At 55.3% G+C, this 228,257-nt stretch carries 214 protein-coding genes, 3 tRNA genes and 6 pseudogenes (1 of these 223 cut by a window edge); 119 read left to right on the top strand and 104 right to left on the bottom strand.

Translation table 11 applies throughout. The features are described from left to right. The 6 genes from EGK14_RS04375 to EGK14_RS04350 all read right to left on the bottom strand — a co-directional run. Positions 1–9, bottom strand: partial view of a TraR/DksA family transcriptional regulator gene (locus EGK14_RS04375; RefSeq protein ID WP_125287842.1) — the 5' portion only. 219 nt of this gene lie to the left of the window's left edge; the window shows 9 of its 228 coding nt (coding positions 1–9); the start codon lies at positions 7–9; its stop codon lies beyond the left edge, outside the window. Next, positions 9–239 carry a DUF2732 family protein gene (locus EGK14_RS04370; protein ID WP_125287841.1) on the bottom strand — a complete coding sequence of 77 codons (231 nt, stop codon included), beginning with the start codon at positions 237–239 and terminating at the stop codon, positions 9–11. The genes EGK14_RS04375 and EGK14_RS04370 overlap by 1 nt, the downstream gene beginning before the upstream one ends. Before the next feature lie 67 nt (positions 240–306). Further along, positions 307–648: a DUF5347 domain-containing protein gene (locus EGK14_RS04365; protein ID WP_125287839.1), complete on the bottom strand. Its 342-nt coding sequence runs from the start codon at positions 646–648 to the stop codon at positions 307–309. Further along, positions 632–754, bottom strand: coding sequence for a phage filamentation protein Fil family protein (locus tag EGK14_RS21825; protein WP_370255991.1), 123 nt, complete (start codon positions 752–754; stop codon positions 632–634). The genes EGK14_RS04365 and EGK14_RS21825 overlap by 17 nt, the downstream gene beginning before the upstream one ends. A gap of 52 nt (positions 755–806) precedes the next feature. Continuing rightward, positions 807–1,316: a phage regulatory CII family protein gene (locus EGK14_RS04355; RefSeq protein ID WP_125287835.1), complete on the bottom strand. Its 510-nt coding sequence runs from the start codon at positions 1,314–1,316 to the stop codon at positions 807–809. Positions 1,317–1,347: 31 nt separating this feature from the next. Next, entirely contained in the window at positions 1,348–1,749 is a 402-nt protein-coding gene (locus tag EGK14_RS04350) for a hypothetical protein (protein WP_125287833.1), read from the bottom strand. 114 nt (positions 1,750–1,863) lie between these two features. Here EGK14_RS04350 and EGK14_RS04345 point away from each other — a divergent pair, with 114 nt between their 5' ends. The 3 genes from EGK14_RS04345 to EGK14_RS04335 all read left to right on the top strand — a co-directional run bounded on the left by EGK14_RS04345 (position 1,864) and on the right by EGK14_RS04335 (position 3,908). Then, positions 1,864–2,703 (top strand): phage repressor protein CI, encoded by an 840-nt coding sequence (locus tag EGK14_RS04345; protein WP_125287832.1) that lies wholly within the window; start codon positions 1,864–1,866, stop codon positions 2,701–2,703. Positions 2,704–2,715: 12 nt separating this feature from the next. Further along, a complete protein-coding gene (locus EGK14_RS21405; protein ID WP_199746365.1) occupies positions 2,716–3,294 on the top strand; it encodes a hypothetical protein in 579 nt (192 codons plus the stop codon). Between the two features lie 89 nt (positions 3,295–3,383). After that, positions 3,384–3,908, top strand: a complete 525-nt coding sequence (locus tag EGK14_RS04335; protein ID WP_125287830.1) for a hypothetical protein — start codon at positions 3,384–3,386, stop codon at positions 3,906–3,908. Positions 3,909–4,149: 241 nt separating this feature from the next. On the opposite strand, the gene EGK14_RS04330 is transcribed toward EGK14_RS04335, so the two are convergent. The 3 genes and pseudogenes from EGK14_RS04330 to EGK14_RS21520 all read right to left on the bottom strand — a co-directional run. Next, positions 4,150–5,184, bottom strand: coding sequence for a tyrosine-type recombinase/integrase (locus tag EGK14_RS04330; RefSeq protein WP_125287829.1), 1,035 nt, complete (start codon positions 5,182–5,184; stop codon positions 4,150–4,152). A gap of 170 nt (positions 5,185–5,354) precedes the next feature. Continuing rightward, entirely contained in the window at positions 5,355–5,519 is a 165-nt protein-coding gene (locus EGK14_RS21525; RefSeq protein ID WP_233598445.1) for an ogr/Delta-like zinc finger family protein, read from the bottom strand. Between the two features lie 23 nt (positions 5,520–5,542). After that, a pseudogene (locus EGK14_RS21520) lies at positions 5,543–5,980 on the bottom strand (phage tail sheath subtilisin-like domain-containing protein); the annotation flags it as partial. Positions 5,981–6,757: 777 nt separating this feature from the next. Here EGK14_RS21520 and EGK14_RS04315 point away from each other — a divergent pair. Next, a complete protein-coding gene (locus EGK14_RS04315; RefSeq protein WP_125287826.1) occupies positions 6,758–7,219 on the top strand; it encodes a hypothetical protein in 462 nt (153 codons plus the stop codon). A gap of 277 nt (positions 7,220–7,496) precedes the next feature. On the opposite strand, the gene EGK14_RS21400 is transcribed toward EGK14_RS04315, so the two are convergent. After that, positions 7,497–7,667 (bottom strand): hypothetical protein, encoded by a 171-nt coding sequence (locus EGK14_RS21400; protein WP_199746363.1) that lies wholly within the window; start codon positions 7,665–7,667, stop codon positions 7,497–7,499. 174 nt (positions 7,668–7,841) lie between these two features. Here EGK14_RS21400 and EGK14_RS04310 point away from each other — a divergent pair, with 174 nt between their 5' ends. From EGK14_RS04310 to EGK14_RS04300, 3 genes are all read left to right on the top strand, one after another. Next, the gene (locus EGK14_RS04310) at positions 7,842–8,042 is read left to right on the top strand and encodes a hypothetical protein (RefSeq protein ID WP_125287825.1); all 201 of its coding nucleotides are present in this window, start codon (positions 7,842–7,844) and stop codon (positions 8,040–8,042) included. Positions 8,043–8,484: 442 nt separating this feature from the next. After that, positions 8,485–8,784, top strand: a complete 300-nt coding sequence (yjbD, locus tag EGK14_RS04305) for a DUF3811 domain-containing protein (RefSeq protein WP_125287823.1) — start codon at positions 8,485–8,487, stop codon at positions 8,782–8,784. 202 nt (positions 8,785–8,986) lie between these two features. Continuing rightward, complete coding sequence (locus EGK14_RS04300; protein WP_125287821.1) at positions 8,987–9,634, top strand: metallophosphoesterase; 648 nt, start codon at positions 8,987–8,989, stop codon at positions 9,632–9,634. Positions 9,635–9,637: 3 nt separating this feature from the next. On the opposite strand, the gene rsmF is transcribed toward EGK14_RS04300, so the two are convergent. From rsmF to yebS, 3 genes are all read right to left on the bottom strand, one after another. Further along, a complete protein-coding gene (rsmF, locus tag EGK14_RS04295) occupies positions 9,638–11,071 on the bottom strand; it encodes a 16S rRNA (cytosine(1407)-C(5))-methyltransferase RsmF (protein WP_199746361.1) in 1,434 nt (477 codons plus the stop codon). An 87-nt stretch (positions 11,072–11,158) separates the two neighbouring features. Then, positions 11,159–13,795 (bottom strand): PqiB family protein, encoded by a 2,637-nt coding sequence (locus tag EGK14_RS04290; RefSeq protein ID WP_125287819.1) that lies wholly within the window; start codon positions 13,793–13,795, stop codon positions 11,159–11,161. Continuing rightward, positions 13,764–15,008, bottom strand: coding sequence for a membrane integrity lipid transport subunit YebS (yebS, locus tag EGK14_RS04285; protein WP_125287818.1), 1,245 nt, complete (start codon positions 15,006–15,008; stop codon positions 13,764–13,766). The genes EGK14_RS04290 and yebS overlap by 32 nt, the downstream gene beginning before the upstream one ends. Positions 15,009–15,205: 197 nt before the next feature. On the opposite strand from yebS, the gene EGK14_RS04280 reads away from it, so the two are divergent. The 4 genes from EGK14_RS04280 to htpX all read left to right on the top strand — a co-directional run bounded on the left by EGK14_RS04280 (position 15,206) and on the right by htpX (position 19,645). Next, complete coding sequence (locus EGK14_RS04280) at positions 15,206–15,706, top strand: GAF domain-containing protein (protein WP_125287817.1); 501 nt, start codon at positions 15,206–15,208, stop codon at positions 15,704–15,706. A 96-nt stretch (positions 15,707–15,802) separates the two neighbouring features. Further along, a complete protein-coding gene (gene proQ / locus EGK14_RS04275; protein WP_125287814.1) occupies positions 15,803–16,483 on the top strand; it encodes an RNA chaperone ProQ in 681 nt (226 codons plus the stop codon). Between the two features lie 19 nt (positions 16,484–16,502). Further along, a complete protein-coding gene (gene prc / locus EGK14_RS04270; protein WP_125287813.1) occupies positions 16,503–18,530 on the top strand; it encodes a carboxy terminal-processing peptidase in 2,028 nt (675 codons plus the stop codon). Positions 18,531–18,763: 233 nt separating this feature from the next. Beyond that, entirely contained in the window at positions 18,764–19,645 is an 882-nt protein-coding gene (gene htpX, locus EGK14_RS04265) for a protease HtpX (RefSeq protein ID WP_125287812.1), read from the top strand. Positions 19,646–19,696: 51 nt separating this feature from the next. Here the strand turns inward: htpX and EGK14_RS04260 are convergent, their stop codons facing one another. Beyond that, complete coding sequence (locus EGK14_RS04260) at positions 19,697–21,082, bottom strand: MFS transporter (protein WP_125287988.1); 1,386 nt, start codon at positions 21,080–21,082, stop codon at positions 19,697–19,699. Between the two features lie 191 nt (positions 21,083–21,273). On the opposite strand from EGK14_RS04260, the gene kdgR reads away from it, so the two are divergent. Next, a complete protein-coding gene (kdgR, locus tag EGK14_RS04255) occupies positions 21,274–22,065 on the top strand; it encodes a DNA-binding transcriptional regulator KdgR (RefSeq protein WP_125287811.1) in 792 nt (263 codons plus the stop codon). Between the two features lie 35 nt (positions 22,066–22,100). Here kdgR and EGK14_RS04250 read toward each other — a convergent pair whose 3' ends face one another. Then, entirely contained in the window at positions 22,101–22,337 is a 237-nt protein-coding gene (locus EGK14_RS04250) for a YobH family protein (protein ID WP_125287810.1), read from the bottom strand. 205 nt (positions 22,338–22,542) lie between these two features. Between EGK14_RS04250 and EGK14_RS04245 the strand changes: the two genes are divergently transcribed. The 6 genes from EGK14_RS04245 (at position 22,543) to EGK14_RS04220 (ending at position 27,592) form a co-directional block, all read left to right on the top strand. Beyond that, on the top strand, positions 22,543–22,794 hold the full coding sequence (locus tag EGK14_RS04245) for a YebO family protein (protein ID WP_370255971.1): 252 nt from the start codon (positions 22,543–22,545) through the stop codon (positions 22,792–22,794). Between the two features lie 24 nt (positions 22,795–22,818). Then, complete coding sequence (locus EGK14_RS04240; protein ID WP_125287808.1) at positions 22,819–23,817, top strand: MBL fold metallo-hydrolase; 999 nt, start codon at positions 22,819–22,821, stop codon at positions 23,815–23,817. Between the two features lie 543 nt (positions 23,818–24,360). Beyond that, positions 24,361–24,462, top strand: coding sequence for a DUF2627 domain-containing protein (locus EGK14_RS21820; protein WP_253461303.1), 102 nt, complete (start codon positions 24,361–24,363; stop codon positions 24,460–24,462). A gap of 53 nt (positions 24,463–24,515) precedes the next feature. After that, positions 24,516–24,725, top strand: coding sequence for a transcription antiterminator/RNA stability regulator CspE (gene cspE, locus EGK14_RS04230; protein WP_001062678.1), 210 nt, complete (start codon positions 24,516–24,518; stop codon positions 24,723–24,725). A gap of 160 nt (positions 24,726–24,885) precedes the next feature. Continuing rightward, complete coding sequence (rlmA, locus tag EGK14_RS04225) at positions 24,886–25,743, top strand: 23S rRNA (guanine(745)-N(1))-methyltransferase (protein ID WP_125287807.1); 858 nt, start codon at positions 24,886–24,888, stop codon at positions 25,741–25,743. 289 nt (positions 25,744–26,032) lie between these two features. Next, the gene (locus EGK14_RS04220) at positions 26,033–27,592 is read left to right on the top strand and encodes a TerC family protein (RefSeq protein ID WP_125287806.1); all 1,560 of its coding nucleotides are present in this window, start codon (positions 26,033–26,035) and stop codon (positions 27,590–27,592) included. Positions 27,593–27,605: 13 nt separating this feature from the next. Here the strand turns inward: EGK14_RS04220 and EGK14_RS04215 are convergent, their stop codons facing one another. The 4 genes from EGK14_RS04215 to pabB form a co-directional block, all read right to left on the bottom strand. Then, positions 27,606–29,168, bottom strand: a complete 1,563-nt coding sequence (locus tag EGK14_RS04215; protein ID WP_125287805.1) for a cyclic diguanylate phosphodiesterase — start codon at positions 29,166–29,168, stop codon at positions 27,606–27,608. 163 nt (positions 29,169–29,331) lie between these two features. Next, a complete protein-coding gene (gene sdaA / locus EGK14_RS04210) occupies positions 29,332–30,696 on the bottom strand; it encodes an L-serine ammonia-lyase (protein WP_125287804.1) in 1,365 nt (454 codons plus the stop codon). A gap of 333 nt (positions 30,697–31,029) precedes the next feature. After that, entirely contained in the window at positions 31,030–31,602 is a 573-nt protein-coding gene (locus EGK14_RS04205) for a CoA pyrophosphatase (protein WP_125287803.1), read from the bottom strand. Beyond that, entirely contained in the window at positions 31,595–32,956 is a 1,362-nt protein-coding gene (gene pabB / locus EGK14_RS04200; protein WP_125287802.1) for an aminodeoxychorismate synthase component 1, read from the bottom strand. Before pabB ends, EGK14_RS04205 begins: the two co-directional genes overlap by 8 nt. 110 nt (positions 32,957–33,066) lie before the next feature. Between pabB and EGK14_RS04195 the strand changes: the two genes are divergently transcribed. Next, complete coding sequence (locus EGK14_RS04195) at positions 33,067–33,324, top strand: YoaH family protein (protein WP_125287801.1); 258 nt, start codon at positions 33,067–33,069, stop codon at positions 33,322–33,324. A gap of 32 nt (positions 33,325–33,356) precedes the next feature. Here the strand turns inward: EGK14_RS04195 and EGK14_RS04190 are convergent, their stop codons facing one another. Beyond that, entirely contained in the window at positions 33,357–33,707 is a 351-nt protein-coding gene (locus EGK14_RS04190; protein WP_125287800.1) for a RidA family protein, read from the bottom strand. A 595-nt stretch (positions 33,708–34,302) separates the two neighbouring features. Further along, the gene (locus tag EGK14_RS04180) at positions 34,303–34,644 is read right to left on the bottom strand and encodes a hypothetical protein (protein ID WP_125287799.1); all 342 of its coding nucleotides are present in this window, start codon (positions 34,642–34,644) and stop codon (positions 34,303–34,305) included. Between the two features lie 967 nt (positions 34,645–35,611). Here EGK14_RS04180 and EGK14_RS21510 point away from each other — a divergent pair. Then, positions 35,612–35,802 (top strand): annotated as a pseudogene (locus EGK14_RS21510) (terminase large subunit); the annotation flags it as partial. A gap of 192 nt (positions 35,803–35,994) precedes the next feature. On the opposite strand, the gene EGK14_RS04165 reads toward EGK14_RS21510, so the two are convergent. Continuing rightward, the gene (locus EGK14_RS04165) at positions 35,995–36,207 is read right to left on the bottom strand and encodes a hypothetical protein (RefSeq protein WP_125287798.1); all 213 of its coding nucleotides are present in this window, start codon (positions 36,205–36,207) and stop codon (positions 35,995–35,997) included. Positions 36,208–36,378: 171 nt separating this feature from the next. On the opposite strand from EGK14_RS04165, the gene EGK14_RS04160 reads away from it, so the two are divergent. The 6 genes from EGK14_RS04160 (at position 36,379) to rnd (ending at position 43,768) form a co-directional block, all read left to right on the top strand. Continuing rightward, entirely contained in the window at positions 36,379–36,798 is a 420-nt protein-coding gene (locus tag EGK14_RS04160) for a DUF4186 domain-containing protein (protein WP_125287797.1), read from the top strand. Positions 36,799–37,296: 498 nt separating this feature from the next. Beyond that, on the top strand, positions 37,297–39,198 hold the full coding sequence (locus EGK14_RS04155) for an ATP-dependent DNA helicase (protein ID WP_125287796.1): 1,902 nt from the start codon (positions 37,297–37,299) through the stop codon (positions 39,196–39,198). Between the two features lie 61 nt (positions 39,199–39,259). After that, positions 39,260–39,955 carry a tRNA (adenosine(37)-N6)-threonylcarbamoyltransferase complex dimerization subunit type 1 TsaB gene (tsaB, locus tag EGK14_RS04150; RefSeq protein WP_125287795.1) on the top strand — a complete coding sequence of 232 codons (696 nt, stop codon included), beginning with the start codon at positions 39,260–39,262 and terminating at the stop codon, positions 39,953–39,955. Between the two features lie 110 nt (positions 39,956–40,065). Further along, positions 40,066–40,665 carry a Slp family lipoprotein gene (locus EGK14_RS04145; RefSeq protein ID WP_125287794.1) on the top strand — a complete coding sequence of 200 codons (600 nt, stop codon included), beginning with the start codon at positions 40,066–40,068 and terminating at the stop codon, positions 40,663–40,665. A gap of 210 nt (positions 40,666–40,875) precedes the next feature. Beyond that, entirely contained in the window at positions 40,876–42,552 is a 1,677-nt protein-coding gene (gene fadD, locus EGK14_RS04140) for a long-chain-fatty-acid--CoA ligase FadD (protein ID WP_125287793.1), read from the top strand. Between the two features lie 109 nt (positions 42,553–42,661). Continuing rightward, positions 42,662–43,768: a ribonuclease D gene (gene rnd / locus EGK14_RS04135; RefSeq protein ID WP_125287986.1), complete on the top strand. Its 1,107-nt coding sequence runs from the start codon at positions 42,662–42,664 to the stop codon at positions 43,766–43,768. 67 nt (positions 43,769–43,835) lie between these two features. Here rnd and minE read toward each other — a convergent pair whose 3' ends face one another. The 3 genes from minE to minC are packed head-to-tail and all read right to left on the bottom strand — an operon-like array spanning position 43,836 to position 45,656. Continuing rightward, positions 43,836–44,105 (bottom strand): cell division topological specificity factor MinE, encoded by a 270-nt coding sequence (gene minE / locus EGK14_RS04130; RefSeq protein ID WP_125287792.1) that lies wholly within the window; start codon positions 44,103–44,105, stop codon positions 43,836–43,838. A gap of 3 nt (positions 44,106–44,108) precedes the next feature. Continuing rightward, entirely contained in the window at positions 44,109–44,921 is an 813-nt protein-coding gene (gene minD / locus EGK14_RS04125; protein WP_125287791.1) for a septum site-determining protein MinD, read from the bottom strand. Positions 44,922–44,963: 42 nt separating this feature from the next. After that, positions 44,964–45,656, bottom strand: coding sequence for a septum site-determining protein MinC (minC, locus tag EGK14_RS04120; RefSeq protein ID WP_125287790.1), 693 nt, complete (start codon positions 45,654–45,656; stop codon positions 44,964–44,966). 155 nt (positions 45,657–45,811) lie between these two features. Here minC and EGK14_RS04115 point away from each other — a divergent pair, with 155 nt between their 5' ends. From EGK14_RS04115 to EGK14_RS21395, 6 genes and pseudogenes are all read left to right on the top strand, one after another. Further along, the gene (locus EGK14_RS04115; protein WP_125287789.1) at positions 45,812–46,087 is read left to right on the top strand and encodes a YcgL domain-containing protein; all 276 of its coding nucleotides are present in this window, start codon (positions 45,812–45,814) and stop codon (positions 46,085–46,087) included. Between the two features lie 88 nt (positions 46,088–46,175). Continuing rightward, positions 46,176–47,234: a lytic transglycosylase domain-containing protein gene (locus tag EGK14_RS04110; protein ID WP_125287788.1), complete on the top strand. Its 1,059-nt coding sequence runs from the start codon at positions 46,176–46,178 to the stop codon at positions 47,232–47,234. 29 nt (positions 47,235–47,263) lie between these two features. Beyond that, complete coding sequence (locus tag EGK14_RS04105; RefSeq protein ID WP_125287787.1) at positions 47,264–47,923, top strand: fumarylacetoacetate hydrolase family protein; 660 nt, start codon at positions 47,264–47,266, stop codon at positions 47,921–47,923. A gap of 63 nt (positions 47,924–47,986) precedes the next feature. Next, positions 47,987–48,436 (top strand): YcgN family cysteine cluster protein, encoded by a 450-nt coding sequence (locus EGK14_RS04100; protein ID WP_125287786.1) that lies wholly within the window; start codon positions 47,987–47,989, stop codon positions 48,434–48,436. A 304-nt stretch (positions 48,437–48,740) separates the two neighbouring features. Next, on the top strand, positions 48,741–49,019 hold the full coding sequence (locus tag EGK14_RS04095) for a hypothetical protein (RefSeq protein ID WP_125287785.1): 279 nt from the start codon (positions 48,741–48,743) through the stop codon (positions 49,017–49,019). Positions 49,020–49,863: 844 nt separating this feature from the next. Continuing rightward, positions 49,864–50,040, top strand: a pseudogene (locus EGK14_RS21395) (general stress protein). Positions 50,041–50,150: 110 nt separating this feature from the next. Here the strand turns inward: EGK14_RS21395 and EGK14_RS04090 are convergent. Then, positions 50,151–50,717: a diguanylate cyclase gene (locus EGK14_RS04090; protein ID WP_125287784.1), complete on the bottom strand. Its 567-nt coding sequence runs from the start codon at positions 50,715–50,717 to the stop codon at positions 50,151–50,153. A gap of 235 nt (positions 50,718–50,952) precedes the next feature. Between EGK14_RS04090 and EGK14_RS04085 the strand changes: the two genes are divergently transcribed. Together EGK14_RS04085 and aroD are read left to right on the top strand one after the other, a co-directional pair. Continuing rightward, entirely contained in the window at positions 50,953–51,345 is a 393-nt protein-coding gene (locus EGK14_RS04085; RefSeq protein WP_125287783.1) for a hypothetical protein, read from the top strand. A gap of 90 nt (positions 51,346–51,435) precedes the next feature. Next, the gene (gene aroD / locus EGK14_RS04080) at positions 51,436–52,317 is read left to right on the top strand and encodes a type I 3-dehydroquinate dehydratase (RefSeq protein WP_125287782.1); all 882 of its coding nucleotides are present in this window, start codon (positions 51,436–51,438) and stop codon (positions 52,315–52,317) included. Positions 52,318–52,414: 97 nt separating this feature from the next. Here the strand turns inward: aroD and EGK14_RS04075 are convergent, their stop codons facing one another. The 3 genes from EGK14_RS04075 to dsbB form a co-directional block, all read right to left on the bottom strand. Beyond that, positions 52,415–54,649, bottom strand: coding sequence for an immunoglobulin domain-containing protein (locus EGK14_RS04075; protein ID WP_125287781.1), 2,235 nt, complete (start codon positions 54,647–54,649; stop codon positions 52,415–52,417). Positions 54,650–54,952: 303 nt separating this feature from the next. Next, on the bottom strand, positions 54,953–55,123 hold the full coding sequence (locus tag EGK14_RS21230; RefSeq protein ID WP_158616024.1) for a hypothetical protein: 171 nt from the start codon (positions 55,121–55,123) through the stop codon (positions 54,953–54,955). 131 nt (positions 55,124–55,254) lie between these two features. Continuing rightward, complete coding sequence (gene dsbB, locus EGK14_RS04070) at positions 55,255–55,785, bottom strand: disulfide bond formation protein DsbB (protein ID WP_125287780.1); 531 nt, start codon at positions 55,783–55,785, stop codon at positions 55,255–55,257. Between the two features lie 302 nt (positions 55,786–56,087). Between dsbB and fadR the strand changes: the two genes are divergently transcribed. Then, positions 56,088–56,804, top strand: coding sequence for a fatty acid metabolism transcriptional regulator FadR (fadR, locus tag EGK14_RS04065; protein WP_125287779.1), 717 nt, complete (start codon positions 56,088–56,090; stop codon positions 56,802–56,804). Between the two features lie 64 nt (positions 56,805–56,868). On the opposite strand, the gene EGK14_RS04060 is transcribed toward fadR, so the two are convergent. After that, the gene (locus EGK14_RS04060) at positions 56,869–58,404 is read right to left on the bottom strand and encodes a SpoVR family protein (protein ID WP_125287778.1); all 1,536 of its coding nucleotides are present in this window, start codon (positions 58,402–58,404) and stop codon (positions 56,869–56,871) included. Between the two features lie 524 nt (positions 58,405–58,928). Here EGK14_RS04060 and EGK14_RS04055 point away from each other — a divergent pair. Together EGK14_RS04055 and dadX are read left to right on the top strand one after the other, a co-directional pair. After that, positions 58,929–60,224, top strand: coding sequence for a D-amino acid dehydrogenase (locus EGK14_RS04055; protein WP_125287777.1), 1,296 nt, complete (start codon positions 58,929–58,931; stop codon positions 60,222–60,224). Between the two features lie 24 nt (positions 60,225–60,248). Then, on the top strand, positions 60,249–61,319 hold the full coding sequence (gene dadX / locus EGK14_RS04050; protein WP_125287776.1) for a catabolic alanine racemase DadX: 1,071 nt from the start codon (positions 60,249–60,251) through the stop codon (positions 61,317–61,319). A 2-nt stretch (positions 61,320–61,321) separates the two neighbouring features. On the opposite strand, the gene EGK14_RS04045 is transcribed toward dadX, so the two are convergent. The 7 genes from EGK14_RS04045 to EGK14_RS04015 all read right to left on the bottom strand — a co-directional run bounded on the left by EGK14_RS04045 (position 61,322) and on the right by EGK14_RS04015 (position 70,744). Further along, positions 61,322–62,512, bottom strand: coding sequence for a multidrug effflux MFS transporter (locus EGK14_RS04045; protein ID WP_125287775.1), 1,191 nt, complete (start codon positions 62,510–62,512; stop codon positions 61,322–61,324). A 105-nt stretch (positions 62,513–62,617) separates the two neighbouring features. Then, the gene (gene wbaP / locus EGK14_RS04040; RefSeq protein WP_125287774.1) at positions 62,618–64,084 is read right to left on the bottom strand and encodes an undecaprenyl-phosphate galactose phosphotransferase WbaP; all 1,467 of its coding nucleotides are present in this window, start codon (positions 64,082–64,084) and stop codon (positions 62,618–62,620) included. Between the two features lie 380 nt (positions 64,085–64,464). Further along, the gene (locus EGK14_RS04035; RefSeq protein ID WP_125287773.1) at positions 64,465–64,698 is read right to left on the bottom strand and encodes a DUF1480 family protein; all 234 of its coding nucleotides are present in this window, start codon (positions 64,696–64,698) and stop codon (positions 64,465–64,467) included. A 67-nt stretch (positions 64,699–64,765) separates the two neighbouring features. Beyond that, positions 64,766–66,493 (bottom strand): potassium/proton antiporter, encoded by a 1,728-nt coding sequence (locus tag EGK14_RS04030; RefSeq protein ID WP_125287772.1) that lies wholly within the window; start codon positions 66,491–66,493, stop codon positions 64,766–64,768. Positions 66,494–67,077: 584 nt separating this feature from the next. Continuing rightward, complete coding sequence (locus EGK14_RS04025) at positions 67,078–68,355, bottom strand: YeaH/YhbH family protein (RefSeq protein WP_125287771.1); 1,278 nt, start codon at positions 68,353–68,355, stop codon at positions 67,078–67,080. Between the two features lie 70 nt (positions 68,356–68,425). Further along, entirely contained in the window at positions 68,426–70,360 is a 1,935-nt protein-coding gene (gene yeaG / locus EGK14_RS04020) for a protein kinase YeaG (RefSeq protein ID WP_125287770.1), read from the bottom strand. A gap of 171 nt (positions 70,361–70,531) precedes the next feature. Then, positions 70,532–70,744 carry a hypothetical protein gene (locus tag EGK14_RS04015; protein WP_125287769.1) on the bottom strand — a complete coding sequence of 71 codons (213 nt, stop codon included), beginning with the start codon at positions 70,742–70,744 and terminating at the stop codon, positions 70,532–70,534. Positions 70,745–70,791: 47 nt separating this feature from the next. On the opposite strand from EGK14_RS04015, the gene EGK14_RS04010 reads away from it, so the two are divergent. Continuing rightward, entirely contained in the window at positions 70,792–71,541 is a 750-nt protein-coding gene (locus EGK14_RS04010) for a MipA/OmpV family protein (protein WP_125287768.1), read from the top strand. Positions 71,542–71,618: 77 nt separating this feature from the next. Continuing rightward, complete coding sequence (locus EGK14_RS04005; RefSeq protein WP_125287767.1) at positions 71,619–72,467, top strand: aldo/keto reductase; 849 nt, start codon at positions 71,619–71,621, stop codon at positions 72,465–72,467. Positions 72,468–72,500: 33 nt separating this feature from the next. Here EGK14_RS04005 and EGK14_RS04000 read toward each other — a convergent pair whose 3' ends face one another. Further along, positions 72,501–73,379, bottom strand: a complete 879-nt coding sequence (locus EGK14_RS04000) for a D-hexose-6-phosphate mutarotase (RefSeq protein WP_125287766.1) — start codon at positions 73,377–73,379, stop codon at positions 72,501–72,503. Positions 73,380–73,446: 67 nt separating this feature from the next. After that, entirely contained in the window at positions 73,447–74,442 is a 996-nt protein-coding gene (gene gapA / locus EGK14_RS03995; RefSeq protein ID WP_199746355.1) for a glyceraldehyde-3-phosphate dehydrogenase, read from the bottom strand. Between the two features lie 335 nt (positions 74,443–74,777). Here gapA and msrB point away from each other — a divergent pair, with 335 nt between their 5' ends. Together msrB and EGK14_RS03985 are read left to right on the top strand one after the other, a co-directional pair. Next, positions 74,778–75,182 carry a peptide-methionine (R)-S-oxide reductase MsrB gene (gene msrB, locus EGK14_RS03990; protein WP_125287764.1) on the top strand — a complete coding sequence of 135 codons (405 nt, stop codon included), beginning with the start codon at positions 74,778–74,780 and terminating at the stop codon, positions 75,180–75,182. Positions 75,183–75,187: 5 nt separating this feature from the next. Then, the gene (locus tag EGK14_RS03985; RefSeq protein ID WP_125287763.1) at positions 75,188–75,463 is read left to right on the top strand and encodes a YeaC family protein; all 276 of its coding nucleotides are present in this window, start codon (positions 75,188–75,190) and stop codon (positions 75,461–75,463) included. 123 nt (positions 75,464–75,586) lie between these two features. Here EGK14_RS03985 and pncA read toward each other — a convergent pair whose 3' ends face one another. The 3 genes from pncA to sppA all read right to left on the bottom strand — a co-directional run bounded on the left by pncA (position 75,587) and on the right by sppA (position 79,160). Then, positions 75,587–76,195, bottom strand: a complete 609-nt coding sequence (gene pncA, locus EGK14_RS03980; protein WP_125287762.1) for a bifunctional nicotinamidase/pyrazinamidase — start codon at positions 76,193–76,195, stop codon at positions 75,587–75,589. A 7-nt stretch (positions 76,196–76,202) separates the two neighbouring features. Beyond that, entirely contained in the window at positions 76,203–77,222 is a 1,020-nt protein-coding gene (ansA, locus tag EGK14_RS03975) for an asparaginase (protein WP_125287761.1), read from the bottom strand. A gap of 81 nt (positions 77,223–77,303) precedes the next feature. Further along, complete coding sequence (gene sppA / locus EGK14_RS03970) at positions 77,304–79,160, bottom strand: signal peptide peptidase SppA (RefSeq protein ID WP_125287760.1); 1,857 nt, start codon at positions 79,158–79,160, stop codon at positions 77,304–77,306. A 181-nt stretch (positions 79,161–79,341) separates the two neighbouring features. Between sppA and EGK14_RS03965 the strand changes: the two genes are divergently transcribed. From EGK14_RS03965 to EGK14_RS03955, 3 genes are all read left to right on the top strand, one after another. Then, positions 79,342–79,893 (top strand): NAD(P)H nitroreductase, encoded by a 552-nt coding sequence (locus tag EGK14_RS03965; RefSeq protein ID WP_125287759.1) that lies wholly within the window; start codon positions 79,342–79,344, stop codon positions 79,891–79,893. Between the two features lie 148 nt (positions 79,894–80,041). Further along, complete coding sequence (locus EGK14_RS03960) at positions 80,042–81,958, top strand: DNA topoisomerase III (protein WP_125287758.1); 1,917 nt, start codon at positions 80,042–80,044, stop codon at positions 81,956–81,958. 66 nt (positions 81,959–82,024) lie between these two features. Further along, positions 82,025–82,285 (top strand): YnjH family protein, encoded by a 261-nt coding sequence (locus EGK14_RS03955; RefSeq protein WP_370255990.1) that lies wholly within the window; start codon positions 82,025–82,027, stop codon positions 82,283–82,285. Here EGK14_RS03955 and EGK14_RS03950 read toward each other — a convergent pair. The 6 genes from EGK14_RS03950 to EGK14_RS03925 form a co-directional block, all read right to left on the bottom strand. Then, positions 82,278–82,676 carry a pyrimidine (deoxy)nucleoside triphosphate diphosphatase gene (locus EGK14_RS03950; protein ID WP_125287756.1) on the bottom strand — a complete coding sequence of 133 codons (399 nt, stop codon included), beginning with the start codon at positions 82,674–82,676 and terminating at the stop codon, positions 82,278–82,280. The two genes, EGK14_RS03955 and EGK14_RS03950, sit on opposite strands and share 8 nt — an antisense overlap. Then, complete coding sequence (gene xthA / locus EGK14_RS03945; RefSeq protein WP_125287755.1) at positions 82,676–83,482, bottom strand: exodeoxyribonuclease III; 807 nt, start codon at positions 83,480–83,482, stop codon at positions 82,676–82,678. Before xthA ends, EGK14_RS03950 begins: the two co-directional genes overlap by 1 nt. Positions 83,483–83,812: 330 nt before the next feature. After that, a tRNA-Tyr gene (locus EGK14_RS03940) sits at positions 83,813–83,897 on the bottom strand. A 365-nt stretch (positions 83,898–84,262) separates the two neighbouring features. Next, positions 84,263–84,347, bottom strand: a tRNA-Tyr gene (locus EGK14_RS03935). A gap of 146 nt (positions 84,348–84,493) precedes the next feature. Then, positions 84,494–85,342: a formyltetrahydrofolate deformylase gene (gene purU / locus EGK14_RS03930; RefSeq protein WP_125287754.1), complete on the bottom strand. Its 849-nt coding sequence runs from the start codon at positions 85,340–85,342 to the stop codon at positions 84,494–84,496. Between the two features lie 48 nt (positions 85,343–85,390). Next, a complete protein-coding gene (locus tag EGK14_RS03925; protein ID WP_125287753.1) occupies positions 85,391–85,849 on the bottom strand; it encodes a YchJ family protein in 459 nt (152 codons plus the stop codon). 104 nt (positions 85,850–85,953) lie between these two features. On the opposite strand from EGK14_RS03925, the gene rssA reads away from it, so the two are divergent. The 5 genes from rssA (at position 85,954) to EGK14_RS03900 (ending at position 91,457) form a co-directional block, all read left to right on the top strand. After that, entirely contained in the window at positions 85,954–86,871 is a 918-nt protein-coding gene (gene rssA, locus EGK14_RS03920) for a patatin-like phospholipase RssA (RefSeq protein WP_125287752.1), read from the top strand. Positions 86,872–86,950: 79 nt separating this feature from the next. After that, positions 86,951–87,964 (top strand): two-component system response regulator RssB, encoded by a 1,014-nt coding sequence (gene rssB, locus EGK14_RS03915; protein WP_125287751.1) that lies wholly within the window; start codon positions 86,951–86,953, stop codon positions 87,962–87,964. Positions 87,965–88,158: 194 nt separating this feature from the next. Beyond that, positions 88,159–89,067: a UTP--glucose-1-phosphate uridylyltransferase GalU gene (galU, locus tag EGK14_RS03910; RefSeq protein ID WP_125287750.1), complete on the top strand. Its 909-nt coding sequence runs from the start codon at positions 88,159–88,161 to the stop codon at positions 89,065–89,067. Positions 89,068–89,094: 27 nt separating this feature from the next. After that, on the top strand, positions 89,095–90,435 hold the full coding sequence (locus tag EGK14_RS03905) for a UDP-glucose/GDP-mannose dehydrogenase family protein (RefSeq protein WP_125287749.1): 1,341 nt from the start codon (positions 89,095–89,097) through the stop codon (positions 90,433–90,435). Positions 90,436–90,449: 14 nt separating this feature from the next. Further along, positions 90,450–91,457, top strand: coding sequence for an NAD-dependent epimerase (locus EGK14_RS03900; protein WP_125287748.1), 1,008 nt, complete (start codon positions 90,450–90,452; stop codon positions 91,455–91,457). Between the two features lie 73 nt (positions 91,458–91,530). Here EGK14_RS03900 and hns read toward each other — a convergent pair whose 3' ends face one another. Then, positions 91,531–91,938 carry a histone-like nucleoid-structuring protein H-NS gene (hns, locus tag EGK14_RS03895; protein ID WP_125287747.1) on the bottom strand — a complete coding sequence of 136 codons (408 nt, stop codon included), beginning with the start codon at positions 91,936–91,938 and terminating at the stop codon, positions 91,531–91,533. A gap of 514 nt (positions 91,939–92,452) precedes the next feature. Here hns and tdk point away from each other — a divergent pair. Beyond that, on the top strand, positions 92,453–93,076 hold the full coding sequence (tdk, locus tag EGK14_RS03890; protein ID WP_125287746.1) for a thymidine kinase: 624 nt from the start codon (positions 92,453–92,455) through the stop codon (positions 93,074–93,076). A 119-nt stretch (positions 93,077–93,195) separates the two neighbouring features. Here tdk and adhE read toward each other — a convergent pair whose 3' ends face one another. Continuing rightward, entirely contained in the window at positions 93,196–95,871 is a 2,676-nt protein-coding gene (gene adhE, locus EGK14_RS03885; protein ID WP_125287745.1) for a bifunctional acetaldehyde-CoA/alcohol dehydrogenase, read from the bottom strand. Between the two features lie 457 nt (positions 95,872–96,328). Here adhE and EGK14_RS03880 point away from each other — a divergent pair, with 457 nt between their 5' ends. The 7 genes from EGK14_RS03880 to oppF all read left to right on the top strand — a co-directional run bounded on the left by EGK14_RS03880 (position 96,329) and on the right by oppF (position 104,905). After that, positions 96,329–96,976 carry a YchE family NAAT transporter gene (locus EGK14_RS03880; protein ID WP_125287744.1) on the top strand — a complete coding sequence of 216 codons (648 nt, stop codon included), beginning with the start codon at positions 96,329–96,331 and terminating at the stop codon, positions 96,974–96,976. Positions 96,977–97,571: 595 nt separating this feature from the next. Further along, entirely contained in the window at positions 97,572–99,191 is a 1,620-nt protein-coding gene (locus EGK14_RS03875) for an ABC transporter substrate-binding protein (RefSeq protein WP_125287743.1), read from the top strand. 146 nt (positions 99,192–99,337) lie between these two features. Continuing rightward, entirely contained in the window at positions 99,338–100,966 is a 1,629-nt protein-coding gene (gene oppA / locus EGK14_RS03870; RefSeq protein WP_125287742.1) for an oligopeptide ABC transporter substrate-binding protein OppA, read from the top strand. Positions 100,967–101,041: 75 nt separating this feature from the next. Beyond that, positions 101,042–101,962 (top strand): oligopeptide ABC transporter permease OppB, encoded by a 921-nt coding sequence (gene oppB / locus EGK14_RS03865; RefSeq protein ID WP_125287741.1) that lies wholly within the window; start codon positions 101,042–101,044, stop codon positions 101,960–101,962. Positions 101,963–101,976: 14 nt separating this feature from the next. Continuing rightward, entirely contained in the window at positions 101,977–102,885 is a 909-nt protein-coding gene (gene oppC, locus EGK14_RS03860) for an oligopeptide ABC transporter permease OppC (protein ID WP_125287740.1), read from the top strand. Between the two features lie 11 nt (positions 102,886–102,896). Further along, positions 102,897–103,910 (top strand): ABC transporter ATP-binding protein, encoded by a 1,014-nt coding sequence (locus EGK14_RS03855; protein ID WP_125287739.1) that lies wholly within the window; start codon positions 102,897–102,899, stop codon positions 103,908–103,910. Continuing rightward, complete coding sequence (gene oppF, locus EGK14_RS03850) at positions 103,907–104,905, top strand: murein tripeptide/oligopeptide ABC transporter ATP binding protein OppF (RefSeq protein WP_125287738.1); 999 nt, start codon at positions 103,907–103,909, stop codon at positions 104,903–104,905. Before EGK14_RS03855 ends, oppF begins: the two co-directional genes overlap by 4 nt. Before the next feature lie 39 nt (positions 104,906–104,944). On the opposite strand, the gene EGK14_RS03845 is transcribed toward oppF, so the two are convergent. Both EGK14_RS03845 and cls read right to left on the bottom strand, forming a co-directional pair. Next, entirely contained in the window at positions 104,945–105,268 is a 324-nt protein-coding gene (locus EGK14_RS03845; protein WP_125287737.1) for an HI1450 family dsDNA-mimic protein, read from the bottom strand. A 45-nt stretch (positions 105,269–105,313) separates the two neighbouring features. After that, the gene (gene cls, locus EGK14_RS03840) at positions 105,314–106,774 is read right to left on the bottom strand and encodes a cardiolipin synthase (RefSeq protein ID WP_125287736.1); all 1,461 of its coding nucleotides are present in this window, start codon (positions 106,772–106,774) and stop codon (positions 105,314–105,316) included. A 146-nt stretch (positions 106,775–106,920) separates the two neighbouring features. Between cls and EGK14_RS03835 the strand changes: the two genes are divergently transcribed. Then, complete coding sequence (locus EGK14_RS03835) at positions 106,921–107,094, top strand: YciY family protein (protein ID WP_125287735.1); 174 nt, start codon at positions 106,921–106,923, stop codon at positions 107,092–107,094. 46 nt (positions 107,095–107,140) lie between these two features. Here EGK14_RS03835 and EGK14_RS21150 read toward each other — a convergent pair whose 3' ends face one another. Further along, positions 107,141–107,239, bottom strand: a complete 99-nt coding sequence (locus EGK14_RS21150) for a YoaK family small membrane protein (RefSeq protein ID WP_148101246.1) — start codon at positions 107,237–107,239, stop codon at positions 107,141–107,143. A 21-nt stretch (positions 107,240–107,260) separates the two neighbouring features. After that, positions 107,261–107,557 (bottom strand): YciI family protein, encoded by a 297-nt coding sequence (locus tag EGK14_RS03830; RefSeq protein WP_125287734.1) that lies wholly within the window; start codon positions 107,555–107,557, stop codon positions 107,261–107,263. 201 nt (positions 107,558–107,758) lie between these two features. Here EGK14_RS03830 and tonB point away from each other — a divergent pair, with 201 nt between their 5' ends. Beyond that, positions 107,759–108,502 (top strand): TonB system transport protein TonB, encoded by a 744-nt coding sequence (gene tonB, locus EGK14_RS03825; protein ID WP_125287733.1) that lies wholly within the window; start codon positions 107,759–107,761, stop codon positions 108,500–108,502. A gap of 60 nt (positions 108,503–108,562) precedes the next feature. Here tonB and yciA read toward each other — a convergent pair whose 3' ends face one another. The 3 genes from yciA to EGK14_RS03810 form a co-directional block, all read right to left on the bottom strand. Further along, positions 108,563–108,982, bottom strand: coding sequence for an acyl-CoA thioester hydrolase YciA (gene yciA / locus EGK14_RS03820; protein WP_125287732.1), 420 nt, complete (start codon positions 108,980–108,982; stop codon positions 108,563–108,565). A 40-nt stretch (positions 108,983–109,022) separates the two neighbouring features. Then, entirely contained in the window at positions 109,023–109,559 is a 537-nt protein-coding gene (locus EGK14_RS03815) for a septation protein A (protein ID WP_125287731.1), read from the bottom strand. 62 nt (positions 109,560–109,621) lie between these two features. Beyond that, entirely contained in the window at positions 109,622–110,347 is a 726-nt protein-coding gene (locus EGK14_RS03810; RefSeq protein ID WP_125287730.1) for a YciC family protein, read from the bottom strand. Positions 110,348–110,696: 349 nt separating this feature from the next. Between EGK14_RS03810 and ompW the strand changes: the two genes are divergently transcribed. Then, on the top strand, positions 110,697–111,332 hold the full coding sequence (gene ompW, locus EGK14_RS03805; RefSeq protein WP_125287729.1) for an outer membrane protein OmpW: 636 nt from the start codon (positions 110,697–110,699) through the stop codon (positions 111,330–111,332). A gap of 70 nt (positions 111,333–111,402) precedes the next feature. Here ompW and EGK14_RS03800 read toward each other — a convergent pair whose 3' ends face one another. The 6 genes and pseudogenes from EGK14_RS03800 to EGK14_RS03770 form a co-directional block, all read right to left on the bottom strand. Then, on the bottom strand, positions 111,403–111,717 hold the full coding sequence (locus EGK14_RS03800; RefSeq protein ID WP_125287728.1) for a BON domain-containing protein: 315 nt from the start codon (positions 111,715–111,717) through the stop codon (positions 111,403–111,405). Positions 111,718–111,997: 280 nt separating this feature from the next. Next, positions 111,998–112,804 (bottom strand): tryptophan synthase subunit alpha, encoded by an 807-nt coding sequence (trpA, locus tag EGK14_RS03795; RefSeq protein ID WP_125287727.1) that lies wholly within the window; start codon positions 112,802–112,804, stop codon positions 111,998–112,000. Further along, positions 112,804–113,994 (bottom strand): tryptophan synthase subunit beta, encoded by a 1,191-nt coding sequence (trpB, locus tag EGK14_RS03790; protein ID WP_125287726.1) that lies wholly within the window; start codon positions 113,992–113,994, stop codon positions 112,804–112,806. Before trpB ends, trpA begins: the two co-directional genes overlap by 1 nt. Positions 113,995–114,040: 46 nt before the next feature. Further along, positions 114,041–115,399, bottom strand: coding sequence for a bifunctional indole-3-glycerol-phosphate synthase TrpC/phosphoribosylanthranilate isomerase TrpF (gene trpCF / locus EGK14_RS03785; RefSeq protein WP_125287725.1), 1,359 nt, complete (start codon positions 115,397–115,399; stop codon positions 114,041–114,043). A gap of 1 nt (position 115,400) precedes the next feature. After that, positions 115,401–116,991 (bottom strand): annotated as a pseudogene (gene trpD / locus EGK14_RS21505) (bifunctional anthranilate synthase glutamate amidotransferase component TrpG/anthranilate phosphoribosyltransferase TrpD). Continuing rightward, positions 116,991–118,550 carry an anthranilate synthase component 1 gene (locus EGK14_RS03770; protein ID WP_125287722.1) on the bottom strand — a complete coding sequence of 520 codons (1,560 nt, stop codon included), beginning with the start codon at positions 118,548–118,550 and terminating at the stop codon, positions 116,991–116,993. Before EGK14_RS03770 ends, trpD begins: the two are co-directional and overlap by 1 nt. Positions 118,551–118,824: 274 nt before the next feature. On the opposite strand from EGK14_RS03770, the gene EGK14_RS03765 reads away from it, so the two are divergent. Continuing rightward, positions 118,825–119,688 (top strand): PHP domain-containing protein, encoded by an 864-nt coding sequence (locus EGK14_RS03765; RefSeq protein ID WP_125287721.1) that lies wholly within the window; start codon positions 118,825–118,827, stop codon positions 119,686–119,688. A gap of 38 nt (positions 119,689–119,726) precedes the next feature. Beyond that, the gene (locus tag EGK14_RS03760; RefSeq protein ID WP_125287720.1) at positions 119,727–120,347 is read left to right on the top strand and encodes an L-threonylcarbamoyladenylate synthase; all 621 of its coding nucleotides are present in this window, start codon (positions 119,727–119,729) and stop codon (positions 120,345–120,347) included. Between the two features lie 75 nt (positions 120,348–120,422). Here EGK14_RS03760 and EGK14_RS03755 read toward each other — a convergent pair whose 3' ends face one another. Then, complete coding sequence (locus tag EGK14_RS03755) at positions 120,423–121,049, bottom strand: serine protease (protein ID WP_158616023.1); 627 nt, start codon at positions 121,047–121,049, stop codon at positions 120,423–120,425. Between the two features lie 869 nt (positions 121,050–121,918). Between EGK14_RS03755 and rluB the strand changes: the two genes are divergently transcribed. Then, positions 121,919–122,785, top strand: a complete 867-nt coding sequence (rluB, locus tag EGK14_RS03750; RefSeq protein ID WP_125287719.1) for a 23S rRNA pseudouridine(2605) synthase RluB — start codon at positions 121,919–121,921, stop codon at positions 122,783–122,785. Between the two features lie 36 nt (positions 122,786–122,821). Here the strand turns inward: rluB and cobO are convergent, their stop codons facing one another. After that, complete coding sequence (gene cobO / locus EGK14_RS03745; protein ID WP_125287718.1) at positions 122,822–123,412, bottom strand: cob(I)yrinic acid a,c-diamide adenosyltransferase; 591 nt, start codon at positions 123,410–123,412, stop codon at positions 122,822–122,824. Next, positions 123,412–124,167, bottom strand: a complete 756-nt coding sequence (locus tag EGK14_RS03740; protein ID WP_125287717.1) for a YciK family oxidoreductase — start codon at positions 124,165–124,167, stop codon at positions 123,412–123,414. Before EGK14_RS03740 ends, cobO begins: the two co-directional genes overlap by 1 nt. A 199-nt stretch (positions 124,168–124,366) precedes the next feature. Here EGK14_RS03740 and sohB point away from each other — a divergent pair, with 199 nt between their 5' ends. Continuing rightward, complete coding sequence (gene sohB, locus EGK14_RS03735) at positions 124,367–125,416, top strand: protease SohB (RefSeq protein ID WP_125287716.1); 1,050 nt, start codon at positions 124,367–124,369, stop codon at positions 125,414–125,416. Positions 125,417–125,442: 26 nt separating this feature from the next. Here sohB and EGK14_RS03730 read toward each other — a convergent pair whose 3' ends face one another. After that, on the bottom strand, positions 125,443–125,691 hold the full coding sequence (locus EGK14_RS03730) for a DUF2498 family protein (protein WP_125287715.1): 249 nt from the start codon (positions 125,689–125,691) through the stop codon (positions 125,443–125,445). A 398-nt stretch (positions 125,692–126,089) separates the two neighbouring features. Here EGK14_RS03730 and topA point away from each other — a divergent pair, with 398 nt between their 5' ends. The 5 genes from topA (at position 126,090) to acnA (ending at position 133,854) form a co-directional block, all read left to right on the top strand. After that, positions 126,090–128,708 carry a type I DNA topoisomerase gene (gene topA / locus EGK14_RS03725; RefSeq protein WP_125287714.1) on the top strand — a complete coding sequence of 873 codons (2,619 nt, stop codon included), beginning with the start codon at positions 126,090–126,092 and terminating at the stop codon, positions 128,706–128,708. 188 nt (positions 128,709–128,896) lie between these two features. Then, positions 128,897–129,871, top strand: a complete 975-nt coding sequence (gene cysB, locus EGK14_RS03720) for an HTH-type transcriptional regulator CysB (RefSeq protein WP_125287713.1) — start codon at positions 128,897–128,899, stop codon at positions 129,869–129,871. A 497-nt stretch (positions 129,872–130,368) separates the two neighbouring features. Next, positions 130,369–130,527 carry a YmiA family putative membrane protein gene (locus tag EGK14_RS03715; RefSeq protein ID WP_125287712.1) on the top strand — a complete coding sequence of 53 codons (159 nt, stop codon included), beginning with the start codon at positions 130,369–130,371 and terminating at the stop codon, positions 130,525–130,527. A 2-nt stretch (positions 130,528–130,529) separates the two neighbouring features. Then, positions 130,530–130,694, top strand: a complete 165-nt coding sequence (locus EGK14_RS21225) for a hypothetical protein (protein WP_158616022.1) — start codon at positions 130,530–130,532, stop codon at positions 130,692–130,694. A gap of 472 nt (positions 130,695–131,166) precedes the next feature. Continuing rightward, positions 131,167–133,854 carry an aconitate hydratase AcnA gene (gene acnA / locus EGK14_RS03710; RefSeq protein ID WP_125287711.1) on the top strand — a complete coding sequence of 896 codons (2,688 nt, stop codon included), beginning with the start codon at positions 131,167–131,169 and terminating at the stop codon, positions 133,852–133,854. Between the two features lie 93 nt (positions 133,855–133,947). On the opposite strand, the gene ribA is transcribed toward acnA, so the two are convergent. Then, entirely contained in the window at positions 133,948–134,541 is a 594-nt protein-coding gene (gene ribA, locus EGK14_RS03705) for a GTP cyclohydrolase II (RefSeq protein ID WP_125287710.1), read from the bottom strand. Positions 134,542–134,753: 212 nt separating this feature from the next. Between ribA and pgpB the strand changes: the two genes are divergently transcribed. The 5 genes from pgpB to yciH all read left to right on the top strand — a co-directional run bounded on the left by pgpB (position 134,754) and on the right by yciH (position 138,403). After that, positions 134,754–135,515, top strand: a complete 762-nt coding sequence (gene pgpB / locus EGK14_RS03700; RefSeq protein WP_125287709.1) for a phosphatidylglycerophosphatase B — start codon at positions 134,754–134,756, stop codon at positions 135,513–135,515. A 134-nt stretch (positions 135,516–135,649) separates the two neighbouring features. Then, entirely contained in the window at positions 135,650–135,958 is a 309-nt protein-coding gene (locus EGK14_RS03695; RefSeq protein ID WP_125287708.1) for a LapA family protein, read from the top strand. Positions 135,959–135,964: 6 nt separating this feature from the next. Continuing rightward, on the top strand, positions 135,965–137,134 hold the full coding sequence (lapB, locus tag EGK14_RS03690; protein WP_125287707.1) for a lipopolysaccharide assembly protein LapB: 1,170 nt from the start codon (positions 135,965–135,967) through the stop codon (positions 137,132–137,134). 181 nt (positions 137,135–137,315) lie between these two features. Continuing rightward, positions 137,316–138,077: an orotidine-5'-phosphate decarboxylase gene (pyrF, locus tag EGK14_RS03685; protein ID WP_370255957.1), complete on the top strand. Its 762-nt coding sequence runs from the start codon at positions 137,316–137,318 to the stop codon at positions 138,075–138,077. Beyond that, the gene (gene yciH / locus EGK14_RS03680) at positions 138,077–138,403 is read left to right on the top strand and encodes a stress response translation initiation inhibitor YciH (RefSeq protein WP_125287705.1); all 327 of its coding nucleotides are present in this window, start codon (positions 138,077–138,079) and stop codon (positions 138,401–138,403) included. Before pyrF ends, yciH begins: the two co-directional genes overlap by 1 nt. Positions 138,404–138,460: 57 nt before the next feature. Here the strand turns inward: yciH and osmB are convergent, their stop codons facing one another. Then, complete coding sequence (gene osmB / locus EGK14_RS03675; RefSeq protein WP_125287704.1) at positions 138,461–138,679, bottom strand: osmotically-inducible lipoprotein OsmB; 219 nt, start codon at positions 138,677–138,679, stop codon at positions 138,461–138,463. 372 nt (positions 138,680–139,051) lie between these two features. Between osmB and EGK14_RS03670 the strand changes: the two genes are divergently transcribed. Further along, complete coding sequence (locus EGK14_RS03670; RefSeq protein ID WP_125287703.1) at positions 139,052–139,753, top strand: L-ribulose-5-phosphate 4-epimerase; 702 nt, start codon at positions 139,052–139,054, stop codon at positions 139,751–139,753. 197 nt (positions 139,754–139,950) lie between these two features. Next, complete coding sequence (locus EGK14_RS03665) at positions 139,951–140,820, top strand: crotonase/enoyl-CoA hydratase family protein (protein ID WP_125287702.1); 870 nt, start codon at positions 139,951–139,953, stop codon at positions 140,818–140,820. On the opposite strand, the gene pdeR is transcribed toward EGK14_RS03665, so the two are convergent. The 3 genes from pdeR to EGK14_RS03650 form a co-directional block, all read right to left on the bottom strand. Then, positions 140,817–142,802 carry a cyclic di-GMP phosphodiesterase gene (gene pdeR, locus EGK14_RS03660; RefSeq protein WP_125287701.1) on the bottom strand — a complete coding sequence of 662 codons (1,986 nt, stop codon included), beginning with the start codon at positions 142,800–142,802 and terminating at the stop codon, positions 140,817–140,819. The two genes, EGK14_RS03665 and pdeR, sit on opposite strands and share 4 nt — an antisense overlap. Before the next feature lie 158 nt (positions 142,803–142,960). Beyond that, positions 142,961–143,251 carry a YbdD/YjiX family protein gene (locus EGK14_RS03655; RefSeq protein ID WP_125287700.1) on the bottom strand — a complete coding sequence of 97 codons (291 nt, stop codon included), beginning with the start codon at positions 143,249–143,251 and terminating at the stop codon, positions 142,961–142,963. After that, positions 143,244–145,310 carry a carbon starvation CstA family protein gene (locus tag EGK14_RS03650; RefSeq protein ID WP_125287699.1) on the bottom strand — a complete coding sequence of 689 codons (2,067 nt, stop codon included), beginning with the start codon at positions 145,308–145,310 and terminating at the stop codon, positions 143,244–143,246. The genes EGK14_RS03655 and EGK14_RS03650 overlap by 8 nt, the downstream gene beginning before the upstream one ends. A gap of 209 nt (positions 145,311–145,519) precedes the next feature. Between EGK14_RS03650 and EGK14_RS03645 the strand changes: the two genes are divergently transcribed. Beyond that, positions 145,520–145,822, top strand: coding sequence for a hypothetical protein (locus EGK14_RS03645; protein ID WP_125287698.1), 303 nt, complete (start codon positions 145,520–145,522; stop codon positions 145,820–145,822). A 53-nt stretch (positions 145,823–145,875) separates the two neighbouring features. Here EGK14_RS03645 and EGK14_RS03640 read toward each other — a convergent pair whose 3' ends face one another. Then, a complete protein-coding gene (locus EGK14_RS03640) occupies positions 145,876–147,810 on the bottom strand; it encodes an exoribonuclease II (RefSeq protein ID WP_125287697.1) in 1,935 nt (644 codons plus the stop codon). 244 nt (positions 147,811–148,054) lie between these two features. After that, complete coding sequence (locus EGK14_RS03635) at positions 148,055–150,361, bottom strand: FdhF/YdeP family oxidoreductase (protein ID WP_125287696.1); 2,307 nt, start codon at positions 150,359–150,361, stop codon at positions 148,055–148,057. A gap of 284 nt (positions 150,362–150,645) precedes the next feature. Here EGK14_RS03635 and EGK14_RS03630 point away from each other — a divergent pair, with 284 nt between their 5' ends. Beyond that, the gene (locus tag EGK14_RS03630) at positions 150,646–152,193 is read left to right on the top strand and encodes a PTS transporter subunit EIIC (RefSeq protein ID WP_370255988.1); all 1,548 of its coding nucleotides are present in this window, start codon (positions 150,646–150,648) and stop codon (positions 152,191–152,193) included. 45 nt (positions 152,194–152,238) lie between these two features. On the opposite strand, the pseudogene EGK14_RS21390 reads toward EGK14_RS03630, so the two are convergent. After that, a pseudogene (locus tag EGK14_RS21390) lies at positions 152,239–152,485 on the bottom strand (SRPBCC domain-containing protein); the annotation flags it as partial. A gap of 441 nt (positions 152,486–152,926) precedes the next feature. Here EGK14_RS21390 and EGK14_RS03625 point away from each other — a divergent pair. The 9 genes and pseudogenes from EGK14_RS03625 to EGK14_RS03590 all read left to right on the top strand — a co-directional run bounded on the left by EGK14_RS03625 (position 152,927) and on the right by EGK14_RS03590 (position 160,786). Further along, entirely contained in the window at positions 152,927–153,091 is a 165-nt protein-coding gene (locus EGK14_RS03625) for a general stress protein (RefSeq protein WP_125287695.1), read from the top strand. 367 nt (positions 153,092–153,458) lie between these two features. Continuing rightward, positions 153,459–154,166: a DJ-1/PfpI family protein gene (locus EGK14_RS03620; protein ID WP_125287694.1), complete on the top strand. Its 708-nt coding sequence runs from the start codon at positions 153,459–153,461 to the stop codon at positions 154,164–154,166. A 290-nt stretch (positions 154,167–154,456) separates the two neighbouring features. Further along, positions 154,457–154,759: a hypothetical protein gene (locus EGK14_RS03615; RefSeq protein WP_125287693.1), complete on the top strand. Its 303-nt coding sequence runs from the start codon at positions 154,457–154,459 to the stop codon at positions 154,757–154,759. A gap of 934 nt (positions 154,760–155,693) precedes the next feature. Beyond that, positions 155,694–155,769 (top strand) — tRNA-OTHER (locus tag EGK14_RS03610). Between the two features lie 203 nt (positions 155,770–155,972). After that, entirely contained in the window at positions 155,973–156,356 is a 384-nt protein-coding gene (locus EGK14_RS03605) for a hypothetical protein (RefSeq protein ID WP_125287692.1), read from the top strand. Between the two features lie 128 nt (positions 156,357–156,484). Beyond that, positions 156,485–156,646, top strand: coding sequence for a YnfU family zinc-binding protein (locus EGK14_RS21500; RefSeq protein WP_255416508.1), 162 nt, complete (start codon positions 156,485–156,487; stop codon positions 156,644–156,646). A gap of 438 nt (positions 156,647–157,084) precedes the next feature. Then, on the top strand, positions 157,085–158,731 hold the full coding sequence (locus EGK14_RS03600) for a methyl-accepting chemotaxis protein (RefSeq protein WP_125287691.1): 1,647 nt from the start codon (positions 157,085–157,087) through the stop codon (positions 158,729–158,731). Positions 158,732–158,836: 105 nt separating this feature from the next. Beyond that, a pseudogene (locus EGK14_RS03595) lies at positions 158,837–159,534 on the top strand (DDE-type integrase/transposase/recombinase); the annotation flags it as partial. 346 nt (positions 159,535–159,880) lie between these two features. Continuing rightward, positions 159,881–160,786: a LysR family transcriptional regulator gene (locus EGK14_RS03590; protein WP_125287690.1), complete on the top strand. Its 906-nt coding sequence runs from the start codon at positions 159,881–159,883 to the stop codon at positions 160,784–160,786. A gap of 6 nt (positions 160,787–160,792) precedes the next feature. Here the strand turns inward: EGK14_RS03590 and EGK14_RS03585 are convergent, their stop codons facing one another. From EGK14_RS03585 to sapA, 6 genes are all read right to left on the bottom strand, one after another. Next, entirely contained in the window at positions 160,793–161,929 is a 1,137-nt protein-coding gene (locus EGK14_RS03585; RefSeq protein ID WP_125287689.1) for an oxidoreductase, read from the bottom strand. A 190-nt stretch (positions 161,930–162,119) separates the two neighbouring features. Continuing rightward, on the bottom strand, positions 162,120–162,926 hold the full coding sequence (gene sapF / locus EGK14_RS03580; RefSeq protein ID WP_125287688.1) for a putrescine export ABC transporter ATP-binding protein SapF: 807 nt from the start codon (positions 162,924–162,926) through the stop codon (positions 162,120–162,122). Continuing rightward, entirely contained in the window at positions 162,926–163,918 is a 993-nt protein-coding gene (gene sapD / locus EGK14_RS03575; protein ID WP_125287687.1) for a putrescine export ABC transporter ATP-binding protein SapD, read from the bottom strand. The genes sapF and sapD overlap by 1 nt, the downstream gene beginning before the upstream one ends. Then, complete coding sequence (sapC, locus tag EGK14_RS03570; protein ID WP_125287686.1) at positions 163,918–164,808, bottom strand: putrescine export ABC transporter permease SapC; 891 nt, start codon at positions 164,806–164,808, stop codon at positions 163,918–163,920. The genes sapD and sapC overlap by 1 nt, the downstream gene beginning before the upstream one ends. Beyond that, the gene (gene sapB / locus EGK14_RS03565) at positions 164,795–165,760 is read right to left on the bottom strand and encodes a putrescine export ABC transporter permease SapB (protein ID WP_125287685.1); all 966 of its coding nucleotides are present in this window, start codon (positions 165,758–165,760) and stop codon (positions 164,795–164,797) included. Before sapB ends, sapC begins: the two co-directional genes overlap by 14 nt. After that, entirely contained in the window at positions 165,757–167,379 is a 1,623-nt protein-coding gene (gene sapA, locus EGK14_RS03560; protein WP_125287684.1) for an ABC transporter substrate-binding protein SapA, read from the bottom strand. The genes sapB and sapA overlap by 4 nt, the downstream gene beginning before the upstream one ends. Before the next feature lie 461 nt (positions 167,380–167,840). On the opposite strand from sapA, the gene EGK14_RS03550 reads away from it, so the two are divergent. Then, entirely contained in the window at positions 167,841–168,362 is a 522-nt protein-coding gene (locus EGK14_RS03550) for an O-acetyl-ADP-ribose deacetylase (protein ID WP_125287682.1), read from the top strand. Between the two features lie 6 nt (positions 168,363–168,368). Here EGK14_RS03550 and pspF read toward each other — a convergent pair whose 3' ends face one another. Further along, positions 168,369–169,361: a phage shock protein operon transcriptional activator gene (gene pspF, locus EGK14_RS03545; protein ID WP_125287681.1), complete on the bottom strand. Its 993-nt coding sequence runs from the start codon at positions 169,359–169,361 to the stop codon at positions 168,369–168,371. A gap of 155 nt (positions 169,362–169,516) precedes the next feature. Between pspF and pspA the strand changes: the two genes are divergently transcribed. From pspA to EGK14_RS03505, 8 genes are all read left to right on the top strand, one after another. Next, positions 169,517–170,182, top strand: a complete 666-nt coding sequence (pspA, locus tag EGK14_RS03540; protein WP_125287680.1) for a phage shock protein PspA — start codon at positions 169,517–169,519, stop codon at positions 170,180–170,182. 54 nt (positions 170,183–170,236) lie between these two features. Beyond that, entirely contained in the window at positions 170,237–170,464 is a 228-nt protein-coding gene (pspB, locus tag EGK14_RS03535; RefSeq protein ID WP_125287679.1) for an envelope stress response membrane protein PspB, read from the top strand. Then, positions 170,461–170,802 carry an envelope stress response membrane protein PspC gene (pspC, locus tag EGK14_RS03530; protein ID WP_125287678.1) on the top strand — a complete coding sequence of 114 codons (342 nt, stop codon included), beginning with the start codon at positions 170,461–170,463 and terminating at the stop codon, positions 170,800–170,802. Before pspB ends, pspC begins: the two co-directional genes overlap by 4 nt. A 16-nt stretch (positions 170,803–170,818) precedes the next feature. Beyond that, positions 170,819–171,043, top strand: coding sequence for a phage shock protein PspD (pspD, locus tag EGK14_RS03525; RefSeq protein WP_125287677.1), 225 nt, complete (start codon positions 170,819–170,821; stop codon positions 171,041–171,043). A gap of 49 nt (positions 171,044–171,092) precedes the next feature. Beyond that, entirely contained in the window at positions 171,093–172,490 is a 1,398-nt protein-coding gene (locus tag EGK14_RS03520; protein ID WP_125287676.1) for a YcjX family protein, read from the top strand. Further along, a complete protein-coding gene (locus tag EGK14_RS03515) occupies positions 172,487–173,524 on the top strand; it encodes a YcjF family protein (protein ID WP_125287675.1) in 1,038 nt (345 codons plus the stop codon). Before EGK14_RS03520 ends, EGK14_RS03515 begins: the two co-directional genes overlap by 4 nt. Positions 173,525–173,615: 91 nt before the next feature. Next, the gene (gene tyrR, locus EGK14_RS03510; RefSeq protein ID WP_125287674.1) at positions 173,616–175,184 is read left to right on the top strand and encodes a transcriptional regulator TyrR; all 1,569 of its coding nucleotides are present in this window, start codon (positions 173,616–173,618) and stop codon (positions 175,182–175,184) included. 57 nt (positions 175,185–175,241) lie between these two features. Further along, positions 175,242–175,949: a LuxR family transcriptional regulator gene (locus tag EGK14_RS03505; RefSeq protein ID WP_125287673.1), complete on the top strand. Its 708-nt coding sequence runs from the start codon at positions 175,242–175,244 to the stop codon at positions 175,947–175,949. Between the two features lie 33 nt (positions 175,950–175,982). Here the strand turns inward: EGK14_RS03505 and tpx are convergent, their stop codons facing one another. Beyond that, positions 175,983–176,486, bottom strand: a complete 504-nt coding sequence (tpx, locus tag EGK14_RS03500) for a thiol peroxidase (RefSeq protein WP_125287672.1) — start codon at positions 176,484–176,486, stop codon at positions 175,983–175,985. A gap of 158 nt (positions 176,487–176,644) precedes the next feature. Here tpx and ycjG point away from each other — a divergent pair, with 158 nt between their 5' ends. Continuing rightward, positions 176,645–177,625 carry an L-Ala-D/L-Glu epimerase gene (gene ycjG / locus EGK14_RS03495; RefSeq protein WP_125287671.1) on the top strand — a complete coding sequence of 327 codons (981 nt, stop codon included), beginning with the start codon at positions 176,645–176,647 and terminating at the stop codon, positions 177,623–177,625. On the opposite strand, the gene mpaA is transcribed toward ycjG, so the two are convergent. Then, complete coding sequence (mpaA, locus tag EGK14_RS03490; RefSeq protein WP_125287670.1) at positions 177,605–178,312, bottom strand: murein tripeptide amidase MpaA; 708 nt, start codon at positions 178,310–178,312, stop codon at positions 177,605–177,607. The genes ycjG and mpaA overlap by 21 nt on opposite strands. Positions 178,313–178,478: 166 nt before the next feature. Between mpaA and EGK14_RS03485 the strand changes: the two genes are divergently transcribed. From EGK14_RS03485 to licT, 3 genes are all read left to right on the top strand, one after another. Beyond that, on the top strand, positions 178,479–180,098 hold the full coding sequence (locus tag EGK14_RS03485; RefSeq protein ID WP_125287669.1) for an ABC transporter substrate-binding protein: 1,620 nt from the start codon (positions 178,479–178,481) through the stop codon (positions 180,096–180,098). 162 nt (positions 180,099–180,260) lie between these two features. After that, positions 180,261–180,590, top strand: coding sequence for a hypothetical protein (locus EGK14_RS03480; protein ID WP_125287668.1), 330 nt, complete (start codon positions 180,261–180,263; stop codon positions 180,588–180,590). A 160-nt stretch (positions 180,591–180,750) separates the two neighbouring features. Next, positions 180,751–181,614: a BglG family transcription antiterminator LicT gene (gene licT, locus EGK14_RS03475; RefSeq protein ID WP_125287667.1), complete on the top strand. Its 864-nt coding sequence runs from the start codon at positions 180,751–180,753 to the stop codon at positions 181,612–181,614. A 97-nt stretch (positions 181,615–181,711) separates the two neighbouring features. Here the strand turns inward: licT and ascB are convergent, their stop codons facing one another. Both ascB and bglF read right to left on the bottom strand, forming a co-directional pair. Next, positions 181,712–183,103 (bottom strand): 6-phospho-beta-glucosidase, encoded by a 1,392-nt coding sequence (ascB, locus tag EGK14_RS03470; protein WP_304984965.1) that lies wholly within the window; start codon positions 183,101–183,103, stop codon positions 181,712–181,714. Between the two features lie 14 nt (positions 183,104–183,117). Beyond that, a complete protein-coding gene (gene bglF, locus EGK14_RS03465) occupies positions 183,118–184,995 on the bottom strand; it encodes a PTS beta-glucoside transporter subunit IIABC (RefSeq protein WP_125287665.1) in 1,878 nt (625 codons plus the stop codon). Between the two features lie 321 nt (positions 184,996–185,316). Here bglF and zntB point away from each other — a divergent pair, with 321 nt between their 5' ends. The 4 genes from zntB to dbpA all read left to right on the top strand — a co-directional run bounded on the left by zntB (position 185,317) and on the right by dbpA (position 189,360). Further along, on the top strand, positions 185,317–186,300 hold the full coding sequence (zntB, locus tag EGK14_RS03460) for a zinc transporter ZntB (RefSeq protein ID WP_125287664.1): 984 nt from the start codon (positions 185,317–185,319) through the stop codon (positions 186,298–186,300). A gap of 296 nt (positions 186,301–186,596) precedes the next feature. Then, entirely contained in the window at positions 186,597–186,734 is a 138-nt protein-coding gene (locus EGK14_RS21385) for a hypothetical protein (protein ID WP_199746353.1), read from the top strand. 156 nt (positions 186,735–186,890) lie between these two features. Continuing rightward, the gene (ttcA, locus tag EGK14_RS03455) at positions 186,891–187,784 is read left to right on the top strand and encodes a tRNA 2-thiocytidine(32) synthetase TtcA (protein ID WP_125287663.1); all 894 of its coding nucleotides are present in this window, start codon (positions 186,891–186,893) and stop codon (positions 187,782–187,784) included. 196 nt (positions 187,785–187,980) lie between these two features. Then, positions 187,981–189,360: an ATP-dependent RNA helicase DbpA gene (gene dbpA / locus EGK14_RS03450; RefSeq protein WP_125287662.1), complete on the top strand. Its 1,380-nt coding sequence runs from the start codon at positions 187,981–187,983 to the stop codon at positions 189,358–189,360. A gap of 44 nt (positions 189,361–189,404) precedes the next feature. Here the strand turns inward: dbpA and EGK14_RS03445 are convergent, their stop codons facing one another. After that, positions 189,405–189,692 (bottom strand): putative quinol monooxygenase, encoded by a 288-nt coding sequence (locus EGK14_RS03445; protein ID WP_125287661.1) that lies wholly within the window; start codon positions 189,690–189,692, stop codon positions 189,405–189,407. 395 nt (positions 189,693–190,087) lie between these two features. Here EGK14_RS03445 and EGK14_RS03440 point away from each other — a divergent pair, with 395 nt between their 5' ends. Continuing rightward, a complete protein-coding gene (locus tag EGK14_RS03440) occupies positions 190,088–190,351 on the top strand; it encodes a DUF333 domain-containing protein (protein WP_125287660.1) in 264 nt (87 codons plus the stop codon). Between the two features lie 25 nt (positions 190,352–190,376). On the opposite strand, the gene EGK14_RS03435 is transcribed toward EGK14_RS03440, so the two are convergent. Next, a complete protein-coding gene (locus EGK14_RS03435) occupies positions 190,377–191,369 on the bottom strand; it encodes a 2-hydroxyacid dehydrogenase (RefSeq protein WP_125287659.1) in 993 nt (330 codons plus the stop codon). A gap of 177 nt (positions 191,370–191,546) precedes the next feature. Here EGK14_RS03435 and EGK14_RS03430 point away from each other — a divergent pair, with 177 nt between their 5' ends. Then, positions 191,547–194,165 carry a YdbH family protein gene (locus EGK14_RS03430; protein ID WP_125287658.1) on the top strand — a complete coding sequence of 873 codons (2,619 nt, stop codon included), beginning with the start codon at positions 191,547–191,549 and terminating at the stop codon, positions 194,163–194,165. Next, the gene (locus EGK14_RS03425) at positions 194,162–194,353 is read left to right on the top strand and encodes a YnbE family lipoprotein (protein ID WP_125287657.1); all 192 of its coding nucleotides are present in this window, start codon (positions 194,162–194,164) and stop codon (positions 194,351–194,353) included. The genes EGK14_RS03430 and EGK14_RS03425 overlap by 4 nt, the downstream gene beginning before the upstream one ends. A gap of 47 nt (positions 194,354–194,400) precedes the next feature. On the opposite strand, the gene EGK14_RS03420 is transcribed toward EGK14_RS03425, so the two are convergent. Continuing rightward, on the bottom strand, positions 194,401–195,006 hold the full coding sequence (locus EGK14_RS03420; RefSeq protein WP_125287656.1) for an FMN-dependent NADH-azoreductase: 606 nt from the start codon (positions 195,004–195,006) through the stop codon (positions 194,401–194,403). Positions 195,007–195,054: 48 nt separating this feature from the next. Then, positions 195,055–195,312, bottom strand: coding sequence for a hypothetical protein (locus EGK14_RS03415; RefSeq protein ID WP_125287655.1), 258 nt, complete (start codon positions 195,310–195,312; stop codon positions 195,055–195,057). Positions 195,313–195,398: 86 nt separating this feature from the next. Here EGK14_RS03415 and EGK14_RS21815 point away from each other — a divergent pair, with 86 nt between their 5' ends. The 4 genes from EGK14_RS21815 (at position 195,399) to hrpA (ending at position 200,074) form a co-directional block, all read left to right on the top strand. Continuing rightward, positions 195,399–195,560 (top strand): hypothetical protein, encoded by a 162-nt coding sequence (locus tag EGK14_RS21815; RefSeq protein WP_370255953.1) that lies wholly within the window; start codon positions 195,399–195,401, stop codon positions 195,558–195,560. Further along, positions 195,560–195,661: a hypothetical protein gene (locus EGK14_RS21810; RefSeq protein ID WP_370255952.1), complete on the top strand. Its 102-nt coding sequence runs from the start codon at positions 195,560–195,562 to the stop codon at positions 195,659–195,661. Before EGK14_RS21815 ends, EGK14_RS21810 begins: the two co-directional genes overlap by 1 nt. 223 nt (positions 195,662–195,884) lie before the next feature. Next, positions 195,885–196,166: a putative holin gene (locus EGK14_RS03405; RefSeq protein ID WP_125287654.1), complete on the top strand. Its 282-nt coding sequence runs from the start codon at positions 195,885–195,887 to the stop codon at positions 196,164–196,166. An 11-nt stretch (positions 196,167–196,177) separates the two neighbouring features. Continuing rightward, positions 196,178–200,074: an ATP-dependent RNA helicase HrpA gene (hrpA, locus tag EGK14_RS03400; protein WP_125287653.1), complete on the top strand. Its 3,897-nt coding sequence runs from the start codon at positions 196,178–196,180 to the stop codon at positions 200,072–200,074. Positions 200,075–200,566: 492 nt separating this feature from the next. Here the strand turns inward: hrpA and EGK14_RS03395 are convergent, their stop codons facing one another. From EGK14_RS03395 to rstA, 5 genes are all read right to left on the bottom strand, one after another. Continuing rightward, complete coding sequence (locus EGK14_RS03395) at positions 200,567–201,367, bottom strand: serine protease (protein ID WP_125287652.1); 801 nt, start codon at positions 201,365–201,367, stop codon at positions 200,567–200,569. A gap of 262 nt (positions 201,368–201,629) precedes the next feature. Beyond that, positions 201,630–202,088, bottom strand: a complete 459-nt coding sequence (asr, locus tag EGK14_RS03390; RefSeq protein WP_125287651.1) for an acid resistance repetitive basic protein Asr — start codon at positions 202,086–202,088, stop codon at positions 201,630–201,632. A 152-nt stretch (positions 202,089–202,240) separates the two neighbouring features. Beyond that, positions 202,241–203,722 carry a carboxypeptidase M32 gene (locus EGK14_RS03385; protein WP_125287650.1) on the bottom strand — a complete coding sequence of 494 codons (1,482 nt, stop codon included), beginning with the start codon at positions 203,720–203,722 and terminating at the stop codon, positions 202,241–202,243. Positions 203,723–203,747: 25 nt separating this feature from the next. Then, positions 203,748–205,049 carry a two-component system sensor histidine kinase RstB gene (rstB, locus tag EGK14_RS03380; RefSeq protein ID WP_125287649.1) on the bottom strand — a complete coding sequence of 434 codons (1,302 nt, stop codon included), beginning with the start codon at positions 205,047–205,049 and terminating at the stop codon, positions 203,748–203,750. Next, positions 205,046–205,777, bottom strand: a complete 732-nt coding sequence (rstA, locus tag EGK14_RS03375; protein ID WP_125287648.1) for a two-component system response regulator RstA — start codon at positions 205,775–205,777, stop codon at positions 205,046–205,048. Before rstA ends, rstB begins: the two co-directional genes overlap by 4 nt. A gap of 178 nt (positions 205,778–205,955) precedes the next feature. On the opposite strand from rstA, the gene EGK14_RS03370 reads away from it, so the two are divergent. After that, complete coding sequence (locus EGK14_RS03370) at positions 205,956–206,369, top strand: hypothetical protein (RefSeq protein ID WP_125287647.1); 414 nt, start codon at positions 205,956–205,958, stop codon at positions 206,367–206,369. On the opposite strand, the gene EGK14_RS03365 is transcribed toward EGK14_RS03370, so the two are convergent. Both EGK14_RS03365 and ydgH read right to left on the bottom strand, forming a co-directional pair. Continuing rightward, a complete protein-coding gene (locus tag EGK14_RS03365; protein WP_125287646.1) occupies positions 206,366–207,757 on the bottom strand; it encodes an amino acid permease in 1,392 nt (463 codons plus the stop codon). The genes EGK14_RS03370 and EGK14_RS03365 overlap by 4 nt on opposite strands. A gap of 265 nt (positions 207,758–208,022) precedes the next feature. Continuing rightward, the gene (gene ydgH / locus EGK14_RS03360; protein ID WP_125287645.1) at positions 208,023–208,973 is read right to left on the bottom strand and encodes a DUF1471 family protein YdgH; all 951 of its coding nucleotides are present in this window, start codon (positions 208,971–208,973) and stop codon (positions 208,023–208,025) included. Between the two features lie 515 nt (positions 208,974–209,488). Here ydgH and pntA point away from each other — a divergent pair. Both pntA and pntB read left to right on the top strand, forming a co-directional pair. Further along, entirely contained in the window at positions 209,489–211,021 is a 1,533-nt protein-coding gene (gene pntA / locus EGK14_RS03355; protein WP_125287644.1) for a Re/Si-specific NAD(P)(+) transhydrogenase subunit alpha, read from the top strand. A 10-nt stretch (positions 211,022–211,031) separates the two neighbouring features. Further along, positions 211,032–212,420 carry a Re/Si-specific NAD(P)(+) transhydrogenase subunit beta gene (gene pntB / locus EGK14_RS03350; protein WP_125287643.1) on the top strand — a complete coding sequence of 463 codons (1,389 nt, stop codon included), beginning with the start codon at positions 211,032–211,034 and terminating at the stop codon, positions 212,418–212,420. 53 nt (positions 212,421–212,473) lie between these two features. Here pntB and uspE read toward each other — a convergent pair whose 3' ends face one another. The 5 genes from uspE to dalD form a co-directional block, all read right to left on the bottom strand. Further along, positions 212,474–213,424 (bottom strand): universal stress protein UspE, encoded by a 951-nt coding sequence (gene uspE, locus EGK14_RS03345; protein ID WP_125287642.1) that lies wholly within the window; start codon positions 213,422–213,424, stop codon positions 212,474–212,476. Between the two features lie 329 nt (positions 213,425–213,753). Next, entirely contained in the window at positions 213,754–214,509 is a 756-nt protein-coding gene (locus EGK14_RS03340; RefSeq protein WP_125287641.1) for an FNR family transcription factor, read from the bottom strand. 147 nt (positions 214,510–214,656) lie between these two features. Next, positions 214,657–215,949 (bottom strand): MFS transporter, encoded by a 1,293-nt coding sequence (locus EGK14_RS03335; protein ID WP_125287640.1) that lies wholly within the window; start codon positions 215,947–215,949, stop codon positions 214,657–214,659. Between the two features lie 55 nt (positions 215,950–216,004). After that, entirely contained in the window at positions 216,005–217,474 is a 1,470-nt protein-coding gene (gene xylB / locus EGK14_RS03330; RefSeq protein WP_125287639.1) for a xylulokinase, read from the bottom strand. A gap of 10 nt (positions 217,475–217,484) precedes the next feature. After that, positions 217,485–218,879, bottom strand: coding sequence for a D-arabinitol 4-dehydrogenase (gene dalD, locus EGK14_RS03325; protein ID WP_125287983.1), 1,395 nt, complete (start codon positions 218,877–218,879; stop codon positions 217,485–217,487). 166 nt (positions 218,880–219,045) lie between these two features. Here dalD and EGK14_RS03320 point away from each other — a divergent pair, with 166 nt between their 5' ends. Then, positions 219,046–219,999, top strand: coding sequence for a sugar-binding transcriptional regulator (locus tag EGK14_RS03320; protein ID WP_125287638.1), 954 nt, complete (start codon positions 219,046–219,048; stop codon positions 219,997–219,999). A gap of 71 nt (positions 220,000–220,070) precedes the next feature. Then, positions 220,071–220,637 (top strand): DNA endonuclease SmrA, encoded by a 567-nt coding sequence (gene smrA / locus EGK14_RS03315; RefSeq protein WP_125287637.1) that lies wholly within the window; start codon positions 220,071–220,073, stop codon positions 220,635–220,637. Here smrA and EGK14_RS03310 read toward each other — a convergent pair. Continuing rightward, on the bottom strand, positions 220,634–221,557 hold the full coding sequence (locus tag EGK14_RS03310; RefSeq protein WP_125287636.1) for a LysR substrate-binding domain-containing protein: 924 nt from the start codon (positions 221,555–221,557) through the stop codon (positions 220,634–220,636). The genes smrA and EGK14_RS03310 overlap by 4 nt on opposite strands. A 309-nt stretch (positions 221,558–221,866) precedes the next feature. Between EGK14_RS03310 and EGK14_RS03305 the strand changes: the two genes are divergently transcribed. The 3 genes from EGK14_RS03305 to EGK14_RS03295 all read left to right on the top strand — a co-directional run bounded on the left by EGK14_RS03305 (position 221,867) and on the right by EGK14_RS03295 (position 226,968). Beyond that, a complete protein-coding gene (locus EGK14_RS03305; RefSeq protein WP_125287635.1) occupies positions 221,867–223,195 on the top strand; it encodes an aromatic acid/H+ symport family MFS transporter in 1,329 nt (442 codons plus the stop codon). Between the two features lie 378 nt (positions 223,196–223,573). Next, complete coding sequence (locus EGK14_RS03300; RefSeq protein WP_125287634.1) at positions 223,574–225,103, top strand: carboxylesterase/lipase family protein; 1,530 nt, start codon at positions 223,574–223,576, stop codon at positions 225,101–225,103. 206 nt (positions 225,104–225,309) lie between these two features. Then, positions 225,310–226,968, top strand: a complete 1,659-nt coding sequence (locus EGK14_RS03295; protein ID WP_125287633.1) for a methyl-accepting chemotaxis protein — start codon at positions 225,310–225,312, stop codon at positions 226,966–226,968. A 45-nt stretch (positions 226,969–227,013) separates the two neighbouring features. On the opposite strand, the gene pepT is transcribed toward EGK14_RS03295, so the two are convergent. After that, positions 227,014–228,252 (bottom strand): peptidase T, encoded by a 1,239-nt coding sequence (pepT, locus tag EGK14_RS03290; RefSeq protein WP_125287632.1) that lies wholly within the window; start codon positions 228,250–228,252, stop codon positions 227,014–227,016. Positions 228,253–228,257 lie beyond the last annotated feature (5 nt).

Below are 228,257 nucleotides of genomic sequence, written 5' to 3'. Positions count from 1 at the left end.
GTCGGCCATCAGTGCAGCTCCTGTGCCTGATTTTGATACTTTTCGGCCTCTTGAGTCAGGAGTTCAGCAGCTTCCGTATGATGTAATTCACCGCTACGGATTTTCCAGGCAAGTACAACCAGGCGGGAAACCATTACTTCGGCACGGGCACGGCGTTCTTCCATTCGCGCATCGTGCAGCATCGTATTTAACGGTAGATCGTAACCTTCGGCTTTCACTTCTTCTGAATAATTTTTCATTCTTAATTTCCTGTATTCGGGCAAAGCAATGCCCGACGGGTTAACGTCATTTTTTTAATAAGGGTGATTAGTTGGGTAGAGTCATTCTTTTGGGAAATAAGCTCACAACTGCACGAAAATGGTTCATTGCACGAATAAGCGCGCTTCTTTCATTAGTGGTAAGCTCACTGAAATCAAGCTCATGCCGCTCAGTCCTGATATTCGCCAGGTAGAAAATAGCGCTTAATGCCCGCTTGTTTTCCTGGTAGTTCCGGTCAGTGGTATCGCGCATTTCATTAAAAAAGCGGGTGATATCTTTTCCGCAGTCGTTGCCCCAAAATTTAGAGCGCAGCTCGGCAACGTGATTCAGTCCGGCCACTCTCGCGCCCGTTCTTATTTCAGCCAGTGCTGCTTCAGCTTCGATAGCCATGACTCACCTCTTTCAACTTTGAACCGCTTTTTAAATTCTTAGTGCAAAACACAGGGTGCCAGCGTTTACCGTTTTCACCCATGATCCAACCGTGGCCGTAGGACATTGAAGGACTTTGACGCTTCAGCAATGAAGCCATAGATACTGTTGTCATAGCGTTAGCTCAGCCCCATCGAAGCGCTAATACCGCTGATCGCATCTACGGTTGTAGCAAGAGCAGGATTTGAGTGCACACGAGCATGGACGCTCAGGCCAATTAGCGAGAGACAGCGGATGCCAGCATTTACGTTTTCCATGAATGCGCTGGTACGCGAGGCCGTCATGCGTTCGCCAGATACTGCTGCTGCGGCGACTTTGCCTAATTCAGCTGTAGCCTGCATAACGTAATGGGTCATACGTTCGGCCTTAGCTTCATTCATCGGTACTGCCGGTAAGCACCTCATTTGTGCCAGCAAACCATCAATCAGCGTTGCATCTTCAGTTACATCAGTCAGCACAGCGATTTCTGGTGCCGTTAGCTGATGCATCTGGTCAGGGTTGAGCTTATTACGAAGAGTCTGCTGATTCATGCCAACTTTGTCCGCCAGCTCACGAATATTGTGTCGGGCAGCAAATGCGCGACACGCATTTTCGAAGTGGGATTGTTGAGAAACTTGAAAATCAAACATGGCTACCGATCCTTGAGCTTGCATAATCAAGTTATGGTTTGATATAGCGACAGTTGAGGGCTTGCTGACGGTTCTTTTCACGCCATGCGGCAACGTTAATCAGAGCATTGCCATGCTTTTCCATTACGTCAGTACGTGTCTTGCCAGTCTTTTTACATTTGATGATGCGTGTAACAGTACTGGTAGGAGTGGGGGCTAAAAGTATGACGCCGTTAGCGATCCATTTTTCCAGCACAGATTTGCTTATCCCGTTAGCTGCTGCGAAGTCTTCCTTAGACATGGTAGGTGAAGTGTTGAGGGTTATTGCGCGGTCTACGGCAGCGTTAACTGCTGCGCTAAGTGCAGGCATCAGAGCAGAAGTAATCTGAGCAATGAATTCTTGTGGCTGCGCAGAGTCAAATGCGTTCTGGCTGTTTGCATTTTCAGTATGCATATTGCAGTATCTCCAGTTGGTATAACGTGTTCTATCGTGTTACATGTGGTGTGTAGCTACTTTAGATCGCTTTATTTTAACTGTAAACGTAAATTTGCGATTTCAGGTAAAAATATGCGTCTTGAAAGCGCCGTAGCGGCGGATGTATTGGAACGGATTCTCTCTGCTTATGGCTTTACTATGCAGAAAGACCTTAGCGAAAAACTTGGGATTGCTAAGAGCAATGTCGCCAGCTGGTTACAGCGTGGGCAGGTTCCAGGTAATGTCATCGTGCAATGTGCACTTGATACAGGAAGTGATGTTAATTGGCTTGTGACAGGTGAGCTTGCAAAAGCAAACTCGGTACCTTCTGAACCTTTAATTAAGGGGAAACCCTTATACGATGAAATCATGTCCAATGGAGGAAAGCCGGTTCTTAGGCGAATCCTTGATGCCTATGGTTTCTCTATGCAAAAGCAATTATGTGAGCTTCTGGGATTATCCTCCGGGACTGTCAGCACATGGGTAAGACGGGATTACTTTCCGGGTGATGTTGTTGTGACATGTGCTCTTGATACTGGTGTTTCGCTTCAGTGGTTGGCTACTGGTAAAGGAGCACAAATTTCTGAAAGGGTAATGCATAGTCAAAATGGGATACCTAAAAAGCATTTGAAATCAGGTGTACTCGAAGAGGCCGGAGAATGGCACGCGGATATAAGTTTTATTCCAAATAATCTTGCTCAGCCGACTTTTGTAAACAGCAATGCCGGATCGTGGTTAGTTGATCTCGGAGTTAAAGAAATAAGTAATGGCCGCTGGCTTTTGGGTATTGATGATAAGTACGACATTTACGACATTGCGCTTTTACCAGGAAAGAAGATCAGCGTTTCAAGTAAAGGTTCTAACTTTACATGTGGTGCTGACGAAGTGACTACAGCAGGAAAGGTAGTGTTGACGATGGATTATAATTTCTAAAGGGCATAAAGCATGGGAACTATTTTAGCGCTATCAGGATTAATTTTAGGTGCCTGGTCAGTACGCAGTATTTGTATCAAGCAGCAAAGTAATGCAAAAAAACTCATTAAATCTTTCCTCAGTGGATTTTACTTCCTTGCGTGGGGAGGGACAGCTGGTGATGATGAAAGCCAATATTATATGGTGTTAATTATGCTGGCAATTGGAACCGCAGTACAATTACTTTGTAATCTCACTTACAAAGAGCCAAAAAATGACGGTCAAGGCATTTTACGTGAGCATGACAAAACCCTGAGTTTTTTTGATAGAGATGAAAAAATAGATGCACATGAACAGCCTTATCAATCAGAAGACTACGTATTTGACCCAAAATCAAAAGGGCTGAATAATATTGCTTTTACCTATATAAATGCAGAAGGTGTGAGCCTATTTCGAGAAGTTGATGTGAAAAGTTTTGATGGTCGATATATCGAAGGTTACTGTCATACGGCGAAAAAATTTAGGACATTCCGGATTGAACGTATTGAAGGGGAGATCATATTAAGAAGTACAGGAGAGGCGGTAGCCCCCCATGAATGGCTTTTTAGGTAGAAGGGTGTTACTAAAAACAGTCTAATTTATTAAGATGATTTTTTGAGAGTCGGTAGTTTTAAAATAATTAACATTAAGGGGCATTTTAAATGAACAATCAAGAAGTCATTAATGAAATGATAAAAAGAAATTCTGATCGATATATTAAACACCTTACTGATGATTTAGATGATGTTTCTTTAGTGCTCAAATCACATCTTTTTATAGAGGAGTTACTGCATGATATTATCTTATTCCACTGTAAAAACTCTAGACCTATAGAAGGTATCCAGCTTTCGTTTAATCATAAATTGAAATTAGCTGAAGCAATGTTTGGTTCTCATATTCCAGACGCTAACTTTCCTGAAAATATTTGGCCGGTATTAGATGCTCTAAACAAACTTAGAAATGTTATCGCTCATGAGATAGATAGCCCGAAATTAGATGATAAACTTAATAATTTCCTCAGAATGTCAGAAGGTTTAGTAGGGAAAAAGGATGTTGATGTGTTTACCAAGGGATATTTATCTGAAGCTGAAAAAAAATCAAAAAGATTGATGATTTCTTTATGGAAAATACTTGGTTACCTTGGATGTATGCATGCTATAGCATTTTTAAATTCACCATCAAAATAATTTGCAAGCTGTTACGGTGACCAATGACATTCAGGTTCGATTAACATAGGATATCTGATGATATAAACCTAGCCATTTTGTCGCCATCTAAATGGCTAACTTCATGATATATATAGAATTGATTAGTATTTGGTCTTTTTTTGTCAGGGGTTTTAAAACAATGAATTATAGTTAAATCAATCACTTAAAACCTATCCAGTTGTATCGTATTACCCCCTGTAAGAACCTATGTGGACACATTTTAGTCACTTTTTAGCGCCATTCTTGCCAGCGGATTGTTGGTTACGGCCTCTTCCAAATGGTCAGGCGCAAAGTGCGCATAGCGCATGGTCACACGGATATCTGAATGCCCCAGGATGCGTTGCAGTACCACAATATTGCCACCGGCCATCATAAAGTGGCTGGCAAAGCTATGAGGCAAAACGTGGCTCATCGGGCCTTCTGGTAAGGTTATTTCTGCAAGACGTATTACGCGATAAAACTGGCGATAACATTCAGAGAAAAACTTGCCTTCTTTATCTTTAAGCTCGTTATACAGATTATCACCGATAGGAACCGTGCGGTTTTTCTTCCCTTTGGTGTTGATGAAAGTAATCTTGTTTGGGGATATCTGACTTGCCTTTAGTCCTGCGGCTTCACTCCAACGCGCACCGGTAGAAAGGCAAATTCTGACTATCAAAGTTAGCTCCGGGTTGCCGTGCAGTTCACAAGCTGCAAGCAGACGTAAGATTTGAGCGTCGGTGAGCCAGGCCATCTCTTTTTCAGGATCGTCGAACTCGCGAATATTTTTAAGCGGGTTGGGGTAGTCGATTTCTCCAAGGCGCTCTGGCTCATTAAATACCGCTCTTAAAAAGCAGTGCTCACGGTTTACCGTACCGACTTTAACCTTCAGAGATTTTTCACTGGTTTTATAGCCGTTCTCAATTAGTCCGTTTAGCCGCCTCTCGCGATAGTGTGCCCAGTCTCTAGCAGTGATGGAGGTGGCAATCGGATCACCTAATCCTCGACAAATAATATGCAGTTTACCCAATCGGCCCTTTTTATCGCCCAGCGAGCAGCCATGCAGCTTGTACCACAGGCTAATTAATTCGCTCAGTTTACGGCTGTCTTCCTTCTTGCCGAGCCACGGCTTATCTTTTGCTTCCTCGGCCTGATAGCGTTCATAAGCTATTGCTTCGGCACGGGTCTTAAACGTTTTCCTGATTCGCTTACCTTCGCGCCCGTTCGGGTAGAAGTCGCATAACCACTTGCCGTCTGTCTGTTTTCTGATTGCCATGATGCCGCCTGAAAAAGAAAAACGGCAAAAATACTGTATGTAAAAAAAGTATTAAATGTTTGATTTTTAAATTTTAAACATTAAGGGATGATAAGGGCAGTGTTCGAGAGGAGATAAGGTCAATCATGGTTATCAAAAGGAAATAAAAAAACCCGCTTTCGCGGGCGGCATCAATGTAGCAATGAGGGCTGATGTGCGTTGTGTGTAAAGATCGGTACTTTGTTAGTCTGGCCTGGCGAGACAATCATGCCCGCGATGCTTTCGTGGGTTTTGAAAGTGCAGCTGGAGTTAATATTCTGGCACTGGTGATAACGTTCTTTTGTTTCGCGTGAGATATAACGGCTGCTTTTGGCATGGGCACCAGTACCGGCATTAGCGGCTTATCAACGGCCCACATATGCGCTTCGGCCATCGTGTCGGCCAGCACCTGCGCGGTGCGGGTGTAGTTCTCAAACGCAAACAGCGGATCGTCGCTGCAGGTGCGGTTGCCCCAGAAGCGAAAGCCGTCCTTGCGGATAAGCGTGGTCACGCAGGCCTCGTTGAGCAGGTCGGCGTCGGTGCCGGTCTGCTGTAAGTCCCAGAAGACGCCCGCAGAAATCCCGGTGACGCCGTTCACGCCAACGTTAGAAAGCGTTTTGTGCCAGCCGGTGTCGTTGTCGATTCTGGCGCGCAACCCCAGCGCGCGCGCCGTGGCCCAGGCGGTTTCGGACGCGTTGGCCGTGGTGTTCCAGGCGATAAAGTCCGGCCAGATAATCATAATTTCGCGCTGGCTGAAGTTTTCGCGGTATTTGCGCGCGTCAGAGACGGTTTTGCCACGAGGATCGGCGCTGCTCCGCCAGCTGCCGTCCCGGTAAATCGCCACGAAGCTGGTTTCTGCAGACGGCGGTACGCTGCTGCAGGCACAGAACAAACACCAGCTCGCCGACCGAAGGCGCATTCCATGAACGGATGCGACCGGCACGGCCAGTCAGTGCGGCCAGTTGTTATTTCTTCAGGAAACCGGTGAGGCCAAACAATTCCTAAACCATGCCCTTTTTGCCCGATGCTCAGTCTGCCGGAACAGATCCCAACAAGACTGAATACCTTAATCTGCTTTGTTTTTTAAGATGGTTCGGGTCAATTTTTTAAAATAGCTTTCAGGGCTGAGTTTTTATTCTTATCTTGCTAATTTATTAGCTCATGAATTCTCTTACTTACTCTAAGCACGGCTCCGTCCTTACCTGAAAAGGCTGGTTAACCTGACATGTCTGGATGCGTGAAAGGCGCTATATAAAAATGTGCGAGGTCAAAATAATAATCAGGCGCATTAACATTTTAAGTTGCTTTTAATAATGCCGGTTTGCATAGTGGTGCTGATAATTTAAACAAAACGTCAGCGAGTAAAAATTAGCCGCTTGCGGCACTGGCACCATCCGTTAGTGCAACCGCCTTCAGCATTTTTTTACTACTTAACCTAATTTTTTCAATGCTGTTGCCGATAAGAGCCTCTGACTATTGTAGTTTCAGTCTGCCAATATGAGTGACGGCTGGTCTGCTTTTTAAACACATGGTGTTTTTTGACAAGGAATGAAAAATGAAAAAAGTAGTAAAATGGGTGTTCTTCATCATCGTTGCATTAATTGTGGTTCGCGCGCTTACCGGCCCTGGCGAGCAGAGTAAGGGTGCTGCAAATGCCGGCCAGGCGCAGCAGGGTGGCACAGCAGCAGCGTCTTCACCTCAAAAAGAGGTTTACCGTATTTCCGCCACGAAACTCTTTAAAGATTATGAAGCAAATGAAGTTGCTACAGATGAGGCGATGAAAGGTAAACTTATTGCCGTAACGGGCACGGTACAGTCTATCGATAAAGATTTTACCGATGCCATTATTATCAGACTGAAAACCCCGAATCAGTTTATGGCTGCCAGTATGGAAATGCAGGACTCTGAGAAAAACACGGCTTTAACGCTCAAGAAGGGCAGTCAGGTTGAGGTCGTTTGTCAGCGGATGTCACGCATTATCGGCACGCCTTCTGGCCGTCGCTGCGTATTTAATTAGTTATTAACGTACCAGAATAAAGCTTGTTTTTCGACAGGCTTAAATTAGCGTTCGGGCCTTGGCATATAAAGCCGGGGCTTCTTTTTAAAAGCAAATTAGCACAAAAAAGATTATTTTTGATGAGTCGTAACAGATGTTATTAAAAATAAAATCCGCATTATTAGTAGGTTGACAGTTATAACACATTTAAACAACGTTCAGAAAACAGGGGTAATCACTGATCCTCTGCAAAACAATACCGGCGGGAAGCCGGTATCGAAAAGCGTGACGGCCTTGATTACGACTGCGGCTGACCTACCGGGCCTGCGCCCAGGGTACCGCCCGGAACGGACTGCGCGCTTGGCGCGTGAGGACGGCCATCGTTACCTACCGCGCTGCTGCGATTCATACAACCCGCCAGGGATAAAATGGCCAGCAGAGCGACAAGACCTTTAGTGCAATTTTTCATAATATTTTCCGTGGGTTGAAAACTATTCAGAGCCTTAAGCGTAGCCTGGCGTTTGTTGATTGCCAGCCGCGCCCTGACAAAAACAGAGTGGAAAAACTTTCCTGCTTCTTTATCGAACGTTAACAGAAAAATCCTCTACTACACTTAACTGACTGCAAACCAAAGGAGGCAGCTATGTTTAAACATGACACGAATAAAGAACGTAAAGATGAAGGCGACGTGCATAAAGGTCTGCCGGAAGCCGCGCCTTCGGCTGGTAATGCTTACGAGGAAGACGATTATCCGGCGAAAGATGCGCCTGATGAACACGGTGAAGTACCGCGGACTCGTGACGATAGCCAGGCAGATAAAAAAGATCCTTATCAGGAAAAATAAGGTTTACTCAGGCCCGCTGCGGGCCTGAGGTCCGCAGATATAAGATTGCTGCCTGTCCACGATCTCATCCTCCATCCTTTTCTGCTGCTTACCTGAATTTTTATTCGGAGCATAATCGCGCTGCGGCAGGGTGCCGTACGTTTTTGGCTGTGGTTTAACGGCTCACGCGCTTTTAAGCAAATAAATCTGCCGCCTGGTATCGATTCTGGCCGGTGTAAGAGCCGTATTGACTCCGGGAGCGATAGCGCGTCATGACGAAAAAAGGTGACAGCCTGAGGTAAGGATGAATAAATGCCGAACGTTTATTCTTCAGATACCGGGGAAAGTGCTTTTCAGCACGATACTTTACCTTTCAGGCTTGTTTATCAGAGATGAAAGCTCTACGCTGCCGTTTCCACGCCACGCGATTTACGCGTCTGGCGTACTGGCAGGAGCAAGCCTGATGAAAAGTAGCAAAGAGATTTCGATCGATCAGTTTACCGACAGCGAAAAAGAGCTGATTGACGCTAAAGTGAAAGCCCTCACGCTGAAAAAAGGCCATGTTCCTTCCCAAAAAGAAGAAAAAGAGATCCTGAAAGAGGCCAAACGGCTGGTAATGAAGGATCGCGTAATCAAAGAGACCAGCAAAGCCGTGGTGGCTAAAAAGCCTCGCAAGCCAGCCGCCGCCAAAGAAAGCGAGGTCAAAGAGTTCAACTGGTCTGCCTCCCTGCGCAAAAACCCGCGGGCGCTAAAAGGCAGCTAGCCGATAAACACTAAATGCAGCGCCCTGAATAAGACTTCCAGCAGCAAGGCGCCGCCGATGATAACCAGTGCCAGCATCAGACTGAACTGTTGATCTGTTTCCATGCTATTGCCGCTCCCTGATAAGTTAACAGACTATACTTTAGAGCCTGTTAACTGAACATTCCGTCAACATTCCAGTCATTTTCATTCAGGATGCAACTATGGTGTATCAATACCTTAACGGCACGGCATGGCGGCATATCTATATTGTGGGCGATATTCATGGCTGTCTCGCCATGCTGCACGAAGAGTTAGAGGCTCAGCGATTCGATGCCGGGCAGGATCTGCTGATAGCCGTAGGCGATTTGATCGATCGTGGGCCGGACAGCCCTGGCTGCGTGGCGCTGTTGAATAAGCCCTGGTTTCGCAGCGTGCGCGGCAACCATGAAGAGATGGCTATCGGGGCGCTCACGCGGGGCGAACATCAGCAGTGGATCGGCAACGGCGGCGAATGGTTCTACAAGCTGGAAGGCATGAAAATGATTGAGGCGAAACATGCCCTCAGCCGTTGTCGCCTGATGCCCTTAATTATTCATCTGGAACTGGAAAATAGCGTGGTGGTGGTCGCTCATGCAGACTATCCGGCCGAACGCTATGCGTGGGAGGCGGCAGTCGATCCTTTTAAAGTCGTCTGGAGCCGCAGCCGCGTTGAACAGGTACAGCAAGGAAAGGGCAAGGCTATCAGCGGCGCGGACGCTTTCTATTTTGGCCACACGCCGCTAAGCAAGCCGCTGAGCGCGGCGAATTTGCACTTTATCGATACCGGCGCCGTATTCGGCAACCGGCTCACGATGGTGCAGGTACAGTAATACTCAGGAGAACAGCTTGCCGTCCCGCACCAGTTCCCGTGGGTAGCTGTTTTTGATCCGGCTTGATACTTTCTTCGCCAGGCCAATTGGCTGCTGCTGACAGGTAACAATCACTTCGTCGGCGGGCAACGCACGCTCAGGATAAATGTCCCGTCCGCGATACCACTCTTCGGCTTCCGCCAGCGTCAGCTCAAAACGATTTAACGCCTGCGGCTGCGCCAGCGCGATAACCGCTTCGTGCTGCCAGCGATAGCCTTTGGCAAAGGTTTCAGCCAGCTTCAGGCCGATACGTGAAAAGCGAACCTTGCCCAGCAGCGGCTCTACGGCGCGCGGAAACAGCCAGAGCTCCTTATCACGCTGCCAAAGCGCGTGGGCAGCGCTGTCCCACGCCAGCCCTGATTTAGCGGCAGCGGCCGTAATTTCCTGCTCGTCTTTACGTTTTACCGGCGTAAAAGGCAGCTTACCCAGTTTATAACCCGGCGCGGGCATGGGCGGTACGCTCGCTGTTTTGCGCAGTCGTGCGACAAAAAAACCTTCACTGTCAAAGATATGTGGGAATACGTGCAGAAAGCCTTCTGGGGTGCTGGCCCGTTCGGCATCGGGAAAAAGCGCGTCTAAAGGTTCGATGACGACGGCGTCCGGATAGCGCGCCAGCAGCCAGGCGATGACCTGCTGATTTTCGCTGCGGTTCAGGGTACAGGTGGAATAGACCAGCGTCCCGCCGGGTTTCAGGGCATGAAAGGCGCTATCGATTAAATCGTGCTGGGTGGCAGCAATCGCCTCGGTGCTTTCCGGCGACCAGTTGCGTAGCGCGTCGGCGTCCTTACGAATGACGCCTTCGCCAGAGCAGGGCGCATCCAGCAAAATGGCGTCGAAGGTTTCCGGCAGCGCCGGCCCGAAGACGCGTCCGTCGAAATGGGCGATCGCTGTATTGCCAACGCCGCAGCGGCTGATATTGGCGTGCAGCACCTTGACCCGGCTGGCGGAATATTCGTTGGCGAGAAGCGCGCCCTTGTTGTTCATCAAGGCGGCAATCTGGGTCGTTTTAGACCCCGGCGCAGCGGCCATGTCCATTACGCGTTCCGGCACGGGCGAACCGGCAAACAGCGCGGTTACCGGCAGCATAGAGCTGGCTTCCTGAATATAAAACAGCCCCGCCAGATGTTCCGCCGTACTGCCTAAAGGCAGCGTGTCGGCGTCGTCACGGCTGATCCAGAAACCTTCCTTACACCAGGGAACGGGCGTCAGCGCCCATTGATAAGGCTCGACCAGCGCCAGAAATGCCTCAACGCTGATTTTCAACGTATTAACGCGCAGGCTGCGCCGCAGCGGCTGCTGGCTGAAGGCAATAAACTGCTCGAACCCGGCGCTGTCGGGCAGCAGCTCGCGCATTTGATTTAAGAAAAGATCCGGGAAGTACACGCGTGAAGAAGACACTGAAAGATTCCGCTGGCAATAAAGTGGGGCGAGTTTATCACACTCTGCGGCGGCAAAAAAAACGGGCAGCCAGGCTGCCCGTATCGGTTATTTTGCCGGCAGCGCCGTGCCCCATTTACGCCAGTCTTTCGGCTCCTCGTCCTCCAGCAGATAATGCTTGCCGTTGGTGGCCTGCGGTGCCAGCGGCACGGTCGGCGGGGTAGCAAACTGGATGCCGCCCTGAATAAACTGTTGGAAGGTGCCGGTTTTCACCACGCCGCCAATCAGGCCAAACTTGAAGTTGTAGCCGGAAGCCAGCCAGAACACCGAGTTATTGCGCACCAGATGCTGGTATTTTTTGCTGATGCGTAGCGTAATCTGAACGCGATCGGCCATCGAACCCAGCGAGGTGCCCGTTACCGTACCAACCTCTATTCCGCGGAACAGCACAGGCGTACCGACAGACAGCGAGCCGCCTTCAGGCGCGTCCAGCACCACGTTCAGGCCGTCAAGGTAGCGCGCGTCGGTAATGGTTGACTCCTGTAGCTCAAAGGTGCGCTGCGCGCGGCCTTTGCCGGGATCGACATTGATATAAGGCTGGAGCAGGGTATCCAGATGGTTAACGCCCGCTGCGGAAATCTCCGGCGACACTACCGAGAACCGGCTACCCAACCGCGCGAAATCCTGGACGTATTCCGGATAAAGCACGGCTTTGGCAATCACCTGATCCTTGTCGTTATTGAGCGCCAGAGATTCCAGCTGGCCGATGGTGATGCCGAGATAGCGGATCGGCATTCCTGAGGAGAGCTTGCTGGCGTCGTAGGTATGCAGCGTAATCTGGCTGCCGACCGCTCTGGCCGCCGTTTCCGATTCAAACAGCGTGCGCTTGTCTTTACTCGTCAGGCCCGCACCGGCGCCGCTGAGGTTATCAAAACTGATGGCGCCCTTCAGCGCGCGGTTAAGCGGCGAAGCCTGCACGGTCAGGCCGCTGCCGTTAAGCTGCACGCGCGCACCGCCTTCCGACCAGAACACGCTGTTCGGCGTCAGCAGCTTGCGGTATTCCGGCTTGATATGCACACGCACGTCGAACTCATTAGCTCTTGGCGTGACCTCCACGATCTCACCGACCTGAAACTTACGGTACAGCACCACTGAACCGGCCTGAATATCCGGCAGGCTGTTGGCGGTCAGCGTCAGAGTGGTAGGAAGCTGGTTGGTTGTAATGCCTTCGGCGGCTTTTTCCGCATTGGCAAACAGCGGATAGCTCTCTTTTGGCGCGCCCTTGTTGCCGGGATCCAGGCGAATGCCGCCGTCGATCCATTCACGCGCGCTGGCGCCCAGCACTTCCATGCCGTTCAGCCCCAGCTTAACGTCCAGCCGACTGTTGATGATGAACTTGCTGTCGCCGTGTACCAGTTCGCGATACTCAGGCGTAATAGCGATAATAAAATTCACGCCTTTTTCATTGAGCCTGCGGCTGACCACCTGGCCAATCTGCATCCCGTGCAGCATCACGGGCTGGCCCGCATCGATACCGTAGCTTTCCGGCGCGGTCAGTTTCACTTCCAGGGTGTCAGGCCGCTGCAGCAGCGACTCGTTGCTTTGCAGCACGGTGAAGCGATCCTGCGGTTCGCCTTCGCCAGGCATCAGTTCGAGCGTGCTGCCGGTTAACAAACTGCTGAGGCTGGTATCGGCAAGGGTGATTTTGGGGCTGCGCATCTCAATGCGGGTGCCGGTACGCATCAGGCCGGTTACTGACGGATCGATGGTCAGTTCGCCTTTTACCTTGCCGTCGGGCTGTAAGTTCAGCGCGGTCAGCGTGCCAACCTCCAGTCCCTGGTACATCAGCGGCGTACTGCCCGCCTTCAGGTTTTTGCCGCCGGGCAGGTCAAGCGTGATAATCACGCCGCGCTGGCTGTGCGCTAAATCCGGGTAGAGCTGATAGCTGTCATCGCTTTTTGCCTGCGCGGAATCGGTTGGCGAGTCAAACGCAATCGCACCGTTGACCAGCGCCGCCAGGCTCTCCAGCTGAACTTTGGCGCCGCTTAAGCCCACGTCGGCCTTTACGCCGGATACGTTCCAGAAGCGGCTCTCTTTTTTCACCAGGTTAGTGAAGCGGCGCTCGATCAGCACGTCGACGGTTACGCCCTGATTGCCGGGATTGATGCTGTAGTCATAGACGCGGCCAACCGGGATCTTACGGAAATAGACCAGCGAGCCGGTATTCAGCGAGCTTAAATCCGCGGCGTGCAGATGGATCATCATCTCGCCCGTGTTCATGCGGTATTTCGGCTGCGTATCCAGCGCCACAAAATGCTCCTGCGGCTTGCCTTTGCCCGGCATCATGCCGATATAGTTGCCGCCCACCAGCGCATCCAGGCCCGACACGCCCGCCAGTGACGCTTTCGGCGTCACCAGCCAGAACTGCGTTTTATCGCGCAGCGCGTCTTTCATATCGCTCTTGATGCTGGCCTTGATCTTAATGGTGCGCAGATCGTCAGTCATGCTGATGCCCTGTACCAGACCCACCTCGACGCCCTGATAGCGAACCGGCGTTCGGCCGGGCACAATGCCGTCAGCGGTGGCGAAATCGATGGTAACCGTGGTGCCGCGCTCCTGGTAATTGTTCCAGACGAGCCAGCCCGCTATCAACAGCGCAATTAAAGGCAGCAGCCAGAATGGCGAAATTTTGCGGCGGCTTTTCACGCGAGCGCTAGTCGGTGTAGTCGGCGTTTCCTGTTGCATGTGCATCCCAAAGTAAACGGCTATCCAGCCACTCGACGGCAAGGATAGTAAGAATAACCGCTGAGCCAAAATAGAAGGCAGCCGGTCCCATAGTAAAAGCCAGAAGCTGGTCGCGATTCACCAGCGACATGGTTAAAGAGATAACAAACAGGTCCAGCATAGACCAGCGTCCGACCCAGGTAACTACCCGCAGCAGACGAACGCGCGTTTTCAGACCCTGTTCACATTTAAAATGGATGCTGAGCAGCAGCGTCAGCAGCACAATAACCTTGGTAAAAGGCACCAGGATACTGGCGATAAAGACCACGATCGCTACCGGAATGTTGCCGGAAGCGAGGGAAAGAATACCGGAAAGAATAGTATCTTCCTGGCGCGCGCCGTTGAGATAAATAACGGAAATCGGCAGCAGATTGGCCGGGATCAGCAATACCATCGCAGAGATCAGCGCCGCCCAGGATTTTTGCAGGCTGTGGCGACGACGCAGGCGTAGCGGCGTATGGCAGCGGGGGCAGCGGCCCCGTTCGTCAGGCAGGCCGGTATGATGGCAGTTCAGGCAAACGCGCAGCTGTTCGGGGGCAATATTCGGCTGCGGCTGCGGATAAAAGCGATGCCATAGCTGCTCAACGTTGATATGAATAAGCGTCACCAGGCTCAACACGGCCAGCGACAGGAAGGCGAGCAGGCCAGTGCCGGGATTGATATCCGCATAGTCCTGTACCTTGATAGAAGCGACGGCGATACCGACCAGATAGATATCCAGCATGACCCACTCTTTCAGCCGATCGAGCATCAGCAGCACCGGCCGCAAATTTAAACCCAGCCGGTCACCAAAAAAAAGCCAGCCGATTGACGCCACCAGCGTGGCGGGCGCACCGATAGTGCAAAAGGCCACCATAGAGGCGGTAATCACGTTGCCCTGCTGCGCCATCTGGATAATGCCCTCCAGCAGGCTGGCGCGGATAGTGGTGCCCAGCAGTCGGATAGTCAGCAGCGGTTCGCTGAAAGCAAACGGCATCAGCAGCAGCATAGTGACGGCCATTGCCGCCAGCCGCGTCATCGACCAGTCGCGTCCGTTAAGGATGCGGGCGTTGCAGCGCGGGCAGTGCGCCGACTGGTTCGATTTAACATCCGGTAAGGAAAAAAGGGTATCGCATTGTGGACAACGCTGATAACGTTCCTGAGGCAGAATTTGGCTGATAGCGTATATTTTCACGAATTATCCGGATTTGCAGGGTACGGTCAGGCAAAATCGCTCCGGCGAACCACTCTTACGTTTGTTTTTAAAGCTTCAGACCAACAAGGGTATATTAACTAACGGAATCATTCACCTTGTCCGTCTGGACATTTAATGCTTATTTTATCAGGCGAAGCCATTCCGGGCTTCGTAACAGTTTTAATAATGGTTAAAAAATGACTAAAAAAGAATTTTACTCGGATCTCAATCGTGATTTACGCGCGCTTATCGCCGGCGAAACCAGCTTTCTGGCCGCGATGGGCAACTGCAGCGCGCTGCTGTTCGAGCGCCTGGAAGGCGTTAACTGGGCCGGGTTTTATCTGCTGACGGAAGAGAAGACCCTGGTGCTGGGACCCTTTCAGGGCAAAATCGCCTGCGTGCGCATTCCGGTCGGGCGCGGCGTCTGCGGAACGGCGGTGGCGGAAAGCGCCGTACAGCGCGTGGACGACGTCCATGCCTTCCCTGGTCATATTGCCTGCGACGCGGCCAGCAATGCCGAAATCGTGCTGCCGCTGGTGGTAAACGGTGAGACGATCGGCGTACTGGATATCGACAGCGTGGAATATAATCGCTTCGATCAGGAAGACGAAAACGGGCTGATTACGCTGGTTGATGGGCTGTGTGAAGTGCTTGCCAACACGGACGTGGAAAAATTTATTCACATGAAACGCAGCTAAAGTGCTGGATCACGTAGCATTTGCTGATGGTGTCATTATAATGACGCCTGTTCATGCCTGCGCTGGTTGGCAAACCCGTTGTAATCAGGAAATTTCATGGAAAATCAACCCAAGTTGAATAGCAGTAAAGAAGTAATCGCCTTTCTGGCGGAGCGGTTCCCACAGTGCTTCAGCGCCGAAGGCGAAGCGCGGCCGCTAAAAATCGGCATCTTTCAGGATTTAGTCGACCGCGTGCAGGGCGAAATGGGCCTGAGTAAAACTCAGCTTCGTTCCGCGCTGCGCCTTTATACTTCAAGCTGGCGCTATTTATACGGCATCAAAGCTGGTGCCACCCGCGTTGACCTGGACGGCAACGCCTGTGGCGTTCTGGACGAGCAGCACGTGGAACACGCCCGTAAGCAGCTCGAAGAGGCCAAGGCGCGCGTTCAGGCGCAGCGCGAGCAGCAGCAGGCGAAAAAACGCGAAGCGGGTGAAGAAACTGCCCCTCGTCGCCCACGCAAGCCGGTTCGTAAACCTTCTGCTGAAGGCGAGCAGCCTCGGGCCGCACGCAGCAAGCCGCAGCGTAATCCTGGCCGCGCGCCTTCCGCAGAACGCCAACCGCAACGCACGACACCCGTTACGGATACCGCAGCATTGCAGGTGGGTCAAAACATCAAAGTCACGGCAGGCAAAAGTGCGATGGATGCAACCATTCTTGAGATTACAAAAGATGGCGTCCGGGTACAGCTGGCTTCCGGCCTGGCAATGATAGTGCGCGCAGAACACTTGCAGTTCTGATACGGAGGCCAATCAGGGCATGAACAACTTTTTTAAAACCACCGTTATTGCTGCACTGCTGTTTACCGGACATGTTTTCGCCGCCGATGCTATTACGCGCGCCGAGCAAATTCCGCAGCTTCATCAGGAACCGCAGCACGCGACCGTCAGCGAGCGCGTGACGTCGCGCTTTACGCGTTCCCACTATCGTCAGTTCGATCTGGATAAAGATTTCTCCGCGAAAATTTTCGCCCGCTATCTGAATCTGTTGGACTACAACCACAATGTGCTGCTGGCTTCTGACGTGGCACAGTACAACACCAAAAAAACCACGCTGGGCGATGAACTGAAATCGGGTCAGCTGGATGTTTTTTACGATTTATATAACCTGGCGCAGAAACGCCGTTTTGAGCGCTATCAATACGCGCTGACGGTGCTGAACAAGCCGATGAATTTTAGCGGTCACGATACCATTGATATCGACCGCAGCAAGGCGCCCTGGCCGCAAACCACTGCGGAGCTGAACCAGCTTTGGGATGCTAAAGTCAAATATGACGAGCTGAGCCTGAAGCTGACGGGTAAAGAAGAAAAGGAGATCCGCGAGGTTCTCACCAAGCGCTATCAGTTTGCTATCCGTCGTCTGGCGCAGAGCAACAGCGAGGACGTTTTCCAGCTGGCGATGACCGCTTTCGCACGTGAAATCGATCCGCATACCAGCTACCTTTCCCCGCGTAATACCGATCAGTTCAATACTGAAATGAGCCTGTCGCTGGAGGGCATCGGCGCCGTGCTGCAAATGGATGATGATTACACCGTAATCAATTCCATGGTTGCGGGCGGCCCGGCAGCCAAAAGCAAAGCGATTACCGTGGGCGATCGCATCGTCGGCGTCGGCCAGCCCGGCAAACCGGTTCAGGACGTGATCGGCTGGCGTCTTGATGACGTTGTGGCGCAGATTAAAGGCCCGAAAGGCAGCAAAGTGCGTCTGGAGATCCTGCCGGCCGGCAAGGGCACCAAAACCCGTATTATTACGCTGACCCGCGAAAAAATCCGTCTGGAAGATCGCGCGGTGAAAATGAGCGTGCATAACGTCGGTAAAGAGAAGGTCGGCGTACTGGATATTCCTGGTTTCTACGTTGGTTTGACCGACGATGTAAAAGTGCAGCTGCAAAAGCTGCAGAAGCAGAACGTCGACAGCGTAGTGATCGACCTGCGTACCAACGGCGGCGGGGCGCTAACGGAGGCGGTATCGCTTTCCGGCCTGTTTATTCCGGGCGGCCCGGTGGTGCAGGTGCGTGATAACAACGGCAAGGTGCGTCAGGACAGCGATACCGACAGCATGGTTTATTACAAAGGCCCGCTGGTGGTGCTGGTAGACCGTTTCAGCGCCTCGGCTTCCGAGATCTTTGCCGCCGCCATGCAGGATTATGGCCGTGCGCTGATCGTCGGTGAACCGACCTTTGGTAAAGGCACCGTGCAGCAGTATCGCTCGCTGAACCGTATTTACGATCAGATGCTGCGTCCCGAGTGGCCTGCGCTGGGATCCATCACCTATACCATACAGAAGTTCTACCGCGTTAACGGCGGCAGTACTCAGCGTAAAGGCGTTACGCCGGATCTGCTGATGCCGACCGGCGTGGAAGCGGTGGAAACCGGTGAAAAATTCGAGGATAATGCGCTGCCCTGGGACAGCATTGATGCGGCGGCCTATACCAAAACCGGCGACGTTAAGCCGCTGATCCCGCAGCTGCTCAAGACACATCAGGATCGTATCGCGAAGGATATGGAGTTCCAGTACATCCTGAAGGATATCGCCCGCTTCAACGCGATGAAGGATAAGCGCAATATCATCTCGCTGAATCTTGCCGAACGCGAGAAAGAGAATCACGAGGATGACGCGCTGCGGCTGGAGCGGATCAACGCCCGTCTCAAGCTGGAAGGCAAAAAGCCGCTGGCGAAGCTTGAGGATCTGCCAAAGGACTATAAAGAGCCGGATCCTTATCTGGACGAAACGGTCAAGATTGCCAATGACCTGGCGCAGCTGGAAAAAAACCAGAGCACCAAATAACCTTCAGGGCACAGCGCAAGCTGTGCCTTATTTTTACCTGAACTTTCCCTGTCCACGCGGTAACTTTGCCTTTCCTGACAGTCAATGTTTTCCTGAACGTTAAAAGTTAAGACAAAATGTAAAGTTATGTCTTTTTAGACACTTAATGCCCTCTGCCGCTTGAAATGTTTTGCCGTGCCCATAGGATAGTTATCCGCTATAAGCGATTTTTTAACTGAGGAAGAAGAAATTTTATGATGCGTATTGCGCTTTTCCTGTTAACCAACCTGGGCGTAATGTTGGTTTTTGGACTGATCCTCAGTCTGACGGGAATTCAGTCAAGCAGTGTTCAGGGCCTGATGATCATGGCGGGTCTGTTTGGCTTTGGCGGTGCGTTTGTCTCACTGCTGATGTCTAAATGGATGGCGCTGCGCTCCGTGGGCGGTGAGGTCATTGAACAGCCACGTAACGAAACCGAGCGTTGGCTGATGCAGACCATTGCCGGACAGGCGCAGCAGGCGGGCATTGCTATGCCGCAGGTTGCTATCTATCACGCACCGGACATTAACGCCTTTGCTACCGGCGCGCGCCGCGATGCTTCACTGGTTGCGGTTTCTACCGGGCTGCTGCAAAACATGAACCGTGATGAGGCCGAGGCGGTGCTGGCGCATGAGATCAGCCATATCGCCAACGGCGACATGGTGACGATGACGCTGATCCAGGGCGTGGTAAACACCTTTGTGATCTTTATCTCACGCATTATTGCGCAGATAGCCGCAGGCTTTATGTCGGGCGACCGCGAAGAAGGCGAAAGCAGCAACGGCAACCCGCTGGTCTATTTTGCGGTGTCGATGGTGCTGGAGCTGGTCTTCGGTATTCTGGCCAGCATTATCACCATGTGGTTCTCGCGCCATCGTGAGTACCATGCCGACGCCGGTTCGGCGCGTCTGGTTGGCCGCGAGAAAATGATCGCCGCGTTGCAACGTCTGAAAACCAGCTATGAGCCGCAGGAAGCAAGCACCATGATGGCGTTCTGCATTAATGGCAAATCGAAGTCGCTGAGCGAGCTTTTTATGTCGCATCCACCGCTGGATAAGCGTATCGAGGCGCTGCGCAGCGGCCAGTACCTGAAATAGTCGTTAAGACGATAAATGCCGGTCGCTGACCGGCATTTTTTTGCCTGCCGATCAGCCCGCTTTCTGTTCCGGCCCCGGCTGCGTCAGCCGAAGCGCGCTGATGATGGCGGCCAGCGTAGAAAATCCTCCTGCCAGCAGCAGCGAGGCGTGCGTGCCCTGGTCGCTGAACAGATTGAACATTAACGCGACCAGCGCCGCGCCGCTGGTTTGTCCCAGCAGGCGCGCCGTGCCCAACATGCCGCTCGCGCCGCCGCTGCGATGACGCGGCGCCGAACTGATAATAGTGTGGTTGTTGGGCGACTGAAACAGGCCAAAGCCTGCGCCGCAGATCGTCATGCGCCAGATAATGCTCCAGTTATCCGGCGACGCTGGCAGCAGCGCCAGCGAAAACAGGCCGATCGCAAAACATCCCAATCCTGTCGCGCCCAACAGCCCGACATGGTAGCGCTCGATGAGTCTGCCCGCTATCGGTGCCATCACCATCGTCGCCAGCGGCCATGGCGTCAGCAGCAGGCCTGTCGTCACCTCGTCGCGATGCAGCACGGTTTGCAGAAAAAACGGCAGCGACACCATCGCCAGCATCTGCGCGCAAAAGGAGCATACCGAGGTGCCGAGCGACAGTGAAAATACCGGGATACGCAGCAGGTCAACCGGCAGCAGCGGCACCGGCAGCCGCAGCTGACGACGAATAAACACCACGCCGATTATCGCCAGCGCGACCAGTTCCGCCGCAATCAGTTTGCCGCTCTGACCCTGGGCGAAACCGCTCAGCGCAGAGATCAACAGGCCGAACGTCAGCGCGTTCATGATGGCGCTGGGAATATCAAAGCGCTGTTCGCTGGCTTTTTGCGGATTATCGGGTAGAAAGCGGAAGGCGAGAAATAGCGCGCCGAGTCCTACCGGTACGTTAATCAGGAACAGCCATTGCCAGGAGGCGACCGAGAGCACGGCAGCAGCCACGGTCGGGCCGGCGGCGGTCGAGACGGCGACGATTAGCGAGTTGATGCCCATTCCGCGCCCCAGATAGCGCTGAGGATAAATGATGCGGATCAGCGCGGTGTTCACGCTCATGAGAGCCGCGCCGCCAAAACCCTGCAGCACCCTGGCGAAGGTCAACATGCCCAGCGAGTCGGAAAGCGCGCAGAACAGCGAGGTACAGGTAAAAACCACCAGCCCACACTGATAGACGCGGCGATAGCCCAGGATATCGCCCAGAAAAGAGAGCGACAGCAGCGAGACAATAATCGCCAGCTGATAGGCGTTAACGATCCAGATCGAGGCCGCCGGACTGGCCTGGAGATCGCGGGCAATGGTTGGCAGCGCCACGTTGGCGATGGCACCGTCCAGCACGGCAACGGTTATACCCAGCGCGATGGCTAAAATCGCGCCATAGCGCTGCGGAACGGGCAGGCCATCTGATGGAAGAGTTTGCGGCATAGAAAAAATAGTCAGGAGAGTGAATATCATAATGCTAATGATTTTTTCACTGCCTTACCATTTATTCAGCGCGCTGAACCATCAGCAAATGTGTCTGTGCTGCCGACAGGTTAGCGTTGCGCTATCGCTGTGGCAAAAAGTATACTGGGAATAGTGTTCCATTTTTTATAAAACAATAAGGCAAAATCGTTATGGCGAAGGATGAGGTGGATAAACAGCCCGATTCGGTCTCTTCCGTACTGAAAGTGTTCGGCATTTTACAGGCGTTGGGCGAAGAGCGAGCGCACGGCATTACCGAGCTGTCACAGCGGGTGATGATGTCGAAAAGCACCGTTTATCGTTTTTTGCAGACCATGAAGTCGCTGGGTTACGTTGCGCAGGAAGGCGACACGGAAAAATACAGCCTGACTTTGAAGCTGTTTGAGTTGGGCGCAAAGGCGTTACAGAATGTCGATCTGATACGCAGCGCCGATATCCAGATGCGCGAACTTTCCCGCCAGACCCGCGAGACGATCCACCTGGGCGCGCTGGAAGAAGACAGCATTGTTTATATTCACAAAATCGACTCGCTTTACAATCTGCGCATGTACTCACGCATTGGCCGACGCAATCCGCTGTATAGCACCGCTATTGGTAAAGTACTGCTGGCCTGGCGCGAGTCGGAAGAGGTAAAAAGCATCCTGGCAGACGTCAGCTTTCAGAAGAATACCTCCCGTACGCTTACGTCTGCGGACGCGCTGATAACCCAGCTGGAACGGGTACGCGCGCAGGGCTTTGGCGAAGACAACGAAGAACAGGAAGAGGGATTGCGCTGCATCGCCGTGCCTGTATTCGATCGCTTTGGCGTGGTGATTGCCGGACTGAGCATCTCCTTCCCGACCATCCGTTTTACCGAAGAAGAGAAGAGCAACTATGTTGCTATGCTGCACCGTGCGGCAAGGCTGATATCGGAACAGATGGGCTATCGGAACTATCCTTTCTGAACCGACGGGCCGACAGCGCTCGGCCCGTCGCGGTTTCAGTTATCGATCACTTCACTGCTTTTTTTCAGTAAAGGGCAGTCGGTGACGCCGACAATGCCGCTGTCGCTGTGCAAATACTGGGCGGTAGTCATGCCGCGAGCGGTAAGATACTGGCATTGCAGCCCCATCCCTGCGACATTCTTATGGCTTCCGGTCAGTACGCCGTAGCCGGTGACCAGCAGAGCCAGCCAAATCACGACCAGCAGGCCAACAAGACGAACAAAAAATTTCATGCTTTCTCCTTTATGCGTCGGCCTTTCCCGTAGTCGCCGACGCCAGTACATTGTGAGCAGATACGCAAAACATTGTCAGCATACAGCAGTATCGTCATAAAGCCTGCGCGAAGGTTCCTAAATTTTTATCAGCGCGCTATCAATTCGTTGATGAGCGGGTAAAATTCGGCTCATTATAATTATGTGTAACATCAGGAGTATAGGTATGTTAAACGAGGTCGCCAACGGCGCGGCGGGAGCCGGTTTGCTTATCGGCATCACGCTTGTCGGGCTAATCACCTGGTTTTTTATCACTCGCGCCAGCGTCAGAGCTAATGAACAGATACGCCTGCTGGAGGCGCTGCTTGACGAGCAGAAACGGCAGAATCAGCTGCTGATGAAGCTTGTCGGCGCGCGGCAGACACCGGCTGAGGATAACAATGAAACTGATTTTATTCGTTTAATTCCGGAGCGCTAATCGCTCCGGCACAAGGAGGGCCGCATGGCCTGGCAAAACCCCTGGTACGATCCGCACAAGGCGCACCATACGCCGGAAGGCTTCCGTAATCCTGAACAGGATCTGCGCCAGCCCGGAGATTTACAGCGCTGGCGCAAAGAGCGCAAGGCGCAGGGGCTGCCTTTTCCACCGGCGCAGGGTTACGATGCATTTATTCGTCAGTGGTGGCAGCCTGCCGATTTAAGCGGCGAGGAGGATGCGGTTTGGTGGCTGGGCCATGCCTGCCTGCTGCTACGCACCTCGGGCCAATACACGCTAATCGATCCGGCGCTGGCGTTGCGCGCATCGCCGCTTCGATTTTACGGGCCGCAGCGCAAAACGCCTGCCGCGCTGAAAGTCGAAGACCTGCCCGCGTTGGATCGCGTACTGATTTCGCACAGCCACTATGACCATCTTGACTGGCCTACCATCAAACTGATCCTGCGTCGTTTTCCGCAGGTGCATTTTGTGGTGCCGCTGGGGCTGGCGCCCTGGTTTAAAAAACGCGGAGCGAAAAAGGTCACGCAGCTCGACTGGTGGGAGTGTGTCACCGATCGCGAAATGCAGATCTTTGCCGTTCCGGCGCGTCACTGGAGTATGCGTACGCCCTGGGATCGCAACCGTTCTCTATGGTGCGGTTGGGTAGTAAAGAATCAGGGGGTAAATTTCTGGTTCAGCGGCGACAGCGGCTATTCTGAAAGCCTGCTGGAGATCCCGCGCAGGCTGGGGCCTTTCAACCTGGCTGCTTTGCCAACGGGCGCTTATGCGCCGCAGTGGTTTATGCGCGGACAGCATATGGATCCGGACGAGGCCATTTCGCTACATCAGGCGCTGGGCCAGCCCGTCACCATTCCCATTCATTGGGGCGTATTCGAGCTGGCGGACGAATCACTGGATGAGCCGCCGCGCTTGCTGAGCGAAAAGATGCAGGCAGCAAAGCTGGACGAACGCCGTTTCAGCGCATGGAAAATTGGCGCAAGGATGCCCCTTAAAAATATAAATTAAGAATAATCCTGGTAAGCAATTTTAAAATGCGTACGCGCTGATATCAATGCCGGTTAATCCAAATAGATTGATGGTACTAATGGCAATTAATCGGGAAGGGGGCTGCATTTAAATGGGGCAAGCAGAAATACATTTTCCTGATTTTGGTGCAGTTTAAATTTAAATATGAACCACATGCTCCTTTTGATACCGCAATGTCATTCTAATTTTGCGTGGCGCGGAGCCATCTTTAAATGAAGATTTTTGAGTAAGCAATGTCATATTTCTGCCATAAGCCGGCTGGAAAATCGGCCGGAGGGCAGCGAGAAACCGTAGACTTGGCCGCAGCAGAAGGCTAAGATGTCCTTAGAAAATTGCATGACCGATGGGCCTGTGCCATTCGGCTTTACCCTGGCGACGTTCAATAATTCCTGAGTTGATGTGCAATAAGTGCCGCAGACGTTTCAAATATGTGCGACAGTCCGACGACCTTATAAAAATGACTTGCCATTAATAATCGAATATGTGATAACGCTTTTGGTAAAACGGGGTACAGTTCTGTTTATGTATGGCATCTTCAGTAAAGAAGTTCTGAGTAAAGACGTTACGTTGAATACCGCTTCCTTGCCGAGCCTTAATTTATGCCTCATGCAGTTGTGTCTCTGATTTTTCTGTACGTCACGCCCTCGGGCGAATTAACACTCTAAGGAATTTGCAAAATGGCAAAGATTAAAGGTCAGGTTAAGTGGTTCAACGAGTCTAAAGGTTTTGGCTTCATTACCCCTGCAGACGGCAGCAAAGACGTGTTCGTACACTTCTCTGCTATCCAGGGCAATGGCTTCAAAACTCTGGCTGAAGGCCAGAACGTTGAGTTCGAAATTCAGGACGGCCAGAAAGGCCCTGCTGCTGTGAACGTCACCGCTATCTAATTTTCGATCTTGCCGTTGCCCGCGCGACGGTTCAGGCAAGCATCAGAATAGTAAAGCCCTGCCGATATCGGCGGGGCTTTTTCCTTTGCGCTCATGAAAACCTGCCCTGGCCTGCGTATTTCCGGTAAACTGCCGCTCTTAACGTTACCGGAGAGTTGTTATGTCTTATCTTTGCCCGCTTTGCCATCATCCCTTGCTGCCCGATGCTTCCGGCTGGCGATGTGAAAACCGGCATCAGTTCGATCGGGCAAAAGAGGGCTACGTCAATCTGCTGCCGGTGCAGCACAAACGATCGAAGCAGCCGGGCGACAGCGCCGAGATGATGCAGGCGCGACGTGAATTTCTGGATGCCGGGCACTATCAGCCTCTCCAGTCCAGCGTCTGCGATATTTTCCAGCGCATCCTCCCGCCCGAAAACGCCAGCGTGCTCGATATTGGCTGTGGCGAAGGCTACTACACCCACGCGGTTGCCGATATGCTGCAAAGAAAAGGCGAGGCGGAAGTCCACGCGCTGGATGTATCCAGAGTTGCGGTGCGCGCTGGCGCTAAACGCTATCGCAACGTTCGCTTTTGCGTGGCGTCCAGCCACCGGCTACCGTTTGCCAGCGAGCAGTTTGATGCCGTGCTGCGTATCTATGCGCCTTGCAAGGCGGAGGAGCTGGCGCGGGTAGTGAAGCCCCACGGTTACGTCCTGACCGTTACGCCGGGGCCACGACACCTGTTACAGTTTAAAGAGCTAATCTACCAGGAAGCACGCCTGCATGATGAGACGCCCGAAGCATTGCCGGACTTTACGCTGGTAGAGCAGCATTCACTTAATTATTTAATGAGCCTGAATAGCGAAACGTCCGCCGCGCTCTTGCAGATGACGCCTTTTGCCTGGCGCGCCCGTCCTGAAGTTTGGGGGGTGCTGGCGACCACGCCATCGTTTGAGGTCGAAACAGACTTTACGCTGCGCCTGTGGCAAAGGCGGCAGGCTGTGCAGCCGTCCGTGGCTATACAGCCTGCCGTCGTCTGACGGCTGGCGGAGCAGGGCCGTTTGTTCCTGACCGGCCTTCTGTAAATGTAAGCAAATATTTTGACGTTGTCCCGTGCGCTGTTTACAGTAGAACTCCTTAATTTTTACAGGAGCCACGGGCCCGCGCCCTCCCTATGGATCGTCACCGAAGTTGTTTAACTAAGCCACCGGCCTACGCGGCCACCCTGACTTTGCCTTTTAACGGCGCTTATCTTCCCTTGTATCCAGCCATAAGCTGCGCGATGTTGTTGCCAGTTTCTTTTTTCCCTATCTCTGTTCGGAGCCTGTGATGGAATTTCTCTTAGACCCGTCAATCTGGGCCGGTCTGCTGACGCTGGTCGTCCTTGAAATTGTGTTGGGAATAGATAACCTGGTCTTTATTGCCATCCTGGCCGATAAGCTGCCGCCAAAGCAGCGTGATAAAGCCCGTCTGATAGGCCTGTCTCTGGCGCTGATTATGCGCCTGGGTCTGCTTTCGCTGATCTCCTGGATGGTGACCCTGACGCGTCCGTTGTTCAGCGTCGCGGATTTCAGCTTTTCGGGCCGCGATCTGATCCTGCTGGTCGGCGGTTTCTTTCTGCTGTTTAAAGCGACGATGGAGCTGCATGAAAGGCTGGAAAACCGCGAGCACATCGCTGGAGGCGCTAAAGGCTACGCCAGCTTTTGGTCCGTGGTTATCCAGATAGTGGTGCTGGATGCCGTCTTCTCGCTGGATGCGGTGATCACTGCCGTTGGCATGGTCAACAACCTGGCGATTATGATGACGGCGGTGACGATCGCGATGGGCGTGATGCTGCTGGCCTCAAAACCACTGACCCGGTTTGTCAACGCGCATCCTACGGTTGTGGTGCTCTGCCTCAGCTTCCTGTTGATGATCGGGCTTAGTCTGGTTGCGGAAGGCTTTGGTTTCCATATTCCAAAAGGCTACCTCTACGCGGCTATCGGCTTCTCTATTCTGATCGAGCTGTTTAACCAGATCGCGCGGGTGAATTTTCTTCGTCATCAGTCCAAAAGGCCGATGCGTGAGCGCACCGCCGAAGCTATTCAGCGGCTTATGGGGGGACGACGCGGCGGCCATACGGATAACGGCGAACAGGAGAGCGAAACCCTCAAGCTGATGCCGCAGGAAACCTTTAAAGATGAAGAGCGCTATATGATCAACGGCGTGCTGACGCTGGCCTCGCGCTCGGTACGCAGCATTATGACGCCGCGCGGCGATATTTCCTGGGTCAATGCCGAGCGTCCGGCGGATGAAATCCGCGTTCAGCTGTTGGATACGCCGCACAGCCTGTTTCCCGTCTGCCGGGGAGAGCTGGATGAGATCGTCGGCGTGGTGCGGGCAAAAGAGCTGCTGGTGGCGCTGGAGCAGGGCATTGATATCGCCACCTACGCTGCCGCTATGCCGCCGGTGATCGTGCCGGAAACACTGGATCCGATCAATCTGCTGGCCGTGCTGCGTCGCGCCAGGGGCAGCTTTGTGGTGGTAAGCAATGAGTTCGGCGTGGTGCAGGGCCTGATAACGCCGCTGGACGTGCTGGAGGCGATTGCGGGCGAGTTCCCGGATGAGGATGAAACGCCTGATATCGTTGCTGATGGTGAAGGCTGGCTGGTGAAGGGCGGCACCGACCTGCATTCTTTGCAGCAGCTGCTGGATACCCAGATGCTGGTGAAGCCGGCAGACGATCATGCTTCGCTGGCGGGACTGCTGATTGCCCAGAAGGGCCAGCTACCCCAGGCGGGCGAGATAATATTACTGCCGCCGTTCATTTTCCAGATTGTCTCTGCTACCGACTATCGTATTGATTTGGTGCGTGTAACGCGGGAAAAATCCCCTGTGGAAGAAGGCTAAACCTGACGAAACATCAGCCGCCGCCGGGCGGCTGATGTTCGCTAAGCCACTGAGGGAAACTTTCCAGCGGCATTGGTCGGGCAAACAGATAGCCCTGCAACACATCCACGCCTTTCTCACGCAGGTAGGCCGCCTGAGCTGCCGTTTCCACGCCTTCCGCAACCAGGCTGATATTCAGCCGCTGCGCCAGAGAAATCACCATATCCGTTACCGTCGCGTTAATCGCGTCTGTCCCTATCGCCGCGGTAAAGACCTTATCGATTTTCAGCACGTCCGGGCTGAGCGTTTTCAGATAGGAGAGCGAACTGTGGCCGGTGCCGAAATCATCAATCGCCAGCTTCACGCCGCTCTGCCGCAGCTGAGCCACCACGCGCTGGTCAACCTCCGGCAGCGCATCGCGCTCGGTCAGTTCCACAATCAGCTGCGGGGTCGGGTTCGCCGGCCACCAGAGCTGCTCCAAATCCGTCACGATTTGCCGTTCATGAAAATGGCTGGAAGCGACGTTGATGGCAATATGGAAATCGGAGCGGGCCGGCAGCAGCGGCAGCTGGCTGACCACTTCGGTTAACACATAACGCGTCAGCGGCGCGATTAAGTTATGTCGCTCGGCCAGCGGAATAAAAAGATCCGGCGATACCCAGCCCTGGCGATCGTTATGCCAGCGCAGCAGCAGCTCGATGCCTTCGCATTCGCCGCTGCGGGCATTAATCAGCGGCTGGCAGTAAACCATAAATTCACGCGCGTTGATGCCGTAGCTGATCTGCCAGGCAAGGCTCATACGGTTCGCGGTCGCCAGCCAGACAATATAGCCGGACAGCAGGCTCAGCAGCAGCGCCAGCGGCAGCTGTTCAGGCAGCGCCAGCAGCGCCAGCCGGGCGGGCGCCGGCCCATACAGCGTGACGGAAAAAGGATAGCGCAGCGAAGCGTCCTGGTAGCTGACTTCATCCTCGGACGGCAGCGCTTTTTCAATCAGGGGATTGCCGTATTCCAGGCTGTGTTCGCCTACGTTGAAAATAACGCGCTCCACCCACGGCAGCTCAGGCTCAAGCAGGTAGTTGCTCATCAGATCGATATTAACGAGTTGCAGGATCCCGGCCTTATTGCCCGCTTCCAGCGGCGTCCACAGCAGCAGTACCGGCGAGCCTTTGAGCAGATGATCGTCGGTGCTCAGCAGCATTCGCTGATTGTTTACGGCCAGTTCGGGATAGGTGGTGCTGAAGGCAAGATTGGTGCTGCCATAAATGCTGGAGCAGTACATATTGTCCCGGTCGACCAGGATAATTGAACGCACGGTTTGCAGCGAGGCCAGCTTTTCCACCAGCGGAAAGCGAACCCGATCGCACGGCAGGCCCACCAGCCCCAGCGTATTATTAGCCGCCACGTCAAGCGGCGAAAAAAGCCGATCGAAACGCTGGATCGCTTTGCTGGCAAAAGTGTGCGACAGCTTTTCGATATGATTTTTTTCAACGATAAAGCGTAAAGCCAGGGTAAGGATAAGCACCAGCGCGGCGACTACCACAGCAATTAACAAGCGTCTGCGGCGAAACGCCCCAGTGGCTTCCTGTGACACTTGCATTGACGACCATCCTTAAAGCGAAACGCGAATCAGTCAGTTATCGGCAAAAGTAAGATTAAGTTTAGTCCTGAGAAATGAAAAACGGGGGTTAAACAGCGGGTTGCCTGTAGCAGAAAGACGGGAAAAGGAAAGCGCCAGCGCCGCAGAGGGCGCTGGCGAAAAATCAGTCACACTGTACTTTTATCGCCAGGCCGCCGCGAGAGGTTTCACGGTATTTGGCGTTCATATCCTTGCCGGTTTCATACATCGTTTCGATCACTTTATCCAGTGAAACGCGTGCCTCGCTGGTACGCCGCATCGCCATGCGCGCGGAGTTGATCGCTTTTACCGAAGCGATGGCGTTACGTTCGATACAGGGAACCTGCACCTGACCCGCAACCGGATCGCAGGTCAGGCCCAGGTTATGCTCCATGCCGATTTCCGCCGCCACGCAAACCTGCTCCGGGCTGGCGCCCAGCAGCTCGGCCAGACCCGCCGCCGCCATCGAACAGGCCACGCCGACTTCGCCCTGGCAGCCGACTTCCGCGCCGGAAATCGAAGCGTTCATCTTATACAGGATGCCGACGGCGCCCGCCGCCATAAAATAGCGGATAAAAATATCGGGACTGACCGAAGCGATAAAGTGATCGTAATAGGCCAGCACGGCCGGCACGATGCCGCAGGCGCCGTTGGTTGGGGCAGTCACCACCCGCCCGCCCGCCGCGTTCTCTTCGTTAACGGCCAGCGCAAACATGTTTACCCAGTCGATCACGTTCATAGGATCGCTGGAAAGTTTGTCGGAGGAAACCAGCAAACGGCGCAGCGCGGCGGCGCGACGCGGTACGCGCAGCGGGCCGGGCAGGACGCCTTCCGTATTCAGGCCGCGATCGATACAGTCACGCATACTCTGCCAGACGTCCGCGAAATAGTGTTCTATCTCCGCACGGCTGTGCAACGCCAGTTCGTTCTTCATCACCATACCGGAAAGCGACAGGCCGGTTTCATGGCAGTGGGCCAGCATCTCTTTTGCTGAGTTGAACGGATAGGGCACCGACACTTCATTCAGCGTGGACTGGCCGAAATGCTCTTCGTCGACAATAAAGCCGCCACCGATGGAATAGTAGGTTTTGCTGTAAATCAGCTCGTCGCCCGAGAAGGCGTGAATGCGCATGCCGTTTTCATGCAGCGAGAGATTATCGCTGCGAAACACCATACCGCCCTCGCGTGGAAAATCCACTTCGTGCGTGCCGCCGGCCAGCAGCAGACGCTGTCGTGCCTCTACATCACGAATAAAGGCCGGGATGCCGTCGATATCCACGCTTTCCGGCGAGGCGCCCGACAGGCCCATAATAATCGCGATATCGGTATGGTGCCCTTTACCGGTCAGCGAAAGCGACCCGTAAACGTCAACGGCGATGCGCGTAGCATCGGTTAATTTGCCCAGGCTGACCAGATCGTCAACAAACTGTTTGCCGGCTTTCATCGGCCCCACCGTATGGGAACTGGACGGGCCTATGCCGATCTTAAACATGTCGAAAACGCTAATCACATTCTGCTCCCGGGTGCGCAGTTAATCGCTGAATAATATTTAATGGTAATCATCATGTGAACGATAGTCGCATGAAATAAACTAATCTTCTTCAGACGGAAAAGTTATTGCGGGCTGCATCACATTGGCGCCCGCCGCTTTTTTCTGCCTGACCTGTACTAAGGCAAAATAAAAACCGGCCCGCTAAGTTTCGGGGCCGGTCTTTTGCGCTGCAATATAAAGGATTTACGCTAATTGTGAAGGGGTAAGGCAAACTAAAAGAGGGAATTTACCTGCCGTTTTGCTTCAAAGCTCTGGTAAAACGGGCAAACGACGCTATTTTGTGCGAAACCGCTACTCTGTTACCTGCAGGCTGAGCTGGCGGATAATGCCCGCGGTCATGCCCCAGATAAAATAGTCGTCAAACCACGAAAGCCAGATCCGGTGCGTTATGCCGTGGCGCTGGATATCCAGCGGAGAATAGCGGCCCAGCCGAAGCGCTTCCTGGAGCGGCATCTCAAAAACCGATTCCACCTCCGCCTCATTGGCGTGCCAGGCAAGATTATCAGGGAGAATGCCTACTACCGGCGTGACCTGAAAACCGGTGCTGCTGGTCACGGGCGGCAGCACGCCGATCACCTTTACGCTTTCAGCCGGAATAGCGACCTCTTCCTGCGCTTCGCGCAGCGCAGTGTAAATCAGAGACCGATCTTCATTATCCCGCCTCCCACCGGGGAAGGCGACCTGCCCGGCATGTTTGCGCAGCGTGGCGGCGCGCCGGGTCAGCAGCAGCGCAGGACGCGGACGGTTAATAATTGGCACCAGCACCGCCGCCTGGCGCGTGGGCAGCTGAGGCAAGGCAGGCTCGGGCCGCTGTAGCTGAAAACGGGTGATAAAACGCTCCAGCGCTGGTGACGCGTCAGGCATGATAGTGCTCCAGACAGGGAAGAATGCGGTTTACCTTGTCGAACGTTTCCTGATATTCCGCCTGCTCGTCGCTGTCGGCCACGATACCGCCGCCAGCGGTACAGTAAAGCTGGCCGTTTTCCGCCGTCAGGGTGCGGATGGTGATGCTGGTATCCATGCGGCCGCAGACGCTGAGATACCCGATGCTGCCGCACCAGGCGTTGCGGCGGTGTGGTTCAAGCTCATCGATAATAGCCATTGCCCGTACTTTAGGCGCACCGGTGATAGATCCGCCAGGGAAACAGGCGCGAAGCAGATCGCAGGCCGTAAGCCCGGGTTTCAGCGTACCGGTAATGGTACTGACCAGATGATGCACCGCCGGGAAAGGCTCTACAACAAACAGCTCCGGCACTTTTACCGTGCCGGGTACGGCTACGCGGCCAATATCGTTGCGCAGCAGGTCGACAATCATCAGGTTTTCCGCCCGATCCTTAGGCGACTGGGCCAGCTTCTCCGCCTGACGACGATCGGCCTGGGGATCGCTCAGGCGCGGCAGGGTGCCCTTAATCGGGCGGGTTTCAATGTCGCCCGCCGCCATATGCAGAAAGCGTTCGGGCGAAAGGCTTAAAATAGCGCTGCCCGGCAGGCGAAGAAAAGCGCTGAAGGGCGCGCGGTTCTGGCGGGTCAGCGATCTGTATGCCTGCCATTCATCGCCGCTGTAGCTGGCCTGAAAGCGCTGGGCCAGATTGATTTGATAGCAGTCACCGCTGCGCAGCCACGCCTGCACCTGACGGAACTTCTCGCCGTAGGCTTCACGACTCATATTGGAAGCCCATGCGCTGGTCAGGCGAAAAGGCTCGGTCGCCTGCGGCGTTTGTTCATCAAGCCAGCGCAGCCGTTGCGCGACGTCGCCATGCGTGACCAGCGTCAGCGTCTGGCGATGGCGATCGGCAATCAGCGCCCAGTCGTAAATGCCTACGGCCATATCCGGCGTGGTCAGATCCGGCTTCGCCCGCTGCGGCAGCTTCTCGAACCGCCGCCCCAGATCGTAGCCGAACAGCCCCAGCGCGCCGCCCTGGAAAGGGTAGTCACTGCTTTCAGCCGCCTGCAAGTTGCTCTCCTGCAACGCCTGATGCAGCAGATCAAGCGGATCCCGATCGCTTTCTGCGATCTTGCCGTCACGCGCTATGCTGGTCAGGCCGCCGCAGGTGGTGAGCGTGGCCACGGGGTCGGCAACCATAATATCAAAGCGATTGTCGCTGTGTTCCGCAAAGCCGGAATCCAACAGCATCGCCCAGGGCTGATGGGCGACAACAGTAAACAGATCCCCGAGCGATTCGGGCGTATACTCCAGAGGATAATAAACAGGTGGCATGATTAAGGCAGATCAGAACTAAAACAGGCAGCAAGCCTGACATATTTTTCTGCTGCTGGCATCTGTTTGTTACGCGTGAAATAATTCCCGCGACTGAAACAGGAGCAATTATGATTAGTGGTTTACCGGCGCTGTCGCTTGAGCAGCAACAGCAGGCAGTGGAGCGTATCCAGGAGCTGATGGCCGACGGCATGAGCAGCGGACAGGCTATCCAGCTGGTGGCGGCTGAAATTCGCGAAACGCACACGGGCGAGATGATCGCCGTTCGTTTCGACGATGAAGACGAAGAGGATGAAGACGAGGCGCGCGAGCGGGCTAACGACCACGACGTCAACGACGACGATGACGACGACGACGACGAAGAGTAAGCAAATGGCGCACCGCCCGGTGCGCCATAAGTTTATCTGGCGGCGACGATCTTGATCTCAACCAGATATTTTGGGTTCATCAGGCCGGCCTGCACGGTGCAGCGCACCGGCGCGTTGCCTGGCGACACCCAGGCGTCCCAGGCGCGATTCATCGCCGGAAAATCCTCTTTGCGTACCAGAAAAATCGTGGCGTCCAGAATACGGCTTTTATCTGAGCCCAGGCGGGTCAGGATGCGGTCGATTACCGCCAGCGCGTTAGCGGTCTGCGCTTCGGCGTCTTCGTCCAGATTCTCCGGCACGCTGGTGTAATAAATCGTATCGTCATGTACAACCGCTTCCGACATGCGGTGTTCCGGGTCAATCCTGATTATTTCCTTAGACATATCAAAACCTTCATTGTTGTTTGTTCCACTCTTAAAATCATCATGGGACAGATTTGGGACATTCTGGTTAAAAATATCATCAATACGCCTGGCGTGCTGAGACAAATGCCCTGATGAACAGTGAGCGTATCGCCTTACCATGTTGCTATTTTGCCAGCCCCCATTTTCCTGCAGAACGGAAACAGGGACGCCAGCCATAATCAACCATGACACTTTATTCAGCACGCGCATGAAGTAGATCAGCTATTGTCTGCCCGTACCAGCCGTTCTGCACCTACCCTGCACTCAGGAGAGCAATAGCCTGTGCCTGGCTGCGACTTCTCGCCACAATCACCGTTGCGGTAAACCGGCAATGATGGATCAGGCACTTTGCGATTCTTAAGCGCTAACCTGCGTTCCCACTCTTTATGTTCAAAGGCTTTATCTGCGATATCAGGGCTTTTGCTTTCTGCGCAACGGCAAAAGTAATAGCTTTGGAAGTAAATAATATGAGCATGAAAATAATTTTGTTGGAAATTAATTCCTAAAGGGATCTGGGGAAATATGTCGGGTAACTACGGGGCGATAAGCCCCCTGTCTACAGGTAATATGAACATTATAGGTCCGCATACTCCAATATTTCTTCACCCATCAGCGTACAGTCCACATCTGGATAGTACATAAAGCGCATACGGTATTTACCTTTATAGATATATCCCCAGGTTTCAAGGACGTCGAACTTTTGAGCGCCGCCTTGCGGGTTCTTGATCTTTGCCAAAGGAGTAACTTTTTTATCAATAGAGATTCCGCCATCGTTATCCCGATAAAATGACAAAAGTTTTTTTGCATCCTTAAGCGCTGAATCCTGGCAAGTCAGCGACGATTTCTCTATCGCTCCCCAGGAATTGAAAGTAGCCAGTATCAAACTTAATGCAACGGCGGTTTTAAGGTTTTTCATCGAGCGATCCCCATTTCCTTTTTAATACGACCCAGTGCCAGATGTCTTTGAGTAAAGCCATTCTGGTCGTCATTAACAAGCAGCGTAACGGCTTTTAAATCGTCCTTATCCGCTCGCGAATTAACGAAACGTGAGGCCCAGAACTCGCATGCTGTTCTGACGGCAATGTCCGCATTAACGGCCACGGGATCTGAATGCTGTTAAGTGATTTGGCCTGGGCGGAGTCGTCATCGGCAGCAATGTCAAAGTGCCGCTGACGCAGATCCAGTACGATGCGCTGTGCAGCATCGTTTTCAACGTGGGGCGCAACGCCTTTACGGGGCCGTTGCTCCTGTTGCCGCTAAGTTATACCGGCTGATGGGACGATCGGACTGCTATCGGGCAGCTCGAATCAGCGTGGCAGGCTAAATAACGCGTGAGTGAAGGGAAAAAGGGCGATTGCCAGGTTGATTAGGGGATGGTGCTGATGGGCGTATGACAGGAAAAATAACCTCTGGAAGTGGAAATCCACTTCACCTCCAGAGGTGATGCAATGCATCATCGTTACAGGCGCCATAACGGCAACGCCAATTTATACAGTTCTTGATCTTTTGTACAACTTTTCGTAAGGTATTCGTGTGGTCAAACCAGCATGGTTTGCTACAACCTGAAAAGGTGCCGGAAATCCACCTGAGGGTACCTTTTAAAGCCGCGTAACTGCGGCTTTTTTTATGCCTGAACATCGTCCTCGTCAGCAATTGGCGCTGAGTTTGTGCTGAATGCAATTATGCCATCAGCCATCCTTCGTGCATGCCGCAAGCTCGGCTGCCCCAAGACAACAACCGATCGCTCCGTTTACTGTGATGACTATCGCCTTGGAGACTGACAACAGCACCAGCGTGTACAAAGCAGGCATCAGGGAGGATACAGCAGTAAGTGGGACATTATCCGTGCCCACATCCTGAAGCGTAACAAATATGGGAAGCAGGCCTGCGCCCGGTTTCTGGTCGATCTGCAGGTCGGTGAGCAGCGCAACGTTTTCTTGAGCGAAAGCCGCGCACAGCACATCCTCGATTTCTATAAATTTGTGCCGCACGTCAAAGGCGCTCTGGCCGGTAAGCTGATTGACCTGATGAACTGGCACATGTTTTAAGTAACATTTTTGGCTTCATCATACCGTAAATAAAATCGCCACGCGTTTAAAGGATATCTCAGAGTCATTTAATGGCGATTCATGCGCAGGCATTGCCTGTCCCTGACTTTACCCTGGAAAACAGAAAGCGTTCCGGGCTATCGCCGTGTACGCGCTGTGTGTATTTTTTCGATAAATGCCGCAAAATTTTGTCCAGATATATCTTCTGGCCAATGAGCCTAATTTTTTAGACGATACAGCCATAAGGCTACCAGAGCGGCAACGGTAGAGAGGGTGGCTTTAGTAGCAATGACCATAAACTCAAAGTTGTCCATAGCTTCCTCACCATCCTTACTGATGTGGATATGATGATCGACGAAGCTGCCTGCCAGGCCGTCAGGCATTAGAATCATCGTGACGAAAAAAAACCCAAAGAAAATGATAGCTTTCATCTTGCTTCACACTTAGAAAAGTCTGGCAAACCCCGCACCTCCATCAAAAACATATCCGCCTATGGTTTCCGCACTATAATGCCCGTATGGTTGTCGCCCCTCAACATTCCTGTCGGCGGCAGGAGAATGCTATGCTGGCGCTCTGCCTTATCTTTACTGCCTGGATTGATTATGTCCGCCATTGACGATCTATTTCTGCGCCTGTCGCGTTCGCCGTTTCGGCAAAAATTCCACTTAGGCCACCGCGAATACCGCTATTGCCTGGACAAGGGCGAAGAGGAGATTTGCGCACATGCCGCTGACTTTATTCGTGAGCGTCTTTCTCTCGCTGAGCCGCTTAATGACGGCAAGCAAACGCCGATGCGCGGCCATCCGGTATTTATTGCCCAGCACGCAACGGCCACCTGCTGTCGCGGCTGCCTGAGCAAATGGCACCATATACCTGCACACCAGCCGCTAACAGCAGCGCAACAGGCGTGGATTGTACAGGCGGTCCTGCACTGGCTGCGGCTGGAGATGCAGCGGCCACTGCCACCTGCGCCGCGCCGCAAAAAAAACTCGGCCAGCGATAAACAGCTCAGGCTGCTTTAGGGCCGGTGGCTGGCGATAAGCACAAAAACGAAATATGTATTAACAAACTTAATTGAATTGATAAAGGGAAAGGCTTGCGATTTTACCGGTAACATTCTAATTTTGCTCTGGCAGGCAAATCCACTGATAAAATAAGGGGTATTCGTATGCAATCTTCTAGGATTATTGTTTTAATTGAAAAAATAGCCATAGCCGTTTTTGCGGTTTTGCTGATTTACTTTATTGCGACCGGCTTGCTTTCGGCATCAGGCTGGGATCATAGCTGGCCTTACCCACACCGCTAAAAACAACTCTTTCGCCAGGGAAAATAAAGTAGTGTTAATAATATAAGCGCCTCGCTACAGTGGCGCAGCCTCCTCCTCTCCTGACACCTTTCTCTGTGTCCGCTCGTGCCATAACACCCCTGATCCAGTTATAACCTTTTGATTTGTAGTGGTTTGTATCCTTACAGTAATACTGCCATAATAGCCTGCTTTTTTTAACGGGCGGTGAGGATACGTGGTAAACGATTTTGCAGCAGACGGCGCGCTGGCGCAGGCCATTCCAGGCTTTAAGCCGCGCGAACCTCAGCGCCTGATGGCGGAGGCGGTCACAACGGCCATCGATAACAAGCGCGAGCTGGTAGTCGAAGCAGGCACCGGAACCGGCAAAACCTATGCCTATCTGGCGCCGGCGTTGCGCTCGGGCAAAAAAGTTATTATTTCTACCGGATCTAAGGCGCTTCAGGATCAGCTTTACAGCCGCGATTTGCCTACGGTCGCCCGCGCTTTAAAATTTAAAGGCATTCTGGCACTGCTGAAAGGACGCTCTAACTATCTTTGCCTGGAGCGGTTGGAGCAGCAGTCGATGGCTGGCGGCGAGTTGGCGGCGCAGGCGATGAGCGATCTGGTACACCTGCGCGGCTGGTCGAGCGAAACGGTGGACGGCGATATCAGCACCTGCGGCGGCGTGGCGGAGGATAGCCCGGTCTGGCCGCTGGTCACCAGCACTAACGACAACTGCCTGGGCAGCGACTGCCCTCTCTATCAGGACTGTTTCGTGGTGAAAGCGCGCCGCAAAGCGATGGATGCGGACGTGGTGGTGGTCAATCACCATCTTTTTCTGGCCGATATGGTGGTAAAAGAGAGCGGCTTTGCGGAGCTGATCCCGCAGGCGGACGTGATGATCTTCGATGAGGCGCATCAGGTGCCGGATATCGCCAGCCAGTATTTTGGTCAGCAGCTTTCCAGCAAACAGCTGCTGGATCTCGCCAAAGACATTACCATCGCCTATCGCACCGAGGTGCGTGACGCCCAGCAGCTGCAAAAATCTGCCGATCGGCTGGCGCAAAGCGCGCAGGATTTCCGCCTGGCGCTGGGCGATCCCGGCTTTCGCGGCAACCTGCGGGAAGTCCTTAATAATGCCAATATCCAGCGCGCGCTGCTGCTGCTGGACGATGCGCTGGAGCTTTGTTATGACGTTGCGAAGCTGTCGCTGGGCCGCTCCGCGCTGCTGGATGCGGCTTTTGAACGGGCGGCGCTCTATCGCGGCAGGCTGAAACGGCTGAAAGATGTCTCGCAGCCCGGTTTCAGCTACTGGTATGAGTGCAACAGCCGCCATTTCGTGCTGGCGCTGACGCCGCTTTCGGTATCGGATCGCTTCCGGGAGGTAATGGACGAGCGGCCAGCCAGCTGGATTTTCACCTCCGCCACGCTGGCGGTGAATGAGCAGATGACCCACTTCGTTGAAAGGCTGGGCGTTGCTGGCGCAGAAACGCTGATCCTTAACAGCCCGTTTGATTTTGCCAGCCAGGCGCTGTTGTGTGTGCCACGCAATCTGCCTTCGCCCAATCAGCCGGGCGGCGCCAGACAGCTGGCGCGCATGTTGCTGCCGCTGATCGAGGCTAACAACGGCCGCTGCTTCTTTCTTTGTACCTCGCATCAGATGATGCGCGAGCTGGCCGAGCAGTTCCGCGCCATGCTGACGCTGCCCGTGTTACTGCAGGGAGAAACCAGCAAAGGCGAGCTGTTAAAACAGTTTATCGCGGCAGGCAACGCGGTGCTGGTGGCGACCAGCAGCTTCTGGGAAGGGGTGGACGTGCGCGGCGATGCGCTGTCGCTGGTTATTATCGACAAATTGCCGTTTACCTCGCCTGACGATCCCTTGCTGAAAGCGCGCATGGAAGACTGTAAGCTGCGCGGCGGCGATCCGTTTGACGAGGTGCAGCTGCCGGACGCGGTTATCACGCTCAAACAGGGCGTAGGCCGTCTGATCCGCGACGTTGACGATCGCGGCGTACTGGTGATCTGCGATAACCGTCTGGTGATGCGTCCCTACGGCGCGGTGTTTCTGAACAGCCTGCCGCCCACGCCGCGTACGCGGGATATTCAACAGGCGGTGGATTTCCTGCGGCCGCAGTAATTACCCGCGCAGTATGCTATGCTGCGCGCCGAAAATTTTGTCCCGCCTGAGGTAAAAATCCATGCGAATTTTAGCTATTGATACGGCCACCGAGGCCTGTTCGGTCGCGTTGCTGAATAATGGCAAGGTCACGGCGCATTTTGAGCTGTGCGCCCGCGAACATACGCAACGTATCCTGCCGCTGGTGCAGGCGCAGCTGCAACAAGAAGCGCTGACCCTGAACGAGCTGGACGGGCTGGCCTTCGGTAAAGGGCCGGGCAGCTTTACCGGCGTCCGTATCGGAACCGGCATCGCGCAGGGGCTTGCGCTGGGCGCGGCGCTGCCGCTAATCGGCGTGTCGACGCTGAAAACCATGGCGCAGAGCGCCTGGCGTTTACAGGGTGCCGACCGCGTGCTGGCCGCGATAGATGCGCGCATGGGCGAGGTGTACTGGGCGCAGTATCAGCGCGACGAGCAGGGAGTCTGGCAGGGAGAAGAGACGGAAGCGGTGCTCAAACCGGAGGACGCGCTGGCGCGTATGACGCAGCTGAACGGTAGCTGGGCGATGGTGGGAACCGGCTGGCAGGCTTATCCGCAGCTGAGCGCGGAGAGTACGCTGAATTTACAGGCGACCGAGGTAATGCTTCCCTGTGCGGAGGATATGCTCCCGTTGGCGGCGCTTGAGCTGGCGGCAGGCAATACGGTGCTGCCGGAAGAGGCGGAACCGACCTACCTGCGCAACGAGGTCACCTGGAAAAAACTGCCGGGCAGGGAATAAGTCTGGCCGCACCGTGCCTCAAGCTGCGTGAAACGAGCCGGGCAAAGAAAAACTCAGCAACTAATTGGCCCGAAAGGAGTCAAAGTGAGTAGTGTCCCTGGAGAGTTTTTATGCGTAATAAACGGTTATTGCGGTCAGGTAGTTTGCTGTTAATTTCCCTGCTGCTGGCGGGCTGCGCCAGCGTGCCCGATTCCATCAAAGGGCATTCACCTACGCCGCAACAGGATTTGGCGCGGGTGCTGAATGCGCCGCAGCTGTATGTCGGCCAGGAGTCGCGCTTTGGCGGCAAGGTAGTGAAGGTCATCAATCAGAACGGCTCGACCCGGCTGGAGATTGCCGCCATGCGGCTGGACGACTTCGCGCGTCCGATGCTGGGCAGCCCGTCGATTGGCCGTATTTATGCGGATATCAACGGCTTCGTCGATCCTGTCGACCTCAATAATCAGATGGTGACGGTCGTGGGTACGATAAAAGGCACTGAAAAGGGCGAAATCGGCCAGGCGAGCTATCAGTTTGTTACGATTGCCGTGACGGGCTATCAGCGCTGGCGCCTGACACAGCAGGTTGTTTCACCGCAGCCGCCGATGGATCCCTGGATCTGGTATGGCCCGCCGCGCGGTCGCCACCGTGGCGGCTACTGGGGCCCGCCGCCGGGGATGATGTTCTATAATCCAGGGCCAGCGGAAGTGCAAACTATCCTGACCGAATAGCGCTCAGAGCGGTAGTTACAGACCCGACGGCTGATTTTCGGCCGTCGGGTTATTTTTTGGTTTCTCAAAACGAGAAGAAATTAGTGATATGCTTCGCAACCTCAAAACGGAACGGGCCAGCAAACTGGTACGCTGAGTTAATATAATGTTAACAGATGGAGCAGTTAAGAGGCTGTGATGACGACAACGTTGAGTTTCCGAGGTGTTTCCTTGAATAAGGTTTGGCTGAACCGCTACCCTGCAGATGTGCCCGCAGAAATCGATGCCGATCGTTATCCTTCCCTGATCGATCTTTTCGAACACGCCGCTAACCGCTATGCCAACAGGCCCGCCTTTATGAACATGGGCCAGGCGATGTCCTATCGCAAACTGGAAGAGCGCAGCCGGGCTTTCGCTGCCTATCTCCAGCAGGGACTGGGACTGAAAAAGGGCGATCGCGTCGCGCTGATGATGCCCAACCTGTTGCAGTATCCGATTGCACTGTTCGGCGTTCTGCGCGCCGGCATGATTGTTGTTAACGTCAACCCACTCTATACGCCGCGCGAGCTGGAGCACCAGCTTAACGACAGCGGCGCCAGCGCCATCGTCATCGTGTCAAACTTCGCCCATACGCTGGAAAAAGTGGTGGCGAAAACGCAGCTTAAGCACGTGATCCTGACCCGGCTGGGCGACCAGCTTTCCCCGGCTAAGGGCACGCTGGTTAATTTTGTGGTGCGCTATATCAAGCGGATGGTGCCGAAATACCATCTGCCGGGCGCTATCTCTTTTCGTCGCGTACTGCAAGAAGGCTACCGCATGCAGTATGTCCGGCCTTCGATTGTGAATGACGATCTGGCGTTTTTGCAGTATACGGGGGGAACGACGGGCGTGGCGAAAGGGGCGATGCTGACCCATCGCAATATGCAGGCCAACCTGGAGCAGACCAAGGCGACCTATGGCTCGCTGCTGAAAGCGGGCGAAGAAACGGTAGTCACCGCCTTGCCGCTTTATCATATTTTCGCGCTGACGGTAAATTGCCTGTTGTTTATCGATCTGGGCGGGGCAAACCTGCTCATCACCAATCCACGCGATATTCCGGGGCTGGTGAAAGAGCTGGCGAAAAACCGTTTTACCGCCATTACCGGTGTTAACACGCTCTTTAACGCGCTGTTGAACGACAAAGACTTCCAGCAGCTGGATTTCTCCAGCCTGTCGCTCTCGGCCGGCGGCGGCATGGCCGTACAGAAAGCCGTCGCCGAACGCTGGGAGAAGCTTACCGGCCATTATCTGCTGGAAGGTTACGGCCTGACGGAGTGTTCGCCGCTGGTTTCGGTGAACCCTTACGATATTCGTTACCACAGCGGCAGCATCGGCCTGCCGGTGCCCTCGACCGATATCCGCATCGTGGACGGCGAGGGTAACGAGGTGGCGCCGGGCGAACCGGGCGAACTCTGTATTAAAGGGCCGCAGGTTATGCCGGGTTACTGGAACCATCCGCAGGCCACCGACGAGGTGCTGAAAAACGGCTGGCTGCACAGCGGCGACATTGTTACTGTCGATGCGGAAGGATTTATTCGCATCGTCGATCGGAAAAAAGATATGATTCTGGTTTCCGGTTTTAACGTTTATCCTAATGAGATTGAAGATGTGGCTATGCTGCATCCCAAAGTGCGCGAGGCGGCGGCGGTAGGCGTGCCTGATACGGTGGCCGGCGAGACGGTGAAGATCTGCGTGGTGAAGAAAGACGCCTCGCTGACCAAAGAAGAGCTAATCGCCCACTGTAAGAAGCATCTGACCGGATATAAAATTCCTAAGATTGTCGAATTCCGCGACGAGCTGCCGAAAACCAACGTAGGTAAAATTTTGCGCCGTGAGCTGCGTGACGCGCCGCCAAAAACGATGCCGTAGCCGTAGCCAGGCGCACGCCAGTAACTTCTACGCCGGTTAAGCCGGCGTTTTTATTGAACCACACTGAGGCACGAGAAGCCGCAGCGAGAGGATCACCTTGAATTACACCATGATAACCACCAACGAGGCGCTGGCCGAAGTGTGCCAGGCCGCCCGTCAGGTTCCCGCCGTGGCGCTGGACACCGAGTTTGTTCGCACCCGCACCTACTATCCCGGCCTTGGACTGATTCAGCTGTTTGACGGCGAGCGGATTTCACTGATCGATCCGCTTTCCATCAGCGAATGGGCGCCGTTTCGTGAGCTGATCCTCGATCAAAACGTCATTAAATATCTGCACGCGGGCAGCGAAGATCTGGAAGTTTTCCTGCATGAGTATGGCGTGCTGCCTGAACCGATGATCGATACGCAAATTCTGGCCGCTTTTACCGGCCGGCCGCTTTCCTGCGGCTTTGCCACCATTGTGGAATCTTTTACCGGCATCGCGCTGGATAAGAGCGAATCGCGCACCGACTGGCTGGCGCGCCCGCTGACGGAAAAGCAGTGCCACTATGCCGCTGCGGACGTCTGGTATCTGCTGCCGATTGCGCAGAAACTGATGGCGGAAGCCGAAGCGGCCGGTCGGCTCGACGCCGCGCTGAACGAGTGTGGCCTGCTGTGCCAGCGTCGCCGTACCCTCGTGGTGCCGGAAGAGGCCTGGCGCGACATTGCCAATGCCTGGCAGCTTCGTCCTCGCCAGCTTGCCGCGCTGCGCCTGATGGCCGCATGGCGTCTGGAGCTGGCGCGTGAAAAAGACATGGCCGTGAATTTTGTGGTGCGGGAAGAGAACCTCTGGAAGGTGGCGCGGTATATGCCCGGTTCGCTGGGCGAACTGGATCACCTTGGCCTGGGCGGCCAGGAAATACGATTCCACGGCAAGGCGCTGGTGGCGATGGTGGCGCAGGCCAATGCGCTGCCGGAAAGCGAACTACCAGAGCCGGTAGCTAACCTGATCGACAATCCTGCCTATAAAAAAGTCTTTAAAGCGCTGAAGGCGTTAATGGCGGAAGCGGCGGAGAAAAACGGCGTCAGTCAGGAACTGTTGGCCTCGCGGCGGCAGATTAATCAGCTGCTGAACTGGCACTGGAAGCTGAGACCGATGGGGACGCCAGAGCTGCTCGACGGCTGGCGGGGCGATCTGCTGCGCGACGACATTCTGGCGCTGCTGGCAGACTACTAACGACGCGGGCTGCCCGCAGCCCTTTTCCCCTGCAAACAGGCAGGGGAAAGTCAGGCGTGGTAAAGGCTCATTTCGGGGTGTCTTCTGCCTCGGGCAGCGTCACGTTAAGCTCCAGAATGGAGATATCGTCATCTTTCTGATCCAGTTTAACGCTCAGCATTTCCGGATCGATCTTCACGTATTTGCAGATAACTTCCAGAATGTCTCTTTTCAGCTGCGGCAGATAGTGAGGCTCGGCGTCGCCCCTCCTGCGCTCCGCCACGATAATCTGCAGCCGTTCCTTGGCTATATTGGCTGTGCTTTTTTTACGGGATAAAAAGAAATCAAGTAAGGCCATGTTTTATCCCCCAAACAGGCGTTTCAGGAAACCCTTCTTCTCTTCTTCAATGAAGCGGAAGGGACGTTCTTCACCCAGAAGGCGATCGACGGTATCGGCATAGGCTTTGCCCGCGTCGGAATCGATATCCAGAATGACCGGTTCGCCCTGGTTAGATGCGCGCAGCACGGACTGATCTTCAGGGATCACGCCCGCCAGCGGAATGCGCAGGATCTCCAGCACGTCTTCCATGCTCAGCATATCGCCGCGGCTAACGCGCCCCGGATTATAACGGGTGAGCAGCAGATGTTCTTTGATCGGATCCTGACCGTTTTCCGCGCGGCGAGACTTGGAAGAGAGAATGCCCAGAATACGGTCGGAGTCGCGCACAGAGGAGACTTCCGGGTTGGTGGTGATAATCGCTTCGTCAGCGAAATAGAGCGCCATCAGCGCGCCGGTTTCAATACCCGCCGGTGAATCGCATACGATGAAATCAAACGCCATCGTAGCTAAATCGTTAAGCACTTTTTCCACGCCTTCACGGGTCAGGGCATCTTTGTCACGCGTCTGCGAAGCAGGCAGGATAAACAAATTTTCAGTACGCTTATCTTTAATCAGCGCCTGGTTAAGCGTGGCGTCACCCTGGATGACGTTAACGAAATCGTAGACTACCCGGCGCTCACAGCCCATGATCAGGTCGAGATTTCGCAGACCGATATCGAAATCGATCACGACGGTTTTTTTACCTTTCTGGGCTAAACCGGTAGCGATGGCCGCGCTGGACGTGGTTTTGCCCACGCCTCCTTTACCCGATGTAACAACAATAATGCGTGCCATATAATAATTTCCTTAAGAAAAGAAAGGGCTCGTGAGCCTGGCTCAGTTCAGTGTCTGTATAGTCAGGGCGCCATCTTTTAAGCAAAGACGTGACGCTTTTCCAAAAAATTCAGCAGGGATTTGGTCCATAATCCAGTACTCACCGGCAATGGACACTAACTCTGCGGATAAATTCGTGCAAAAAATCTGGCAGTCGCGATCGCCGCCGGCCCCGGCTAAGGCCCGGCCGCGCATCATGCCGTAGATATGGATATTGCCGTCGGCTATCAGTTCGGCACCCGCGCTGACGCTGCTGGTGACGATCAGGTCGCTGTTTTTCGCGTATATTTGCTGGCCAGAGCGAACGGGCGCGTTGATGACGCGCGTTCTGGCCGCCGGGATCTCAACGGGCTTAGCCGGCTCAGGCGCTTCAGGCGCGGGCTTTTGTTCTTTGCCTTCAGACAGCAGCGGCAGGCCGGCGCGAACAATCATGCGCTTGAGCGCCTCATCTTTGCAGCCGCTGACGCCGACAATATGCAGGCCGGTCGACGCGATAGCCTGCTGCATCTGCCGCCAGTTAACCTCGCCGGTTAGGCTGGAAACATTCAGCACGACCGGCGCGTTTTTCAGGAAAGCGGGAGCCTGGCTGACTTTATCCTGAAGCGCCTGGCGCACCACATCCGCATCGTGGTGGTGTAAGTGAACTACAGACAGAGTAAAACTGCTGCCCTTTAACTCGATTGGCGTTTGTGACATCTGTCCCGCTCAGTCCTGTTATTTCAAATCCCGGCGAAATCTGCGCCAGAGTGACGGTTAATCGCGCCCGGACGATATTCCGAAGTTCAGCAAGCATGTTATAGTTACTGCTATATTCAGGCAAGCCACCGACCAGGTTAATTCGAGTAAAAAATATGTTTTGTGTGATCTACAGAAGTCCCAAACGTGACCAGACTTATCTTTATGTTGAAAAAAAAGACGATTTCTCGCGTGTGCCGGCTGAACTGCTTCAGGGATTTGGTAAACCCCAGCTGGCGATGGTCCTGCCACTGGACGGCAGTAAACGCCTGGCCAATGCGGACCAGGCAAAAGTGAAAACGGCGCTGCTGGAGCAAGGTTATTATTTACAGGTGCCGCCGCCGATGGAAAGTTTGCTTAAGATGCATCTGGAAAAAGAGAAAAAAGATTAATTAGGAATCATCTGCAAGCTATTTTCCCACCGCTTTTCCTACCCGCCGGATATTATTGACGGCGGGAAGCACGTAAAAAGGGCCTTTTATGAAGCAACCTCTCTTCACCTCGCTTATTTTTTCGCTGTTGCTGGCTGGCTGTGCCAGCAAGAACAGCAAAGCCCTTGAGAAAAAAAACGCCGCGCCGGCGCAGCAGAAAACCACGCTGGCCGCAACCGGGCGCGACCCGGCGGAGTTTCCCGCCTATGTCGAGGAGCTTAAGCGCCAGGCGCGGGAGCAGGGCATTGACGCAGCCACTATCGACACTGCCTTCAGCAATATTCATTTCGTCGACCGCGCTATTTCTGCCGACCGTAATCAGTTAGAAAAGAAAGTCACGCTGGACGACTATCTGACGCGCGTGCTGCCGGAGTGGAAAAAGCAGCGTGCGCGCGAAAACTTCCGGCAGTATTTGCCGCAGCTGCAAACGGTCAGCCAGCGTTATGGCGTGCAGCCGGAATATATAGTGGCGCTTTGGGCGATGGAAAGCAGCTTCGGCAAAATCCAGGGAAAAGAAGAGATCGTCTCTGCGCTCTCTACGCTGGCTTTTGAAGGCCGTCGCGAAGCCTTCTTCACCAAAGAGCTGATGGCGGCGCTGCGGATTATTCAGCAGCAGCATATCAGCGCGGCGCAGATGAAGGGATCCTGGGCTGGCGCGATGGGGCAGAATCAGTTTATGCCTTCTTCTTTCCTGCGCTACGGCGCGGACGGCGACGGCGACGGGCAAATTGATATCTGGGATAACGTGGAGGATGTGTTTGCTTCTACGGCCAACTATCTGGCAACGGAAGGCTGGAAGCCCGGCGAGCGCTGGGGCCAGGAAGTGATCCTGCCGGTCGATTTTGCTAAAGCGCAGGCAGGACTGAAAACCGACCAGGCGAGATCGGTTGGCGACTGGCAAAAACTGGGCGTGCGCTTCAGCGATGACGCGCCGCTGCCGGATAACGCGCAGCGCAGCTGGATTATTTTGCCCGACGACGCGCCGGGCCGGGCCTTTATGGTTTACGACAACTTCCGCGTCATTATGCACTGGAACCGGTCATATTATTTTGCCATCAGTATCGGCATGATGGCCGACGCCATTTCTCAACAGGATGTGGTCCACTGACCACTCACGCAAACAGGAAGGTGAACAGTATGTATCAGCATCATAACTGGCAGGGCGCTTTATTAGATTATCCGGTGAGTAAAGTGGTCTGCGTAGGCAGCAACTATGCAAAACATATTAAAGAGATGGGCAGCGCGACGCCTGCCGAGCCTGTCCTGTTTATCAAGCCGGAAACCGCGCTTTGCGATCTTCGTCAGCCGCTGTCGATCCCGAAAGATCTGGGCGCGGTGCATCATGAAGTTGAGCTGGCAGTGTTGATTGGCGCCACGCTGAAACAGGCCACGGAAGAACACGTGGCGAAAGCTATTGCAGGCTACGGCGTGGCGCTGGATTTAACGCTGCGTGACGTGCAGGCCAGCTGTAAAAAAGCGGGACAGCCATGGGAAAAAGCGAAAGGCTTCGACAACTCCTGCCCGGTTTCCGGTTTTATTGCCGCCAGCGAGCTGGGTGCCGATCCGCAGGATATCGAGCTGAAGCTGATCGTCAATGGCGAAGTGCGTCAGCAGGGGTCCACTGCGGATATGATCCATAAAATCCTGCCGCTGATTGCCTATATGAGTAAGTTCTTCACGCTGCGCGCGGGCGATATTATCCTGACCGGCACGCCTGAAGGCGTTGGCCCGATGTCCTCTGGTGATACGCTGGAAGTGTCGCTGGGCGGACGCGGGGTGGCGACGCGGGTGCTGTAAGACTTGCAACTCAGGCCCGAACTGTTTATAAGGTGCGGGCTTTTAACTAAACAGGACAGCAAAATGAGCGATACCCCTTTCTGGCAGCAAAAGACGCTGGAGCAAATGAGCGATGAGGAATGGGAATCCCTGTGCGACGGCTGTGGCCAGTGCTGTCTGAACAAGCTGCAGGACGCCGACACCGATGAAATCTACTTCACTAACGTCGCCTGCAATCAGCTGAATATCAAAACCTGCCAGTGCCGTAACTATGAACGCCGCTTCGATCTGGAAGAAGACTGTATCAAGCTGACGCGCGATAACCTGCCGACGTTTTCCTGGCTGCCGCCGAGCTGTGCTTACCGGGTGCTGGCCGAAGGCAAGAACCTGCCCGTCTGGCATCCGTTGCGCAGCGGCAGCAAGGCGGCGATGCACGCGGCACGTATTTCTGTTCGCCATATTGCCGTACGCGAAAGCGAAGTGCAGGACTGGGAAGATCACATCATCAATAAGCCGCGCTGGTACGGTAAGTAGACTGATTTGAAATTAGCTTAGCTGGCGCTGCTTTGAGGCAGGGGTGGGGCATAGCTGACAAATTTGGCGTTTAAAGATCAATCTGATCCACGCTGTTTTCGCTCATCCATTTCCCGTAAACGTTGTAAATCATCTGTGATAGAGCGTGGCCCGCCTGCCGAGCGATGAAGTCGGGGGGCTCACACGCTTAGTAACCTCCCTCCTTATTGAGACTGCTATCTGACTATGCAGTTTAGGTTTTGCCTATCTCAATGAGAATCAGCACCGCCTGGATAAGTTGCGCCACTCTGCAAATAATCAGGGTATGACTACATACCGTGTGAGAGTGGGTTTCCATAACCCTTCAGCCCTGACTTTCAGGCAGCTTGATGAAATATTGGAACAGCAGAGGTTCTGGAGAACAGGATCGCGCAGCGCTACGTTTCGTTATTTTATGGAATATGAATACGAATCAGAGGTGCGCGATCTGTGTGAGGTTTGTGAACTCGCCTATTCCCAGGCCTGTAAGGTTAAAAAATGTCCTTTGGTCATGGTCGTCGAGGATACGACCGGGGAAAAAACGCTTGCTGACGTGCAGCAATAGCTGTCCTGTTGCGCACCCTAAGGATAAGAGCGCACACTGACTGCGGGACAGTTGTCCCGCTCTGTTTCCTGGCTCGGCTGTCATTCCCATTCCGTGAGATGAGCCAGCTTGCTTTCAGCACGCTTAAAACAAGCTCACCACGCATTAGCGTTGCGCTTCGTCATTTGGCCTTTTCACTGCTTCAGGGGCTGTCTTCAGGGCATACCTGACCTTTCCATAAACGGATTGGGGTTTATTGTATACGGCACGCGCTCAAATCAATTATGCATACTCTGTCCCCGCTTTTCTGTCAAAACGGCTGGCCGTCAGACCTGAGCAGACATTAGTGTCCAATACAGCTGGCCGAGCTAATTCATTGTTTAGCTCTCAAAATCAGCTTGCCGTCTGGCCTGACCGCACATTTATGCCGAATATAGCCAGACGACGGCAGTTGGTTGTTGTAGTGCGAATCAGCCGAACGCATATTTTTGCCCGGCAAAGCTAAACAAAAGCAGCTTGTTAACGAGTAGTCCGCCCACAGATATTCGCACAGAATTACAGGATAAAAAGTGAGACAGGGCAATGCGCCTGTTTCATTAATGTTTTTTGGATATCGAAATGTAATTTTTATCCCTTACATCTTTGGGGGGTATTTTTAATTAAATAAATAATAATTTCCAAAAAATCACGCTATGTCTGTTTAGATTTGTACACGGCGGTATGCTTGTATGATTTTTTATTAAGCGAGGCGGTTAATACCCTTGCAATGTCGGGTTTTTATCTGGTCTTAATTACGCAGCACAAAATTCCCGGCGTAAAAACCGGTTGCTGATTAATTAGTGTAATTTTTATTCAGAAGGAGATTGTGACTGGACATCGTGGCGGCGCTGGAAGCTTTGCAAAGGACCGTGAGAAAGCCTCTGAGGCAGGTAAAAAATCGGTCAAAATAGCGGAGGTGATTTCGCTGGCGACCATGAAAAAAACATCAGAAACAGGCAAGAAAGGGGGGTATAGCCACGGCGGCGGGTGCAAGTCTGTATAAAAGCGAACGAAAATTTATCGCTTAATACGCTAATCCCGGCACTTAATACCAGGATTAAATTCATTTATACAGGTGAAAACTTTATCTGCACTTTATTAAAAGTGAAGTTGTTAACCTTTTTTATAGCTCTTCTTTTGAGCCTTCTTACTCCGCCAGTATTCTTCCAGATAGGGTATAAGTTCAAAAAACAGTATCCCGCACAGAACACAGGCAATGTATACGTCAGGTAAAGGATCGGCTCGCTGATGAAGATCAAAGCGGGCAGGCTCTGCGCCCAGGCCGAACAGCGCCAGAAACTGCGACCAGTGTCGCGAAATCACCAGCAACAGCGCCATCAATGGCACCATCTCCAGAAAACTGTGGATATGCTGCTCTACGGGCGATACGCGCCGGGCGGTTACGGCATAGCTAACATCCCACAGTGCTGTCGCTTCGTGGCAGAAGAACATCACGATCATAAAGCCAATCACCAGCGCGTTGAAATCCAGGAAAAGCGCAGCGAGGAGCGGGGCGCCCATCTCCAGAAACATCAGAAGATGAATAAAGGTTTCTTTCAGCCCTGCGGTGGTTTCTATGTTTGTAGCCCGGTGGCATAGATAGTCAGCGAAACCGGCAATAAGCCAGACGGGCAGCACAAAATAAAGCAGCACCAGCATTTGTGGATCAACATTTTGCATAGCGAAGACTCATCGGGGTAAGAATGCATAAAGCATAGCCATGCAAAACAGAGATGCCAGAATAATGCGCTGTTTCCGGAGTAATGACAGATTTGTATTATTTCTGAGGTATGGCAGAAAAAGCGGTTAATTAAACTCCGCGTGCGCCGCGCTAAACGCTAAGTAAGCTATTATTCAGTAAACGTTGATGCCGCTCCAGGCTATTGCCCATAGTTTACTCAATAAGGAACACCAGATGCTCACTTCTACAATGGATAGTTATCTTAGCAAGGTAAAAATGAAGCCGATCCTTCTTACCGCGCTTGCCGTGGCACTTGCTTTGCCAACGCTTGCTTTGGCGGATGTGAAATGTGGGCCTTTTCGTCTGGCCGGGCAGACGGCGAACGGCAGCTGGGCGACCGTAGACGGCGTAAAAACCCGTCGGCAGCAGGTCAGCTGGCTGCAGCAGAAAGGCGACGTCGACAATGTGAAAATGCACTGGACCGTGGCCGCTACCAAATTTCAGGGTGATTACGGGATGACGTACCTGAGTAAGGCGGGTAGCGCCACGCTGGACGTTGAGGTATTGCGTAGTAGCCGCAGCCAGATAAAAATTTCCGGCTCGTACGACTGTCGTAAGATCGATTAGCGTCTGGCATCCGTCAAGGGCAGTGCGCTACCGGCCTGATTTCCTTTGCTATGCTTAAAATCTTTACCCTTAACCGGGAGGTAAAGCGTTATGCATCGCAGAGAGTTTATCGGTTGCGGAGGTGCACTGGTCGCCCTTTCGCTTATGTCTTCCACCCCCGTCGCCGCGGCCTCCGAAGCTTCGAAACCGCCTCAGCCTGATAAGCCCGTTCTGAAACTGAAAGGGATCGCTATTGGCGAAGGTCAGCCCAAAGTGATTATTCCAACCACTGCCAGCAGCGAAAGGGCAGTTTTGGCCTTCGTTGATCAGATTGCGGACAGAAGCGATTTTCATATGCTGGAGCTAAGGCTCGATCCGCTGGACAACGTTGACGATATCGACGCGATGGCGGCTTTAACGCGGCAGGTGTTCTCGCGCCTTGGCGACAAGCTATTGCTGCTGACGTTTCGCACCAAAGCCGAAGGCGGCAAGAAAACCATCAGCGATAAAAAGTATGCCGCGCTGTATCACGCCTTGCTGACGGCCGGCCAGTTCGATCTGCTGGATATTGAGATGTACCGCAACAGCACGCTGACCGATCCGCTGATCGGGCTGGCGCATCAACAGGGTAAACATGTCATTCTCTCCAGCCATGAGCTACACGCTACGCCTTCCGCTCAGGAAATTATCGCTCGCCTGAGCGAGCAGCAGCGGCGCGGCGCTGATGTGTTGAAGCTGGCGGCGATGCCGAAAGGCCCGGAAGACGTGCTGACCCTGCTTAACGCTACGCTGGATATGCATCAGCACTATGCGCAGCGCCCGCTGTTAACGATGTCGATGGGTGAAACGGGCGTGCTGTCACGCATGAGCGGAGAACTGTCCGGTTCGGCGCTGACTTTCGCTATGTTTGGCGATGCTTCGGCGTCGGGGCAGGTTGACGTGCAGGATCTGGGAAAGGTGCTGGAGGTGGTACATAAAGGAATGCGTTCATAAGGCAGCTACAGGCACATCCTGACGTTCTGTGCCGATCGTTTTCGATGCGGCCTGTAGCCTGGGGGCGGGACGCAAAGCATCGCCACCCCGTACGACATTAAGCGGTGACGGTGACCACTGAGACGTTCGTGGTTACCTGGTTAGTGGTCACGGAGGCGTCAACGGCACCGACTTGTCCCTTGATCACGCAGCGATACTGGCCGGCATCGGCGCTGGTCACGGCAGACTTGCTCCATGTGGCGCTTTTCGCATTGGCGATATTCGTCCAGGTGGTGCCGTTGGTCGACTTCTGCCACTGCCAGGTTGCAGCGTCCTTAGCCGCAACGCTCAGGTTTAACGTGCCGCCCGCCGCAATGGAAACCGTGGCTGCCGGCTGGGTATCAATCTGCGGCGTAAAGGCGTAATAAGGCATTGCGTATTCAATCCCGTTGACGTTAATGCGCATCCACTGGCGCGGTTTAGATTGCTCTACCGGCACGGTAGTCGAGGCCTGGGAGCGGGTGCTGATGCCGGCAACGTCATCCTGCGCGCCAAAACCGGCCTGGCCGTTGTTCATCGACATCCGCGCCTGCGCCGCCACGCCGCCTTCCGGCGCTGCGCTTTGCGTCACGCCGCTCGGCGTAAATCTTGCCCAGCTGCCGTTATCCTCACGCATTTCACCTGTGCCGCGAACGTGTACACCATATTCTGCAATGGTATCAGGCAGCTTGACCCACAGGCCCGGCAGAATATCGTTATAATCCTGAGGTATATACTGCACTTCGCTAATACCCGGCGTGCCTTCCATCCAGTAGCTTACTGCCGGGACCGAGCCCGCGCCACGCGCTACGTGGATATGCAGCGTACCGGCTGCACGGTCGTTCTGGATCGGCATGGCGGTGTCGCCACCGATGCCGCCGTAGGTACTGCGGCAGTCCACCTCAATTTTCCAGTGGCTGCCGGTTTTTGGCATCCGAAACGTACCGATATTTAACCAGCGCTGGCTGCTGTCAATGGTGCCGCGCAGCACGCCGCTCAGCCACTGCGCGCGCAGCGGATGGTCCAGATAGGTACCGCTGTTTTGAAACAGCGACATGCCCATTTCATACCCGGAGAGTTTGGCGACGATATCGCTGCCGTCCGGATTTTTCGGATAGCTGAACCAGGTTGCGCTGCCTGGCGCAGAAGTGCGGTCGTACTCCACGCCGGTCGGATTTGACCATTGCGACATAATGACGCGTGAATTAAAAAACACGGCATCGTAGGTAGAAGACTCAATGCTCAGCGCTTCAATCAGCCACTGGCCGTTGTTGATATCCATCGGCACGGCGCTGTGTTCGATCCAGCCGTTACGTATCAGGCCCTGGCCATGACGAGGGATCCAGATAGCCGGTGCGTAGCAAAACTGGAAGTTAAATTCCGTAAGCTCAATCGCCGTGGAGTGATCCCAGGCGCCGGACGGACGGTTGCTCCAGCCTACCTTAATTACCGGGCCCGCCACGCGGCTGCAGTAAATCTGGGTGAATTTACTGTCAAGGCTGTCGAGGTAGTAAATCGCCGCTTCACCGGTATTGCTGGCTTTAAAGTAGGAGACGTTGGCAAAGGTGCCGCCCACGCATTCGTTGGTGATAAACGGCTGTTTATTGGAGGCGGTATCGTTAAATACGCCCACCGTTGCACCAATCAGCATATTGGTGGTTTCGTCCTGCTTCACCGTTTGCTGGCCTTCCCACTCAATGCCGTAGATAGAAAAGTAGCGGTGGTTCAGCGCCAGCACGGCCGAAGTGGATTTGTCAGAGATAATACGCGTGCCGATCTGCTTGCCGAAGCTGGTGGTCACGCCGCGCATCACGAAATCGCCGGCGGCGAAGTAGCCGCTTGGGTTATAAGGCAGCTCCGAGTGGTTGGCCGGGATTTTGTCGCCATAGGTGCGCAGGTCGAGCGGCTTAACCAGGTAGGTGCCCGTGCCGAAACGGATACCGACTTTGCTGGAAAGGCCGTCGGTAAAGCCGCGGGCGAAGCTGCCGGTCATAAATTCATACATCGCCTTCACGGCAGGTGCGCAGTCAACCTTACCGCCCGGTACGGCGCCGAAGTCATGAACGGTTAACGCTTCAATATCGCTGTCGCGACGCCAGTGGTACGCGCCGCCGTTGCTGGCGATAAAGCCGCCGTCGTCCGTCGCCGCGACCAGATAACCGGTAAACCAGCCTTCGCCAAAGGTGACAGAGCGGTCGCCGGCAGCGCGGGCATTCCAGGAGCTCAGGAAAACGCGTTCGCCTTCAGCGGCAGGTTTGCGGGCACGCAGCGCGGCGAATGAAGCAACTTCATTAAAAATCAGTGTATCAGCCATAATGTTTCCATCCTTTGTTAGTGGGTTTTTAACTGTATATTTATACAGTAAGCGCACTGTATTCCTTTGGTTAAGAATTGGCAATAGGGTTTTTTATTATTTATTTCATATATTTACGCGATTAGCTCGTTACGATTTAATAAGCGGCGTGATATTAACTTAACAATCTTTCTTATGGGTTAAGCGAGTCGGGAGAGGGAGGGTAAGCAGGGAGATGAGGTACTGAACCAAGCCGGGCTTTAAAGCGCTGGAGGGAGACAGGCAAAAAAATCCCCTGAGCGCGTGACTTCAGGGGAGGCGGGTTCAGGACTGAGGCTGACCGACAGGGCCGCTGCCGCCCGGTGCGCCCGGAGGCTGTTGTCCACCTGGCGGTGCCGGCGGCGGGCTGTGCGTGTCATTGGCGCCCCAGTGGGTGCAGCCGGAAAGCAGCGTAACGGAAAAAGCAAAGGAGAGGGCTAACGCAATGTTTTTCATAGTTTCCCTTTTTGCATTGAGGTGTGCTTAAAGCGTAGCCGCCTCGTTACCGGCTGACAACCGCAGCATTCGGCAAAAGGCAAAGCCCGGCCGCCTGCAAACAATACGCACGGCCGGGAGGAGGAGAGCGTTTAGCGGGAAAAAAGATCGCGTTTTTTCGGCGTGAAAAACTGCGCCAGCAGCACCAGCAGGGCGACGATGAGGTAGGCGGCAAAGATAATCGTCATCCACTGCGGCATGCCCAGCGAAAACAGCGACCACTGATTTTCCGCACAGTCGCCCGTCGCAACGAACACCGACGGCAGCCACTTATCAAGAGGCAGCCACTGCGGGAAGCGGGCGGCGAAATCACAGGTGGTAAAAGGATTGGGGTGCAGCTGGATCATCGTATGCTCCCATGCCAGACGTACACCTTCCACGGCGCTATAGATCCAAATCAGTATCGCCACCCAGCGCAACGGCGTTTTAGGGGCAATAGCGCCTACCAACGCAGCACCAAGAATGCCGAACAGGGCGCAGCGTTCGTAAATACACATCACGCAGGGCTTTAGCAGCATCACGTGCTGGAAATAGAGCGCGACCATTTCCAGAGCAAAAGCGGTCAGCGCCATCAGCAACCAGGCACCGCGACCACGGGAACGGCTATTAAAATAGTGCAACATAATCAATCCCTGTAATAAGCGTTGAAGCGGCAGTGTAAACCAAAAGGGCTGCCGTGCCAGCCACTATGCGGCAAATTTACGCTGCTGAAAACGCCGCGGCTTTGCCTCTGTGTAAAAAAATGTATCGCTTCGGCGGTGCGCTGCAGGCGGCCACGGCTTAATAATGTTAATCAAGGGCTTCATTTCAGGAGAAATGCGATTTCGGCAGCGTTTTACGCTTTCGTCAGTCTAGGTGACGGCTGAGCCATCTGGTATGATGAGCCGAATTTTTGCAGCCCTGAACGCAACGGAAACAATACGCTATGGTTATTAAGGCCCAGAGCCCTGCGGGCTTCGCTGAAGAATATATTATCGAAAGTATCTGGAACAGCCGCTTCCCGCCGGGGTCAATTCTGCCTGCTGAGCGCGAGCTGTCAGAGCTGATCGGCGTGACCCGCACCACGCTGCGTGAGGTGCTGCAGCGCCTGGCGCGCGACGGCTGGCTGACCATTCAACACGGCAAGCCGACCCGGGTAAATAATTTCTGGGAAACCTCGGGCTTAAGCATCCTTGAAACGCTGGCGCGTCTCGATCATGACAGCGTACCGCAGCTTATCGACAGTCTGCTTTCGGTTCGCACCGATATTTCCTCCGTATTTATTCGCCGCGCTATCCGTATTCATCCGGATAAAGCAGAGGCGGTTCTGGTCACCGCGCAGCAGGTAGAAGACCGGGCGGAAGCCTATACCGAGCTGGATTACAATATCTTTCGCGGGCTGGCTTTTGCCTCCGGTAATCCTATCTACGGCCTGATCCTTAACGGGCTGAAAGGGCTGTATACCCGCGTAGGCCGCCACTATTTTTCAAATCCGGAAGCGCGTCGCGTGGCGCGTGAATTCTATCAGCAGCTGCTGACGATTTGTCAGACCCAGCAGCTGGACAAGATTGTAGAAACGGTGCGCGATTACGGCCATCGCAGCGGTGAGATCTGGCACGGCATGCAAAACACCATGCCCGCTGAATCCGGCGTACGTCGTTAGTTTTCTGTAAAATCCCTTGATAGGCCGTAAAAAAGCCGGTCTTCAGCACCGGCTTTTCAGGTTATTACAGGGAAGAAGGTCGGGGCGGACAGCGGTCGAGAATTTCCGTGCTGCCGTCGTCATTCTGCTGTTCCAGATGGACATCAAAGCCCCACAGGCGATGCACGTGCTTTAACACTTCGCGGCGGCTCTTATCCAGCGGCGCGCGGCTATGCGGCACGTAGCGCAGCGTCAACGAGCGATCGCCGCGCAGATCGACGTCATAAACCTGAATATTAGGCTCCAGATTGCTTAAATTATACTGCGCGGAAAGCTGCTGACGGATCGCCCGATAGCCCGCTTCGTCATGGATGGCGGCAATTTCCAGGAAGTTATTGCGATCGTCATCCATCACCGTAAACAGGCGAAAATCCCGCATGACTTTTGGCGACAGGAACTGGCTGATAAAGCTCTCGTCCTTGAACTCTCGCATGGCGAAGTGCAGCGTTTCCAGCCAGTCTGAACCAGCAATATCCGGGAACCAGTAGCGATCTTCTTCCGTTGGCTCCTGACAGATGCGCTTGATATCCTGAAACATGGCGAAGCCCAGCGCGTAAGGGTTAATACCGTTATACCACTGGCTGTTATAGGGCGGCTGGTAAACCACGTTGGTATGGCTGTGCAGAAATTCCAGCATAAAGCGCTCGCTGACTTTCCCCTCGTCATACAGATGATTGAGGATGGTGTAGTGCCAGAAGGTCGCCCAGCCCTCGTTCATCACCTGAGTCTGCTTCTGCGGATAAAAATACTGGCTGACCTTACGCACGATACGCAGGATTTCTCGCTGCCAGGACTCCAGCAGAGGCGCGTTTTTTTCCATAAAATAGAGCAGGTTTTCCTGCGGCTCGTTGGGATAGCGTGCCGCTTCGGTATGGGTCGCCTCCGCTTCGCGACGCGGTAGCGTACGCCAAAGCATGTTCACCTGGCTTTGCAGATACTCTTCGCGGCTGCGCTGGCGGGCCTTCTCCTCCTGTAAGGAGATCTTTTGCGGACGCTTATAGCGATCGACACCATAGTTCATCAGCGCATGGCAGGAATCCAGCAGCCTTTCGACTTCCTCCACGCCGTAGCGCTCTTCGCACTCGCTGATATAGTTACGGGCGAAAATCAGGTAGTCAACGATAGAACTGGCGTCCGTCCAGCTACGGAACAGGTAGTTATTTTTAAAAAAGGAGTTGTGGCCATAGCAGGCGTGCGCCATCACCAGCGCCTGCATAGTGATGGTATTTTCCTCCATCAGATAGGCGATACACGGATTGGAGTTGATGACGATTTCATAAGCCAGGCCCTGTTGACCGTGCTTATAGCGCTGTTCGGTTTCGATAAATTTTTTACCGAATGACCAGTGCGCGTAGTTGATGGGCATCCCGACGCTGGAATAAGCGTCCATCATCTGTTCAGAAGTGATGACTTCGATTTGATGCGGATAGGTATCAAGGCGATAGAGTTTGGCGACGCGGTCAATTTCTGCAAGGTAGACGTCCAGCAGATCGAACGTCCAGTCGGGACCGTCGCTGAGTCGTTGGCTGTTCGTAATGGACTCATCAAAGATAGTCGTCATAGCGCACCCCTTTTTTAAAACCGGTTTTCGACGTTACATCAGTAGCGACAAACATCCGTTTTCATTACGACCTGCCATGACGCTGCCGCCGTCGGAACAGGCCTGGAATTGAAGCCAGTAACTCAATGATAGTTCACTCTCTCCGATCGCTCAGGGGAATACAATGGAAATCTTCGGCAGAAAATAGAGCGGAAGCCGGAAAATCATTTTAACGTCAGGTAAAGCGCAAAAAATAATAATCCGGACAGGATAATATCCTGTATATAAGCGGAAAATATGGCGTAATCATATTCTGCTGCGGAAAGGAATAAATAGCGTGTTCATGATTATTTGCTGCTGCTGTCGCAACTATTGCAATATTAAACTCCGATTTATCATCGGCATCTTGTTTTTATTCCCGCCCAGGGTAAAAAAGAAGGGCAATATTTTTACAGGGCGTCCGCTGTCATCCCGCAGCTTTTTTCACCGCAGCGGCCGCCTGTATCCAGTGTATTCATCTTCAAGAAACCGGCGGTGGAGTAGCGATGCGAGTTGTCATTCTGGGAAGTGGCGTGGTGGGCGTGGCCAGCGCCTGGTATCTGGCCCAAAGCGAGCATGAGGTGACGGTTATCGATCGTCAGCCCGACGTGGCGCTGGAAACCAGCGCGGGCAACGCGGGACAAATTTCGCCCGGCTATGCGGCGCCGTGGGCGGCACCCGGCGTGCCGCTGAAGGCGATAAAATGGATGTTTCAGCGTCATGCGCCGCTGGCTATCCGCCCGGACGGCAGCCGTTTCCAGCTGGCCTGGATGTGGCAAATGCTGCGTAACTGCGATATGCGTCACTATCAGGAAAATAAAAGCCGCATGGTGCGCATCGCTGAATACAGCCGCGACTGCATAAAGGCGCTGCGCCATGAGACGGGTATTGCCTATGAGGGACGCCAGGGCGGAACGCTGCAGCTTTTCCGCACCGCGCAGCAGTTTGAAAGCGCCACCAGGGATATCGCGGTATTAAAAGAGGCGGGCGTGCCCTATGAACTGCTGGAAGCCAGCCAGCTGGCCGAAGCGGAACCCGCGCTGGCGACCACCAGTCATCTGCTGACCGGCGGTCTGCGCCTGCCTAACGACGAAACCGGCGACTGCCAGCTGTTTACCCGTCGGCTGGCGGAGATGGCAAAAGCGGCGGGCGTGACTTTCCGCTTTAATACGCCCGTTGACGCGCTGCTGCAGGAGCATAACCAGATTGTCGGCGTGAAATGCGGCGCTGAAATCATAACGGCGGACGCGTACGTAGTGGCGTTCGGCTCTTATTCTACTTCGCTGCTCAGCGACCTTATCGCTATCCCTGTTTATCCGCTGAAAGGCTATTCGCTGACTATCCCGATTACCAATCCGGAGGCAGCGCCGGTTTCCACGGTGCTGGACGAAACCTATAAAGTGGCGATTACGCGCTTTGATAATCGGATCCGCGTTGGCGGCATGGCGGAGATCGTTGGCTTCAATACCAAACTGCTGCCCGCCAGACGCGAAACGCTGGAAATGGTGGTGCGGGATCTCTATCCGCAGGGCGGCGATCTCGCCCGGGCAACGTTCTGGACCGGGCTGCGCCCGATGACCCCGGACGGCACGCCGATTGTCGGGCGCACACCGTTTAAAAATCTTTATCTGAATACCGGTCACGGAACGCTCGGTTGGACCATGGCCTGCGGCTCCGGACAGCTGCTTTCTGATATTATCTCAGGACGCGCTCCGGCAATTGCCGCTGACGACTTATCGGTCATGCGCTATCTGCCGGGATTTCTGCCCACTACAGGCCCAATACTGCACGGCGCGCGCTAGTTTCCGTTTATAACAGGAGAAGTTATGTCTCGTCCTATTGTCGCAACTATCGACACCAGCGCGTTGCGGCATAACCTGGCCGTCGCCCGCCAGGCTGCTCCCCGCTCCCACGTCTGGTCAGTGGTAAAAGCCAACGCCTACGGACACGGTATCGCTCGCGTCTGGCAAAGCCTGTCAGAGACCGACGGTTTTGCGCTGCTGAATCTTGAAGAGGCTATTCTGCTGCGCGAAAGCGGCTGGAATAAGCCCATTCTGCTGCTGGAAGGCTTTTTTCACGCGGACGAACTGCCCATCCTGGATCGCTACCGGCTGACCACCAGCGTGCACAGCAACTGGCAGATCCAGGCGCTGGCGAAGGCGAAGCTTTCCGCGCCGCTGGATATTTACCTGAAAATGAACAGCGGCATGAACCGCCTGGGCTTTCAGCCCGCGCTGGTACAGCAGGTGTGGCACAAGCTTAAAACGCTGCCGAACGTTGGCGAGATCACGCTGATGGCGCATTTTGCCGAAGCGGAAAGCAATGAAGGCGTTACGGCACCGATGGCGCGCATCAATCAGGCGGCGGAAGGGATGAACTGCCCGCGTTCGCTGGCGAATTCGGCGGCCACGCTGTGGCACAGCAACACCCATTACGACTGGGTGCGTCCGGGCATTATCCTCTATGGCGCTTCGCCAAGCGGCGACTGGCAGGATGTCGCCAGCAGCGGGCTACGGCCGGCCATGACGCTGAACGGTGAAATCATCGGCGTCCAGTCGCTCAGGCGCGGCGACGGCGTGGGGTATGGCGCACGCTACCGCGCCAGCGATGAACAGCGTATCGGTATTGTGGCCTGCGGCTATGCCGACGGCTATCCGCGCCATGCGCCAACCGGCACGCCGGTTTGGGTTGATGGCGTCAGAACGCAGATTGTCGGCGCGGTCTCCATGGATATGATCACGGTGGATTTAACGCCCTGCCAGCAGGCAGGCATCGGTACTCAGGTGGAGCTGTGGGGCAACAACATCAAAATCGACGAGGTGGCAAAAGCGGCCGGTACGGTGGGCTATGAGCTGATGTGCGCGCTCGCGCCTCGCGTACCGGTAAAGGTCGTTTAAAGTTAAAGCGCGGTGAGCGTGCCGCGCACTTTTCTACTGTAGTACCAGGCCGTTCCCGTCAGTATCGCGCCCACAACCATCATCAGCGCCAGCGCGGATTTTTCCGCCAGCGGCAGCGCCATCGCCAACAGGCCGCCCGACGCGCCGCCGGCCATCTGGATAAAGCCCGCCAGCGCGGAAGCGACGCCCGCCTGTTTCTGATAGGGCTCCAGCGCGTAGCTGGTGGCCGGGCCGACGGTAAACGCCAGTCCGGCGACGGACACCGCCACCGGCAGCATATAGAGCGCCCAGTGATGCTGCCACGCCAGCGGTAACAGCAGCACGCCGCCCAACAGCATCACCGCGCCCAGCGTCATCGCCACGCTGCCCGTCGCCAGACAAATCGGGCGACCCAGCTTGCGGATCATCTTATTCACCAGCACGCTGACCAGCATGATCCAGAAGCCGTTAGCGCCAAAGGCGATAGAGAACTGCAGCGCAGAGAGCTGGCCCTCGGTCATCAGCACCTGCGGCGCCAGCGAGACGTAAGTTAATACCATCCCCAGCGCGCCCGCGTTGGCAAAGGCGAACGCCAGGAAGCGAGGCTGACGCAGGATCTGCCAGTACTGACGCAGCGGAATGCCTTTTACGGCCAGCGTGCCGGCCGGGCGGGTTTCCGGTAAAAAGAAAATCACCAGCAGACCGATGACGACCGCATAGGCGGTTAAAAACCAGAAGGGCGCACGCCAGCCAAAGGCTTCGGCAAGAAAACCGCCCAGCATTGGCGCCAGCGCGGGGACGATATTCAGCGCGCCGTTCAGAAAGCCGTAGGCCCGGGCGGCATCGTCGCCGTCAAGCCTGTCGCGCACGCCGCTGAAGGCAACCACGGCGGTGCAGCAGACGGCGCAGCCCTGCACCACGCGCGCGCAGAGGAACTGCGGCCAGCCTGAAGCGGTGGCGGCCAGCATGCTGCCGACGATATACAGCAGCAGACCGACCAGCGCGACAGGCTTTCTGCCCAGGTTATCTACCAGCGGGCCGGCGACAATCTGACCCAGGCCCATTACCAGCAGAAACAGAGGAATAGTCGTTTGCACGGTGCTGACCGGCGTATTCAGCCCCAGCGCGATATCGGGCAGCGTAGGCAAATAAAGATCGATGCCAAGCGGTGCCAGCAGAACCAGGCTGAGAAGAAGTAAGGTGAATTTTTGCATCGAGGCGGCGGCGTCCAGTAAAAAAGCAAGCCGCACAGAGTAGTGATAACGGGGAGAAAAGAAAAGGAAAACTTAGGGGCGGCGCCGCAGCCGCCGCCCCGGAACTCAGTACGCGCCGTCGCGACGCAGCACCACGCCAGCCGTTTTAAACAGGATGGCGATATCCGTCCACAGCGCCCAGTTTTTCACATACCAGGAGTCGAAATAGACGCGGGTATCGTAGTCGATATCGTTACGGCCGCTAACCTGCCACAGGCCGGTCATCCCCGGTTTCGCCATCAGATAATAATCGACGTCGCCCGCGTAGCGCTCCAGCTCCGCTTCAATCACCGGACGCGGCCCCACCAGGCTCATCTCGCCGCGGATCACGTTCCACAGCTGCGGCAGTTCGTCCAGGCTGGTTTTACGCAGGAAAGCACCAATTTTGGTTACGCGCGGATCGTTTTTCAGCTTGAAGTCTTTATCCCATTCGGCACGCGCTTCGGCGCTGGTCGCCAGCAGCTCTTCCAGCACTTCTTTCGAGTTGGTGACCATTGAGCGGAACTTCAGGCATTTAAACTTCTTGCCATCCTGACCAACGCGTTCGTGACCGTAAATTTTGTTGCCGCCGTCCCGGCCTACCAGCCAGCAGATCAGACCGAAAGCCGGGGCCAGGAACAGCAGCAGCAGCGAGGCGACCACCACGTCGAACACGCGCTTCAGGAAGCGTGAAGAGCGTTTGGCAAGGTTGTTGCTGACGCGCAGGATCATTACTTCATGGCTGAAGATAAAAGACATATCGGTGCCGTAGAGCGGCACACCGCGCAGCGTCGGAACGACCGAAACGCTGCGGCATTTCTTTTTCGACAGCAGCTTCAGCCACTTATCGCGCATTGCCTGCTGCTCGTATTCCATGGCGACGATAAACTGGGTGTTTTCCAGATCGACCGTGTCCCAGACGATGTCTTTCGCGGTAATAACCGGCACACCGTTCAGGCTTTCCGCGCCGGTATGGCCGTTAGAGGCGACAAAAGCTTTTACCTCATAGCCCAGGATCTCTTCGCTTTGCAGCGCCGCATAGGCTTCGCGGGCGTTTTTGCCGGAGCCGATGATGATAGTTTGCTTCTGCCACTGTCCTGCTTTCAGAATGGCGTGCTTGACGCTGGAGCGCAGCAGCGGCACCAGGATCAGCGCATAGATCCAGGTGAAGCTCCACAGCAGACGGGAGAAATCCCATTTTGAAAACGCAATCAGCGCCAGGTCGAGCAGGGAGAAAATCACCAGGGTTTTAATGATCTCTTTCAGCTCAAACCAGAAAGGCTTGCGGTAGGTATAGTGACGAAGCCGCATCCAGAACCAGGCCGTGCAGACCACGGACATCACAAACTGGGCGGTAAAGCGTATTTGCACTTCCTGCGGAGGGAGAAATATATCCAGGTTCCCCCAAATACCTCGTACGGTTGCCGTGGATAAAAACAGGGCCAGGTTAATGGAGATTAAGTCGCTGAGACTTAATGCCAGCTTGGCGATAATGTTTTTCCGGGTGCCGCTAAATGCGCGGCGACGGTCATTCAGTACCAGAGTACTTGCCATAATGCCTGCTCTCTTTTCATAAGGGATTGCTGACCTGACGAGGATCAAGCACGCGTTCAGGGGTTGTCATACTGAAATTAAATGTTTTAATTTCAGCGTATTAAATAGTTAACGGCCGTATGTTTCAGGAGATTAAATAAATGAAACACGTGGGCGTTATTTCATCATGAAGCAGTGACAGAGTATGCAGGAGAGCCGAGGGTTAGTTAATACGGGTAATTCCTAAAATGAAAGAATTGCTTTTTGAAAGGAAATGAAAGGTAAACGAAGCGGGAAATTAAATTGCAAAAGATAATTTATGACAGGCGTATAACAAATATAAGACATTATTATAGCTCACCGCCGCGAAATAACGCGGCGGTCAGATAAGCGGTTTTGATTCAGGCTGGCTTTTTCAGTACCCACTGATCCTGCTCGGTATCGTAGTGGCCGATAGCCAGATCAACAGGTTCGCCATCAATCCAGGCGGGCACGCTGGTCTCATTATCCCACCCGTCGAGCTGATAGCTCAGCGCCGGGTTGGTCTTGCAGGGAATAACGACCGTATCGACGTTTTGCGCATCCAGCTCTGCGTCGATAATTTCATAGCGACCAATCTTTACGACATGACCCATGATTTTCTCCCTTCCGGATTAGACACGAACTTTAAGCATAGTCGCTATATGCGAATCAGCCCCAGGATTATTCTCGCTCTTCCGCCATCCGCACGCCGATTTTCACTATTTCGTTATCCTGTTTTTCCGCCACTGTCCAAATCATGTTTTTCCATTCTACCTGATCGCCAACCACCGGCGCGCCGCCAATCATGCTGGCGACCAGATGCCCGAGCGTCTGCTGCATATTCATCTCGTCATCCAGCTCAATGCCGTAAATTTCTGAAACGTCGTGCAGGCGAGCATCGGCCTGAAGAATAAAGTCGCCAAAGAAGCGCTGATCGAGCGAAACCGGCGGCGACTGGCTAAACAGTTTACCCAGTTCCGGCAGATCCTTTTCGCGACCAATCACGCACAGCACGTCGCCTTCGCGCAGGCGGGTATTGCCGGTTGGATGCAGCAGCAGATTATCGCGGAAAAGCGCGGCGATACGGGTCTCGCGCGGCATTTTCAGTTCGCGCAGCGCGGCGCCGATACACCATTTATCCCCGGCCAGCTGGTAGACAAACTGCTCCCAGGGATTCTCAGGGTGGATATCCAGGCCCACGCGGGAAACAGGCGAGGCGGTAGGCGGCACGATCACCCTGGCTTTGCGGGCAGCATAGCCGAGAGAGGTTCCCTGTACCATTAGCGAAACCAGCACCACAAAGAACGCGATGTTAAAGAACAGCGAGGCATGCGGCAATCCGGCCATCATTGGGAAAACCGCCAGGATAATAGGCACCGCGCCGCGCAGCCCGACCCAGCTGATAAAGAAGCGCTCACGCGTGGTAAACCCACGAAACGGCAGCAGACCAACAAAAACGGAGAGCGGGCGGGCAAACAGGATCAGCCACAGCGACAGCAGCATAGCCGGTAAGGCGATATTCCAGAGATCGGTAGGATTCACCAGCAGCCCCAGCACCAGGAACATGCCTATCTGGCTCAGCCAGGCCATGCCGTCAAAGGTTTGCAGAATGCCATGTCGGTTGCGTATTGGGTTATTGCCCAGCCAGAAGCCGCAAAGGTAGACCGCCAGAATACCACTGCCTTCCAGCACGGTAGTCAGTGCAAACACCAGAATACCGCCGCTGACGGCCAGCAGCGGATAAAGCCCGCTGGCCAGCGATACGCGATTAATCAGCTGCAACAATGCCCAGCCGCCGCCCAGGCCCAGCACGATACCCAAACCAAACTGCTGGATAAGATGCACGATAAACATCCAGCTCAGGCCGGTCTGACCCTGTTCCAGCATTTCAATCAGCGTAATAGTCAGGAACACCGCCATAGGATCGTTGCTGCCGGACTCCATTTCCAGCGTGGCGCTGACGCGTTCATTCAGTCCTTTACCGCCGAGCAGCGAAAATACGGCCGCCGCGTCGGTCGAACCGATAATCGCCCCTACCAGGAAGCCCTCGATCATGCTCAGGTTAAACAGCCAGGCGGCCGCCATGCCGGTCAGTCCGGCCGTAATCAGCACGCCGATGGTCGACAGCGAGAGCGCCGGGCCCAGCGCGACTTTGAACGAGCTGGCCTGGGTGCGCATTCCGCCATCCAGCAGGATAACCGCCAGCGCCAGGTTACTGATAAGGTAAGCGGCAGGATAATTATCAAAAGCGATGCCGCCAATGCCGTCCACGCCGGCCAACATGCCCAGCGCGAGAAAAATAACCAGAATAGGGATGCCGAGCTTTGAAGAGAAGGAACTGAGCAAGATGCTTGCCGCTACCAGCACTGAACCGATGATAAACAGACTATAGATAGCACTGGCTTCCAATGGGGCAATCTCCTGTATCTGACAAAAAAGCTGCGTTGATGGCGTGCCGTAAGCATACCCTGAATATGTGAATAGGGGCAATTTTGTTTCGCCACGGCTGTTTTGGCGTGTTTTCTACTGCTTCGGCTAACAAGTGTATGATAATTTAGAAATTATGGAACGATCGCGGGAATAATAGTAACAAATAGCCTGTGCTTTTGACATCGGAATACGATTAATGTCGTTAACCTGAGAGGGACTGGCGCGAAGGATGAGAGCGAAACGGGAGAAAGAAGGGGTATTTACTGCCTAATCAGCAGCGGCAAGCGTTGTATCGCAGCCCGTTTTCGGCGTTAGTCTGGCCTGACGGCGATGAAGCATAAGGCAAGGATAAAAACGCTTTAAGGCATTGAGAGCGAAACGCGAACCACTCTGCAGGAGCAGGTTTTTCAGAAGGCTGCTTGCTGTCTGACCGCTACGCCATTTTGCAAAAGCTGTAAAAAGGGCCTGGGGTTGAAGGGCGGCTGCAGGCAGCGCTGGATGTTGATAAGGCGGGAAAGAAGAAAATCAGCCAGCCCAAAATGCTGACTGATTTATCACTGCTTTCAGGCATTTTCCGCCTGCTTGTGGAAAAGCTCGCGGAATACCGGATAAATATCTTCCGGCTCACGAATATGTTGGATAGCAAAGTTGTCGAACACCGCCTGTAAATGCTCGTATTCGCGCCATAGCGTCTGATGGGCGCGGCGGGTAATTTCGATGTAGCTGTAATAACGTACTACCGGCAAAATATGTTTAGCCAGAATTTCATGACAGAGCGGTGAATCGTCCGCCCAGTTATCGCCATCGGAAGCCTGAGCAGCATAAATATTCCACTGCGCCGGATCGTAACGCTCCTTCACCACCTCATCCATCAGCTTCAGGGCGCTGGAAACAATGGTACCGCCCGTTTCCTGCGAGTAGAAAAATTCCTGCTCGTCCACTTCTTTCGCCTGCGTATGATGGCGAATATAAACCACCTCAACGTTTTTATAGGTTCTGCTCAGGAACAGATAGAGCAGAATATAAAAGCGTTTAGCCATATCTTTGGTGGCCTGATCCATGGAGCCGGAAACATCCATCAGGCAGAACATCACGGCCTGACTGGACGGCTCGGGACGCTTCTCAAAGTTTTTATAGCGCAGATCAAAGGTATCGATAAAGGGCACGCGTTTAATACGGGCGCGCAGGTCGGCAATCTCCTGGCGCAGATGCTCTTCTTCCAGCAGCTGGGCCGGTTCGGCTTTCTGCACCGCTTCCAGCGCGGCCTCCAGTTCACCCAGCATTCGCCGCTTCCCGGCCGTCATAGCCGTACGCCGCGCCAGCGAGTTCTGGAGCGAACGCACCACGCTGATATTTGCCGGCACGCCGTTAGACGTGAAGCCGGCGCGATGCACCTTGTACTCGTTCAGCTGACGATGCTGATTCTTTTTCAGGTTCGGCAGGGCCAGATCTTCAAACAACAGATCCAGATACTCATCTTTAGAGATATTAAAGACGAATTCATCTTTGCCCTCGCCATCCTGACTGGCATTGCCCTGACCGCTACCGCCGCCGCCGCCGCCTCCCTGAGGACGCTCGACACGATCGTTTTGCACAAAATGGTCATTGCCGGGATGTACGCGATGGCGCTGACCGCCTCGGCCCTGATGAAATACCGGTTCGTTGATATCATCAACGGGGATAGAAACTGACTCGCCGCTCTCAACGTCGGTTACCGAACGCTTATTAATGGCCTCGGAGATCGACTGTTTGATTTGCGACTTATAGCGGCGTAAAAAGCGCTGGCGGTTCACCGCGCTTTTGTTTTTACCGTTAAGACGCCGATCGATAAAATAGGCCATAATTCCCCCAAACAACGTTGCCGTTGGGCCAGGTTTGCTGACCCACGGGAATGCATTTATGAAGTCGGGTTTAGGATGATTTTCTCACGCGCAGATACCATTCGCACAGCAGACGAACCTGCTTGCGGGTATAGCCTTTTTCCATCATACGGTCGACGAAATCATCATGTTTTTTCTGTTCATCCGTGGACGTTTTGGCATTGAACGAAATAACCGGCAGCAGTTCCTCGGTATTCGAGAACATCTTCTTCTCAATTACCGTGCGCAGTTTTTCATAGCTGGTCCAGTTTGGATTACGCCCGCTGTTATGGGCGCGGGCACGCAGCACAAAGTTAACGATCTCGTTACGGAAGTCTTTTGGATTACTGATCCCGGCAGGCTTCTCGATTTTTTCCAGCTCCGCATTCAGCGATTCGCGGTCGAACAGCTGGCCGGTGTCCGGGTCGCGGTATTCCTGATCCTGGATCCAGAAATCGGCATAGGTTACATAGCGGTCAAAGATATTCTGACCATACTCTGAATAAGATTCCAGGTAGGCGGTCTGGATCTCTTTGCCAATAAACTCGGCATATTTTGGGATCAAATAGCCTTTCAGATGCTCAAGGTATTTTTCAGCTAAATCCTGCGGGAACTGTTCGCGTTCGATTTGCTGCTCCAGCACGTAGAACAGATGCACCGGGTTGGCGGCAACTTCGGTATGATCGAAGTTGAACACGCGTGACAGGATCTTAAAGGCGAAGCGGGTGGACAAACCGTTCATGCCCTCATCGACCCCGGCATAATCACGGTATTCCTGGTAGGATTTGGCTTTTGGATCGGTATCTTTCAGGCTTTCGCCGTCATAGACGCGCATTTTCGAGTAGGTGCTGGAGTTTTCCGGCTCTTTCAGGCGAGAAAGAATTGAGAAGCGGGCCAGCGTTTCCAGCGTGCCGGGCGCGCATGGCGCGTGCGTCAGCTCGCTGTGATCAAGCAGCTTGTCGTAGATCTTGATCTCTTCCGACACACGCAGGCAGTAAGGCACCTTGACGATATAAACACGGTCAAGGAACGCCTCGTTGTTTTTGTTATTACGGAAGGTCACCCATTCTGATTCGTTGGAGTGCGCCAGAATGATGCCGTTGAAAGGCAGGGCGGAAATCCCTTCGGTACCGTTATAGTTACCTTCCTGAGTCGCCGTCAGTAAAGGATGCAGCACCTTGATTGGCGCTTTAAACATCTCGACGAATTCCATAATCCCCTGGTTAGCCCGGCACAGCGCACCAGAATAGCCATAGGCGTCCGGATCGTTCTGCGCGTGGTTCTCCAGCTTGCGGATATCCACCTTACCCACCAGCGCGGAAATATCCTGGTTGTTTTCATCGCCCGGTTCGGTTTTGGCAATGGCGAGCTGTTCCAGAATCGACGGCCAGACTTTAACTACCTTAAAGCGGGAAATATCGCCGCCAAACTCATGCAGCCGTTTGGCCGCCCAGGGGGACATAATGGTGCCGAGATAACGCCGCGGCACGCCGTACTCTTTTTCAAGAATATTGGCGTCTTCCTGCGGATTAAACAGGCACAGCGGATGATCGTTGACCGGACTGCGTTCGCCGTCGGCGCTGAGCACGTAAATGGGTACGCGCTGCATTAAAGACTTCAGACGCTCGGCAAGCGAGGATTTACCGCCGCCTACCGGGCCCAGCAGATAGAGGATCTGTTTCTTCTCTTCCAGCCCCTGCGCGGCATGCTTCAGATAAGAAACGATTTGTTCAATCGCTTCCTCCATGCCGTAAAACTCTTCAAAGGCGGGATAGCGTGCAATGACGCGATTGGAAAACAGTCGGGAAAGGCGTGGCTCCTGAGCAGTATCGACCATTATTGGCTCACCAATAGCCATTAATAGCCTTTCTGCCGCGTTGGCGTATGCACTACGATCTTGCCGGCAAACGGTAAGAAATTCCTGCAGTGTGAACTCTTCGTCCTTGGCAGCTTCATAACGCTGACGATAGTGATCGAATATATTCATAGCGATGCCCGTCCTTTCGTTTTTAGCACAGGTACCAGGAGCCTAATGAGGGAAAGCCCCTGAAGGAACTTATAATGAGTACAGCAACCCTTATGCCAACCTGACTTCTAATCGGGATACACAACAAAGATGGTTACTCTGCTCTTCAAACTTAGCGTCTTTGATTAAAGCTTAGTTGGCATTCAGGAAATTTCCTGAACCTCCTCGCATTTCTGATGCAATTTCAATAACAAAGTCAGAATTGATCTTAGCGCTGCCCCTTGCCTGATGCGGGCTGGCGGGATTTTGTAAATAAGCGCGCCTGGTATCTTCAGGCGCTGGCGGTGTTAAAGTTGATTCTACGTGCGGCAGTATCTTTAAAATTTTAAACAAATGATGTAACACTGATAAACTCCTCTGGCTGATTGTTATATTTATGGAATGAATTAATTGTGAACTATTTCAAAGTTAGCGCGCTTGCCGTGCTTTTACCCGTTTGTTTTACCGCTGGCATAGCTCATGCCAACCCGTTAACGCTTGGTGCCTCGGTGATTTACAGCCAAAGCCCTTATAAAGGCGGAGACGACCGTTATTACCCGGTACCTGTCATTAACTATGAAGGCGACAGCTTTTACGTGCGCAGCCTAACGGCGGGCTACTACCTCTGGAAAGATTCGCAGGATCAGCTGTCGCTGACGGTGCTGGGCTCGCCGCAGAATTTCGATCCTGATGATACCGACAACAAACAGCTGAAAGCGCTGGATAAGCGTCATATGACGCTGATGGGCGGCCTGGCTTATCGCCATACGGCTGACTGGGGTACGATCAGGACGGTGCTGGCTGGCGATATGCTGGATAACAGCGACGGCTATATCTGGGATCTGACTTATCTCTACAGCTTCCACTTCGGTGATTTCACCCTGACGCCGGGCATCGGCGCGCTCTACAGCAGCGAAAACCAGAATGATTACTATTATGGCGTTTCCAAAAATGAATCGCGCCGTAGCGGGTTGCGTAGCTACGATGCCGACGACAGCTGGAACCCTTACCTGGAGCTGACGGCTGCCTGGGCGATCAATAAAAGCTGGAACGCCACGGTTGCCGGTCGCTATACGCGCCTGAGCGACGAAGTCAAAGACAGTCCGATGGTAGACAAGGATTCTCAGGCCAGCGTCTGGACCGGCATCAGCTACACCTTTTAATTAAGGTTGCATCATAAAAGGGCGTCCGGCGCCCTTTTGCATCATGATGGCGATCTGAAACAGTGCAGGAGGGCATGATGACCAAAATCGTAACTTTCTCCGACCAGAGCCTACCGGCTATCGGCCAGGGAACCTGGTATATGGGCGAGGAAAGCAGCAGGCGAGGCCAGGAAATCACGGCATTACAGGCCGGGCTTGAGCACGGGCTGAAGCTGATTGATACCGCTGAAATGTATGCGGACGGCGGCGCGGAAGAGGTGGTAGGCGAAGCGCTGCGCGGCCGCCGCGACAGCGCCTGGCTGGTTTCAAAAGTTTATCCGTGGAACGCGGGCGTAGTGGATGCCGTGGAAGCCTGCGAACGCAGCTTACGTCGTCTGCAAACTGACTATCTCGATCTTTATCTTCTCCACTGGCGCGGCACGGTTCCGCTGGAAGAAACCATCACGGCAATGGAGAAGCTACAGCAGGCGGGTAAAATCCGACACTGGGGCGTGTCAAATTTTGACAGTAGCGACCTGAAAGAACTGCTGGCCGAAGAGGGGGGGCAAGCCTGCGCGGCTAATCAGGTACTTTACCATCTGGCTTCGCGCGGTATTGAATATGATTTATTGCCGGACTGCCAGCAGTATGCGATCCCGGTAATGGCCTATTGCCCCTTGGCGCAGGCTGGCCGACTGCGGCACGATTTGTTGACTCATCCTGTTGTGAACAATATTGCACAACAAAAGGGCATTACCACGGCGCAGCTGCTGCTGGCCTGGGTTATTCGCAAAGAAGGCATTATGGCGATCCCTAAAGCCAGTTCGCTGCAGCACGTGGCTGAAAACGCCGCCGCGCTGGACGTTGTATTGAGCAATGAGGAACTGGCGTTAATCAACGAAGCTTTCCCGCCGCCTAATCGCAAGATGCCGCTGGACGTGGTGTAGTACCGCAGGCGGGCATTGCGCCCGCCGTCTTCACTAAGCGCGTTTGCGCACTTTAATCGTGGTTGCCAGCCGGGCCGGAGACTCGCCCGCGCTTACCATTGGCTGCGTCACGTGAGCCGTTTCCACGCAAACCATGCTTTTATAGCCTTCGTTTGCCATATCGCTCATGCTGCACGAAAGCGCCGGGCCGGGATTCCAGGTGACAACGTCACTATGATAGTGATGATAAACCTCTATGATCCTGTTGCCCGCCGTATCGTGGATAGTGCTGCAATCTTCCGGCTGGGTAAAAATGCGATCGACACGATCGGGATAGGTTTGCCTGCCGTTTTCGGCACGGCCTTCAGCATTATCTTTTACCTTATCGATATAAGGCTGACCCAGGCCGCTCACCTCTACGCCCGCGATATCCGCCACGGCAAAGTAAGTGTGCAGGGCGCCGGTGGCCTCAAAGTCGCCGTGCGCTTCCAGCTCAATTTCACAGCGATCGCTGAAGCGGAAACGAGCAAACAGCGTAAAATCGTGCGGCCAGAATTTTTTCGTCTGCTCGCTGCTTTCCAGCGTCAGCGTCAGCATCACGCTTTCTTCGTTCTCGTCGTGCGCCGACAGCGTCCAGGGCAGCGAGCGGGCAAAGCCGTGCGCCGGTTCGCCGGCCGGGCCGAACCATGGCCAGCAGACGGGCACGCCGCCGCGGATGGCTTTGCCGGACGTCCACGCCGTTTTCTCACTCAGCCAGATAACCGGTTTCTCGCCGCTGGGCTGCCAGGCAACCAGCTGCGCGCCCTGCAGCGTCACGGCCGCGCGCACCTTCGGATGCGCGATAACCACTACGGGCAGCTCGCCCATTGTGCGCAGTGAAATGTAGGGCGTGATTTGGTCGGCTACGGGCAGCGAAAAAAGTTTTTCGTTCATCGGAGCTCCTGTTACTCAACGAAAAAAAAGGGCGACCGTAGTCGCCCTCAGAATCAGCTTATCGCGATTATTTTGCGATATGTGCGATCAGATCCAGAACCTTGTTAGAGTAACCGGTTTCGTTATCGTACCAGGAAACCAGCTTAACAAAGGTGTCGCTCAGTGCGATACCGGCTTTAGCATCGAATACGGAAGTCAGGGTTTCGCCGTTGAAATCGGTAGAAACCACTTCGTCTTCGGTATAACCAAGAATGCCTTTCAGCTCGCCTTCAGCCGCTGCCTTGATAGCTTCACAAATTTCTTTGTAAGAAGCAGGCTTAGCCAGACGCGCGGTCAGGTCAACCACAGAAACGTTAGGGGTAGGCACGCGGAAAGCCATACCGGTCAGTTTGCCGTTCAGCTCAGGGATCACTTTACCTACCGCTTTAGCTGCGCCGGTAGAAGATGGGATGATGTTCTGAGATGCGCCGCGGCCGCCGCGCCAGTCTTTGTGAGACGGGCCGTCAACGGTTTTCTGCGTAGCGGTAGTGGCGTGAACGGTGGTCATCAGCGCTTCAACGATGCCGAACTTATCGTTGATAACTTTTGCCAGCGGCGCCAGGCAGTTGGTGGTGCAGGATGCGTTAGAAACGATTTCCTGGCCAGCATACGCCTTGTGGTTAACACCCATAACGAACATTGGGGTGTCATCTTTGGAAGGACCGGTCAGAACAACTTTCTTCGCGCCAGCCTGGATGTGTTTGCGAGCGGTTTCGTCGGTCAGGAAGATACCTGTTGCTTCGGCAACCACGTCAACACCGACTTCGTCCCACTTCAGGTTAGCTGGATCTCTTTCAGCGGTAACACGGATGGTTTTGCCGTTAACAACCAGATGGCCATCTTTAACTTCTACAGTGCCGTCGAAACGGCCGTGCGTAGAGTCATACTTCAGCATGTAAGCCATGTACTCGGCGTCCAGCAGATCGTTGATCGCAACGATTTCTACGTCGGAACGCTGCTGAGCAGCACGGAAAACGATGCGACCGATGCGGCCAAAACCGTTGATACCTACTTTGATAGTCATATATTCCACCAGCTGTTGTTAGTGAATAAAAGGTTGGCTGTAAAATTACAAAAACCTTATCAGGCGTCAAGCGGAATCGCTTCAATAGTTGCGACAAATCAAACCCTGGAGCAGGAATAATCGCCTGAAAACGCCTTCCGCGACGAGCGTCTTACCTTTAGTTTGGGGCATTCGGCCCGAATATAAAGGGGTCGGGATTTTAAAGGGTGATCTAAGTCACAATTTCATTGCCCGGTCACTTTCAGACTCCGCCTGAGCATGAAAAATCCCCTGACGTTGTTATGCATTTGTTAGAATGTAGGAATCTTCAGACCACTTAGCCAGAGATACCTGATATGGCCGAACGCCCACTGAAACCTGAAACCGACCTCAACGAAATGCAGCGCTACGTTACGCAGCAGCGCGGTACAGAGCCGCCGTACTCCGGCAAGCTGCTGCACAACAAGCACGAAGGGATTTATCATTGCCTCGTTTGTAACTCGCCGCTGTTCCTGTCCGGCACCAAATATGATTCGGGCTGCGGCTGGCCGAGTTTTTATCAGCCCTACAGCGATGACGCCATCCGCTATCTGGAAGATGACTCGCACGGGATGCAACGGATAGAAATCCGCTGCGGTACCTGCGATGCCCATCTGGGGCACGTTTTTCCCGACGGCCCTCAGCCGACGGGCGAGCGCTACTGCGTCAACTCTGCTTCATTAAGTTTCACCGATGAAGATGGCACTCAGATTAAAGGATAGACGCTATGGAGCTGGATGAGATCATCGCCGCCATGACGCCCGAGGTTTATCACCGCCTGGCTACGGCGGTCGAAACCGGTAAATGGGCCGACGGCGTGGCCCTGACGCCAGAGCAGAAAGAGAACAGCCTGCAGCTGGTGATGCTATGGCAGGCGCGTCATAACGACGAGCCGCAGCATATGAGCGTGGGCAAGGGCGGCGAAATGGTGACCAAAAGCAAGAAACAGCTGAAAGAGGAATTCGGCATCGACGACGACATCACCCCTATCAGGCTGCACTGATATTGTCTGATGCCATGATAAAGCCCGGTGACCTGATGGTAACCGGGCGAGCAGGCCCGGTTAGCCTGGTGACGAAAAGCGGCATGGATGTGCCGGCGGGAGGTGCAGCGTCTGCGGCACGGTTTAAATAACGATCGCGCCTTTATTCGCCATTTCTGCCAGCGCAATCTCACTGTCCTGCGGTGACAGGTTTACGCCCCGACACCCTGCGGCGACGACCTGAACCTGATAGCCGAGCGCCAGCGCGTCCAGCACGCTGTATTTTACGCAGTAGTCCGTCGCCAGGCCCATCATCGTCAGGCTGGTGACGCCCCGGCTTTTCAGCCAGCTATCCAGCGCCGTTTTGCTGCGGTGGCCGTTATCAAAAAATGCGCTATAGCTGTCGATCAGCGGCTGCTCGCCTTTATAAATCTGCATGCTCAGATAGCGCCGGTTCAGCTCAGGATGCAGCTCTGCGCCTGCGCTACACTGTACGCAATGATCCGGCCACCATATTTGCGGCAGGCCGTCCAGTTCGCCCAGCGTGCCCGCCGGCTTGCCCGACACTGACGCAAAGCTGCCGTGGTTAGCCGGATGCCAGTCCAGCGTCGCCACCACCGGCCGCTGAACCCGATGAAACTCTGCCGCATACCGGTTAGCGACCGCGAGGGTGCTGTCGCCGTCCTTCACGGCCAGCGCGACGCCGGGGCAAAAATCATTTTGCAGATCGATCAGGATCAGGGCCTGGCTCATGCTTATCTCACTTTTCGTCAGGAGTCAGCTCGCCGCGCAAATTCACCTGCATTTGCTGGCGAACTTCATCGCTGGAAAGGTTCTGGCTGAGCAGAAAATGCAGCTTGGTCAGCGTTGCCTCCACGGTCATATCGTAGCCGCTTACCACGCCCGCCAGCGCCAGCGCGTTCCCCGTAGCGTAACCGCCCATGTTCACCTTGCCGGACATACATTGCGTCAGGTTCACTACGACAATGCCGCGATCGGAGGCTTCCTGCAGCTCTTTCAGGAAAGCCGGATCCTGCGGCGCGTTGCCAACCCCGTAGGAGCGCAGGATCAGCGCTTTTACCGGCTGACGCAGGAAATTGCTCACCACGTCGGCAGAAATCCCCGGATAAATTGTGACCACGCCCACGGGCTGAGGCGTTATTGAGCGCACGACAAGCGATCCCTGGCCGCCGGGGGCCGGAGGGGTGTTCAGGCGACGAATATGGATACCCGCTTCCAGCAGTGGCGGCAGGTTAGGTGAGGCGAAAGCGTTAAAGCCGTCGGCATGGGCCTTAGTGGTACGGTTGCCGCGATAAAGCTGATTATTGAAGAAAAGGGCAACTTCATTAATGGGATAATTAGCCGCGACAAACAGCGAATTAAGCAGGTTTTGCTGCCCGTCAGAACGCAGCTCCGCCAGCGGGATCTGTGACCCTGTCACAATCACCGGCCTGGCCAGATTTTCCAGCATAAAAGAGAGTGCGGAGGCGGTAAACGCCATGGTATCGGTGCCGTGCAGGATCACGAAACCGTCGTACCTGTCATAGTTAGCCTGAATATCATCCGCAATCGTTTGCCAGTCCTGCGGCGTCATGTCGGAAGAGTCGATCAGCGGCTGGTACTCGTGAATAGTGAAATCCGGCATTTCGGCACGATGGAATTCCGGCATCTTCGCCAGCTGATTTTGCAGATGACCAGAAACGGGCACATAGCCATGCTCGGAACGCTGCATCCCGATGGTGCCGCCGGTATAGGCTACATAGATGGATTTTTTTTGCATGTGATTACTCAGGCTTGAAAAAGAGGGCAGTATAAGGGGAAAAACCGGGAAAAGCAGCCCGACCAGCGGGCTGCTTTTGGCTTATTTGACCTGGCTACAGGTCAGGCAGAACGCATAGCGGTTCTGCGGGTCGTTCAGATTGTCGAGCAGGCCCGGCTGGTTTTTCATCGCGGCCATTACGTCATACATCGGCGCAGGCAAATACGCTTGCAGCGCCTCGGGCAGCGCCGCACGTGCGGATGCGTCCATCTGGCTGAACAGCAGATCCATAAAGCCTGGCTCATCCTGATACCAGTTGAGCTGATATTGCTTGAGATGGGCCAGTTCCGCCGCCTTCGCCACCGCATCGTCGAAGTCGCCCAGCGCGTCGACCAGGCCGTTGCTTTTGGCGTCGCTCCCTGTCCAGACGTGGCCCTGAGCGATTTGATCGATCTGCTCCGGCGTTTTCCCACGCGAGCTGGCTACCAGACCCAGGAAGTTTTTATAACCGTTTTCAATGCTCAGCTGCATCAGCTGCTGCACTTCCGGCGGCAGCGCTTTGGTCGTGGTCACGTCCGCCAGCGGCGAAGTCGCCACGCCGTCGGTATGTACGCCAATCGCATCCAGCGAGTTTTCAACCGTATTGATAACCCCGAAGATCCCGATAGAGCCGGTCAGCGTGCTCGGGCTGGCGATAATGTAATTCGCCGGCGTAGAGATCCAGTAACCGCCGGAAGCCGCCATACCGCCCATTGACACCACTACCGGCTTGCCTGCCGCTTTGGCCGCCGCCAGCTCCTCACGAATGGTTTCAGACGCGCTGACGCTGCCGCCAGGGCTGTTGACGCGCAGAATAATCGCCTTGACCTTGTTATCCAGGCGCGCCTTGCGAATAGCCAGCGCGGTGGTATCGCCGCCGACGTTGCCCGGCGTTTCTTCGCCATCCATAATCGCGCCGTTAGCCATGATAACGGCAATATTGCCGTTGGCCGCCGGTTTGTCCTTCAGCGAGTAATCGTAGATGCTGGTGCCGTTAAAGTCCTGCGCCTGCTTGTCCCAGCCAAAAACTTTGCCCAGCTGCGCATCCACAACTGAACGAGAGGCCAGTTCATCCACCAGTTTATTATCTTTTGCATAGCGTGCGGTATCGCCGCCTACTTTCTGCAGGCCATCAAGCACGCCCTGTGCGCCCGGGAAAAGCTGCTGCGGCGTCACCTGGCGATTGGCAGCGATAGTATTAAGATAGTTCTGCCACAGCTCGCCAATCCAGCGGCTGTCTGCATCACGCGCGGCAGGCGACATATCATCGCGCAGGAAAGGCTCTACGGCAGACTTATAGGTACCGACGCGGAACACATGCGAGCTGACCTTCAGCTTGTCCAGCAGCGTTTTGTAGTAAAGCCCGTTAGTCGCGAAACCGTGTAAATCGACCGTGCCCTGAGGCGACAGGTAGATCTTATTGGCGAAGCTGGCGAGATAGTATTGCGCCTGGCTGTAGCTGTCGCCCGTGGCGTAAATCTGTTTGCCGCTGTCGCGGAATTCGCGCAGCGCTTTGCCCATATAGCTCAGCGAGGGCTGATCGGCCCCGGCGAAATCGCGCAGATCGAGCACCATACCGGTAATATTGGCATCGCTTTTCGCCTGGCGAATAGCATCCACAACGTCAAACAGCGAATTCTCTTTCAGCCGATCGCTGCTGGTGCCAAGCAGCTGGCGGCCAAGCTTGCTGAGCTTATTGCTGACCGAAGGCTTGTCGACAATCACACCGGCAAGGTCGACCACCAGCGCGCCTTTCTGCGTTTCCACAGGCGCGGAAGATTTGGTGAACTGAAAATAAGCCACGGCGCAGATCAAAATCAGCAGCACCAGGAAAAGATTAAGAATAAATTCCCGAATAAAATTCAGCAGGCGCCAGGCCCATTTAAAAACGCCAGCGATCGCTCGCCACAAAGTGCGCATAGTCTCTCCATAATCGCGATAATAAACCCGGAAAATCGACTGAAACCAGCCCGTGCCGGGTCGGGATGGTGACATCCTAAAGAGCAGGGGCAAACTTGTCAGCAGGAAAAAGCGGAATGCTGTAACAAATCATCATCCTGTGCTAGCTTCAGCTGCTCAGCATTCTTATCAGGAGTAAGTTATGGACGCACTGGATCTGGTAGTCAACCGTCGTTCCGCCTCACGTTTAAGCGAACCTGCGCCCGCCGGAGAAGCGCTGGAAAATATCATCCGCGCCGGGATGCGCGCGCCCGATCACGGCACGCTGCAACCGTGGCGTTTTATTGTCGTAGAGAACGAAGGACGCGACCGCTTCAGCCAGCTGCTGGAAAAAGCCGCGCGTGACGATAATATGGAGCCAAAAGCGATTGAGAAGGCAAAGCAGTCGCCGTTTCGCGCGCCGATGATTATCACTGTGGTGGCCCATTGTGAAGAGCACCATAAGGTGCCGCGTTGGGAACAGGTAGTGTCCGCCGGCTGTGCGGTGATGGCGATGCAGATGGCAGCCGTGGCGCAGGGTTTTAACGGCATCTGGCGCAGCGGCGCCTGGACCGAGCATCAGGCCGTGCGCGAGGCGTTTAACTGCCGCGAGCAGGACGCCATCGTTGGTTTTCTTTATTTAGGCACGCCACAGCTGAAATCCGCCACCACGCTTGTTCCGCCGGATACGACGCCTTTTGTCAGCTATTTCTGACAGATTGTCACCTTCAAAAAATGCAGAATAGTCGCCTGACCGTCATTTTGCCGGGATAATAAGCGAACGGACGGTGGAACGCTTATCACCGTCTGTTGAAAACGCTACCATCTACCCACTGTTATCCCCTGAAGGAATCCATCGCCGGATGCGTTTGTTTATTGCCGAAAAACCCAGCCTCGCTCGCGCGATTGCGGACGTTCTACCCAAGCCGCATCGTCGGGGAGACGGCTATATCGCCTGCGGCAGCGATGATGTCGTGACCTGGTGCGTCGGCCACCTGCTGGAGCAGGCGCAGCCCGACAGCTACGATAGCCGCTATGCGCGCTGGTCGCTGGCCGACCTGCCTATCGTGCCGGAAAAATGGCGCCTACAGCCGCGTCCTTCCGTGGCAAAGCAGCTTAACGTCATTAAAACGCTGTTGGAGAAAGCCAGTGACGTCGTGCACGCGGGCGACCCCGATCGGGAGGGGCAGCTGCTGGTGGACGAAGTACTGGACTATCTGGCGCTACCGCCGCAAAAACGCGAGCGGGTGCAGCGCTGCCTGATCAACGATCTGAACCCGCAGGCCGTCTCAAGGGCAATAGAGCGTCTGCGGGAAAACCGGGAATTTATCCCTTTGTGCGTTTCGGCGCTGGCGCGGGCGCGGGCGGACTGGCTTTACGGCATCAATATGACCCGCGCCTGGACGCTGTTAGGCCGTAATGCGGGTTACGATGGCGTGCTGTCGGTCGGCCGCGTACAGACGCCGGTGCTGGGGCTGGTAGTGCGGCGCGACGAAGAGATCGAGAATTTCGTGCCGAAAGATTTCTTCGAGGTAAAGGCGCATATCGTTACGCCAAAGGATGAGCGCTTTGTCGCTATCTGGCAGCCAAGCGAAGCCTGCGAGCCGCACCAGGATGAAGAAGGACGGCTGCTTAATCGCCAGCTGGCCGAGCACGTCGTCGCGCGTATTGGCGGCCAGCCAGCGCAGGTTACCAGCTATAACGACAAGCGCGAGAACGACACCGCGCCGCTGCCTTTCTCGCTGTCTTCTTTACAAATCGAAGCGGCCAGGCGCTTTGGCCTGAGCGCGCAAACGGTGCTGGATACCTGTCAGAAGCTTTATGAGACGCATAAGCTCATCACCTATCCGCGTTCGGACAGCCGCTATCTGCCCGATGAACATTTTGCCGGCAGGCATGCGGTGCTCAATGCCATCAACGCGCATCAGCCAGAACTCACGCCGCCAGCCGATTTCGACAGCGATCGCCGCAACCGCTGTTGGGATGATAAAAAAGTAGACGCGCACCACGCGATCGTCCCTACGGCGCGCAGCGGGCAGGTCAGGCTGACGGAAAACGAAGCGAATATCTATCGCCTGATCGCCACGCAGTATCTGATGCAGTTCTGTCCCGATGCTATTTACCGTAAATGCGTGATCGAGCTGGATATCGCGGGCGGAAAATTTATCGCTAAAGCACGCTTTCTTGCTGAAGCCGGGTGGCGCGCGTTGCTGGGCAGCAAAGAGCGGGACGAGGAAAACGACGGCACGCCGCTGCCCGTAGTGGCGAAAGGCGATGAGCTATTGTGCGAAAGCGGAGAGGTGGTCAGCAAGCAGACCCAGCCGCCTCGCGCCTTTACCGATGCCACGCTGTTATCGGCCATGACCGGCATCGCGCGATTTGTTCAGGATAAAGATCTAAAGAAAGTGCTGCGTGCGACCGATGGTTTAGGAACAGAGGCGACGCGCGCCGGGATTATCGAACTGCTGTTTAAACGCGCTTTCCTGATTAAGAAAGGGCGTTACATCAATGCGACTCCCGCCGGGCGCGCGCTGATCCACTCGCTGCCGGAAATGGCGGCGCGTCCGGATATGACCGCCCAATGGGAATCCACGCTGACCAAAATCAGTGAGAAGCAATGTCGCTACCAGGACTTTATGCAGCCGCTGGTGGGGACGCTCTATACTCTGATCGATCAGGCGCGAAAGCAGCCCGCTGCGCACGCGTTCCGTGGCCTTCCATCACCGGCGGGTAACCGTAAAAAGCCGCAGCGTAAGGCGGCGAAAGCGAAGGGGAATTAAGCGATGAAAAGCATTTTAGTCACGGTCGCGCTGCTGTTTTGTGCTCCACTGTATGCGGCAGGCGGCATGCATCTCAGCACCGGCCACGGCGATTATGAGCAGGAACCGCCGCAGGGCGGCGTTAATGCGGATGTGATGGTGGATATGCCGCCGGAAGCGTGGACGCAGGGGCAGAACAATCAACCGCCGTGCCTGCGCTGCTGTACTTATCAAAATCGCAGCTACACGGAAGGTTCGGTAGTGAAGATGGAGGGCGTGCTGTTGCAGTGCAGCCGCGATGAAAAATCTTACGGCACCAATAATCTGATTTGGCAGACCGTTAAGTAATCTGTGCGAGCCAGGCGGCCAGCAGGGGAATATCGGCTGGCGCCAGCTCATAGCGCATTGCTTCCTGCGGCAAACACCAGGCGAGGGCCTGATGACAGTTAAGCCGGAGTTCACCGGTGAAGGTTTCTACCAGCCAGGCGTGCAGATGGATCTGCCGCCCGCTGACCTCCCGGCTCTCGCTGGCGATATAGCCGCCGATAGCGGCCTCAATGCCCAGCTCTTCTTTCAGTTCCCTTTGCAGTGCCTGAGGCTGGCTTTCGCCTGCCTCCACTTTGCCGCCCGGAAACTCCCACAGGCCGGCCTGATCGCCATGTGGGCCGCGCTGCGCCAGCAAAATTTTCCCGTGACGCACAATCAGCGCGGCCACTACGTCAAGCCGTTCAGCCGCCATCAGAAGCGGAATTCGGCCCAGACGGGCGCGTGATCGGAAGGCTTTTCCATGCTGCGGATGTCGTAATCAATGCCGGTTGCTACGCAGCGCTCGGCCAGCGGCTGGCTGGCCAGCAGCAGATCGATACGCAGGCCCCGGTTGTCATCGAAGCCCTTAGAACGGTAATCGAACCACGAGAAGCGATCGTTAATGTCAGCATTCTGCGCGCGCCAGGTATCGACCAGACCCCAGTTCAGCAGGCGATCCATCCATTCCCGCTCTTCCGGCAGAAAGGAACATTTACCGGTGCGCAGCCAGCGCTTGCGGCTCTCTTCGCCGATACCGATATCCAGATCGGTCGTGCTGATATTCATATCACCCATAATCAGCACCGGATTGGCGGGCTGATGCGCCTGCTCAAGATAGCTTTGCAGATCGCGGTAAAACTTCTCTTTTGCCGGGAATTTAGTCGCATGATCGCGGCTTTCGCCCTGAGGGAAGTAGCCGTTGATCACGGTAATATTGCCGATTGGGCTGGCGATATCCGCCATAATCAGGCGGCGCTGCGCATCCTCATCGTCACCGGGAAAACCGCGACGTACCGCTACCGGCTCGCTTTTAGTCAGCAGTGCGACGCCGTAGTGGCCTTTCTGTCCGTGGTAAAACACGTTATAGCCCAGGCTGGCGACTTCTTCGAGCGGAAACATGTCATCGTGAACTTTGGTTTCCTGTAGCCCGATGACGTCCGGCTGGTGCTGCTCGACGAGGGCGGCAAGCTGATGGGGGCGGGCGCGCAGCCCATTGATATTAAAAGAGACAAATTTCATAACTGCACCCGGTAGCGGGAAAAAAGATGTGCGGATGGTAGCAGAATCGGGCGCGGGCTGTCATTAGTCTGTGGCGCAGCGCGCCGGAGCATCAGGTTATTCAGAGGTTGTAAGCGGCGGTCTCGGTAAGGAGGAGGAAAATTGCGCTTTAATATTGGAGTTTGAAGATATCTGAAATGGTGGTGCTGAGGGCGGCATCGTGCAGGAAGGATCCACGTCACTGCGTTCCGTGCCCTGCGGGTCAAACCTTCGAGGTCGAAGCTTCTCATCCTTCCCCATAAGCGATCTGGGAAATTGCGCTTTAATATTGGAGTTTGAAGATATCTGAAATGGTGGTGGGGGAAGGATTCGAACCTTCGAAGTCGATGACGGCAGATTTACAGTCTGCTCCCTTTGGCCGCTCGGGAACCCCACCAGGGGAAGCGTACTACTTGTAATGTGGCTTAAACGCCGAACCAACATAAGTTGGAAATGGTGCATACTAACTTTTACTGCTGTGCAGGAAGGATCCACGTCACTGCGTTCCGTGCCCTTCGGGTCAAACCTTCGAGGTCGAAGCTTCTCATCCTTCCCCATGAGGAATATGACAGAGCGTGCTTAAACGCCGAGCCAACATAAGTTGGAAATGGTGCATACTAACTTTTACTGCTGTGCAGGAAGGATCCACGTCACTACGTTCCGTGCCCTTCGGGTCAAACCTTCGAGGTCGAAGCTTCTCATCCTTCCCCATGGGGAATATGACAGAGCGTGCTTAAACGCCGAGCCAACATAAGTTGGAAATGGTGGTGGGGGAAGGATTCGAACCTTCGAAGTCGATGACGGCAGATTTACAGTCTGCTCCCTTTGGCCGCTCGGGAACCCCACCACTGGCCTTGCTTCCTGCTTGCTGAAGCGGGGCGCATCATATCAAATGCTGGCCCGCTGTAAAGCCCGGATTCAGCAATGACGAGCCGTTTGCCGCTTTTTTATTCTGACTGCTGCTTTGTCCGACAAAACAGCAGTCTTTAACCTTTACAGGATGATAGTGCGATTGCCGTAGACAAATACGCGCTGCGCCAGCACCTGATAAAGCGCGCGGCTCAGCACATTTTTCTCCACGTCACGTCCCGCACGCATCATGTCTTCCGCCGTGTAGGTATGATCCACATGGATGACGTCCTGCATGATAATCGGGCCTTCGTCCAGATTGTCATTAACGTAATGCGCAGTAGCCCCGATGATCTTTACGCCACGCTCGTAGGCCTGGTGATAAGGCCGCGCGCCGATAAAGGCAGGCAGGAACGAGTGGTGGATATTAATAATCTGATTAGGATAGCGCTGCACAAAAGCAGGCGTCAGCACGCGCATATACTTGGCCAGCACTACATAATCAGGCTGAAAACGGTCAATCTCCGCCGCCATGTTATTGTCGTGATCTTCCCGCGTCAGGCCTTCATGGCTCACCAGAATAAACGGAATATCAAAGCGTTCGACCAGCGTCCGCAGCGTTTCGTGGTTGCCGATAACCGCCGCGATTTCAACGTCCAGACCGCCATAGGTGCTCTTCATTAACAGATCGCCCAGGCAATGCGCTTCTTTCGTTACCAGGATCACCACGCGGCGACGGCCCGCAGCGTTCAGCTCTCTGAACGATCCGGCAGGCAGGGCGTTGTCCAGCTCGGCCAGCAGCGTGGCGTCGTTAAAAACGCCTTCCAGCTCGGTGCGCATAAAAAAGCGACCGGTGCGATGATCGACAAACTCATTGTTCTGCACGATGTTCAGCTCGTGCTGGTAACAAATGCTGGTGATTTTGGCGATCAGGCCTTTGGCATCAGGGCAAATGGTTCGTAAAACTTTTCGTTGTAGTGTTTGCGCTTGCATTGCGATGGTAATCCTGTCAAAGCAATTCTGAGGGAATGCGGGGGACCATTACTGGCCACAACATTTTTTAAATTTTTTTCCGGAGCCGCACGGGCATCGGTCGTTTCGCCCTGTTTCGGGGAAGGTTCCGTCAACATAATACCAGCGTTGCGCCAGACGAAGAAAGCGCGAACGCTCATGAATAAAGCTGTTGCGCTGATTTTCAGAGAAACGGGCGAAGAAGGTGACGTAGCCTTCTGCATTATCCCCTGGTGCTTGTGCCTCAACTATATGTAAACTAAGCCATCTGGTGACGGCAAAGCTCTCTTCCAGGCTCTCGCGGAAGCGCGCGGCATTGCAGTCAGGATGCCAGGTGGCAATCAGGTAATCGGCGTCGCCTTTGGCATAGGCGGTATAGCGCGAGCGCATCAATGCTTGCGGCGTAGGGGGAATGCCGTCACCATTGAGCCAGGGCTGGCAACATAAGCTATACTCCAATCCGCTACAGCATGGGCAGGATTCAGACACGTTGTCTCCAGAGGATAATAAAAAGCAGGGTGAGTTTTGGGCGTCATGGTAACCGAGCCGTGTGAGTGGCGCCATTGGTTCGTTAAGCAAACACCAGAGGTGGAATGAGACAGGTTAAGATTGGGCTGGCACTGGGATCGGGTGCAGCCAAAGGGTGGGCTCATATCGGCGTGATTGAGGCGCTGGAACGAGCCGGCATCAGGATTGATGTGGTGGCAGGTTGCTCCGTGGGAGCGCTTGTCGGCGCCGCTTATGCCAGTCAACGTCTTCCTCTTCTTGCCGGTTGGGTGCAGGGTTTCAGCTATTGGGAAGTGCTTCGCCTGATGGACTTCTCCTGGCGGCGAGGCGGGCTGCTGCGCGGCGAGCGCGTGTTCAGCCATGTACGTCGCCTGCTGCCGCATACGCACATTGAGGCTTGCAGCCTGCCGTTCGGCGCCGTCACCACCAATCTCAGTACCGGACGCGAACTCTGGCTGACGGAAGGGGATCTGCATCAGGCCATCCGCGCCTCATGCAGCATGCCGGGTCTGCTTTCGCCGGTCGCCTGGAACGGCTACTGGCTGGTGGACGGTGCCGTCGTCAATCCCGTGCCCATATCTTTAACCCGTGCGCTGGGCGCCGATATCGTTATTGCCGTCGATTTACAGCACGACGCGCATCTGATGCAGCAAAACTTACTCTCCGTTACGCCACAAACCGTGAAGCTCCCCGCTGCCGCCGATGGCTGGCGCGGCAAGCTGCGACAAAAACTGAGCGAGATCGCCCAGAAAAAAGTTAATCAAACGCCGGGAGCGATGGAAATTATGACGACCTCGATTCAGGTGCTCGAAAACAGAGTCAAGCGCAACCGGATGGCCGGCGATCCGCCGGATGTGCTGATACAGCCTTTCTGCCCGCAGATTTCTACCCTGGATTTCCATCGGGCGGAAGAGGCTATTGAGGCGGGCAGGCTTGCCGTAGAGAAAAAGATGGATGAATTGCTTCCGCTGGTCCGTCAGTACGCAATGCCGGAAGAGAAATGAACAGACTTCGGGCAAATCTGAGAGGCGCAATTGTGGTTTTTGAGCCACTATTGACTTATCTGGCGCACAAGGGGGGACAATGGAGAAGCCATTAAGCGGAAAACAGATCCTGATAGTTGAAGACGAAGTGGTTTTCCGTTCTCTGCTGGATAATTTTCTGAGCGCGCTGGGCGCCACTACCTCGCTTGCCGATGACGGCGTTCAGGCTCTGGAAAGTATGCAGCACCAGGTCTTTGACCTGATGATATGCGACCTGGCTATGCCGCGCATGAACGGTATCAAGCTTGTTGAACATCTGCGGACCCGGGGAAACCCCGTGCCGATCCTGGTGATCTCCGCCACTGAAAACATGTCTGATATCGCCCACGTACTGCGCCTTGGCGTGCAGGATGTGCTGTTGAAACCGTTAAAAGATCTGGAAAGGCTGCGCGAGGCGGTTTACGAATGCCTCTATCCCTCTATGTTCACTTCCAAAGTAGAAGAGGACGAGCAGCTCTTTCAGGACTGGGACGCCCTGGTGCGCGATCCGCAGGCGGCGGCAAAGTTGTTAAAGCAGCTGCAGCCGCCGGTACAGCAGGAAATCGCTAACTGCCGCATTAACTATCGTCAACTGACAATGGCGGAACAGCCGGGCCTGGTGCTCGACGTTGCGGCACTTTCTGATAAAGACCTGGCTTTCTATTGTCTGGATGTCACGCGCGCGGGCGATAACGGCGTGTTGGCCGCGTTATTATTAAGGGCATTATTTAACGGCCTGCTTCAGGATCAGCTTTCTGGCCAGGCGCAGCGACTGCCTGAGCTAAATAGTTTGCTGAAACAGGTTAATTTACTTTTACGCCAGGCCAACCTTCAGGGTCAATTTCCATTGCTGGTCGGCTATTATCACCAGGGATTAAAAAACCTTATCCTGGTTTCTGCTGGTTTAAACGCCACTCTGAATATTCATTCTCATCAAATACAGCTGAGTAATGGCGTTCCGCTTGGCACGCTGGGCAGTACGCATCTTAATCAAATCAGCCAGCGCTGCGATGCCTGGCAGTGCCAGGTATGGGGCGCTGGCGGCAGGCTGCGCCTGATGTTGTCTACCGAATAAACAGCCCTTTTCTTTTTATCGCTGCGTGCCTGGCACAGGACCAGCGATAAGCTTTACACTTAGGTAATAGTCTTAAATTGCGTGGAAATGAATGAACCAGGATAAATCCATCCGGGTTCAGCTGATATACTCACTTCGTTTTTTAACTCGACATATCAAGTAATAACTTGAACGGCCTAAAGAGAGGTACTTAGATGTCTGCCTATAAGTCCAAAGTAAAAAAAGCGGTTATCCCTGTTGCTGGTCTGGGAACCCGTATGTTACCTGCCACCAAAGCAATTCCTAAAGAGATGCTGCCGCTGGTTGATAAGCCGTTAATTCAGTATGTCGTTAACGAGTGTATCGCTGCTGGTATCACCGAGATCGTGTTGGTAACGCACTCATCTAAAAACTCTATCGAAAACCATTTTGATACCAGCTTTGAGCTGGAAGCGATGCTGGAAAAACGCGTTAAGCGTCAGCTGCTGGAAGAAATCCAGTCTATCTGTCCGCCTCATGTGACCATCATGCAGGTACGTCAGGGTCTGGCGAAAGGTCTGGGCCACGCGGTAATGTGCGCTTATCCGGTTGTCGGTAACGAGCCGGTTGCCGTTATCCTGCCTGACGTTATCATCGACGAGTACGAATCTAACCTGGCTCAGGACAACCTGGCCGACATGATGCGTCGCTTCGACGAAACCGGCCACAGCCAGATCATGGTAGAGCCTGTAGAAGACGTGACCGCATATGGCGTGGTTGACTGCCAGGGTGCAGAGCTGAAAGCGGGCGAAAGCGCGCCAATGGTCGGTGTGGTAGAGAAGCCTAAAGCGGATAAAGCGCCATCTAACCTGGCGGTTGTGGGTCGTTACGTGCTCTCTGCGGATATCTGGCCTCTGCTGGCGAAAACGCCTCCAGGCGCAGGCGATGAAATCCAGCTGACTGACTCTATCGCTATGCTGATGGACAAAGAAACCGTTGAAGCTTACCACCTGAAAGGCATCAGCCACGACTGCGGTAACAAACTGGGCTACATGCAGGCATTCGTCGAATACGGCGTACGTCATAATACGCTGGGTGCAGATTTCAAAGCATGGCTTGAAAGCACCGTTGGCAACGAGAAATAAGATTAATTTTTTAACCGGGACAATTCAATGAAAGTCACCGTATTTGGTATCGGCTATGTGGGTCTGGTTCAGGCTGCGGTTTTGGCCGAAGTCGGACATGACGTTCTTTGTATCGATGTCGACGCAAACAAAGTCGAGAATCTGAAGAAAGGGATCATTCCAATTTTTGAACCAGGCCTGACGCCGCTGGTGATGCAGAACTATGAGGCCGGTCGCCTTAAGTTCTCCACCAATGCGGAAGAGGGTGTTAACCACGGCATTATGCAGTTTATCGCTGTGGGCACGCCTCCGGATGAGGATGGCTCTGCGGATCTGAAATATGTCACCGCGGTAGCGCGTACGATTGCCCAACATATGAACGATCATAAAGTGGTTATCGACAAGTCAACCGTACCGGTAGGAACGGCTGATCGCGTGCGTGGCGTGATGGAAGAAACGCTGAAGGCGCGTGGCAAAGAGATCGCTTTCGATGTGGTATCTAACCCGGAATTCCTGAAGGAAGGTGCGGCGGTCAACGACTGTATGCGTCCTGAGCGTATTGTGGTAGGTACCGACAACGAAGCGGTTGTAGAGCTGCTGCGCGAGCTGTATGAGCCATTCAACCGTAATCACGATCGTATGATCCTGATGGATATCCGCAGCGCCGAGCTGACCAAGTATGCGGCTAACTGCATGCTGGCAACAAAAATCAGCTTTATGAACGAGATCTCCAACCTGGCTGAACGCCTGGGTGCGGACGTCGAGAAAGTGCGTCAGGGTATTGGTTCCGATTCCCGTATCGGTTACTCCTTTATTTACCCTGGCTGCGGCTACGGCGGCTCCTGCTTCCCGAAAGACGTTCAGGCGCTGATCCGCACCGCCGAGCAGATTGGCTATAAGCCACGCCTGCTGCAGGCTGTGGAAGACGTTAACGACTCGCAGAAGCACAAGCTGCCGGACTTTATCAAGCGTCACTTTGGCGACAACCTTCAGGGCAAAACCTTTGCGCTGTGGGGACTCTCCTTTAAGCCAAACACTGACGATATGCGTGAAGCTTCAAGCCGCGTGCTGATGGAAGCACTGTGGCAGGCCGGGGCTTCCGTTCAGGCTTTCGATCCGGAAGCGATGGACGAAGCGCAGCGCATCTATGGTCACCGCAGCGATCTTAAGCTGATGGGTACCAAAGAAGCAGCATTGCAGGGCGCAGATGGCCTGGTTATCTGCACCGAATGGCAAAACTTCCGCGCGCCGGATTTTGATGTCATTAAAAATGCGCTGAAAGAACCCGTGATTTTTGATGGTCGTAACCTGTATGATCCAGAAAGAGTCAGCAAACGCGGTTTCGTTTATTATGCAATCGGCCGCGGAGCTTCTATCCAAATTGCATAATTAACGAGGGAAGTATGAAATATCTGGTTACCGGCGCAGCAGGCTTTATCGGTTTTCATGTCGCACAACGCCTGTCAGGCGCCGGTCACCAGGTTGTCGGTCTCGACAACCTGAATGACTATTATGATGTAAAACTCAAACTCGCCCGCCTGGATTTACTTAAACCTTTTTCAAACTTCACTTTTATTGAGCTTGACCTTGCCGACCGGGAAGGGATGGCCGCGCTTTTTGCCGCCGAAGGTTTTGACCGCGTTATTCACCTGGCCGCGCAGGCAGGCGTTCGTTATTCGCTGGAAAACCCGCTGGCCTATGCCGATGCCAACCTTATCGGCCATTTAAATATTCTGGAAGGATGCCGCCACAATAAAGTCGGCCATCTGCTTTATGCTTCTTCCAGCTCCGTATATGGCCTGAACCGCAAAATGCCGTTCTCAACCGACGATACGGTAGACCATCCGGTTTCTCTGTATGCGGCCACCAAAAAAGCCAATGAGCTGATGTCTCATACCTATTCTCATCTTTATGGTATCCCGACTACCGGCCTGCGGTTTTTCACCGTCTATGGTCCGTGGGGACGCCCTGATATGGCCTTGTTTAAATTTACCCGCGCCATGCTTGCGGGTGAAAAAATTGACGTATATAACAATGGCCAGATGCGCCGCGACTTTACCTATATCGACGATATCGCCGAGGCCATCGTACGCCTGCAAGACGTTATTCCTCAGCCAGACGCCAGCTGGACGGTAGAAAGCGGCAGCCCGGCAACCAGTTCGGCGCCGTATCGCGTTTATAATATCGGCAACAGCAGCCCGGTTACGTTAATGGCCTATATCGAGGCGCTGGAGAAAGCGTTAGGCATGACCGCCGAGAAAAACATGCTGCCTATGCAACCAGGCGACGTGCTGGAGACCAGCGCGGATACAACAGCGCTTTATAAGGCGATTGGATTTAAGCCACAAACTGGGGTAGAAGAGGGCGTAAGCCGATTTGTTAACTGGTATCGCACTTTCTATCAGGTATAACGGTAATAAAAAAAGGAAGCCAAAGCTTCCTTTTTTTATGTCGCCCGGATGAAAGTTCATCCGCTGAAGAAATTTACAGCATGAAATCTTCGAGTTTTTTACCCTGTTCTTCGATAGCTTTTTTGATTACGGCTGGCGTACGACCCTGGCCGGTCCAGGTTTTCGTTTCGCCATTTTCGTCCACATATTTATACTTGGCAGGACGGGCAGCGCGCTTGGTTTTACCTACGCTTTTTGCAGCGTTCTGCGTAGCAAGCAGTTCATTAGGATCGATGCCGTCGGCAATCAGCATTTCACGATATTGCTGCAGTTTACGGGTGCGCTCTTCGATTTCAGCCTGAGCGTGGCTCTCTTCATCACGGCGTTCGTGCACAACAACTTCCAGCTTCTCCAGCATCTCTTCTAAAGTTTCCAGCGAGCATTCTCTGGCCTGTGCACGCAGAGTACGGATGTTGTTCAAAATTTTAAGTGCTTCGCTCATTGTTCTGATCTCAAAAATTATAATGGGGGAATGTTCTGCCTGATAATAATAGAGTGCGTCATAATGAACTGCAATAGCTAATTTTGTAAGGGAAAGAAATGTGATTATCTTCTGACGCTGACAATCCCTTATTAAACCTTCGACAAAATAGGCATAAGGTGAATAACGGATTGATTATTGCAACAGATAACCACTTCAGCTTACCCCAACGCATAAAATTATAATCAAAGCCGCAGGCTTGTTTTGCTAAATGGTGTCAAAGCTAACCCACAGAAAACGCAGTGAATAATAGCAAGATCGCTAACCTTTTTTTAATCGTTAAATGCGATAAAAATAGCGGCGGTAAAATCCGATGCGAAAGAGGCCGGCGATTTCACCTGTCCATTAGTACAGTCTTTACGGCAGCGGCAACGCAATACCGGACGAAAAAGGCGCGACCTGGGGTCATCCTGGTCTTTGATGAGTGTGATACAATAAACTTAACCCGTTAAACTTTAATTTGGAGCAAGGCCAGATGGCTCAGCTTTATTTTTATTATTCCGTAATGAATGCAGGTAAATCGACTGCGCTATTGCAGTCCTCATATAACTATCATGAGCGCGGGATGCGCACGCTTGTCTATACCGCAGAAATTGATAATCGTTTTGGATCGGGCAAAGTGAGTTCGCGAATTGGCCTTTCTTCTCCAGCAAAATTGTATAATAACGACACGGCACTTTTTGATGAGATAAAAGCAGAGCAGCAAATGGAACCGGTTCACTGCGTGCTGATAGATGAATCGCAATTTCTGACCAGGGAGCAGGTAAAAGCGTTATCGGACGTGGTAGATAATCTGGATATTCCCGTTCTCTGTTATGGGTTGCGAACCGATTTTCGCGGGGAATTATTTAGCGGCAGCCACTATCTTCTTGCCTGGGCCGACAAGCTGGTCGAGCTGAAAACAGTTTGCCACTGCGGAAGAAAAGCGGGAATGGTATTAAGAGTCGATGAAAATGGCGAGCCTTACGATGAAGGCGAGCAGGTAGTGATTGGCGGCAATGAGCGTTACGTCTCCGTCTGCCGTAAGCATTATAAGGCGGCGCTTGAGCAGCACTCGCTGGAGGCGGTTTATGGGGAAAAAGGCCGTAAGCCAGCCTGAAAGGAGTAGAGGCGACACGACGAAACCAGAACGATTTTTAAGGCTGAATGCGCGCAGGATGATTAGCCTGGCTTAAGGATAAAAAAACCCGCCTTGCGGCGGGTTTCAGTCAGGTTAGATTATTTTTTCACTTTCTTGCGCATTTCGACCGGCTGCGCCACCAGAGCTTCGGCTACGGAATCGAAAGGCTCTACGTATTCACGACCGTAAAAGGTATCCATCATAATTTGCTTCAGCTCGGCAATCAGCGGATAGCGTGGGTTAGCACCGGTACACTGGTCGTCAAAGGCATCTTCCGCCAGCTTATCCACTTTTGCCAGGAAGTCCGCTTCCTGTACGCCAGCCTCGCGAATCGATTTAGGGATACCCAGTTCCGCCTTCATCCCTTCGAGCCATGCAAGCAGTTTTTCAATTTTCTGGGCGGTACGGTCACCAGGCGCGCTAAGACGCAGATGGTCGGCTATTTCAGCATAGCGGCGGCGAGCCTGCGGGCGATCGTACTGGCTGAACGCCGTCTGCTTGGTTGGGTTATCGTTAGCGTTGTAGCGGATAACGTTGCCGATCAACAGGGCGTTAGCCAGACCGTGTGGAATATGGAACTCAGAGCCTAACTTGTGCGCCATGGAGTGACAGACGCCAAGGAAGGCGTTGGCAAAAGCGATGCCGGCGATGGTCGCGGCGTTATGGACGCGCTCGCGAGCAACAGGATTTTTCGCGCCGTCACGATAGCTCGCCGGTAAATTTTCCTGCAGCAGCTTCAGCGCCTGTAGCGCCTGGCCGTCGGAATATTCGTTAGCCAGTACGGAGACATAGGCTTCCAGCGCGTGGGTCACGGCATCCAGACCGCCAAAAGCGCACAGTGACTTCGGCATGTTCATTACCAGGTTGGCGTCAACGATAGCCATATCCGGCGTCAGCGCATAGTCAGCCAGCGGATATTTCTGGCCCGTCGCGTCATCGGTCACCACCGCAAAAGGCGTGACTTCTGAACCTGTGCCGGAAGTGGTGGTAATGGCAATCATCTTCGCCTTCACGCCCATTTTCGGGAATTTATAGATACGTTTACGGATATCCATAAAGCGCAGGGCCAGCTCTTCGAAATGGGTTTCGGGATGCTCGTACATCACCCACATAATTTTTGCCGCATCCATTGGCGAACCGCCGCCGAGAGCAATAATCACGTCCGGTTTGAAGGAGTTCATCTGCTCCGCGCCCTTACGCACGATGCTCAGCGTCGGATCCGCTTCGACTTCAAAGAACACTTCGGTTTCAAGGCCGTGAGATTTCAATACCGATACCACCTTATCCGCATAGCCGTTGTTAAACAGATAACGGTCAGTAACGATAAAGGCGCGTTTAGCACCGTCGGTCGCCACTTCTTCCATGGCGATAGGCAGGGAACCGCGGCGGAAGTAGATAGACTTAGGAAGTTTATGCCACAACATATTTTCTGCTCGCTTGGCCACGGTTTTCTTGTTGATCAGATGTTTAGGTCCTACGTTCTCGGAGATAGAGTTGCCGCCCCAGGAGCCGCAGCCGAGCGTCAGTGACGGAGCAAGTTTAAAGTTATACAGGTCGCCGATGCCCCCCTGCGAAGCCGGAGTATTAATCAGAATACGCGCGGTTTTCATTCTGTCGCCGAAGTAGTTAACGCGCTCACGCTCGTTATCCTGATCGGTGTACAGGCAAGAGGTGTGACCGATCCCGCCCATTGCCACCAGTTTCTCCGCTTTGCTGACCGCATCTTCAAAATCTTTTGCACGGTACATGGCAAGCGTAGGGGAAAGTTTTTCATGCGCGAAAGGTTCGGACTCATCAACCAGCTTGACTTCGCCAATCAGGATTTTGGTGCTGGACGGTACGCTGATGCCTGCCATTTCGGCAATTTTCACCGCTGGCTGGCCCACAATCGCCGCGTTCAGACCGCCGTTTTTCAGGATGATATCCTGTACCGCTTTCAGCTCTTTGCCCTGCAGCAGATAGCCGCCGTGGCTGGCGAAGCGTTCACGTACGGCGTCGTAAGCGGAATCCACCACGATAACAGACTGTTCAGATGCGCAGATTACGCCGTTATCAAAGGTCTTGGACATCAGAATGGAAGCCACGGCGCGTTTAATATCCGCCGTCTCGTCAATCACTACCGGGGTATTACCGGCACCGACGCCGATAGCCGGTTTACCGGAGCTATAGGCCGCTTTCACCATGCCAGGCCCGCCGGTCGCGAGGATGAGGTTAATATCCGGGTGGTGCATCAGCTGATTGGAAAGCTCCACGGAAGGTGCGTCAATCCAGCCGATAATATCTTTTGGTGCGCCGGCGGCGATAGCCGCCTGCAGCACGATGTCCGCCGCTTTGTTGGTGGCGTCTTTAGCGCGCGGGTGCGGAGAAAAGATAATACCGTTGCGGGTTTTGAGGCTAATCAACGCTTTAAAGATAGCGGTGGACGTTGGGTTAGTGGTAGGTACAATGCCGCAGATCAGGCCGGTAGGTTCGGCGATAGTGATGGTGCCGAAGGTGTCATCCGTTTCGAGAATACCGCAGGTTTTCTCATCTTTATAGGCGTTATAGATATATTCAGAGGCGAAATGGTTTTTGATAACTTTATCTTCAACAATCCCCATTCCGGATTCCGCTACGGCCATTTTAGCCAGGGGAATGCGGGCGTCGGCAGCGGCCAGAGCGGCAGCACGGAAAATCTTGTCGACCTGTTCCTGAGTGAAATTCGCGTACTCTCGCTGGGCTTTCTTTACACGTTCGACCAGTGCGTTAAGCTCAGCAACATTAGTAACGGCCATAATGCTCTCCTGATGAAAGTTAAACTCTGTTAGTAAACAAGTCAGAACTGTAAATTATAGACAAGGGTGCCTGGTTGTTAACCAAACGTGCTGGCTTTTTGGCTTTCAGGTTCTACAGGTTTACTAAAAGAGTCTATGCATCATTACCGTTACAGGCGGTTAATCTGCGGGTAATTCCGTTTACTGAGTACAATAGTACGCACAGGTCTGGCCGATGATTTTGATGTAGATCAAGAACTATCCATGCTGACACCTTTCAGCAGAGGCTTTACGGCCTGTTGCCTGAATTTTCAATAGGCTACATTTGCCGGGCAGGCTAAATTATTAGCGCTATAGTTTGCTAATATATGAATTATTAGAGTAATTAACTGCTTAACAGGCTGTCGGAGCAGGCATGCCCACGGCAGTCCGGGCTTGACCGATGCGTTAAGCGACATCCCCCTTACTGGAGTAAAGTGTGAACCCGACCATCCTCGACCTGTCAGGCTATATAAAATTTTTCGTCGGGCTTTTTGCGCTGGTAAACCCGGTCGGCATTATTCCCGTTTTTATCAGTATGACCAGCTATCAGCTACCGGCCGCGCGGAACAAAACCAATCTGACGGCCAGCCTTTCCGTCGCCATTATCCTCTGGACCTCGCTGTTTTTAGGTGACGCCATTCTGCATCTGTTCGGCATCTCGATTGATTCTTTCCGTATCGCGGGTGGAATACTGGTGGTCACTATCGCGATGTCGATGATCAGCGGCAAGCTGGGCGAGGATAAACAGAACAAGCAGGAAAAGACAGAAACCGCGGTTCGCGAAAGTGTGGGCGTAGTGCCGCTGGCGCTGCCTTTAATGGCAGGACCTGGCGCCATCAGCTCGACCATTGTCTGGAGCACCCGTTATCACAGCTGGGTGAACCTGCTTGGCTTTAGCGTGGCGATTGCGCTTTTTGCCGTCTGCTGCTGGCTGCTGTTTCGCGCAGCGCCGCTGATGGTCAGGGCGCTGGGGCAGACGGGAATTAACGTGATCACCCGTATTATGGGACTGTTGCTGATGGCGTTGGGTATCGAATTTATCGTTACCGGCGTCAGAGCGCTGTTTCCAGGACTGGTGGGATAAAACTCCTCACTATAAAAAGGGGCCGTAGAGGCATAATCTGCGCTTAATTTACTGATGCAATAAAATGGCGCCCCAAAACTGTGCAAAACGAGGGCGCAATGCCCTTTTTTAGTGCAAATATTCTTGTGGCTTAACCAGCGGCGCAGATTATTAATGTAATTACTGAAAAATAATTCTTTTTCAGAAGCTCAGCAGAAAATGTTATTTCAATAACAAATTTTATCGCTGTTATTATGCGCATGTCACACATTAAACGTCATGATAAGGTTTTTACCTGCTATTTTATGCTGCGAAACAGAGCTTATAGCCTCAACGCTGCTGTGACAGACAATTAACAGGGAGAATTAGCGAATTTATAAATAAAACCATCAAAAATCAATATATTAAATTAACTTCTCTGTTCAAAATAAGTTGCACGCCCGTTAATTTATTCGTGATAAAAGAGAATTGGTTAACATTTTCGTTATTTTACCTTGGCGCGAAAAGTCGGCATCTGATAGGTTTTGCTTCAGCGGACAAAACTGGCATCAGATGTGCAAAGCCTGTCAGGCAACGTTTACGTCAGAAATTTTCGTACAGAGGTAGAAATCGTTTAATGAGATTATTGCTAAAGCCTCTGAAGCTGGCCGTCGCTGTCTGTAGCGCGTTGACCGCTTCCTCCCTGAGCGCTGCGCCCGCAGGCATTGCGCTGGCCCCGCAGCAAAGCATCACGATTAATAACGGCGGCGAAGTTTCCACGCTGGATCCGCAAAAAATTGAGGGCGTGCCGGAAAGCAACGTGGTCATTAACCTGCTGGAAGGGCTGGTGGCTACCGACAACAATGGCCATATCGTGCCGGGTATGGCGGAGAGCTGGCACAGCGAGGCGGGCAAAGTCTGGAATTTTACGCTGCGTAAGGCCACGTGGAGCAACGGCGAGCCGGTAACCGCACAGGATTTCGTTTACAGCTGGCAGCGCCTGGCCGATCCGCAAACGGCTTCGCCCTATGCCAGCTATCTGCAATACGCGCATATTGAAAACATTGATCAGATCCTGGCCGGAAAAAAACCACCGACAAGTCTTGGCGTCCGCGCGATTGACGACACGCATCTGCAGATAGTGCTGAGCAAGCCGGTGCCTTACTTTATCGCGCTGGCGGTTAACGCGGCGCTGAAGCCGGTAAACCGTAAAGCCGTCGAGCAGTGGGGCGAGAAGTGGACGCAGCCTGCGCACTATGTCGGCAACGGCGCCTATACCCTCAGCGACTGGGTAATCAATGAGAAAATCGTGCTGAAGCGCAATCCGCGCTACTGGAATAATTCGCAGACGACGATCGAAACGGCCACCTTCCTGCCCATAACTTCTGAAGCGACCGATGTTAACCGCTATCGCAGCGGCGAAATCGATATGACCAACAGCGTGTTGCCGCCCGAGCTTTTTCCCATGCTGAAGAAAACGCTGGGCACTCAGGTGCGCGTCAGCCCGCTGCTGTGCACCTTCTATTATGAACTGAATAATAAGCGACCGCCGTTTAACGATCCGCGCGTGCGTACGGCGGTCAAGCTGACCCTGGATCGCGATATTATCGCCAACAAGATTATGGGGCAGGGGCAAATCCCGGCGGGTGGTTTTACCCCGCCTTTTATTGACGGCGCGGATTTACCTCCACCCGCCTGGATGAAGCTGACTCAGCAACAGCGCAACGAACAGGCAAAGGCCTTGCTGAGCGAGGCAGGCTATAGCGCGGAAAAACCGCTGCGCTTCCGGCTGCTTTATAACACGTCCGATTTGAATAAGAAGCAGGCTATCGCTGCGGCTTCAATGTGGCAGAAAAACCTGGGCGCGCAGGTCACGCTGGATAATCAGGAGTGGAAAACCATGCTGGATACCCGGCGTCAGGGCGATTTTGAGGTGGCTCGCGCTACCTGGTGTGCCGACTACAACGAGCCCTCCACCTTTCTTAACGCCATGCAGAGCCACTCCTCCAACAACACGGCGTTCTATAAGAGCGATAAATTCGACGAGCTGCTGGCAAAAACGCTGTCGGCCGGCGATACCGCGCAGCGCGCCTCGCTTTATCAGCAGGCCGAGCGGCAGCTCGATCGCGATTCCGCTATCGTCCCTGTTTATTACCGGGTCAGCGCAAGGTTGATCAAGCCCTGGGTTGGCGGTTTTACCGGTAAAGATCCGCAGGATCAGCCGGATATAAAATATTTATATATTATAAAGCATTGATTTGTAAGGAAGGTAGTAGCAAGTGATGACAGCAGCCAGGGCAAATAAAAAACGGCCGTGACGTATTCGTTCCCCGTCATGAGCCGTGGCCCGGCAAAGAGGGACAGCTAAAGCGTCCCGGTAATAATAAAAACTGGAGTAGCAAAATGACCAACATCACGAAAAAGCGCCTGCTGGCGCTGGGTATTCTGAGCGCGCTGACCGGCATGGCATCGGCCGCCACGGTGCCCGCTGGCGTGCAGCTTGCCGCTAAACAGGAGCTGATCAAAGGCAACGGCGACGAAGTGCAGTCGCTGGATCCTCATAAAATCGAAGGCGTGCCGGAATCTAACGTCAGCTACGATCTGCTGGAAGGGCTGCTGATCAATGACGCCAACGGCCATCCGATCCCGGGCGTAGCGGAAAGCTGGGAAAACAAGGACGGCAAAGTCTGGACTTTCCATCTGCGCAATAACGCCAAATGGTCTAACGGCGAGCCGGTTACCGCCCAGGATTTCGTCTATAGCTGGCAGCGCCTGGCCGATCCTAAAACGGCATCGCCTTACGCCAGCTACCTGCAATACGGGCATCTGGCCAATATCGACGATATTATTGCAGGCAAACAGAAGCCCGACCAGCTTGGCGTAAAGGCGCTTGATGCCCATACGCTTCAGGTCACGCTGACCGAATCGGTACCTTATTTTTATAAGCTGCTGATCCACCCATCCATGTCGCCGGTTTATAAACCCGCTATCGACAAGGCTGGCGAAAAGTGGACGCAGCCGGAAAACTGGGTCGGCAACGGCGCCTATAAGCTACAGGAACACATTATTAACGAGCGCATCGTCGTGGTGCGTAACCCGCAGTATTGGGACAATGCGCATACCGTGCTGGATAAGGTCACTTTTCTGCCGATCCCGTCTGAGGTTAACGACGTTAACCGCTACTTCAGCAGCAACGGCAGCGATATGACCTATACCAACCTGCCGATTGAGCTGTTTAAAAAGCTGAAAAAAGAGAATCCGAAGGAACTGCGCGTCGATCCTTATCTCTGCACTTATTATTACGAACTCAACAACCAGAAAGCGCCATTTAACGATCCCCGCGTCCGCGCCGCGCTGAAGCTGGGGCTGGACCGCGATATCATGGTCAACAAGGTGCTGGCACAGGGCCAGCAGCCCGCCTGGAGCTATACGCCGCCGGCCATTGACGGGGCCGATTTGGTCAAGCCGGAATGGATGAGCTGGACGCAGGAGAAGCGTAACGAAGAGGCGAAAAAACTGCTGGCGGAAGCGGGTTACACTGCCGACAAGCCGCTGACTTTTGAGCTGCTCTATAACACTTCCGACCTGCATAAGAAGCTGGCTATCGCCGTTTCGTCGATCTGGAAGAAAAACCTCGGCGTCAATATCAAGCTTAATAACCAGGAGTGGAAAACCTTCCTGGATACCCGTCATCAGGGCAATTTTGACGTGGCGCGCGCCGCCTGGTGTGCAGACTATAACGAGCCGACTTCTTTCCTGAACACCATGTTGTCCGACAGCAGCAACAATACGTCGCACTATAAATCGCCAGCCTTCGACAAAATTATGGCATCGGCCACGGCGGCCAGCGACGAAGCGGTCCGCAGTAAGGCATATACCCAGGCGGAGCAGCAGCTGGATAAAGATTCGACCATTGCGCCGGTGTTCTACTACGCCAATACGCGCCTGGTTAAGCCTTACGTCGGCGGCTATACCGGCAAAGATCCGTTGAACTATCTGTACGATAAAAATCTTTACATCATCAAACACTAAAAAAATCGGGGGAAGACGCTTCCCCCATGTAATTCTTTTGAGCAGTGCTGAAGCACAGGCCAGCAGGTACGGGCAATGTTAAAATTTATTTTTCGTCGTTTTCTGGAAGCGATTCCGACGTTACTGATCCTGATTACTATCTCTTTCTTTATGATGCGCCTCGCACCAGGCAGCCCTTTTACCGGCGAGCGTACGCTGTCGCCCGAAGTGATGGCGAACATCGAAGCCAAATACCATTTAAACGATCCCATCTGGAAACAGTATCTGGACTATTTGATCCAGCTGGCGCGCGGCGACTTTGGGCCGTCGTTTAAATACAAAGACTATACGGTTAACTACCTGGTCGGGCACGCCTTTCCGGTATCGGCCAAACTGGGCTTGGCTGCTTTTATTCTGGCGATTGTGCTGGGCGTGACGGCGGGCGTAATAGCCGCGCTGAAGCAGAACAGCAAATGGGATTTCCTGGTGATGGGCGTGGCGATGACCGGCGTGGTGATCCCCAGCTTTGTGGTGGCGCCGCTGCTGGTGCTGGTGTTCGCCATCGTGCTTAAATGGCTGCCGGGGGGCGGCTGGAACGGCGGGGCTATCCAGTACATGATTTTACCGATGGTGGCGCTGTCGCTGGCCTATATCGCCAGCATCGCCCGTATTACGCGTGGCTCAATGATTGAGGTGCTTCACGCTAACTTTATTCGCACGGCGCGCGCTAAAGGGCTGCCGATGCGTCGCATTATTCTGCGCCACGCGCTGAAGCCTGCGATGCTGCCGGTGCTCTCCTACCTTGGCCCCGCGTTTGTCGGCATTATTACCGGTTCAATGGTTATCGAAACCATTTACGGCCTGCCGGGCATTGGGCAGCTGTTCGTGAATGGCGCGCTGAACCGCGACTACTCGCTGGTGCTCAGCCTGACCATTCTGGTCGGCGTATTGACCATTCTTTTTAACGCGATCGTTGACGTGCTTTATGCGGTTATCGATCCAAAAATTCGTTATTAATCGCGGAGTTCGCCATGATACTGAGTAAGAAAAACAGCGAAGCTCTCGACGCCTTTAGCGAAAAGCTGGAGATCGAAGGCCGCAGCCTGTGGCAGGATGCCCGCCGTCGCTTTATTCATAACCGGGCGGCGCTGGCCAGCCTGAGCGTGCTGGTGCTGATTGCGCTCTTTGTGATCTTCGCGCCCATGCTCTCCTCGTTCACCTACGATGATACCGACTGGGGCATGATGTCCAGCGCGCCGGATATGGTGTCTAAGCACTACTTCGGCACGGATTCGTCGGGACGCGATCTGCTGGTGCGCGTGGCGATCGGTGGGCGTATCTCGCTGATGGTCGGCATTGCTTCCGCGCTGGTGGCGGTGCTGGTCGGCACGCTTTATGGCTCGCTGGCGGGTTATCTGGGTGGCAAAGTTGATTCGGTGATGATGCGCCTGCTGGAAATCCTCAATTCCTTTCCGTTTATGTTCTTCGTGATCCTGCTGGTGACCTTTTTTGGCCGTAATATCCTGCTGATATTTGTCGCGATCGGGCTGGTTTCCTGGCTGGATATGGCGCGTATCGTACGCGGCCAGACGCTCAGCCTGAAGCGCAAAGAGTTTATCGAGGCGGCGCATGTCGGCGGCGTTTCTACCGCCAGCATCGTGCTGCGCCATATCGTGCCCAACGTGCTGGGCGTGGTGGTGGTCTATGCCTCGCTGCTGGTGCCGAGCATGATCCTGTTTGAGTCCTTCCTCAGCTTCTTAGGCCTGGGCACGCAGGAGCCGTTGAGCAGCTGGGGCGCGCTGCTCAGCGACGGCGCCAACTCGATGGAAGTCTCGCCGTGGCTGCTGCTGTTTCCGGCCGGTTTTCTGGTGGTGACGCTGTTCTGTTTCAACTTTATCGGCGATGGTCTGCGTGACGCACTCGACCCGAAAGATCGTTAAGGAGTTTCCCGATGACCGTTACACAACTACAGCCAGCGATGGCCACGCAAGCGGGAAGCGAACTGCTGCTGTCGGTAAAAGATTTGCGCGTGACTTTCACCACGCCCGACGGCGACGTAACCGCCGTCAACGACCTTAATTTTGACCTGCGGGCGGGCGAAACGCTGGGCATCGTCGGCGAATCCGGCTCCGGCAAGTCGCAGACGGCTTTTGCGCTGATGGGGCTGCTGGCCGGCAACGGGCACATCGGCGGTTCGGCTCGTTTTCGCGGTAATGAGATCCTTAATCTACCGGAAAAGCAGCTTAACCGGCTGCGGGCCGAGCAGATCGCGATGATTTTTCAGGATCCCATGACCTCGTTAAATCCCTATATGCGGGTTGGCGAGCAGCTGATGGAAGTGTTGCAGCTGCATAAAGGCATGAGCAGCGCACAGGCTTTTGAAGAATCGGTGCGGATGCTGGATGCGGTGAAAATGCCCGAGGCGCGCAAGCGCATGAAGATGTATCCGCACGAGTTCTCCGGCGGGATGCGGCAGCGTGTGATGATCGCGATGGCGCTGCTGTGTCGGCCTAAGCTGCTGATTGCCGATGAACCGACCACGGCGCTGGACGTTACCGTGCAGGCGCAGATTATGACGCTGCTCAACGATCTGAAAAGAGAGTTCAACACCGCAATTATTATGATCACCCATGATTTGGGCGTGGTGGCGGGCATCTGCGATCGCGTGCTGGTGATGTATGCCGGACGTACGATGGAGTACGGCAAAGCCCGCGATATCTTCTATCAGCCAACGCACCCTTATTCGATTGGTTTGCTCAATGCCGTGCCGCGCCTGGACGCGGAGGGCGAATCCCTGACCACCATTCCCGGTAATCCGCCCAACCTGCTGCGGCTGCCGAAAGGCTGTCCGTTTCAGCCTCGCTGTCCACACGCGATGGACATTTGCGCCACGATGCCGCCGCTGGAACCGTTTGGACAGGAGCGGCTGCGCGCCTGCTTTAAACCTGCGGAGGAGCTGGTATGAGCACGACAGAAAAGAACGTTCTGCTGGAAATCGCCGATCTGAAAGTGCATTTTGCGATCAAAGACAGCGGGCAGTGGTTCTGGCAGCCGCCGAAAATGCTGAAGGCTGTGGACGGCGTCAGCCTGCGCCTGTACGAAGGCGAAACGCTGGGCGTGGTGGGCGAGTCCGGCTGCGGAAAATCGACGCTGGCCCGCGCCATCATCGGGCTGGTCAAGGCCACGGAAGGGCGCGTCGCCTGGCTGGGCCGCGACCTGCTGGGGCAAAGCGAAGAGGAGTGGCGCAGAGCGCGTAGCGATATCCAGATGATATTTCAGGATCCGCTGGCCTCGCTGAATCCGCGTATGACCATCGGCGACATTATTGCTGAACCGCTGCGTACCTATCATCCCAAAATGGCGCGTCAGGAAGTCAAAGAGCGGGTCAAAACGATGATGATGAAGGTAGGTTTACTGCCGAACCTGATTAACCGCTATCCGCACGAATTTTCAGGCGGCCAGTGCCAGCGCATCGGCATTGCCCGAGCGCTAATCCTGGAGCCCAAACTGATTATCTGCGACGAGCCGGTTTCCGCGCTGGATGTGTCTATCCAGGCTCAGGTGGTTAACCTGCTCCAGCAGCTACAGCGCGAGATGGGGCTGTCGCTGATCTTTATCGCCCACGATCTGGCGGTGGTAAAACATATCTCCGATCGCGTGCTGGTGATGTATCTGGGCCATGCGGTGGAGCTGGGCACCTATGATGAGGTTTATCAGAACCCGCAGCATCCTTACACCAGGGCTTTAATGTCCGCCGTGCCGATCCCCGATCCCGACCTGGAGAAAAACAAAGTTATTCAGCTGCTGGAAGGGGAACTGCCTTCGCCGATCGATCCGCCTTCGGGCTGCGTATTTCGCACCCGCTGTCCGATAGCCGGGCCAGAGTGCGCCAAAACGCGCCCGCTGCTGGAAGGCAGCTTCCGTCATGCGGTCTCCTGCCTGAAGGTCGATCCTTTATAAACACCTGACCGCATCCCGGCGACGGGATGCGGTCAGGGTTTATTCACGCCACAGAATATGGCAGAGCTTGTGGTCTTTTTCGCGGCACAGCAGGACGCGAGCAAAGATATCGGTCACCGGGTCGCCATCGTTTTCTCCCAGGCCAATCACCACCTCGGCAAAAAAGTCCGGGTTCAGATCGAAATCCACATGCTCGGCCCAGTCCTCTGCGGGATCGTGCAGCTCTGCGCCGCCGCGCTCTTCAAACTGAAGATTAAAAAGCAGGATATCGGCCGGATCGAGATTATCGCCCGCCAGCTCCAGGAAAATATCGTAGGCCTGTTCCAGGGTTTCATCTTCGGTAAGACGGTTATTTAAATCCATAAAATTTCCCATAATGCCCGTCAGGGCTGTGCAATGCCGCTCGTTTTACAACAGCGGGCTGAAGAAATAAAACAGTCGTTCGACAATCCTCTGCCACCAGGCGCGGCGCGTCCACTGTTTTGCATCCAGCAGCCGCGAACGGGCGATATAATCATCCTGTACGCGCGCCAGATCGCCGCCGAAACCGTCATCATCAATCACCAGCGTAATCTCGAAATTGAGCCACAGGCTGCGCATATCCAGGTTCACCGTGCCGATGAGGCTCAGCTGCCCGTCTACCAGCACGCTTTTAGTATGCAGCAGTCCTTCTTCAAACTGATAAATTCTGACGCCCGCTTCCAGCAGTTCCGCAAAAAAAGCGCGGCTCGCCCAGCCTACCAGCAGTGAATCATTATGTCTTGGCACGATAATGCTCACCTCGACGCCGCGCTGCGCGGCGGTACAGATAGCGTGCAACAAATCGTCGCTGGGCACGAAATAGGGCGTGGTCATAATCAGCTGCTCGCGCGCCGAATAGACGGCGGTCAGCAGCGCCTGGTGGATCAGATCTTCGGGAAAGCCCGGCCCGGAGGCGATAACCTGAATGGTGTGGCCGCTTTCCTGCTCAAACGGCATAATAGTGCCGTCCGGCGGCGGCGGCAAAATGCGCTTGCCGGTTTCAATCTCCCAGTCGCAGGAATAGATGATGCCCATGGTGGTCGCCACCGGGCCTTCCATGCGCGCCATCAGGTCAATCCACTGGCCCACGCCCGCATCCTGTTTAAAAAAGCGCGGATCGACCAGGTTCATGCTGCCGGTATAGGCAATATAGTTATCGATCAGCACCACTTTGCGATGCTGGCGCAGATCCATACGGCGTAAAAAGACGCGCAGCAGGCTAACCTTCAACGACTCCACGACATCAATGCCCGCGTTGCGCATCATCGCGGGCCAGCTGCTGCGGAAAAACTGCACGCTGCCGGCGGAGTCCAGCATCAGCCGGCAGTGAACGCCGCGCCGCGCTGCCGCCATCAGCACTTCAGCCACTTCATCTGCCATGCCGCCGGGCTGCCAGATATAAAACACCATCTCAATATTATGGCGAGCCAGCTGGATATCGCGGATCAGCGCCTGCATCGTATCGTCCGTAGAGGTGAGCAGCTGTAGCTGGTTACCTTTAACCCCGGCAATACCCTGACGATTTTCACAAAGCTGAAACAGCGAGCGCGCCACGTCGCTGTTATCCCGGGCAAAAATATGGTGACAGGATTTCAAATCGTTCAGCCATTTGGCGGTGGAAGGCCACATAGTGCGGGCGCGTTCGGCACGACGTTTCCCCAGATGCAGCTCGCCAAAAGAGAGATAGGCGACGATGCCTACCAGAGGCAGAATATAAATAATCAGCAGCCAGGCCATCGCCGAAGGCACCGCGCGGCGCTTCATCAAAATGCGCAGCGTGACCCCGGCAATCAGCAGCCAGTAACCAAACAGCAGCAGCCAGCTCATTAAAGTGTAAAAAGTCGTCATAAAAGCGGAAGTCCTGTTCACTTCTGATTACAGGAGTTTACGTGCAGATCGGAGCGGACGAAACCTTTTCCTCAAGTCATCGGACTTGGCGTAGAGACAGAAGTCTTTATAATGCGGCGCGAGTTTTTGCAAGCGAAGAGGGTAATATGAGACGGAGTAGAAATGAAGTCGCACGCTGGCGCATGTCGCGTCAAATTCAGCGCCGACGGGCGCGCTGGCTGGAAGGGCAGTCGAGACGCTACGGACGGATGCACGCCATTCGCCATCAGCTAAGCCAACAGCAGCGTCGTTCTATTCTGTTTATTACCCAGCTGGTCTGAGCGTAAATACCCGGCGTTGCGCCGGGTTTCTTTTACTGCCTGCGCCTCAGGCGCCCGGCATCCAGGCGCCGCTGGCGATAAACCATATCAGCAGCGCCGCACCCGCTATACCGACCGCGGCCGGGAAAAGATAGCCAATTTTCATCAGGGTTCCAGGCGAAAGGCGTTAAAACGTGCGCTTAAAGGGTTTAACGGCAACCTGCTTATAAACGCCCGCGGCGATATAAGGATCGTCCTGCGCCCAGGATTGCGCCTCTTCCAGCGACGAGAACTCGGCGATCACGGTAGAGCCGGTAAAGCCCGCCACGCCAGGTTCGTTGCTGTCCACCGCCGGCATCGGGCCGGCGATAATCAGGCGTCCCTCATCCTGTAACAGCTGCAAACGTGCTACATGCGCGGGGCGAACCGCCTGCCGCTTTGCCAGTGAATCCGCATTATCTTCTGCATAAATTACGTAGAGCACGTTAACTCCTGTCCATCGCTAATGATTGGCGATCACGTTAAGGCATCGTTCGCTATTCTGCAAATGAAAGATGCTCTTGCAGGCGCGGCGCGTAGGGCCGCCCGATTTTGTGACAAATTCACGCCTGAAAAGAGGCGAGTTGTTGAAACTGATTGCTATTTGCATTTAAACTTACGCCTCAACTTTTACAGCAGAAAGATTATGACGACGCTGACAGAAACTTCATTTCCTCGCCGACTTTCGCTACCGACCCTGCTTTCCGTGGGTCTGCACGCCGTGGTGATTGGCGGGATACTTTATGCTTCTTTTCACCAGACCGTGGAAGTGCCAAAAGCGTCTCAGCCTATCAGCGTCTCTCTGGTCGCGCCGGAAGTGCAGCCGGAGCCGCAGCCAGCGCCCCAGCCTGCGCCGCAGCCGGTAGCGGAGCCCGAACCCGAACCCGAACCGGTGCCAGAGCCGGAGCCGCCGAAAGCGGAACCGGTGCCGATCCCAAAACCTGTTCCCAAACCCAAGCCCAAACCCAAGCCTAAAAAGGAAGTGGTGAAGCCGAAGAAAGAGGTGAAGCCGCGCGAGGAGCCTCGCCAGGCCGCGCCGTTGAATAACGATCGTACGGCCACCTCGACTAAACCTTCAACCGCGCCGAAAACGTCGGCAGCGCCTTCAACGACCGTCTCTTCCGGCCCGAAAGCGATGAGCATTGGCAAACCAGCCTATCCGTCACGCGCTTTTGCGCTGCGTCTGGAAGGGCATGTTCGCGTGCAGTTTGACGTGGACAGCTCTGGACAGGTGGGAAATATCCGCATTCTCGAGGCCGAGCCGCGCAATATGTTCGAGCGTGAAGTGAAAAATGCCATGCGCAAGTGGCGCTATGAGGCGGGCAAGCCGGGCAAGGATTTGAAAATGAACGTCGTCTTTAAAATCAACGGCGGTAGCAGCATTGAGTAACAGGCGGTCCTGCCGGCAATAAAAAAACGGGAGCAAATTTTGCTCCCGTTTTTTATGCCGTTACGCTTCACTAAAATGGCTTTTTTCCGGCGGTAGCGGCCGCGATTTGCCTTCGCTGTCAACGGCAACGTAGATAAATACCGCTTCGGTGGTGCAGTAGCGCTGGCCAATCGGCTCCGAAGATACCTTCTTAATCCAGACCTCTACGTTGATGGTAATCGAGCTGCTGCCGGTACGAATGCAGCGCGCATAACAGCTGACCACGTCACCCACCGCAACCGGCTTCAGAAAGGTCATGCCGTCAGCCCGAACCGTCACCACGCGGCCGCCTGCGATCTCTTTTGCCAGAATAGCGCCGCCCATATCCATTTGCGACATCAGCCAGCCGCCGAAGATATCGCCGTTGGCGTTAGTATCCGCAGGCATAGCCAGCGTGCGCAGTACCATTTCGCCCTGAGGCTGTCGTTGTTCGTCGCTCATTATCTTGCTTCCGCATAAAAACGCCGTATCCGGCGCTGAATTATTTTTCTTCCTGCGGCATCAGGCGATAGATATAGACGCCGCTGAGCAGGGTGAAGAGCAGAGTCAGGCCGGTCAGGCCGAACACTTTAAAGTTAACCCAGAAATCTTGCGGTAGCCAAAAGGCGACGTAGATATTGGCCAGGCCACAGGCGAGAAAGAATATCGCCCAGGCCACGTTCAGCCTGCGCCAGGCGGCCTGCGGCAGCGTCAGCTCTTTACCCAACATGCTCTGGATCAGCGTTTGTTTCATCCAGAACTGGCTGTAGAGCAGCGCGGCGGAGAACAGCGTATAGATGACCGTGACTTTCCATTTAATAAATTCGTCGTTATGAAAAACCAGCGTCAGCGTGCCGAAAACGGCAACCAGTACAAAAGTGACGATGGTCATCTTCTCCAGCTTGCGATAAAGCAGCCAGCTGGCGACCAGCGCCAGCGCGGTGGCAACGATCAGCGCGCCCGAGGCGACGAAAATATCGTAGAGCTTATAAAAAACGAAAAAGACCACGAGAGGAAGAAAATCGAGTAACTGCTTCATAAGGGCTTCCGGTTATCAAATCAACACATCGGCTGCGCGCCAGTGAAGCGCGCAGCGGCTGATTAACGTAACAGCATATACAGGCGGCTGAGGTAAATGATTAGCAGCGCCGAAACGAGATTGCTTAGCGCGTTCAGCAGCACCGAGGTGACGTTGGCTGGCAGGACGGTCAGCGACGAGGCCATCAGCAGCACCAGCACCTTTGCCAGCAGCCAGCCCAGGATCGCGGGCGCTACCACCTTAACGTGTCCCCAGACCAGCCGCGTACTGGCGCGCATCGCGGCGAAAATACCGACTTTTTCCGCCGTCATGATCATCGGCGACAGCGACAGGACGATGGCGAAAATAATGCCGGGCACCATCAACGCCATAAAGCCGAGCTGGATAATCAGCGTCATAAAAAACACCAGCGGCAGCAGTCGCAGCAGCATCGGTGCGGAAACACCCATGGCACGCAGGGCGCTGACGCGCTCGCCAGCGGTAACCATAGGGATCAGGCAGAGCATTGCGCCCAGCAGCAGCGTATTGCCGACCAGCGAGGCAAGCGTACCCGCAGCGGAGGCGTGCAGCAGCAGCTGCTGCTGTTCTGGCGTCATGGTACGGATCCACTCCATCAGGCTCATTGAGCCGCTGTTGCCATCCGCCAGTCCGGAAATATCAGGCGTCAGCGCATGGCCGATCAGTACCGTAATAAAAGAGGTTAACAGCGCGATCAGTACGATGGTAACAAACTGATGGCGAAAGAAATTTCCCGTGTCACGGTATAACGAAGCCGCCGTGAATGACATGTACACTCCTTGAGAGCCGAATTTAGCGATCCGGCGATTGTACATGGTCTTAAGCCAACCTGGCACCCTGGCTTACACAACTTTCGCTTTGGCGATTTCTCATGCCGCGCGGCGAGCGATGGTCGTTGGCCTTATATAACAGAACTTGTGTAATAAAACCGCAGTAGATCATTTTTTAACTTAATTTTTCTTTATGAAATAAAGGTGGTTTTGATCCAGATCAATTTTAAGTGGATTTGCTGTTTATTGTGGTTTCGTTAGGGTGATCTTTCTGAAAATAAAGATAAAATCAGCGCATTAAAAATAAGGGTAACAATTTGCGCTTTTTTCTATGTACACAGGAGTGATTATGAAAATTTCAGTATTGGCCTTGTTGGTCGCGGCCTGCGCGCCGGTAGCTGCTTCGGCGCATCAGGCCGGCGATTTCTTTATGCGTGCGGGTTCCGCGACCGTGCGTCCAACCGGCGGCTCGGATAACGTCCTGGGACTGGGCGAATTCGACATCAGCAACAATACCCAGCTGGGCCTGACGTTCACCTATATGCTGACCGATCACGTCGGCGTTGAGCTGCTGGGCGCCACGCCTTTCCGTCACAAGGTCGGGCTGGCCTCTACCGGCACGCTGGCTACGGTGCACCAGCTGCCGCCAACGCTGATGGCGCAGTGGTACTTTATGGATAACAACAGCAAGCTACAGCCCTATGCCGGTATCGGCGTAAACTACACCATGTTTTATGACACCGATTTTAATCAGACCGGCCGCGATGCGGGCCTGAGCAACCTGAGCGTAAAAAACAGCTGGGGCGTGGCGGGCCAGGTCGGCCTGGACTATCAGCTGACGCCGCAGTGGATGCTGAACGCCTCGCTGTGGTACATGGATATTAATACCAAAGTGCGCTTTGACGCAGCGGGCGCAGGCCGCCAGAGTATCGACACCCATATCAACCCGTTCGTGTTCTTCTTTGGCGCGGGTTACCGCTTCTGAGCGCAGCAGTCAGACAGCAAAAAGGCGCATACGCTGCGCCTTTTGTCGATCCTGTTACGCCCGAAAAGCGTTATTTAATCTGCATATTATTCACTACGGACTTCACGCCTTTCACGCTGCGGGTCACCTGCACGGCACGACTGGCCATCTGGGCCGAGCTGACGAAACCGCTGAGCTGTACGCGGCCCTTAAAGGTTTCCACGTTAATTTCACGGGACTTCAGTGCTTCATCGTTCAGCAGCTGCGTTTTAACTTTGGTGGTGATGACGGTGTCATCAATATAGCCGCCTGTGCCTTCCTGTTTTGCCGTTGGCGCACAGGCGCTAACTGAAACAGCCACAACGGCTGCGATAACCATACCCGTCAACATTTTAAACAGCTTCATGGTAAATCTCCCTGTTATTTCCGAATGGCCTGAGCCGTGATTACAGATTTGCTCTGTAAAAGAAGCGTAGACCTGGGCGGCAAATTTTCCACAAAGCAGCGCAAAAAGAGCGTGTTACTTGTTTACGAGGCGGTAAAGCCGCTGGCTAAAGCTACGTCGCTGCGTTTAAGCCGCTGCTCTCTATAGGGTGGGCGTAACGGCTCAGCAATCACTGCTGAGCAGCAACGAATGATAAAAGTACAGGATGCGCAAAGCCCTGCCAGAGCGACAGGGCAAGCAGCTAGCGCGTGGCGGCCTTCAGATCCGCGACGAAAGCTTCCAGCTCGGCCAGCATCGTGGCCGGTTCAGGGTGATGACGCTCGATAATTTTGACGATAGCGGAGCCGGAAATCGCACCCGCTGCGCCAGCGGCAAGCGCCTCCTTGACCTGGGACGGTTCAGAAATCCCGAAGCCCTGTAGCGGCGGCGCAGCGTGGTATTCGGTCAGTCTGGCCACCAGATGATGCAACGACTGGCTGACGCCACGGCTTTCCGTGCCGGTCACGCCCGCGCGTGAGAGCAGATAGGTATAGCCGCGCCCGTGTGAAGCGATCTCGCGTAGCAAATCGTCACTGGCGTTCGGTGGGCAAATAAAGATCGGCGCTATATTATGCCGCATTGCCGACTGGCGGAACGGCGCGGACTCTTCGACCGGCACGTCTGCAATCAGCACGGAATCCACGCCCGCCTGCTGGCAGCGCGCGTAAAAGTTGTCGATGCCGTTGGCGAAGACCAGGTTGGCGTACATCAGCAGCCCGATCGGGATGGTCGGATGCTTCTGGCGGACGGCAGCCAGCAGCTCAAAGCAGTGGCTGGGCGTCACGCCGGCGGCAAAGGCGCGCAGCGTGGCGTTCTGGATGGTCGGGCCGTCGGCCAGCGGATCGGAAAAGGGGATCCCCAGTTCCAGCGCGTCGGCGCCGCCCGCGATCAGCGCATCGATAATTTGCAGCGAAAGCTCGGGCGTAGGATCGCCCAGGGTGACGAAAGGCACAAAGGCCCCTTCCTTACGTGTGTTCAGCCGCTGAAAAAGCTGGTCATAACGTTCCATCAGATCTCTCCCTTCGCTGTCAGAATATCGTGCACGGTGAAAATATCTTTATCGCCGCGGCCAGACAGGTTTACCACCAGCAGCTGCTCTTTTTCCGGCGCTTCACGCATCATTTTCAGCGCGTGAGCCAGCGCATGGGAAGACTCCAGCGCGGGAATAATGCCTTCGCTGCGGCAAAGCGTTTTGAACGCGTCCAGCGCTTCGTCATCGGTAATGGAAACGTAGTCGGCGCGGCCGATGCTGTTCAGATGCGCATGCTGCGGCCCCACGGAAGGGAAATCCAGGCCGGCGGAAATTGAATAGGACTCCTCAATCTGACCCTCTTCCGTCTGCATCATCGGCGCTTTCATGCCGAAATAGATGCCGACGCGGCCATGCTTGAGCGGCGCGCCGTGCTCGCCGGTTTCAATGCCGTGACCGGCAGGCTCCACGCCAATCAGCCCAACGGAAGCCTCGTCGATAAAGTCCGCGAACATGCCGATAGCGTTGGAACCGCCGCCCACGCAGGCGATAATCGCATCCGGCAGGCGGCCTTCCTGCTCCTGGATCTGCACTTTAGTTTCTTCACCGATCATGCGCTGGAACTCGCGCACTATGGTCGGGAAGGGATGCGGGCCCGCCGCCGTGCCTAACATATAGTGGGCGTTTTCATAGCTGCCCGACCAGTCGCGCAGCGCCTCGTTACAGGCATCTTTCAGCGTAGCGGAGCCGCTGTGCACGGGGATCACCTCTGCGCCCATCAGCTTCATGCGGAACACGTTAGGCGACTGGCGCTCGATATCCTTGGCGCCCATATAGATGCGGCACTTCAGGCCCAGCAGGGCGCTGGCGAGCGCCGAAGCGACGCCGTGCTGGCCCGCGCCGGTTTCCGCAATAATTTCGTTTTTGCCCATGCGTTTCGCCAGCAGCGCCTGTCCCAGCACCTGATTGGTTTTGTGCGCGCCGCCGTGCAGCAGATCTTCACGCTTCAGGTAAAGACGGGTTTTGGTGCCTTTGGTCAGATTCTTACACAGCGTCAGCGCGGTAGGGCGACCGGCGTAATTTTTCAGCAGGCCGACGAATTCCGCCTGAAACTCAGGATCGCGCTGGGCGCTGACAAAGGCCTCTTCCAGCTGCTGCAGCGCGGGCATCAGGATCTGCGGCACGTACATACCGCCGAACTCGCCAAACCAGGGATTTAATAAAGTCATTTCGCTTCCTTATTCGCAGTTGCGCCGCCGTAGCGACGCCAGACGGTCAGTAGGCTCTCAGCGTTTGAAACACCGAGGCGATTTTGTCCGCATCCTTCAGGCCGGGCGCGCTTTCGACGCCGGAGTTAAAATCCAGACCGGCGCAGCCAAGGCGGGCGGCGCTGACGCAGTTGTCGGCGCTCAGGCCGCCCGCCAGCAGCACGTTATCCAGCTGTTCGCCTTCCAGCAGCGCCCAGTCGAAACGGTTGCCGGTGCCGCCGCTACCGTTGTCAAAGACATAGCGGTCGACGTGCGGCCAGTCGCGGGCGGGCAGCGCAGAACGAATGCTGAACGCCTTCCAGATTTTTACCTCACCCGGCAGCTGGCGGCGTAGTTCGGCGACAAAATCACGGTCTTCATCGCCATGCAGCTGCACAACAGAAAGGCCCAGCTCACGGCTAACAGTGACAACGTCACTAAGCGCATTGTTACGGAACACGCCGACATATTTCAGCGCGCCGCCCGCCATCACCTTTTTCGCCTGCTCCGGCGTTACTTTGCGTGGCGAGCCTTCTGCGAAAATCAGACCGCCGTAAACCGCGCCGGCTTCCAGCGCGCTCCGCGCATCTTCGGCGCGGGTCAGGCCGCACACTTTGTTATCGCCAATAATGACCCGACGCACGGCGGCGGAAAGATCCGCTTCCGACATCAGGGCGGAGCCGATTAAAAAGCCGTTGGCGAAGTGGCTCAGCTCGCGAACCTGAGCATAGCTGTTGATGCCTGATTCGCTGATCACCGTCACGCCATGGGCGACTTTAGGCGCAAGACGACGCGTACGGTCGAGATCGATAGAGAGATCGCGCAGGTCGCGGTTATTGATGCCGACCACTTTGGCGCCCAGCGCGGTGGCGCGCGCCAGCTCCTCGTCACTGATGACTTCAGTCAGCACGCCCATATTCAGGCTGTGCGCCACCGCAGCCAACTGGCGATACTGCTCGTCATTCACTACGGAAAGCATCAGCAGGATCGCGTCCGCCTGGTAATAGCGCGCCAGATAAATTTGATACGGATCGATAATAAAATCTTTGCACAGCACGGGCTGGGTAATGGCGGCGCTGACCACCGGCAGAAAATCGAAGCTGCCCTGGAAATATTTTTCGTCGGTCAGTACCGAAACGGCCGAAGCGTGATCTTTATAAACGCCCGCAATGGCGGCCGGATCGAAATCTTCCCGGATCACGCCTTTTGAGGGCGAGGCCTTTTTGCATTCCAGAATAAAAACGGTTCTGGCGCCTGACAGCGCATGATAAAAGCTGCGGGTCGCCGGCTCGATCTCGTTCTGAAACGAGGCCAACGGCTGGCGCTGCTGGCGCTCGGCCAGCCAAATCGCCTTATCCTGCACAATTTTGTTCAGTACGGTTTCCATATTATCCTCTTGCTGCCAGCGCGACCACGCGCTCATAGGCCTGGCCGCTGCGGATCGCTTTCAGCGCCTTTTGCGCATTTTCCCGTAAATCTTCCTGGCCGAAAATCTTCAGCAGCAGCGCGACGTTAACGGCTACGGCCTCTTCGTGCGCCTGCTCGCCTTTACCCTGGAGCAATCGCGTCAGAATGTCACGGTTTTCTTCCGGCGAGCCGCCCGCCAGCGCCTCCTGTGGATGATAGCTCAGGCCAAAATCTTCAGGCGTCAGCTGATAGCTGGTGATTTCGCCTTCGCGTAACTCCGCCACCTGCGTTGCGCTGTGCAGCGCCACTTCATCCATGCCGCCGCCGTGCACCACCGCCGCGCGCTGATAGCCCAGCACTTTCAGCGTCTGGGCAATCGGCAGCACCAGCTCCGGGCTGTAGACGCCGATCACCGCCAGCGGCGGTCGCGCCGGGTTGATTAGCGGGCCAAGCACGTTGAACAGCGTGCGGGTCTTCAGCTGCTGGCGCACCGGCATCGCGTGGCGAAACCCGGTATGGTACTGCGGCGCAAACAGGAAGCAGACGTTAAGATCGTCCAGCGCCTGGCGGGCCCGTTCGGCAGGCATCGCCAGATCAATGCCGAATGCCGCCAGCAGATCGGAAGATCCGGATTTGCTGGAAACGCTGCGGTTGCCGTGTTTTGCCACCTTCAGCCCGCAGGCCGCCGCCACAAAGGCGCTGGCGGTAGAGATATTAATGCTGTTGCTGCCGTCGCCGCCGGTGCCGACGATATCGGCAAAGGCATACTCCGGGCGGGGAAAGGGTTTGGCGTCCGCCAGCAGCGCCGTGGCGGCCCCGGCGATCTCTTCAGGCCGTTCGCCGCGGATCTTCATGGCGATCAGCGCGCCGGCCAGCTGGGTTGGCTCCAGCTGTCCGGTGACAATGGCGGAGAACAGCTGGTGGCTCTCTTCCCGGGTCAGGGTCTGCGCCTGGTACAGTTTTTCCAGTATTGCGTTCATTATGCTCTCCTTATTTCGCCAGCGCCCAGGCCAGGGTCTGCTCCAGCAGGCGTGCGCCCTGACTGGTCAGAATCGATTCCGGGTGAAACTGGAAACCGCAGACGCGGTCGGCGTCGTGACGCACCGCCATCACCATGCCGTTAAAAGTTGCGTTAATCGTCAGATCGGCCGGTACGTTGCTGCCGACCAGCGAGTGATAGCGTGCGACGGGCAGCGGATTGCTCAGCCCGGCGAACATGGCCGACTCGTCATGGGCGATGGCTGAGGCTTTACCGTGCAGGATCTCGCCCGCCTGGCCAACGTGGCCGCCGTAGGCTTCCACAATCGCCTGATGGCCCAGGCAGATCCCGATAATCGGCAGCTGTCCGCGCAGGCGCCGCAGCAGCTCCGGCATACAGCCCGCATCGGCCGGTGCGCCTGGGCCTGGCGACAGCAGCAGCACCGGATTGTCCATCTCCTGCAAACGGGCAATCAGCGTGTCGGCAGGCACGTTATTGCGGTAGATAACCACGTTATGGCCGAAGGCACGCACCTGGTCGACGAGATTCCAGGTAAAAGAGTCAATATTGTCGAGCAGCAGAATATCAGCCATCAGAAAATCTCCTTGCAATGATGGGCAGTGGCGATGGCGCGCAGCACCGCGCGGGCTTTATTGCGGCTCTCATCGGCTTCCGCCTGCGGGTTGGAATCCAGCACCACGCCCGCGCCGGCCTGAACGGTAGCAATGCCATCCTCGACATAGGCTGAGCGGATCACGATGCAGGTATCCAGATCGCCGCTGGCGGTAAAGTAGCCGACCGCACCGCCGTAGCTGCCGCGCCGCGTGCCTTCCGCCTCGGCGATCAGGCGCATGGCGCGAACTTTCGGCGCGCCGCTGAGCGTGCCCATATTCATACAGGCGCGGTAGGCGTGCAGCACGTCCAGATCCTCACGCAGTTTGCCTACCACGCGGGAAACCAGGTGCATCACAAAAGAGTAGCGGTCAACCTTGGTTAAGTCGGCTACGTAGCGGCTGCCCGGCTCGCAGATGCGTGCCAGATCGTTACGCGCCAGGTCTACCAGCATCAGGTGCTCGGCGAGCTCTTTATGGTCAGTACGCATCTCCAGCTCAATACGGCTGTCGAGATCGCGATCCAGCGAGCCGTCGGCATGACGACCGCGCGGGCGGGTTCCGGCAATCGGATAAATTTCGATCTGGCGGCTGTCGGCCGAATACTTCAGCGAGCTTTCCGGCGAGGCGCCGAACAGGCTGAAATCCTGATCCTGCATAAAAAACATATAGGGGCTTGGGTTGCTGTGCTTCAGCGTGTCGTAGGCGGCCAGCGGCGACGGGCAGGGCAGCGAGAAGCGGCGCGACGGCACGACCTGGAAAATTTCACCGCTGCGGATGGCTTCCTGCATCTTGCGCACCACGGCGCAATATTCCTCGTCGTCCTGACTGACGGCAAGCGACATCGTCTCCAGCGACTGCACCGGAATAGCGGGCGCGGGCTGGAGCATCTGGCCGTGCAGCTGTTCGATACGGCGCTGCAGGCGTAAAAATTCGCCGGGCGCCGTCGTAAACAGGCTGGCCTGCAGGCGCGCGCTCTGGCTTTGGTGATCGATCACCAGTAACGTTTCGGCCAGATAAAAGCAGTAATCGGGACAGCGCTGGTTATTGTCCAGCGCGGGCAGATCTTCAAACCCCGCCACCAGGTCGTAGGCGAACAGGCCGCCAAGCAGCATCGCCTCGCGCTCGTCCGCCGGGCTTTTCAGCAGGTGTGGGATCAGGCGCAGCGCATCGAATACCGACAGCGTCTTCAGGCGGGAATCCTCATCCTGCACCGCATTATCCTGCGGAAAACGCAGCTCGCGGCCGTCGGGACGTACGGTATTGATCACCGACTCGGGCAGCGCGGCATCCAGCAGCGGCAGCAGCGCGCGGCCGTTTTCCGATAGCGCCTGGACGGTAACGGTATCGTCCAGTGCCTTAATGCGCAGCGCGCTGTCGATAATCAGCAGGCTTTTCAGGTTGCGCTTGCTGTCAATGTCCGCCGACTCCAGCAGCAGCGTGGCGGGACGCGCGCCGCAGAGCTGGTGGAAGAGCGCGGCCGGATCCTCACGGTAGGGCGCGGCGCCGGTAATCAACTTCACTGTAGTTTGCGTTTGCATAAGGTCAGTTCTCAAATTTGGCTAAAAAAAAGGCCCGCTTGCGGCGGGCCTGAGTAGCGTTACAGCGACAGCTGCGTGCACGACTTCTCCGCCCGTTCAGGAAGAAGTACGCCACCAGCCGTTCGTTGTCATTGTGTTTTTCATTTTTCGCTACCTTGTGTGTGAACTTGCGTACTAGTTAACTGGTTCGCGGCGGAAATGTCAATACTCTTTTTCTCTTGTGCGCAATTGCGGGTATCATGCAGCGACCTTTTTAGCGCTTTCCGGAGTCGTTTTGTCTGAAACCCCGCTTAATCCCTGGCCCATCTACGATTTACACAGCCATACCCGTGCCTCTGACGGCCTGTTAACGCCTGAAGAACTGGTACTCAGAGCGGTGGAACAACGGGTCGGCGTCCTTGCTGTCACCGATCACGATTCGGTTGATGGCGTGCAGCCTGCACGCGAAGCCATCGCCAGACACCAGCTGCCGCTGCGGCTGGTAGCAGGCGTCGAAGTTTCTTCGCTATGGGAAAACCATGAAATTCATATTGTCGGACTGGGCGTGGAAGAAGAGCATCCCGTGCTGAAGCAGTTTCTGCAGGCGCAGAGCGATCGTCGAATGGTTCGCGCGCAGCTGATTGCTGAACGGCTGGAGAAAGCGCGCATTCCCGGTGCGCTGGAAGGCGCGCTGGCGCTGGCCGAAGGCGGCGCGATTACCCGAGGCCATTTTGCCCGCTTCTTAATTGCGCAGGGCAAGGCCGATAATATGGCGCAGGTCTTTAAAAATTATCTGGCGCGCGGCAAAACCGGCTACGTGCCGCCACAGTGGTGTACAATTAAACAAGCCATTGATGCCATTCATCATTCTGGCGGGCGCGCCGTGTTGGCTCATCCGGGCCGCTACGGCCTTTCCGCAAAATGGTTGAAGCGTTTAATCGCCCACTTTAAAGAAGAAGGGGGAGATGCAATGGAGGTTGCACAGTGCCAGCAGGCGCCCAACGAGCGCACGCAGCTGGCGCGTTACGCGCAGGACTACCAGCTGGCCGCGTCACAGGGCTCTGATTTCCATCAGCCCTGTCCGTGGATAGAGTTGGGAAAAAAATTATGGCTTCCGGCCGGCGTGGAAGCCGTCTGGCTGCGCTTTCCTGAAATTTGATCCTGTTCGCCCGTCGCGCGACAGGCATGAGGTCGATTATGAGTCAGTTCTTTTATATACACCCGGAAAACCCCCAGCCCCGGCTGATCAAACAGGCCGTAGAGCTGCTGCATAAAGGATCGGTCATGGTTTATCCTACGGACTCGGGCTATGCGCTGGGCTGCAGGCTGGAAGATAAAAACGCGATGGAGCGCATCTGTCGCATCAGGCAGCTGGACAGCGACCATAACTTTACGCTGGTCTGTCGCGATCTTTCAGAGCTGTCTACCTATGCATACGTGGACAATACCGCGTTTCGCCTGATTAAAAATAATACGCCAGGCAACTACACGTTTATTTTGAAGGCAACCAAAGAGGTACCGCGCCGCCTGATGAGCGATAAGCGTAAGACGATTGGGCTGCGTGTGCCTTCCAATCCGGTGGCGCTGGCGTTGCTGGAGGCGCTGAACGAACCCTTGATGTCCACTTCGCTGATGCTGCCGGGCAACGATTTTACCGAATCCGATCCGGAAGCGATTCAGGAGACGATCGGCAAACAGGTTGATTTAATTATTCACGGCGGCTATCTGGGGCAGCAGCCTACTACGGTGATCGATTTAACCGAAGATACGCCGCAGGTTGTGCGCGAAGGCGCAGGCGATGTTAAACCTTTCCTCTGAATAATACCAGGCTCGTCAAAAAGGCGAGCCTTAATAAATAAACATGATTAATTCGCTTATTTCTTTTCAGGGATTTTAAGACGTCGTTTTTTGTAGCCAGTCTTTAAAGTCTGCATAAGGAATATAAAGTGACACATCTTTCAACGGTCCGCTACCGGCCTTATGCCTTTTAATTTGATTGGTAAAACCAACTATCACGCCGCCAATTGTATCATCGCCGTTATAGACCGCGCCGCCCGACATGCCTTTCACCACGCCCGCATTGGAAGCCATCGCTACGCAGGGGCGTTTATTCCATTCATTGCGAATACCGGTCAACGCCAGGTTCACGCCGGAAGATTCCACCGGCATGGCGGTAATAAAGCTGTAGCCGTACATTTTCACCGGCGCGCCAATTTCACCTTCGCGGAATTTCGGCAGGGTTTTCAGGTCGTTTTTATGATAGATAATCGCCAGGTCGCAGTAAGGATGATAAGCCTTAACGCGCTGTACGGATAGTTTAGCCACGTGAGCGGCAGTCAGGCTGTACTCGGGCGTAATCGGGATGCTGGTACCCAGTGAACCGACGCCCAGCACGGTAGGTATGCCGGTAAAGTTCATATCGACTCGTTTAAGCGCTTCTCTGCTGTACTCATATTTACCTACAGAGCAGCCGGTCAGCGTCAGCAAAGCCAACGCCGCGAGGGGCATTATTCTTTTCATAATAGTCACACTTTGTCGGACACGTCAGTAAATCCCTGGTGAAGATTGACGACGTGCAAGGCCGATGCCGATTGAAACCGGCGTTATACAGGGAGTCGTGCTCCCCTCTGTTTTTAACTGATGGTTACTGCAAAAATAATTTACAACTTAACTAAAATTTTTATTGTGACTGTTTAACAGTTCACTATGCAGGCTCTGTTTGGCCTGAATGAATTCTACACAAACTTATTAGCGGAGCAAATAAATAAAGAGCTGAAAATAATTAAAACCGTAATTACGATGAATTAACTCAATCTAAAATGGCAATGAGCTATATTTATAGAGATAGATTTAGTTTTTGTGTCTTTCATTTGCGTTAAGTTAGCTTTAATCACTGGCTCAGCGTAGAAAAGTGGTTTTAACATCCAGGAAACATTTTGCTTAATGGATTCACCCTCTACCGCGTTGAATATTTGTGTTTAATTCGGACGGGACTCAAAAACGGCGCAGTATCGGCAGAACGCGCATTAACTTTAATTTACTTTAAAATAGCCAAATATATATCAACAATGCGATAACATTTGCCTTAAATAACGCGTTGAGGCCTTGCGTTAAATTGGCTTAGGTCAGCCGCTTTGGTAAGCGCAGGGAATGAGTGACTGGTAAGCATGTCTGTCGATATCGAACGATGCCGCCGCTTTTCAGGATGCCGCATCTTTTCCCTGGCAAACGGCCCGGTAGCGTTATCAATAGCCGATGACTTAGTGTAGAATGCGCTTCCCCTGAAAATGGGGCGGGCGTCGTGTGCATTCAGCCGCAAAAAGCCCCGCCTCCTGAGTAACGGCCCATTCATTTTATGACGCCTGGGAAGGCGACAAAGAGGCAGCGCCATGAGCGAAAAATTACAGAAAGTCTTAGCGCGCGCCGGGCATGGTTCCCGCCGCGAAATTGAAACCATGATTTCTGCCGGACGCGTTAGCGTGGACGGCAAAATGGCCACGCTGGGCGACCGCGTAGAGCCAGGTAAAGCATTAAAAATCCGTATCGACGGCCATCTGGTCTCGGTAGCGGAATCCACTAATGAAGTTTGCCGTGTGCTGGCCTATTACAAACCAGAAGGTGAACTCTGCACGCGTAACGATCCTGAAGGCCGTCCTACCGTATTCGACCGTTTACCCAAGCTGCGTGGCGCACGCTGGATCGCCGTAGGGCGTCTGGACGTCAATACCTGCGGCCTGCTGCTGTTCACGACGGATGGCGAGCTGGCTAACCGTTTGATGCACCCAAGCCGGGAAGTGGAAAGGGAATACGCCGTACGCGTGTTTGGACAGGTCGATGACGATAAGCTGAAACAGCTGAGCCGTGGCGTACAGCTGGAAGATGGCCCGGCCTCGTTTAAAACGCTGAAGTTTACCGGCGGCGAAGGCATCAACCAGTGGTATAGCGTTACGCTGACCGAAGGCCGTAACCGCGAAGTGCGTCGCCTGTGGGAATCGGTAGGCGTGCAGGTCAGTCGTCTGATCCGTACCCGCTACGGCGACATCACGCTGCCGAAAGGGCTGCCGCGCGGCGGCTGGACGGAGCTGGATCTGCCGCCGACCAACTATCTGCGTGAGCTGGTTGGGCTGCCGCCGGAAACCACCAGCAAAGTAGCGCTGGAAAAGGATCGCCGTCGTACCAAGGCCAATCAGATCCGTCGCGCCGTTAAGCGCCATACTCAGGTCAGCGGCAACCGCCGTACGACCAGCAAGCGTTAACAGAAAAGGGCGAAGCGATTCGCCCTTTTTTACTTTTTACCAGTCGATACCTTGCTGCGCCTGGATCCCTGCATCAAAAGCGTGCTTAACCGGACGCATTTCGGTCACGGTGTCCGCCAGCGCCAGCAAATCGCGATGACAGCCCCGGCCGGTAATGATAACGCTCTGCTGAGGCGGACGGGCGCGCAGCGCCGCCATGACCTCTTCCAGCGGCAGATAGTCAAAGCTCACCATATAAGTCAGCTCATCCATCACCACCAGATCCAGCGACGCATCCTGCAACATCCGTTTGCCGTGCTGCCAGACCTCAAGACAGGCGGCGGTATCGGTTTCGCGGTTCTGCGTATCCCAGGTGAAGCCGGTCGCCATCACCTGAAACTCCACGCCGTGCGGCTCCAGCAAATTGCGTTCGCCGTTAGGCCATTCGCCCTTGATAAACTGAATGACGCCTGCGCGTTTTTGATGGCCCACCGCACGGGCGACAGTGCCGAAAGCGGCCGTGGTCTTGCCTTTGCCGTTACCGGTAAACACCATCAGAATGCCGCGCGTTTCCGTCGCGGCGGCAATCCGCGCGTCAACTTTCTCCTTCAGCTTTTGCTGACGCTGCTGGTGGCGATCGTCGGCCATTATTCTGCCGCTCCCGGTTTGCGTCCCGGCTGCGCATCAAAGCTGACGCCGCTTTCCGTGCAGTCATCGCCCATGACGTAAAGGTAAGTGGGCATAATATCCGCCGGGGTTTTCAGCTTGCCTGCATTCTCCTGAGGAAAGGCGCTGGCGCGCATTTTGGTGCGGGTGCCGCCGGGGTTAATACAGTTGACGCGCAGCTGGTCGCGATACTCCTCGGCCAGCACCTGCATCATGCCTTCGGTAGCGAATTTAGAGACGGAGTAGGCGCCCCAGCCCGCGCGTCCCTGACGGCCGACGCTGGAAGAGGTGAACACCAGCGAGCCGGCCTGCGACTTCAGCAGTAGCGGCAGCAGCGCCTGGGTCAGAAAGAAAGTGGCGTTAACGTTTACGCGCATCACCTGCTGCCAGACGGCGGGATCCTGCTCGGTCATTGGCACCACGTCGCCCAGCAGGCCTGCGTTGTGCAGCACGCCGTCCAGTCTTGAAACATGACGGGAAAGCTCATCGGCCAGCTGGCGGCAGGTTTCCGGCGTGGCGCTGTCCAAATCCAGTATAAAGAAAAGCGGTGAAGGCTTGCCGACAGCGGTGATTTCATCCGCCACGCTTTGCAGCTTCTGCGCGTTGCGTCCCAGCAAAATAACCTGCGCACCGTAGCGAGCGTAGGTGACGGCAGCCTCGCGGCCAATGCCGTCGCTGGCGCCGGTGACAAGAATAATACGATCGTTGAGCAATTGACTGGTGGGTTGATAATTCATTGATGCGCCTCTGGCGGTTCTTGGTGCGGAAGGAAAACAGGGTAACGCTGCTAATCCATTGACCGCAACAGTAAACCGCCCGAATGCCTGGTCTCTGCGCAGCGCTATCTTTGCGCCCGTGACGGATCCGGGCGACGCCGGGCACCGACTCGGCTACACTAGCCACTGATCTAATTGGATGTTAAATAAGGCGGAATGCGTGGAACTACTCTCTTACTACGGACTTTTTCTGGCCAAGACGGTCACGGTGGTCGTGGCGATCGCGGCCATTGCTATTCTGATTACGCATCTGGCCATGCGTAAACGCGCTCAGGGCGGCCAGCTGCGCCTGACTCGGCTGAATGAGGCGTATCAGGAGATAAAGGATGAAATGCGCCTGGCGAGCATGAAGCCGCATGACAAAAAGCGCTGGTATAAAGAGCAGAAAAAAAAGGACAAACTGGAGGCAAAAACCGCCAAAGCCGAGGCAAAACAGGGTATTAAGCCAGCCGAAAGCAAGCCCACGCTGTATGTGATGGATTTTAAAGGCAGCATGGACGCGCACGAGGTCGCCTCGCTGCGTGAAGAGATCTCGGCGGTTATGGCCGTCGCCAGACCGCAGGATGAAGTACTGCTGCGTCTGGAAAGCCCGGGTGGCGTGGTGCACGGCTATGGGCTGGCTTCTTCCCAGCTTCAGCGGCTGCGCGATAAGAACATTCGTTTGACCGTGGCGGTGGATAAGGTGGCGGCGAGCGGCGGCTATATGATGGCCTGCGTGGCCGATCGCATCGTGGCCGCGCCGTTTTCTATCATCGGCTCGATCGGCGTGGTTGCCCAAATCCCTAACTTCAACCGCCTGCTGAAGCGTAATGAAATCGACGTGGAGCTGCATACGGCCGGAGAGTACAAGCGCACGCTAACGCTGTTTGGTGAAAATACCGAACAGGGCCGCGAAAAATTCCGCGAAGATCTCAACGAGACGCATCAGCTGTTTAAAGAGTTTGTGCATCAGATGCGCCCGACGCTGGACATCGATAGCGTGGCGACGGGCGAACACTGGTTCGGCACCCAGGCACTGGAAAAAGGCCTGGTCGACGCTATCGGTACCAGCGACGATCTGATTATCGACCAAATGCAGGCGCGGGAAGTGGTTGCGGTGCACTACGTGAAGCGCAAAAAAATGATGGATCGCTTTACGCAAAGCGCCAGCGTCAGCGTCGAACGCCTGCTGCTGCGCCTGTGGCAGCGTGGCGAGAAGCCGCTGCTGTAGTTCTGTTAGCGCCTGCCTGGCGGGCGCTATTCCTGCAGGTGATAAAGTGGCGACAGCTCCGTGGCCAGAAACTTAAAAACGTTAAACACGACCGTGCTTTTACTGCCGGGCAAGCCTTGCTCATCCAAAAAATAGTCGCCGCGAAAAACCAGCACGTCGCCTTTCTGCTCCACGTCCGTAGCGCTCAGTCCGGGAAAAAAATCTTTGTGCTCCGCGATGAGCTCGTTTGCCTTTTGCAGGAGGGCAGATTTATCAATAGCCTGGGTATGCTTCACAGAATTCTCTCCTTTATAGAGACGGCAGGTGAGCAGTATAGTACGCCGCGCCGCCGCAAAAACTCAATGCCGATGGGCGCTTGCCTGCCCACACGCTTTTTTATGACTTTCTGGCGTAAATCCGCTGTGGATGCTAATTAAGTTGCGTAACAGATTTTATCAGGTAGAGTGTGGGCGTTTCGGGTTCCGGGCGTAAAACTGGCTTTACGCTTTGTTAGTGATGCGCTTAACAGTTTGTAAAAGGTGTCGTTAATCAGTGAGTTGGCTTCCTGAGCGGGAAGCGTTAACAGGGAAAGTGCCGGATTCTGCCGTCGGCCATGAAGGTTTTAACGCGCTGGATTGCCCGCAGGCTTTCGGCACAATTTACTCTCGGATGTTTTAATCAGGTAAAGGTAAATATGGGCAAAGCTCTCGTAATAGTTGAGTCCCCGGCAAAAGCCAAAACAATCAATAAATATCTCGGAAACGACTACGTGGTGAAATCCAGCGTCGGTCATATCCGCGATTTGCCGACCAGTGGATCAACAGTTAAAAAGAGCGCTGACTCTACAACCAGTAAGACCACCAAAAAGGTGAAAAAGGACGAGAAGGCCGCGCTGGTCAGCCGGATGGGCGTCGATCCCTATCACGGCTGGGAAGCGAACTATCAGATCCTTCCCGGCAAGGAGAAAGTGGTTTCCGAGCTGAAAGCGCTGGCGCAAAATGCCGACCACATCTATCTCGCAACCGACCTTGACCGCGAAGGGGAAGCCATTGCCTGGCACCTGCGGGAAGTGATCGGCGGCGATGATTCGCGCTTCAGCCGCGTGGTGTTCAACGAAATCACCAAAAATGCTATTCGTCAGGCTTTCGACAAGCCGGGCGAACTGAATATCAATCGGGTTAATGCTCAGCAGGCGCGCCGCTTTATGGACCGCGTGGTGGGCTATATGGTTTCGCCGCTGCTGTGGAAGAAAATCGCTCGCGGACTGTCCGCAGGGCGCGTGCAGTCAGTTGCCGTGCGGCTGGTGGTAGAGCGCGAGCGCGAAATCAAAGCGTTCGTGCCGGAAGAGTATTGGGAGCTGCATGCCGATCTGAATACGCCGGAAGGCACGCTGCTGCCTATGGAAGTGACTCATCAGCACGACAAGCCTTTCCGTCCGGTTAACGGCGAGCAGACCCAGGCCGCCGTCAGCCTGCTGGAGAAAGCGCGCTATCAGGTTACCGACCGTGAAGATAAGCCGACCAGCAGCAAGCCCGGCGCGCCGTTTATTACCTCAACGCTGCAACAGGCGGCCAGTACCCGTCTGGGCTACGGCGTGAAAAAAACCATGATGATGGCGCAGCGCCTCTATGAAGCGGGCCACATTACCTATATGCGTACCGACTCGACCAATCTGAGTCAGGATGCGGTCAGCATGGCGCGCGGCTATATCGAAAACGAATTTGGCGAAAAATATTTGCCGAAGACCGCCAATGCCTATGCCAGCAAAGATAACTCACAGGAAGCGCACGAAGCGATCCGTCCTTCTGACGTCGCCGTCCTGGCCGAACAGCTGAAGGATATGGAAGCCGACGCGCAGAAGCTTTATCAGCTAATCTGGCGTCAGTTCGTTGCCTGTCAGATGATGCCGGCGCAGTATGATTCCACGACGCTGACCGTTAGCGCCGGCGAGTTCAAACTCAAGGCGAAAGGGCGTACGCTGCGCTTTGACGGCTGGACCCGCGTGATGCCTGCGCTGCGCAAAGGCGATGAAGACCGTACGCTGCCGCCGGTTGAAGTGGGGAAAGATCTGGCGCTGCAGCAGCTGAAGCCAAGCCAGCACTTTACCAAACCGCCGGCACGCTTCAGTGAAGCCTCGCTGGTACGCGAGCTGGAAAAACGCGGTATCGGTCGTCCTTCCACCTACGCCTCGATTATCTCGACCATTCAGGATCGCGGCTACGTGCGCGTGGAAAGCCGTCGATTCTATGCGGAAAAGATGGGCGAAATCGTTACCGACCGGCTGGAAGAAAACTTCCGCGAGCTGATGAACTACGACTTCACCGCGCATATGGAAAACAGCCTGGATCAGGTCGCCAACAACGAAGCGCAGTGGAAAGGCGTGCTGGATAAATTCTTCGCCGACTTCAGCCAGCAGCTGGAAAAGGCGGATAAAGATCCGGAAGAGGGCGGCATGCAGCCGAACCAGATGGTGCTGACCACCATCGATTGCCCAACCTGCGGGCGTAAGATGGGGATCCGTACCGCCAGCACCGGCGTGTTCCTCGGCTGCTCCGGCTATGCGCTGCCGCCGAAAGAGCGCTGCAAGCAAACCATCAATCTGATCCCGGAGAATGAGGTACTGAATATTCTCGAAGGCGAAGATGCGGAAACCAACGCGCTGCGCGCGCGCCGTCGCTGTGGTAAATGCGGCACGGCGATGGACAGCTACCTGATTGATAATCAGCGTAAACTGCATGTGTGCGGCAACAACCCAAGCTGCGACGGTTATGAAATCGAGCAGGGCGAATTTCGTATCAAAGGCTATGACGGGCCGATCGTAGAGTGCGAAAAGTGTGGCTCGGAGATGCACCTGAAAATGGGCCGTTTCGGCAAGTACATGGCCTGCACCAACGACGACTGTAAAAATACCCGTAAGATCCTGCGTAACGGCGACGTTGCGCCGCCAAAAGAAGATCCGGTTCCGCTGCCGGAGCTGCAGTGTGAAAAATCGGATGCTTACTTTGTACTGCGCGACGGCGCGGCAGGCGTATTCCTGGCGGCTAACACCTTCCCTAAATCCAGGGAAACGCGCGCGCCGCTGGTGGAAGAGCTGCAACGCTTCCGCGATCGTCTGCCGGAAAAGCTGCGTTATCTGGCCGATGCGCCGGTTGCCGATGATGAAGGCAACAAGACGGTAGTGCGATTCAGCCGCAAAACGAAGCAGCAGTACGTCAGTACGGAAAAAGAAGGTAAGGCTACAGGCTGGACGGCGTTCTACGTCGACGGCAAATGGGCGGTCACCGAAAAAGCGGCGAAAGCCAGCAAGAAGTAACCTGTCGGGCCGGCGTCTCAGCCGGCCCGTTTTTCTCCAGCGGCTTCTGCCCTGCTATACATTCCACCCATCTTTGATATGATTGTTATAGATATACCTTTCCTTATTATAAAATCGCATTAGGCCGACGCGCGGTGCTCTGTCAGCACAGCCCGTCGGCGCGCGGCGCCAAACTGGACGGATCAAACATGAAATTGCAGCAGCTGCGTTACATCGTTGAAGTGGTCAATCACAATCTGAACGTCTCTTCAACGGCTGAGGGGCTTTATACATCGCAACCCGGGATCAGTAAGCAAGTACGTATGCTGGAAGACGAGTTGGGTATCCAGATCTTTGCCCGCAGCGGCAAGCATTTGACGCAGGTCACGCCCGCAGGCCAGGAAATTATCCGTATTGCTCGCGAAGTGCTGTCGAAAGTCGAAGCCATCAAATCAGTAGCCGGGGAACATACCTGGCCGGATAAGGGCTCGCTGTATGTCGCTACAACGCACACGCAGGCCCGCTACGCGCTGCCCAACGTTATTAAAGGCTTTATCGAACGCTATCCTCGCGTTTCGCTGCATATGCATCAGGGCTCGCCTACGCAAATTGCAGAGGCGGTGTCTAAAGGGAACGCGGATTTTGCTATCGCTACCGAAGCGCTGCATCTTTACGACGATCTGGTCATGCTGCCTTGCTATCACTGGAATCGCGCCATCGTGGTCACGCCGGATCATCCGCTGGCAGGTAAAGAAAAAGTTTCTATCGAAGAGCTGGCCGAGTATCCGCTGGTTACCTACACCTTCGGCTTTACCGGACGTTCGGAGCTGGATACGGCGTTTAATCGGGCTGGCCTGACGCCGCGTATCGTGTTCACCGCGACGGATGCGGACGTGATTAAAACCTACGTACGTTTGGGGTTGGGCGTGGGCGTCATCGCCAGCATGGCGGTCGATCCTGTCTCGGACCCCGATCTGGTCAGAATAGAAGCTACAGACGTTTTCAGCTACAGCACCACCAAAATTGGCTTCCGTCGCAGCACCTTTTTGCGCAGTTACATGTATGATTTTATTCAGCGTTTCGCGCCGCACCTCACCCGTGACGTAGTTGATACGGCCGTGGGGCTGCGTTCGAACGAAGATATTGAAGCAATGTTTAAAGATATTAAATTACCCGCCAAATAATTTTTCGCCCCCGCATTCCTGTTCAGAGTCGCGACGCGGCTCTGCAATAATCATTGGTCCTGCCTGTTACTGCAATTGATAAAATCTCTTTATTCTTTTTGCGTAAATGCCGTCCCCATCACATGTTTTTCCAAAGTTATTCATTAAATGAGAAACAGTACACATTTTTCAGCGGGCATCTTTGCGCACCTCCAGGATGATTCTCATACTCTGATTATCAAGGCACAGCAGGGTACGAACGGCAAGGAGGTTTCAATAAATGCTGATTTATCAATGGCGCGAAAAAACAGCTATTGTTACTAAATTTGGCTTAAAGGATAATTTGTTAACATGAGTTTGGTTAAGTGCGATCAATAGATTTCATAAACTTTAATGAATACTATTAATCGTTCGGCGTAATAAAAATAGCTGGATTTCACGCCATAAAATGTTTAGGATTCCTCCTAATTTCTGATTGCTCAAAACAATCGTTTCAATGAGAGTGATTATCAAAAACTATGGCTAGCAGAATTTCTGTAGAAACCGACTTCGGTCACAAAGCTCTGAAGGTTCAGCGTAACAGCAATCTGAGACGCAAAGCCTGGTTAGCGGTATTCGCCGCATCGGCGCTGTTTTGGGGAGCTGTTGCAGTCGTGATTTGGCAGATATGGGGGTAGCGATGCACCTGCAGTATTCGGATCAAAAACCACAGCAAGCTGTTAAGTCGAAAAAAGTAGAGTGTAAAAGCAAAGCGAGAGAGAGCATCATCCCGGAAAGCTGGGGACTGAGCGAAGTGCAACGCAACTTTATTGATTTTATGTCGGATAAAAGTAATAAAGATTAAGCCTTACGCTTATATTCACTCTTTGTTTTAAACATGACAAATATAAATATTAACATTATTTAACGGACCAGCTATTTCTGGTCAGGGCACGCTGTCGGCCCAACGATGGGAAACCACCATGGCAACCCATTGATAAACGGTAAAACCTGCTCGCAAAGGCGTGAGGTTTTGAAGTAATACGTTTGGTCTTATAAGACCTGAGTGAGGGCAAAAATGAATTTAACTCAAATGACATGGTTCAGTGCCTGGACGTTTTCAGCCTTATTCTGGGCCAGCCTGCTCTGGCTGAGCATGGTCATGCACTAATAAAGCATATTTAAACAGATATTAACGACGCCTCGCTGAGCAATCAGCGGGGCGTTTTTCTTTTATGCTTCGTTGATGTTATCAAAACGTTACGGCAACTTTGTACTATCTTTAAATCAAACCCTGCTTTTATTCAGGTTATGCGAAGACAAACGAAGGAGGAGTAATGTCGTCTACCCTACGTGAAATAACAAAAGACGCGCTGGAAGTTAAAGGTCAACGTTATCACTATTACAGCCTGGCCAAAGCCGCCGGGCAGCTTGGCGATCTTTCCCGCATGCCCAAGTCCCTGAAAGTGCTGCTGGAAAATTTGCTGCGCTGGCAGGATGAAGACTCCGTAACCGATGAGGACATCCGCGCGCTTGCAGGCTGGCTGGCTCAGGCGCATGCCGATCGTGAGATCGCCTATCGGCCCGCTCGCGTGCTGATGCAGGACTTTACCGGCGTGCCCGCGGTGGTCGATCTGGCCGCTATGCGCGAAGCAGTGAAAAGGCTGGGCGGGGATGTGGCTAAAGTAAATCCGCTCTCGCCGGTCGATCTGGTTATCGACCACTCGGTCACCGTCGACCGTTTTGGCGACGACGACGCCTTTGAAGAAAACGTGCGTCTGGAGATGGAGCGTAACCATGAACGCTATGTCTTTTTACGCTGGGGGCAGAAAGCCTTTAACCGTTTTAGCGTGGTGCCGCCGGGAACCGGGATTTGCCACCAGGTCAACCTGGAATATCTCGGTCAGGCGGTATGGCATGAAACGCAGGACGGTGAGGAAGTTGCCTATCCCGACACGCTGGTTGGCACGGACTCGCACACTACCATGATTAACGCGCTGGGCGTATTGGGCTGGGGCGTGGGCGGTATCGAGGCGGAAGCCGCTATGCTGGGGCAGCCGGTTTCAATGCTTATCCCTGACGTGGTTGGCTTCAAGCTTAACGGTAAACTCAATCCGGGCATTACCGCCACGGATTTAGTGCTGACCGTCACCCAGATGCTGCGTAAACACGGCGTGGTAGGTAAATTCGTTGAATTCTATGGTGATGGCCTGGCTGAGCTGCCGCTGGCGGATCGCGCTACCATCGCCAACATGGCACCCGAATATGGCGCAACCTGCGGATTTTTCCCCCTGGACGAGGTTACGCTGGGCTATATGAAACTTACCGGACGCAGCAGCGAACAGGTGGCGCTGGTGGAAGCCTACGCCAAAGCGCAGGGGCTGTGGCGTAATCCCGGCGATGAGCCGGTATTTACCAGTTCACTGGCGCTGGATATGGCCACCGTGGAAGCGAGCGTGGCCGGGCCGAAACGGCCGCAGGATCGCGTTTCGCTGGGTGAAGTGCCGCAGGCTTTCCAGGCCAGTAACGAGCTGGAAGTCAACCAGGCGCAGAAACAGCACCAGCCGGTCAGCTATCGCGACAGCGCGACGGGCCAGGAGCATCAGCTGGAAGATGGCGCAGTAGTGATTTCAGCCATTACCTCCTGCACCAATACCTCCAACGCCAGTATCCTGATGGCGGCAGGCCTGCTGGCGAAGAATGCGGTGACGCTTGGCCTGGACCGTAAGCCGTGGGTAAAAGCGTCGCTGGCGCCGGGATCCAAAGTGGTTTCCGACTATCTGGCGGCGGCGCGACTGACGCCTTACCTGGACAAGCTGGGCTTTAACCTTGTTGGCTACGGCTGTACTACCTGTATTGGTAACTCCGGCCCGCTGCCTGACGCGATCGAGAGCGCAATTAAAAAGGGCGATCTGACGGTTGGTGCGGTGCTATCCGGTAACCGCAACTTTGAAGGCCGTATCCATCCTTATGTCAAAACCAACTGGCTCGCTTCACCGCCGTTGGTGGTGGCCTATGCGCTGGCCGGCAATATGAATATCAACCTGGAAACGGATCCGCTTGGCAACGACAAGACCGGCAAGCCGGTATATCTCAGAGATATCTGGCCGTCGCCGGAAGCGATTGCGGAAGCGGTGCAGCTGGTTTCCACCGATATGTTCCATAAAGAGTATGCAGAAGTATTTGAAGGCACGCCTGACTGGCAGGCCATCAGCGTCAGTGAAGCGGCCACCTATGACTGGGACGAAGGCTCTACCTATATTCGCCTTTCACCGTTCTTTGACGATATGGAAAAAGAGCCGAAACCGGTTGTTGATATCAAGGGTGCCAGGATCCTCGCGATGCTTGGCGACTCGGTCACTACCGACCATATTTCGCCTGCCGGTAGCATTAAAGCGGAAAGCCCGGCCGGGCGCTATCTGCTGGCTCATGGCGTCGAGCGGGGCGATTTTAACTCTTACGGCTCGCGACGCGGCAACCATGAAGTGATGATGCGCGGCACCTTCGCCAACATTCGCATCCGTAACGAAATGGTACCGGGCGTGGAAGGGGGCATGACGCGTTTTGTGCCTGGCGACGAGCAGCTGGCGATCTATGACGCGGCGATGAAATATCAGCAGCAGGGGACGCCGCTGGCGGTGATTGCCGGGAAAGAATATGGCTCCGGCTCCAGCCGCGACTGGGCGGCTAAAGGCCCACGTCTGCTGGGCGTACGCGTGGTTATTGCCGAATCCTTTGAGCGTATTCACCGTTCAAACCTGATTGGGATGGGCATACTGCCGCTGGAGTTTCCGGAAGGCGTAACGCGTAAAACGCTGGCGCTGACCGGTGACGAGCAGATCGATGTGGAAAACCTCAGTCAGCTTAAGCCCGGCGGCACGGTGAAAGTTACGCTGACCCGTGCGGACGGCAGTCAGGAAACGCTGCAAACACGCTGCCGTATCGATACCGGTAACGAGCTGACCTACTACCGCAACGACGGCATCCTGCATTACGTAATCCGTAACATGCTGGTCGAGAACTAAAACAAAAATGCCCCTGAAAAGGGGCATTTTTTTGCGCGGAAAGGGAAAATGCCGCGCGGAAAATAAAATGGTGCGCTGCCGGCTCCGGATCCGTTACTCTTTCGGCAAGAGGTGACCCATCTTCTCGGCTTTGGTATCAAGGTAGTGCGCGTTTTCAGGGTTACGCCCGACAATCAGCGGCACGCGCTCGATGATATTAATCCCCGCCTCGCTAAGGATCTCGACCTTACGCGGGTTGTTAGTCAGCAGACGCACTTCATTAACGCCCAGCAGCTTAAACATGTCCGCGCAAAGGGTAAAATCGCGCTCGTCGGCTGCAAAGCCAAGCTGGTGGTTAGCCTCAACGGTATCGTAGCCTTTATCCTGCAAGGCATAAGCGCGAATTTTATTCAGCAGACCGATATTACGGCCTTCCTGACGGTGATAAAGCAGAACGCCGCGGCCTTCTTCCGCAATGTGGTTCAGCGCCGCCTCCAGCTGGAAACCGCAGTCGCAGCGCAGGCTGAACAGAGCATCGCCCGTCAGGCACTCGGAATGCACGCGCGCCAGCACCGCCTCGCTGTTCGTTATATCGCCATAAACCAGCGCCACATGATCGTGGCCGGTTGCCAGTTCTTCAAAACCAACCATGAGGAAATCCCCCCACGGCGTGGGCAGTTTGGCTTCTGCTACCCGTTTAAGCTGCATGTGACTCTCCAGATACATCAGGGGCTGCGCTAACCTTTGCGCCGACCATTCATAATAGCTATTTTGCCACAATCGGGCGTCGGGCGGTTAACCTCTTAGAGCGATTGTTTTAATACCGCACAATTATCGCCATCTCAATCAATATGTTATTATTTTTTATCACGTTGTCATCAGAAATAAATCAATGCCTTACTGAATCGCCGGGGAAAACCATGTTTGAGATCGCCAAACGCACCACGCTGGGTGCTCTGTTGCTGCTGATTATGCCGTTCGGCGTGCTGCTGTCTGGCTGGCGCTGGCAGCCGGTGGAAACAGGGTGGGGCCATCAGCTGCTGTTCTGGCTGACCGAAACCGTAACCAGTCCCTGGGGAACCTTAACCAGCGCGATCCTTTGCGCGTGGTTCCTGTGGTGCCTGCGCTATCGCCTTAAGTCAGCGATTATTCTGTTGCTAATCGTGGTGTCGGCAATCCTGCTCGGGCAGTACACTAAGACGTTTATTAAGGATCAGGTACGCGAGCCGCGTCCTTATGTGCTGTGGCTGGAACAAAACCACGGGCTGGATGAAAAATACTTTTACGAGCAGACCCGCAAGCAGCGCAGCGTGATGGTGCGGGAAGCCATTGCGGAAGATCCTCGCCTGCCAGACTGGCTGAAGGCGCACTGGGAATTTGAAACCGGCTATGCTTTCCCTTCTGGTCATACCATGTTTGCAGCCAGCTGGGCGCTGCTGGCGATAGGGCTGTTGTGGCCTCGCCGCCGCATCGTCACGCTGTGCGTGCTGGTGGCGTGGGCGATTGGCGTGATGGCCAGTCGTCTGGTGCTGGGAATGCACTGGCCGCGCGACCTGATCACCTCGACGCTCATCAGTTGGGTGCTGGTCACGCTGGCGACCTGGCTGGTGCAGCGCTACAGCGGGCCGCTCACCGTTCCGCCGGCGGAAGAGCAGGAAATAAGCGAACGCGACGAGGCGTGATTGTGTTAGCGCCGTTTGCCCCCATAACCTGAAGATTGGGCAGGCATTTCATGCGCCCTGCGCGCATCAGGCAAGCAACAGGGCTAATTTTTTGGCATAATTCATCTGGTTATCACCAGACTATGGGACGGACTGTGAAATACTTGCTGATTTTTTTACTGGTTTTAGTGATCTTCATTATCTCTGTTACGCTTGGCGCGCATAACGATCAGGTGGTTACCTTTAACTACCTGCTGGCGCAGGGTGAATATCGCGTTTCAACGCTGCTGGCTACGCTGTTCGCCGCGGGTTTTTTAATCGGCTGGGCGATTTGCGGTCTGTTCTGGCTCCGTCTGCGCGTGGCGCTGGCTAATTCCCAGCGTAAACTGAAACGTCTCCAGCAGAAGCTGGGGCAGGCAGAAGAAGCGGCGGCTCAGCCAGCCGTTCCTGCCGTTAAGGAATAATCTCCTATGTTGGAACTGCTGTTTCTGTTGCTGCCTGTTGCCGCTGCCTATGGTTGGTATATGGGGCGCAGGAGTGCGCAGCAGGATAAGCAACAGGAAGCGAGCCGCCTGTCGCGCGATTACGTCGCCGGCGTTAATTTCCTGCTGTCCAATCAGCAGGATAAAGCGGTCGATCTCTTTCTGGATATGCTGAAGGAAGACAGCGGCACGGTAGAGGCGCATCTTACGTTGGGCAACCTGTTTCGCTCGCGTGGCGAGGTCGACCGGGCCATCCGCATTCATCAGGCCCTGATGGAAAGCGCTTCGCTCACCTACGATCAGCGGCTGCTGGCCGTGCAGCAGCTGGGCCGCGACTATATGGCCGCGGGTTTTTACGATCGGGCGGAAGAAATGTTCAGCCAGCTGACCGATGAGACGGATTTCCGCGTCGGCGCGCTGCAGCAGCTCCTGCTTATCCATCAGGCAACCAGCGACTGGCCAAAAGCCATTGAGGTGGCCGAACGGCTGGTAAAGCTGGGCAAAGAAAAGCAGCGTCTGGAAATTGCGCATTTCTATTGCGAGCTGGCGCTTCAGGCGATGGGTAGCGACGATCTGGATCGCGCCATGGCGCTGCTGAAAAAAGGCGAATCCGCCGACAGGCAAAGCGCCCGCGTCTCGATCATGATGGGCCGTATCCACATGGCAAAAGGCGACCATGCAAAAGCGGTTGAGTTTTTACAGCGCGTGATAGAACAGGATAAAGAGCTGGTCAGCGAAACGCTGGCGATGCTGGAAACCTGCTATCAGCAGCTGCAACAGCCCAACGCCTGGGCAGAGTACCTGAAACGCTGCGTCGAGGAAAATACCGGCGCGGCTGCCGAGCTTTACCTCTCTGACGTCATTGAAAAAGACGAGGGCGGCGAAGTGGCGCAGATCTATATTAATCGCCAGCTGCAGCGCCATCCAACCATGCGTGTTTTCCATCGCCTGATGGATTACCATCTGCACGAGGCGGAAGACGGCAGGGCAAAAGAGAGCCTGATGGTGCTGCGGGATATGGTCGGCGAACAGATCCGCACCAAGCCGCGCTATCGCTGCCACAAGTGCGGCTTTACCGCGCATGCGCTTTACTGGCACTGTCCTTCCTGTCGAGCCTGGTCCTCGGTGAAACCGATCCGCGGTCTGGACGGGCAATAAACCGGCCAGCGGCTCCTGTTGTGGAGCGCTGGCTATTTTAATCGGCCGCAAGTAGTTACAACATACTAAAGATAAACTGCACATCAGGGTTTCAGCAGCAGTGAAAGCCGCATGGTCAGGCAGGAGAAAAGGGAAAACTTAGCGCTAAACTGTGAATTTAACGACGTCGCAGGTAGAATGCTTGCCGTTTATCTCCTGCACCCTGCGGTGCGCTATTTCAGAGGGTTTCAACATGCAATCATCTCACGGTTCCCGGATCCTGGTGGCGCTGGACTACGCCAATCACGCCAGCGCCATGGCCTTTGTTGACCGTATCGATCCGCGCAGCTGCCGCCTGAAAGTCGGCAAAGAGATGTTTACGCTGTTTGGCCCCCAGCTGGTGCGGGATTTACAGCAGCGCGGCTTTGAGGTGTTTCTGGACCTGAAATTCCACGACATCCCCAATACCACCGCCCATGCCGTGGCGGCGGCGGCCGATCTGGGTGTCTGGATGGTTAACGTCCACGCCAGCGGCGGCGCGCGGATGATGACGGCCGCTCGCGAGGCGCTAAAACCATTTGGTAAAGACGCGCCGTTGCTGATTGCCGTGACCGTACTGACCAGTATGGAAGCGGAGGATCTGCGCGGGATTGGCATCGAGCTTTCGCCGGCGGAGCATGCTGAAAGGCTGGCACGGCTCACGCAGCAGTGTGGTCTGGACGGCGTGGTATGCTCAGCACAGGAAGCGGCCAACTTTAAACAAGCGCTGGGCAGCGATTTTAAACTGGTCACGCCGGGCATTCGTCCTGCGGGCAGCGAGGCGGGCGATCAGCGGCGCATTATGACGCCGCAACAGGCGCTACAGGCCGGGGTAGATTATATGGTGATTGGTCGTCCCGTCACCCAGGCCGCCGATCCGGCTGCTGCGCTGAATAACATCATCGCTTCACTTCAGGAGGTATAATGGCCGATAACAACAGCCGTCTGGTCTATTCCACCGCAACCGGACGCATCGATGAACCCAAAACGGCGGTGCAGCGGCCAAAAGGCGACGGCATCGTGCGCATACAGCGGCAAACCAGCGGCCGTAAAGGCAAGGGCGTATGTCTGATCGCGGGCGTCGATCTGGCGGATCCCGAACTGGAAAAGCTGGCGGCCGAGCTGAAGAAAAAATGCGGCTGCGGCGGATCGGTGAAAGAGGGCGTGATTGAAATTCAGGGCGACAAGCGCGATCTGCTGAAAACGCTGCTGGAAGCTAAAGGGCTGAAAGTGAAGCTGGCGGGCGGCTGAAACAAAAAGGCCGCGTTTTGTCGCGGCCTTGAGCTTTTTTTACTTAACGGCCAGCCGTTAGCGGCTGATCTGATGACCGATGATCCCGCCTACAGCGGCACCGCCAACGGTGCCCAGACCGCTACCGTTAGAAAGAATAGACCCGCCGATAGCGCCCGCGCCCGCGCCGATAGCGGTATTGCGATCGCGTTTCGACCAGTTTGAGCATCCGCTTAAGGAAAGCACCAGAGTGGCGGCCAGCAGGCCAGCGGTAATACGTTTAATTGTTACTGACATAGTCACTTCTCCATCATTGCTGCTGCAGGAATAACGCTATAAGTATAGAGGTTTACCTTGCCTTTTGGCCCGGACACCCCCGTTTCTTAGCGATTTATCTCACGTAAATAAAACATTGCCATCATATATCACGTTGTTCTTACCTTACTCGTGAAGCAACACTTACACATTTGTTAAGTTTCAGACTTATTTCTGTAAAGGTATTGCTGGCACGTATTCTAAGCATAGACGATCGTCTTTACAGGTAAAAAATCTTAATTTCCCACGGTTTTTAGCGTCACCCAGCTAATTTCTGCCACGCATCCAGCGATTGCCTCCATACCCTGATGGCAGGCCAGCGAGGACAATGTAGAAAAAAGCGGGAGAAACCAAATGCTGGAAGAACTGAAACAACAGGTGCTGGAAGCTAATCTGGCGCTGCCTCGCCACGGTCTGGTGGTGTTCACCTGGGGTAACGTAAGCGCGGTCGATCGTGAGCAGGGCCTGATAGTGATTAAACCTTCCGGGGTCAGCTATGAGGCGATGAAGCGCGAAGATATGGTCGTGGTCGATCTGCACAGCGGCGAGGTGCGCGAAGGCAGTATGCGGCCTTCTTCCGATACCGACACGCATCGCGCACTCTATCTGGCCTGGCCTGAGGTAGGCAGCATTGTCCATACGCATTCCCGCCACGCCACCATTTGGGCGCAGGCGGGCAGAGAGATCCCCGCCTGGGGCACCACCCACGCCGATGATTTTTACGGTGCTATCCCCTGTAGTCGCCAGATGACGCCGGAAGAAATCGGCTCCCGCTATGAGTGGGAAACGGGGCAGGTGATCGTCGAAACTTTCCGTGAAAAAGATCTGGATCCGCTGGCGGTGCCGGCCGTTCTGGTCAATTCCCACGGCCCGTTTTGCTGGGGAAAAACGCCGGAAAAAGCCGTACATTCGGCGGTAGTGCTGGAAGAAGTCGCCTATATGGGTATTTACAGCCAGCTGTTAACGCCTTCGCTGCCCGCCATTCAGCAGCCGCTGCTGGACTGCCATTATTTACGCAAGCACGGCAGCAATGCCTGGTATGGTCAGATAAAATAAATTAATCAGAAAACATAACGTTATTTCCCTCCATCGGTTATTGTCGAAAAAACTGTCTGTTATTAACGCCTCGCTGGCTTTCAGGCCAGCGGGGTAAAAATAATTTACCTTTAAAATCAAACGAAAGTACAGCCGTCTCGTACTCTGCATTACGCTTGGAGCGCGCTTAAGCGCACCCATAAACAGAGGATGAGAATATGACCGTAATTAATCAGACCACCTGCCGGCTGTTTAGCGAAGCTGGACAAACCACTCAGCTTTCCGCCTACTACGAAGAAGGACGACGCACGTTATGGATGATGCTACGCGCGCAGCCGCGCCCCAGCTTTAACCATGAGCTTATCGAAGAGATAATGAACCTCAGCTATGCCGCGCAGCGTTCCGGTTTGCCCATCGACTTTTGGGTAACCGGCTCGCTGGTGCCGACGATGTTTAACGCGGGAGGCGACCTTGGATTTTTTGTTGAATGCATTAAAAACGGGCGTCGAGAAGCGCTGCGGGCCTACGCGCGCGCCTGCGTGGACTGCATTCACGCGGCGGCGCGCGGATTTGATACCGGTGCGGTGACCATCGCCATGATCGAGGGCAGCGCGCTGGGCGGCGGCTTTGAGGCCGCGCTGGCGCACCACTTTATCCTGGCGCAGGACACGGCGCGCATGGGCTTCCCGGAAATTGCGTTCAACCTGTTTCCGGGCATGGGCGGCTATTCGCTGGTGGCCCGGCGTTCGGGCATGAAGCTGGCGGAAGAGCTGATCTGCGAAGGAGAGTCGCATTCAGCGGAATGGTTTGAAACGCGAGGGTTGGTTGATCGCCTGTTCCAGCCGGGCGAAGGCTACCAGACTACCCGCACCTTTATCGACACGATGAAACCGAAACTCAACGGCGTCAGAGCGATGTTAAGGGCGCGTCAGCGAGTATTGCAGCTGACGCGGGCAGAGCTGATGGATATCACCGAAGATTGGGTGGAATTTGCCTTCTCTATCGAACCCAAGGATATAGCCTATATGGAAAGGCTGGTACAGCTGCAAAACCGCCACAGCGCGCAGGTTATGCGTAAGGCGGGTTAAGCACCGGCGTAACGTTTCGCCAGCCATTGCTCCAGCGCGTCTGCGGGCATAGGCCTGGCGTATAAAAATCCCTGGCGAGCGTCCACACCGCTCGCCATTATAAATGTCTCTTCCTCTGTCGTTTCGATGCCTTCCGCGATAACCTGCAAATTTAACGCCTTAGCGACCGCGACAATCGCTCGCACCAGCGATTGTGATACCGGCTGACTGTTAACGCCGCGAATAAAGCTCTGATCCAGCTTGATGGCGTTAATCGGCACGCGCGCCAGCTGCGAAAGGGAAGAGTAACCGGTCCCGAAATCGTCCAGATGCACTTCTGCTCCCAGCGCCTGGAATTGATTCATCAGCGTCAACGCCTGCTGCTCGTTTTCAATCAGGCAGCTTTCGGTCAGCTCAATATCCAGCGGGCAGCTCGCCAGGTTCGCCTTGCCCAGCGCACGCTTCAGATCGATATAGATGCTTTCATCAAGCAGCTGGCGCGGCGAGACGTTAACGGCCACGCGCAGATTAATGCCTTTTTTGCGCCAGGTGAGGATCTGTTCAAGCGCGGTCAGCATAACCCAGCGGCCCAGCGGCACGATTAGCCCCGACTCTTCGGCATAGGAGATAAAGTCCGCCGGCGAAACCAGCCCGCGTTCCGGCGACACCCAGCGCACCAGCGCCTCTACGCTGTGCACTTCACCGGCCCGATCCAGCTTGGGCTGATAATGAATAATCAGCTGATCCTGCTCCAGAGCCTTGCGAAGATTGGTATCCAGCCAGAGGTATTCAAATACGCGCTGATTCATTTCAGCTGCAAAAATGCAGGACTTGCCGCGCCCGTTCTCTTTTGCCGTATACATAGCCGTATCCGCGTTGCGGATCAGGCTCTCGCGATCCTCGCCATGCTGCGGACTCAGCGCGATGCCGATAGAGCAGCCGGAATAAACTTCAATCAGCCCGATGCGGAAGGGCTGTTTGAGCCTGTCAAGAATGCGCGTAGCCATCGCTTCCAGCTCTTGCTGCGTCGCGCCGACCGCCAGCACCAGGAATTCGTCGCCGCCCAGGCGCGCCAGCGTCTGGTTTTTTGCCAGGCAGCTTAAAATAGCCAGCGACACCGCTTTTAACAGCTGGTCGCCGAACATATGGCCGTAGGCGTCGTTCACCTTCTTAAAATTATCCAGGTCGAGATAGACGATACCGATCTGCTGCTGCACCTCTTCCGCCAGCGCTTCCGTGATAGCGTTATTGATCGCATTACGATTAGGCAGGCCGGTAATGCCGTCGGTGTTCGCCAGTACCCGCAGGCGCTCCTGCGCCCGACGCTCTTCGGTAATATCGGTGCCGGAGCAGATCAGGAAGATTTCATTTTTTCCGCTGCCGCTGTGGACAAACTTGTTTCGGAAAAGAAATAAACGTTGTCCCTGACGGGTTTTCACCCATCTTTCCACTTCGTAAGAGTTGCCGTCGCGGAAAAAACCGCTGATGTTGCGGCGTGACGAGGCGGCCTCCTGGCGAGTCATAAACAGCTGAAAGACGTTGCGGCCGATAACTTCCTGTTCTTTCAGCCCGGTATACTCTTCGCTTTTGCGGTTAAAGCGCTGAATATTGCCGCGCTGGTCAAGGATGACGATCACCGAGTTGGCCTCCGACACCACCTGTTCGGCGAACGAAAGGCCCAGCGCCAGATCGCGCGCCACGCTTGCGGTATCGCCCCAGGCGGAAGCGCTGCCCGCCCATTCAGTCTGGTTAACGCGGCGGCCAACCAGATGCATGGAAAGCGGTTCGCCATACAGCGACACCGTCAGGTTCACGCTGGAGGTGATCACGGTCATCGCGCGCAGCAGGCTTGCCTGCGTAGGCGTTAAGGGGATAACGACGTGCGTATCGGCCGATTCATCCTCTGCAAATAAAAGCGCATCGCTGTCGGACTTTAAACGCCAATGAGGGCTGTTAGTACCAAACCAGGTATAAAGTAGTGATTGCCCTTGCTCATCGGTCATCAGATTTCTCCCTGGAGGATGCAATACAGGCTGTATCTTATTATTTTAGCAACAGTATTCGGCAAACAGGATAATCACAAGCGCAATGTTTAAGATATTTTTTATGTCGGAAATTAACTATGGCGAAAAAAGCCCCGATCGCACGATCGGGGCCGGGATCAGCAGGGACATTTTCCGACTTTTCCCGCCACGGAAGGAAAGCGGGCTTCCAGACAGTAGCGGTGAAACTCTTTTTCCGTCATAGCTTTATTAGCGGGATGATGCTGCTGCATATGCCGCAGGTAGGTTTGATAGTCCTGAACGCCAACCATCAGGCGAAAACACTGCGCCAGCCGCGACATTAACAACCGTAACGTTAGTGATCCTTTTAATACCGTTGTGGCTAAAGGTCGACAGCGGATCACCTGCAGCCGGTTTCTTACGGGCCGGGAAAAAATAGCTCTAGCCATGGCGTGCCTCGCTTCGCAGGGAAATATCGGCTTCGTGCACCGTTGGAGTTTGACTGTTTAATGCGCGGCGAATGACGAAAAAAGCCGCAATAAGCATGGTAACGGCAACCAGCATAAAAAAGGCGCAGAGCGCGGCGTTGATCTGATTGCTGAAAACGATAGTCTGCATATCCACTACAGTTTTGGCTGGTGCGATAATTACGCCCTCCTCAATGCCTTTAGAGAACTTTCTGGCCTGAGCAAGAAAGCCAATGGCTGGTTTCTCGTGGAAAATCTTCTGCCAGCCTGCATACATTGAGGTGATAAAAAGCCATGCCGTCGGCAGGATGGTTACCCAGGCGTAACGCTGTTTTTTCATCTTAAACAGGACAACGGTGCCGAGGATCAGCGCCATTGAGGCCAGCATCTGGTTGCCGATGCCGAACAGCGGCCACAGCGTGTTAATGCCGCCAAGCGGATCGACCACGCCCTGATAGACAAAGAACCCCCAGCCCGCTACCGCCACGGTGGTGCCCGCCATATTGCCCAGCCAGGAACGGTTGTTCGCCAGCGACGGCACCACGGTGCCCACCAGATCCTGCACCATAAACCGGCAGGCGCGGGTGCCCGCATCCACGGCGGTCAGAATAAACAGCGCCTCAAACAGAATGGCAAAGTGATACCAGAACGCCATCATGGCGCGGCTGTTAAACACTTCAGTAATGATATGCGCCATGCCTACGGCAAAAGTAGGCGCACCGCCGGCACGAGAGAGGATAGTGCCTTCGCCAACATCTCTGGCGATGCCGCTCAGCATTTCCGGCGTCACCACAAAGCCCCAGCCGTTAATAGCCTGCGAGGCGGATTCTACCGTAGTGCCGATTAGCGCAGCAGGCGAGTTCATGGCGAAGTAGACGCCAGGCTCAATGACTGAAGCGCAAATCAGCGCCATAATCGCGACAAACGACTCCATCAGCATCGCGCCGTAGCCAATCATACGGATATGGCTCTCACGCTCAATCAGCTTGGGCGTGGTGCCGCTGGAGACCAGCGCGTGAAAGCCAGAGATAGCACCGCAGGCGATAGTGATAAACAGGAAAGGAAACAGGCTGCCGGCGAAAACCGGGCCGCTGCCGTCAATAAAACGCGTCACGGCGGGCATTTTCATCTCCGGCATGGCAAACAAAATGCCGATAGCCAGACCGACGATCACCCCGATTTTCAGGAAGGTGGAAAGGTAGTCGCGCGGCGCCAGCAGCAGCCATACCGGCAGCACGGAGGCGACAAAACCGTAAATCACCAGTACCCAGGTCAGCGTGGTGCCCTTCAGGGTAAAAAACGGCCCCCAAAACTCGTGCTGCGCGATGGTGCCGCCGTAGATAATCGCCGCCATCATCAGTACAAAACCAATCAGCGACACTTCTGCGATTTTACCCGGCCGCAGAAAGCGCATATAAATCCCCATAAACAGGGCGATAGGGATGGTGGCCGCGATAGTAAACAGTCCCCAGGGGCTGTTGGCCAGCGCTTTAACCACCACCAGCGCCAGCGCGGAAAGAATAATGATCATCACGCCCAGCGCGCCCAGCATGGTTACAACGCCCGCGAACGCGCCCAGCTCCTGTTTCGCCATTTCGCCCAGCGAGCGGCCGTCGCGGCGGGTGGAGATAAACAGGATCAGGAAATCCTGTACCGCACCGGCAAGCATCACGCCGATCAGGATCCACAGCGTGCCGGGCAAAAAGCCCATTTGCGCCGCCAGAATCGGGCCGACCAGCGGGCCGGCGCCGGCGATAGCGGCAAAATGGTGGCCAAACAGTACCCATTTATTGGTGGGCACGTAGTCCAGCCCGTCGTTGAGCCTTTCGGCGGGAGTGAGCCGACGGTCGTCCAGTTCAAACACGTTTTTGGCGATAAAGCGGCTGTAGAACCGCCATGCGATGCTGTAGCAGGCCACGGCGGCCACCACCAGCCAGAGCGCGTTAACCTGTTCACCGCGGCTGAGCGCCAGCATAGCGAAGGCGATCGCGCCGACTATCGCCACGCCGCCCCAGACAATAGCCGATTTTACCTTGATCATCACAATACTCCTTGTTATCTCCCAGCGAGATAACGCTAAAGTAATGTTGATATTTTGTTAGCGAAAGCAGGGGGAATAAGAAGTGTGAGGCGGGAGGTTTTTTTAGCATGGCGAACGGTGTTTGCTCATCGCTTTCTGATATACCGTTTATTTACTTTTTGGGTTCTATTATAGAAAAAATATTAAACACAGGGGTAAGTTAAGTAAGCATGAAAAGCGTCATAACCGTGATATTAGCATTATTCTTAACGGGATGTGTGGAGTACCGCTGGGTAAAGGAAGGGGCGTCAGCTCAGGATGAAAACGTGGCGGAAACGGCATGTAAAGCCCAGGCCCTAAAAACCTTGCCGCCGGATAATATGGTCAGCGCCCGTTATACCTCGAAAGATAAAAAGCATCAAACAACGGATACCAGCTACTCAACCACCGATGCCAACCAAAGCAACCGTAACATTCTGGTGAAAGATTGTATGTATCATCGTGGGTGGTCGCAGGTAGAGATTAAACACTGAAACCGGACGGGAAAACAGCACAGGCGGGACAGGGCGTCCCGCCTGTTAAAGCATCAGGCCGCCGGACGAGCCACGATGCTGCGGGTTTCCATGCGCACTTCTGCGATGGTCACTTCGATCAGATCGGTCACGCGATAAACCACTTCGCCTTTGATCTGCACCGTGCCGCTTTCCTGGCTGCATACCATCTCATCACGTACCGCGTGAATAAACGGCGCAGGGATAAAAGCCACGGCGCCGTTGGCGGTCAGGCGTACGCGCATACCGCCGCGAGACACGTCGATTATCTCTGCCGCAAAGCGCTCGTCGGTGCCCGCCGCTTTCTGCAGGAAACGAGAGTAGAGCCAGTCGCCCACGTCACGCTCTGCCATACGGTTCAGGCGGCGGCGCTCGCTCATCTTCACGGTGATCTCATCCTGCGGTCGGGAAGCCGCTTCGCCTTTAATCATCGCTTTCAGCAGGCGATGGTTGATCATATCGCCGTACTTACGAATAGGTGACGTCCAGGTTGCATAGGCTTCCAGTCCCAGACCGAAGTGCGGGCCAGGCTCGGTGCCGATTTCGGCGAACGACTGGAAACGACGAATGCGGCTGTCCAGGAACTGGGTCGGCTGCGCGTCCAGTTCGCGACGCAGCACGCGGAAACCCTCCAGCGTGGCGATAGCCTGCGGATCGACCTTCACGCCGTGGTTTTCCAGCACGCTGGCGGCCTGCTCGGCGTTCACCAGGTCAAAACCGTGGTGAATATTGTAGATACCAAAGCCCAGCTTCTCGCGCAGCACGGTGGCGGCGCAGATGTTGGCGGTGATCATCGCTTCTTCCACAATGCGGTTGGCGATGCGGCGGTGTTCGGCAACGATATCCAGCACTTCGCCTTTTTCGCCCAGCAGGAAGCGGAAGTCAGGGCGATCTTTAAACACCAGCGCGTGGGTTTTACGCCACTCGCCGCGCGCAAGGCACAGCTTGTGCAGCAGGCGGATCTGGCTAGCGATCGCGTCGCTTTCCGGCTGCCAGTCGCCGCTGTTTTCCAGCCAGTCGGAGACCTGGTCGTATACCAGCCTGGCTTTGGATTCAATCCAGGCCGCGAAGAAGTGAATATCTTCGCCCAGCGTGCCGTCGGCCGCTACCGTTACGCGGCAGGCAAGCACCGGGCGACGCTCGTTGGGGCGCAGCGAGCAGACGTCATCGGAAAGCTGGCGCGGCAGCATCGGAATGTTAAAGCCCGGCAGGTAGTTGGTGAACGCGCGCTCGGCGGCAATAGCATCCAGCTCGCTGTTTGCCGCCACGTAAGCGGTCGGATCGGCGATAGCAATAGTCAGGCGCAGCTGCCCTTCCGGTAATTCTTCTACGTACAGCGCATCGTCCATATCTTCCGTGCTGGCGCTGTCGATGGTAACAAAATCCAGCGCGGTCAGATCTTCGCGCTCAAGCTGTTCGTCGAGCATCTCGCCAGCCGCGGCTTCCGGCGCTTCGCGCTCCAGATTGTGACGGGAAAGCGTCACCCACCACGGTGCCAGATGATCGTCAGCGGTGGTGATAAAAGCGGTCAGCTCGGCATAGAAAGTGCGATCGCCTTTCAGCGGATGGCGCTTCATCTCGGCCACGGCCCAGTCGCCAGCCTGAAACTCGTGATTCAGGTTGCGGTCGGGGCGGCACTGAATAGCGTCTTTGAGCAGCGGATGATCGGGCACGATAGAAAGACGATCGTCTTTCTTCTGCACGCGGCCGACAAAACGCGTCAGGAAAGGCTCAACGAGTTTTTCCGGATCGGCGACTTCACGATCCTTATCGGTTTGCAGCACGGCAACAATGCGGTCACCGTGCATCACTTTTTTCATGAACGGCGGCGGAATAAAATAGCTTTTCTGGGCATCAACTTCCAGAAAGCCGAAGCCTTTTTCGGTGCCTTTTACCACCCCTTCAACACGCGGCGTCTGGGAGTGGAGTTTCTCTTTGAGCTGCGCGAGCAGCGGGTTATCCTGGAACATAATCTCAACGTTTTCGTGGCCTAAGAGCGGCAGACAGTTTTACGCGATTAACCGCCCCGCGGCAAGTAAAAAGCCCGGAAAATCGCGGGCTTTGCGAGGGTGTGCGCTGAATTGTCGCGCTTTTTTGGGGCGGACTGGCGGCAGCGAAAAGGGCGGAAGGATTTCCCGATCGCCAATGCCTGTCGCCAGCCGTAGGAAGTAAAAAAGCCGGGAAAATCCCGGCTTGGTGTTAGCGCACTGCGGCTCAGGCGATACGCAGGCCTGGTTTCTCTTCGGAGAGGGTGATTTTCACCGGCACCGATTTAGAAGTTGGCGTACCGCTGCCGTCGCCAAAGCTGGAGAGCGGCACCAGCGGGTTGGTTTCCGGATAGTAGGCCGCCAGGTTGCCTTTTGGAATGTTGTAAGGCACCAGCTTGAACTCGGATACTTTACGCACGATCCCGTCGTTCCACAGCGTTTCGATATCCACCTTGTCGCCCGCCGCAAAGCCCAGGCGCGCCATATCTTCCGGATGGATAAACAGCACTTCGCGCTGGCCATACACGCCACGGTAGCGGTCATCAAGGCCGTAAATCGTGGTGTTGTACTGGTCATGCGAACGTAGCGTTTGCAGCGTAAACGGCACTTCCACATCCAGCTGCGGGAACAGCGACGCCGGCAGGCCGGCGGCGCTGAACTGTGCTTTATTGTTCAGCGTATTGAAACGGAACTCCGCCGCGGCATTACCCAGATAGAAACCGCCCTTGATATCGCACTTAGCGTTGAAATCCGTAAAGCCCGGAATGGTCGCGGCGATATGGTCGCGGATCAGATTGTAATCGGCCGCCAGGCCCAGCCAGTCTACTTTTTCCGAACCCAGCACGGCGTGCGCGATACCGGCAACGATGGCCGTTTCGGAACGCTGCGTGTCGGCAATAGGCTTGCCTACGCCTTCCGAAGCGTGAACCATGCTGAAGGAGTCTTCCACGGTGATAAACTGCGGGCCGGTCGCCTGGATATCCTGCTCGGTACGCCCCAGCGTCGGCAGGATCAGCGCGTCAACGGCGCCAGGACACAGGTGGCTGCGGTTCAGCTTGGTGCTGATCTGCACGGTCAGGCCGCAGCGACGCAGTGCCTCTTCGGTGCGCGGGCTGTCCGGCGCGGCGGCAGCCAGGTTGCCGCCCAGCGCGATCAGCACTTTGATTTCGTCACGCAGCATCGCTTCCAGCGCTTCAACCGTGTTGTGACCGATTTCGCGCGGTGGCTCAAAGCCAAAGTGTTTTCCCAGGCTGTCGAGGAAGGCCTGAGAAGGCTTCTCGTCAATGCCCATGGTGCGGTTGCCCTGTACGTTGCTGTGGCCGCGCACCGGGCAAAGGCCTGCGCCTTTTTTGCCCAGCTGGCCAAACAGCAGCTGCAGGTTAACGATCTCCCGCACCGTATCCACAGAATGCTTGTGCTGCGTGATGCCCATCGCCCAGGTACAGATCACGCGCTCGGCGCTCTGGTAGATAGCGGCCGCTTCGCGGATCTGCTGTTCGGTCAGGCCGGACTGCTGAACGATATGCGACCATGTCGTCGCCTCGACGGCAGCCAGGTAAGCTTCCATCCCTTCAGTTTTGGCATTGATAAAGACTTCATCAAACAGGCCAGGTTCGCCAGCCGCCAGCCGGGCATAATGCGTTTCCGCCAGCGCTTTCACCATGCCACGCACCGCTGCCATATCACCGCCGAGGTTGGGCTGATAATAGGTAGAGCTGATGGTGCCCGCTTTACTGGTTACCACTTCCAGCGGTTTCTGCGGATCCGCAAAGCGCTCAAGGCCGCGTTCGCGCAGCGTGTTGAAGGTCACGATTTTCGCACCGTGATCGGCGGCATGACGCAGGCTGTGCAGCATACGTGGGTGGTTGGTACCAGGGTTCTGGCCGAAAACAAAAATGGCGTCCGCGTGATCGAAATCATCCAGGCGAATGGTGCCTTTGCCCACGCCGATGCTGCGCTTCAGGCCGGTGCCGCTGGCCTCGTGGCACATATTCGAGCAGTCCGGGAAGTTGTTGCTGCCGTTCATACGGCCAAACAGCTGATAAAGCCAGGAGGCTTCGTTGCTGGCGCGGCCAGAGGTGTAAAGCTCCATCTGGTCAGGATTGTCCATCGCCTTGATATGGCGGGCGATCAGGGCAAACGCGTCGTCCCAGCTGATGGGCTCGTAATGGTCGGTTTCACGATTGTAGCGTAGCGGCTCGGTCAGGCGACCCTGATATTCCAGGAAGTAGTCGCTCTGCTTATAGAGGGCGGACACGCTGTGCTGAGCGAAAAAGCTGGCGTCGATAAAGCGGCGCGTCGCTTCCCAGGTCACGGCCTTGGCGCCGTTTTCGCAAAAGCTGAAGGTGCTTTTGTTATCGTCGCCCCAGGCGCAGCCGGGACAGTCAAAGCCTTTGGCTTTGTTCATGCGCATCAGGTTGCGCATATTTTTCAGAACTTGTTTGCTGTCAAAAACGAAACGGGTTGTCGCTTCCAGTGATCCCCAGCCGCCCGCCGCCGCCTGGTAGGGTTTTATTGCAGTTTTAAATTTCATAGTGCTTCGCAGGTGGTTACATGTTTTTGTCTTGTTAAGAAGTTATTACTTCTTTTATCGGCACAGTCTGTGACTTCTTAACAAAATTGTCTAATTGATTGCTTTAATCATGCGATAGGTGGGGTTTATCGCTAAAGCGTGAGACATATCAAAGAATCATACGGAAGCATATGCATTTCTCCGCGGCCGGTCTTGCGCTGGATCATACTCAGGCTTTCAGCCGGAAAGACGAGGGGCCTGTGAAAGAATTTGCCAGTAAAATTCATGCTTTCGGCAAAGCGCTGATGATGCCGATCTCCGTTATCGCCGCCGCCGGTATCTTTCTGGGCGTGGCGGCCGCGCTGCAAAACCCGGCGATAACCGGCGATGCGTTTGCCAGCCTGCACGTTCCGCAGCTGATTATTGGCTTTATCCGCAAGGTGGCGGGCGCGCTGTTTGCCAATCTGCCGCTCTTTTTTGCCGTTGCCAGCGCGATTGGCCTGGCGAAAGCGGAAAAGCCAACCGCCGCCTTTGCTGCCGTTATCGGCTTTATCGCCATGCATGTCGGCGTCAGCGCTACGCTTGCCGCGCAGGGATTGACGGCGGCTACGACCACGCCGGAGGCGCTGCAGGCGAAAGGCATGGAGCAAACGGCCGCCATGATGACCTCGGCGGAGTACATCCCGATGCTGGGTATCTTTACCTATAACATGAGCGTATTGGGCGGCGTTATCGCCGGTTTGCTGACCGCGACCATTCATAACCGCTTCTATACCACGCAGCTGCCTACCGCTATCAGCTTCTTCGGCGGACGACGTTTTGTGCCGATCGTGACCGTGCTGGTGCTGCCGCTGGTGGGCGTACTGCTGGCGGCAATCTGGCCCACTATCGGTGCCGGTATCGCCTGGGTCGGCGAGCTGATCGGCAAAAGCGGGCAGTATGGGGCTTTCCTGTATGGCACCAGCGAACGCCTGCTTATCCCTACCGGCCTGCATCATATCCTTAACGAAACGGTGCGCTTCACGCCTATCGGCGGCGTCGCTACCGTGGATAATCAGACCATCGTGGGCGCGCTGAATATCTTCAATACCGCGCTGACCCATCCCGGCTCGGTGCCGGATGACATTATCAGAAACGCCACGCAGTTCCTGGCTCAGGGAAAAATCCCGGTGATGATGTTTGGCCTGCCGGCGGCCGCGCTGGCGATCTATCACTGCGCGAGGCCGGAGCACAAGCAGCGGGTCAAAGCGCTGATGCTGGCGGGCGCGCTTACTTCGTTTACGACCGGCATCACCGAGCCGCTGGAATTCTGCTTTATCTTTGTTTCGCCTGTCCTTTATCTGCTGCACGCGCTCCTTAGCGGCCTGTCTTTTATGCTGATGTCGATGCTGCACCTGATGATCGGCAACATTCAGGGCGGCGCTATCGATCTCGTGGTGTTTGGTATTCTTGGCGGCAGCAAAACCCAATGGTGGTGGACGCTGGCGCTTGGCGCCATCTACGTGCCGGTTTACTACTACGGTTTTCGCTTTGTTATCCTGCGTATGCGGGTAGAAACGCCGGGCAGGGAAGCGGAAGAAACGGAGCCGGAAAGCAAAACGGTCGCGGCCGACCAGCGTATTCGCGTCATCATTAGCGGGCTGGGTGGCGAAGGCAATATAGAGGACGTCGATTGCTGCTTTACCCGACTGCGGGTGCGGGTGAAAGAGATGAAAGAGGTCGTCGATCAAACACTGATGACCACGGGCGCCAACGGCATCAATCGCGTCAGCGACCACGATATCCAGGTCATTTACGGGCCGCAGGTTGAAAAAATCGCCAGCGAAGTGAAAGCTGCCCTGGGCGTCGCCTGACGGCTGCCGTCCCTGGCAGGCTGCGTTTACAGAACGTTCGCCTGGTCAGGCTTGCCGGGCGAGGGCGGCGGCGACCAGGCCATCCAGCGGTGCCTGATGGCCGTTAATCATCGGGTTTGGCGTTTTTTCGCCAGCGCTTTAGCCGGGTTCCCATCCCGGGTTTCCTGGGTCAGGATACGCGCCCGCCAGCCAAATCTTCCAGCAGCCAGGCATGATACACATCCAGCCGCGTTTCGCCTTCGCCGGACCAGCCATGCCCATCCCTGGCTTTAGCAAAATTCTGAGGTGGCACGACCACACGCATCGTGACGTGTGACACCGCTGGCTGCGAGCATTATTTACCGCTCTGTTCAGCGACCAGCCGTAATCAGACAGGAATGGATACCGCTTCTGTCGTCTTGCAATTGTGGCAGGTGTATTTTACGGCAGAAATAAAGGCAGGCTCTTACTGGTTTTTATTTGGAAATATTATAAATAATTCTGAAAAGTTATATCACATTCGTCGCAGTGATATATTTTGCTGATTTTATTTGTTTTTTTCATAAAGGTCTTTAGCGAAACTGTGAAATATAAAAGTAGACGGGCGTTCTGGCGTCAAATAAGGTTTTCACTTGCAGCCTGACGAGAGGTTGCTATAGTTACTTATGCACGACGTTCACCGGCTTTCGGTAAAAAAGTAGTAGCCGAGCTATATTATCCGGTGAGAAATTGAATACACGAAGAGGAAGATATTATGACTCAGCATCGTGGAAACTCCGGCAACTTCGCCGAGGATCGTGAAAAAGCTTCAGAAGCAGGTAAAAAAGGCGGCCAGAGCAGCAGCGGTAATTTCAGAAATGACCGCGAAAAGGCCTCCGAAGCCGGTAAAAAAGGTGGGCAGAACAGTCACCGCAGCTAAGTAACACGGGACAGCTACAGGTATCACCCGGTTGATTAAATCGGCTAAAACCTTTATCCGGCTGTAAGCAGGCCGAAGAAAGTAGTGCAGGGCTGTTTCGTAACCGGCTAAAACCCGCATCCCTCTGTTTCAGGGTTAGCGGGTTTTTTTATGCCTCGCTATTATTTTGTTCAGCTCCCTCAGAAGCGTAAATTTTTCTGTCTCTTTTACCCTGTTTTATACCTTCATAGCCACCTTGTCGCCGCTTCGTTTATATCTTTTTAGAGAGAATTCAGATAACGAGAAAGGGCGTATGGCGTATAAGACAGCTTTTTACGTTCGCCATTTGTATGAGAATATGCGGCCTTCATTTTTTCAGGAGAAAACCATGTCTGCCCAAACCCTGGCAATTGGCCTTTTGCTTTATCCCGATCTAACCCAGCTCGATCTCACCGGCCCTTTTGAAGTTTTTTCCCGTGCGCCTGGCGCGCAGGTGCATCTCATCTGGAAGACAAGGGAGCCGGTCGTTTCCGATCGCGGCATGGCAATCCTGCCTTCCACAACCTTTGAGGCTTGCCCAAAGCTGGATGTGCTTTGCGTGCCCGGTGGGCCAGGGCAGATTGCCCTGATGGAAGACTGCGACACGCTGGCGTTTATTCGCCGCAAAAGCGCAGAGGTTAATCTGCTTACCTCTGTTTGTACCGGCTCGCTGGTACTGGGCGCCGCCGGGCTATTACAGGGACGCAAAGCGACCTGCCACTGGGGATCGCTGTTGCAGCTGGCGTTACTGGGCGCCGAGCCGGTGAGCGAACGCGTAGTGCGGGACGGTAACCTTATTACTGGCGCAGGCGTGACTTCCGGCATCGATTTTGCGCTTGGCGTGGTGGCCGCGCTTTATGACGATGAAACTGCTCAGGCTATCCAGCTGCATATGGAATACGACCCCGCGCCACCGTTTAACTGCGGTTCCCCTCGCGTGGCTTCAGCAGAGCAGGTCGAAAGAGCCAGCGCCCAGACGGCAGCATTCGTTGCTAAAAGGCTGAAGGCAACGCAAAAAGCGGCGTTACGGCTTAACAATCCTGCCTGCGGGAAGTAACCGGAAGAGGCGTTGGCGTGACGTTGTCACATAAAAGCATCGTACTGGCACGTAAACTAACATCAGGCACCAATTTATAAATACCGGACCGGGAGCACCTACAAATAAGAATAATCCGTTTCGCCCGAGGGTTGTTAATATTAAAAGATGCCAATGCAGACCTGGTCTGATTCTGAATATAAGCGACAAAAGCATTATCAGGGTGCATTCTTTAACGAAGTATGGAATAACTGGCAGCAATTTAACAGCTAACGCTTTTCTGCCAGGCAGGCAGGCTTACGGGGAATATAATGCAGACTGAAACCGTTCAAACCGACGAACTGGAAGGCAAAGCCCTGGAATGGGCCGTGCTTAAAGCTATCGGCGGCGCCTGGCCGAAAGGGGCTGCCACGACGTGGGACAAGGCCGGATATCTGATAAACAATCTGAATATATTTCTGAGCAGCGGCGGCCATAAGCAGATGTTTATCGCTTATCTGGACGAAAGAGCGCCTTCCGTGGGGAAAACCTTACCGGAGGCGGTTTATCGCGCCGTGGTTCACGCTTCAATAGGCAGCTGGATATCGGTACCGGTATCAATTTTAAAGGCTTAGCAGCAGTAGGAATAAAGATAACGGCGTTTAGAGTAATGCTTTTCCTGTATTTTACTGTGGCACTAAAACCTTGTGTTCTGAAATCCTCTTATCAAACGCGGATAGTTAAGGCTGCGTGCTGCTGAATACAGTTATTATAATATCTGACTTTGCTTTAAATTAACTATCTGCTTTCTGTCACGCTTTATGCGTAACCTCTCTGATAGAAAATATTAGCGCTTATCTCAGTCCTTATTAGATTAGAGCCCTGCACGCTTTTGGTAAAAATAGCAGCTATATCATACTCATCCCTGTTCTGGTGCCGACAGGCAAAGCTTTATCCAGGGTTATTTATATAAAAAAAAGCCCGCAGGGAGCCGCGGGCAAAAAACGAAGTTAACTCTATTTTGCCTCACCACCCTAAAGTAATACGTGGATCATAAAGTGATCCGAATCACATCCCGGTGGTTGAATTTTGTTCTGAGACGAATCTTATTAAGAGAAGCCTGTCCTGAAATGCTGCCAGTACTATCGCGCGAACCAAAGTATGGAGAGACGTTTAGCAGCATAAGTACCACCATCAGGCCACTTTAAGCCGCTATTACCGGCGCGGTGGCTGGCTATCTCGCCTGAACCACAGCGCCTTGCCATCATCCCTTAATTTGCTATTTGCTAAACCATAACTATGCTTAATCAGGTAGTCGTCAATGCGCCGCCCGACCAAAGGACTGACCCTTAATCAGTGATGATAAACAGGCGCACCAAATTTCAGGCTCTGCTCAGGCAGGGCCTTTTTTCTGTCTGAGATGTACTACACTACCAGCACATGCTGTTGTGCGCAGGACGTATCAACAATGCTTTTCCTCAGGAAGACGAGTGGGCAGGCCGCGCTAACGATTTTAGCGGAACGCAGCCGGCATCAGGTTACCGGAACGTAACCGGCATCAGGATTAAACCGCCGTTAGCTCACCTGGAGAGAGCATCAGCCACGGAGCTGAAGGTTTGGGGTTCGAATCCCTGACGGCGGTCCAGTACTTGTTCTTAAGGTCACCCTGGGTGGCCTTTTTTTGCGCCTGCGTCTTATCATAACCTAATGATATAAAAGATATTATATGGGTATCAGCCTAAGGGGTGACGTTCTGAGCGTTGTCTGCCCGTTATTTGAATAAGGCGCGCAAACAACCCAAGCCTCGCCAACGCGGGGCTTTTTTACGTCCGGAAGAAGGAGAGTATTATGCTGACCGTTAAAAGTATCATCGGAGGTGTGACGCATATCTGTGAGGTAAACAATATCACTATTGCAAGACGCGGTTCGGAAACCTTCGGCTATGTCCTGACGCTGACCAAAGAGCATCCCAATCCCGATTTTGCCGAGGTGATGCCTGCTATCTATGAAAACGAAGAGAAAAGCAAAGTCTTACAGCAAGAGGCCATCATGATCAGTGAAAGGGATGGCGTACTGGTCAGGGACGCTGTAGCTGTGCTCATCAGCGAGGTGGATAGCGTGAAAATGCCCGGCCTCAAAGAAGCGGACGGAACGCTATATCAATACATCTATCCGGGAGACAAGGTATATGTGATGAATTCGCACGGTTCAACCATTGAGACACTCAAATGATCGGGGCTTACAGAGCAAGCTATACCTTGAAGTGTGGCGACCTAATCCAGAGCGGGCACGCAGGTTAGTTGGGTAAAATTTGCGCAGGAGTGGTATAATCAGGCTCACTTCTCACAAGGCCAAATACCATGTCCTTTTTCGCTCAGATGATGGGCCGTATCGCCAGGATAAACGCTGACGCCAAATGCCCTGTATGCGGAAAAAGCTCCAGGCATTCAGCTGCAAAAATTTCCCGAGAGCAGGCATTGCTCTGCCCACATTGCAAATCCCTTTTTGTTATCCATGGTTGAATAATGCTAAAACGCTAAGCCGCCTCCGGGCGGTTTTATCGGCGTGATTAATACTGGCCGCTTCAGGAAGGGCCGTTACGGCGTCAGGAACAGGGACGTCCGGTCGGTTTATCCTTAAAACATGAAACATAACCCTCTCAATTAATTAACATATGCAGTGAGCTTTGGCTTACAGGCTAACGATTAAAGCAACAGAATAACCAAAAAGATAAAAAGCATTGCTGGTAGCATAATACGCATTCTTTGCATGTCAGCATTACGTGAGCAAATGTAACTTAACTAATAAAATCAATAGTAATAATGGGTTACATAGTCCTGCAAGAAAAAAAATTTAAACGCGATGGAAAAGCTAATTTTTTTCAGCGTCATACCGATAACCTTACCCTGGGGACAAAACGTCTTCTGAGGGCTTATTAAATTATCAGGTTTGAGGTAGGTATGAATATTACGCAGCGTTTGTTCCTGACGTTTACCCTGCTGGCTGTGGCTTTATGCACGCTGGCAGCGGTATCTTTTTCAATTATATCGGGTTTTCAATCCCGCTTTGAATATGTGCAGAATAATGCTATTCCCAGCATTAAGGATCTTAACAAATCCATTAGCGCTGCCAGCGGCCTGGGCCTTGCCTTATACAAGCACCAGGCGCTTAACGATGATACAAAGCTGCCTGCCGCTGAACGCCATATTGACGACACGCTGGATGAATTAAAAAAGCTGACTGATTACTATATGGCTAATGACATCTCCAATGCTGAAGATCGTAGTATGACAGAGCAGATCTATCGTGACATAGACGCCGTACGGGCTGATTTACCGGCGTTTCTTAACGCTTCCCGTGCGCAAAACGAGAGCGTAACGCTGGCCTTGCTTCAGGGTGAATCTGGCATAGGTGCCGCAGGCAGAAAATTAGCATCGGATTTGAATAAGCAGATTGAACTTAATATCCAGATTGGCAATGAACTAAAAAAAATCAATAAAGAAATCTATTCAAAAACACTCTGGATGATGTCAACTGCGGTTCTTTTGGTGATTGTGCTACTCAGTTTTTTTGCTGTAAAAACCATTCTGAATATCAGAAGAAGCCTTCTGAATATAGAAGGGACAATGCTGGAAGTCAGCAACACGTTAGACCTTACCCGGCATGCTGACGACAGCCGCGCTGATGAAATAGGAAAAACCGCTTCTGCATTCAACAAATTACTGACTAAGTTTTCAGAGACGTTAACGGCTGTTAATAGCGCATCGTTATCCGTAAGCTCTGGATCTTCGCAAATTGCTGCGGGTAATGAAGATTTGTCTTCCCGTACCGAGCAGCAGGCGGCTTCGCTTGAAGAAACCTCTTCGAGTATGGCTGCACTGAGTGAAACGGTAAAAAACAACTCTTTCAGTGCCAGCGAGGCGAGCACGCTGGCCGATAGCGCTAATAGGCTGTCGGCAGAAAACGGCCAGTCCGTGAAGAATATGTTGGATACGATGGAAGATATCCGCACCAGCTCCGGAAAAATTTCCGAAATAACGGGGCTGATCGAGGGGATTTCATTCCAGACCAATATTCTGGCGCTGAACGCTGCCGTTGAGGCGGCAAGAGCCGGCGAGCATGGCAGAGGTTTTGCGGTGGTGGCAAGCGAAGTGCGTAATCTTGCACAGCGTTCTTCCTCTGCGGCAAAAGAGATTAAAGATCTGATCAACGCCTCCGTTATGCACGTCGAAAGCGGGGCGCAGCAGGCGGCCAGCGTGGGTGAAAACTCAGCAAAAGTGACCAGCTCAATCAACCAGGTCGCGACTATTGTCAATGAGATTGCTACTTCGGCAGCGGAACAAAGCCGCGGTATTGAGCAGGTTCATTTGGCTATCGGGCAGATGGACGAAGTGACGCAACAAAATGCTGCGCTGGTCGAGGAAGCCTCGTCCGCGTCCAGATCGCTACAGGATCAGGCGGAGACGCTCAGCCAACTGGTGTCTGCTTTTAAATTAACTTCAGATACGCCGACATACAAAAAAACCGAAACTTTCGTTAAGCCATCCGTGAGCCGTACGCCCGCGAAGGCGGCTGCTGTATCAGCCGGAGATTGGGAAAGTTTCTAATGTGGTTCGCCCCCAGTAATGGGGGCTTTGGCATTGACCTGCTCGCCGTTGATTAACACACCCCGATATTAGTAATGTCTTCATAAGCCACGTGAGGACATCCCCATGAAGAAGCGTTTTTCCGACGAACAAATCATCAGTATTCTCCACGAAGCCGGGATATCCGCCCGTGAACTCTGCCGCAAGCACGCCATTTCCGATGCCACGTTTTATACCTGGCGTAAAAAGTATGGCGGCATGGAGGTGCCCGAGGTTAAGCGGCTGAAGTCGCCTGAGGAAGAGAACGCACGACTCAAGAAGCTGCTGGCCGAAGCTACGCTGGATAAGGAGGCGCTTCAGTTGGCCGCGGGCCGAAAGTACTGACGACAGACCAGAAACGGGAAGCCGTGGTGTTGATGTGTGATGCGACCGGTCTGTCGCAACGTCGTGCCTGCAGGCTCACAGGTTTGTCCCTGTCGATCTGCCGTTATTTGGCTCAGCGTCCGGCTGCGCCGAACCTGACATGGTCAATGGATTTTGTCATGAATGCTCTTGCCAGCGGCCGCCGGGTTGAGTGTCTGACCTGCGTGGATGACTTCACGAAGGAGTGTCTGACGATCACCACGGCATTCGGGATTGCAGGCGTTCAGGTGACACGCACTCTGGACAGCATTGCGCTGTTTCGTGGCTATCCTGCAACGATAAGAACCGATCAGGGTCCGGAGTTTACCTGCCGTGCGCTGGAGCAAGGGGCTTTTGAAAATGGTGTTGAGTTGCGCTTAATCCAGCCAGGCAAGCCAACGCAGAACGGATTTATTGAGAGCGTCACCTTTGCATGCGGCGCTTATAAATTGTGAACCTCGCCCCGGCGAGGTTTTTTGCTTTCTGACTTTGAAAGGACAGGTAGTCTGCCCGGGGGGTATCACCGGCGGCCGTGCGGCAGCCCGGGCGCTCGCTTATTTATAGTAACGGCGCTGTAATGCCGCTGAAGGGCGATGAGATTATCGGATTGGAAGCACTACTTACGCAGCTTTTAGAGAAAAGAGGGTATAAAGTATCGGATGCCGAACAGGGCTACCGCCGAGTACAATTTAAATGAGTACATAATTGAGTACATAACTTTTTTATCAGACGCAAAGTATACTGTGTAACTCATTGAAAAAAAGAAAAATGGACATTAAGCAATTAATTTATTTATGTAACCTTGAGCGCGAGCGCCATTTTGGCCGCGCGGCGGAGGCCAGCTTCGTCAGCCAGCCGACGCTGTCGATGCGTCTGAAAAACCTGGAGCGCGAGCTGGGGCTATCGCTGATCAACCGTAGCAATAACTTCGACGGCTTTACGCCAGAAGGCGAAAGGGTGCTGACGTGGGCACGGGAAATCGTCTCCGTCTATCAGGGCCTCAAGCTGGAAGTCGAATCGTTAAAACATGGCGTCGCGGGCACGCTACGTATTGGCGTGGTGCCCCAGTGCAGCATCTCGCTGCCGCTGGTGCTGAAAGGCATCCAGGAACGTTATCCGCAGCTTAACTATCGCGTCTCGGTGCTTAGCGCCGACCAGCTGCTTGACGCATTGAACAGCTATACGGTGGACGTCGGCATTGGCTTTTTTGAGCTGGTCACGCTGCGCGAGCTGCATTTCCAGGCCGAACCGCTGGCGGATAATGGCGTGGAAGTGGTTTTCCATCCCGAACATTTTCCGCAGCTGGTAGGCGAAGCGCCGCTGAGCCTGGACGAATTAAAAGAGATCCCGCTGTGTCTGGCGGAGCAGACGCGCTATTTCCGCCGCTATCTGGACACCCATTTTCGGGAAGCCGATATCCATCTGCGGGTGATACTGGAAACCACCTCCGTGTTTCAACTGGCGCAGGGCGTTCAGGTAGGGCTGGGCTGCCTGATTTCGCCTCGTGGCCATCTGCTGCCGTCCATGACGCCAGAATTGCAGTCTCGCCCGCTGGCCATTGCGCCGATGAGCCGCCAGGCAGCAGTGGTGATTGCCGAGCCGGGCAGAGCGACGCCGCTGTCCCAGCACTTTTTTGACGAGGTACGACGCTGGCTTAGCGAACGTCAGCCCTGACGAACGCTAACTCCCCAGCGACTGCATCAGCCGGTTATTCCAGCCTGCCAGCGCCGTACTGAAAATCACGTTCATCATTTTCTGCAGCGAAAAACCCACCTCTTCCAGCGGCTGTAAATGCGCGGCGCTGAAGCGCTCCGGCGAGCGGGTCAGCTGCGCGGCGGTCTGTATCACTGTCCGATCGACGGCGCTGGCGCTTTCGATCGCGTCATCAACGCCTTTTTTCAACGCGCTACGCAGCGCTTCCGGCGCGTACCGGTTAAAGCAGGCTGCACTACCGTTGATCCGTGCGGCTACGGCGGCGGCAAGCCGGCCTTCCGGCGTCGTCGTTCGCTCTTCCAGCACCTTAATCAGCTGTCCCCAGCCGTACAGGGCGTCCCCGTCGTGCGCCAGCAGCCAGGCGCTGCGGCTTAACGCCTGCTGCGGCTGGCAGAAGGTCAGCGCTTCCAGCTGGCTGTGCGTGGCGTAACGCAGCTCAACGGGCGTCAGCCGGGGCTGCCAGCTATGCTGGCTGGTAAAGCCACATTCGTCCGCATCTGGCGGAACCGTTACGCCAGGCATCCAGCGAACCGGCAGGGCGAGCAGGGCATGCACGCCAGCCGCCACTCGCGCCTGATAACAAACAAAGCCGATAATCTGGCTAAAGGTGATGATATCCGGCGCGGTCAGGCCTGCCTCATCCAGCCGCTGCAATGCCGCCTCGTCAATCAGCGTCGGCTGCATCGCCAGCTGGCGGGCATATTCGGTAATTTGCGTCAGGCGACGGTTGCTCTCACGTGAGGAGTCCGGGCCGCTTAGCGGATTGAGGCGAGCGGCGTAATGGTTACACAGGCGCTGAACGCCAGTTACCTGCGCCACGGTAAGTGCGGTGCTGAGACGATCGTATAACGTCAGCGTATGCGTCAGCGAGGCAGTCAACGACGAAGGAAACAGCAGCGAGTAGAGATCTCTGGAAGCCAGCAGCGCGGGCTGCGCTTCCTGTAGCGTCTGCCGCAGCTCGCCTTCACAAAGCGCGGCCAGTCCCAGCAAAAAACGGTCTTCAATATCAGCGGCCTCGGGCACCAAAGGCTCTGCCCGGCCGGCGAGCGTGGCCTGGGTTTCGTGATACCAGTGGCTATGGCTTTTAAGCCGACGCTGTTCCATAGTCATTCCTTTTCAAGTTGGCTGGCCCTGAGTACGGACCGGAGGGCAAGCCTATCCTCGCGCAAGCGGAATAACCGACAAAGACCGATCGGTGCTAATAAATAGCGGAAAAGCATAATGGTGAAAGAAACAGCGGAACCGGCTGGAAATTCGCCCATTCCTGGCGGAACGGGCGTTTAAAAGAGCGGGACTAACGATCTTTACGCCAGGCGTCCGCCGTCAGCGCTTCGCCAAAGTGGCTGGTAATCAGCCTTTTCGTCAGATCGTGCAGTGGGCAGGCCAATACGTCGGCGGTGCTGCCGCGCTCCACCACTTCGCCGTGATGCATAACGATTACCTGATCGCTGATATGCTTCATCATGCCCAGATGCTGCGTCACATAAATATAGGCGATGCCATGCTTGTCCTGGAGCTCCAGCATCAGATTAACCAGCTGCGAGCGCATCGACATATCCAGCGAGGCCAGCGCCTCGTCAGCGACAATCACCTTAGGTTGCAGGATCAGCGCGCGGGCAAGGCCCACGCGTTGCTTCTGTCCCGGTGCCAGCATATGAGGATAATAAGCGGCGTGATCGCGCAGCAAACCGACCTGGCGCAGGGTGGCGATAATGCGCTTTTCCCGCGCTTCAGCGGTCAGATCGGTATTCAGACGCAGCGGAAAATCCAGGATCTGGCCGATGCGCTGGCGTGGATTCAGCGAAGTGGACGGATCCTGAAAAATCATGCGGATACGCTGGCTGCGGTAGCCGTAATCGCCGTATTGCAGCGGGCGATCGTCAATCAGGATATCGCCCGCGCTCGGCTCAATCATGCCGCTGAGCATTTTCGCCAGCGTCGACTTGCCGGAGCCGTTCTCGCCGATAATCGCCAGCGTCTGTCTTTCGCGTAGCGTAAAGCTGACCTCTTTGACCGCCTCAACATGCTGACGCCGGAACAGGCCGGTTCGGTAACGGTAGGTTTTACTGAGGTTGCGTACCTCCAGCAGCGTTTCAACCATTACTGACTCTCCATATTCAGCGGGAAATGACAGGCGAACAGGTGCGATTTTCCACCCGCCAGGCGGGGCGTTTCGATACATTTTTTCTGTGCATAAGGGCAGCGCGGCCCCAGACGGCAGCCGATGGGCAGGTGCTCCAGCGAGGGGATAGCGCCGGGCAGGGTGTTCAGACGACTTTTATGCGGCAGCGAACGGCCAAAGTCCGGCATCGCCCTGATCAGCGCCTGCGTATAAGGATGGTGCGGCTGCACGATTAAATCTTCGCTGGTGGCGGTTTCCACCGTCTGGCCGCAATACATCACGTTGATGCGGTTCGCCCAGTGGCTCAGCATCTGCAAATCGTGACTGATCAGCAAAATCGTGGTGTTGTTGTTCTGATTAAGCCGGGAAAGCAGACGGAAAATCTGCGCCTGCGTCGTCGGCTCCATCGCGTTGGTGGGTTCATCGGCAATCAACAGGCGCGGCTGGTTAGCCAGCGCAATGGCGATCATCACTTTCTGACATTCGCCTTCGGTCAGCTCATAGGGAAAACTGCGCATAATATCTTTATGATCTTTGATGCCCACGCGGTGCAGCAGCTCGATAGCGCGACGATGCCGCCAGCGAAAACGCTGGTACCAGCGGCCTTTCCACGTCCAGCGGGGGATAGCCTGTTTTAGCTGTTTACCCACGCTTTCAGAAGGATCAAGGCAGGACTGCGGCTCCTGGAAAATCATCGACACGTTATGCCCGACAAGTTTACGCCTCTCGCGCGGCGACAGCTTAAGCAGGTCGATATCGTCAAAGCGCATACGATCGGCAGTAACCCGCCAGTTATCTTTGGTCACGCCGCAGATCGCTTTGGCGATCAGGCTTTTGCCCGAGCCGGATTCGCCCACCAGGCCGCGAACTTCCCCTTCGGTCAGCGTAATACTGACGCGATCGACCGCCTTTACCGGGCCATCGGCGGTCATAAACTCAATGGTCAGATTACGAATATCGAGCAGCGGCATTATTCAACTCCCGCAACGATGGCGCGACGAATACCGTCGCCCAGCAAATTGACAATCAGCACGCTGAGCATTATCGCCGCGCCGGGCAGCATCACCGTCCAGGGCGCGACATAAATCAGCTCCAGCGCATCACCAAGCATGGCTCCCCATTCGGGAGAAGGCAACTGCGCGCCCAGATCCAGAAAGCCCAGCGCGGCGATGTCCAGGATAGCCATCGACAGCGCTCGGGTAAATTCTGAAACCAGCAGCGCCAGGATATTAGGGAAAATCGCATAGCGAAGAATATTCATGCTGGAGGCGCCATCCAGTCGGGCGGCGGTGACATACTCTTTTTCCAGCTCGTCGTGCACGGCGGTATAGACCGAGCGCACCAGACGAGGAATTATCGCCAGGAATACCGCCAGCCAGGCATGACTTAAACCTGGGCCGAAAAACGCCACTACGATGATAGCCAGCAGCAGTGAAGGAATGGAAAGAAAGGTATCCAGAATATGGTTCATCACCGCCGAACGTAATCCTCTGGTGAGTCCGGCAAAAACGCCCAGCACCATGGCACAAAGCGAGGCCAGTACGGTAATGGCGATAGCCGATCCTACCGTTGGCGCCGCGCCGCTCAGCAGGCGGCTCAGCAGATCGCGCCCCAAATCGTCCGTGCCGAGGAAAAATGAAACATCGCCGTAGCGCGACCAGGAAGGCGGCAGCAGTTGATAACCTAAAAACTGCTGCGCCAGCCCGTAAGGCGCAAGCAGGCGACCAAACAGGCACAGCAGCAGCAGCGCGATAAACAGGTAGAAACCGATCATCGCGGTGGTGTCATGATAAAACAGCCGCCAGGTGCTGCGGAAAGTGCTGGGCAGCCGTTTTTCGGCGTAAATGTTATCGGAGGGCATACCATTCCTTATGCTTCAGCGGCGTCGTCAGCGCGCCCAGAATATCGGCCAGCACGTTGACGGTAATCACCAGACCGCCAACCATCATTACGCCTGCGGAGATCGCCGCGTAGTCCTGCTGCCTGATGGCGTCCACCAGCCAGCGCCCCAGACCTGGCCAGCTGAACACCACTTCCGTGATCATCGCCAACGTTAGCATGGTAGAGAATTGCAGGCCCAGGCGTGGCACAACCGGCGGCAGCGCATTATGCAGCACGTGACGGCGGATAATGGTCAGCCGTGAAAGACCGCGAGTGGCGGCAGCTTTAATATAGTTTTGCTCCATCACTTCGCGCGTGCTGATACGCAGTAGACGTACTACTTCCGTAGTAGGCGCCACGGCCAGCGCCGTCACCGGCAATATCAGGTGCAGCAGCACGCTTTTTAACATCTCGTGTCGCCAGGGCGAGTCGCTCAGCCAGGCATCAATCAGTGCGAAACCGGTGATGTTTTTCATGGGATAAAGCAGATCGACGCGGCCAGAAACCGGCAGCCAGCCCAGATCCAGTGAGAAAAAAAGCGTCAGCAGCAGCGCCAGCCAGAATACGGGCATTGAAAAGCCCAGCAGCGCCAGTGCGCTGATCGCTTTATCCTGCCAGCGGTTACGCATCACGCCGGCGGCAATGCCAAACGGGATGCCAACGGCCATCGCCAGCACGAAAGCGAGAATGCACAGCTCAAGCGTAGCGGGGAAGACTTCCAGCAGCTGCAGGGAAACCGGCTCGCCGTTAATGCTGGATACGCCGAAATCAAACTGCATCAGTCCCTGATACCAGAACAGTATTGCATCGCTAAACGAAGCGCCCTGTAGCGGCGCGTGGGGCGTAAAATAGCTCAGGCTGAAACCGACCACCGTCAGCAAAAATAGCGTCACAAGCCACAGCACCAGCCTTCTCAGCGTATAGATAATCATGGCTTGGTCCTTGGGTCGCGGTAAACGCCGGCAAAAGAGGCGTTGCCAAACGGGCTGAGCACCAGGCCGTGAATATCGTGGCGATAGGCCTGAAGGCGCAGCGAATAGGCCAGCGGCAGCACCGGCAGCGACTGCGCCAGCATAGCCTGCGCCTTGCCGTAGTACTCGATGCGCGACGCCAGTTGCTGCGAGAGCAGTGCTTTTTGTAGCGTCTCGTCAAAAGCGGCGTCGCACCAGTGCGCAAAATTGGTCTGCGAGCCGATAGCGGCGCAGCTTAACAGCGGGCGGAAAAAACTGTCGGGATCGTTACTGTCGGTAGCCCAGCCCGTTAGCGTCAGATCGTGATTCATCTCCATCAGGCGCGCTTCCTGAAAGCGCCCCTCGACGGGCACAATTTTGACCGTGACGCCAACCTGTGCCAGATCGGCCTGGATCAGCTCGGCGGTTTTCAGCGGGCTGGGGTTCCAGGCCTGCGAGGTGGCCGGTACCCACAGCGTCAGCTGGAGATCTTCCACGCCCAGCGCCTTAAGCATCTCACGTGATTTTTGTGGATTGTATTCGGTGACGCGCGCGTTGTTATCATAAGCCCAGGAAGCACGTGGCAAAATAGAAGCCGCCGTTTCCGCCGTGCCGTAGTAAACGGACTCCATCAGCCGCTCATTGTTGATCGCCAGCGCCAGCGCCTGGCGCACCTCGGCGCGATCCAGCGGCGCTTTGCGCGTGTTAAACGCCAGATAGGCGATATTCATCCCTGGCCGTAGCGTCAGCCGCAGGCGCGGATCGTCACGCAGCACCGAAATCTGGCTGGCGGCAGGATAGGCCAGCACGTCGCATTCGCCGGTCAGGAGTTTGGAAAGGCGCCCGGTGCCGCCCGCGCCCATATCGATCACTACCATCGGCATCCGCGGTTTTCCTTTCCAGTAATTAGCATGGCGGGCGAGGCGGATATACTGGCCGGTGCGGTATTCGCTAAGCTTAAACGGCCCTGTGCCGACAGGCTGGCGATCCAGCAGCTCCTGCCGATCGACTTTACTCAACTGCGCAGCATATTCAGCCGAAAGCACCGGCGCATAGTGGGTCGCCAGGTGCCACAGAAAGGAAGCATCCGGCGCGTTCAGCCGGATCTCGACCGTGTCGCTGCTCAGCTTTTTTACGCTGGCAACGCTGTCGGCGAACTGCAGGCTGTCAAAATAGGGATAGCTGCCGCCGTTGACGCCATGCCAGGCGGAGTTGCGATCGAAAATACGCTGAAAGCTGAACACCACGTCGTCCGCATTCATAGGTCGGCCAGGGGTGAACCATGCCGTTTTCTGGAAAGACACGTTGTGCCGCAGATGAAAGCGATAGGTAGCGCCGTTATCCAGCGTCTCCCAGCTTGCCGCCAGTTCCGGGATCAGGCGATAGGTATAGGGATCGACATCCAGCAGGCGATCGTAAAGCTGCGCGGCCAGCGTATCGACCACCAGCCCGCCGCTGACCAGCTGCGGATTAAAGGTGGTCGCCGCGCCGTTCACGCAATAGACAAAGCCGCTCTGGCGGATGTTTTCCGGCGGAGCGGCGGCAACCAAAGCGCTGAACAGGCTAAGGCCGACAAGAAAAGTGCAGAGTAGTTTGCGCATAGGTCATCTGAAATATCAGGCAATCCTCACAGTGTACCGCACTCTTGGTGCTCCCCCAAAGTTTGCGGGGACAACTGACGTTTTTTCATACTCGGGACGTGCTGTGCTTTGGAACTGCTGCCCGTTTGTTACTGATGAAACATTGCACCGCGCCGGGCAAAACGCCGGGTATTATTTAACAGCGGGCAAGATCAGTTTGGCGAAATACGCCCGATCTTAGTGTGGTAATGAGAATTATTCTCAATAAATACTTTACAGCTGTGTGTGAGAATGATTATTATTCTTCTGTGCTTCAACGGTGGCTCTACCGGAGAAGGGCACGACATTGCTCACATTGCTTCCAGTATTTTTAGCCCGCCCTGCGCGGGCTTTTTTTTTGCGCATTCTGCGGTGGTTTACGACCGTGCCGCGGTGAAAGAGAGGCTATGGCCGACTATACTGGTAGCTAAAGGGAGGCGCTTATGTCTGATAAAATTAAATTATTACAGGGTGATATCACGCAAGTTCCTGTAGAGGCGATGGTCAACGCGGCTAATTCATCGCTGTTGGGCGGGGGCGGCGTGGATGGCGCAATACATCGCGCCGGGGGCCAGGCCATTCTGGAAGAGTGTAAGGCGATCCGCGCCCGGCAGGGCGGCTGTAAGGAAGGCGATGCGGTGATCACCGGTGCGGGCAACCTGCCTGCCCGTTACGTTATCCATACCGTGGGGCCGGTGTGGAACGGCGGACAGCACGGCGAGCCGGATCGGTTACGTAGCGCTTATCACCGCTGCTTCGATTTGATTGACGACTATAAAATTAAATCCGTTTCATTTCCTAATATCAGCACCGGCATCTATCGTTTCCCTAAAACGCTGGCGGCAGAAATTGCTTTTGAAGCGATTTCCGCCAGGCTGAACGAGGCGGTAGAACAGGTCAATATCGTCTGCTTTGAGCAGGAGAGTTACGCTATCTGGCACAATTTGCTCCAGCAGCGCGGCTAAAACTGCCTATAGCTCGCCGTCTTCAGCGCCGATCTCCACGTTGTGCTTTTTCATCATCGCCCGCAGCTGATGATAGGTGACGCCCAGCAAATCTGCCGCGCGACGCTGGTTGTAGAGCGCCTGCTTTAAACTCTTTTGCAGCAGATCCCTTTCCTGCTGATTCTGCCAGCGGCGCAGATCCAGCGGCAGTGCGGGCAGCCGCTCAGCGGCTGGCGCTGTGGGGGCAGCATACAGGCGCTGAAAAGGATTGATAATAATGGTATCCAGCTCCTGCTCCGTTTCGCTGTGACGATAGACCGACCGTTCCACCACATTTTTTAGTTCCCGCACGTTGCCCGGCCAGCCATAGTCCAGCAGAGCCTGCCGCGCCCCTGGCGAGAAGCCGGGAAAGAAAGGCAGGCCCAGCTCCCGACACATCTGAATAGCAAAATGCTCCGCCATCACCAGGATATCGCTACGACGCTCGCGCAGCGGCGGCAGCTGCACCACGTCAAAAGCGAGCCTGTCCAGCAGATCGGCGCGGAATTTTCCCTCCCCGGCCAGCTGCGGTAAATCGGCGTTGGTGGCGCAGACCAGCCGCACGCTGACCTGCAAAGGCTGGTTGCCGCCGACGCGTTCCAGCTGTCCATATTCAATCACCCTCAGCAGTTTTTCCTGTACCAGCATTGGCGCCGTCGCCAGCTCGTCCAGAAACAGCGTACCGCCGTCAGCGCGCTCGAACCGGCCCAGATGGCGCTTCTGCGCGCCGGTAAACGCGCCGGCTTCGTGGCCGAAAAGCTCGGAGTCCAGCAGATTCTCGTTCAGCGCCGCACAGTTTAATGAAATAAAAGGACCCTGCCAGCGCTCGGAAAGATAGTGCAGCCGGCTGGCGATCAGCTCTTTACCGGTACCGCGCTCGCCGATAACCAGCACCGGTTTATTGAGCGGTGCCAGGCGTGAAACCTGCTCCAGCACCTCCAGAAAATTATTCGATTCGCCAAGCAGCGTTTCTTTTTCCATTTTTTTCACCAGGTATTGGTTAATTACGCCACTTTAGAGAAACAATGCGCGGCTGTAAACCGGCGTAATTAAGTAAAATCAATAAGATAAAAGTTGGCACGCGATTTGAATAGTAATACTCGTAACGCCAAAACTAATTTAAGAGGATGAAGATTATGGGTATTTTTTCTCGCTTTGCCGACATCGTGAACGCCAACATCAATTCGCTGCTGGAAAAAGCAGAGGATCCGCAAAAGCTGGTGCGCCTGATGATTCAGGAAATGGAAGATACGCTGGTGGAAGTGCGTTCCACTTCGGCCCGCGCGCTGGCAGAGAAAAAGCAGCTGCAGCGCCGCATTGAGCAGGCCGGGATCCAGCAGGCCGAATGGCAGGAGAAAGCGGAGCTGGCGCTGCGTAAAGATAAAGACGATCTGGCTCGCGCCGCGCTGATTGAGAAACAAAGACTGAGCGATTTGACTGCCTCGCTGACGCGTGAAGCCGAACAGGTCGAAGAAACGCTGACTCGCATGAAAGGCGAAATCGGCGAGCTGGAGAAAAAGCTGAGCGAAACGCGCGCTCGCCAGCAGGCGTTGACGCTGCGTCATCAGGCCGCGTCTTCTTCCCGCGACGTGCGTCGCCAGCTGGACAGCGGTAAAATTGACGAGGCGATGGCGCGTTTTGAATCCTTTGAGCGCCGCATCGACCATATGGAAGCCGAGGCGGAAAGCCACAGCTTTGGCAAAAAGAAAACGCTGGATCAGCAATTCGCCGATCTTCAGGCCGATGATGCCATCTCTGAGCAGCTGGCGGCGCTGAAGGCAAAAATGAACCGTAGCGAATAATCTTTGCCGGTGGCATTCCCCGGAATGCCCGGCATATCAATTCAAGGAGAATGAATGAGCGCGTTATTTCTGGCGATCCCGCTGACGATATTTATGCTGTTTGTAGCGCCCGTCTGGCTATGGCTGCACTACAGCAAGCGTCAAAACAGTGATGCCACACTGTCGCAAGGCGAGCTACAAAGGCTGCAGCAGCTGACTCAGGATGCCCGCAGGATGCGCGAACGTATCAAGGCGCTGGAGGAGATCCTCGACGCTGAACACCCTAACTGGAGGCAGCCATGAGCAGCAGGAAACTTTACCGCATTCCCGCGCGCGGCAAGGTAAAAGGCGTCTGCGCCGGGATCGCCGACTATCTGGATATCCCGGTTCGGCTGGTGCGGGTTATCGTCGTGCTGTCGATGATCTTTGGCCTGTTTATGCTCACGCTGCTCGCCTATTTTCTGCTGGCCTTTGTGCTGGACGAGAAGCCGCAAAGCGCGGAGGAAAACGCCCCGACGGCACATATGCTTTTAGACCAGCTGGAGGCGGAGCTGCGCGGCGGAGAGCCAGGCGTACGCGATATAGAACGCTACGTCACTTCTGAAACCTTTAGCGTGCGCAGCCGATTCCGTCAGCTGTAGGCGCCCGGAGAACACCATGCGTAACTGGCAATCTGCTTTACACCGCAACGCCGCGCCCACGCTGAAAAAGGCCGGTAAGTTCGTGCTGCTGGGCGCGTTAAGCTACGGCCCGGCCGGCCTGACCGGCTGGGCGGTAAAATCCGTCGCGCGTCGGCCGCTGAAAATTATATTAGCCTGGGCGCTGGAACCGCTTATTCGCCGTGCGCTGCGGGGCGCAACGGCGCGCTGGAACAAACCCTGAACGTCGCGGCTATGCTATTCTGAGCCGTCGGCCTTAAGGATATGGACCAATGAAACGACTTCAGACAGAACTGCTTTCATTAATGAACCGGGGCGCAGATCGCCATTTGCGCCTCGCCGTCACCGGCCTGAGCCGCAGCGGCAAAACGGCCTTTATCACCTCGCTGGTCAATCAACTGCTTAACGTCAACGCCGGCGCGCGTCTGCCGATGTTTTCCGCTGCGCGGGAAGGCCGTCTGCTGGGCGTTAAGCGCGTGCCGCAGCGCGATATGGGTATTCAGCGCTTTACCTATGATGAAGGCCTGGCGCAGCTGTATGGCGAGCCACCCGCCTGGCCGACGCCGACGCGCGGGGTCAGCGAAATGCGTCTGGCGCTGCGCTATCGCTCGCAGGGATCTCTGCTGCGCCATTTTAAAGATGCCTCCACGCTTTATCTCGAAATTGTCGACTATCCCGGCGAATGGCTGCTGGATCTGCCCATGCTGGCGCAGGACTATCTCGGCTGGTCGCGACAGATGACGGGGCTGTTGAATGGCGATCGAGCCGGCTGGTCGGCGCCATGGCGCAAGCTTTGCGCCGGTCTGGATCCGCTTGCGCCTGCGGATGAAAACCGGCTGGCGGCAATCGCGGCGGCGTGGACAGACTACCTGCATAAGTGTAAACGGGAAGGGCTGCACTTTATCCAGCCTGGCCGCTTTGTGCTGCCGGGCGATATGGCCGGCGCGCCAGCCTTACAGTTTTTCCCCTGGCCGCAGGCGGAAGAGGCGGACGCCTCCAGGCTGGCGCAGGCGGATGCCAACAGTAATATCGGGATGCTGCGCGCGCGCTATAACTACTATTGCCAGCACGTGGTCAAAGACTTCTATAAAAACCACTTCCTGCGCTTTGACCGCCAAATCGTGCTGGTGGACTGTTTGCAGCCGCTTAACAGCGGGCCACAGGCGTTTAATGATATGAGGCTGGCGCTGACACAGCTGATGCAAAGCTTTTCCTACGGCCAGCGCACGCTGTTCCGCCGCCTTTTCTCGCCGGTAATCGATAAGCTCCTGTTTGCCGCCACCAAATCCGATCACGTTACCAGCGATCAGCACGCCAACCTGGTGTCACTGTTGCAGCAGCTGGTACAGGATGCATGGCAGAATGCTGCTTTTGAGGGTATCGATATGGAGTGCCTGGGCCTGGCGTCGGTGCAGGCTACGCAAAGCGGGCTGGTCGATCATCAGGGCGAAAAGATACCGGCGCTGCGCGGTCACCGGCTGAGCGACAACGAGCCGCTAACCGTCTATCCGGGCGAGGTACCGCCGCGCCTGCCGGGCAACGTATTCTGGCAGCAGCAGGGGTTTCATTTTGAACAGTTCAGGCCGCAGCAGCTGGACGCAGACAGGGCTTTGCCGCATATCCGTCTGGACGCGGCACTGGAATTTTTACTGGGAGATAAACTGCGATGAACGCACCGCTCAAACCGCGTATCGACTTTGCGCAGCCGCTGACCGAGGAAAAAGACGCCGCTATAAAATCCGCCAGACATTTTACCCCGCAGGAGGCGAGCTTTATCGCTGCGGAGCCGGAAGCGCATGTCGAAGAGGAAGACGCGGGCGAAAAGGCGGTCGAGGCCGCGCTGCGACCCAAACGTAGCCTGTGGCGTACGCTGGTGAAAACCGGCCTGGCGTTGTTTGGCCTGAGCGTGGTGGCGCAGGGCGTACAGTGGACTTATCAGGCCTGGCAGGCGCAGGACTGGATCGCTCTGGGAGGCTGCGCGGCGGGCGGACTGATCGTCGTGGCCGGAGCCGGTTCCCTGACAGGCGAGTGGCGACGGCTTTATCGGCTACGCGAGCGGGCCGAAGAGCGCGATATCGGCCGCGAGCTGTTAAACAGCCAAAGCATGGGCAAAGGGCGCGAATTTTGTGAAAGGCTGGCGCGCCAGGCCGGGCTGGATCGGGCCAACCCGGCGCTACAACGCTGGCATGCCTCGCTGCACGAAACGCATAACGATCGCGAGGTGGTGGCGCTTTATGCGCAGATAGTGCAGCCGATGCTGGATAACCAGGCGCGACGCGAAATCGGCCGCAGCGCCGCCGAGTCAACGCTGATGATCGCCGTCAGCCCGCTGGCGCTGGTGGATATGGCGTTTATCGCCTGGCGCAACCTGCGGTTGGTTAACCGCATCGCCGCGCTGTACGGCATCGAGCTGGGCTATTTCAGCCGCATTCGTCTGTTCCGGCTGGTGCTGTTAAACATTGCGTTCGCTGGCGCTTCCGAGCTGGTGCGGGAAGTGGGTATGGACTGGATGTCGCAGGACATTGCCGCGCGCTTCTCCGCTCGCGCCGCGCAGGGTATCGGCGCAGGCTTGCTGACCGCCCGTCTGGGCATCAAGACCATGGAGCTGTGCCGTCCGCTGCCCTGGCTGGAAGGCGACAAGCCGAGGCTGGGCGATTTCCGGCGCGACCTGGTGGTGAAACTGAAAGAGACGTTGCAGAAGTAGGCAACTGTCAACTTTTCCTTCCAGAACGCTTCTGACCCCTGCGGCAATGGGGTATTATTAATATCCGCCCGGAATTGATAAAGGTTTATACATGCGTCTGGAAGTCTTTTGCCATGACCGACTTGGTCTGACCCGTGAACTGCTCGATCTGCTGGTTGAAAGGAACATCGACCTGCGCGGTATCGAGATTGCCTCAATCGGCCGCATCTACCTTAACTTTTCAGCTGTGCCCTTCGAGCAGTTCAGCCAGCTGATGGCGGAAATCCGTCGTATTACCAGCGTCACCGACGTGCGTACGGTGGCGTTTTTACCGTCGGAACGCGAACATCGGGCGCTGAGCGCGCTGCTGATTGCGCTGCCGGAGCCGGTGTTTTCCATCGATATGAAAAGCAAAATCGAGCTGGCGAATCCGGCGGCTCAGGCGCTGTTTTCGCTTAACCAAGAGAAAATGCGCAGCTACGGCGCAGGCGCGCTGATTGGCGGCTTTAATTTTCAGCGCTGGCTGGAAAACGAACGCCTCGAGCCGCAGGCGCACCATGTGATATTGCAGGGGCGCGACTTTCTGATGGAAATTACGCCTATTTTTACCGCAGGCGATCACGAACAGGCAGACCGGCCCGCTGGCGCGGTAGTCATGCTTAAATCCACCGCCCGGATGGGCCAACAGTTACAGAACCTGGCGGTTAATGACGACAGCGAGTTTCAGCATATCGTGGCGGTTACGCCAAAAATGCGTCAGGTCGTGGAGCAGGCACGCAAGCTGGCGATGCTGGATGCGCCGTTGCTGATCGTAGGCGATACCGGCACCGGCAAAGATATGCTGGCACGCGCCTGCCATCTGCGCAGCGCCCGCGGTAAAAAACCTTTCCTGGCGCTGAACTGCGCCTCGCTGCCGGACGACGTGGCGGAAAGCGAGCTGTTTGGTCATGCCGCCGGCGCCTATCCCAACGCGCTGGAAGGCAAAAAGGGCTTTTTTGAGCAGGCCAACGGCGGCTCGGTGCTGCTGGACGAGATAGGCGAGATGTCGCCAAGAATGCAAACCAAGCTGCTGCGTTTTCTGAACGACGGCACTTTCCGCCGCGTGGGCGAAGAGCATGAAGTGCACGTGGACGTGCGGGTAATCTGCGCCACGCAGAAAAACCTGACGGAAATGGTGCAGCGCGGCGAGTTTCGCGAAGATCTCTTTTATCGACTGAACGTGCTGACGCTGAATCTGCCGCCGCTGCGCGATCGTCCTCAGGATATTTTGCCGCTGACGGAAATGTTTGTTGCGCGTTTTGCCGACGAGCAGGGCGTCGCCAGACCCAGGCTTTCTCCTCAGCTTAATGCCTTTCTTAGCCGTTATACCTGGCCCGGCAACGTCCGCCAGCTGAAAAACGCGCTTTATCGCGCGTTGACCCAGTTGGAAGGCTACGAGCTGCGGCCGCAGGATATCGTTCTGCCGGAGTTTTCGATGGATATTCAGCTTGGCGAAGAGGCAATGGAAGGATCGCTCGACGACATTACCAGCCGCTTTGAGCGCTCGGTGCTGACCAAACTTTATCTCTCTTATCCCAGCACGCGTAAGCTGGCGAAACGTCTTGGCGTCTCGCATACCGCTATCGCCAACAAGCTGAGGGAATATGGACTGAGTAAAAAAGCGGACAGTGAAGGGAAATAATTAAAAAGCAGAGCCTCGGCTCTGCTTTTGATTTATGAGCAGGAAAAGGATTTATTAATGAATAATAATGTTCATATCCGCGCCGTTATCGAAAATGAAATTACAGAAGAATTAAAAAAAATTGGTGATTTCACCTGGGCTTACGTGGTCATGGAAAAAAAGAGCATGTTGCTTTCTTTCTATGCCACAACTTATCCGGAAAAGTGGGTGAAACACTACTATGAAAATAATTTGCAATGCACCGATCCGGTAGTCATTACCGCTTTAAGACGGCTGACGCCATTTGCATGGAATGAGCAAATCAAAGCGGAAAATTATCATCATGGCAGCGGACTGCTGGGTAAAGCGGCGCAGCACAGTATCAGTGAGGGCTATACCTTCGTTCTTCATGATTACAATAATAATCTGGCTATGCTGTCGCTACTTATTAATAAAGAGGTATCAGAAGAAATTCAACATCTTCTTCAGTTTCACCAGAGCCGGCTGAATTTATTTTTGGCTGCCCTGCATGAAAAATATCTTTCCCTGGCTTTATCGTCCCAAAGCGAGTCGGCGCCAGCCACGCTTTTCACCACCAGAGAAAATGCGATCCTTTACTGGGCCAGCGTGGGTAAGACCTATGAGGAAACCGGATTGATACTGGGCATTAAAACGACCACGGTTAAATTTCATATGGCGAATATAGTGAAAAAACTGGGTGTGGCCAATGCCAGGCAGGCAGTTTGTCTGGGCGTGGAGCTTAAGCTGGTAAAGCCGGTGCAATAATGAAAGAGGCCGGTCGGCGACCGGCCCGGCGAATTACTTCAGCACGGCCAGTGCGGCGTCATAATCCGGCTCGGTCGCGATTTCATCGACCAGCTGGCTATGCAGCACCTTATCCTGTTCGTCCAGCACGACGACGGCACGCGCCGTCAGTCCTCTTAGCGCACCGTCGTTAAGCGCCACGCCATACGCTTCTTTAAACGTCTCGCCACGCAGGGTGGAAAGCGTAACCACGTTATTCAGGCCTTCCGCGCCGCAAAAACGCGACTGGGCAAATGGCAGATCGGAAGAAATGCACAGCACTACCGTGTTTTCTACCTTTCCGGCAAGCTCATTAAATTTACGCACCGAGGCGGCGCAAACGCCGGTGTCCACGCTCGGGAAAATATTCAGCACCTTGCGCTTGCCCGCATAGTGCGAGAGCGAAACATCAGAAAAATCTTTAGCTACCAGCGTAAATGGTTTCGCGGTCTGGCCCGGCGTCGGCAGCTCGCCTGCCACGGCGACCGGATTGCCCTGAAAATGTACGGTCTGAGTCATAACTTTTCCTTATTAACGCGGTAAACGAATGTCTGAGTGTAAGCTATGGGGCTAAACTCCAACAGCGCTAAACACAACATTTCCCGCTTTATTGTCAAAATCCCCGTGGAATGGCTATGGTGTGGAAAGAATCATTGCTCTGCCAAAAGGAACCTTTAATGAGAAGTGTCAAAGTCTGGCCGGAAACCTGGCCGTTGCGCGCGCCTTTTGTTATCGCACGCGGCGGCCGCAACGAAGCGGACGTGCTGGTGGTGGAACTGGAGGAAGAGGGGATCGTCGGCACCGGCGAGGCTACGCCCTATGCGCGCTATGGTGAAACGGCGGCTTCAGTGCAGGCACAAATCACGGCGCTGACCAAAGATCTGGAGCAGGGCATGACGCGCGAGCAGCTACAGCAGGTGTTACCCGCTGGCGCGGCGCGTAATGCTATCGACTCCGCGCTGTGGGATCTGGAAACCCGCAGGGCAAACAGCGATCTGTGGCGGATGACTCATGTTGTGCGTCCCGATGTGGTGGAAATGGCTCAGACCATCAGTATCGACTCGCCGGAAGTTATGGCCAGCGGCGCGCTGGCGCTGTGGCAGAACGGCGCGAAGGTATTGAAAATCAAAATGGACAACGCGATGATCACGGAACGGCTGGTGGCTATCCGTACCGCCGTGCCGGACGCCACGCTGATCGTCGATGCCAATGAGTCCTGGCACAGCGAAGGCCTGGCGGCGCGCTGTCAGCTGCTGGCGGATCTGGGCGTGGTGATGCTTGAACAGCCCTTACCGGCGGCGGACGATGCGCTGCTGGCCAACTTTATCCACCCGCTGCCGATCTGCGCCGATGAAAGCTGCCACACCCGCGAAAGCCTGCCTCAGCTGGCGGGACGTTATGAAATGATTAACATCAAGCTGGATAAAACGGGCGGGCTGACCGAGGCGCTGGCGCTGGCCGCCGCCGCCAAAACGGCCGGGCTGGAGGTGATGCTGGGCTGTATGCTTTGCACCTCCAGAGCCATTCGCGCCGCGCTGCCGCTGGCCGGCACGGCCCGCTTTGTCGATCTGGACGGGCCTACCTGGCTGGCGCAGGACGTGACCGCCTTGCCGTTCCGCTGCGGCAGGATCGCGCTTTCAGAAAGTCTTACTCAGTAGTTCGACCAGCGCGGTCAGATATTTTTCGCTGGCCTCGTCTGCCGAAACGGGCGGCAGCTCGGCGGTGATCACCGGCAGCCCTAAATCAGCGCACCAGCTGCCGAACGAGCCTGGCGTGGCGTAGCCGACAGACGTCACCAGCGGCAAGCCCATCTTTTCGGCCAGCCAGCGTCCCGCCTCGCTGTCGAGCGGATCCTCAATGCAGGCCAGCGGCTCGTGAAAACTCACTACCCAGGCGGGTTTAAGCTGGTGGATCAGCGCACACAGCGCCTGCGTTTCCGGTTCTGATCCGGCGCTTTCCCCTGTGGAAAGCGTCACGTCCCGTTCATTCGCCGCGCTGTTCCAGCGATAAACTGTCTCGCCCGGCTGCCAGTTAGCCGCAGGAAAATTACGGTTCAAATCCACGCCGCGCGCGTTTGCCCGCAGGCCAAGCTGGCAGCCGTCGGGATTAACCGCCAGCACCACGTGATGGCGACGATGCCTTTCGTGCAGCGTGCGCATGGCGCAGGAAAGGGTGATCACCGCCGCCGTTTCGTCGCCGTGTGTCCCGGCCAGGATCAGCCCGCTGGCATCATCCGCATTCGGCGCGGGAAACCAGAGCAGGGGGGCGCCCAGCACGCTGCTGCCATAGCGCAGGCGATCGGCCTCCAGCTTGCCGCGCCGGGGCCGTGGATGATTCTGAGGCATAGTGACTCCAGAGGATTTGTCCAAAAGCTTTTTATAGCAGACTCGGCGTACTGAAAGGAGGATGTTTTCCGTGTTGTGAACTGACGAGCCGGAAAATGCTGTAATTATCACAATCAGTTGCGCTAAAGTTCCCTCTAAATTCCGTTGCCCTGACTGAGGTATCCTGATGAGGAACGCTTTTCGTTTTACGCTGACGCTGCTGGCCCTGAGCGTCAGCGCTTCTCTCTGCGCTGCAGAGGTGCCGGCCGGCACCGAACTGGCCGCTCGCCAGGAAATCGTTCGGCATATCAAAGATGAACCCGCCTCGCTCGATCCCGCTAAGGCGGTAGGGCTGCCGGAGATCCAGGTTATCCGCGATCTCTTTGAAGGATTGACTAATCAAAACGCGCAGGGCGAAAGCGTGCCGGGCGTGGCGACCCAGTGGCAAACCACCGACAATAAAACCTGGATTTTCACGCTGCGTAAGGATGCCCGCTGGTCGAATGGCGATCCCGTGACCGCCAGCGATTTTGTTTACAGCTGGCGGCGGCTGGTCGACCCGAAAACCGCCTCCACCTTCGCCTGGTTTGCCGATCTGGCCGGGATCGCTAACGCTGCCGCTATCACCAAAGGCGACATGACGCCGGATAAGCTGGGCGTTAGCGCGCTGGACGACCACAGGCTGAAAGTGACGCTGGACAAGCCCGTGCCTTACTTCGTCAGCCTGACCGCTAACTTCAGCCTCTATCCGGTACCGCAAAAAGTAGTTGAGCAGCAGGGTGCTGCCTGGACGCAGCCCGACAGGCTGACAGGCAACGGTGCCTATAAATTGCAGCAAAGGGTGGTAAATGAAAAGCTGGTGCTGGTGCGCAACGATCGCTATTGGGATAACGCACATAGCGTCATTAATAAAGTAACTTTCGTGCCCATCAACGAGGAGTCAAGCGCGACCAAACGCTACCGCGCAGGCGATATCGATATTACCGAATCTTTTCCTAAAAACATGTATGGCCTGCTGAAAAAACAGATCCCTGACGAGGTGTATACGCCGGATCAGCTGGGCACCTATTACTACGCTTTTAACACGCAGAAGGGGCCGACGGCGGATGTGCGCGTGCGCAAAGCGCTTTCGTGGAGTATCGATCGCCGCATTATTGCGGAGAAAGTGCTGGGCACCGGCGAGAAACCCGCCTGGCATTTTACCCCGGACGTCACCAACGGCTTTAAGCCACAGCCGGGCTTTTTGCAGCAGCACGCTCAGGCAGAGCTGGACGCCCAGGCTAAAACGCTGCTGGCGGCGGCGGGCTACGGGCCAACGCACCCGCTCAGCCTGACGCTGCTGTATAACAGCTCTGAAAACAATCAGAAGGTCGCCATCGCCGTCGCGTCTATGTGGAAGAAAAACCTGGGCGTTAACGTGAAGCTACAGAATCAGGAGTGGAAAACCTATATCGACAGCCGCAACAGCGGCAGTTTCGATGTGATCCGCGCTTCCTGGGTGGGCGACTATAATGAGCCGTCCTCTTTTCTGAGCCTGCTGACCGCCAGCCACAGCGGCAATATTTCGCGCTTTAAAGATGCGGCCTATGACGACTTGCTGACCAAAGCGAGCCGGGAAACCGATGCCGGTATCCGTAATGATAATTACAATCGGGCGGAACAAATCCTGGCGGATCGGGTGCCCATCGCGCCTCTTTATCAACTCTCTAACGGCCGCCTGATCAAGCCATGGGTCAAAGGTTATCCGATAACGAACCCGGAGGACGTGGCGTACAGCCGGATGCTTTATATCGTTAAGCATAACTAAGAACAGGCCGGAGCAGCTCTCGCTCCGGCCATAGCAGCATCGCCACAGGCGGGCTTTTCGCTAACGCTCAATAAACCAGCTAATCGTGCAGGTGCTTTACGCATCGTTATCCGATTGACGAGAGATAATAGCGGACAGTGACTCCCCGTTATCAGGTGCTTTATGACTAAAATCGTTACGCTGCTTTCTTTAATAGTGCTGCTATCCGGCTGCGCGTTGAAACACTATCCCTCCTCACCCTCGGTGAGTGAAGTACAAAAAACGACCCTGGACTGTCCGGCAGTGCAAAAGGAAATTGCCAGTCAGCAGCAGGTACAGCAGCAGATTGATAAAACCGGCGAGTTCAGCGGCCTGACCGTCCTCGGCTTTATCGGAGACTTTGGCATTGGTAACGGCGTGGCGAAAAGTCTGGCGCAGAAGCATGCCGACCAGCGGATGATCCAGTTGAAACAGCTGGAAAAAACCAAATGTTCCGCCATGCTGCCGGGCTGAAAAACGCTATTTACGAGAGATCTCACAGTTTTATCACGCCGTACTTGAGCTACCCCCGCAATGATCTATGGTAGCGACTGGATTGCTACTGCTTCGCTGCAGGCAAAACCTGACATCGGCGCGAACCGAACGTCAGGTTTTTTTATTTGTGGGTAACTAAATGGATATTATCAAAGTACTCAATAACAACGTGGCGATAGTGCTGGATAAACAGGGCAAAGAGCAGGTCGTGATGGGGCGCGGGCTGGCCTTTCAGAAACGACCGGGCGAGCGGCTGGATCCCGCGCGGGTGGAAAAAGTCTTTGCCTTGCAAAGCAGCGAGCTGACAGGGCGGTTAGCCGAGCTACTGATGGAGATCCCGCCAGAGGTGCTTGCCGTTAGCGAATGTATTATCGCGCAGGCGAGGCGGGTGCTGACCACCACTCTGCATGAGAGCGTGGCGATCGGTCTGACCGATCATATCCACTTCGCGCTTCAGCGCCAGCGGCAGCAAATTCCCTTGCGCAACGTGCTGCGTTGGGAAATTCGCTCGCTTTACCCTAAAGAGTACGAGCTTGGCCTGGCGGCGCTGACGACTATTGAGAAGCGGCTGGGCGTGCGTCTTGAAGAAGACGAAGCGGGTTTCATTGCGCTGCATCTGGTTAACGCGCAGCTGCATAGCGCCATGCCGGAAGTGCACGCTATCACGCGGTTTATGCAGCAAATTTTGGATATTGTGAAATACCATTTACAGATCGAATACCAGCCTGACTCGCTAAGCTATAACCGCTTTGTCACCCATCTCAAGTTCTTTGCCCAGCGGATGTTGGGAAAAAACGGCGTGGCCAGTGACGACCGCTCGCTGCACGACGTGGTACGCAACCGCTACCCACAGGCCTATCGCTGCGTAGAAAAGATTGACCGTCATACCGTAAAAAATTATGCCTATACGCTGGGAACGGAAGAACGCATGTTTCTGACCATTCATATTGAGCGGGTCAGAAAAGAGACGCTGGCGTTAAAAGAAAGTGAGGATGAGGCTTAGCCCATGCAGGCGCTGGCAAAGAGCACGGTGAAGACATGTGCCGGAAGGGATTAACTGCCTTCCGGACTGAGCCTGGCCGGGCCTGCTTTCTCTGCCGCTAACGCAGCGTAGCTCCCTGGGTTTTTATCACCTCGCGATACCACCAAAAACTCTTTTTGGGCCTGCGCGCCAGCGTACCGTTTCCCTGGTCGTCGCGATCGACATAGATAAAACCGTAGCGTTTGGAAAACTCTGCTTTCGAGGCGCTCACCAAATCAATTGGCCCCCAGCTGGTATAGCCCCAGACCTCCACGCCGTCGTTAATGGCTTCACGCACCTGTACCAGATGATCGTTCAGATAAGCGATGCGATAGTCGTCGTTGATTGTGCCATCCGCTTCTGCCTTATCCCTGGCGCCCAGGCCGTTCTCCACGATAAACAGCGGCTTTTGATAGCGATCGGCAAGCATATTCAGCAGGAGCCGCAATCCCTGCGGGTCGATCTGCCACCCCCATTCCGAGGCGGGAAGATGTGGGTTCGGCACCATATCCAGCACGTTGCCACGCGCCAGAGCCGCTGTTTTATCCGCTGTGGCGCAGCCGCTCATATAATAACTGAAGGAGATAAAATCGACAGGTTCGCGCAGATCGGTGTTGTCCTGCTCGCTGATAGCTATTTCGATACCCCGCTGTTTAAAAAAGCGTGCCATATAGGGTGGGTAAGCGCCGCGCGCCTGTACATCGCCAAAGAACAGCCATTCACGATTTTTTTGCAGTGCTGCCAGCATATCTTCAGGGCGGCAGGTCAGAGGATAAAGGAGGCCGCCCAGCAGCATATTACCGATTTTGCCGTCAGGCACAATTTGATGGCAGGCTTTTACTGCCCGTGCGCTTGCCACCAACTGGTGGTGAATGGCCTGGTATATTGCCTGCCTGCTGCTGTTTTCCGGCAGGCCAACGCCGGTGAAAGGCGCATGCAGTGACATATTGATCTCATTAAAGGTGAGCCAATATTTTACTTTGTGCCTGTAGCGCTCAAATACCGTGCGGGCATAGCGTTCAAAAAAAACAATTGTTTGACGGTTGCCCCAGCCGCCGTAGTTGCTGACCAGACCGTAAGGCATTTCGTAATGCGAAAGCGTCACCATCGGCGCAATATTATATTTAGCCATCTCGTCAAAAAGGCGATCGTAAAAAGCCAGTCCGGCTTCGCAGGGTTGCTCCTCGTCGCCCTGCGGGAAAATGCGCGTCCAGGCAATGGAGATGCGTAATACCGTGAAGCCCATTTCGGCGAAAAGTCGGATATCTTCCGGGTAGCGATGATAAAAATCGATGGCAATATCCTTGATGTTAAAATCGTTCGGCTGACGCGCAATGCGTTCGCCGAAAATGCCATACGGTTGCAGATCGGAGGTGGACAGACCTTTACCACCTTCCCGCCATGCTCCCTCAACCTGATTAGCGGCCATCGCGCCGCCCCAAAGAAAGTTTTGTGGAAATTTAGTCATAATCGCTCCTTAAGCAGCTACATAATCAGATTCAGCAACGCGCCGTTTTCCGCAATCTGTTCCCGATCGCTGGCGGGAAGCACGTCAAGATAGTCGTCGCTGTTGCTGACGATGATGGGCGTGGTCAGGTCATAACCGGCTTCACGCAGGGCCGGAAGATCGAACTCAATCAGCAGCTCCCCACGGCGCACCGGCTGATCCTGCACAACGTGAACGGTGAAATGGTTGCCTTTCAGCTGTACCGTATCCAGCCCGACGTGGATCAGTAGCTCCACGCCGTTTTCGGCGATCAGGCCAACTGCGTGTCCGGTGCGAAACAGCGAAGCCACGCGGCCGTCCACTGGGGAAACGACGCGACCGCAGTCGGGCACGATCCCTACGCCTTTCCCCAGCAGGCCGCTGGCAAAGGTTTCATCGGCGATCTGTTCCAGCGGTACTACTTTGCCGCTTAGCGGGCTGTTCAGGGTAAAGGCGTGTGCCCGTTTTTCCGGAGAGGACTCCGGCGTCGCATCGACGATGGTTTCGGTTTCCTGCTGTGGCGCAAGACCAAAAAAGTAAGTGGCGACGGCAGCAAAAATCAGCGACAGCAGGGCGCCTGCCAGCACGGCATAAACGGTGATATCAATGCCCGTTTTAGGCACGCTCTGAAAAACCGTAAAGATACTGGCCAGGCCAAACGAATAAACGCTGGCATGGTAAAAACCGATCAGCGCCGCGCCCAGCGCACCGCCACAACAGCCAAAGATAAAGGGACGACGGTTAGGTAGAGTGACGCCATAAACCGCCGGCTCGGTGATGCCAAAAATTGTGGCGCTGAAGGCGGAAGCGGCAATGCCTTTCAGCTTGCGATCGCGCGTTCGCAGCATCACGCCCAGTGTCGCGCCGCTTTGGCCCATTACGGCGGCGAACAGCAGCGGCATCATAAAGTCCTGACTATGCATGCTGAGGTTATTAATCATCAGCGGTACCAGCCCCCAGTGCAGGCCAAAAATAACCAGCACCTGCCAGAAACCGCCGAGGAAAAGCCCGGCGATCAGCGGACTCAGGGCGTAAATCCACAGATAGCCATCGGCCAGCAGGTTACTGAGCCAGGTGGCGACCGGACCGATAACTAAAAAACTCAGCGGCACCACCACCACCAGACAAAGCAGCGGCGTCACAAAGTTCCGAATGGCATCCGGCAGGCGTGGGTTGACCATTTTCTCCAGCATGCTGGCGACCCAGGCGGCAAGCAAAATGGGGATCACCGACGAGGCGTAGTTGATGAGTATCAGAGGAACGCCGAAAAAGTAGAGCCGCGCTTCGCCGCTCTGCGCCTGGCTAAAGGCTTCCAGCATTAAGGGATGAACCAGCGCAGCGCCAATCGCCATTGACGTAAAAGGGTTGCCGCCGAATTTTTTACCGGCACAGTAGCCGAGCACGAGGGGGAAAAAATAAAACAGCGCATCGCTGGCGACGAAAAGAACCCGATAGCTGCCGCTCTGCTCCTGCAGCAACCCGGTCGCCAGCGCCAGCGCCAGCAGGCCTTTCAGCACGCCGGAAGCGGCCATCACGCCAAGAAACGGGGTGAAAATGCCCGAAACGATATCGATAAAACGATTGAAGAGAGACAGTTTTACTGGCGCAGTGGAAGCCTGTTCGCCTTCACTTAAGCCGCCCTCGCTCAACAGCGCCTGACAGACGTCGCCGACATGATTGCCTATCACCACCTGATACTGACCGCCGCTCTCGACGACAGTAATAATTCCCGGATTGTTTTTTAGCGAGGCCGTATCGGCCAGCGCTACGGATTTAAGCCTGAAGCGCAGCCGGGTCGCGCAGTGTACCAGTGACGCAATATTTTCCCGGCCGCCCACGCCTTGCAGAATTTGTTGGGCCAGCTGCTGATAGTTCATAAAACGCTCCCTGCACCTTCGCCTTAGCTGAAAAAAAACAAAAAAAAACCTGAACCGCTTATTTTCATACCGGTGGCGAAAATAAGCGGTTCAGGTTTTGCCTGCGTAGACAGTGACAACCCTGATTAGCATTCAGGATAGTTTCTTAAAGGCGAACAAATAACAAGCATCGGTGGTGAGTGGATGACTGAATCGTGAGGCGGATCGAGTTTTATTTGCACACTGACACGCTTTTTAACCTGTGTGGTCAGAAAGGAGGTTTTGCATTGGCATTCGCGCAGGCTAGACTGTATCGCATTGATTATGCTGCGAGGAAAGGTTGTGGAAAGCATAGCAGGCAAGGCCTTACAGGTATCGGACGCCATTATTTCCTGCCAGCTGGACGGAAAGGGCGGACTGATCCCGATTGATGATAAAGATGTAATTCACTGTGACAAGCCCTGCTGGCTGCACCTTAATTACACCCACCGGGAAAGTGCAGAATGGCTGATGTCCACGCCGCTGATCCCGGACGCCGTGCGTGACGCGCTGGGCGGCGACAGTATGCGCCCAAGAGTCAATCGTCTGGGCGACGGGACGATGATTACGCTGCGCAGCGTCAACCTGAACAGCGAATCACGTCCCGATCAGTTGGTGGTCGTCCGGGTATTTATTAATGACCGGCTCATTGTTTCTACCCGCCAGCGTAAGGTTTTCGCTATTGATGAAGTGTTGACCGATCTGCAAAACGGCAACGGCCCGATCAATGGCGGCGGCTGGCTGGTGGACGTATGCGACGCCTTAACCGATCACACCAGCGAGTTTATTGAGGATTTACACGATAAAATTATCGAACTGGAAGATGCGGTAGTCGATCAGCAGGTACCGCCCAGAGGCGAGCTGGCGCTGATCCGTAAGCAGCTGATTATTATGCGGCGCTATATGGCGCCACAGCGCGACGTATTTTCGCGTATTGCCAGTGAAAGGCTGCCGTGGATGAGCGATGACGACCGCCGACGCATGCAGGATATCGCCGACAGACTGGGTCGCGGACTGGACGATCTTGATGCCAGCGTGGCACGCACGGCTGTCTTGTCGGATGAGATCAGCACGGTGATGGCGGAAGCGATGAACCGGCGTACCTATACCATGTCGCTGCTGGCGATGGTCTTTTTACCGACAACCTTTCTCACCGGCCTGTTTGGCGTCAACCTTGGCGGCATCCCGGGCGGCGAGTGGCGCTTCGGCTTTGCCACCTTCTGCTTTTTGTTGGTGGCGCTGGTACTTGGTGTTGCCTGGTGGTTACGTCGCCGTAAATGGCTGTAATTTACCGCCACTCTGCCGCGATAAAGCGCAAAAAGGGGCAATAAAGCTGATCGATATCAATAAAAGGAGCAGGCGGCTGGGGCAAACTCTTTCTCGCAGGTGAATGCAACGTCAAGCGATGGGCGTTGCGCTCCATATTGTCTTACTTCCTTTTTTGAATTACTGCATAGCATTTTTAATTCATACAGGCCGGCGTAAGCCGGCTTTTTTTCGCCCGTTTGCCAGCGCTGGCGGTGGTGCCTATGCTTACAGTTCACCTTATGTTCGAGGAGGAAGATATGCTGTCCGACTACGTAATGGATACACCAAGAGCTTCCGATCCGGTGCCGACCGATCCCGTACCGATTCCCGATCCGATTCCAACACCGCAGCCGATGCCCGATCCGCCGCCTGACATGCCGGATCCCATCACCGATCCGCCGCCGCACATGTAGCTCGGCCAGGCCGGCGAACATCGCCGGCCTTTTTTGCTGCTAACTGACGCTTCCCGAATATTTCCACCTCTGTTAAAAACCCGTATAATCCGCGACAGTCCAACGCTCAACCAGGAAACCCACCGCCGGTTTATCCGCTCGGTGTAATAAGTATTTATGAATCAGACTGATACAAGAAAAGAGACGCTCGAATTCAACAAGCTGCAAAAGCGCCTCAGAAGAAACGTCGGCAACGCCATCATTGATTACAACATGATTGAAGAGAACGACGTGGTGATGGCCTGCATGAGCGGCGGTAAAGATTCCTTTGCCATGCTGGATATTTTGCTGGGTCTGCAAAAGGTCGCGCCCGTCAAGTTCGAGGTGGTCGCGGTGAATCTCGACCAGAAGCAGCCTGGTTTTCCCGAGCATATTTTGCCAGAGTACTTCGAGAGCCTGAATATCCCTTACTATATCGTGGATAAAGACACTTACTCTGTTGTAAAAGAGAAGATCCCCGAAGGCAAAACCACCTGTGGACTCTGTTCAAGACTGCGCCGCGGCACGCTCTATTCTTTTGCAGAACGCATTGGTGCCACCAAAATCGCGCTGGGTCACCATCTTGATGATATTGTGGAAACCCTGTTTCTGAATATCTTTCACGGTGCGCGCATGAAGGCAATGCCGCCCAAGCTGCGTTCCGACGATGGCCGCAATGTGGTTATCCGGCCGCTGGCTTACTGCCGTGAAAAAGATCTGATCGCCTTGTCTGAACAGAAAGATTTCCCGATTATTCCCTGCAACCTTTGCGGATCGCAGGAAAACCTACAGCGTCAGGCGATTAAAGCAATGCTTGCCGAATGGGATAAAAAAGAGCCGGGGCGCGTGGAAAGCGTATTCAAATCGCTGCAAAACGTCAGTCCAAGCCAGCTGGCGGATCGCAATCTGTTCGATTTCGTCAATCTGCCGTTGGATCGCGAAGGCGAAAGAGAGGAGTACGCTTTTACCGAAGCGACGGTTTCCTCCACCAACATTGATAAAGCAATGTTTATCGACGTCACTAATATCTGAGTAAGCAGGGGGAAACTGCTCCCTGCAGTTAACCGTGCAGCGGCAGCCGCGCCTGCTTTTTTCAGTCGCTGCTTCTGCTGCCCGCGCATTCCTTCTTCGGCCCTGAACACAATTCCCTCTGCGGCAGTAACGTCCACCAGCGCTTTTCTGCTACACTCAGCGGCAATTTCCCCTCCGGTTTTTCAGAGAGTAATTTGTGAGCGCTTTTTCAACCCTGACTTCCCTGCCAGCCAGCCAGATCGCCAATCTGAACGAGCTGGGCTACCACACCATGACCCCCATTCAGGCCGCGTCGTTACCGGCGATCCTGGCAGGTCGCGACGTCCGCGCGCAGGCAAAAACGGGCAGCGGCAAAACGGCCGCTTTCGGCCTTGGCGTGATGCAGCGCATCGACGCCACGCAGTTTGTTACCCAATCGCTGGTGCTTTGTCCGACGCGCGAGCTGGCCGATCAGGTCACCAAAGAGCTGCGTCGCCTGGCGCGTTTTACCGCCAATATCAAAATCCTGACCCTGTGCGGCGGCCAGCCGATGAGCGCCCAGCGTGATTCGCTGGTGCATGCACCGCATATCGTCGTCGGCACGCCGGGGCGTATTCTGGATCATCTGAAGCGTGAAACCTTGCAGCTGGGTCAGCTAAGCACGCTGGTGCTGGACGAAGCCGACCGCATGTTAGAGATGGGCTTCCGCGATGATATCGACGCCATTATCAGCTACACACCGCCCGCGCGTCAGACGCTGCTGTTCTCCGCCACCTGGCCGCAGGATATCGCAAAGATCAGTCAGCGTGTTCAGCGCGATCCGCTGAGCGTGGAAACGGATGTGGTCAGCGATCTGCCGGCGGTTGAGCAAAGTTTTTATGAAGCCGGCTCGCGAGAGAAATTGCCCGCATTAATCGGCCTGCTTAGCGATAAGCAGCCGTCTTCCTGTGTAGTGTTCTGCAACACCCGACGTGAATGCGACGATATCGCCGCCGCGCTGGAAGGGCAGCAAATCAGCGCGCTGGCGCTGCATGGCGATTTGGAACAGCGCGATCGCGACCAGGTGCTGATCCGTTTTGCCAACGGCAGCTGTCGCGTGCTGGTGGCTACGGACGTCGCCGCGCGCGGGCTGGATATTAAAGCGCTGGCGATGGTGGTCAACTATCAGCTTTCTTACGATCCGGAAGTGCACGTGCACCGCATTGGCCGTACGGCCCGCGCGGGCGCAGAAGGCCTGGCAATCAGTCTGGTTGCACCGGACGAGACGATCCGCGCCCACGCGCTGGAGGACTTTTTACAGCAGAAGCTGAGCTGGCGAAGCGTGTCGGAGCTCAAAAGCGTGGCGCCTCGTCCGCTACCGGCGGAAATGGCGACGCTCAGCCTGGACGGCGGGCGTAAGGCAAAAATCCGCCCTGGCGATATTCTGGGCGCGTTAACTGGCGAGGCAGGGCTGAGCGGCGACGCTATCGGTAAAATCGATATTGGCCCAACACAGGCGTATGTCGCTATCCGTCAGAGCAGCGCGCGTCAGGTGATGAAGCAGCTGCAGCAGGTGAAAATCAAAGGGAAAACCTGCCGCGCCCGACTGTTGAAGTAGCGGCCCCGGCAGGCCCGGAACACCCTTAACAGGGTGTTCTTGCTTCAGAACTTCAGCACTTCCGGCGGCTGCGCCAGTAGAGGTTCGGCATCGGCCATCAGCGTTTTAAAGTGTGGCTGATTGCCATGCGTCTCTACGGCCTGCGCGTCCTGCCAGGTTTCGTGAAAAAGGAACACGTTGCCGTCTTCTACACTGCGGTACAGGTCATAATGAATACAGCCTTCCTCCGCGCGTGCCGGCTTAACGCCTGCGTTAAGCACTTTCTTTAGCTCGTCTGCTTTACCTGCTCTGGCGGTAAATTTCGCCACGATACGCACATGTTTGTCGCTCATTTTATTCTCCTTAGATAAAACCCGGTGTAAGGCCGTTTCCGTTCGACAGAATTAACTGCCGAAGAGAGAAAGACATCATGCCATAAATTGCTTAAGCCTTCAGGTCGTTACGCTATTTATTCAGCCGGGCTTCAGTTTCAACGCACGTAATGCCAACAGCTAAAAGCTGCTGCATGTGACAACGTCACGTACATGCTCCGCTTCAGGCGGGCGCTAAGTTGATGGTAGTGACACCGTCACTATTTTTTACGTCAATGAACGTATTTGTGAAATCAGACCAGTGGCTATTGCCATTCATTATTTTTAATTTAGTAAATATTCGTGACTGCGCTCGACCCTGGCGGCATCCTGACATATGCTGACCCACGCCCAAGTCCTTCTTCCGGAGTTTTCTGATGAGAGCAGCGATATTTCTGCTTGCTGGTTGCGTCCTGCTGACCGGCTGTAGCCACGATAACGAGCCGCCGCAGCAGGCTACCAGCGCCCACGTGCCGCCTAAAGTCGTGATGTCCGATTTGGCCGCCAGCGCCTGTTCAGACGCCGGGGGAACGCTGGCGCTTTCGCGCCAGCTGGATGGAAGTGCTGTAGGGATGTGCCAGCTGGCCAACGGGCGTCGCTGCGGCGAAAGCGCGCTAGCCAGCGGCAGCTGCGCTCGCTAAAAAGCGGCGTTAGCCCGTTAGCCCGTTAGCCCGTCAGCTCGTTATCGCACACTTCGCCTTTTTTCAGCTGTTGCAGATTTTGCAATGTGGTCGCGGCGATGCTGGTCAGGGCTTCTGCCGTCAGGAAAGCCTGATGGCCGGTGAACAGAACGTTATGGCAGGCGGACAGGCGACGGAAGATATCGTCCTGAATAACGTCATTAGATTTATCTTCAAAAAAGAGATCGCGTTCGTTTTCGTAAACGTCCATACCCAGCGAGCCGATCTTCTGCATTTTTAGCGCGTCAATCGCCGCCTGAGAATCAATCAGGCCGCCGCGGCTGGTATTGATAATCATCACGCCATCTTTCATCTGCTGGAAAGCCGCCATATTCAGCAGGTGATTGTTTTCAGGCGTTAGCGGGCAGTGTAGTGAAATCACATCCGATTCCCTGAACAGCGTTTTGATATCGACGTAGGTGGCGCCCAGTTCCAGCGCCTGCGGATTGGGATAAGGATCGAAAGCCAGCAGCCGCATACCAAATCCTTTCAGGATACGCAGCGTGGCGAGGCCGATTTTCCCTGTGCCGATAATACCGGCGGTGCGGCCGTGCATATTGAAGCCGATCAGGCCTTCCAGCGAAAAGTTGGCGTCACGGGTTCGCTGATAAGCCCGGTGAATACGGCGATTCAGCGTCATCATCATACCAACGGCGTGTTCCGCTACGGCTTCAGGCGAATAGGCCGGCACGCGCACCACTTGCAATCCCAACGCTTTTGCCGCCTCCAGATCCACGTTATTGAATCCGGCACAGCGCAGCGCGATATATTTGACGCCCAGCGACGCCAGCTCCTCCAGCACCTCGCGGCCGCCATCGTCGTTAACGAAAATGCAGACGCCATCGCAGCCGGCCGCCGTCTTCGCAGTGCGCGCGGTCAGCAGGAAATCAAAATATTCCAGCTCAAATCCATAGCTTTCGTTAACCTGCTCAAGGTATTTCCGGTCGTACTGCTTGGTACTGTATACCGCAAGTTTCATGCATGATCTCCTGTATCCGTCAGACAGCTCTTCCTTAACAATACTTCGCATTGGGCAGCTAGTCAGCCAGCGGCAGGCAATATTTGTTCGGCAGGTGAATAATTACCCGCTAAAATCTTCTCGCGGCGCGCAGGACGTGCCATGATTTACGCCTTAACGTAAGGAATGGATTGAAGTATGGGCCGGGGCTGGAAGCTATTTATTATCGCCATCGCAGCCGCTGCGTTTTTAAGCGGCGCCGGACTGCTGACGCTGAGCTGGTGGCTGCCGCGGCTGGCAGGCTTCTGGCTACCCGCTGCCACCACGGTCAGGCTGGATGGCAACCCCCGCTGGCGTTCAGGTGCCTTGTGGCTGCCCGGCATCCGCTACCGCACAGGCGACTGCGAGCTGGCGAGGGCGAGCAACGTGACGCTGGGAAGAGCCGTAGGCCGCTGGGCGCTGGGCGCGACGCTGCTTGAAGTCAACAGCGCCTGTTTCAGCAAGCTGTCGGCAGGCGGCGATCGGCCTGCCGCGCCGCGTTCGCTGGCGGAGTGGCAGTCAATGCTGCCAAAAGCAGACGTTGCCATTGAGCGCGTCAGCCTGCTTCCCTGGCAAAGCTGGGCGGGAGCGCTGCGGCTTAACCTCGATCCGCAACGGCAGCTTATTCACTGGCAGGGTGAAAACCTTTCGTTACAGGCCGTTCTGGCGGGCCAGCAGCTGGATATACAGTCGCTGGCGCTTAGCGCATCGGGCATGACCGATCCCATTACCGTGAGCGGTTTGCTGACGCTGCCGAAAATACCTGACCGGCTGCCGGATAGCGGCGAGCTGGCGGCGACGCTGAAAACGGCAAGCATTCCACAGCCGCTGCGGGCCAGCCTCAACTGGCAGCAGAACAGCGGCACGCTGATCCTCAGGGCGCAGGATCTGGAGGAGCCGCTGTTGCTGCTGCCGTGGCGGGTTTCCGCGCAACAAATTGCGATTAGTCAGGGCAAATGGCGCTGGCCCTGGACCTCACAGCCGGTATCGGGCGGCGTGGCCCTGACGCTAAAGAACTGGCGGCAAGGGCTGCCGGATATGGAAGTCACAGGTCGACTCAACGTGCTGACGCAGGGCCGCGGCGGCAAAGGCAATGTCGTGCTGTCAGTAGGGCCGGGCCATCTGGACTGGACGCAGAGCCAGTTGCCGTTTCGCCTGACGGGCGAGAGCAAACTGGCGCAGCTGCTTTTTTTCGCTGGCATTCCCGGCAGGCTACAAGGGCCGCTGCTTGATCCCGTGCTGCGCCTTCAGCCCGGCGCGCTGCTGCGGATGCGCGGGCGTCTGCTTTCTACGCTGGAAGTGGACGAAGCGCGCTGGCCGCTTTCCGGGGTGGCAGTCTCTTCAGGGGGCATCGAGGGGCGGCTACAGGCCATTCTTACCGCGCATGATACGGAAAAAGGGCATTTTCGCCTGCATCTGGACGGCCGCGCCACGGAATTCTGGCCGGATAAAGGCCGTTGGCTGTGGCGCTATTGGGGCGACGGGCTGATGGCGCCGCTGGCGGCCAAATGGGATGTGAAAGGGCATGGAAGCTGGCAGGATCGGCAGATCGAACTCGCTTCTTTGTCCACGGGGTTCGATCAAATTCGTTACGGCGGGGTAACAATGGCCGCGCCCAGGCTAACGCTGGCGAAGCCGGTTCGCTGGCGGCGCGACGAGCAAAACCCCGCTTTTAGCGCAGGCTTTCGACTACGCGCGCAGCGCACCAGCTTCGGCAGCGGTGGCTATCTGCCGCCCGCAGAGTTAACGCTTGGCCTCAACGGTAGCGATCCCGCTCATTTTCTCTGTAAGGGTAAACTGACCGCCGATCCGGTCGGCCCGGTACGGATACAGGGGCGCTGGGACGGTACGCGGCTGCGCGGCCAGGCCTGGTGGCCGCAGCAGTCGCTAAAGGTTTTCCAGTCACTGTTGAACGACGATCTGAAAATGTCTGTTCGCGGCGGCACGCTAAAAGCTCAGGTCGCTTTTTCAGCGGCAGCGGATCAGGGATTTGCCGCGGGTGGCCACTGGGTGGTTAGCGACGGCAGCGTGCGCACGCCGGACAATCAGTTTACCGGCATCGATTTCTCTTTGCCGTTCAGGCTGCAAACGGGCCAGTGGTACTTTGGCGCGAAAGGCCCGGTTTCGCTGCGCATCAAGGCAATCAAAAACCAGTTTGCGCTAAAAAATATTCGCGCCGATCTGCAGGGGTGGTATCCATGGAGCGCGGCGCGGCCGCTGCGCCTGAGCAACGTCGGGGTGGAGGTGCTGGGCGGCGAGCTGAGTTTGCTTAGCCTTCAGCTACCGCAAACCGAAGCGGCCACGCTACGGCTGAAAGCGATCAGCATGAGCGAGCTGGTAACGGCCGTTCAGCCGAAAAAAATCGCTATGTCCGGCCGCGTTGACGGCGCGCTGCCGCTGTGGCTGCAAAACTCTGCCTGGCTGGTTAAAGAGGGCTGGATCACCAACAGCGGCCCGCTGACGCTGCGGCTGGATAAAGATTTCGCCGACGCGCTGGCTTCCGGTAATATTGCCACCGGCGCGGCGATGGACTGGCTGCGCTATATGGAAATTTCCCGCAGTCGGGCCACGCTGAATATTGATAATAAAGGCAACATGGCCCTGACGGCGCAGGTCAACGGCACCAGCCGCTTCAGCGATAAAAATCAGCACGTTTCGCTGCACTACACGCAGCAGGAAAATATTTTTCAGCTGTGGCGCAGCCTGCGCTTTGGCGACAATTTGCAATCCTGGACAGAGCAGCACGCCGCGCTGTCAGCACAAGGAAAAACTGAATGAAAACAGCTCTGCCGATCCTCGCCGGGATGCTGCTCAGCGGCTGCGTGCCCCGTATTGAGGTCGCTGCTCCAAAAGAGCCGATTACCATCAATATGAACGTGAAAATCGAGCATGAAATCGTGATTAAAGCGGACAAAAACGTGCAGACATTGCTAAAAAATGGCGAGGATGCGCCGCTGCGGCAATAAAAAAGCAGCCGGGCGGCTGCTTTTTCAGGCGAGATCGGAAGAAAAAATCAGGCGTTAACCAGCTGGTTCAGCGTAGCTTTCGCTTCTTCGCTGGCTTTGGTGGCCGCTTCCGGGCCGTATGCCATGCCTTCAGCGTAGACGAACTGCACGTCGCTCAGACCCAGGAAGCCCAGGAACAGCTTCAGGTAAGGCGTTTGCAGATCGGCTGGCGTATCTTTATGGATGCCGCCGCGGCTGGTGATCACAATCACTTTTTTACCGACGATCAGACCTTCCGGGCCTTTCTCGGTGTAGCGGAAAGTTACGCCGGCACGGGCAATCAGGTCAAAGTAGTTTTTTAACTGCGTCGGGATGTTGAAATTGTACATTGGCGCCGTAATAACAACGGTATCCACAGACTGAATTTCAGCAATCAGCTCGTCGGAAAGCGCCAGCGCTTCCTGCTGACGTGGCGTCAGAGCAGCATCGGAAGGACGCAGCGCGCCGACCAGTTCGCCGTCCAGTACCGGAATCGGATTTGCAGCCAGATCGCGGATCACGATCTCATCGCCGCTGTGCGCCGCTTTCCACTCTGCAACAAAGTGTTCGGCCAGCTGGTTGGACTGTGAGTAGCCTGCGAGAATGCTCGATTTCAGTACTAAAACTTTGCTCATAATGAATTTCCTTTGTTATGCGGATGTGTCCGCTCAATGACTTACACTCTATTGGCAAATCAGCCGTAGGGATAGTGCAATATTCTGAAGCCCGTGTTCGAATTTACTGAATAAGGTTAGCGCGTCGCAGCCGTAGCTAAATGGTTCGTCGCCGGGAAGCAGCGGTTCGTCTGTGAAAACCCTACCGACCGGACGCACTGACAGAACGCCCAGCGCGATTTGCGCCAGCGCGGCCACGTCGCCGGGCTTCGCACTATCTGTTTTCGTCAGGCGCTCCAGCTCGCCGCACGAAAATTTAAAATTCATGGATAAATAGCCCTCTCTGATAAATTCTGGCAGTGAGACGCCCAATGCAGCCGCTGTGAATCTCCGGTTCTGCCGGTTTTAAAGGGTTGCGTCCTGATACACGTTCGGGCGCATCATGCACAGATTCAGGCGCACTCATAGCCGGTTCATGTGTAGGAGGACTCGAGCAAAAGCGCCCGGATGAGAACGCACTACTGGTGGATCACTACACAAGGATATTTCAAAACGGGCGATTGGAAGACGGCTGATGCTGTCAGAGGGCACGATCAGGATAAAGTTTCAAATGGCCGAAGGATTTGTAGAAGGTTGTCTGTCGATGCGGGATGTGAAGTGGGAGATGGACAGTTAATTTAATGAAGGAAACAGCCCACAACGTGGGCTTTTGCAGATTATCCGGGAAAGTAATTTTCAAAAATGAATTTGGATAAAATCATTAATAGAATAAAAATACAGGAGAATATACAGACAAGTGTGACGACGTCGCGGCGCCTTATAACACGCGACAAGGCGGGTTCGCGCCCGCATTCAAATTAAGGCCACTTCGGCAGGCCTTTTTTATTTAAGCGCCTCATATGGCAAAACCGTTAGCGACCAGTGCCACGGTGACGGCGGCAGGCTGGGGATTAGTCGCATCAACACTTACAGGGTTTATAACACGCGTCGATTATTCAATCGTATTTGGGGCATTCGCTGACTTGATGTTTTTTATTGTCATAGCGCAGGAACTAACGCGCCGGCAGACGCCTGGATATTTCGTTTTTGGCTATGCAGCAGGAATTTTCGGTGCCGGGTTTGTGCTACAATACGCAAAATTTTATTCATACTTTATTGTTTGCCAGCCTGCTGGCGATTAGCGAGCTTTTTTATGTCTGATACTCCCCGTATGCCTTTAACGACGCTGGCGCCGCGCCTGGAAGCGCTAATGCTCAGAGATCGTCAGCGGCTGCAAAAGCGCCTGCATGGCGCAAAAAAAGTGAAGAACCCTGCGGCTCAGCAGGCGATAGCCGATGAGCTGAGCGGCGAAATCGCGGCGGCGGAACAGCGCGTGGCGCTGCGGAAAGCGGCCACGCCGACCATCCGCTACCCGGAAAACCTGCCGGTCAGCCAGAAGAAACAGGAAATCGCCGAGGCTATTCGCGATCACCAGGTGGTGATTGTGGCAGGCGAAACCGGCTCGGGGAAAACCACCCAGTTGCCGAAGATCTGCATGGAGCTGGGCCGGGGCATCACGGGGCTGATTGGTCACACCCAGCCGCGTCGTCTGGCAGCGAGAACCGTGGCCGATCGCATTGCGGCCGAGCTGGAAACCTCGCTCGGCGGCTGCGTGGGCTACAAGGTGCGCTTCAACGATCAGGTCAGCGAAACGACGCAGGTCAAGCTGATGACCGATGGTATCCTGCTGGCGGAAATCCAGCAGGATCGCCTGTTGATGCAGTATGACACCATCATTATTGATGAGGCGCATGAGCGCAGCCTGAATATCGACTTCCTGCTGGGCTATCTGCGCGAACTGCTGCCGCGCCGCCCCGATTTAAAGATTATTATTACCTCAGCCACTATCGATCCGCAGCGCTTTTCCCGGCACTTTCACCATGCGCCGGTGATTGAAGTCTCCGGCCGCACTTATCCGGTCGAAGTGCGTTACCGGCCGATTGTGGAAGAGGCGGACGACACCGAACGCGATCAGCTACAGGCGATTTTTGACGCGGTTGACGAGCTGGGGCAGGAAAGCCGTGGCGATATCCTGATCTTTATGAGCGGCGAAAGGGAAATCCGCGACACCGCCGATGCGCTGAACCGGCGCGATCTGCCGCATACGGAGATCCTGCCGCTGTATGCGCGCCTTTCCAACGCCGAACAGAACCGCGTTTTCCAGCCGCACAGCGGCAGGCGCATCGTGCTGGCCACCAACGTGGCGGAAACGTCGCTGACCGTGCCCGGCATCAAGTACGTCATCGATCCCGGCACGGCACGTATCAGCCGCTATAGCTTCCGCACCAAGGTTCAGCGTTTGCCGATCGAGCCGATTTCCCAGGCGTCGGCAAACCAGCGTAAAGGGCGCTGCGGCCGCGTTTCCGAGGGCATCTGTATCCGCCTTTATTCGGAAGAGGATTTTTTAAGCCGCCCGGCCTTTACCGATCCGGAAATTTTGCGCACCAATCTGGCCTCGGTCATTCTGCAAATGACCGCGCTGGGGCTGGGCGATATCGGCGCGTTTCCTTTTGTGGAAGCACCGGACAAACGTAATATTCAGGATGGCGTTAAGCTGCTGGAAGAGCTGGGGGCGATAACCCTGGACGACCAGCACTACAAGCTGACGCCTTCCGGCCGTTCGCTGGCGCAGCTGCCGGTCGATCCGCGCCTGGCGAAAATGGTGCTGGAGGCGCAGAAATACGCCTGTACCCGCGAAGTGATGATTATTACCGCCGCGCTTTCAATTCAGGATCCGCGCGAGCGCCCGGTAGAGAAACAGCAGGCATCCGACGAGAAGCATCGCCGTTTTGCCGACAAAGAATCCGATTTCCTCTCCTTCGTCAATCTGTGGAACTACCTACAGGAGCAGCAGAAAGCGCTGTCGTCCAGCCAGTTCCGACGCCTGTGCAAAACGGACTACCTGAACTACCTGCGCGTACGCGAATGGCAGGATATCTATACTCAGCTGCGGCAGGTGGTGCGCGAGCTGGGCATTCCGCTGAACAGCGAACCGGCGGACTTCCGGGGCGTGCATACCGCGCTGCTGACCGGACTGCTTTCCCATATTGGTCAGAAAGACGTCGAGAAGCAGGAGTACTCCGGCGCGCGCAACGCCCGCTTCTCCATTTTCCCTGGCTCCGGGCTGTTCAAAAAGCCGCCGAAGTGGACGATGGTCGCCGAGCTGGTGGAAACCAGCCGCCTCTGGGGCCGCATTGCCGCACGTATCGAGCCGGAATGGATCGAGCCGCTGGCGCAGCATCTGATTAAACGCAGCTACAGCGAGCCGCACTGGGAAAAAGGCCAGGGCGCCGTGATGGCCAGTGAAAAAGTCACGCTGTACGGCCTGCCGATCGTAGCGGCGCGCAAGGTCAACTACGGCCCGATCGATCCGGTGCTGTCGCGCGAGTTGTTTATCCGCCACGCGCTGGTGGAAGGCGACTGGCAGACGCGTCACGCCTTCTTCCGCGCCAATCTTAAGCTGCGTGAGGAGGTGGAAGAGCTGGAGCATAAATCGCGCCGTCGCGATATCCTGGTGGATGACGAGACGCTGTTTACCTTTTATGACCAGCGTGTTCCGCACGAGGTGATTTCCGCCCGGCATTTCGACAGCTGGTGGAAAAAGGCGAGCCGCGAGCAGCCCGAGCTGCTTAATTTTGCTAAAGAGATGCTGATCCGCGAAGGCGCCGAGAACATCAGCAAGCTGGATTACCCTAACTTTTGGCAGCAGGGCAACCTGAAGCTGAAGCTGAGCTATCAGTTCGAGCCGGGAACCGATGCGGATGGCGTCACGGTGCATATCCCGCTGCCGTTGCTGAACCAGGTTGAGGAAAAAGGCTTCGAGTGGCAGATCCCCGGCGTGCGACGGGAGCTGGTTATCGCCCTGATTAAGTCGTTGCCAAAACCGTTACGCCGTAACTTTGTCCCCGCGCCCAACTACGCCGACGCTTTTCTGGCGCGTGCGGTGCCTCTGGAGCTGCCGCTGGTGGACGCGCTGGAGCGTGAATTCCGTCGGATGAGCGGCGTCACTATCGACCGTGAGGCCTGGCAATGGGATCAGGTGCCCGATCATCTTAAAATGACTTTCCGCGTAGTGGACGAACATAACCGCAAGCTGGCGGAAGGGCGCGATCTCGCCGCGCTGAAAGAGCAGCTGAAGGCCAAAGTGCAGGAAACGCTGTCGCTGGTGGCGGATGACGGGCTGGAGCAGAGCGGCCTGCATATCTGGAGCTTCGGCGATCTGCCTGACCATTTTGAGCAGAAGCGCGGCAGTTACAGCGTGAAGGCCTGGCCCGCGCTGGTGGATGAAAAAGAGAGCGTGGCGATCCGGCTGTTTGATTCCGATCACGAGCAGAAAAAAGCGATGTGGCGCGGTCAGCGCAGGCTGCTGCTGCTCAATATCCCTTCGCCGATTAAATATCTGCACGAAAAGCTGCCGAACAAAGCCAAGCTGGGGCTCTATTTTAACCCTTATGGCAAAGTGCTGGATTTGATAGATGACTGCATCGCCTGCGGCGTGGACAAACTGATTGCCGAATATGGTGGCCCGACCTGGCAGGAAGAGGGATTCCGCCAGCTACATGAAAAAGTGCGAGCGGAGCTGAACGAAACCGTGGTGGAAATAGCCAAAAAGGTCGAGCAGATCCTGACGGCAGTCTTTGCTATCAATAAGCGGCTGAAAGGGCGCGTGGATATGACGATGGCGCTGGCGCTTTCGGATATCAAAGCGCAGATGAACGGCCTGGTATATCGCGGTTTCGTTACCGGCAACGGCTGGAACAAGCTTGCCGACACCCTTCGCTATTTGCAGGCTATCGAGCGCCGTCTTGAAAAACTGCCGGTCGATCCGCACAGCGATCGCGCCAGAATGGTCAAGGTAGAAAAAGTTCAGCAGGCCTGGCAGGGCTGGTTTAACAAGCTGCCGCCGGTTCGCCGTGATGATGAGGATGTAAAAGAGATCCGCTGGATGATTGAAGAGCTGCGCGTCAGCTATTTCGCCCAGCAGCTGGGCACGCCTTATCCGGTTTCGGAAAAGCGTATTCAGCAGGCGATGGATGAAATAGTGCTCTGAGGAATTCGTCCGCTGGCAATACAGCCCAGCGGACGTTCTTAAACTTAACCAGCTATTGCTAAAAAGAGTTAGCAGTAAAAACGCGCTGAGGCCTGGTGGGCGGCTTTGCCTGCTGCACCCGCATGGAGATAATAAAACTTCTCCGTTCCGGACTGGCGTATTTCCTGAACAGACAGGACTTAACCTATGGCTGGCTTAATACCGGTGAAAGGATCTTTAGCGTATTTTCACGCGCTTTGATCTTATCAGGGGGGAACTCAGTCATTCGATTATTTACCGATTCAACTCAGCAACGCAACGTTTCAGGCTTAAGGTAGAGACGCTGTTATGGCTTACAGAGTCAGCTGCGAGAGCCTGAACGATCGTGTTGTCGTTATCAGCTGCAACCTTAATTGCTGTTTCTTTTTTTGAAATTCCCAAATGATATTCAAGAGTAAAGCAAGCAGCCCGGCTTAAAAAACTGCCTGAATGCCGCAAGCCCACGGCGTTCCTTTATTCCTGCGCCAACGTTTCCAGTCTGTCCCGGAAAGCGGTGACGGCAATGGCGCGGTTATCCGCTTCGTAACGATCTTTCGCCGCCGGTGCAGAGCTTTGTACCGCAATCAGCTGCCAGCCGCTGTCGCTTTTTAGCAGGAGCGGCGAACCGCTGTCGCCAGGCAGGGTGTCGCACTGATGCGACAGCACATTTTTCTGCGCCCAGCCGGTAATCAGACAGTTGCTGTGTGAATAGAGCGTATCAAGATGATCTTCCGGGTAGCCCGCCTGGGTTACCCGACGCTGTTGCGTTTTCAGCGCGGCGGTCAGATCGCTGCGGCTGCCGTCAAACAGCGGCACGGGCGTTATGCCGGAAGGCGGATTATGCAATACGACCAGTCCGTAATCGTAAGGCGCGGCCGATGAAGGCACGATCCAGCCGTCGCCGTCGGCCTTAAGCTTTCTGCCTAAAGCGGGATCGACTCGGGTATCCACATCGTGAATTTCGTAGCGCCAGTCGCCATCATGCCCAATAAAACGCAGCGCAACGACTTTATCGATTTTGCCCGGCGGCGCAAGCAGACAGTGGCCGGCAGTCAGGGCTAAATGGGGCGAAATTAACGTAGCGCTACACAGGTTGCCGCTGGCGGTTTCCAGCTGGCCTATTGCTTCCCACGGCTGGCTGGCGGTGTCGCTGACAGGGTGACGATCGTCTTTGCCGAAAAACAGCGTTCTGACATCCTGTGCGTCGTCGTCACCGGCGTGGCTACAAAATGAAAGGGCTAAACATCCCATTAAAAAAAAAGCTTTCAGGCGCATGTCTCTCTCTGAATGGAGATTAAAAACCGCAGGTGGTAATAACTATAGTCGGCTGGCGGTAAAAAGGAAGTTTAATTTATAAATCAGCAGGCTACGGATTTTAAAGATAGAAGCTAAAGGCGATAGCGCCGCAGATAATCATACAGGCCAGGATAATTTCGAATAAATAGCGGCGCACCATCATCCGATACTCCAGGAAAAAAACACCCGGCTGAACCGGGTGTTTAAGTGAACAGACTAAGTTGAAGGCTTGCTTCGGCAATTAAGCTTTAGGCGCGGCGGCTTTCTTAGCGGTTTTCTTGTGGTGTACTTTCTTGGCGGCCTGAGCTTTCTGCGCTACTGGCTTGGCTGCTTTTTTATGGTGCACTTTCTTGGCAGCCTGCGCTTTCTGCGCTGCTGGCTTAGTGGCTTTTTTATGGTGCACTTTCTTGGCGGCCTGCGCTTTCTGTGCAGCTGGCTTAGCGGCTTTTTTATGGGCCTTCTTGGCTGCCTGAGCTTTCTGGGCTACCGGCTGCTTAGCGGCTTTCTTGTGTTTTTTAGCTGCCTGCGCTTTCTGCTCGGCTTTCTTGTGCGCTTTGTGATGCTTGGCTGCATGAGCTGGCGCGGCGGTAGTAGAAGCAGCCGGTGCGGTAGTGGCTGGCGCGGCGGTGGTTTCAGCAGCAAAAGCAACTGAAGACATACCCATAGCAGCGGCTACAACCAGAGCGAATAATTTTTTCATTGCACAACCCTCAAAGTGTTATTTCATTTTCAGCCCACTGCGGGGCCGGTGAAGAGACTATAAGGGAAGGGAAGCGGGCTTTCCGTGAGTGATTGGTATCGGCGTGTTACCGATTGTACAAAGCCCGCCGGCGCGACGGGCTTGCGGATTGGTTACAGGTAGCGGTTTTCCAGATGCTGCCGGAAAAAGCGCGGATTAAGATCTTCGCCGGTGGCGTTTTCAATCAGCTGACGGGTGGTGAAACGGCTGCCGTGCTGCCAGATATTTTGCTGTAGCCAGTCAAAAATCGGTTGCAGATTCCCCTCGCGGATATCGCTGTGCACCTGCGGCAGCGCCTTTTTCACGCTGTGGAAAAGCTGTGCCGCATACATGGCACCCAGGGTGTAGGTCGGGAAATAGCCGAACGAGCCATCCGTCCAGTGAATGTCCTGCATACAGCCGTCGCGATAGTTGCCGGCCGTGTCCAGCCCCAGCAGCGCCTGCATCTTCTCCTGCCACAGCGTCGGGATGTCGTCCACTTCAATCTCGCTTTCGATCAGCGCGCGCTCGATCTCATAACGCAGAATGATATGCGCCGGATAGCTTACTTCATCCGCATCCACGCGGATTAAACCAGGCTTAACGCGCTGATTGAGGGCGATAAAGTTAGCTTCTTCCAGCTCAGGACGGTCGCCCATCAGCGTTTTAACCTGCGGCAGCAGCAGGCTCAAAAACGCCGCGCTACGGCCCAGCTGTTTTTCAAAGAAAAGGCTTTGCGACTCGTGGATCGCGGTGGAGCGTGCCAGCGCAACGGGCTGACCGGCCCACTGCTTCGGTAGATTCTGCTCGTAGCAGGCGTGGCCAGTTTCGTGGATCACGCCCATCATCGCGCTGATAAATTCGTTAGCGTTATAGCGGGTAGTAATGCGTACATCTTCCGGGACGCCACCGCAAAACGGATGGGCACTGACGTCAAGTCGCCCGGCGTTAAAATCAAAATTAAGCAGTTTCATCAGCGCGTTGCCCAGCAGCTGCTGCGACTCTGTCGCGAAAGGGCCGACCGGTACGGCAACCGGCTGGCGCGACTGCTTTTCGACAATGCGCGCCAGCAGCGAAGGCAGCCACTGTTTCAGCTCGCCGAAGGTGCTGTCCAGCTTAGCGGTGGTCATGCCAGGCTCATAGAGATCCAGTAACGCATCGTAGCGGGAGCAGCCGTTCGCCTGCGCGCGCAGCTCGGCCTCCACCCGGCTCAGCCTCACCACTTCCTTCAGATTGGCGGCAAAACCCAGCCAGTCATTGGCGGGGCGCTGCTGACGCCAGGCGTGTTCGCAGCGGGCGCCGACGAGAGATTTTTCCTCGACCAGCGCGACGGGCAGCAGGGCGGCCCGATCGTAAGCGCGGCGCATCTCACGCAGGTTGGCGCGCTCCACGTCATTCAGAGTTTCATCGGCAGCCTGATCAAGCCATTGCGCCACGGCTTTATCGGTCAGGATTTCATGACGCAGCACGCTCAGTTCGGCCAGCGCCGCGCCGCGTGCGCTGCTGCCGCCGGGCGGCATCATGGTCATCATATCCCAGCCGGCGATGGCTGACAGATGACCGAAGCGGGAAATACGGGTGAAGGTTCGGGTCAGGTTTGCATAGGCGGATGACATAGATATCCTTTTAGTCATGGCGCTGTCAGACAGCGCGAGGAGGCGTTAAGGGTAAATCAACCGGCCAGCAAAAGCGAACGCTTGCGCCGCCAAGCGGGCTGGCGTCAATAGTCACGGTGCCGCCAAAGGCCTGCGCCACCGAGTGCACAATCGCCAGCCCAAGCCCGCAGCCGCCGGTGGCGCGGTCGCGGCTGGGGTCAAGACGCACGAAAGGCTCGAATACCCGCTCGCGTTCGGCCAGCGGAATGCCCGGCCCGTCATCCTCTACCTGCAGGCAGGCGGTATCGCCGTCGAACCACAGCCCGACGCGCAGGCGCTGTTTGGCATAGCGCAACGCGTTATTGACCAGGTTATCCAGCACTCGCTCCATCAGCCGCGTGTCCGCCACGCCCAGGTTTTGACGCTGCGGCGTATCCAGCTCCAGGGTAAATTCGGGGTGCACCATGCGGATATCGTCCAGCCGTTCGCTGAGCCAGGCAGCCAGATCGAGCGACTGAAGATGCAGATCGACCTTTGGTCTGTCCAGGCGGGCGTAGGTCAGCAGTTCTTCAATCAGCGACTCCAGCTGGCCGATATCGCGATTCAGCGCGGCGGCTTCGCTGGCGCTAAGATTATCGCTCATCTCCAGCCGGTAGCGCAGGCGCACCAGCGGCGTGCGTAGCTCATGGGCGATGCCGTCAATCAGCTGTTTTTTACTGACCACCAGCGTATTGATATTGTCCGCCATCTGATTAAAGGCTACGCCGAGTCGGAACAGGCTGGAGGCGTTATCGAAGTGGATCCGCTCATCCAGATGGCCCTGGCCGAAGCGCTGCGCCGCCGACTCCAGCCGCAGCATGTCTTTCCAGTGCGGCCGCATCCAGATAAACACCGGCAGCGCCAGCGAGATGCCGATAAAGGCCAGCAGCACGATATCCAGAATGCGCATTTCATGCAGGAAAAAGAGATAAGGGATCGGCCCTACGGCCAGCACATAATGGCTGCGCGGAATGTGCTGTAAAAAAGTGTATTCGTCATCAAGCGCGACGATGCCGCCCGCACGCAGGCGGCGCATCGTAGGCGCATCCAGCTGGTACTTGCTCATCGGCTCGATATGCAGCTTAAAGGAGAGGTTAAGATCCAGATTATCGATGGTTTTATTCCAGTCGCGGGGCGGGATTTCCCGTAGCTCGCTGCGCATCAGGTAGAGCGAGCTTTTCATCAAATCGTCCATTGACTCGCGCCCGGCGCGCTCGGCGGTAAATTTATATACCAGCCCCACCAGCATCGCCATGACCAGAAAGCAGACAAACAGCAGCAGATAAAACTGAATAAACAGCTTCTTCATTCGGTGTCCCAGGCGTGCGGCGCAAACAGATAGCCTTTATTACGGATGGTTTTAATGCGGTAAGGCTCGGTTGCGCTGTCCAGCAGTTTCTTGCGCAGGCGTGAGATCGCCACGTCGATGCTGCGATCCATGCCGTCATAGCTTACGCCGCGCAGCGTTTTCAGCAGGGCATCGCGGTTAAGAATCGATCCGGCATGCGTCGCCAGCTCCCACAGCAGATCGAAGTCAGCGGTGGAAAGGGCGATAATTTCACCGCCCAGCGTGACCTGCCGGTTAACGGCGTCCACGGTCAGCGTGCCGAAACGCAGGGTTTTCTGTGCGCTCACGGCCGGGGCGATAGCCGCCTCGTCGCCGCTGTGCGTCGCGGCCTGACGCAGATGCAGCCGCAGGCGCGCCAGCAGCACCGCAGGGGGTGTGGTTTTAAGAATGTAATCGTTGGCGCCCATCTCCAGCGATAAAATATGATTCATATCGCTGTCCAGCGAGGTCAGCAGCACAATCGGGCCGGACCACGTTTGGCTGGCGCGCAGATCGCGGCACAGCGTCATACCGTCCTTACCGGGCAGCATAATATCCAGCATCACCAGATCCGGCATGGTGGCCTCAATAGTGGCTTCGGCCTGATCGCCACGGCTTTCTACGATCACTTCAATATCATGACGCTTCAGGTAGGCGGCGATAAGCTCGCCCACATCCCGATCGTCCTCAACGAATACTATTTTATTCATAGCGACATTTTTTTACCTGAGAGTAACAACATTACCCAATGTTTACGCTGACTACTATAAGTCAGGGCTAAATAACTCTCGATGTGTAGTATAAATGACGTAAAATATGTCATTATATTCGACAGGGTTGTTGCCTGACGACGCGGTGCGTTGATTAACGGAGAAAGGGGAGAAAAGGGTGTCTGATAAAGAGCTGGCTTCAACGGGACGGGATTGCCATATCTGCCTGAACTATATCGATTTCCTCGCGGCTTCCTGTAAAAAACGCTGGAGCTTTGTCGACGCTATTTATGGCGTAATGCCTATTTTCGGCATGGTGACCAAAAACTCGCCGGATCAATCCTGCCCACCGTCAGAAAGACTGAAAGCGCTGGCGCTGCAAATCATTTCTACCCAGGTGAGCGATGAGATAAATATCGCCCGATTGATAACCCTGGCTGAACAACAGCATATTGAACGCTTTGAAATCCTGCTGCCTTATCCGCTTTCTGAACAGCAGCTTGAGGCTATCCGTGAAGAGTACGTCAAGCCGCTTTCGCTGGAACAGCATGACGATCGGTTAACGATCGCCATGCCTGCTTTTTCTCACTAACGCAGCAGCATCCACGTTGCCGGTGCCGCACCGGCAATCAGCACGCCCATCGCTATTTTTTCCAGCTTATTCAGATAGCCATTTCCACGGCCGTTGCGGCGCGCCCAGATAAACAGCAGCATCCCGGGCGCATAAAGTACCACGGAAAGCAGCAGGTGCAGCGGCCCGGAGGCGTACAGCAGCCACAAACCGTAGGCGCTGGCACCCAAAGCGACGACCAGCGCCGCCGTTTTCTGCTGCGCGCGAGCGACTTTAAACAGGTAGGCGCCGACCAGAAGATAGGGCACCAGCACCATTTCGGAAGCGATGGTCAGCAGCGTGTTGTAATCGGAACCGGTCAGCCAAATCAGGATCAGGCAGCCCTGAACGCTCAGGTTGGTCAGCCAAAGCGAGGCAGAGGGCGCGCCGCGCGCGTTCTGTTTCGCCAGCGAGCGCGGGAAGGTGCCGTTTCCGGCCGCCAGCATCGGCACTTCCGCTGCCATAATCGTCCAGCTGAGATAGGCGCCGCTGACCGAGACGATCAGCCCCAGCGCGATAACCATATCGCCCCATGAGCCAATCAGGCGATTCAGCAGGCCCGCCATCGAAGGATTACGCATCTGGGCCAGTTCCGCTCGCGGCACAATGCCAAGAGAAAGCAGCGTAACCAACAGATAGACCACCAGCGCGGCGATCACCGCCAGCAGCGTGGCGCGTCCCACGTCTTTTTTGTTCCTTGCGCGTGCTGAAACCACTACCGCGCCTTCCACGCCGATAAACACCCACAGCGTAATCAGCATGGTATTTTTGACCTGCTCCCAAACCGGCACGCCCAGCTCGATGCCTGAAAAATCAAAACGGAAGCGATCGAGATTAAAGGCCGCTATCGCCAGCACCACAAACAGCCCCAGCGGCACCAGTTTGCCCAGCGTGGCGACAAGGTTAATACTCGCTGCCGTCTGCACGCCGCGCAGCACCAGCCAGTGCACCAGCCAGAGCAGCACCGAGGCACCCAACATGGCCTGCCAGGTATTGCCATCGCCAAACACGACGTGGCCCGGCGAGTCGGTAAAGAAGCTCAGGGCGGAGAACACTATCACCAGATAGGAGACGTTAGCGATAACCGCGCACAGCCAGTAGCCCCAGGCCGAGCAGAAGCCGACCAGCTCGCCAAAACCGGCACGGGCATAGGTATAGATGCCGCCGTCCAGCTCGGGTTTGAGGCGGGTCAGCAGCAGCAGCGCCAGCGACAGCATAATAATGCCGACGCCGGTGATCGCCCAGCCGATCAGCAGCGCCGCCGGCCCGGCCACCAACGCCATATTTTGCGGCAGACTAAAAACGCCGGCGCCCAGCATGGAACTCAGTACCAGCGCCGTCAGCGCGGTAAGACCTAATTTTTTGTCCAAAAAAGCATCCCAAAACCAGAATAAAAAACCATAACAGGATGAATGGCTCGCAATTTATACGCTTTGCACGGCTAAACCCGAAGAGATCCCCTGAAACCGGCGGCGATTTTACGGAGTGGCCCAGCGAGATGCAATGCGAAAGAGGGCGAAAAGTGATTGAGTATGCAAATAATGGCGGGAAGTTATGCAGGCAGGCGGCGGTAAAAGTCGTGGCATTTTGCGTAAAAGAGGCGCGCCTGAAGCTCAGACGCGCCTTTGTTGACGTTTACTTAAACAGGTCGGCAGAAACGGTCAGGTTGCCGCCGCTCTGGTTAGACCACTGGCGAGTAATATGATAGTACTTGGCGCCTTTCTCAATGGCGGCGCGGCCCACGGCATCGGAGATCTCCGTAGGCGTACCGAAGTGGCCGGTAAAGGTTACGCTGTCGAACGGCTGCATCTGCGCTGCGGTAATGGCGTTGACTTCCTGTACGCTTTTGCCCTGCGGCGTTCTCACGGTATAGCGTTCGCCGGTAGAGGACTGCGTTTCAAAGAAGCGGCCGACTTTGTTGCTTGGCGTTTCGGAAGAGGCGACGCCCGGGATCTGCACGGTCTTCGCGGCGGTACCGCCTGCGGCGATGGCGGCTTTACCTGCCTGGGAATCGGCCGGGATCAGATCCGGAGACTGCACCCGGCGCGCTTTCGCATCGGCTTTGTAGACATAGGCGGTAATATACTGATTGCCGCCGCTGTTAGCGTCGATCTGACGGATAATAAAGAACGAAGCCGCGCCTTTCTCTTTCGCTTTTCGGGTAATAGCGTCGTTAACGTCAGGCTGGCTGTGGTAGAAGCCGCTGACGGAAACCGTATCAAAAGGTTCCAGCCTGTAGGCTTCCGACTTGGTCAGCTCGCGCACGCCATTAATCACACGATCCTGCGATTTTGGCGCTGGCGGCGCATCGTCGCGATAGATATCCGCCACCACGCGCCAGTTGCCGCCATTGTTGTTGCTGTCGTTAATACTTTGTACGTAAAAAGCTTTCGCGCCCAGCTCGTCGGCACGTTTTGACATTGCCTCGTTGGCTTCGTTAATGGCATTAAAACGGCCGGTAATGCTGATGCGGTCGAAAGGCTTCAGCGCCGCCGCTTTTTCCGGCGTCAGTTCCTGGGCCGCATAAGCGGAAAGTGAGGTGAGCGACAACAGGGCTGATGCCAGAATAGTAATCTTCAGCTTCATAAAAATAATCCTTCGCCTTGCGCAAAAAAATGAGTACGAAAACGTGCTGGACTCTTGATGTGTAACAGATTAGCTCTCGATTATTGCATGTAATAATACGTCCTGTCTCAGCCATTTTGAGTCAGGCGGCACGGCGACAGGCGCAGCGGCGGCAGGGTATATTAAAAAAATGTTAAATAATACCTTTGGTCACGGCTTTACCACTTAAGCCACTAAATACTATCGTTATTACAGTTAATTGGCTGTTAAATATTACCTTTTATCGCCGTTCTTTTACCGTTTGATTATTTTTCTTTAGCAGATTATGCGAGGTATAACGCGAAATAAGCGCTGAAAATCGCGTTTTTGCCGCCTGTACCGGATTTTTCAGATATAAAAAGAGCAAAAGGCACGGCAACGGCTGGTGTGACCGTGTCGTTTTCAGTAGTTTATAAGGTGTTCGTAGTAAAACAGGCGGCGCTTAAGCCGCGCCGCCGCAGTAAGAAATCGTCTTACCTCTGATGAAAGGGAATACTATGCTGATTGGAATTACCAAAGAGCGGTTGCCCAATGAAACGCGAGTTGCCGCCACGCCAAAAACGGTTGAGCAGCTGCTGGCGCTGGGCTTCAGCGTGGCGGTGGAGCGGGGCGCAGGCAAGTTAGCCAGTTTTGACGACGACGCCTACGCCGCAGTGGGCGCTACGCTGGTCGATACCGACGCCGTCTGGCAGGCGGATATCGTGCTCAAAGTCAACGCGCCCGGGGATGAAGAAATTACGCAAACCCGTGAAGGCAGTACGCTGGTCAGCTTTATCTGGCCTGCGCAAAATCCGGCGCTGCTGGAGAAGCTGGCGGCACGCAATGTCACCGTGATGTCGATGGATGCAGTGCCGCGTATTTCCCGCGCGCAGTCGCTGGATGCGCTCAGCTCGATGGCTAACATCGCGGGCTATCGTGCGATCATCGAGGCCGCGCATGAGTTTGGCCGCTTCTTTACGGGCCAGATCACCGCCGCAGGCAAAGTGCCACCGGCTAAGGTGATGGTTATCGGCGCAGGCGTCGCCGGGCTGGCGGCCATCGGTGCGGCGGGCAGCCTTGGCGCTATCGTGCGCGCTTTTGATACCCGCCCGGAAGTGAAAGAGCAGGTGCAGAGCATGGGCGCGGAATTCCTTGAACTTGATTTCGAGGAGGAGGCGGGCAGCGGCGACGGCTATGCGAAAGTGATGTCAGAGGCCTTTATTAAAGCGGAAATGGCGCTGTTCGCCGCGCAGGCGAAGGAAGTGGATATCATTGTCACCACTGCGCTGATTCCCGGCAAACCTGCACCGAAACTGATCACCGCCGGGATGGTGGCTGCCATGAAGCCAGGCAGCGTTATTGTCGATCTTGCAGCGCAAACCGGCGGCAACTGTGAGCTGACCGTAGCAGACCAGGTCACCACCACTGAAAACGGCGTGAAAATTATCGGCTATACCGATCTGCCGGGCCGCCTGCCTGGCCAGTCCTCACAGCTTTATGGTACCAACCTGGTCAACCTGCTCAAACTGCTTTGCAAGGAGAAAAATGGCGAGATTGTCATCGACTTCGATGATGTGGTCATCCGCGGCGTAACTGTGGTGCGCCAGGGCGAAATCACCTGGCCTGCGCCGCCGATTCAGATTTCCGCCGCGCCGAAGGCAGCGCCTGCGGCCGCCAAAGCGCCGGAGAAACCAGAAGCGAAGCCCGCCTCACCATTGCGAAAATATGCGCTGTTTGCGCTGGCTATTGTTCTGTTCGGCTGGCTAGCTAACGTTGCGCCGCCCGCATTCCTGACCCATTTTACTGTGTTCGCGCTGGCCTGCGTGGTGGGTTATTACGTGGTATGGAACGTCAGCCACGCGCTGCATACGCCGCTGATGTCGGTTACTAACGCTATCTCCGGCATCATCGTGGTCGGCGCGGTACTGCAAATGGGGCACGGCGGCTGGGTCAGCTTCTTCTCCTTTATTGCCGTGCTGATTGCCAGCATCAATATCTTTGGTGGCTTCACCGTGACTCAGCGCATGCTGAAAATGTTTCGTAAGAACTAAGGGGTAATCAATGTCTGGCGGATTAGTGACTGCAGCATACATTGTTGCCGCAATTCTTTTTATTTGCAGCCTGGCCGGGCTGTCGAAGCATGAAACCGCTAAGCAGGGCAACCTGTTTGGCATCAGCGGCATGGCGATTGCGCTACTGGCGACGCTGCTTGGCCCCGACAGCAGCAGCGTCGGCTGGGTGCTGCTGGCGATGGTGATTGGCGGCGCGATTGGCGTACGGCTGGCGAAAAAGGTTGAAATGACCGAAATGCCGGAGCTGGTGGCAGTGCTGCACAGCTTCGTTGGCCTGGCCGCGGTACTGGTGGGCTTTAACAGCTATCTCGATCACGCGCCCGCAACGGATGCGGTGATAGAGAATATTCATCTCACTGAGGTCTTTATCGGCATCTTTATCGGCGCGGTGACCTTTACCGGTTCGCTGGTCGCCTGGGGCAAGCTGTGCGGGAAACTCTCTTCCCGACCGCTGGCGCTGCCGCACCGGCACCGGCTTAACCTGCTGGCGCTGGTGGTATCGCTTTGCCTGCTGATTATCTTTGTGCGCACCGACAGCACGGGATGGCAGGGCTTTGCGCTATTGCTGATGACCATCATTGCGCTGGCGTTCGGCTGGCATCTTGTGGCCTCTATCGGCGGCGCGGATATGCCGGTCGTGGTATCTATGCTCAACTCCTATTCGGGCTGGGCGGCGGCGGCGGCGGGCTTTATGCTCAGCAACGACCTGCTGATCGTGACCGGCGCGCTGGTCGGTTCAAGCGGTGCCATTCTTTCGTACATTATGTGTAAGGCGATGAACCGCTCCTTTATCAGCGTTATCGCAGGCGGTTTCGGCACCGACAGCAGCTCGACCGGCGAAGGCGAGGAGGCGGGCGAGTACCGCGAAATCGACGTGCAGGGCACGGCGGAACTGTTGAAAAACTCGCGCAGCGTGATCGTCACCCCGGGCTACGGTATGGCGGTAGCGCAGGCGCAGTATCCCGTAGCGGAAATTACCGAGAAGCTGCGTGCGCAGGGCATTAAGGTGCGCTTTGGCATTCATCCGGTCGCCGGACGTCTGCCGGGCCATATGAACGTGCTGCTGGCCGAGGCGCGGGTGCCTTACGATATCGTGCTGGAAATGGATGAAATCAACGACGACTTCGGCGACACGGATACCGTGCTGGTGATTGGCGCCAACGATACCGTCAACCCGGCGGCGCAGGAAGATCCGCGTAGTCCAATCGCGGGGATGCCGGTGCTGGAAGTGTGGAAAGCGCAGAACGTGGTGGTCTTTAAGCGCTCCATGAACACCGGCTATGCCGGCGTGCAGAACCCGCTGTTCTTCCGTGAAAACACCCAGATGCTGTTTGGTGATGCGAAAGCTACCGTGGATGCCATCCTGAAAGCGCTGTAACAGGCGCACACAGCAAAAGGCCGGGGGTTCCCCGGCCTTTTTTTGTTTAACGATCAGTCGTCTTCGTCATCATCCAGTTCGATCGGCGACACGAAGCCTTCCGGCTTGATCGCCAGCAGATCGCAACGCAGATGATCGATTACCTGCTCCGCCGTATTGCCCAGGAAAGCCGCTGACAGTCCGGTGCGACCAATGGTGCCAAGCACCACCACGCCAGCGTCCAGACGGTCCGCCAGGTCCGGGATCACTTCTTCCGGCAGGCCTTTTGCGACATGGGTAAACTTTTCGTCGATGCTGAAGCTTTGCCGTAACGCCTTCATCGCCAGCAGGTGCTGACCACGGATCGCATCGTTGTAAACGCTGGGATCGAAGTCGGGCAGCTCAATGGCAATATTTACCGGGGTAATGGGATAGGCGCCAACCAGATGGACTTCGGTATGGTTGACCTGTTTCGCCAGCTCCAGCGTTTCTTTAACCAGTTGAGTGTTTAGCGGGTCGTGATGCGGCTCTTCGCTGGCCAGGTTTACCGCCACTACCGCCTTGCCGCCTTCCGGCCAGGGCTGATCTTTTACCATCCATACCGGGCAGGGACACTTGCGCAGCAGGTGCCAGTCGGTAGGCGTAAACACCACCGACTGAAGCCGGTCGTGCTGGTGGGCCATTTTCAGCAGCAGATCGTAGCCGCCGTCCAGCACTTCCTGAATAATCGCCTCGTAAGGACGGTTATGCCAGACCACCTTGATATCGATATTCACGCCCGCGGCCAGATAGGCTTTTGCCTGCTCGCGGATCCATTCGGTGCGCTGGCTGATCACCCCTTTGCGCATGGTGACGCGCTCGTCGGGCGACAGCAGCGTCGTCATTTCGTAAGAAAAATCATAGATAGGCAGAAAAGCCGTGATCTGACCACCGAGGCGCTGATTGAGATAGACAGCACGGCGCAGCGCTGGCTGGTCGTCCTGTTGCGCGTCGATCGCCACGAGAATGTTTTGGTACTTAGCCATAACGGGTCCTCCATACGCTGGTTAGCTTAAAAGATAGCCCAATCAACGTCGGGAAAGAAAGAAAAAGTTATAGCCAGATCAATATTATAACAAAAGGTTCGCCAAAAGCGGCTGGTACGGTCTTCTGTCCGCTTTGGCACCGTGAGAAAACCGCTAAAGGGGGCGATGACAGTCTGGTAAAGGGCAAGTGAAAAGAGGCAAGTCAAGCGGCAGGATGGGCAAAACAGCCAGGTCAGCGCGCCGGGCCAGGCAATGGAAAACGGCCGCATTGGCACCGGGCCACCGAGCGAAAAAAAGCAGCCGGACTGGCGAACCAATCCGGCATGGCATCAGGCAATCGCGCGGCTTTGACCAGCCAGCTGCGACAGCACCTCATGATTTTCGATAGTGATGTATTTGCCTTTTACCGCCAGCATACCGCTTTTCTGAAAGCGGCCCAGCAGGCGGCTGATGGTTTCAACCGTCAGGCCGAGGTAGTTACCGATATCGCCACGGGTCATGGTCAGACGGAATTCGCGCTGGGAGAAGCCGCGCTCGCCGAAGCGGCGGGAGAGGCCATAGATAAAGGCGGCAAGACGCTCTTCCGCATTTTTCTTCGACAGTAGCAGGATCATCTCCTGATCGCCCTTAATCTCGCCGCTCATCAGCCGCATCATCTGCTGACGCAGGCTGGGCATTTTGCCAGACAGATCGTCCAGAGTTTCAAACGGAATTTCGCAGACCATAGCGGTTTCCAGCGCCTGGGAAAAGCTGGGGTGCTGACCGCCGCTGATGGCGTCGAAGCCTACCAGGTCGCCCGCCAGGTGAAAGCCGGTGATCTGCTCGTCGCCCTGTTCGGTAATGGTATAGCTTTTGATGGTCCCGGAACGAATGGCGTACAGCGACTTCAGTTCGTCACCGGCTTTGAACAGCGTTTGCCCTTTCTGAATAGGCTTTTTCCGCTCGATGATGTTATCCAGCTGATCGAGTTCATGCTCGTTCAGCGTGAAAGGAATACAGAGCTGGCTGATGCTGCAATCCTGACAGTGAATCGCACAACCGCCAGACTGGATACGTCTGTTGATAACACGTTTTTCCGGGATCATAGTGTTGGCTCGAGTGATTATTGATTGAGGTCAATTTTAACATTTTTTGCTCAGCAAAGGGAACTCATCCAGGCCTTTTTAGCCACATAAAAAACAGGGACGTCACTTTTGGTGACGTCCCGTTTAAAAAAGTGTCAAAAGCCAAACCTACGTTTTATCAGGCGTCACGGCCGTTGAACCGTAGTTATTAAGGTTGCTTTTAGCGCTTTTTCTGGAAGGTTGCTCTACCTGAATAATCAATGTCAGCACCCCGGCAAACAGGTAAAGCGCGGTGTAGGTCCAGACCACGCCCTTGATATCAAAAAAGGGCAGTATCAGCGAGGCGATCGCGGGCGCAAGAAAATTGCTCAGGCCAGCGGAGAGGTTGTAAATGGAAATCGCCGCCCCCTTATGCTTCGGCTCCAGCACGGGAAATACCGCCGTCATTGGCACAAACGCCGCAACCGTAATACCCAGCATGACGGCGGGCACCAGCGCCATCCAGAAGTTATGACCAAAGGTCACCGGCAGATAATAGAATGCCAGGCTGGATATCGCGCAGCCCAGACAGCCAAACCAGCGCACCTGACGGATCCAGCCGATATATTCGCCCAGCACGCCCCACATAATATTGGTGAAGATGGTAACGAAAAAGAATACCGCCCAGATTTGCAGCCATTCCGACATGGTAAAGCCCAGGCGACCGACAAACAGCATCGGCATAATCACCGCAAAGCCAAACAGCGACAGCGTATTGATAATGCGGATCAGGCAGGCCAGGAAAATGTTACGGTTAGTGAAGAGAATAGTCACCGCCCGCGACAGCTCGGTCAGCTTTTCACGCGGGGAAAGATTGGCTTTTTCGCTTTCGCCGCCGACCTTGCGCAGCAAAGTCATCGCCATCAGCCCGCCCGCCGCTACCCAGGCAATAGCAAACCACAGGGTGCCGGTTTCACCAAGCCAGGGAATGGTAAAGCTGGGCAGATAGCTGCCGACGCAGCCGATGCCGATGGAATACATCGCCCAAAACCAGCCCATGGCGGAAGAGAGCTGGTGTTTAGGCACGTTCTGCACAATCAGCATTACAAACGAATAAATGAACAGCGGATAGGCGAGACCGCGAATGCCATAGAACAGCAGCATCAGCGGGTAGTTGCGCAGCCCCAGGCCCAGCGTCATAAACAGAATATGCATCACTACCCACAGCAGAAAACCGATACGCATTGCGCGCTGCGGCGTAATGATCTCCGCGACTACGCCGGAGCTCCAGGCCGCCAGCGCCGCTGCGCCGCCGTAAACCGTGAACACCAGCGCAGACTGCGCGGGCGAAAAGCCGAGATCGGTAATGTGCTTCGACAGGAAGGCCATTTCAAAGCCGTCCCCGCTCATAAAGACGGCGATAGCGATATAACCCCATATTAACGACAAGGGGAGGCCGAACCAGTTAGTGGCTGATTTCATCATATTTCCTCTCAGGCATGCAGGTGACGGACGCCTGATGCGTCCGCATCAGTGTTCAGAAACCGAATACGCGAGCATCGCGCTGCTGTTGGTAGAGCAGGCGGAAATGGTCGAGCCGCCTTTGCAAATAATGATGACGAAGCGCATTGGGCAGATAGCGCCGCAGCACGGCAGGTTTACGGCAGACCTCGGCCGGATCGCCGCCGTCGGCCAGCCAGCCGAGACGCGCCGCGCCCAACGCGCCGCCCGCTTCGCCGCCCTGATGGGTGACTATAGGGAGATCCAGCGTATCCGCAATCAGCTGCGCCCAGAATCCGCTACGCGCGCCGCCGCCGGTCAATGAACAGCTTTCCAGCTCGGTGCCGGCCGCCCGCAATGCCTGTAGGCCGTCGGCAATGCCGAAGGCGACGCCCTCCAACACGCTGTAGGCCAGCGCTGCGCGATTAGTGGCATGGGTCAGACCATGAAAAGCGCCGGTGGCCTGCGGATCGTTATGCGGCGTACGTTCACCGGAAAGGTAAGGCAAAAAGAGCGGGGCGCTGCGCTGAACCGTCTCGCTTAGCGCCGCTACCTCAGCCAGCAGGTCGGTTTCGGTGACGTTCAGCAACCCGCACAGCCAGCGCAGACTGGAGGCCGCCGTCAGCATAACGCTCATCTGATGCCAGCGATCGGGCAAGGCATGGCAAAAAGCGTGTATGGCCGAGTCGGGCGCGGGACGAAAACGATCGTTGACCGCGAACAGCACGCCGGAGGTGCCAAGGGAAATAAAAGCGTCGCCGGGTTCGATCGCCCCCAGCCCAACCGCGCTGGCCGCGTTATCGCCACCGCCGCCCGCAATCACTATGCCTTCCTGCAGACCCCAGCGTCGCGCGACGTCAGCCTGTAGCCTGCCGCCGGGCTGCGATCCCTCCGTAAGCCGCGGCATCCGATCGCGGTTCAGTCCGCAGGCCGCCAGCAGGGCGTCCGACCAGTCGCGCCTGGCGATATCCAGCCACAGCGTGCCGGCGGCATCGGACATATCGCCGATCATTTCGCCACACATCTGCCAGCGCAGATAGTCCTTAGGCAGCAGAACGCAGGCGATGCGAGAAAAAATCTCGGGTTCATGGCGAGCGACCCACAGCAGCTTCGGGGCGGTAAAACCGGGCATCGCCAGATTGCCCGCCACGCTGTGCAGGTCGGTAGCCCGTTGCGTCAGCTCCTCGCACTCGGCTGCGCTACGCGTGTCGTTCCATAATATGCACGGGCGCAAAACCTTATGCTCAGGATCCAGCAGCACCGCGCCATGCATCTGGCCGGAAAGCCCGATGGCGCGAATTTGCTGCCAGCGACAGCCAGTCCGCTGGCGCAGCTCGTCAATGGCCTGCTCCAGCGCCAGCCACCAGCTGTGCGGATCCTGCTCCGCGTAGTGGGGCTGTGGCCGCTGTACGTCCAGTTTTACACCGCTGGCGGCCACGATTTCGCCTGCGGCATCGATAACCAGCGTTTTGAGTTCAGAGGTGCCAAGATCGATCCCGAGATACATTACCGACTCCTCACTCATTCACCGGTTGAGGGACTTTGGCCCATTCATCGAGCGTGGCAACCGTCTCCGCCAGCAGCGTGGCAAAAGCGTCATCGTGGGCAAGCGGGCCAAACAGCGCCTCGTCGGCGGTAAAACGGGCAAGCGCGTCCGGGCTTGCCATAAGGCGGTGCCAGCTTTCCGCTTCCAGCGCGCCATCCTGATAGACATAAGGAAGCTCGCCGCGATGCCAGCGCTGTAAAAACAGGAAGAAAAGCGCGGGCAGCACTGCCGTCGCGCGAGGCGTCTCGCCACGGGCGTAGCATTCCGTCAGGGTTGGCGTAATAAATCCCGGAATTTTTGACAGGCCGTCCGCTGCGACCCGCTGGTTGGTATCGCGGATATAAGGATTGGCAAAGCGGGCCAGCACTACGTCGCGGTACGTCTCCAGCTCAAGCGGGCTGGGCGACAGCGAGGGAATAACGTCCTGGGTCACGTACTCCCAGGCCATCTCTTTGATCGCCTGTGTCCGCGTGCTCTGGTGAATAAAGTCCTGTCCGACCAGCGTCCCAGCCCAGGCAATACAGCTGTGGCTGGCGTTAAGAATACGGATTTTCGCCTCTTCCCACGGCAGAACGGTATCGACCAGGGTCACGCCGACCTTCTCCAGCGCCGGTCGTCCGGCGGCAAAATTATCTTCAACCACCCATTGAATAAAGGCTTCGCCCATCACCGGCGCGCCGTCGGCAAAACCGGTCGCTTCCAACACGCGCGGGGCAATATCCGCCGTCGGGCGCGGAGTGATGCGATCCACCATCGTATTAGGCGAGGTCGTCTGCTCCGTTACCCAGTCCAGCAGCGCATCGTCGTGACATAAACGCAGAAAAGCGAGAAAGCCCTCACGGAAACGCTCGCCGTTATGCCGCAGATTATCGCAGTTTAACAGCGTAACCGGCTGACCGTGCGCCTGCATTCGCGCCTGCAAAACGCGGCGTAAAGCGCCATAAAGCGTACGCGCTTCGCCCTGCAAATCTGCGGTAATATCAGGGTGACGCGGATCGAGACGATGGTCGCTATCCAGGTAATAGCCGCTCTCGGTGACGGTAAAGGCGATCACTTTCGTGGCGGGATCCGCCCCTCGCGCAACCATGGCCGTCAGCCCGGCATCCCAGGGGACGATATGTTTGATTGAGGTGATTTTCTCATACTGACGTTCGCCTGTCGGGGTGACCGTTTCCAGCACGTATTCGCCGTTTTGCTGCGTCAGGGCATTCAGCAAGGGAACGGCATCATCGCGAATATTGCTGAGCGCGATTTCCCAGCGCGGGCCGTCCTGCTGCAACAGACGATGCAGATACCAGGCCTGATGGGCGCGGTGAAAAGAACCGGCGCCAATATGTAGCCAGACAGAGGGGGAAGCAGCGGTCATCATTCTCTCCTGTAAATGGGCTTTTGCTCTTGTGTTGAGCTTTTGCTTGGTTGCGTTACAGCCTGGTGAATTTTTTACCAGCGGTCTGCGGGAGCGATCACAAAATTTGCTTTTGCCCGTTAATCGGGCAATTATTCGGACCGGGCTTAAGGAGCGGGATATCACGATGAGCAAGCACGACAAAAAGCTGGATCTGGCGGCCAGAGCTGCCTGGATGTATTACGTGGCGGGACAAACCCAGCAGGATATTGCTGAAAAGCTTGGCGTATCGCGTCAGGTGGCGCAGCGGCTGGTGGCGCTGGCATCAGAGCAGGGGCTGGTGAGCGTCAGCGTTAATCATGCCGTAGCCGACTGCATGACGCTGGCGCAGCAGCTGCAGGAAAAATTCAGCCTGGCGTTTTGTCAGGTAGTGCCGTCTGGCAATGTGGAAGGCGACGGCTTACAGCAGATGATTGCCGTAGCGGGTGCAGAAGTGATGGCGCAAACGCTGAAAAGCGAGCGGCCGCAAATTGTCGCGGTAGGATCGGGAAGAACCCTGCGTGCCACTATTAACGAGCTGCCAGAGCTGGACAGGCCTCAGCACAGCTGCGTATCGTTAATCGGCGCTATCGCCAGCGACGGCTCCTGTACCCGTTACGATGTGCCGCTGTGGATGGCGGAAAAAACCCAGGGACGCTATTTTATCCTGCCCGCGCCGCTGTATGCCGACAGCGTCGACGATCGCGATTTGTGGTGCAATCATCGCATCTACCGCACCGTCACGGAGAAGGCCGCCCAGGCGGATATTATGTTTGTCGGCATTGGTCAGGTTTCGCCGGGCTGCCCGCTGAATGCGGACGGCTTTATCAGCGACGATGAAGTGGCCACGCTGTTGGCGGATCGGGTGGCCGCAGAGATGCTTGGCCATTTTATCGGCGAAGAAGGCGAAAGGGCGGCAACCGATCTGGACAGCCGTTTGACCAGCGTGCGGCTGACGGCCCACACCCAACGCAATATCGTCGCCTTTGCGGGAGGCAGCGAAAAGCATCGGGCGATAGCCGCCGTGCTAAAGGGCGGTTGGATCAGCGGGCTGGTCACCGACGAGGCGAGCGCGCGTTATGCGCTGGCGACATCCGCCTGAAGTTTTGCCAGAGCGGCCCGGTGAGGATACCATTACACTATCCTTAATCGTGGCCACCGGGGACCTGTATCATGAGCTTTAATGATGAAGACCTGTTTAAAGACGCCATGGAAGACGTCACGCCGCTCAAGGACTGCAGCAACATTCTTTGGTTAAAATCCCCTTCGACGAAATCGTCCCGCCAGCGCCAGGAAGAGCAGCAGCTGGATAATCCGCTGACCAGCGGCTTTTTAACCGTTATCCCCCGGGAAACGCCGCTGGAATACAAAGCGGAGGGGATCCAGCAGGGCGTGTTGGATAAGCTGCGGTTGGGTAAATATCAAATTGACGCCAGCCTGAATCTGCTGCGTCAGCCGGTGGAAATCTGCCGGCAGTCGCTTTACAGCTTTATGCTGCAGGCGGAGCGTGAAAATTACCGCAATCTGCTGATCGTGCATGGCAAAGGCAAAGAGGACGAATCGCACGCCAATATCGTCCGCAGCTATCTGGCGCGCTGGCTACAGCAGTTTGATCAGGTACAAACGTTTTGTAGTGCTCAGCCGCAGCACGGCGGCAACGGCGCCTGCTATGTGGGGCTACGTAAAAGCGAGCAGGCGCGCCTGGACAACCGCGAACGGCACGCCAAGCGCAGCCGCTAGCCGGAGTGGGATTTACGGATGGTCGCCATCAGCACTTCGGCGCTGCGGCTAAGGGGCGCACCGGTACGGGTAATAATGCCGACCGGTTCGCCCGGCCCATGTGAGGCGACAGGCAGCGCAACCAGCGCATTATGCAGCAGGTCATCTTTGATCGCGCCGGAAGGCACGAACCAGACATAGTTATAGCGAAGCGCCAGCTGACGGGCGAGCGAGGTCGCAGAGGTTTCCACTACCGCATCCGGCAGGCGGCAGCCGTGATCTTTGAGCATCGCATCGGCGATACGGCGCGGCGCGGTGCCCTCCGGCGAAATTACCACCGGCCAGCTAAGCGCTCGCGACAGCGTGACGTTGTCACTTAATAACGGGTGTTCGGGCCTTACCACCAGCCGCAAAGACTCCAGAAATAACAGCTCATAGGTCAGGCCGGTCATCATTTCCGTTTCGGCCATGCGGCCGATGCCTACTTCAAATTCGCCCGCTCTCAGTCCGGCAAGCAGCACGTTGTTGTGCAGCGTAGCGACCTGAACCAGCGTTCTGGGCTGCTGCTGATGAAAGCGTTCCAGGATTGAAGGCAGCATTCCCAGCGCTACCGTGGTCAGCACGCCGATGCGCAGCACTGCCGGATCGCGTGCGACCACGGGGCTGAGCGACTGCCCGGCATGGTTAAGCGCATCCAGAATCCGTACTGCATGGGTCAGAAACTGCTCGCCCGCCGTGGTCAGCTGCGCGCCAAGACGGCCTCGCTCAAACAGTCTGGCCCCGGCCATCTCCTCCAGCTCGTTCAGCGTTTTTGACAGCGCAGGCTGGCTAAGCGACAGCACCTCGGCGGCGCGCCCCAGCGTGCCTTGCTGAGCCACGGCGACAAAAGTATGCAGATGGCGCAGACGAATGCGCTGATTAAAAAGGTAATTATTTTCCATAACTGCAGCGTAGCCAGCAAGGCAGCGGGCAGGCAAGCGGCGCGTTGGAATACTGTTAACCTTATTGCAAAATTTCATTAACATAATAGCGTTTTTCCATCACTTTTCGCTGCCCGGAGGCAATAGCCTCATCACCTTTACTGATAAAAGCCCTTTTTTTCCTTGCGGATGCTTGCTTTTTGCGGGGGAATTGCTAAGCAAACGGGTAATTCACTGGGTGAAATCGATAACAATCCGTTATGATAGCCAACACTTTTTTTCGGAACCGACGCCAGCCGCTTTGCACATTGCTGGCCATGGAGCGCTAACGTGGAGAGTATTGTTGCGACAGATGTCCGCACCCTGATCAACGAAGGCAGCGTCAGTCGCTATCAGCAGCGTATTATCGCTCTCTGTTTTGCGGTGGTGGCGATGGACGGCATGGATATTGCTCTGATGGGCTTTATCGCGCCGGCGCTTAAGGTTTCCTGGGGCGTCACCACGCAGCAGCTGGGCGCTATCATCAGCGCCGCGCTGATCGGTCTGGCGCTGGGCGCGCTGTTTGCCGGCCCGCTAGCCGATCGCTTTGGCCGTCGCGTCATCATCATCAGCAGCGTTTTTTTCTTTGGCCTGTGGACGCTGGCGACCGCTTTTTCGCATAACGCCGATCAGATGATGCTGTTTCGCTTTCTTACCGGCCTTGGGCTGGGCGCGGCCATGCCCAACGTCGGCACGCTGGTGGCGGAATACTCTCCCGATCGCAAGCGCGCTTTCATTATTACCGTGGTGTTCTGCGGCTTTACCTTCGGCGCGGCGGGCGGTGGCTTTGCTGCGTCCTGGCTGATCCCTCATTACGGCTGGCACGCCGTGCTGATTTTAGGCGGCCTGCTGCCGCTGCTGATCGTCCCGCTGCTGTTGAAAGGATTACCGGAATCGGTGCGCTTTTTGCTTTCGCGGCAGGCGCCCGTAGAGCGTATCCGACAGATTGTTGAAAAAATGGCGCCGGGCCAGGTGCAGCAGGGCAGCCAGTTCGCCATGGTGGAAAAAGCGCAGCGCGAGGGCGCGGTGAAGCTGGTGTTGACGCGCCCTTATCTCTCCGGCAGCGTGCTGCTATGGGGCAGCTACTTTATGGGGCTGTTTCTGGTCTATCTGATCGGCAGCTGGCTGCCTTCGCTGGTGAAAGATATGGGCATGACCGTCACTCAGGCCGCGCTGGTGACCGCCATGTATCAGGCCGGCGGTACCGTTGGTTCGCTGTTTGCCGGCTGGATGATGGATCGCTTTAACGCCAATCTGGCGCTGGCCGCCATCTATTTTACCGGCGCTATCGCGACGGTAGCGATTGGCTACGCGCCGGCAAATACGCTAATCCTGAGCCTGGTCGCTTTTTGCAGCGGTTTCTGCCTTAACGGTGCTAATACCGGTATGAACGCGCTGTCGGCCAGCTACTATCCTACCCACGCCCGCGCGACCGGTTCCAGCTGGATGCACGGCGTAGGGCGCATGGGCGCTATTCTCAGCGCCTTTGCCGGCGCGCAGATGCTGGCAATGGGCTGGCACATTACGGAAGTGTTCTCCAGCCTGGCCATTCCGGCGGTACTGACCTCGCTGATGCTGCTGGCGAAATACCGCTTCGGCCACCAGCGTAACGAAGAATAGTTTTCGGTCAGCCGTCGCCATTTCGTTATCGAAGCCTGTCGGAAACGATATGATAATAGCTTCCAGCCAGCCATCGCCCTTTTGTTATCACATCCGTGTCGGAAACGGCGCGGCTTTAGCTGACTTTGGCTGTAAATATCCTCTTACGCCCTGTAAAAGAACGCCGTTGCTTTCCTGGTTCTGTTGACCGGCAGGCTGCAAATTAAAGCATAAAATTAACGGTGCGATAAATGGTATTTAATTGATTTATAATAAAAAAATTAAAATACTTTGTCTGAGTGTTAATAGACCGTAAGCATTTTCTGTAAATGAGGTCGCCTGTTGGACTTTGCCGTGGCGCTTGCAAATAATAGTCAGCAGATTACTCAGGACGCAGCAATGAAAAACGAACGCTTAATAAGCATAAGGACGGCAGAGGGAACCCTGTGCGGCAGTCTGGATAAGAACGTTTTTGTTTTCAGAGGCATACCTTACGCCGCCCCGCCTGTCGGCGAGTATCGCTGGCGGTCGCCCAAGCCGGTAACGCCGTGGCAGGGAGAGCGCGACGCTACGACATGGGGGGCGGCCAGCTGGCAGAACCGGCAATATTGCATGGCGGTGGGCGGCGGCGATCCGGGCGCGTTCAGTGAGGATTGTCTCTATCTGAACGTCTGGACGCCGGAAACGGAGCCGGCCGGCCCCATGCCGGTCATGGTCTGGATCCACGGCGGCGGTTTTACCATCGGCGCGGCGGGCCTGGCACCCTATATCGGTCAGCCGCTGGCCTCGCAGGGCGTGGTGGTGGTAACCCTTAACTATCGGCTGGGTCATCTGGGATTTTTTGCACATCCGGCGTTGGATAAGGAGTATGCGCCGGGCGAGGTCGTCAATAATTTTGCGCTGCTGGATCAAATCGCCGCTTTGCAGTGGATACAGCGTAATATTGCTGCCTTCGGCGGCAATCCGCACAACGTGACGATCTTTGGAGAATCATCCGGCGCGCGCAGCGTGCTTTCGCTTTTCTCCTCGCCGCTTTCGGTCGGATTGTTCCATAAAGGCATCGCGCAAAGCCCCTATGCGCTGCCCGATTTGCCGCGTGAAAAGGCGCTGGCAAACGGTGAAAAGCTGGCCCGCCATTTTGATTTGCCGCACGCCACGGCCGGACAGCTGCGCGCGCTGCCTGCCGACGCATTCTGGCCGCTGGAGAGTTCGCTGGCTAACGGCCCGGTAGCGATAGCGGGCGATCGGGTTTTACCCGTACCCATGCTGACAGTCTTTAACAATGCCGCCCAGCACAAACTGCCGTTAATGATCGGCAGCAACAGCGATGAGGCCAGCGTTCTCAGCTATTTCGGGGTCGATCCGGCGCTGATTATCCGGCAGCTGCGCGCCACCCAGCGTCTGGGATTGCGTATGAAAATGATCCGCCTGCTGTACGATGGCCTGTACGATGACGATAAGCTCGGCAGGCAGGTGGCGCGTGATATGACCTTCACCGCAATGGGCTATATCGCCGCGCTGTCCCACGCCCGCAAAGGTATTCCTGTCTGGCGCTACTACTTTGATTACGTCTCGGAAAATTCACGCGACCTTTATCCTGACGGGACCTGGCACGGCAATGAGATCCCCTATACGCTGAATACCCTTGACGAGCTGACCACGCAAATGAGCGAGTGCCCCTTTACCGCAGGCGATCGCGAGTTTGCTAAAAAGGTGAGCGGTTACTGGCTGAATTTTGCCCGCCACGCCAGCCTCTTTTCTCACCGGCTCGAAGGCGAACCTGACTGGCCGGTTTGGCAGCCTGGCGCAGACGTGATGATGCGCTTCGGCGAAAAGGGCCCGACGCTCAGGCTGGAGAAAAACTTTATGCGCAGGCGAATGCAGCTGTTTCGCCTGCTGATGAAGAATATTGTTAAACTCCGGGAATAATTTTTTTAACATTGTCCGGCCGGGTTTTAACGGACTAAAAAACAAATAAGAGCCGCAGCAAGGACTTAACGCTGTGCCATGGTCAGTAACGCCCTGAATAAGAAAGAAATAATTACTCATGATTTTGTAGGCGATGCCGATAACCCCTGTCAAGCGTCCACCACGCAGGACGAGCACTCGGGTTTTAACATCGTTACGGAGTAGTTATGAATTTGCTAAAAGATTTTACCATCCGCAGCGTATTGCTGTCGATCCTCGGGCTTTTCTGCCTGCTGTGGACGGCGGTGGGTATTTACAGCGTCTGCGCGCTGAATTCGCTGGGCCAGGGTAACGAGGTTGACCGTGAGCTGGTGAACCAGATGACCACCCTGAGCAAGGGCAACGATCAATACTTTCGCTTTATTACTCGTCTGACACGCGCAGTGGAATCTCGCCAGGCGGGAAGCCCAACGGCGGCTGCGGATATGGCCTCGGTACAAAAAGCGCTGGATAACATGACCACGCTGCTGGCCGATTTCAAAGCCGAAGCGCCAGGCCCACTGGCGCCAGGCTATGCTGCCGCCGTTATCGCCAACTGGCAGAAACTGCTGGACGAAGGGGTTCTGCCGCAGATGCAATTGGCGCAGCAGGCGTCGCCGGACGATTTTCGTCGTCATGCCGCCAGCGTGACGCCGCCGCTCAGCCGCGCTTTTGGTGCCAGCGTGGATAAATTCAACCTTGCCGCTGGCGAGAAGCTGGACGTCACGCGGGTCACCGTCGATCACCTGACCGACATGACTAAAATGATCATTGTCATGGCGGTGATTGCCGGCCTGCTGATCCTGCTTTTTACCGACCGCTACCTGGTAAAAATGCTGGTGCGTCCGCTGGATGGAATGCGCGAGCACTTCCGCCGCATCGCCGAGGGCGACCTGAGCCATCCGCTGGAAGATACCGGCCGCAACTGCGTTGGCAGACTGATGCCGCTGCTGCGTGCCATGCAGGATAGCCTGCGTGAAGCCGTCAGCGCCATTCGCAGCGGTACGGATAATATCTACCGTGGCGCGGCGGAGATTTCTTCCGGTAACAACGATCTTTCTTCCCGCACTGAACAGCAGGCCGCCGCGCTGGAAGAAACCGCCGCGAGCATGGAACAATTAACGGCCACCGTGAAATTCAACGCCGACAACGCGCGTCAGGCCAGCGAACTGGCGCAGAGTGCCTCAACGACTGCCAGCAAAGGCGGCAAGCTGGTAAAAGACGTGGTGGATACCATGCAGGGCATTTCCGGCAGCTCTCGCAAGATTGCGGAAATTACCAGCGTGATTAACAGCATCGCTTTCCAGACCAACATCCTGGCGCTGAACGCAGCGGTAGAAGCGGCGCGGGCAGGCGAGCAGGGCCGGGGTTTCGCCGTGGTAGCCAGCGAAGTGCGCAATCTTGCCCAACGCAGTGCCGGGGCGGCTAAAGAGATTGAAACGCTGATCGCGGATTCCGTTACTCGCGTAAATCAGGGATCCCGACTGGTTGGCGAAGCCGGTAGCACCATGGACGACATGTTACAGGCGGTAGCGGAAGTCGTGGAGATCATGAAGCAGATCGCCTCCGCTTCAGAAGAGCAAAGCAAGGGCATTTCGCAAATTGGTACCGCCATTACCGAAATGGACAGCGTGACGCAGCAAAACGCCTCGCTGGTGGAAGAGGTTTCTACAGCCGCCAGCGCGCTGGCACGCCAGACCGAAGAGCTGACGCTCTCCGTTTCTAAGTTCCGTCTCTCACCGGCTACAGCCGCCAGGCCGTCACCGACGCCTTACGTCAAGGCCGCGCCGATTAGCGCACGGCCAGCCGTGGCGAAAGCCAGCGCCGATGACTGGGTTTCTTTCTGATCCTCGTTATGCCTTAGCCTGAAGCGCCGTAACCCGGCGCTTTTTTTATGCCTGCCGCGCGGCAAGCAGGCAAAGCTGCTCTGCCACCTGGTAAGACTTCACAAAGGAGGAGACCGGCAGAAATTCAAAGCGGGAGTGAAAGTTGTGCGCGCCGGTGAAAAAGTTTGGTGTCAGCAGGCCCTTCGCCGACAGCGCCGCGCCGTCGGTGCCGCCGCGCATCGGCGTAACCTTCGCGGTAATGTTCAGCGTCTCCAGTGCGGCAAACAGCAGATCTATCGCTCGCCGGTCTTCGCCAATAGCGTTGCTGATATTGCTGTAGATCTCGCTGATGCTGACCTCCACCTTGCCGGTCGGATACTGTGCGGCAATTAAGGCGGCGACCTCGTTGATTTGCTGCTTGCGCTGCGCAAAGCCCGTCAGGTTGAAATCACGGATAGAGGCTTTTAGTCTTGCCTCGCTCGCGTTTGCCGTCATCTCATTAAACCAGATATAGCCTTCGCGTCCGGCCGTGTGCTCCGGCGTCTGTCGGCGGTCAAAATGGCTGATAAAATCCCAGGCCATCAGCAGGGGGTTCACCAGTACGCCTTTGCCTGACATCGGATGCGCCGGCACGCCGGTGAAGCGGATATCCGCCGACGCCGCGTTGAAGTTTTCATAGACCACCTCGCCCAGCTCGCAGCAGTCGATGGTATAAGCGAAATCGACGTTAAAGCGTTTCTCCAGATCCAGCGCTTTTGCGCCGCGCAGGCCGATCTCCTCATCGGGCACAAAGGCGACCAGGATATCGCCATGCGTCGCCGCATCACGGAGATTTTCCAGGAGCGTCATCACTACCGTAACGGCCGCCTTATTATCGGCACCCAGCACGCTGGTACCATCGCTAAAGATAATTTCCTCATGCTGATAAGGGACGAGCTCCGGGTGTTCAGCCACCCGCAGCCAGATCTCCTGTTCACTGTTCAGGCAGAGATCCTGGCCTTCAAAGCGCAAAATCTGCGGGTGAATATGGGGGGAGAGGCCGACATCGACGGTGTCGATATGGGTGATAAAACCGATACGCGGCGCGCCCGCTGCCTTACCGGGCAGGACAGCGGTAACGGTCGCGCAGTCATCGACTTGCACATTTTCCAGCCGCAGGGCGCGTAGCTCTTCCGCCAGCAGGTTAGCCAGCGTCTGCTGACCGGGCGTGCTGGGCAGGCTGGTCGCGGCGGCATCGCTCTGGCTGGTGACAGCAAGATAGCGGAAAAAACGGCTGGTTAACTGGCTGGCCAGTTGATGAGACATAGACA

This window comes from Erwinia sp. 198 (assembly GCF_003937915.1).
Classification (GTDB): Bacteria; Pseudomonadota; Gammaproteobacteria; order Enterobacterales; family Enterobacteriaceae; genus Erwinia; species Erwinia aeris.
Note: the sequence above shows the minus strand (reverse complement) of the source record. Positions and strands in the feature narration are given on the sequence as shown.

Bases quoted from the DNA above. Each gene is read 5' to 3' on its own strand.
- EGK14_RS04370 (WP_125287841.1), bottom strand. From the start codon at position 239: ATGAAAAATTATTCAGAAGAAGTGAAAGCCGAAGGTTACGATCTACCG.
- EGK14_RS04365 (WP_125287839.1), bottom strand. From the start codon at position 648: ATGGCTATCGAAGCTGAAGCAGCACTGGCTGAAATAAGAACGGGCGCG.
- EGK14_RS21825 (WP_370255991.1), bottom strand. From the start codon at position 754: ATGTCCTACGGCCACGGTTGGATCATGGGTGAAAACGGTAAACGCTGG.
- EGK14_RS04355 (WP_125287835.1), bottom strand. From the start codon at position 1,316: ATGTTTGATTTTCAAGTTTCTCAACAATCCCACTTCGAAAATGCGTGT.
- EGK14_RS04350 (WP_125287833.1), bottom strand. From the start codon at position 1,749: ATGCATACTGAAAATGCAAACAGCCAGAACGCATTTGACTCTGCGCAG.
- EGK14_RS04345 (WP_125287832.1), top strand. From the start codon at position 1,864: ATGCGTCTTGAAAGCGCCGTAGCGGCGGATGTATTGGAACGGATTCTC.
- EGK14_RS21405 (WP_199746365.1), top strand. From the start codon at position 2,716: ATGGGAACTATTTTAGCGCTATCAGGATTAATTTTAGGTGCCTGGTCA.
- EGK14_RS04335 (WP_125287830.1), top strand. From the start codon at position 3,384: ATGAACAATCAAGAAGTCATTAATGAAATGATAAAAAGAAATTCTGAT.
- EGK14_RS04330 (WP_125287829.1), bottom strand. From the start codon at position 5,184: ATGGCAATCAGAAAACAGACAGACGGCAAGTGGTTATGCGACTTCTAC.
- EGK14_RS04315 (WP_125287826.1), top strand. From the start codon at position 6,758: ATGAAAAAAGTAGTAAAATGGGTGTTCTTCATCATCGTTGCATTAATT.
- EGK14_RS21400 (WP_199746363.1), bottom strand. From the start codon at position 7,667: ATGAAAAATTGCACTAAAGGTCTTGTCGCTCTGCTGGCCATTTTATCC.
- EGK14_RS04310 (WP_125287825.1), top strand. From the start codon at position 7,842: ATGTTTAAACATGACACGAATAAAGAACGTAAAGATGAAGGCGACGTG.
- yjbD (WP_125287823.1), top strand. From the start codon at position 8,485: ATGAAAAGTAGCAAAGAGATTTCGATCGATCAGTTTACCGACAGCGAA.
- EGK14_RS04300 (WP_125287821.1), top strand. From the start codon at position 8,987: ATGGTGTATCAATACCTTAACGGCACGGCATGGCGGCATATCTATATT.
- EGK14_RS04290 (WP_125287819.1), bottom strand. From the start codon at position 13,795: ATGCAACAGGAAACGCCGACTACACCGACTAGCGCTCGCGTGAAAAGC.
- EGK14_RS04280 (WP_125287817.1), top strand. From the start codon at position 15,206: ATGACTAAAAAAGAATTTTACTCGGATCTCAATCGTGATTTACGCGCG.
- proQ (WP_125287814.1), top strand. From the start codon at position 15,803: ATGGAAAATCAACCCAAGTTGAATAGCAGTAAAGAAGTAATCGCCTTT.
- prc (WP_125287813.1), top strand. From the start codon at position 16,503: ATGAACAACTTTTTTAAAACCACCGTTATTGCTGCACTGCTGTTTACC.
- htpX (WP_125287812.1), top strand. From the start codon at position 18,764: ATGATGCGTATTGCGCTTTTCCTGTTAACCAACCTGGGCGTAATGTTG.
- EGK14_RS04260 (WP_125287988.1), bottom strand. From the start codon at position 21,082: ATGCCGCAAACTCTTCCATCAGATGGCCTGCCCGTTCCGCAGCGCTAT.
- kdgR (WP_125287811.1), top strand. From the start codon at position 21,274: ATGGCGAAGGATGAGGTGGATAAACAGCCCGATTCGGTCTCTTCCGTA.
- EGK14_RS04250 (WP_125287810.1), bottom strand. From the start codon at position 22,337: ATGAAATTTTTTGTTCGTCTTGTTGGCCTGCTGGTCGTGATTTGGCTG.
- EGK14_RS04245 (WP_370255971.1), top strand. From the start codon at position 22,543: ATGTTAAACGAGGTCGCCAACGGCGCGGCGGGAGCCGGTTTGCTTATC.
- EGK14_RS04240 (WP_125287808.1), top strand. From the start codon at position 22,819: ATGGCCTGGCAAAACCCCTGGTACGATCCGCACAAGGCGCACCATACG.
- EGK14_RS21820 (WP_253461303.1), top strand. From the start codon at position 24,361: ATGTATGGCATCTTCAGTAAAGAAGTTCTGAGTAAAGACGTTACGTTG.
- cspE (WP_001062678.1), top strand. From the start codon at position 24,516: ATGGCAAAGATTAAAGGTCAGGTTAAGTGGTTCAACGAGTCTAAAGGT.
- rlmA (WP_125287807.1), top strand. From the start codon at position 24,886: ATGTCTTATCTTTGCCCGCTTTGCCATCATCCCTTGCTGCCCGATGCT.
- EGK14_RS04220 (WP_125287806.1), top strand. From the start codon at position 26,033: ATGGAATTTCTCTTAGACCCGTCAATCTGGGCCGGTCTGCTGACGCTG.
- EGK14_RS04215 (WP_125287805.1), bottom strand. From the start codon at position 29,168: ATGCAAGTGTCACAGGAAGCCACTGGGGCGTTTCGCCGCAGACGCTTG.
- EGK14_RS04205 (WP_125287803.1), bottom strand. From the start codon at position 31,602: ATGCCTGACGCGTCACCAGCGCTGGAGCGTTTTATCACCCGTTTTCAG.
- pabB (WP_125287802.1), bottom strand. From the start codon at position 32,956: ATGCCACCTGTTTATTATCCTCTGGAGTATACGCCCGAATCGCTCGGG.
- EGK14_RS04195 (WP_125287801.1), top strand. From the start codon at position 33,067: ATGATTAGTGGTTTACCGGCGCTGTCGCTTGAGCAGCAACAGCAGGCA.
- EGK14_RS04190 (WP_125287800.1), bottom strand. From the start codon at position 33,707: ATGTCTAAGGAAATAATCAGGATTGACCCGGAACACCGCATGTCGGAA.
- EGK14_RS04180 (WP_125287799.1), bottom strand. From the start codon at position 34,644: ATGAAAAACCTTAAAACCGCCGTTGCATTAAGTTTGATACTGGCTACT.
- EGK14_RS04165 (WP_125287798.1), bottom strand. From the start codon at position 36,207: ATGAAAGCTATCATTTTCTTTGGGTTTTTTTTCGTCACGATGATTCTA.
- EGK14_RS04160 (WP_125287797.1), top strand. From the start codon at position 36,379: ATGTCCGCCATTGACGATCTATTTCTGCGCCTGTCGCGTTCGCCGTTT.
- tsaB (WP_125287795.1), top strand. From the start codon at position 39,260: ATGCGAATTTTAGCTATTGATACGGCCACCGAGGCCTGTTCGGTCGCG.
- EGK14_RS04145 (WP_125287794.1), top strand. From the start codon at position 40,066: ATGCGTAATAAACGGTTATTGCGGTCAGGTAGTTTGCTGTTAATTTCC.
- rnd (WP_125287986.1), top strand. From the start codon at position 42,662: ATGATAACCACCAACGAGGCGCTGGCCGAAGTGTGCCAGGCCGCCCGT.
- minE (WP_125287792.1), bottom strand. From the start codon at position 44,105: ATGGCCTTACTTGATTTCTTTTTATCCCGTAAAAAAAGCACAGCCAAT.
- minD (WP_125287791.1), bottom strand. From the start codon at position 44,921: ATGGCACGCATTATTGTTGTTACATCGGGTAAAGGAGGCGTGGGCAAA.
- minC (WP_125287790.1), bottom strand. From the start codon at position 45,656: ATGTCACAAACGCCAATCGAGTTAAAGGGCAGCAGTTTTACTCTGTCT.
- EGK14_RS04115 (WP_125287789.1), top strand. From the start codon at position 45,812: ATGTTTTGTGTGATCTACAGAAGTCCCAAACGTGACCAGACTTATCTT.
- EGK14_RS04110 (WP_125287788.1), top strand. From the start codon at position 46,176: ATGAAGCAACCTCTCTTCACCTCGCTTATTTTTTCGCTGTTGCTGGCT.
- EGK14_RS04105 (WP_125287787.1), top strand. From the start codon at position 47,264: ATGTATCAGCATCATAACTGGCAGGGCGCTTTATTAGATTATCCGGTG.
- EGK14_RS04100 (WP_125287786.1), top strand. From the start codon at position 47,987: ATGAGCGATACCCCTTTCTGGCAGCAAAAGACGCTGGAGCAAATGAGC.
- EGK14_RS04095 (WP_125287785.1), top strand. From the start codon at position 48,741: ATGACTACATACCGTGTGAGAGTGGGTTTCCATAACCCTTCAGCCCTG.
- EGK14_RS04090 (WP_125287784.1), bottom strand. From the start codon at position 50,717: ATGCAAAATGTTGATCCACAAATGCTGGTGCTGCTTTATTTTGTGCTG.
- EGK14_RS04085 (WP_125287783.1), top strand. From the start codon at position 50,953: ATGCTCACTTCTACAATGGATAGTTATCTTAGCAAGGTAAAAATGAAG.
- aroD (WP_125287782.1), top strand. From the start codon at position 51,436: ATGCATCGCAGAGAGTTTATCGGTTGCGGAGGTGCACTGGTCGCCCTT.
- EGK14_RS04075 (WP_125287781.1), bottom strand. From the start codon at position 54,649: ATGGCTGATACACTGATTTTTAATGAAGTTGCTTCATTCGCCGCGCTG.
- EGK14_RS21230 (WP_158616024.1), bottom strand. From the start codon at position 55,123: ATGAAAAACATTGCGTTAGCCCTCTCCTTTGCTTTTTCCGTTACGCTG.
- dsbB (WP_125287780.1), bottom strand. From the start codon at position 55,785: ATGTTGCACTATTTTAATAGCCGTTCCCGTGGTCGCGGTGCCTGGTTG.
- fadR (WP_125287779.1), top strand. From the start codon at position 56,088: ATGGTTATTAAGGCCCAGAGCCCTGCGGGCTTCGCTGAAGAATATATT.
- EGK14_RS04060 (WP_125287778.1), bottom strand. From the start codon at position 58,404: ATGACGACTATCTTTGATGAGTCCATTACGAACAGCCAACGACTCAGC.
- EGK14_RS04055 (WP_125287777.1), top strand. From the start codon at position 58,929: ATGCGAGTTGTCATTCTGGGAAGTGGCGTGGTGGGCGTGGCCAGCGCC.
- dadX (WP_125287776.1), top strand. From the start codon at position 60,249: ATGTCTCGTCCTATTGTCGCAACTATCGACACCAGCGCGTTGCGGCAT.
- EGK14_RS04045 (WP_125287775.1), bottom strand. From the start codon at position 62,512: ATGCAAAAATTCACCTTACTTCTTCTCAGCCTGGTTCTGCTGGCACCG.
- wbaP (WP_125287774.1), bottom strand. From the start codon at position 64,084: ATGGCAAGTACTCTGGTACTGAATGACCGTCGCCGCGCATTTAGCGGC.
- EGK14_RS04035 (WP_125287773.1), bottom strand. From the start codon at position 64,698: ATGGGTCATGTCGTAAAGATTGGTCGCTATGAAATTATCGACGCAGAG.
- EGK14_RS04025 (WP_125287771.1), bottom strand. From the start codon at position 68,355: ATGGCCTATTTTATCGATCGGCGTCTTAACGGTAAAAACAAAAGCGCG.
- yeaG (WP_125287770.1), bottom strand. From the start codon at position 70,360: ATGAATATATTCGATCACTATCGTCAGCGTTATGAAGCTGCCAAGGAC.
- EGK14_RS04005 (WP_125287767.1), top strand. From the start codon at position 71,619: ATGACCAAAATCGTAACTTTCTCCGACCAGAGCCTACCGGCTATCGGC.
- EGK14_RS04000 (WP_125287766.1), bottom strand. From the start codon at position 73,379: ATGAACGAAAAACTTTTTTCGCTGCCCGTAGCCGACCAAATCACGCCC.
- gapA (WP_199746355.1), bottom strand. From the start codon at position 74,442: ATGACTATCAAAGTAGGTATCAACGGTTTTGGCCGCATCGGTCGCATC.
- msrB (WP_125287764.1), top strand. From the start codon at position 74,778: ATGGCCGAACGCCCACTGAAACCTGAAACCGACCTCAACGAAATGCAG.
- EGK14_RS03985 (WP_125287763.1), top strand. From the start codon at position 75,188: ATGGAGCTGGATGAGATCATCGCCGCCATGACGCCCGAGGTTTATCAC.
- pncA (WP_125287762.1), bottom strand. From the start codon at position 76,195: ATGAGCCAGGCCCTGATCCTGATCGATCTGCAAAATGATTTTTGCCCC.
- ansA (WP_125287761.1), bottom strand. From the start codon at position 77,222: ATGCAAAAAAAATCCATCTATGTAGCCTATACCGGCGGCACCATCGGG.
- sppA (WP_125287760.1), bottom strand. From the start codon at position 79,160: ATGCGCACTTTGTGGCGAGCGATCGCTGGCGTTTTTAAATGGGCCTGG.
- EGK14_RS03965 (WP_125287759.1), top strand. From the start codon at position 79,342: ATGGACGCACTGGATCTGGTAGTCAACCGTCGTTCCGCCTCACGTTTA.
- EGK14_RS03960 (WP_125287758.1), top strand. From the start codon at position 80,042: ATGCGTTTGTTTATTGCCGAAAAACCCAGCCTCGCTCGCGCGATTGCG.
- EGK14_RS03955 (WP_370255990.1), top strand. From the start codon at position 82,025: ATGCATCTCAGCACCGGCCACGGCGATTATGAGCAGGAACCGCCGCAG.
- EGK14_RS03950 (WP_125287756.1), bottom strand. From the start codon at position 82,676: ATGGCGGCTGAACGGCTTGACGTAGTGGCCGCGCTGATTGTGCGTCAC.
- xthA (WP_125287755.1), bottom strand. From the start codon at position 83,482: ATGAAATTTGTCTCTTTTAATATCAATGGGCTGCGCGCCCGCCCCCAT.
- purU (WP_125287754.1), bottom strand. From the start codon at position 85,342: ATGCAAGCGCAAACACTACAACGAAAAGTTTTACGAACCATTTGCCCT.
- rssA (WP_125287752.1), top strand. From the start codon at position 85,954: ATGAGACAGGTTAAGATTGGGCTGGCACTGGGATCGGGTGCAGCCAAA.
- rssB (WP_125287751.1), top strand. From the start codon at position 86,951: ATGGAGAAGCCATTAAGCGGAAAACAGATCCTGATAGTTGAAGACGAA.
- galU (WP_125287750.1), top strand. From the start codon at position 88,159: ATGTCTGCCTATAAGTCCAAAGTAAAAAAAGCGGTTATCCCTGTTGCT.
- EGK14_RS03905 (WP_125287749.1), top strand. From the start codon at position 89,095: ATGAAAGTCACCGTATTTGGTATCGGCTATGTGGGTCTGGTTCAGGCT.
- EGK14_RS03900 (WP_125287748.1), top strand. From the start codon at position 90,450: ATGAAATATCTGGTTACCGGCGCAGCAGGCTTTATCGGTTTTCATGTC.
- hns (WP_125287747.1), bottom strand. From the start codon at position 91,938: ATGAGCGAAGCACTTAAAATTTTGAACAACATCCGTACTCTGCGTGCA.
- tdk (WP_125287746.1), top strand. From the start codon at position 92,453: ATGGCTCAGCTTTATTTTTATTATTCCGTAATGAATGCAGGTAAATCG.
- adhE (WP_125287745.1), bottom strand. From the start codon at position 95,871: ATGGCCGTTACTAATGTTGCTGAGCTTAACGCACTGGTCGAACGTGTA.
- EGK14_RS03875 (WP_125287743.1), top strand. From the start codon at position 97,572: ATGAGATTATTGCTAAAGCCTCTGAAGCTGGCCGTCGCTGTCTGTAGC.
- oppA (WP_125287742.1), top strand. From the start codon at position 99,338: ATGACCAACATCACGAAAAAGCGCCTGCTGGCGCTGGGTATTCTGAGC.
- oppB (WP_125287741.1), top strand. From the start codon at position 101,042: ATGTTAAAATTTATTTTTCGTCGTTTTCTGGAAGCGATTCCGACGTTA.
- oppC (WP_125287740.1), top strand. From the start codon at position 101,977: ATGATACTGAGTAAGAAAAACAGCGAAGCTCTCGACGCCTTTAGCGAA.
- EGK14_RS03855 (WP_125287739.1), top strand. From the start codon at position 102,897: ATGACCGTTACACAACTACAGCCAGCGATGGCCACGCAAGCGGGAAGC.
- oppF (WP_125287738.1), top strand. From the start codon at position 103,907: ATGAGCACGACAGAAAAGAACGTTCTGCTGGAAATCGCCGATCTGAAA.
- EGK14_RS03845 (WP_125287737.1), bottom strand. From the start codon at position 105,268: ATGGATTTAAATAACCGTCTTACCGAAGATGAAACCCTGGAACAGGCC.
- cls (WP_125287736.1), bottom strand. From the start codon at position 106,774: ATGACGACTTTTTACACTTTAATGAGCTGGCTGCTGCTGTTTGGTTAC.
- EGK14_RS03835 (WP_125287735.1), top strand. From the start codon at position 106,921: ATGAGACGGAGTAGAAATGAAGTCGCACGCTGGCGCATGTCGCGTCAA.
- EGK14_RS21150 (WP_148101246.1), bottom strand. From the start codon at position 107,239: ATGAAAATTGGCTATCTTTTCCCGGCCGCGGTCGGTATAGCGGGTGCG.
- tonB (WP_125287733.1), top strand. From the start codon at position 107,759: ATGACGACGCTGACAGAAACTTCATTTCCTCGCCGACTTTCGCTACCG.
- yciA (WP_125287732.1), bottom strand. From the start codon at position 108,982: ATGAGCGACGAACAACGACAGCCTCAGGGCGAAATGGTACTGCGCACG.
- EGK14_RS03815 (WP_125287731.1), bottom strand. From the start codon at position 109,559: ATGAAGCAGTTACTCGATTTTCTTCCTCTCGTGGTCTTTTTCGTTTTT.
- EGK14_RS03810 (WP_125287730.1), bottom strand. From the start codon at position 110,347: ATGTCATTCACGGCGGCTTCGTTATACCGTGACACGGGAAATTTCTTT.
- ompW (WP_125287729.1), top strand. From the start codon at position 110,697: ATGAAAATTTCAGTATTGGCCTTGTTGGTCGCGGCCTGCGCGCCGGTA.
- EGK14_RS03800 (WP_125287728.1), bottom strand. From the start codon at position 111,717: ATGAAGCTGTTTAAAATGTTGACGGGTATGGTTATCGCAGCCGTTGTG.
- trpA (WP_125287727.1), bottom strand. From the start codon at position 112,804: ATGGAACGTTATGACCAGCTTTTTCAGCGGCTGAACACACGTAAGGAA.
- trpB (WP_125287726.1), bottom strand. From the start codon at position 113,994: ATGACTTTATTAAATCCCTGGTTTGGCGAGTTCGGCGGTATGTACGTG.
- trpCF (WP_125287725.1), bottom strand. From the start codon at position 115,399: ATGGAAACCGTACTGAACAAAATTGTGCAGGATAAGGCGATTTGGCTG.
- EGK14_RS03770 (WP_125287722.1), bottom strand. From the start codon at position 118,550: ATGCAAACGCAAACTACAGTGAAGTTGATTACCGGCGCCGCGCCCTAC.
- EGK14_RS03760 (WP_125287720.1), top strand. From the start codon at position 119,727: ATGAGTCAGTTCTTTTATATACACCCGGAAAACCCCCAGCCCCGGCTG.
- EGK14_RS03755 (WP_158616023.1), bottom strand. From the start codon at position 121,049: ATGAAAAGAATAATGCCCCTCGCGGCGTTGGCTTTGCTGACGCTGACC.
- rluB (WP_125287719.1), top strand. From the start codon at position 121,919: ATGAGCGAAAAATTACAGAAAGTCTTAGCGCGCGCCGGGCATGGTTCC.
- cobO (WP_125287718.1), bottom strand. From the start codon at position 123,412: ATGGCCGACGATCGCCACCAGCAGCGTCAGCAAAAGCTGAAGGAGAAA.
- EGK14_RS03740 (WP_125287717.1), bottom strand. From the start codon at position 124,167: ATGAATTATCAACCCACCAGTCAATTGCTCAACGATCGTATTATTCTT.
- topA (WP_125287714.1), top strand. From the start codon at position 126,090: ATGGGCAAAGCTCTCGTAATAGTTGAGTCCCCGGCAAAAGCCAAAACA.
- cysB (WP_125287713.1), top strand. From the start codon at position 128,897: ATGAAATTGCAGCAGCTGCGTTACATCGTTGAAGTGGTCAATCACAAT.
- EGK14_RS03715 (WP_125287712.1), top strand. From the start codon at position 130,369: ATGGCTAGCAGAATTTCTGTAGAAACCGACTTCGGTCACAAAGCTCTG.
- EGK14_RS21225 (WP_158616022.1), top strand. From the start codon at position 130,530: ATGCACCTGCAGTATTCGGATCAAAAACCACAGCAAGCTGTTAAGTCG.
- acnA (WP_125287711.1), top strand. From the start codon at position 131,167: ATGTCGTCTACCCTACGTGAAATAACAAAAGACGCGCTGGAAGTTAAA.
- ribA (WP_125287710.1), bottom strand. From the start codon at position 134,541: ATGCAGCTTAAACGGGTAGCAGAAGCCAAACTGCCCACGCCGTGGGGG.
- pgpB (WP_125287709.1), top strand. From the start codon at position 134,754: ATGTTTGAGATCGCCAAACGCACCACGCTGGGTGCTCTGTTGCTGCTG.
- lapB (WP_125287707.1), top strand. From the start codon at position 135,965: ATGTTGGAACTGCTGTTTCTGTTGCTGCCTGTTGCCGCTGCCTATGGT.
- yciH (WP_125287705.1), top strand. From the start codon at position 138,077: ATGGCCGATAACAACAGCCGTCTGGTCTATTCCACCGCAACCGGACGC.
- osmB (WP_125287704.1), bottom strand. From the start codon at position 138,679: ATGTCAGTAACAATTAAACGTATTACCGCTGGCCTGCTGGCCGCCACT.
- EGK14_RS03670 (WP_125287703.1), top strand. From the start codon at position 139,052: ATGCTGGAAGAACTGAAACAACAGGTGCTGGAAGCTAATCTGGCGCTG.
- EGK14_RS03665 (WP_125287702.1), top strand. From the start codon at position 139,951: ATGACCGTAATTAATCAGACCACCTGCCGGCTGTTTAGCGAAGCTGGA.
- pdeR (WP_125287701.1), bottom strand. From the start codon at position 142,802: ATGACCGATGAGCAAGGGCAATCACTACTTTATACCTGGTTTGGTACT.
- EGK14_RS03655 (WP_125287700.1), bottom strand. From the start codon at position 143,251: ATGGCTAGAGCTATTTTTTCCCGGCCCGTAAGAAACCGGCTGCAGGTG.
- EGK14_RS03650 (WP_125287699.1), bottom strand. From the start codon at position 145,310: ATGATCAAGGTAAAATCGGCTATTGTCTGGGGCGGCGTGGCGATAGTC.
- EGK14_RS03645 (WP_125287698.1), top strand. From the start codon at position 145,520: ATGAAAAGCGTCATAACCGTGATATTAGCATTATTCTTAACGGGATGT.
- EGK14_RS03640 (WP_125287697.1), bottom strand. From the start codon at position 147,810: ATGTTCCAGGATAACCCGCTGCTCGCGCAGCTCAAAGAGAAACTCCAC.
- EGK14_RS03635 (WP_125287696.1), bottom strand. From the start codon at position 150,361: ATGAAATTTAAAACTGCAATAAAACCCTACCAGGCGGCGGCGGGCGGC.
- EGK14_RS03630 (WP_370255988.1), top strand. From the start codon at position 150,646: ATGATGCCGATCTCCGTTATCGCCGCCGCCGGTATCTTTCTGGGCGTG.
- EGK14_RS03625 (WP_125287695.1), top strand. From the start codon at position 152,927: ATGACTCAGCATCGTGGAAACTCCGGCAACTTCGCCGAGGATCGTGAA.
- EGK14_RS03620 (WP_125287694.1), top strand. From the start codon at position 153,459: ATGTCTGCCCAAACCCTGGCAATTGGCCTTTTGCTTTATCCCGATCTA.
- EGK14_RS03615 (WP_125287693.1), top strand. From the start codon at position 154,457: ATGCAGACTGAAACCGTTCAAACCGACGAACTGGAAGGCAAAGCCCTG.
- EGK14_RS03605 (WP_125287692.1), top strand. From the start codon at position 155,973: ATGCTGACCGTTAAAAGTATCATCGGAGGTGTGACGCATATCTGTGAG.
- EGK14_RS21500 (WP_255416508.1), top strand. From the start codon at position 156,485: ATGTCCTTTTTCGCTCAGATGATGGGCCGTATCGCCAGGATAAACGCT.
- EGK14_RS03600 (WP_125287691.1), top strand. From the start codon at position 157,085: ATGAATATTACGCAGCGTTTGTTCCTGACGTTTACCCTGCTGGCTGTG.
- EGK14_RS03590 (WP_125287690.1), top strand. From the start codon at position 159,881: ATGGACATTAAGCAATTAATTTATTTATGTAACCTTGAGCGCGAGCGC.
- EGK14_RS03585 (WP_125287689.1), bottom strand. From the start codon at position 161,929: ATGGAACAGCGTCGGCTTAAAAGCCATAGCCACTGGTATCACGAAACC.
- sapF (WP_125287688.1), bottom strand. From the start codon at position 162,926: ATGGTTGAAACGCTGCTGGAGGTACGCAACCTCAGTAAAACCTACCGT.
- sapD (WP_125287687.1), bottom strand. From the start codon at position 163,918: ATGCCGCTGCTCGATATTCGTAATCTGACCATTGAGTTTATGACCGCC.
- sapC (WP_125287686.1), bottom strand. From the start codon at position 164,808: ATGCCCTCCGATAACATTTACGCCGAAAAACGGCTGCCCAGCACTTTC.
- sapB (WP_125287685.1), bottom strand. From the start codon at position 165,760: ATGATTATCTATACGCTGAGAAGGCTGGTGCTGTGGCTTGTGACGCTA.
- sapA (WP_125287684.1), bottom strand. From the start codon at position 167,379: ATGCGCAAACTACTCTGCACTTTTCTTGTCGGCCTTAGCCTGTTCAGC.
- EGK14_RS03550 (WP_125287682.1), top strand. From the start codon at position 167,841: ATGTCTGATAAAATTAAATTATTACAGGGTGATATCACGCAAGTTCCT.
- pspF (WP_125287681.1), bottom strand. From the start codon at position 169,361: ATGGAAAAAGAAACGCTGCTTGGCGAATCGAATAATTTTCTGGAGGTG.
- pspA (WP_125287680.1), top strand. From the start codon at position 169,517: ATGGGTATTTTTTCTCGCTTTGCCGACATCGTGAACGCCAACATCAAT.
- pspB (WP_125287679.1), top strand. From the start codon at position 170,237: ATGAGCGCGTTATTTCTGGCGATCCCGCTGACGATATTTATGCTGTTT.
- pspC (WP_125287678.1), top strand. From the start codon at position 170,461: ATGAGCAGCAGGAAACTTTACCGCATTCCCGCGCGCGGCAAGGTAAAA.
- pspD (WP_125287677.1), top strand. From the start codon at position 170,819: ATGCGTAACTGGCAATCTGCTTTACACCGCAACGCCGCGCCCACGCTG.
- EGK14_RS03520 (WP_125287676.1), top strand. From the start codon at position 171,093: ATGAAACGACTTCAGACAGAACTGCTTTCATTAATGAACCGGGGCGCA.
- EGK14_RS03515 (WP_125287675.1), top strand. From the start codon at position 172,487: ATGAACGCACCGCTCAAACCGCGTATCGACTTTGCGCAGCCGCTGACC.
- tyrR (WP_125287674.1), top strand. From the start codon at position 173,616: ATGCGTCTGGAAGTCTTTTGCCATGACCGACTTGGTCTGACCCGTGAA.
- EGK14_RS03505 (WP_125287673.1), top strand. From the start codon at position 175,242: ATGAATAATAATGTTCATATCCGCGCCGTTATCGAAAATGAAATTACA.
- tpx (WP_125287672.1), bottom strand. From the start codon at position 176,486: ATGACTCAGACCGTACATTTTCAGGGCAATCCGGTCGCCGTGGCAGGC.
- ycjG (WP_125287671.1), top strand. From the start codon at position 176,645: ATGAGAAGTGTCAAAGTCTGGCCGGAAACCTGGCCGTTGCGCGCGCCT.
- mpaA (WP_125287670.1), bottom strand. From the start codon at position 178,312: ATGCCTCAGAATCATCCACGGCCCCGGCGCGGCAAGCTGGAGGCCGAT.
- EGK14_RS03485 (WP_125287669.1), top strand. From the start codon at position 178,479: ATGAGGAACGCTTTTCGTTTTACGCTGACGCTGCTGGCCCTGAGCGTC.
- EGK14_RS03480 (WP_125287668.1), top strand. From the start codon at position 180,261: ATGACTAAAATCGTTACGCTGCTTTCTTTAATAGTGCTGCTATCCGGC.
- licT (WP_125287667.1), top strand. From the start codon at position 180,751: ATGGATATTATCAAAGTACTCAATAACAACGTGGCGATAGTGCTGGAT.
- bglF (WP_125287665.1), bottom strand. From the start codon at position 184,995: ATGAACTATCAGCAGCTGGCCCAACAAATTCTGCAAGGCGTGGGCGGC.
- EGK14_RS21385 (WP_199746353.1), top strand. From the start codon at position 186,597: ATGGATACACCAAGAGCTTCCGATCCGGTGCCGACCGATCCCGTACCG.
- ttcA (WP_125287663.1), top strand. From the start codon at position 186,891: ATGAATCAGACTGATACAAGAAAAGAGACGCTCGAATTCAACAAGCTG.
- EGK14_RS03445 (WP_125287661.1), bottom strand. From the start codon at position 189,692: ATGAGCGACAAACATGTGCGTATCGTGGCGAAATTTACCGCCAGAGCA.
- EGK14_RS03440 (WP_125287660.1), top strand. From the start codon at position 190,088: ATGAGAGCAGCGATATTTCTGCTTGCTGGTTGCGTCCTGCTGACCGGC.
- EGK14_RS03435 (WP_125287659.1), bottom strand. From the start codon at position 191,369: ATGAAACTTGCGGTATACAGTACCAAGCAGTACGACCGGAAATACCTT.
- EGK14_RS03430 (WP_125287658.1), top strand. From the start codon at position 191,547: ATGGGCCGGGGCTGGAAGCTATTTATTATCGCCATCGCAGCCGCTGCG.
- EGK14_RS03425 (WP_125287657.1), top strand. From the start codon at position 194,162: ATGAAAACAGCTCTGCCGATCCTCGCCGGGATGCTGCTCAGCGGCTGC.
- EGK14_RS03420 (WP_125287656.1), bottom strand. From the start codon at position 195,006: ATGAGCAAAGTTTTAGTACTGAAATCGAGCATTCTCGCAGGCTACTCA.
- EGK14_RS03415 (WP_125287655.1), bottom strand. From the start codon at position 195,312: ATGAATTTTAAATTTTCGTGCGGCGAGCTGGAGCGCCTGACGAAAACA.
- EGK14_RS21810 (WP_370255952.1), top strand. From the start codon at position 195,560: ATGCTGTCAGAGGGCACGATCAGGATAAAGTTTCAAATGGCCGAAGGA.
- EGK14_RS03405 (WP_125287654.1), top strand. From the start codon at position 195,885: ATGGCAAAACCGTTAGCGACCAGTGCCACGGTGACGGCGGCAGGCTGG.
- hrpA (WP_125287653.1), top strand. From the start codon at position 196,178: ATGTCTGATACTCCCCGTATGCCTTTAACGACGCTGGCGCCGCGCCTG.
- EGK14_RS03395 (WP_125287652.1), bottom strand. From the start codon at position 201,367: ATGCGCCTGAAAGCTTTTTTTTTAATGGGATGTTTAGCCCTTTCATTT.
- asr (WP_125287651.1), bottom strand. From the start codon at position 202,088: ATGAAAAAATTATTCGCTCTGGTTGTAGCCGCTGCTATGGGTATGTCT.
- EGK14_RS03385 (WP_125287650.1), bottom strand. From the start codon at position 203,722: ATGTCATCCGCCTATGCAAACCTGACCCGAACCTTCACCCGTATTTCC.
- rstB (WP_125287649.1), bottom strand. From the start codon at position 205,049: ATGAAGAAGCTGTTTATTCAGTTTTATCTGCTGCTGTTTGTCTGCTTT.
- rstA (WP_125287648.1), bottom strand. From the start codon at position 205,777: ATGAATAAAATAGTATTCGTTGAGGACGATCGGGATGTGGGCGAGCTT.
- ydgH (WP_125287645.1), bottom strand. From the start codon at position 208,973: ATGAAGCTGAAGATTACTATTCTGGCATCAGCCCTGTTGTCGCTCACC.
- pntA (WP_125287644.1), top strand. From the start codon at position 209,489: ATGCTGATTGGAATTACCAAAGAGCGGTTGCCCAATGAAACGCGAGTT.
- pntB (WP_125287643.1), top strand. From the start codon at position 211,032: ATGTCTGGCGGATTAGTGACTGCAGCATACATTGTTGCCGCAATTCTT.
- uspE (WP_125287642.1), bottom strand. From the start codon at position 213,424: ATGGCTAAGTACCAAAACATTCTCGTGGCGATCGACGCGCAACAGGAC.
- EGK14_RS03340 (WP_125287641.1), bottom strand. From the start codon at position 214,509: ATGATCCCGGAAAAACGTGTTATCAACAGACGTATCCAGTCTGGCGGT.
- EGK14_RS03335 (WP_125287640.1), bottom strand. From the start codon at position 215,949: ATGAAATCAGCCACTAACTGGTTCGGCCTCCCCTTGTCGTTAATATGG.
- xylB (WP_125287639.1), bottom strand. From the start codon at position 217,474: ATGTATCTCGGGATCGATCTTGGCACCTCTGAACTCAAAACGCTGGTT.
- dalD (WP_125287983.1), bottom strand. From the start codon at position 218,879: ATGACCGCTGCTTCCCCCTCTGTCTGGCTACATATTGGCGCCGGTTCT.
- EGK14_RS03320 (WP_125287638.1), top strand. From the start codon at position 219,046: ATGAGCAAGCACGACAAAAAGCTGGATCTGGCGGCCAGAGCTGCCTGG.
- smrA (WP_125287637.1), top strand. From the start codon at position 220,071: ATGAGCTTTAATGATGAAGACCTGTTTAAAGACGCCATGGAAGACGTC.
- EGK14_RS03310 (WP_125287636.1), bottom strand. From the start codon at position 221,557: ATGGAAAATAATTACCTTTTTAATCAGCGCATTCGTCTGCGCCATCTG.
- EGK14_RS03300 (WP_125287634.1), top strand. From the start codon at position 223,574: ATGAAAAACGAACGCTTAATAAGCATAAGGACGGCAGAGGGAACCCTG.
- EGK14_RS03295 (WP_125287633.1), top strand. From the start codon at position 225,310: ATGAATTTGCTAAAAGATTTTACCATCCGCAGCGTATTGCTGTCGATC.
- pepT (WP_125287632.1), bottom strand. From the start codon at position 228,252: ATGTCTCATCAACTGGCCAGCCAGTTAACCAGCCGTTTTTTCCGCTAT.